At 46.2% G+C, this 230,686-nt stretch carries 182 protein-coding genes, 1 tRNA gene and 1 other RNA gene (2 of these 184 running past the window's edge); 107 read left to right on the forward strand and 77 right to left on the reverse strand.

Annotated elements, in window-relative coordinates; all coding sequences use genetic code 11:
- On the forward strand, nt 1–58 hold the 3' end of the coding sequence (locus JT717_RS13660) for a carbamoyltransferase family protein (protein WP_205511037.1). Its footprint begins 1,709 nt before the window's first position; the window shows 58 of its 1,767 coding nt (coding positions 1,710–1,767); its start codon lies beyond the left edge, outside the window; it ends in the stop codon at nt 56–58.
- 80 nt (nt 59–138) lie between these two features.
- Here the strand turns inward: JT717_RS13660 and JT717_RS13665 are convergent, their stop codons facing one another.
- The gene (locus JT717_RS13665) at nt 139–1,413 is read right to left on the reverse strand and encodes a polysaccharide lyase family 20 protein (protein ID WP_205511038.1); all 1,275 of its coding nucleotides are present in this window, start codon (nt 1,411–1,413) and stop codon (nt 139–141) included.
- Nucleotides 1,414–2,612: 1,199 nt separating this feature from the next.
- Between JT717_RS13665 and JT717_RS13670 the strand changes: the two genes are divergently transcribed.
- Nucleotides 2,613–2,966, forward strand: coding sequence for a DUF6152 family protein (locus JT717_RS13670; RefSeq protein ID WP_205511039.1), 354 nt, complete (start codon nt 2,613–2,615; stop codon nt 2,964–2,966).
- A gap of 2 nt (nt 2,967–2,968) precedes the next feature.
- On the forward strand, nt 2,969–3,409 hold the full coding sequence (locus JT717_RS13675; RefSeq protein ID WP_205511040.1) for a hypothetical protein: 441 nt from the start codon (nt 2,969–2,971) through the stop codon (nt 3,407–3,409).
- Nucleotides 3,410–3,456: 47 nt separating this feature from the next.
- Here JT717_RS13675 and JT717_RS13680 read toward each other — a convergent pair whose 3' ends face one another.
- Nucleotides 3,457–4,191, reverse strand: coding sequence for a hypothetical protein (locus JT717_RS13680; protein WP_205511041.1), 735 nt, complete (start codon nt 4,189–4,191; stop codon nt 3,457–3,459).
- Between the two features lie 249 nt (nt 4,192–4,440).
- On the opposite strand from JT717_RS13680, the gene JT717_RS13685 reads away from it, so the two are divergent.
- From JT717_RS13685 to JT717_RS13695, 3 genes are all read left to right on the forward strand, one after another.
- Nucleotides 4,441–4,830: a DoxX family protein gene (locus JT717_RS13685; RefSeq protein WP_240348074.1), complete on the forward strand. Its 390-nt coding sequence runs from the start codon at nt 4,441–4,443 to the stop codon at nt 4,828–4,830.
- Between the two features lie 33 nt (nt 4,831–4,863).
- Nucleotides 4,864–5,886, forward strand: coding sequence for an alpha/beta fold hydrolase (locus JT717_RS13690; RefSeq protein ID WP_205511043.1), 1,023 nt, complete (start codon nt 4,864–4,866; stop codon nt 5,884–5,886).
- 184 nt (nt 5,887–6,070) lie between these two features.
- A complete protein-coding gene (locus JT717_RS13695) occupies nt 6,071–8,149 on the forward strand; it encodes an IPT/TIG domain-containing protein (protein ID WP_205511044.1) in 2,079 nt (692 codons plus the stop codon).
- Nucleotides 8,150–8,205: 56 nt separating this feature from the next.
- On the opposite strand, the gene JT717_RS13700 is transcribed toward JT717_RS13695, so the two are convergent.
- Together JT717_RS13700 and JT717_RS13705 are read right to left on the reverse strand one after the other, a co-directional pair.
- Nucleotides 8,206–8,565, reverse strand: coding sequence for a septal ring lytic transglycosylase RlpA family protein (locus tag JT717_RS13700; protein ID WP_240348076.1), 360 nt, complete (start codon nt 8,563–8,565; stop codon nt 8,206–8,208).
- A gap of 145 nt (nt 8,566–8,710) precedes the next feature.
- Nucleotides 8,711–9,640, reverse strand: coding sequence for a DUF6929 family protein (locus JT717_RS13705; protein WP_205511046.1), 930 nt, complete (start codon nt 9,638–9,640; stop codon nt 8,711–8,713).
- Nucleotides 9,641–9,814: 174 nt separating this feature from the next.
- On the opposite strand from JT717_RS13705, the gene JT717_RS13710 reads away from it, so the two are divergent.
- The 11 genes from JT717_RS13710 to JT717_RS13760 all read left to right on the forward strand — a co-directional run bounded on the left by JT717_RS13710 (nt 9,815) and on the right by JT717_RS13760 (nt 30,907).
- Entirely contained in the window at nt 9,815–10,831 is a 1,017-nt protein-coding gene (locus tag JT717_RS13710) for a GntR family transcriptional regulator (protein WP_205511047.1), read from the forward strand.
- Between the two features lie 15 nt (nt 10,832–10,846).
- Nucleotides 10,847–12,433: a solute:sodium symporter family transporter gene (locus tag JT717_RS13715; protein ID WP_205511048.1), complete on the forward strand. Its 1,587-nt coding sequence runs from the start codon at nt 10,847–10,849 to the stop codon at nt 12,431–12,433.
- A 73-nt stretch (nt 12,434–12,506) separates the two neighbouring features.
- Nucleotides 12,507–14,531: an alpha-amylase family protein gene (locus JT717_RS13720; protein WP_205511049.1), complete on the forward strand. Its 2,025-nt coding sequence runs from the start codon at nt 12,507–12,509 to the stop codon at nt 14,529–14,531.
- A 134-nt stretch (nt 14,532–14,665) separates the two neighbouring features.
- A complete protein-coding gene (locus JT717_RS13725) occupies nt 14,666–17,845 on the forward strand; it encodes a SusC/RagA family TonB-linked outer membrane protein (RefSeq protein ID WP_240348078.1) in 3,180 nt (1,059 codons plus the stop codon).
- Nucleotides 17,846–17,890: 45 nt separating this feature from the next.
- Nucleotides 17,891–19,819: a RagB/SusD family nutrient uptake outer membrane protein gene (locus JT717_RS13730; protein ID WP_205511051.1), complete on the forward strand. Its 1,929-nt coding sequence runs from the start codon at nt 17,891–17,893 to the stop codon at nt 19,817–19,819.
- Between the two features lie 40 nt (nt 19,820–19,859).
- Nucleotides 19,860–21,044 (forward strand): DUF5000 domain-containing lipoprotein, encoded by a 1,185-nt coding sequence (locus JT717_RS13735; protein WP_205511052.1) that lies wholly within the window; start codon nt 19,860–19,862, stop codon nt 21,042–21,044.
- Between the two features lie 49 nt (nt 21,045–21,093).
- Complete coding sequence (locus JT717_RS13740) at nt 21,094–22,305, forward strand: DUF4998 domain-containing protein (protein ID WP_205511053.1); 1,212 nt, start codon at nt 21,094–21,096, stop codon at nt 22,303–22,305.
- A gap of 9 nt (nt 22,306–22,314) precedes the next feature.
- Nucleotides 22,315–24,681 (forward strand): glycoside hydrolase family 95 protein, encoded by a 2,367-nt coding sequence (locus JT717_RS13745; protein WP_205511054.1) that lies wholly within the window; start codon nt 22,315–22,317, stop codon nt 24,679–24,681.
- A 141-nt stretch (nt 24,682–24,822) separates the two neighbouring features.
- Nucleotides 24,823–26,805 (forward strand): sialate O-acetylesterase, encoded by a 1,983-nt coding sequence (locus JT717_RS13750; protein WP_205511055.1) that lies wholly within the window; start codon nt 24,823–24,825, stop codon nt 26,803–26,805.
- Between the two features lie 16 nt (nt 26,806–26,821).
- The gene (locus tag JT717_RS13755) at nt 26,822–29,035 is read left to right on the forward strand and encodes an alpha-galactosidase (RefSeq protein ID WP_240348080.1); all 2,214 of its coding nucleotides are present in this window, start codon (nt 26,822–26,824) and stop codon (nt 29,033–29,035) included.
- A gap of 96 nt (nt 29,036–29,131) precedes the next feature.
- Nucleotides 29,132–30,907: an FtsX-like permease family protein gene (locus JT717_RS13760; RefSeq protein ID WP_205511056.1), complete on the forward strand. Its 1,776-nt coding sequence runs from the start codon at nt 29,132–29,134 to the stop codon at nt 30,905–30,907.
- Between the two features lie 12 nt (nt 30,908–30,919).
- On the opposite strand, the gene JT717_RS13765 is transcribed toward JT717_RS13760, so the two are convergent.
- The gene (locus JT717_RS13765) at nt 30,920–31,825 is read right to left on the reverse strand and encodes an ATP-grasp domain-containing protein (RefSeq protein WP_205511057.1); all 906 of its coding nucleotides are present in this window, start codon (nt 31,823–31,825) and stop codon (nt 30,920–30,922) included.
- 105 nt (nt 31,826–31,930) lie between these two features.
- Between JT717_RS13765 and JT717_RS13770 the strand changes: the two genes are divergently transcribed.
- The 8 genes from JT717_RS13770 (at nt 31,931) to JT717_RS13805 (ending at nt 39,066) form a co-directional block, all read left to right on the forward strand.
- On the forward strand, nt 31,931–33,874 hold the full coding sequence (locus JT717_RS13770; protein WP_240348082.1) for a glycoside hydrolase family 43 protein: 1,944 nt from the start codon (nt 31,931–31,933) through the stop codon (nt 33,872–33,874).
- A gap of 261 nt (nt 33,875–34,135) precedes the next feature.
- The gene (locus JT717_RS13775; RefSeq protein WP_205511058.1) at nt 34,136–35,137 is read left to right on the forward strand and encodes a sensor histidine kinase; all 1,002 of its coding nucleotides are present in this window, start codon (nt 34,136–34,138) and stop codon (nt 35,135–35,137) included.
- Nucleotides 35,134–35,835 carry a LytR/AlgR family response regulator transcription factor gene (locus tag JT717_RS13780; protein ID WP_205511059.1) on the forward strand — a complete coding sequence of 234 codons (702 nt, stop codon included), beginning with the start codon at nt 35,134–35,136 and terminating at the stop codon, nt 35,833–35,835. The genes JT717_RS13775 and JT717_RS13780 overlap by 4 nt, the downstream gene beginning before the upstream one ends.
- Before the next feature lie 146 nt (nt 35,836–35,981).
- Nucleotides 35,982–36,245 carry a hypothetical protein gene (locus JT717_RS13785; protein ID WP_205511060.1) on the forward strand — a complete coding sequence of 88 codons (264 nt, stop codon included), beginning with the start codon at nt 35,982–35,984 and terminating at the stop codon, nt 36,243–36,245.
- Between the two features lie 11 nt (nt 36,246–36,256).
- Nucleotides 36,257–36,460 (forward strand): hypothetical protein, encoded by a 204-nt coding sequence (locus tag JT717_RS13790; protein WP_205511061.1) that lies wholly within the window; start codon nt 36,257–36,259, stop codon nt 36,458–36,460.
- Between the two features lie 254 nt (nt 36,461–36,714).
- Entirely contained in the window at nt 36,715–37,716 is a 1,002-nt protein-coding gene (locus JT717_RS13795) for a T9SS type A sorting domain-containing protein (protein WP_205511062.1), read from the forward strand.
- A gap of 135 nt (nt 37,717–37,851) precedes the next feature.
- Complete coding sequence (locus JT717_RS13800; protein ID WP_205511063.1) at nt 37,852–38,328, forward strand: group II truncated hemoglobin; 477 nt, start codon at nt 37,852–37,854, stop codon at nt 38,326–38,328.
- A 24-nt stretch (nt 38,329–38,352) separates the two neighbouring features.
- Entirely contained in the window at nt 38,353–39,066 is a 714-nt protein-coding gene (locus JT717_RS13805) for a GNAT family N-acetyltransferase (RefSeq protein WP_205511064.1), read from the forward strand.
- An 8-nt stretch (nt 39,067–39,074) separates the two neighbouring features.
- Here JT717_RS13805 and JT717_RS13810 read toward each other — a convergent pair whose 3' ends face one another.
- Entirely contained in the window at nt 39,075–39,443 is a 369-nt protein-coding gene (locus JT717_RS13810) for a helix-turn-helix domain-containing protein (RefSeq protein ID WP_205511065.1), read from the reverse strand.
- A 400-nt stretch (nt 39,444–39,843) separates the two neighbouring features.
- Between JT717_RS13810 and JT717_RS13815 the strand changes: the two genes are divergently transcribed.
- The 13 genes from JT717_RS13815 (at nt 39,844) to JT717_RS13875 (ending at nt 67,723) form a co-directional block, all read left to right on the forward strand.
- On the forward strand, nt 39,844–40,239 hold the full coding sequence (locus JT717_RS13815) for an RDD family protein (protein WP_205511066.1): 396 nt from the start codon (nt 39,844–39,846) through the stop codon (nt 40,237–40,239).
- A gap of 197 nt (nt 40,240–40,436) precedes the next feature.
- Nucleotides 40,437–41,024 (forward strand): toxin-antitoxin system YwqK family antitoxin, encoded by a 588-nt coding sequence (locus JT717_RS13820; RefSeq protein WP_205511067.1) that lies wholly within the window; start codon nt 40,437–40,439, stop codon nt 41,022–41,024.
- On the forward strand, nt 41,008–42,261 hold the full coding sequence (locus JT717_RS13825) for a hypothetical protein (protein ID WP_205511068.1): 1,254 nt from the start codon (nt 41,008–41,010) through the stop codon (nt 42,259–42,261). Before JT717_RS13820 ends, JT717_RS13825 begins: the two co-directional genes overlap by 17 nt.
- A complete protein-coding gene (locus tag JT717_RS13830) occupies nt 42,249–42,602 on the forward strand; it encodes a hypothetical protein (protein WP_205511069.1) in 354 nt (117 codons plus the stop codon). Before JT717_RS13825 ends, JT717_RS13830 begins: the two co-directional genes overlap by 13 nt.
- Nucleotides 42,599–43,087: a PulJ/GspJ family protein gene (locus tag JT717_RS13835; protein ID WP_205511070.1), complete on the forward strand. Its 489-nt coding sequence runs from the start codon at nt 42,599–42,601 to the stop codon at nt 43,085–43,087. The genes JT717_RS13830 and JT717_RS13835 overlap by 4 nt, the downstream gene beginning before the upstream one ends.
- Entirely contained in the window at nt 43,080–44,240 is a 1,161-nt protein-coding gene (locus JT717_RS13840; protein ID WP_205511071.1) for a type II secretion system F family protein, read from the forward strand. The genes JT717_RS13835 and JT717_RS13840 overlap by 8 nt, the downstream gene beginning before the upstream one ends.
- 179 nt (nt 44,241–44,419) lie before the next feature.
- Nucleotides 44,420–44,965 carry an OmpH/Skp family outer membrane protein gene (locus JT717_RS13845; protein WP_205511072.1) on the forward strand — a complete coding sequence of 182 codons (546 nt, stop codon included), beginning with the start codon at nt 44,420–44,422 and terminating at the stop codon, nt 44,963–44,965.
- A 6-nt stretch (nt 44,966–44,971) separates the two neighbouring features.
- Complete coding sequence (locus tag JT717_RS13850; RefSeq protein ID WP_205511073.1) at nt 44,972–45,595, forward strand: hypothetical protein; 624 nt, start codon at nt 44,972–44,974, stop codon at nt 45,593–45,595.
- 47 nt (nt 45,596–45,642) lie between these two features.
- Nucleotides 45,643–51,567, forward strand: coding sequence for a DUF5977 domain-containing protein (locus JT717_RS13855; protein WP_205511074.1), 5,925 nt, complete (start codon nt 45,643–45,645; stop codon nt 51,565–51,567).
- A gap of 89 nt (nt 51,568–51,656) precedes the next feature.
- Nucleotides 51,657–55,976, forward strand: a complete 4,320-nt coding sequence (locus JT717_RS13860; protein WP_205511075.1) for an RHS repeat domain-containing protein — start codon at nt 51,657–51,659, stop codon at nt 55,974–55,976.
- A gap of 700 nt (nt 55,977–56,676) precedes the next feature.
- On the forward strand, nt 56,677–62,802 hold the full coding sequence (locus tag JT717_RS13865; protein ID WP_205511076.1) for a DUF5977 domain-containing protein: 6,126 nt from the start codon (nt 56,677–56,679) through the stop codon (nt 62,800–62,802).
- 40 nt (nt 62,803–62,842) lie between these two features.
- The gene (locus tag JT717_RS13870) at nt 62,843–67,300 is read left to right on the forward strand and encodes an RHS repeat domain-containing protein (protein WP_205511077.1); all 4,458 of its coding nucleotides are present in this window, start codon (nt 62,843–62,845) and stop codon (nt 67,298–67,300) included.
- Between the two features lie 9 nt (nt 67,301–67,309).
- Nucleotides 67,310–67,723, forward strand: coding sequence for a hypothetical protein (locus JT717_RS13875; protein WP_205511078.1), 414 nt, complete (start codon nt 67,310–67,312; stop codon nt 67,721–67,723).
- A gap of 199 nt (nt 67,724–67,922) precedes the next feature.
- Here JT717_RS13875 and JT717_RS13880 read toward each other — a convergent pair whose 3' ends face one another.
- The 12 genes from JT717_RS13880 to JT717_RS13935 form a co-directional block, all read right to left on the reverse strand.
- Nucleotides 67,923–68,426, reverse strand: coding sequence for a hypothetical protein (locus tag JT717_RS13880; RefSeq protein ID WP_205511079.1), 504 nt, complete (start codon nt 68,424–68,426; stop codon nt 67,923–67,925).
- A 6-nt stretch (nt 68,427–68,432) separates the two neighbouring features.
- Nucleotides 68,433–68,798 carry a hypothetical protein gene (locus tag JT717_RS13885; protein ID WP_205511080.1) on the reverse strand — a complete coding sequence of 122 codons (366 nt, stop codon included), beginning with the start codon at nt 68,796–68,798 and terminating at the stop codon, nt 68,433–68,435.
- Nucleotides 68,785–69,330: a hypothetical protein gene (locus JT717_RS13890; RefSeq protein ID WP_205511081.1), complete on the reverse strand. Its 546-nt coding sequence runs from the start codon at nt 69,328–69,330 to the stop codon at nt 68,785–68,787. Before JT717_RS13890 ends, JT717_RS13885 begins: the two co-directional genes overlap by 14 nt.
- 1 nt (nt 69,331) lies before the next feature.
- A complete protein-coding gene (locus JT717_RS13895) occupies nt 69,332–70,570 on the reverse strand; it encodes a PilN family protein (protein WP_205511082.1) in 1,239 nt (412 codons plus the stop codon).
- A 2-nt stretch (nt 70,571–70,572) separates the two neighbouring features.
- Nucleotides 70,573–72,501 (reverse strand): type II secretion system protein GspD, encoded by a 1,929-nt coding sequence (locus JT717_RS28810; protein WP_205511083.1) that lies wholly within the window; start codon nt 72,499–72,501, stop codon nt 70,573–70,575.
- Between the two features lie 8 nt (nt 72,502–72,509).
- Nucleotides 72,510–73,934, reverse strand: coding sequence for a GspE/PulE family protein (locus JT717_RS13905; protein ID WP_205511084.1), 1,425 nt, complete (start codon nt 73,932–73,934; stop codon nt 72,510–72,512).
- A complete protein-coding gene (locus JT717_RS13910) occupies nt 73,931–74,467 on the reverse strand; it encodes a hypothetical protein (RefSeq protein ID WP_205511085.1) in 537 nt (178 codons plus the stop codon). Before JT717_RS13910 ends, JT717_RS13905 begins: the two co-directional genes overlap by 4 nt.
- Nucleotides 74,468–74,472: 5 nt before the next feature.
- Nucleotides 74,473–74,898, reverse strand: coding sequence for a prepilin-type N-terminal cleavage/methylation domain-containing protein (locus JT717_RS13915; RefSeq protein ID WP_205511086.1), 426 nt, complete (start codon nt 74,896–74,898; stop codon nt 74,473–74,475).
- Between the two features lie 809 nt (nt 74,899–75,707).
- Complete coding sequence (locus JT717_RS13920; RefSeq protein WP_205511087.1) at nt 75,708–76,895, reverse strand: glycosyltransferase; 1,188 nt, start codon at nt 76,893–76,895, stop codon at nt 75,708–75,710.
- A 184-nt stretch (nt 76,896–77,079) separates the two neighbouring features.
- Nucleotides 77,080–77,844, reverse strand: coding sequence for a response regulator (locus tag JT717_RS13925; protein WP_205511088.1), 765 nt, complete (start codon nt 77,842–77,844; stop codon nt 77,080–77,082).
- Nucleotides 77,841–78,662, reverse strand: coding sequence for a sensor histidine kinase (locus tag JT717_RS13930; protein ID WP_205511089.1), 822 nt, complete (start codon nt 78,660–78,662; stop codon nt 77,841–77,843). Before JT717_RS13930 ends, JT717_RS13925 begins: the two co-directional genes overlap by 4 nt.
- Nucleotides 78,581–79,627 (reverse strand): tetratricopeptide repeat protein, encoded by a 1,047-nt coding sequence (locus JT717_RS13935; protein WP_205511090.1) that lies wholly within the window; start codon nt 79,625–79,627, stop codon nt 78,581–78,583. Before JT717_RS13935 ends, JT717_RS13930 begins: the two co-directional genes overlap by 82 nt.
- A gap of 265 nt (nt 79,628–79,892) precedes the next feature.
- Between JT717_RS13935 and JT717_RS13940 the strand changes: the two genes are divergently transcribed.
- The 12 genes from JT717_RS13940 (at nt 79,893) to JT717_RS13995 (ending at nt 100,639) form a co-directional block, all read left to right on the forward strand.
- On the forward strand, nt 79,893–83,981 hold the full coding sequence (locus tag JT717_RS13940) for a hybrid sensor histidine kinase/response regulator transcription factor (protein WP_205511091.1): 4,089 nt from the start codon (nt 79,893–79,895) through the stop codon (nt 83,979–83,981).
- The gene (locus tag JT717_RS13945; protein ID WP_205511092.1) at nt 83,950–84,144 is read left to right on the forward strand and encodes a hypothetical protein; all 195 of its coding nucleotides are present in this window, start codon (nt 83,950–83,952) and stop codon (nt 84,142–84,144) included. The genes JT717_RS13940 and JT717_RS13945 overlap by 32 nt, the downstream gene beginning before the upstream one ends.
- A 119-nt stretch (nt 84,145–84,263) precedes the next feature.
- Entirely contained in the window at nt 84,264–87,569 is a 3,306-nt protein-coding gene (locus tag JT717_RS13950; protein ID WP_205511093.1) for a SusC/RagA family TonB-linked outer membrane protein, read from the forward strand.
- Between the two features lie 64 nt (nt 87,570–87,633).
- Nucleotides 87,634–89,361, forward strand: coding sequence for a RagB/SusD family nutrient uptake outer membrane protein (locus JT717_RS13955; protein WP_205511094.1), 1,728 nt, complete (start codon nt 87,634–87,636; stop codon nt 89,359–89,361).
- Between the two features lie 37 nt (nt 89,362–89,398).
- A complete protein-coding gene (locus tag JT717_RS13960) occupies nt 89,399–92,272 on the forward strand; it encodes a SusC/RagA family TonB-linked outer membrane protein (protein ID WP_205511095.1) in 2,874 nt (957 codons plus the stop codon).
- A gap of 10 nt (nt 92,273–92,282) precedes the next feature.
- The gene (locus JT717_RS13965) at nt 92,283–93,971 is read left to right on the forward strand and encodes a RagB/SusD family nutrient uptake outer membrane protein (protein WP_205511096.1); all 1,689 of its coding nucleotides are present in this window, start codon (nt 92,283–92,285) and stop codon (nt 93,969–93,971) included.
- Between the two features lie 136 nt (nt 93,972–94,107).
- Nucleotides 94,108–95,217 carry a DUF5013 domain-containing protein gene (locus tag JT717_RS13970; RefSeq protein ID WP_205511097.1) on the forward strand — a complete coding sequence of 370 codons (1,110 nt, stop codon included), beginning with the start codon at nt 94,108–94,110 and terminating at the stop codon, nt 95,215–95,217.
- 18 nt (nt 95,218–95,235) lie between these two features.
- Nucleotides 95,236–97,038: a family 43 glycosylhydrolase gene (locus JT717_RS13975; RefSeq protein ID WP_205511098.1), complete on the forward strand. Its 1,803-nt coding sequence runs from the start codon at nt 95,236–95,238 to the stop codon at nt 97,036–97,038.
- 202 nt (nt 97,039–97,240) lie between these two features.
- On the forward strand, nt 97,241–97,525 hold the full coding sequence (locus JT717_RS13980) for a hypothetical protein (RefSeq protein ID WP_205511099.1): 285 nt from the start codon (nt 97,241–97,243) through the stop codon (nt 97,523–97,525).
- Nucleotides 97,526–97,669: 144 nt separating this feature from the next.
- Complete coding sequence (locus tag JT717_RS13985) at nt 97,670–97,933, forward strand: hypothetical protein (protein WP_205511100.1); 264 nt, start codon at nt 97,670–97,672, stop codon at nt 97,931–97,933.
- Between the two features lie 1,114 nt (nt 97,934–99,047).
- Nucleotides 99,048–99,323: an ArsR/SmtB family transcription factor gene (locus tag JT717_RS13990; protein WP_240348083.1), complete on the forward strand. Its 276-nt coding sequence runs from the start codon at nt 99,048–99,050 to the stop codon at nt 99,321–99,323.
- A gap of 98 nt (nt 99,324–99,421) precedes the next feature.
- Nucleotides 99,422–100,639, forward strand: coding sequence for an MFS transporter (locus tag JT717_RS13995; protein ID WP_205511102.1), 1,218 nt, complete (start codon nt 99,422–99,424; stop codon nt 100,637–100,639).
- A 68-nt stretch (nt 100,640–100,707) separates the two neighbouring features.
- Here JT717_RS13995 and JT717_RS14000 read toward each other — a convergent pair whose 3' ends face one another.
- Nucleotides 100,708–101,424: a class I SAM-dependent methyltransferase gene (locus JT717_RS14000; RefSeq protein WP_205511103.1), complete on the reverse strand. Its 717-nt coding sequence runs from the start codon at nt 101,422–101,424 to the stop codon at nt 100,708–100,710.
- A 244-nt stretch (nt 101,425–101,668) separates the two neighbouring features.
- Between JT717_RS14000 and JT717_RS14005 the strand changes: the two genes are divergently transcribed.
- From JT717_RS14005 to JT717_RS14015, 3 genes are all read left to right on the forward strand, one after another.
- A complete protein-coding gene (locus JT717_RS14005) occupies nt 101,669–102,562 on the forward strand; it encodes an aldo/keto reductase (protein WP_205511104.1) in 894 nt (297 codons plus the stop codon).
- 179 nt (nt 102,563–102,741) lie between these two features.
- Nucleotides 102,742–103,398 (forward strand): protein-L-isoaspartate(D-aspartate) O-methyltransferase, encoded by a 657-nt coding sequence (locus JT717_RS14010; protein ID WP_205511105.1) that lies wholly within the window; start codon nt 102,742–102,744, stop codon nt 103,396–103,398.
- A 135-nt stretch (nt 103,399–103,533) separates the two neighbouring features.
- Entirely contained in the window at nt 103,534–104,331 is a 798-nt protein-coding gene (locus JT717_RS14015; protein ID WP_439650913.1) for a Rossmann-like and DUF2520 domain-containing protein, read from the forward strand.
- Between the two features lie 97 nt (nt 104,332–104,428).
- On the opposite strand, the gene JT717_RS14020 is transcribed toward JT717_RS14015, so the two are convergent.
- From JT717_RS14020 to JT717_RS14045, 6 genes are all read right to left on the reverse strand, one after another.
- A complete protein-coding gene (locus tag JT717_RS14020; protein ID WP_205511107.1) occupies nt 104,429–105,001 on the reverse strand; it encodes a DinB family protein in 573 nt (190 codons plus the stop codon).
- Nucleotides 105,002–105,258: 257 nt separating this feature from the next.
- Entirely contained in the window at nt 105,259–106,971 is a 1,713-nt protein-coding gene (locus tag JT717_RS14025) for a S8 family peptidase (RefSeq protein WP_205511108.1), read from the reverse strand.
- A 283-nt stretch (nt 106,972–107,254) separates the two neighbouring features.
- The gene (locus tag JT717_RS14030) at nt 107,255–108,778 is read right to left on the reverse strand and encodes an OmpA family protein (protein WP_205511109.1); all 1,524 of its coding nucleotides are present in this window, start codon (nt 108,776–108,778) and stop codon (nt 107,255–107,257) included.
- A 191-nt stretch (nt 108,779–108,969) separates the two neighbouring features.
- On the reverse strand, nt 108,970–110,493 hold the full coding sequence (gene amaB / locus JT717_RS14035; protein ID WP_205511110.1) for an L-piperidine-6-carboxylate dehydrogenase: 1,524 nt from the start codon (nt 110,491–110,493) through the stop codon (nt 108,970–108,972).
- A gap of 539 nt (nt 110,494–111,032) precedes the next feature.
- Nucleotides 111,033–111,587 (reverse strand): hypothetical protein, encoded by a 555-nt coding sequence (locus JT717_RS14040; RefSeq protein WP_205511111.1) that lies wholly within the window; start codon nt 111,585–111,587, stop codon nt 111,033–111,035.
- A 7-nt stretch (nt 111,588–111,594) separates the two neighbouring features.
- Nucleotides 111,595–112,641 (reverse strand): agmatinase family protein, encoded by a 1,047-nt coding sequence (locus JT717_RS14045; RefSeq protein ID WP_205511112.1) that lies wholly within the window; start codon nt 112,639–112,641, stop codon nt 111,595–111,597.
- A gap of 406 nt (nt 112,642–113,047) precedes the next feature.
- Between JT717_RS14045 and JT717_RS14050 the strand changes: the two genes are divergently transcribed.
- From JT717_RS14050 to JT717_RS14060, 3 genes are all read left to right on the forward strand, one after another.
- The gene (locus JT717_RS14050; protein WP_205511113.1) at nt 113,048–113,467 is read left to right on the forward strand and encodes a cytochrome c maturation protein CcmE domain-containing protein; all 420 of its coding nucleotides are present in this window, start codon (nt 113,048–113,050) and stop codon (nt 113,465–113,467) included.
- A 9-nt stretch (nt 113,468–113,476) separates the two neighbouring features.
- Nucleotides 113,477–115,897, forward strand: a complete 2,421-nt coding sequence (gene ccsA, locus JT717_RS14055) for a cytochrome c biogenesis protein CcsA (RefSeq protein ID WP_205511114.1) — start codon at nt 113,477–113,479, stop codon at nt 115,895–115,897.
- Between the two features lie 388 nt (nt 115,898–116,285).
- Nucleotides 116,286–116,864, forward strand: coding sequence for a DUF4294 domain-containing protein (locus JT717_RS14060; protein WP_240348084.1), 579 nt, complete (start codon nt 116,286–116,288; stop codon nt 116,862–116,864).
- A 97-nt stretch (nt 116,865–116,961) separates the two neighbouring features.
- Here JT717_RS14060 and rfaE2 read toward each other — a convergent pair whose 3' ends face one another.
- From rfaE2 to panC, 4 genes are all read right to left on the reverse strand, one after another.
- Nucleotides 116,962–117,450 carry a D-glycero-beta-D-manno-heptose 1-phosphate adenylyltransferase gene (gene rfaE2, locus JT717_RS14065; RefSeq protein WP_205511116.1) on the reverse strand — a complete coding sequence of 163 codons (489 nt, stop codon included), beginning with the start codon at nt 117,448–117,450 and terminating at the stop codon, nt 116,962–116,964.
- On the reverse strand, nt 117,437–118,459 hold the full coding sequence (locus tag JT717_RS14070; RefSeq protein WP_205511117.1) for a lysylphosphatidylglycerol synthase transmembrane domain-containing protein: 1,023 nt from the start codon (nt 118,457–118,459) through the stop codon (nt 117,437–117,439). Before JT717_RS14070 ends, rfaE2 begins: the two co-directional genes overlap by 14 nt.
- A 138-nt stretch (nt 118,460–118,597) precedes the next feature.
- Nucleotides 118,598–118,942, reverse strand: coding sequence for an aspartate 1-decarboxylase (gene panD, locus JT717_RS14075; protein ID WP_205511118.1), 345 nt, complete (start codon nt 118,940–118,942; stop codon nt 118,598–118,600).
- Nucleotides 118,943–119,005: 63 nt separating this feature from the next.
- Nucleotides 119,006–119,860, reverse strand: a complete 855-nt coding sequence (gene panC / locus JT717_RS14080; protein ID WP_205511119.1) for a pantoate--beta-alanine ligase — start codon at nt 119,858–119,860, stop codon at nt 119,006–119,008.
- 213 nt (nt 119,861–120,073) lie between these two features.
- Here panC and JT717_RS14085 point away from each other — a divergent pair, with 213 nt between their 5' ends.
- The 7 genes from JT717_RS14085 (at nt 120,074) to JT717_RS14115 (ending at nt 125,958) form a co-directional block, all read left to right on the forward strand.
- Nucleotides 120,074–120,886, forward strand: a complete 813-nt coding sequence (locus JT717_RS14085) for a glycogen/starch synthase (RefSeq protein ID WP_205511120.1) — start codon at nt 120,074–120,076, stop codon at nt 120,884–120,886.
- Nucleotides 120,887–121,035: 149 nt separating this feature from the next.
- On the forward strand, nt 121,036–122,289 hold the full coding sequence (metK, locus tag JT717_RS14090; protein ID WP_205511121.1) for a methionine adenosyltransferase: 1,254 nt from the start codon (nt 121,036–121,038) through the stop codon (nt 122,287–122,289).
- 89 nt (nt 122,290–122,378) lie between these two features.
- A complete protein-coding gene (locus JT717_RS14095; protein ID WP_205511122.1) occupies nt 122,379–122,939 on the forward strand; it encodes an NUDIX domain-containing protein in 561 nt (186 codons plus the stop codon).
- Nucleotides 122,923–123,696, forward strand: coding sequence for a 23S rRNA (guanosine(2251)-2'-O)-methyltransferase RlmB (gene rlmB, locus JT717_RS14100; protein ID WP_205511123.1), 774 nt, complete (start codon nt 122,923–122,925; stop codon nt 123,694–123,696). The genes JT717_RS14095 and rlmB overlap by 17 nt, the downstream gene beginning before the upstream one ends.
- Nucleotides 123,697–123,839: 143 nt before the next feature.
- Nucleotides 123,840–124,724: a hydroxymethylglutaryl-CoA lyase gene (locus JT717_RS14105; protein ID WP_205511124.1), complete on the forward strand. Its 885-nt coding sequence runs from the start codon at nt 123,840–123,842 to the stop codon at nt 124,722–124,724.
- The gene (locus JT717_RS14110) at nt 124,721–124,894 is read left to right on the forward strand and encodes a hypothetical protein (RefSeq protein WP_205511125.1); all 174 of its coding nucleotides are present in this window, start codon (nt 124,721–124,723) and stop codon (nt 124,892–124,894) included. Before JT717_RS14105 ends, JT717_RS14110 begins: the two co-directional genes overlap by 4 nt.
- A 59-nt stretch (nt 124,895–124,953) precedes the next feature.
- Entirely contained in the window at nt 124,954–125,958 is a 1,005-nt protein-coding gene (locus JT717_RS14115) for a GSCFA domain-containing protein (RefSeq protein WP_205511126.1), read from the forward strand.
- A gap of 146 nt (nt 125,959–126,104) precedes the next feature.
- On the opposite strand, the gene JT717_RS14120 is transcribed toward JT717_RS14115, so the two are convergent.
- Nucleotides 126,105–127,457 carry a Gfo/Idh/MocA family protein gene (locus JT717_RS14120; protein WP_205511127.1) on the reverse strand — a complete coding sequence of 451 codons (1,353 nt, stop codon included), beginning with the start codon at nt 127,455–127,457 and terminating at the stop codon, nt 126,105–126,107.
- Nucleotides 127,458–127,509: 52 nt separating this feature from the next.
- Between JT717_RS14120 and JT717_RS14125 the strand changes: the two genes are divergently transcribed.
- A complete protein-coding gene (locus tag JT717_RS14125) occupies nt 127,510–128,205 on the forward strand; it encodes a uracil-DNA glycosylase family protein (protein WP_205511128.1) in 696 nt (231 codons plus the stop codon).
- Nucleotides 128,206–128,317: 112 nt separating this feature from the next.
- Here the strand turns inward: JT717_RS14125 and JT717_RS14130 are convergent, their stop codons facing one another.
- Nucleotides 128,318–128,926: a MiaE family protein gene (locus tag JT717_RS14130; RefSeq protein WP_205511129.1), complete on the reverse strand. Its 609-nt coding sequence runs from the start codon at nt 128,924–128,926 to the stop codon at nt 128,318–128,320.
- A 65-nt stretch (nt 128,927–128,991) separates the two neighbouring features.
- On the opposite strand from JT717_RS14130, the gene JT717_RS14135 reads away from it, so the two are divergent.
- The gene (locus JT717_RS14135; RefSeq protein WP_205511130.1) at nt 128,992–130,095 is read left to right on the forward strand and encodes an aminotransferase class I/II-fold pyridoxal phosphate-dependent enzyme; all 1,104 of its coding nucleotides are present in this window, start codon (nt 128,992–128,994) and stop codon (nt 130,093–130,095) included.
- A 17-nt stretch (nt 130,096–130,112) separates the two neighbouring features.
- On the opposite strand, the gene JT717_RS14140 is transcribed toward JT717_RS14135, so the two are convergent.
- Together JT717_RS14140 and JT717_RS14145 are read right to left on the reverse strand one after the other, a co-directional pair.
- Complete coding sequence (locus tag JT717_RS14140; RefSeq protein ID WP_205511131.1) at nt 130,113–130,592, reverse strand: cupin domain-containing protein; 480 nt, start codon at nt 130,590–130,592, stop codon at nt 130,113–130,115.
- Nucleotides 130,528–130,971, reverse strand: coding sequence for a hypothetical protein (locus tag JT717_RS14145; RefSeq protein ID WP_205511132.1), 444 nt, complete (start codon nt 130,969–130,971; stop codon nt 130,528–130,530). Before JT717_RS14145 ends, JT717_RS14140 begins: the two co-directional genes overlap by 65 nt.
- Nucleotides 130,972–131,204: 233 nt before the next feature.
- On the opposite strand from JT717_RS14145, the gene JT717_RS14150 reads away from it, so the two are divergent.
- The 4 genes from JT717_RS14150 (at nt 131,205) to trhO (ending at nt 137,930) form a co-directional block, all read left to right on the forward strand.
- On the forward strand, nt 131,205–133,655 hold the full coding sequence (locus JT717_RS14150; RefSeq protein WP_205511133.1) for a penicillin acylase family protein: 2,451 nt from the start codon (nt 131,205–131,207) through the stop codon (nt 133,653–133,655).
- Between the two features lie 118 nt (nt 133,656–133,773).
- Nucleotides 133,774–134,133, forward strand: coding sequence for a hypothetical protein (locus JT717_RS14155; protein ID WP_205511134.1), 360 nt, complete (start codon nt 133,774–133,776; stop codon nt 134,131–134,133).
- A 67-nt stretch (nt 134,134–134,200) separates the two neighbouring features.
- Entirely contained in the window at nt 134,201–136,666 is a 2,466-nt protein-coding gene (locus JT717_RS14160; protein ID WP_205511135.1) for a DUF5686 and carboxypeptidase regulatory-like domain-containing protein, read from the forward strand.
- Between the two features lie 229 nt (nt 136,667–136,895).
- A complete protein-coding gene (trhO, locus tag JT717_RS14165) occupies nt 136,896–137,930 on the forward strand; it encodes an oxygen-dependent tRNA uridine(34) hydroxylase TrhO (RefSeq protein WP_205511136.1) in 1,035 nt (344 codons plus the stop codon).
- A 229-nt stretch (nt 137,931–138,159) separates the two neighbouring features.
- Here trhO and JT717_RS14170 read toward each other — a convergent pair whose 3' ends face one another.
- Nucleotides 138,160–139,272, reverse strand: a complete 1,113-nt coding sequence (locus JT717_RS14170; RefSeq protein WP_240348085.1) for a lactonase family protein — start codon at nt 139,270–139,272, stop codon at nt 138,160–138,162.
- Between the two features lie 85 nt (nt 139,273–139,357).
- On the opposite strand from JT717_RS14170, the gene JT717_RS14175 reads away from it, so the two are divergent.
- On the forward strand, nt 139,358–139,570 hold the full coding sequence (locus JT717_RS14175) for a hypothetical protein (RefSeq protein ID WP_205511137.1): 213 nt from the start codon (nt 139,358–139,360) through the stop codon (nt 139,568–139,570).
- 68 nt (nt 139,571–139,638) lie between these two features.
- Here JT717_RS14175 and JT717_RS14180 read toward each other — a convergent pair whose 3' ends face one another.
- Nucleotides 139,639–140,568 carry a phosphoribosylaminoimidazolesuccinocarboxamide synthase gene (locus JT717_RS14180; protein WP_205511138.1) on the reverse strand — a complete coding sequence of 310 codons (930 nt, stop codon included), beginning with the start codon at nt 140,566–140,568 and terminating at the stop codon, nt 139,639–139,641.
- Nucleotides 140,569–140,713: 145 nt separating this feature from the next.
- On the opposite strand from JT717_RS14180, the gene JT717_RS14185 reads away from it, so the two are divergent.
- Nucleotides 140,714–143,629 (forward strand): TonB-dependent receptor, encoded by a 2,916-nt coding sequence (locus tag JT717_RS14185; protein WP_205511139.1) that lies wholly within the window; start codon nt 140,714–140,716, stop codon nt 143,627–143,629.
- A 145-nt stretch (nt 143,630–143,774) separates the two neighbouring features.
- Here the strand turns inward: JT717_RS14185 and JT717_RS14190 are convergent, their stop codons facing one another.
- The 6 genes from JT717_RS14190 to JT717_RS14215 form a co-directional block, all read right to left on the reverse strand.
- Entirely contained in the window at nt 143,775–144,632 is an 858-nt protein-coding gene (locus JT717_RS14190; protein ID WP_205511140.1) for an ATP-binding cassette domain-containing protein, read from the reverse strand.
- A gap of 1 nt (nt 144,633) precedes the next feature.
- On the reverse strand, nt 144,634–145,410 hold the full coding sequence (locus JT717_RS14195; protein WP_205511141.1) for an ABC transporter permease: 777 nt from the start codon (nt 145,408–145,410) through the stop codon (nt 144,634–144,636).
- Nucleotides 145,411–145,529: 119 nt separating this feature from the next.
- Nucleotides 145,530–147,326 carry an OmpA family protein gene (locus tag JT717_RS14200; RefSeq protein WP_205511142.1) on the reverse strand — a complete coding sequence of 599 codons (1,797 nt, stop codon included), beginning with the start codon at nt 147,324–147,326 and terminating at the stop codon, nt 145,530–145,532.
- A 23-nt stretch (nt 147,327–147,349) separates the two neighbouring features.
- Complete coding sequence (locus JT717_RS14205) at nt 147,350–148,459, reverse strand: hypothetical protein (RefSeq protein ID WP_205511143.1); 1,110 nt, start codon at nt 148,457–148,459, stop codon at nt 147,350–147,352.
- A 21-nt stretch (nt 148,460–148,480) separates the two neighbouring features.
- The gene (locus JT717_RS14210) at nt 148,481–149,191 is read right to left on the reverse strand and encodes a hypothetical protein (RefSeq protein ID WP_205511144.1); all 711 of its coding nucleotides are present in this window, start codon (nt 149,189–149,191) and stop codon (nt 148,481–148,483) included.
- Nucleotides 149,192–149,727: 536 nt separating this feature from the next.
- Entirely contained in the window at nt 149,728–150,510 is a 783-nt protein-coding gene (locus JT717_RS14215) for a (Fe-S)-binding protein (RefSeq protein WP_205511145.1), read from the reverse strand.
- Nucleotides 150,511–150,650: 140 nt separating this feature from the next.
- Here JT717_RS14215 and JT717_RS14220 point away from each other — a divergent pair, with 140 nt between their 5' ends.
- Nucleotides 150,651–152,192, forward strand: coding sequence for a S10 family peptidase (locus tag JT717_RS14220; protein ID WP_205511146.1), 1,542 nt, complete (start codon nt 150,651–150,653; stop codon nt 152,190–152,192).
- A gap of 115 nt (nt 152,193–152,307) precedes the next feature.
- Here JT717_RS14220 and JT717_RS14225 read toward each other — a convergent pair whose 3' ends face one another.
- Complete coding sequence (locus tag JT717_RS14225) at nt 152,308–152,724, reverse strand: winged helix-turn-helix transcriptional regulator (RefSeq protein ID WP_240348086.1); 417 nt, start codon at nt 152,722–152,724, stop codon at nt 152,308–152,310.
- 171 nt (nt 152,725–152,895) lie between these two features.
- Between JT717_RS14225 and fabF the strand changes: the two genes are divergently transcribed.
- From fabF to JT717_RS14245, 4 genes are all read left to right on the forward strand, one after another.
- Complete coding sequence (fabF, locus tag JT717_RS14230; RefSeq protein ID WP_205511148.1) at nt 152,896–154,137, forward strand: beta-ketoacyl-ACP synthase II; 1,242 nt, start codon at nt 152,896–152,898, stop codon at nt 154,135–154,137.
- A 278-nt stretch (nt 154,138–154,415) separates the two neighbouring features.
- Nucleotides 154,416–155,057: a carbohydrate-binding family 9-like protein gene (locus JT717_RS14235; RefSeq protein ID WP_205511149.1), complete on the forward strand. Its 642-nt coding sequence runs from the start codon at nt 154,416–154,418 to the stop codon at nt 155,055–155,057.
- A gap of 408 nt (nt 155,058–155,465) precedes the next feature.
- The gene (locus JT717_RS14240) at nt 155,466–156,341 is read left to right on the forward strand and encodes a DUF6089 family protein (protein ID WP_205511150.1); all 876 of its coding nucleotides are present in this window, start codon (nt 155,466–155,468) and stop codon (nt 156,339–156,341) included.
- A gap of 194 nt (nt 156,342–156,535) precedes the next feature.
- Complete coding sequence (locus JT717_RS14245; RefSeq protein WP_205511151.1) at nt 156,536–158,458, forward strand: menaquinone biosynthesis decarboxylase; 1,923 nt, start codon at nt 156,536–156,538, stop codon at nt 158,456–158,458.
- Nucleotides 158,459–158,575: 117 nt separating this feature from the next.
- Here the strand turns inward: JT717_RS14245 and JT717_RS14250 are convergent, their stop codons facing one another.
- Nucleotides 158,576–159,805, reverse strand: a complete 1,230-nt coding sequence (locus JT717_RS14250; protein WP_205511152.1) for an ABC transporter permease — start codon at nt 159,803–159,805, stop codon at nt 158,576–158,578.
- Between the two features lie 147 nt (nt 159,806–159,952).
- On the opposite strand from JT717_RS14250, the gene JT717_RS14255 reads away from it, so the two are divergent.
- The 3 genes from JT717_RS14255 to fsa all read left to right on the forward strand — a co-directional run bounded on the left by JT717_RS14255 (nt 159,953) and on the right by fsa (nt 162,415).
- Nucleotides 159,953–161,242, forward strand: coding sequence for a type IX secretion system plug protein (locus JT717_RS14255; RefSeq protein ID WP_205511153.1), 1,290 nt, complete (start codon nt 159,953–159,955; stop codon nt 161,240–161,242).
- 257 nt (nt 161,243–161,499) lie between these two features.
- Nucleotides 161,500–161,599: signal recognition particle sRNA small type (gene ffs, locus JT717_RS14260), an RNA gene on the forward strand.
- A 141-nt stretch (nt 161,600–161,740) separates the two neighbouring features.
- The gene (fsa, locus tag JT717_RS14265) at nt 161,741–162,415 is read left to right on the forward strand and encodes a fructose-6-phosphate aldolase (RefSeq protein ID WP_205511154.1); all 675 of its coding nucleotides are present in this window, start codon (nt 161,741–161,743) and stop codon (nt 162,413–162,415) included.
- Between the two features lie 187 nt (nt 162,416–162,602).
- On the opposite strand, the gene JT717_RS14270 is transcribed toward fsa, so the two are convergent.
- Both JT717_RS14270 and JT717_RS14275 read right to left on the reverse strand, forming a co-directional pair.
- The gene (locus JT717_RS14270; protein WP_205511155.1) at nt 162,603–163,034 is read right to left on the reverse strand and encodes a hypothetical protein; all 432 of its coding nucleotides are present in this window, start codon (nt 163,032–163,034) and stop codon (nt 162,603–162,605) included.
- A gap of 107 nt (nt 163,035–163,141) precedes the next feature.
- Nucleotides 163,142–163,462, reverse strand: coding sequence for an antibiotic biosynthesis monooxygenase family protein (locus JT717_RS14275; protein WP_205511156.1), 321 nt, complete (start codon nt 163,460–163,462; stop codon nt 163,142–163,144).
- A gap of 379 nt (nt 163,463–163,841) precedes the next feature.
- Here JT717_RS14275 and smc point away from each other — a divergent pair, with 379 nt between their 5' ends.
- Nucleotides 163,842–167,369 (forward strand): chromosome segregation protein SMC, encoded by a 3,528-nt coding sequence (gene smc / locus JT717_RS14280; protein ID WP_205511157.1) that lies wholly within the window; start codon nt 163,842–163,844, stop codon nt 167,367–167,369.
- A gap of 267 nt (nt 167,370–167,636) precedes the next feature.
- Here smc and JT717_RS14285 read toward each other — a convergent pair whose 3' ends face one another.
- Together JT717_RS14285 and JT717_RS14290 are read right to left on the reverse strand one after the other, a co-directional pair.
- On the reverse strand, nt 167,637–168,170 hold the full coding sequence (locus JT717_RS14285; protein ID WP_205511158.1) for a ferritin: 534 nt from the start codon (nt 168,168–168,170) through the stop codon (nt 167,637–167,639).
- Nucleotides 168,171–168,224: 54 nt separating this feature from the next.
- A complete protein-coding gene (locus JT717_RS14290; protein ID WP_205511159.1) occupies nt 168,225–169,241 on the reverse strand; it encodes a WD40/YVTN/BNR-like repeat-containing protein in 1,017 nt (338 codons plus the stop codon).
- A gap of 962 nt (nt 169,242–170,203) precedes the next feature.
- Between JT717_RS14290 and JT717_RS14295 the strand changes: the two genes are divergently transcribed.
- Nucleotides 170,204–170,899 carry a hypothetical protein gene (locus JT717_RS14295; RefSeq protein WP_205511160.1) on the forward strand — a complete coding sequence of 232 codons (696 nt, stop codon included), beginning with the start codon at nt 170,204–170,206 and terminating at the stop codon, nt 170,897–170,899.
- A gap of 124 nt (nt 170,900–171,023) precedes the next feature.
- Here JT717_RS14295 and JT717_RS14300 read toward each other — a convergent pair whose 3' ends face one another.
- The 3 genes from JT717_RS14300 to JT717_RS14310 form a co-directional block, all read right to left on the reverse strand.
- Nucleotides 171,024–171,929: a transglutaminase domain-containing protein gene (locus tag JT717_RS14300; RefSeq protein WP_205511161.1), complete on the reverse strand. Its 906-nt coding sequence runs from the start codon at nt 171,927–171,929 to the stop codon at nt 171,024–171,026.
- Between the two features lie 368 nt (nt 171,930–172,297).
- Nucleotides 172,298–172,567, reverse strand: coding sequence for a hypothetical protein (locus JT717_RS14305; protein ID WP_205511162.1), 270 nt, complete (start codon nt 172,565–172,567; stop codon nt 172,298–172,300).
- Nucleotides 172,568–173,137: 570 nt separating this feature from the next.
- A complete protein-coding gene (locus tag JT717_RS14310) occupies nt 173,138–173,683 on the reverse strand; it encodes a sigma-70 family RNA polymerase sigma factor (protein ID WP_205511163.1) in 546 nt (181 codons plus the stop codon).
- 169 nt (nt 173,684–173,852) lie between these two features.
- On the opposite strand from JT717_RS14310, the gene JT717_RS14315 reads away from it, so the two are divergent.
- The 3 genes from JT717_RS14315 (at nt 173,853) to JT717_RS14325 (ending at nt 175,844) form a co-directional block, all read left to right on the forward strand.
- Nucleotides 173,853–174,083, forward strand: a complete 231-nt coding sequence (locus tag JT717_RS14315) for a helix-turn-helix domain-containing protein (RefSeq protein WP_205511164.1) — start codon at nt 173,853–173,855, stop codon at nt 174,081–174,083.
- A gap of 309 nt (nt 174,084–174,392) precedes the next feature.
- Nucleotides 174,393–175,187, forward strand: coding sequence for a non-homologous end joining protein Ku (gene ku / locus JT717_RS14320; RefSeq protein ID WP_205511165.1), 795 nt, complete (start codon nt 174,393–174,395; stop codon nt 175,185–175,187).
- Nucleotides 175,188–175,349: 162 nt separating this feature from the next.
- Nucleotides 175,350–175,844, forward strand: a complete 495-nt coding sequence (locus JT717_RS14325; RefSeq protein ID WP_205511166.1) for a hypothetical protein — start codon at nt 175,350–175,352, stop codon at nt 175,842–175,844.
- 17 nt (nt 175,845–175,861) lie between these two features.
- On the opposite strand, the gene ligD is transcribed toward JT717_RS14325, so the two are convergent.
- From ligD to JT717_RS14345, 4 genes are all read right to left on the reverse strand, one after another.
- Nucleotides 175,862–178,747, reverse strand: coding sequence for a non-homologous end-joining DNA ligase (ligD, locus tag JT717_RS14330; protein WP_205511167.1), 2,886 nt, complete (start codon nt 178,745–178,747; stop codon nt 175,862–175,864).
- 106 nt (nt 178,748–178,853) lie between these two features.
- Nucleotides 178,854–179,816, reverse strand: a complete 963-nt coding sequence (locus JT717_RS14335) for an alpha/beta fold hydrolase (protein WP_205511168.1) — start codon at nt 179,814–179,816, stop codon at nt 178,854–178,856.
- 162 nt (nt 179,817–179,978) lie between these two features.
- Complete coding sequence (locus tag JT717_RS14340) at nt 179,979–180,239, reverse strand: hypothetical protein (RefSeq protein ID WP_205511169.1); 261 nt, start codon at nt 180,237–180,239, stop codon at nt 179,979–179,981.
- A gap of 51 nt (nt 180,240–180,290) precedes the next feature.
- Complete coding sequence (locus JT717_RS14345; protein ID WP_205511170.1) at nt 180,291–180,638, reverse strand: hypothetical protein; 348 nt, start codon at nt 180,636–180,638, stop codon at nt 180,291–180,293.
- Between the two features lie 458 nt (nt 180,639–181,096).
- Here JT717_RS14345 and JT717_RS14350 point away from each other — a divergent pair, with 458 nt between their 5' ends.
- From JT717_RS14350 to JT717_RS14360, 3 genes are all read left to right on the forward strand, one after another.
- A complete protein-coding gene (locus JT717_RS14350) occupies nt 181,097–181,492 on the forward strand; it encodes a DUF3175 domain-containing protein (protein ID WP_205511171.1) in 396 nt (131 codons plus the stop codon).
- A gap of 309 nt (nt 181,493–181,801) precedes the next feature.
- Nucleotides 181,802–182,986 (forward strand): acetyl-CoA C-acyltransferase, encoded by a 1,185-nt coding sequence (locus tag JT717_RS14355; protein ID WP_205511172.1) that lies wholly within the window; start codon nt 181,802–181,804, stop codon nt 182,984–182,986.
- A 359-nt stretch (nt 182,987–183,345) separates the two neighbouring features.
- Nucleotides 183,346–183,858, forward strand: a complete 513-nt coding sequence (locus tag JT717_RS14360) for a GNAT family N-acetyltransferase (RefSeq protein WP_205511173.1) — start codon at nt 183,346–183,348, stop codon at nt 183,856–183,858.
- Nucleotides 183,859–183,908: 50 nt separating this feature from the next.
- On the opposite strand, the gene JT717_RS14365 is transcribed toward JT717_RS14360, so the two are convergent.
- A complete protein-coding gene (locus tag JT717_RS14365; protein ID WP_205511174.1) occupies nt 183,909–184,514 on the reverse strand; it encodes a class I SAM-dependent methyltransferase in 606 nt (201 codons plus the stop codon).
- A gap of 593 nt (nt 184,515–185,107) precedes the next feature.
- Nucleotides 185,108–185,494 carry a single-stranded DNA-binding protein gene (locus JT717_RS14370; RefSeq protein ID WP_205511175.1) on the reverse strand — a complete coding sequence of 129 codons (387 nt, stop codon included), beginning with the start codon at nt 185,492–185,494 and terminating at the stop codon, nt 185,108–185,110.
- Nucleotides 185,495–185,692: 198 nt separating this feature from the next.
- Between JT717_RS14370 and JT717_RS14375 the strand changes: the two genes are divergently transcribed.
- Entirely contained in the window at nt 185,693–186,100 is a 408-nt protein-coding gene (locus JT717_RS14375; protein WP_205511176.1) for a hypothetical protein, read from the forward strand.
- A gap of 105 nt (nt 186,101–186,205) precedes the next feature.
- Here the strand turns inward: JT717_RS14375 and JT717_RS14380 are convergent, their stop codons facing one another.
- The 5 genes from JT717_RS14380 to JT717_RS14400 form a co-directional block, all read right to left on the reverse strand.
- Nucleotides 186,206–186,685 carry a hypothetical protein gene (locus JT717_RS14380; protein ID WP_205511177.1) on the reverse strand — a complete coding sequence of 160 codons (480 nt, stop codon included), beginning with the start codon at nt 186,683–186,685 and terminating at the stop codon, nt 186,206–186,208.
- A 117-nt stretch (nt 186,686–186,802) separates the two neighbouring features.
- Nucleotides 186,803–187,045, reverse strand: coding sequence for a hypothetical protein (locus tag JT717_RS14385; protein WP_205511178.1), 243 nt, complete (start codon nt 187,043–187,045; stop codon nt 186,803–186,805).
- Nucleotides 187,046–187,199: 154 nt separating this feature from the next.
- The gene (locus JT717_RS14390; RefSeq protein WP_205511179.1) at nt 187,200–187,910 is read right to left on the reverse strand and encodes a LytR/AlgR family response regulator transcription factor; all 711 of its coding nucleotides are present in this window, start codon (nt 187,908–187,910) and stop codon (nt 187,200–187,202) included.
- The gene (locus JT717_RS14395) at nt 187,907–188,947 is read right to left on the reverse strand and encodes a sensor histidine kinase (protein WP_205511180.1); all 1,041 of its coding nucleotides are present in this window, start codon (nt 188,945–188,947) and stop codon (nt 187,907–187,909) included. The genes JT717_RS14390 and JT717_RS14395 overlap by 4 nt, the downstream gene beginning before the upstream one ends.
- Before the next feature lie 107 nt (nt 188,948–189,054).
- Nucleotides 189,055–190,293 (reverse strand): acyltransferase family protein, encoded by a 1,239-nt coding sequence (locus JT717_RS14400; RefSeq protein ID WP_205511181.1) that lies wholly within the window; start codon nt 190,291–190,293, stop codon nt 189,055–189,057.
- 306 nt (nt 190,294–190,599) lie between these two features.
- Here JT717_RS14400 and JT717_RS14405 point away from each other — a divergent pair, with 306 nt between their 5' ends.
- Nucleotides 190,600–191,586: a pyruvate dehydrogenase complex E1 component subunit beta gene (locus tag JT717_RS14405; RefSeq protein ID WP_205511182.1), complete on the forward strand. Its 987-nt coding sequence runs from the start codon at nt 190,600–190,602 to the stop codon at nt 191,584–191,586.
- 840 nt (nt 191,587–192,426) lie between these two features.
- Here JT717_RS14405 and JT717_RS14410 read toward each other — a convergent pair.
- Entirely contained in the window at nt 192,427–193,206 is a 780-nt protein-coding gene (locus tag JT717_RS14410) for a DUF4846 domain-containing protein (RefSeq protein ID WP_205511183.1), read from the reverse strand.
- Between the two features lie 72 nt (nt 193,207–193,278).
- Between JT717_RS14410 and JT717_RS14415 the strand changes: the two genes are divergently transcribed.
- A complete protein-coding gene (locus JT717_RS14415) occupies nt 193,279–194,442 on the forward strand; it encodes a sigma-54-dependent transcriptional regulator (RefSeq protein WP_205511184.1) in 1,164 nt (387 codons plus the stop codon).
- A gap of 46 nt (nt 194,443–194,488) precedes the next feature.
- On the opposite strand, the gene JT717_RS14420 is transcribed toward JT717_RS14415, so the two are convergent.
- The gene (locus tag JT717_RS14420; RefSeq protein WP_205511185.1) at nt 194,489–195,409 is read right to left on the reverse strand and encodes a MerR family transcriptional regulator; all 921 of its coding nucleotides are present in this window, start codon (nt 195,407–195,409) and stop codon (nt 194,489–194,491) included.
- Between the two features lie 182 nt (nt 195,410–195,591).
- Between JT717_RS14420 and JT717_RS14425 the strand changes: the two genes are divergently transcribed.
- The 3 genes from JT717_RS14425 to JT717_RS14435 all read left to right on the forward strand — a co-directional run bounded on the left by JT717_RS14425 (nt 195,592) and on the right by JT717_RS14435 (nt 198,483).
- Nucleotides 195,592–197,175 (forward strand): S26 family signal peptidase, encoded by a 1,584-nt coding sequence (locus JT717_RS14425; protein ID WP_205511186.1) that lies wholly within the window; start codon nt 195,592–195,594, stop codon nt 197,173–197,175.
- A 188-nt stretch (nt 197,176–197,363) separates the two neighbouring features.
- Complete coding sequence (locus JT717_RS14430; RefSeq protein ID WP_205511187.1) at nt 197,364–197,849, forward strand: cytidine deaminase; 486 nt, start codon at nt 197,364–197,366, stop codon at nt 197,847–197,849.
- A gap of 40 nt (nt 197,850–197,889) precedes the next feature.
- Entirely contained in the window at nt 197,890–198,483 is a 594-nt protein-coding gene (locus tag JT717_RS14435) for a suppressor of fused domain protein (RefSeq protein ID WP_205511188.1), read from the forward strand.
- Between the two features lie 3 nt (nt 198,484–198,486).
- Here JT717_RS14435 and JT717_RS14440 read toward each other — a convergent pair whose 3' ends face one another.
- The 5 genes from JT717_RS14440 to JT717_RS14460 all read right to left on the reverse strand — a co-directional run bounded on the left by JT717_RS14440 (nt 198,487) and on the right by JT717_RS14460 (nt 202,247).
- Nucleotides 198,487–199,536: a flavin reductase family protein gene (locus tag JT717_RS14440; RefSeq protein WP_205511189.1), complete on the reverse strand. Its 1,050-nt coding sequence runs from the start codon at nt 199,534–199,536 to the stop codon at nt 198,487–198,489.
- Nucleotides 199,537–199,538: 2 nt separating this feature from the next.
- Complete coding sequence (locus JT717_RS14445) at nt 199,539–200,540, reverse strand: YhdH/YhfP family quinone oxidoreductase (protein WP_205511190.1); 1,002 nt, start codon at nt 200,538–200,540, stop codon at nt 199,539–199,541.
- 161 nt (nt 200,541–200,701) lie between these two features.
- Nucleotides 200,702–201,223 carry an O-acetyl-ADP-ribose deacetylase gene (locus tag JT717_RS14450; protein WP_205511191.1) on the reverse strand — a complete coding sequence of 174 codons (522 nt, stop codon included), beginning with the start codon at nt 201,221–201,223 and terminating at the stop codon, nt 200,702–200,704.
- Nucleotides 201,224–201,364: 141 nt separating this feature from the next.
- Nucleotides 201,365–201,865: a methylated-DNA--[protein]-cysteine S-methyltransferase gene (locus JT717_RS14455; protein ID WP_205511192.1), complete on the reverse strand. Its 501-nt coding sequence runs from the start codon at nt 201,863–201,865 to the stop codon at nt 201,365–201,367.
- A 49-nt stretch (nt 201,866–201,914) separates the two neighbouring features.
- Nucleotides 201,915–202,247, reverse strand: coding sequence for a tRNA-binding protein (locus JT717_RS14460; protein ID WP_205511193.1), 333 nt, complete (start codon nt 202,245–202,247; stop codon nt 201,915–201,917).
- Nucleotides 202,248–202,282: 35 nt separating this feature from the next.
- Here JT717_RS14460 and JT717_RS14465 point away from each other — a divergent pair, with 35 nt between their 5' ends.
- From JT717_RS14465 to JT717_RS14475, 3 genes are all read left to right on the forward strand, one after another.
- Nucleotides 202,283–202,693, forward strand: a complete 411-nt coding sequence (locus JT717_RS14465; protein ID WP_205511194.1) for an OsmC family protein — start codon at nt 202,283–202,285, stop codon at nt 202,691–202,693.
- Between the two features lie 226 nt (nt 202,694–202,919).
- A complete protein-coding gene (locus tag JT717_RS14470; protein WP_205511195.1) occupies nt 202,920–204,335 on the forward strand; it encodes a Gfo/Idh/MocA family protein in 1,416 nt (471 codons plus the stop codon).
- Nucleotides 204,336–204,578: 243 nt separating this feature from the next.
- Nucleotides 204,579–206,015, forward strand: a complete 1,437-nt coding sequence (locus JT717_RS14475) for a Gfo/Idh/MocA family protein (protein ID WP_205511196.1) — start codon at nt 204,579–204,581, stop codon at nt 206,013–206,015.
- Nucleotides 206,016–206,108: 93 nt separating this feature from the next.
- On the opposite strand, the gene JT717_RS14480 is transcribed toward JT717_RS14475, so the two are convergent.
- The 3 genes from JT717_RS14480 to topA form a co-directional block, all read right to left on the reverse strand.
- Complete coding sequence (locus tag JT717_RS14480) at nt 206,109–207,017, reverse strand: transglutaminase family protein (RefSeq protein WP_205511197.1); 909 nt, start codon at nt 207,015–207,017, stop codon at nt 206,109–206,111.
- Between the two features lie 105 nt (nt 207,018–207,122).
- Nucleotides 207,123–207,668, reverse strand: a complete 546-nt coding sequence (locus JT717_RS14485; RefSeq protein ID WP_205511198.1) for a YcxB family protein — start codon at nt 207,666–207,668, stop codon at nt 207,123–207,125.
- 397 nt (nt 207,669–208,065) lie between these two features.
- Nucleotides 208,066–210,660, reverse strand: coding sequence for a type I DNA topoisomerase (gene topA / locus JT717_RS14490; protein WP_205511199.1), 2,595 nt, complete (start codon nt 210,658–210,660; stop codon nt 208,066–208,068).
- A gap of 484 nt (nt 210,661–211,144) precedes the next feature.
- On the opposite strand from topA, the gene pxpB reads away from it, so the two are divergent.
- From pxpB to JT717_RS14515, 5 genes are all read left to right on the forward strand, one after another.
- On the forward strand, nt 211,145–211,858 hold the full coding sequence (gene pxpB, locus JT717_RS14495; protein WP_205511200.1) for a 5-oxoprolinase subunit PxpB: 714 nt from the start codon (nt 211,145–211,147) through the stop codon (nt 211,856–211,858).
- A 183-nt stretch (nt 211,859–212,041) separates the two neighbouring features.
- Nucleotides 212,042–213,034, forward strand: a complete 993-nt coding sequence (locus JT717_RS14500; protein ID WP_205511201.1) for a 5-oxoprolinase subunit C family protein — start codon at nt 212,042–212,044, stop codon at nt 213,032–213,034.
- Nucleotides 213,028–213,789, forward strand: a complete 762-nt coding sequence (locus JT717_RS14505; protein ID WP_205511202.1) for a 5-oxoprolinase subunit PxpA — start codon at nt 213,028–213,030, stop codon at nt 213,787–213,789. The genes JT717_RS14500 and JT717_RS14505 overlap by 7 nt, the downstream gene beginning before the upstream one ends.
- Nucleotides 213,790–213,896: 107 nt before the next feature.
- Nucleotides 213,897–215,096, forward strand: a complete 1,200-nt coding sequence (locus tag JT717_RS14510) for an NRAMP family divalent metal transporter (protein WP_205511203.1) — start codon at nt 213,897–213,899, stop codon at nt 215,094–215,096.
- 337 nt (nt 215,097–215,433) lie between these two features.
- Nucleotides 215,434–216,699 carry a DUF4407 domain-containing protein gene (locus tag JT717_RS14515; RefSeq protein ID WP_205511204.1) on the forward strand — a complete coding sequence of 422 codons (1,266 nt, stop codon included), beginning with the start codon at nt 215,434–215,436 and terminating at the stop codon, nt 216,697–216,699.
- Here JT717_RS14515 and JT717_RS14520 read toward each other — a convergent pair.
- The 5 genes from JT717_RS14520 to JT717_RS14540 form a co-directional block, all read right to left on the reverse strand.
- A complete protein-coding gene (locus JT717_RS14520) occupies nt 216,691–217,182 on the reverse strand; it encodes a hypothetical protein (RefSeq protein ID WP_205511205.1) in 492 nt (163 codons plus the stop codon). The two genes, JT717_RS14515 and JT717_RS14520, sit on opposite strands and share 9 nt — an antisense overlap.
- Nucleotides 217,183–217,249: 67 nt before the next feature.
- Nucleotides 217,250–217,864, reverse strand: coding sequence for an SGNH/GDSL hydrolase family protein (locus JT717_RS14525; RefSeq protein WP_205511206.1), 615 nt, complete (start codon nt 217,862–217,864; stop codon nt 217,250–217,252).
- 927 nt (nt 217,865–218,791) lie between these two features.
- Nucleotides 218,792–221,461: a TonB-dependent receptor gene (locus JT717_RS14530; protein ID WP_205511207.1), complete on the reverse strand. Its 2,670-nt coding sequence runs from the start codon at nt 221,459–221,461 to the stop codon at nt 218,792–218,794.
- Nucleotides 221,462–221,807: 346 nt separating this feature from the next.
- A complete protein-coding gene (locus JT717_RS14535) occupies nt 221,808–222,416 on the reverse strand; it encodes a DUF445 domain-containing protein (protein WP_205511208.1) in 609 nt (202 codons plus the stop codon).
- A gap of 111 nt (nt 222,417–222,527) precedes the next feature.
- A tRNA-His gene (locus JT717_RS14540) sits at nt 222,528–222,601 on the reverse strand.
- Nucleotides 222,602–222,754: 153 nt separating this feature from the next.
- Here JT717_RS14540 and JT717_RS14545 point away from each other — a divergent pair.
- The 6 genes from JT717_RS14545 (at nt 222,755) to JT717_RS14570 (ending at nt 229,699) form a co-directional block, all read left to right on the forward strand.
- A complete protein-coding gene (locus JT717_RS14545; protein WP_205511209.1) occupies nt 222,755–224,905 on the forward strand; it encodes a carboxy terminal-processing peptidase in 2,151 nt (716 codons plus the stop codon).
- A 139-nt stretch (nt 224,906–225,044) separates the two neighbouring features.
- Nucleotides 225,045–225,566, forward strand: coding sequence for a KdsC family phosphatase (locus JT717_RS14550; RefSeq protein WP_205511210.1), 522 nt, complete (start codon nt 225,045–225,047; stop codon nt 225,564–225,566).
- Nucleotides 225,567–225,696: 130 nt separating this feature from the next.
- Nucleotides 225,697–226,641, forward strand: a complete 945-nt coding sequence (locus JT717_RS14555; protein ID WP_205511211.1) for a geranylgeranylglycerol-phosphate geranylgeranyltransferase — start codon at nt 225,697–225,699, stop codon at nt 226,639–226,641.
- Complete coding sequence (locus JT717_RS14560; protein ID WP_240348089.1) at nt 226,638–227,231, forward strand: Maf family protein; 594 nt, start codon at nt 226,638–226,640, stop codon at nt 227,229–227,231. The genes JT717_RS14555 and JT717_RS14560 overlap by 4 nt, the downstream gene beginning before the upstream one ends.
- Before the next feature lie 211 nt (nt 227,232–227,442).
- Nucleotides 227,443–228,756, forward strand: a complete 1,314-nt coding sequence (locus JT717_RS14565; RefSeq protein ID WP_205511212.1) for a DUF2851 family protein — start codon at nt 227,443–227,445, stop codon at nt 228,754–228,756.
- A 190-nt stretch (nt 228,757–228,946) separates the two neighbouring features.
- Nucleotides 228,947–229,699, forward strand: a complete 753-nt coding sequence (locus JT717_RS14570; RefSeq protein WP_205511213.1) for a glycosyltransferase family 2 protein — start codon at nt 228,947–228,949, stop codon at nt 229,697–229,699.
- A gap of 62 nt (nt 229,700–229,761) precedes the next feature.
- Here JT717_RS14570 and JT717_RS14575 read toward each other — a convergent pair whose 3' ends face one another.
- A protein-coding gene (locus JT717_RS14575) for a hypothetical protein (RefSeq protein ID WP_205511214.1) crosses the window boundary here: on the reverse strand, nt 229,762–230,686 show its 3' portion. The gene runs 455 nt beyond the window's last position; only the last 925 of its 1,380 coding nucleotides appear in the window; its start codon lies off the right edge, out of view — the gene reads right to left on this strand; its stop codon occupies nt 229,762–229,764.

Genomic DNA, 230,686 nt, shown 5'->3' on the forward strand with positions numbered 1-230,686 from the left:
TGATGCTGTGAACCACCATGAAATGCATTTTATGCCATTTGAGTCTGTCGATCAATAGAATTTAATCAAATAAGAGCATAAAAAAAAGCCCTTCCGATGCGTCGGAAGGGCTTTATGTTTACATATTAATAACCCTCATTACTGTACTATAGAGAAAGTGACCGTTTGGGTAGCACCTGCAGTGCCGGTAGCGTTATCGCCCTGGTAGGGAGTCGCTTTCAGCGTATACGTGCCTAATGCAGGCGGATTCCAGTTGCCGTAATAGAAGTTGCCGCTTCCATCATCACCATGTAAAGCAAAAGGAGCTTTACTATCAGTATAAGTTTTGCTTTGCTTGCCGCTCAGCTCAAACTTTACACTGCCTGTAGTGCTTGTATTCGCCCGGATGTTTACTTTGGTAAGACCCAGCGCTTTCAGGCTTATTACTTGTCCGTTTTTAATTGACAACACATCTCTTTCCGTCTCGGCATTTACCAGCACCAGGTCTGATACTGTGTTTCCGGTAGTTGGTGTGGTTGTAATTGGATTTGATTCGGTGGTCTCATCGGGAGCAGCCGGTGTAGTGCTGCTGCCGGTTGGCGCCATCAGATTATAGGTAGCATTTTCAGTACCCATTTTTATATCATCGAAGTAAAGTACTCTTTTGTTGGTAGAAGAGGTACGGGTGCCATTCCAGTATGATTTGTAAATACCGAATTTCCAGAAGGGCAGATGATACGTGTCGTTAATGGGATAGCTGTTCGGACCGGTGCGATTGAGGATCTTCACACCATCGCGCCAGATCTCGATTAAACCGTCGGAGCCGGCGGTATGCTTCACATGCAATACATAGGTATGCCATTTGTCTTTATCCAGTTGGCCCAGGTCGATCCAGGTTTCGCTCATTACACGCAGCCATAATTTGTCATCTTTTGTGCGTAAGCAAAGTGCCGGCGTAGTGCCACCACCCTGGTGCCATTGGGTGATCACCTCATCGGTTGCATCGGGTTTATAATCAGCGCTGGGAACATACATAGCGTAAGAATACCAGCGGTTGTTGTTTGTTGAAACGGGGAAGGTTATTTCAGCTCTGGTTCCACTTTGAACTTCTGGATCAGTATCTCTTAATTCGAAACGAACTGATCTGGTACCACTATAACGTTGAGCCGTAGAGGCAGTAATTGAGTAAGAAGCTGCTGCCTGCAATTTTGCATAAGAATTATCGAACCAGCTTCCGTCTGCATTCTCCTGCCAAATAATATCTCCAATGGCTTTTGTAGAAACGAGTTCATTCATAGTGCTTTCTGATTCGCTTTCAATGGGCGGTACAATCGCATCTTTTTTGCAGGAATTCAAGGTTGCTACAAGTAAGGGAACGGCCAGCCAGCGCTGGTTTTTAAAAAATTTGCCTGAGTTACGCATCGGTGTTTTCATTTGAGGTTATTAATTAATTTGTTTAAATACAGCATCTCACTTTGCTGTCATGGTTAACATCAAGGACAGAGCTCTCCCTATCGCCTCACTAGCTTGTTTTTTTAAAAGCTGTGATACGTTAACCGCGAAGGCACATCATTAACTTTTCAGTTTACTTTTCTTTCTGTGGGGCATACACTTGCGTATGCCACATCCTGGTGCACAACTGAGAACACGGCACACCGGCTAATTTTAGTTGATTGATTCTTGAACTAACAGGCACAACGATAACCAAGAAACGAGGTTGTGTTATTATGCTTTCGGTTAGTCGGATCATACTGCTTCCATAGAATACGCTTCCGGATCGAAAAAATTAGCTTAAGCTGTAGATAAGGTTTTCCATAAGGACAATAGGATAGGCATCACTGACAATTAAGTCAGAAGTAACTTTTCAATACTCTTAAAGTGATTATTCAACTGTTGCGTTATCTCCCGATCTGATCACTCATTACTGTTTCGTTTCCTGCACGGCAATAACAGTCCCCTGACATCTTCGGACTAATTTTCCAAATCTGCCCCGGTTGAGGAATTACGTGTAGACGAAACGTTTTTTTCCCGTCAGTACATACGACTGCAAATACTTACCTGTGAAAGGTCAGCAAGAAATCAGCGATCACTGCCTGGTTCGGTAAAATGAATTACGATGTAATTGGGATTGTTCCAGAAATTGCGATAAAGTGTCTGGCATGCATTTTATAGGAGCCGGCACGGATTTCTTTTTAATAGCCCCCAGTTGAGATATTTCGGTTGCGATAGATGACGCTAACCGGATGAATTTCCTTAAAGTGGTGTTCATCATAGGTCTTTTTGAGTTTTCTAAAAGAGTATTTCGCGTTATTTGACAAATATAATGCCTGAAAGGGGATAATTCTGAACTATATACGGTGCGTCAGTAAATTTGCATAAACCATGGTAGGGGTTTTTCCTTAGTGAAATTCATAAGTTAGCTGGTTAACAAGAAGGTAATAATTGGAGAAAAAAAACCACAAATCAAAGTAAAAAGTGAGGAACGTTTGAGGCGATGGAAATTGCGTGTGTTTATTACAATTAAATAAGAGATGAGTCATTTGGGTTTGAGATTCAGCAAAGAAAATGGTGTCATTTTTTGGATGCCGGAAATTCGGTAACTTACTAACACTTGTTCATCAAAATCATTTATCATGAAAAAGGGACGATTGCTTGTCATTGCTGTAATGACGCTTCTGGCGTTCTCATTCATGCCATATCATCATGGCTGGACAAACTACGATCAGAACAAAACACTCGATTACGTTGGCACTGTTGAAGAATTTACATTTGAAAATCCCCATGCTACTGCAAGGGTAAAGGACAAGAAGAAAACCTGGTTGGTGATCCTGGCGCCTACCAGCCGTATGGAGTCAAGAGGTGTGCCTTCAGACAAGATCACTAAAGGAAGCAAGTTACGGGTAGTAGGCTACCCGCATAAAAAGATAAAAGACGAGATGCGTGCTGAAAGGATCTTTGTTGATAATGTAAAATACGAATTGCGCTGACTGTGGTATTCCGATGGATCGAAGCATCTGCACTGGCGGCAGCCATCCGGCAATCGACATGGTTATATCCCTTCATTGAGATCATTCATATTGTAGGGATCGTGCTGGTCGCCGGCGGCGCGCTGTTTTTCGATATCCAATTATTATCCGCCCATACAAAACCTGTAATAGAAAGCAGGTATTTATTAAAGTGGTCAAAGCGCGGACTTCTCCTGGCCTTACCATCAGGTTTGTTATTATTTACAACCAATGCGATGGCATTGTCGAACGACCCGGTTTTTGGCCTGAAATTACTGCTGTTATTGCTGGCTGCCTTTAATGCCTGGCTCTTTCATGTAAGGGTGTATGTTCCGGCAAAATGGGCTACCGCCCGCTATCATGCCATTGCTTCTATCATTATATGGGTAAGTATTATCTCCTGTGGCAGACTGTTGGCCTATTGAGAGCTGGGCAGCAAAAAGAAATCATCTTAAAGAAATTGGATACCTGATTAAAGATCGCCCAGGTATTTCTGCACCTGCTCATGCATTCGTTTGTTCTCTTCCTGAATGATCTGCTGGTAATAGTTGATCTTTGCTGAATCATGCATTACCTGGGCATTGTGCAGCGCTTCTGCTGCTATTGACACTGTGCTCAGTGGCGTCTCCAATTGCTGCATCATCGTTTTTATGGCATGGGTGCTGTGCTCATAAAATTGCTGTTTGCGCTCGCTGATGATAAAAGCAACACAAAATATGGCGAGTACCGAAATAGTAAGCAGTGCAGAGGCAGTAATGATCCAGCCCATATCGGTAAACACGATCTTCTTATAAGCGGGTATAACCACCGTTAGCAGTTCAGCCGTATTTTTCCGCTCAATATCTGGTTGGAATTCATAATAAAAGACCAGGTTCTGCGGGTCATCTGCTAATTTTTGCCCAAAGCCCCGCGATGCCAATTGAGCGGTGCCTGAACCGATCGAATATTCAAAGCTGATATTGCTTAATCCGTTTGCGGAAAATGATCGTTGCAGCAGGTCTGTAAACAGCGTGTCTGACAGATCATTCAGCGACCTGGTGAATGGGATATTTGCCCGGGTGTTCTCAATTGATGATATTACGAGAGATTTGAATGCCTGTAATTTGTTTTGCTGTAGTGATGTCAGCCAGCTATACTGTATAACTATCAGGCCAATTACCAATACACTAAAGAATGCAATCTTAAGTAGTGTAGATCTTCTCCGCATGGGCTAATAATTTAACCGGTAATCAACAGCTAAATTAACGGTAAGGTATTTCAGTTCACAGTGGAAAACAATCCCGGCCCTTGATTTAACGAAGTTTTAGGGGCATTCTCCGCCCTGCCGCAAACTCGCCGCCCTAACTGCCCGGCCGGCGCTTTAATTTGTCTACTTCGCGGGATTCTGCTTAGCCATAAGCCAGCCATACAACATCTTTGTGTCATCAATTAACACAAAACAAACAGTATAATGAATATGAAAACTACCAAAGCGATTTACTGGACAGGCACTGTATTAACCTCATTATGGTTTGGAACGAGTGGTGTTTGTGAGCTTATCAAAAACCCGCTCGTATGGGACATTACTTTACAACTAGGTTACCCGCCACATTTCATTTACCTGCTGGGCGTGGCTAAACTGGCCGGGGTAGTGGTGCTGTTAATACCTAACCGGTTACTACGATTGAAAGAATGGGTTTTTGCAGGTGTATTCTTCGATATCATCTTTGCCTTCTTCTCTAAATTAAGTGTGCTTGGCTTTGCGGCAACCATTGACGCCATCATTGCCTTTACCATGGTGACAGTGACCTATATCATGTTCAGAAAATTATACGCTGCACCTCGAACTGTGGCAGTGACCAACTAAATAAAACTATTCACCATTAAGAAATCAGCTATTATGAAATTAACAATAAACAAGGGCCGTTTTCGCTTTTTACTTATATCCGCTATGATCCTTGCCACTGTAATAAGTGGAATGGATGCTGTACAGGCCCAAAGCAAGAACAGATCAGAGGGCACTTTTGAAAATATCAAACAGATCAGGGCCGGCCTGCTTGATGTAGGTTATGTTGAGGTGGGACCGGCTGACGGGCAACCGGTTATTCTGCTGCATGGCTGGCCATACGATATTCATAGTTACACCGAAGTATCGGCGCTGCTGGCAGGAAAAGGTTATAGAGTGCTGGTTCCTTACCTGCGTGGTTACGGCAGCACCCGCTTTCTTGATGAGCAAACACAACGCAATGGCCAGCAATCGGCCCTGGCGGTGGATGTGATCGATTTCATGAATGCGCTGAAGATCGATAAAGCGATCCTCGGCGGTTTCGACTGGGGCGCGCGTACGGCCGATATTGTGGCGGCCCTGTGGCCCGGGCGGGTAAAAGCCCTGGTGTCGGTAAGCGGTTACCTGATCGGCAGTCAGCAGGCGAATAAGGCGCCTTTGTCGCCCCAGGCTGAGCTATCGTGGTGGTACCAGTTCTATTTTGCCACCGAACGCGGTCAGAAGGGCTATGAGGCCAACCGGCGCGAATTTTCGAAACTGATCTGGCAAACGGCTTCTCCCAAATGGAATTTTACAGAAGCTGAATTTGCAAAGTCTGCCGCCGCTTTCGATAATCCTGATCATGTGGCCATTGTTATCAATAATTATCGCTGGCGGTTGGGACTTGCAGCCGGAGAAGCCAGGTATGAAGAATTGGAAAAGAAGCTGGCCGCCGCCCCGGTCATTACAGTGCCAACCGTTACGCTGGAAGGAGATGCGAATGGTGCACCGCATCCCGATCCGGCAAAGTATGCCGCTAAATTTACCGGCAGGTATGCCCATCATACAATAACGGGGGGAGCTGGTCATAACCTGCCCCAGGAAGCGCCAAGAGCTTTTGCCGATGCCATCATCGAAGCGGCTGGTTTTGCCAGATAGTAAATTTGAAGGTAAAGGGTTAGTACCGAACAAGTTGAAACAGACGAGGGGGAAGAACGGTGGCTTATTGTTGATATCCTTGCTGGTTGGTAAACAACATTTTGTTAAAATTACCGTTTTTGTGGTCTTATAGTAATCTTTTTTAAAGTATCCGTAAGACCCTAACCCAAACCTTCCAAATTCAATGAAAAAAACCCTTGCCTGTATTTGCAGCCTGTTCATTTATTTTGGCGCATCATCCCAATGTTTCCTGAAGGAATTGAACCTCGATCAGCGCACCAACAAGTCTGATCTTATCGTTGAAGGAAAAGTTACCTCGCAAAATTCTTTTTGGAACAATGATCATACGATGATCTATACCAGTAACCTGGTAGAAGTGTATAAGGTCTTTAAAGGAATGGTTACAGCAGATGAGATTGAAATTATCACCGAAGGTGGTGTCGTTGGCCTGGACAAGATCAGTACCAATTCCCTGTTACACCTTAGCCCGGGCGAAACCGGCATCTTCTTTTGCGAAACGCCCAAACATGTAAAGGCATTGCCGCCGACTGCCAGTGCGGTTTCCCGTTATGAAGCTTATGGCTCGAAGCAGGGATTTATTAAATACGACCTGCAGCATCAGGAGGCTGCCGATCCCTTTCATAAATACCATGATGTACAGAACGAGTTATACAAACATATTTCTCCTTCACTGAAGTATACCGAAAAAAAGGCCTTTAATATCAAGAGCAGCAGCAGTAATGTGAATACACTGGCGGCACCCATGCCGTTGGCGGTAACAGGGTTTAGTCCAACCACCATTACTGCAGGTACGGGCAGCATATTAACGATCACCGGTAACAGTTTTGGTGCTACCCAGGGTTCAGGCTATGTTCAGTTCAGGAATGCCGACGATGGCGGCGCCAGCTTTATTTCACCGCTTCAATCGCAATATATTTCATGGTCCGATACAGAAATCAGGGTGCAGGTACCCAGTAATGCGGGAACGGGTGTAGTTCGGGTGGTGCAGGGCGCTGTTCAAACCAGTGCTGCTACGCTTACCATCACCTATGCTCATTTGAATGTAGATTTCGATCCGGGCAGCGGTACTGTTGCCTACCAGCCAGATCATATAAACGACAATGGTTCCGGTGGGTATACCTGGCGGATGAATACTGGTTTCGATGCCAATGCTGCGGCAAGAGCTTCTTTTGTCCGTGCTTTTGATAGCTGGAGATGTACCGGCACTGAAATAAACTGGACGATTGGCGCTACTACTGCTATCAATGACGCTGTATCCGATGGCACCAATATCATTTGTTTTGACAATGCTGCACCCTTATCTGCCGGTGTATTGGGTGTATGTTATACTTACTGGTCGGGTTGTGCATCCGGCCCAACCATTCAATGGTTTGTGAGCGAGCTCGATATCATTTTCGATGAAGGCAGTAATATTGCCCCTACCTATACCTGGGAATATGGTCCGGCCACTCCTTCGGGCACGGAATATGATTTTGAAACAGTGGCCGTACATGAGTTGGGCCATGGCCATCAGTTAGGGCATGTGATCAGTCCGGGCGCCATTATGCACTATGCCATTTTTAACGGCAGCGCCAACAGGACATTGGGAGTTAATGATCTGGCAGGCGGTAACTATGTTCAGGCGCGCAGTGAAGTAGCCAATGTATGCGGTCCGGGCGCCATGACATCCTACACCGGTTGTACGGTATTGCCCTTGTCAGTTGCGGGCCTAAAAGCTTATCAGAAAGAGTCAGGCGTACAAGTGGAATGGTCAATGGCATCGGAAAAGGATATCCTTCAGTATGAAATTGAAGAATCCATCGATGGCACCACATTTACAGCGGCAGCCAGGCTCTTGCCGAAAGGCAACAATGGGTCAGGCGCCAGTTATCAGTGGTTCGACAGGCAGGTTAATAGCGATATCGCTTATTACCGGATCCGATCTGTAACCTTGAATGGTAACAATGAGTATAGTGATATCATGCGCGTAAAAATGGCGAACGGAAAACCAGGCTTTCAGGTTTACCCGAACCCGCTGAAAGATCAGCCCCTGACTGTAGAGATGAGCAATATGGAAAAAGGGATTTATCTGTTAAGCCTCTACAATGTGGCTGGTCAGCAGGTGCTGAGTAAAAAGATCGTACACAATGGAGGCAGCGCTGTACATACAATATCGCTGCCGCTTATCGCTGCCGGTGTACACCGCCTGGTAATGAAAAGCAATACAGGTACGCTTCAGCAAACTATACTGATAGAAAAATAACTGGCATGTGGTTGAGATCAGACATCAGTCTGGTCTCAACTCTTATTATATCCCACTTAATTCTTCTTCTTTTTATACCTGATCTCAACGGAAGCCACGCCGGCATCTACCATGCCCAGCTTTTGGGCAGCTTTTTTAGAGACATCGATAATGCGGCCAGGCGCAAATGGACCCCGGTCGTTGATGGTAACGTTTACAGAACGGCCGTTGGAAACATTGATCACTTTTACTTTGGTGCCAAAAGGGAGGGTTTTATGCGCGGCTGTTAGTTTGTGCTGGCTGAATTTTTCGCCGCTGGCGGTTCTGCGACCCTGAAATTTATCAGCATAATAAGAGCCCTTGCCGGTCTCCGTTATTTTACGGGCGCAGGACGACAAAGAAAGTATAAACACAGCGGCAGTTAACGAACGGCGCATTTCCATGGATGTACGTTGAGCGTTAATAATAAGCAGCAAATATACACAAAACGCAAAACGCCCGGGGCGGTAAGCTGCATGCAAAAGGCAAACCCTGATTAAATACAAATCTCAGGATGCAGGCGACTCTTCGTGGAAACGAGCGTTAAGCCTTAAGCGTTAAACCTTCCGCCTTTATATGGAATAGCTTACTTTCACCATTGTCATTATCACTCACCAGGTGAATATCTAATGCAGCATCCTTTACAGATTCAACGCAAAGTCCTTCAATTTTTTGTTGGGTAAACGCTTTATCTACAGTCGACAGGTTGATCATTTCATCCAAAGCAAGGGTAGCATGGTTCATTTTTTTCGAAACATTATTGACCCAGCCCAGATAACTGTCGCTAATGGCGCCATCATCATAAGCATTATCAGTAGCTTCCTCCGATAAAGTGACCAGCAGGATGTCTTTCGATGCAACATAACACAGTTCTGAAACACCGGTAAATGCTTTTGACCGTACGGGCAATGTAAGCGGTATGACCGATACCGAAAAGTCTTTTTGTTGCGCTGGCGCCTGTATAGCCTTGATGGGTGTGATCACCAGGTGATTAATGGGCTTTGCATTATTGCCCCGGTTGCTTAGCACCAGATTGTCGCCCATCATGGTGGCGCCTTCGATATTCATTTCCGGAATGCCCTTTACCTGTAGTTGTTTCAGGAAGGCTTCCTGGTAAAAGAAGGGGTTAAATAAATTGGCATAGCCGGCCTTTTCGTTTTGCACCGGTATCAGCAGGGCTTTTTTTCTTTTTTCGGTGGAAGCTGAGCCGATGATAAACAGGTGCGGTTTATTGTTTAAGGTAATTATGGTAGCGCTTTCAAGATCTGCTTTCTCCGCTTTCGGGATCCGTTTATCGGGATAGTTGAACAACCGGATCATGTCGATCTGTTTATAGGTATTGTCGAGGATCAGAAGGTTATTGGCGTCATCGCCGACCAGGTAGAGTTTTCCATCATAATAATTAATGGATGACCCTGACGGGAAATCCTTTAATAAATGCGATCTGACGAGGCGGATGACGGGTTTCGACATGGAAAATAATTTACTGCTAAAGATAACCCTATTCCGGTTTGCCTGAATTATTTTCATAATTGATGTGGCTGGCCGCTTTTTTATTTCACCGGCTTTTCCATACATTTGGAAATAGATTAGTATAGTATAGGACAGGTGGAATGGCATCAGGCGTTAAGCGTTAAGCAATTTATTATGAACGACGTATTTAAAGAGATTTACGAAATGGAAAGCGTGAGCGGGGTGTCGAAGCACGATCAGCTTGTGAACGGCATACTCAATGCGATCCAGAACAAATCGCTCGGCCAGGGCGATCTGTTGCCTTCCGTAAATAACCTCATTAATGAATTCGGCTTCGCCCGGGAAACCATCGCCAAAGCGTATAAAGACCTGGTGAAACGCGGCATCGTGGAATCGAAGAACCGCGTAGGTTTTTATGTTTCCAATTGCGACGTTAAACAGCACCTGAAAGTAGCCCTGGTCCTCTTTGCCTTCGATGCATTCCAGGAAACCTTTTATAAAGTATTCCGGTCTAAAGTGGGCAAAGGGGTTCATATCGATGTCTTTTTCCATCATAATAATATTGATGTGCTGGAAAGCACCATCCAAAATATCCGCGGGCGCTACGGTCTCTATGTGGTGGCGCCTATTCCGCATAAACGTACGGCCGGTATTTTGGAAACCCTGCCCATGGATAAATTCCTGATGATCGACCGGTATGAGAAGATCAGCGGTGATTTTTCCTTTATAGCCCAGGAGTTTGAAAGATCATCCTACCGGGTCTTCGAGGAATTGTGCGATACCATCAGGCAATATGACGGCATGGTCTATTATCATCGTCCGGCTGCCGATACCCCCATTGAAATCCTGCATGCATTTAAAGCATTTGTAAAAAAGTATAAGATCAAACATGATATCCGCGCAGAATACGTGGCCGGTACGCTCGAAAAAGGGAAAGTGCATTTTACTATAAATAATACGGAGTTATGGAGCATGCTGAAAGATTGCAAGGTGAAGAAGCTGAAACCGGGAAAAGATGTAGGCATTCTTTCGCACAACGACGAAGTGGTGAAAGAACTGATATTTGATGGTATTACCACCTATTCGGCCGACTTTAAAGCAATGGCCGAAAAAGCGGCGGAATTTGTACTAACAAGAAAAAAGATACAGGAGATCATTCCAACCGTGCTGATCCGGCGTAAATCGCTGTGATAAGCCCAAACAAACATGAACGTTACCGGATTCATTTGCTTCTTGCTTTTCCTGGGCCTGGTTGCTGCCGTTGCCATCTATAACACCCGGAAGATGCGCCTGAACACCACGTCTGCCTATTTTATGGGTAACCGCACGCTGGGTTTCTGGATGGTAGGTTTTTCCCTTTTTCTAACCAATATGAGCTGTAATACGCTCATTGGAGAAAATGAATTTGTATACACCAACGATATGTCGGTCATGTGCTGGGGTATGAGCTCGGTGCTGGCCATGCTCATTGTTGCTGAATTTTTTCTGCCGGTATATCTTAAAATGGGCGCCATTACAACGCCCGACTTTCTGGGGCAACGCTTTGGTCCACGCCTGAAAAAGTTTGTATCTGTTTTTTTCCTGGCCAGTTATGTGATCAGTTTGATCCCGACGATCCTGTACGGAAGCGCCGTGGCCCTGAACGGCATCTTTCATGTAGACCAGGTATTGGGCGTCTCTTATTTTGCCGCCATCTGGCTGCTGGTCGTGCTGGTGGGTATTATCGGTTGTTGTTATACCGTGCTGGGTGGTTTCCGTGCGATCACCGTCTCTGACCTGGTACAGGGCGCTGGGCTGCTGATCGGCGGTATTTTATTGCTGGTCTTTGGCTTGCGGTACCTGGGGCAGGGCAGTGTATTGCAGGGCGTTGAAACAATACTTTCAGCTAAAAAGGAACACCTCAATGCCATTGGGGCTGCGCATGATCCCATTCCTTTCAGCACCTTGTTTACCGGTATGTTCCTGATCAACCTCTACTACTGGGGCATGGAGCAATACATTATGCAGCAGGCGCTGGCCGCCCGCAGTTTATCTCAGGGCCAGAAAGGTATTTCCCTGGCGGCCTTTGGTAAATTGCTGGCGCCGCTTTTTCTGAATGTGCCGGGGTTGATCGCCGTGCATTTATATCCGCAACTGACGAATACGGCTACTGTTTTTCCAAAGCTGGTGGCGGATGTCTTGCCGCCGGTGATCACCGGTTTCATTGCTGCTGTCGTATTTGGCGCCGCCATCAGTACGTTCAATGCCGGACTGAACAGTTCGGGTACTTTGTTCATAATGAATTTATATAAGCAATGGCGAAGGAGTGCCGGCGACCGCGAACTGGTAAAGGCCGCCCGCATCTTCCAATTGTCTATCACCGTTATTGCAATGGCTTTTTCACCATTCATCAGCCGTTTCGATGGCGGTTTTTATTATTATATCCAGAAGATGTCGAGCTTTTTCAGTGTGCCGGTATTTACGGTAATGATCGTAGGGTTTCTTACCAAAAAGGTATCTGAGACCGCTGCCACGGTAGGCTTGCTCTTTTTTATCGTTGCCTATGCAGTAAGCCAGCTGGTCTTTGATCTGCCGGTACATTACCTGCATGTGCTGGCAATCCTGTTTTTGGTAACGGTGGCGTTGATGCTCGCCATTGCCAGATGGAAACCCATGGCTGCACCTTATTCTCCGAAAAATATGGCTGTTGTTGACCTGAAACCCTGGCGTAACAGGCATTGGTTCTTCGGCCTCTTACTGGCCTTCATGGCAGCTGCCTTCCTGTTATTTTCAAAAGCAGGTATAGCACAGTAAACCCAAAATGCTCATTACTTAAAAACACCCAACCATGTTGATCCGACCATTGGTACCTACACACAGGTTTTTCATGTTTATTGTATTGTTATGTTTGAAGATCACGGCAGGGGCTATGCCTGCCGGCAAAAGAGATTCTGTGATCACGATGCCCTTTGGAGAGAATAATATGATCGTATATTCTTTAACAACCGGTACCTATGATGTGGTGTTCAGCGGTAAGAAGACCATTGCAGGTGCATTTGCCGTATGTAGTGGAAAAACAGAAATGACCAGTGCGGGCGCTGCCCTTCGTACCCATAGCTTCTCCACCAGAACCATCCATGACCGGGTCTCGCGATATATAATAGAGACCGTACGCAATGGGTTGCGAATGCAGCAGGTGTTTGACGTATATGGCTCACGCAATTATTTTTTAACCACTATGCGCGTTATTGGCAGGGGTGCAGCTGCATCTTATATGTCGCCCCTGACAACGGATAGTGTGGTTGTTGACGAAAAAGGCGATAACCGTGCCTTGAGCGTACCATTTGATAACGATATGTGGGCGCGTTTCAATGCGCAGCCCATACAGCACGCAAATTTTACCAGCAGCGAAGTAACGGCGATCTATAATAACGATACATATAAAGGATTGATCATTGGCTCTGTTGATCAGCAGGTTTGGAAAAGCGGTATTACCGTAAAGGCGAACGGAGTTAACTCATTTTCGATCAGCGCTTTTGGCGGTTTTGCCGATAGTACGATAACGCATGATAAGATCCGCCACGGGCTTGTAACTACCACCGATACCAGCTGCGTTTCCCCTATGATGATGGTAGGTATGTTCACCGACTGGCGCAAAGGGATGGAGCAATATGCCAGGGATAATCATTCGCGTGCGCAGGGTATCTTTAACTGGAAGAAAGCGACGCCCGTTGGCTGGAACAGCTGGGGCGCCATCCAAAATAAAATAACATTAGATAAAGCAAAACGTGTGATCGATTTCTTCGCCGATTCATGCAAAGGTTATCGCAGTGCCAATGGCCAATTATATATTGATCTCGATTCCTTCTGGGATAATATGGTAAAGGGCGGACTGGATGGTGATGTGAGCGAGTTGAAACAATTTGTGGCCTACTGCAAAAGCAAAGGATTCAAACCTGGTATCTACTGGGCGCCATTTACCGATTGGGGTAAGCACGATCGTAAAATGGAAGGTTCAGCGTATACCTATGCACAGGCATGGTTGAAGCAAAATGGGAAACCGGTTGAAGTGGATGGTGCTTTAGCCCTGGATGCTACCCATCCTGGAACAAAGGCAAGGATCAACTATTACCTGACTCATCTGAAAAACCTGGGCTTTGAAATGATCAAGATCGATTTCCTGGGACATGGTGCCCTGGAATGCGATCGTTTTTATGATCCTGCAATAACAACTGGTATGCAGGCCTACAAGGTGGGTATGCAATGCGTAACAAAAGCGCTGGATAACAAGATGCTTGTGTACGCAGCTATTTCGCCCACCATGGCCACGGCGCCATACGTACATATGCGGCGTATTGCCTGTGACGCTTTCAGCGCTATTGACAATACCGAATATACGCTCAACAGCACGGGTTATGGCTGGTGGCAAAGCCTCTTATACAATTTCGTTGATGCCGACCATGTGGTGTTCAACCACGAAAGCGAAGGCGCCAATCGCGCCCGCTTGGCGTCGGCGCTGGTTACTGGCACGCTTATCGCCGGTGACGATTTTTCATCGTATGGCCCCTGGTCGAATGCAGCTAAACATTTATTGCAGAATAAGGAACTGCTGAAAGTAATTAAAGACGGGCGCAGCTTCAGGCCCATTGAAGCCAATACAGGAAATAAAGGCGTTGAGTTGTTTATAAAGGCGGACTACGATAAGGTTTACCTGGCGGCATTCAATTACAGTAATACACCCCGCACGTATACATTGTCCCCAGCCCGCTTAGGTGTTCTGTCGCGAGCGCAGGTAACCGCTGCAGAACTCCTAAGCGGGACCGTTGAAAACTGGCAGCAGGATTCCATCCACATAAACGTTCCACCTTCAGATGCAAAGATTTATCTGATCAGGCCCGCGCGTACTAAATAATAGTGCTCCAAATATTTTGCCCGGTAAAAAATAACTTTATATTTGTAGTGGTATAGGATAGTATAGTACAGATACGAATCTTAATCCCGCAATCTCAAAACGCTGCTAGTATGATGAAACGATTTGCCTGCTGTATGCGGACGTGTACAAGCTTCCGCCATACTTCCCTGCTGGTTATTCTATTTGCCAGTTGTTTATTTTCCACCCGTTCATTCGCACAGAACACCGACCAGGTATCAGGTACTGTTATTGACAGCGCTCATGCGCAGCCATTATCAGGCGTATCGGTGCTTATAAAAGGCACCCGGCAGGGTACCAGCACGGATGAAAAAGGCCGCTTTGTGCTTGCCATTCCGGGCGACCAGGCTGTGCTCGAATTTTCATTTGTCGGCTATAAGTCAAAAGACGTCACAGCGCATAAGGGAAGACCAGTAACGATACTGTTGCCGCTGGCCGAAGATTCAACGGCCGATGTGGTAGTGGTAGCCTATGGAAAGCAGAAGAAGCAAAGTATGGTGGCCTCCATTACCACCATCAATGTGAAGGAACTGCGCGGGCCTACCAGTAACCTTACTACGATGCTGGCCGGCCGTATATCGGGGGTGATCGCCTACCAGCAAAGCGGTGAACCGGGGGCCGATAACGCATCCTTTTTCATCCGTGGTGTGGGCACCTTTGGCGCCGGTAAAAGAGATCCACTCATCCTGATCGATGGTATGGAATCTTCTTCCAATGACCTGGCCCGCCTGCAACCCGATGATATTGCCGGGTTCTCCGTATTGAAAGATGCCGCCGCCGCTTCCTTATATGGCGCGCGTGGCGCAAATGGCGTTATCCTCGTCACCACCAAGAGTGGGGTAGAAGGCAAAGCAAAGTTCAATGTGCGCATGGAACTGCCTTTCTCTACCAATACCCGGAATTTCAAATTTGCCGACAACATAACTTATATGAAGCTGGCCAATGAAGCCGTGCTTACCAGGGATCCCCTCGGTGTATTGCCCTATTCACAAAATAAGATCGATCATACAGAAGCTGGCGACGATCCCTTGCAGTATCCCAACAATAACTGGATCAATACCCTCATAAAAGACTATACCGTTAACCAGAAATTTGATATGAACGTAAGCGGGGGCGGTAAAACGGCACAATATTATATTGCCGGCACATACAATATCGACCGGGGGATCCTCAGGACCATTCCCAGCAACAGCTTTAACAGTAATATCAAATTAGGGAACTACAGCGTTCGATCCAATATCAATATTAATATTACGCCTACGACCAAAGCTATTGTGAGAACTTCGGCCCAGTTTGATGACTATAATGGTCCCATCGGTTACCGCGACGGCGATGGCAATTGGGTAAACGGCGGACGTGCCGTATTCAACAGCGCCATCTGGAGTAACCCGGTTATGTTTCCTGCATATTTCCCTGGCAGTTATGCACCATACCTGAAACATCCATTATTTGGCAATGCCTATATTGGCAACACCACTTCATTGTATAACAATCCTTTTGCCAGCATGGTGTCAGGCTTCCAGCAATATGCCTCTTCCCAGGTGAATGCACAGATCCAGCTGGAGCAGAATTTCAGCTTTATAACACCCGGTCTCTCGGCCCGGTTCATGAGCTTTACCCAGCGTTATTCATTCTTTGACCTCAGCCGCAGGTACAATCCCTTTTATTATACTTTAATGCCCGATCCCAACGGTAAGCTAACTGTACTCACCCCATTGAACGAGGGGCAGGGGACCGAATACCTGAACTACAACCCGGGCAGTAAACTCATCAATACCGTTGCCTATGCTGAATTCGCGACCAACTATAACCGCACTTTTGGCGATAAACATGCAGTGAGTGGTATGCTCATCGGCATCCTGCGGAATTTTGTGAACGCCAACGCAGGTGATCTGCAGGCATCATTGCCCGCCAGGAACCTGGGGCTTTCAGGCAGGTTCACCTATGCATTCGATAACCGCTACCTGGCCGAACTGAATTTTGGCTATAATGGCAGTGAGCGTTTCGCCGCTAATCACCGTTTTGGATTCTTCCCTTCGGCAGGCCTGGGCTGGATCGTATCGAATGAAAAATTCTTCGAGCCGTTAAGCGACCTGGTTTCCAATCTGAAGTTCAGGGCAACCTTTGGCCTGGTCGGCAATGACCAGATCGGTAATCCCAACGACCGCTTCTTTTATTTATCGAATGTGAACCCGAACAATACAGGCAATGGATATCATTTCGGCTTGGATCAACGGTATTTTGTTACCGGTTATTCTGTGAGCAGATACGCCAATACCGACATCACCTGGGAAAAAGCGACAACGGCCAACTATGGCATGGACCTCTCGTTCAGAAATGGGATCAATATCGTTGTGGATGCCTTCCGTTCCGTTCGCTCGAACATCCTAATGTTCAGAAGCACTATACCAACGACCATGGGTTTGGAAGCCGGTGTTCAGGCCAACAAAGGCGAGGCATCGAGCAAGGGCGTGGATGTGGCGGTTGACTACTCTAAGACCTTAAATAAGAATGTTTGGATCCAGGCCCGCGCCAATATGACCTATGCCACCAGTAAATATCGGGTGAACGAAGAACCCAATTTCCCGGATAATTTAAAATACCTGTCACGTATTGGCCAGTCGCTGAGCCAGGAGTATGGGCTTGTAGCAGAAAGATTGTTCGTAGATGATGTGGAAGCCCGCAAATCACCGGTACAAAGTTTTGGCGGGAACGCGCCCATGGGCGGCGATATCAAATACCGGGATATCAATGGCGATGGACAGATCACCGATCTTGACAAAGTGCCGCTTGGTTTTCCTAAAACCCCCGAGATCACCTACGGATTCGGGTTCTCCTTCGGTTACAAAGGCCTTGATCTGAGCACTTTCTTCCAGGGCAATGCAAGAGTATCCTTTTTTATCAATCCATATAATATCTCGCCTTTTGTGCTGAACGGTGGTTCACAGAACGGCTTATTGCAGGCCATCGCCGAAAGCCATTGGTCTGAAGACAGGCAGGACCTGCATGCTTTCTGGCCCCGGCTTGATGCACAGTTCAATAACAACAATTCCCAAACCTCCAACTGGTGGCTGCGTGATGGAACCTTCCTGCGCTTAAAAACAGTGGAGTTAGGTTATACCTTACCGCGAAAATTCCTCAACCGCATCCGCTTTTCCAGTTTCAGGATCTATGCCAATGGCCAGAACCTCTTTGCCGTAAGCAAATTCAAATTATGGGATCCGGAGATGGGTGGTAACGGGCTAGGTTACCCGGTTCAGGCGGTGTACAACCTGGGGATCAATTTTGGATTTTAAACCTGCATGCCGGGAAGTATTGATTCACTTAGAAACAAGTTAACAATGAAAACAAGCTATTATATACCGTTTTTATGCCTGGCACTAACCATGGCTGCCTGTGAAAAAGCTTTTCTGGATGTGGTGCCCGATAATGTGGCTACCCTCGACAACGCTTTTACGATGCGCTCTGAGGCGGAGAAATACCTGGCCACCTGTTATTCATACCTGCCCAATGAAGGCGATCCGGTGAGCAATATAGCGTACCTGGGTGGTGATGAATTCTGGCTGGCCTATCCGCCTGCCAGTTTAACCGCCACCAACTGGAACGTGGCCCGTGGCAACCAGAATGTGGTTCGGCCTTATGTGAATATCTGGGACGGCGATAATTTTGAAAATGTAGGGTACAGGAATATGTTCACGGCTATCCGCACCTGTAACACCTTCCTCGAAAATGTAGCAGATATAAACAAGATACCTGATCTTAGCGCCGATGAAAGGAACCGGTGGCTGGGCGAAGTGATGTTCCTGAAAGCCTGGTATCATTTTCTGTTGATGCGGCAATACGGGCCCATTCCCATTATAGACAAAAGCATTCCCGTGAATGCACCCCTCGAACAAACAAAGGTAAAACGCCAGCCGGTTGATTCAGTCGTAAATTACATAGCCGCATTAATGGATACTGCTGCTGCACGCCTGCCCGTGACCTTATTGACGCCTTCTACAGAACTGGGCCGCATTACCGTTGCCATTGCAAAAAGTATGAAAACGCGGGTGCTGGTATATGGCGCCAGTCCGCTCTTCAATGGCAACCCTGACTATAGCAATTTTAAAGATAAAGATGGCGTACAGCTCATCAGCTCAACACCTGATCCGCAAAAATGGCAACGGGCGGCACAGGCAGCGAAGGAGGCTATTGAGGCCTGTGAAGCTGCTGGTATCTACCTCTATAAATTCATCAATACGACCGGTTTCCCGCTTACCAGCGGAACTATAACCCAGATGAGCATTCGCAATGCCGTTTGTGAAAAATGGAACCAGGAATGGATCTGGGCCAACTCCAATTCATCTACCTGGCAGTTGCAGTATTCCTCCATGGCGCATATCGACCCGGCCAATTCGGGTAATTCAAGCATTTATGGTACACTCGGTCCCACCATGGCTGTAGTACGGCAGTTTTATACAAAGAACGGTGTTCCCATAACTGAAGACAAAACCCTTGATTTCTCCAATGCCAACCAGTTGCGGAAAGCAACGCATGATGAGCGGTTCAATATAGTGGAAGGGTACCAGACCGCCCGGCTGAATTTTGACCGCGAGCCGCGCTATTATGCCGACCTCGGTTTTGATGGCGGTACCTGGTACATGCAGAACAGTCCGAGCCATACCGATGAAAATACCTGGAGCGCCCAATTGAAGCTTGGGCAGTATGGCAGCGGTGTAGCAGTAACCATCACTACGTATTATCCCAAGAAACTTGTGAACTGGAAATTTGCTTACCAAAGCAATAATAACAGTCATATCGAAGATTATCCTTTTCCCACCATGCGCCTTGCCGATCTCTACCTCTTATATGCAGAAGCGCAGAATGAGGCCAGCGGGCCGTCAGAGGAAGTGTATAAATACCTTAACCTGATCAGGGAACGGGCGGGGCTGCCAACTATTCAAAACAGCTGGACCAACTTCTCCACCAATCCGGGCGCATATCAAACAAAGGAAGGGTTGCGCACGATCATCCGGAATGAACGGAATATAGAAATGGCATTTGAAGGCAGCCGGTTCTGGGACCTGCGCCGCTGGAAACTGGCCGGCCAACTGCTCAATACAAATATTACGGGTTGGGACCGTTCGGGCACGGCTGACCATCCTGAACTGTTTTATATTCCAACCACCTATTATGCCATGCGGTTTGTAGTGCCACGCGATTACCTGTGGCCCATCAAGGAATCGAATCTGCCGGTAAATGAAAATCTGGTACAGAACCCAGGGTGGTAAAACGTCAATAACAAAATTAGCCTTGCCAAAACTTACAGATATGAAAAAACAACCAGAAATAATAATCACGTTACTGTTGCTGACAGTGATCTGGAGTTGTAAAAAAGAAGATTTGAATGGTTTGAAGGAAAATAACGGCACACCGCCCGGTGTTGTAACGAATGTAAGCGTGCAAAATGAGAACGGCGCTGCCACCATCTCTTACTCCCTGCCAAAGGACGAAGACCTTTTATATGTAAAAGCAGTATATGAGCTGGCCAATGGCACGAAACGCGAAGTGAAATCATCTTACTATTCCAATCAGTTGCGGGTGGCTGGTTTTTCCGATACGTTAAAACATACCGTGCAGCTGTTTGCGGTGAACAGAAGCGAGGTGGCGAGTGCGCCGGTCGATGTAGAGGTGCAGCCCCTGGTTTCACCGATGCAGCTCGTATACCGCAACCTGAACGTTCGCGCTACGGCGGGGGGAATAAGAATAAGGTCGCTTAATCAGTTTAAAGGCGATGTAGTGATTGTGCCATTGATCGATTCGCTGAACAATGGCGAATGGGTCAGCCTCGATAACATTTACACCAGCGATTCACTCATTGCAGTGAGCATTCGTGGGTTGGCGCCGGTACAAAGGAAGTTTGCCTTTTTTGTTAGGGACCGCTGGCTGAACCGCACAGATACCTTGTTCACCACGCTTACGCCTGCAAAGGAAGTGATGATTGACAGAAGTAACTTTTTTGCCTACCAGTGTGATAATGATACGAAGATGTCATTCGGCACCACGGTAGATTTGATGTGGAAAGGACTGTTCAATAACGAATGGCCCTGTACCTATACAGATGAAAGTTCAGGTGTGCCTACCACGCTCACCTGGGGTATAGGACCTGCACCCGTTAAATTGACACGATTCAATTTGCTAACAAGAAGAGAAGGCTCCCTGTATTATTCGAAAGGAAGTCCCCGCCGCTTTGAAATCTATGGCTCCAATGATCCAACCCATGATGGCGACTGGAGCAAATGGACAAAGATCCTGACCTGTGAAGTTATTAAACCAAGCGGTTTACCATTGGGACAGGAAAATAACGCCGATGCCGCAGCGGGCAGTGCCGGCTTCTCTTTCGATTTTGATGAGGATACACCGCCATACCGCTACCTGCGGCTGAAATGTTTACAGAATTGGGTTGGTTCTTATTTCATTGTTATCCAGAATATGTCGGTCTGGGGAACTAATTAAAAAAGTGGAGCGATAATGAACTTCAATTTAAACACGTAAAATCATGTTCATGAAACAATATTTTGTCAGCATACAACTGGTTTTGTTAATCGGCTGGCTGGGTGGCACGGTGATCTCGTGTAAGAAAATGGATGATTACAAAAAGTTTGGGGAAGGTGGCGAGATTGTGTATCCGGCAACCTTCGATTCACTGAAAGTGATCCCGGGCAATGGCCGCGTAATGATCACCGGTTTACTGGCTGGCGACCCAAACGTTACCAGGTATAAAATATTCTGGAACAATGGCAGCGATTCCCTCGAAAGAACCATCGCCCGTCATGGCAGGATCGATACATTAAAGCAGATCGTCGATCGTTTGCCGGAAGGACCGATGACATTTACCCTTCGTACCTATGATGACAGGGGGAACAGATCGATACCCATGACCGTTACCGGCAACGTGTACGGCGCCAGCTTCCAGGCTTCGGTAAATGAAAGAGGAAACCGGGCCGTGTTGAACACCAAATTCGACCGCAACGGTGCCGCTGTGATCAGCTGGGCCGACGTAGATGCCTATGTAGGGGTATTAGGAATGCGGGTGCATTATTTCGATGCCAATGACAAAGAGCGTGATACCATTATCGTTGTACAGGGCAAGGACCAGCAAACGGCTATACGCGGTGTCAGTGTGACGAAGCCTATCTTGTATAACACCTTGTACCTGCCTGAAGCGGTGGGCGTAGATACATTTACCGTGGCGTCGAAAACCTTGCCATTATTTACAGAAGTGGCTTTATTGAATAATGTAAAGCCCATTGCCAATGAAGCCAATGATGGCGATCGGTGGGCCAATCTGCGCGACTGGATAAGCAATGATGCAGTGAAGAACCATAACGGTTTTGGTGGTACCGACCGATCAAGCGATGCAAAAATATATTTCGAAGCAGGCTGGGGCGCTCCGGCCATTACCAATGGGAAAATATACCAGGTAGTGACCCTGCCGCCGGGAAAATACCGGTTCCATGGTTCCATTGACTGGTATCACCTGAGTACGAAAAATGATGTTTGGCTGATGGCCGCCCCGGGGAATAATGGCCTGCCCAATGTCAGTGAGCTGGCCAGTGCTTTTGCGTACAAGAAAGTGGAGAATGGCACCTGGGACGTATCCATGGAATTTACGGTTACCCAGCAGATCCAGTTGTCGCTTGGCTTATTGCTCGATATGTCTGACAGCGGTGAAGCAATGCGATTCAACAGCCTGCGATTATATATCGTGAACTAAAACAAGCGGATGTCTACAATGATGATGAAGCAAAGAGAAGGTATCGTTTTTTTATTATTCCTTTTTTTGATTTGGAACCCTGGTCAGGCGCAACAGGCGAAAGCCCTGCAGTTATGGTACAATAAACCCGCTGCCCAATGGGAAGAGACCCTGCCCCTGGGCAATGGCCGCCTGGGTATGATGCCCGATGGCGGCATCATGCAGGAACAAATTGTGCTCAATGATATTACGCTTTGGTCGGGTGCGCCGCAGGATGCCAATAACTATCATGCACATGAGAAGTTACCAGAAATACAACGATTGCTGATCGCAGGAAAGAATGATCAGGCCCAGGCCCTCATCGATAAAGATTTTATCTGCACGGGAAAGGGCTCCGGGGCGGAACCTTTTGGATGTTTTCAAACCCTGGGTAAATTAAACATTGCCTTTCATTATGATGGCGTGGAAAAGGATGTGGCGCCATTCACCAGCTACCGCCGGCAATTATCACTCACCGATGCAGGCGCAGCCTGTTCTTACCAGATCGGGAGCGTAACCTATACAAGGGAATATTTCACGAGTTTTGGTGATGATGTTGGTCTGATCCGCCTCACAGCCAGTGCACCCGGCAAATTGAATATAGATGTATCTATCGGGCGGGAAGAAAAAGCAACAGTAAAGGCGAAGGGAAAACAGCTCGAAATGACCGGACAACTGGAAAACGGCACCAATGGCAGGGGCATGCAATACCGGGCGCTGGTTGGTGTACAATCAAAGGATGGTAGCATGGTTGCTGACAATAATAAACTGGTGGTGAAAAATGGCACGGAAGTGATCCTTTATTTTTCCGCAAAGACCAGTTTCCGCGATGCAGACTTCGCGTTACACGCCCAACGATTGCTTGATAAAGCAATGAAGGTTCCCTATGCTGTACAAAAGAAGAAACATTGTTCAAATTACCAGCGCCTGTTCAATCGCATGCAGCTCGATCTGGGCACATCAGCACAAAATGATCTGCCTACTGATCAGCGGCTGGAACAATTTTATAATGCTTCGGTTCCTGATAACGAACTCACTGTTTTGTTCTACCAGTACAGCCGGTACCTGTCTATCAGCAGTACCCGGGTTGGTTTGTTGCCGCCGAATTTACAGGGATTATGGGCGCATTTGATCCGTACGCCCTGGAACGGCGATTATCACCTGGATGTAAATGTGCAAATGAACCACTGGGGTGTTGAACCCGGCAATTTATCGGAGCTGAACCTGCCGCTGGCTGAATTGGTAAGCCAGCTGGTGCCGCATGGCGAACGTACTGCCAAAGCCTATTATAATGCCAGGGGCTGGGTGGCCCATGTGATCACGAATCCCTGGTTGTTTACCGAACCCGGCGAAAGCGCCTCCTGGGGCGTTACCAAATCGGGTTCCGGCTGGTTATGTAATAATCTCTGGGATCATTATGTGTTCTCTAACGATGTCAAATATCTGAGAAAGATCTATCCGGTACTGAAAGGATGCGCGCAGTTCTACGCAGACGTATTGATCAAAGACCCGGAAACCGGGTGGTTGGTCACGGCGCCATCCTCTTCACCGGAAAATTCTTTCCTTATGCCTGATGGCAGCGGCAAACACGTAAACATTTGTATGGGCGCCGCCATTGACAATCAATTGATGCACGAGCTGTTCAACAATGTTATTACGGCTGCCGAACGCCTGGGGATAGATGCGCCTTTCTGCAAAGAGTTGAAAGAAAAACGCAAGCTGATCGCGCCTGCAGCACAGATAGCCGCCGATGGCCGCGTGATGGAATGGCTGAAAGAATATCAGGAAACAGACCCGCAGCACCGGCATATATCCCATTTGTATGGCTTGTATCCGGCCAGCCTGATCACGCCTTCCCAAACGCCGGCTTTGGCCGAAGCCTGTAAGAAAACCCTCAACGTTCGGGGCGATGATGGCCCCAGCTGGTCGATCGCTTATAAACAATTGTTCTGGGCCAGGCTGCATGACGGCAACCGGGCATACAAACTCTTCCGCGAGATCATGAAACCAACGCGTAAAACGGAGATCAACTATGGCGCTGGCGGTGGAGTATACCCGAATTTATTGTCCGCGGGGCCACCTTTCCAGATCGATGGCAATTTTGGAGCCGGCGCTGGCATTGCTGAAATGCTTCTGCAAAGTCATGAGGGCTTTATTCATTTCTTACCAGCGATTCCCGATGCCTGGAAAAAACAGGGGAAGGTACGCGGCATGAAAGCCCGCGGTAATATTACCGTTGATTTTAGCTGGAAGGACGGGCAGCTTACTTCGTATAAACTTTTTTCACCCGTTAAACAGCGGGTAAAAGTGAAGGTTAATGGCATTCTTAAAGAGATAGAAGTAGCAGGTAAGAACTAGGAAAGGGTAGTGCAAGACCACGTGCCGGTCTGGCAACCTGAAATCATGCACCTTACAGTTTGTTAAAAACTAAGAAGTATAAGCAAAAAAATGCACATAACTTCTTATTAAATTGTACCCTTTTAAAACCTGCATGTTCATATGAAACAATTTGTATTAGGATTTATTGTTCTGCTTACATCCACGACGAAGGCCCAGCTGCGCTTACCCGCCATCTTTGGCGACAGCATGGTGCTGCAGCGGAATGCGCCGGTAAAAATATGGGGTTGGGCTGCACCGGCAGAAAGTATCACTGTGTCTTTTCATGGTCAGCAGCGGACCGCAAAGGCCGATGCAAATGGTAACTGGCAGCTGGTGTTATCTCCGGAACCGGCAGGTGGGCCCTATGATTTAACAGTAAAAGGAAGAACGACCATTACACTGCGTGGAATACTGATGGGTGATCTCTGGCTATGTTCCGGGCAATCGAATATGGAAATGCCCTTGAATGGCTGGGGACAGGTCTTGAATTGGGAACAGGAAATCGCAACGGCTGATTTTCCATCCATCCGGTTATTTACCGTGGAGAAAGATGTACAGGGCCTGCCTGCAAAAGACCTTAAAGGCGGAACCTGGCTAACCTGCACACCGCAGCATATTCCACCCTTTTCTGCCGTTGGTTATTTTTTTGGAAGAGCCCTCCATCAGCAATTGAAGGTACCGATCGGACTGATCAATGCAAGCTGGGGCGGAACCGATATAGAAAGCTGGATAAGTTATGCTGGGTTTAGAACGGCGCCTTATTATAAACATCTGGTGGATGCAGCGCCCGAAAGGAGCACCGCTGCATTAACTGCGCTGAAAGACCAGCAATTGCAGGCTTACCTTATTGCAGAGCAACTGAATAACATCGATACTACTACATTGGCGCAATGGCCGGCCCTTGATCATGATGATAACAGCTGGCGTACCATGAAAGTGCCGGAACTGTGGGAAAGCCAGCAACCGGGATCTGCCTTTGATGGAGTGATCTGGTTGCGCAAAGAAATTATGATCGACGAAAAGGATGCGGGTAAAGCCGCCGTATTGAAACTCGCCATGATCGATGATAATGATGTTACCTATCTGAATGGGATCAAAGTGGGCGCTGTGAATGGGTACAATGTACCGCGTGTGTATAAGATCGAAAGTGGTATACTGAAAAAAGGAAAGAATATTATTGCTGTGCGGGTGGAAGATACCGGCGGCGGTGGTGGTATTCATGGCGACACAGCCGATTGTTCGCTCCTTATAGATGGCCGGTCAATGGCGTTGGCGGGTTCCTGGAAATACCGGATCGAGTCGGTGCGTGTGAATATGGGCGTTGGTCCAAACGATTATCCTGCCGTCTTATATAATGCGATGATCCATCCCCTGGAGAAACTGGCCATCAAAGGCGTGATCTGGTACCAGGGGGAAAACAATGCCGGCCGGGCAGTTGAATACCGCCAGGCCATGCCATTGCTTATCAATGATTGGCGCAAACGCTGGCAGCAGCCAGCCATGCCTTTTTATTTTGTACAGCTCGCCAGTTATAATGCCGGCAATGGCAACAGCAACCAGGGCAGCACCTGGGCCGAATTGCGCGAAGCCCAAATGATGGCGGCTTCATTGCCGAACAGCGGTATGGCGGTTACCATTGATGTGGGTGATCCGGTAGATATCCATCCCCGTAATAAACAGGAGGTAGGAAAACGCCTGGCGGCACTCGCACTGAAAAAGACCTATGGCATCAACACCGTTGCAACTGGTCCTGTTTACAAAAGCATGCGGGTGGCAGGCAGCAAGATCATCCTGCAATTTATCAATACCGGGCAGGGCTTAATGGCAAAACCGGCATCCGAGAAAGGATTGGCAGGTTTTGAAATTGCGGGCGCTGACCAGCGCTTTTATCCTGCGCAGGCGGCCATTGCCGGTACTACTGTTATTGTTTCTGCACCGGAGGTGACAAAGCCCCTGGCCGTGCGCTATGCCTGGGCCGATGATGCCAGTCAGGCGAACCTGTTCAATAGGGATGGGCTGCCGGCTGCGCCTTTCCGTACCGACCAATGGAAGGCGAAGACCGAAGGAATAAAATATACAGCAAAAATTACCAGCAAAAAATAAATACTTAATCTGTAACATGCAATTACGTACCATGTATAAGAATTGGAGCGGTTTGAAAGGGGGATACATATTAGCCTTCGTATTCTTTCTGCAGGCAAATGCCTTTTCCCAAAATATCATCATCCCGGTTGAAACGCAGCATAGTGCGCTGGTGCTGCAAACCAACAGCAACAATAACCTGAATATCGTTTACCTGGGCGCTAAATTGAGCGACAAAAAGGAGTATGAAGCCATAACGGCACAGTATAAACAAACGAGTGAATACACCGGTGTGTCCAATGCAGCTTATCCTGCATCAGGCTCACGCAATTTATTTGAACCGGCGATAACGGTGACCCATGCAGATGGTAATAATTCACTCGATCTGCAATATGTACGGCATGAAACCAAAAAGCTGGATGAGAATCAGTCCTTACTTACCGTTACGCTAAAAGACCCGGTGTATGATCTTGAAGTGCGGTTATTTTATAAAACGTATTTCAAAGAAGATGTTACAGAACAATGGAGCGAAATAAAACATAACGAAAAGGGGAATGTGGTGCTCCACAAATTTGCGTCGGCCGCTTTATACCTTAAGGCAGAAAGCTATTGGTTGCGGCAATACCATGGCGATTGGGCCAAAGAAATGCAACCCGAAGAAAGCCGCCTGACCCATGGTATCAAAACACTGGATTCAAAACTCGGCACCCGTACCGATCTGTTCCAAGCCCCGGTATTTATGGTTTCTTTGGATAAACCAGCCACGGAAGAGGAAGGTACCGTATTGTATGGCGCTTTGGAATGGAGCGGCAATTTCAGAATTGAACTTGAACTCGATAACCAGGATAACCTGCGTTTACTGGCCGGCGTAAACAATCATGCATCACCATATACTTTGAAGCCGGCAGAAGTGTTCACTACACCTGCGTTTTTATCGGTTCTGTCGTTCAGGGGCAAAGGCGGCGCCAGCCGGCAATTACATGCCTGGGCACGCAATTACAAACTGCTGGATGGAAAAGGAGACCGGCTCACCTTATTGAATAACTGGGAATCTACCTATTTCGATTTCAATGAAACAAAGTTGAAAGCACTGTTGAAAGATACAAAAGCCCTGGGGGTTGATCTTTTTTTGCTCGATGATGGCTGGTTTGCCAATAAGTATCCACGTAATAACGACGATGCCGGTTTGGGCGACTGGCAGGAAAATAAGACCAAATTGCCGAACGGTATCGCATCGCTCGTAAGCGAGGCCCAGGCCAATGACGTAAAATTCGGCATCTGGATAGAACCGGAAATGGTGAGCCCGCGCAGTGAATTGTATGAAAAGCATCCCGATTGGGTAGTGAAGCAGCCCAACCGTAAGGAATATTATTTCAGGAACCAGCTGGTGCTTGACTTAAGCAACCCGCAGGTACAGCAATTTGTATTCAATACCGTTGATAACCTCTTTATCAAAAATCCCAAACTGGCATACATCAAATGGGATTGTAATGCCGTAGTGTATAATGCGTATTCAGCTCATTTGACCAACCAGTCGCATTTTTATTTACAATATGTGCAGGGTTTATATGCTGTATTGCAGAAGATCAGGAAGAAATACCCAACGGTGCCAATGATGTTATGTTCCGGTGGCGGCGGCCGGGTTGATTATGCAGCGCTGCAATACTTCACCGAATTCTGGCCCAGCGACAATACAGATCCGCTCGAGCGCATCTTTATGCAATGGGAATATTCTTATTTCTATCCGGCCATCAGTTCGGCCAACCACGTTACCGACTGGGGTAAACAACCCATTAAATTCCGTACCGATGTAGCAATGATGGGTAAGCTGGGTTTTGATATTGTGGTAAGCAAGCTGCAGGAAAAAGAACTTCGTTTTTGCCAGGATGCCCTCAAAACGTATAATACGATCAAACCAATTATCTGGCAGGGTGAACAATACCGCCTGCAGGACCCTGTTTCCAACGCAGTGGCTGCGGTGCTCTACCTGAACGAGCAAAAAACATCGGGTGTGATCTTTAATTACCTTGTCAACAACCGCTATGGTGCCGGCAGCGAGCGGCCTATCCGGTTAAAAGGCCTCGACCCGAAAAAACGATACCGTTTAAAGGAGCTGAATTTGTATCCGGGCACCACCTCAACGATCGATGCTGATAAAAGCTATACCGGCGAATTTCTGATGACCATCGGCTATAATCCCGATGTAAAAGCAGAGCGCGCCAGTGTGGTGCTGGAGTTGAAGGCGGAGTAACGGTTGTATCAATTCCGAACACCTGCTGCCCGGATCTGAACACCTGAATACCCGGCATCGTCTTATTTACAGGCATTTCCGGAATGGCTGCGGAAAATGAGGCCCGAGATCTTTGACTATTGGGGCTATGTTGATTATTATACCTACATATTGCTGAAAGAGAACGCCAGTATACATTCCATGCAGTCACAGGTGCCGGCTTTTTTAGAAAGGCATAAGACGGGGGAAGCCGGCTACACCTTTGCTTTTGAAAAGATGTCAGACGCTTACCTGCATTCCGTTGCAACGCGGCAACCTGGCCCTACGGGCAGTGTGCTTAATGTTTATTTGTTTGCCTGCATTGCTGTTTTCATCATGCTTATAGCCTGTATTAATTTCATGAACCTGTCTACCGCCCGGTCTCTTGAAAGAGCAAAGGAAGTAGGGGTTCGCAAAGTGCTGGGCGTAAAACCTTCCCGCCTTATGTGGCAATTCCTCGTTGAATCGATCCTTCTGTCGCTGGCTGCTGCGATCATTGCCATGCTGCTGGCCCAGCCAGGCATTTCGTTGATAAGTAAATTATCGGGCAAGGAAATTTCTACGGTCAATTTCTTCAACCCGTTATTGTTTGGTGGTATGGCCTTGTTTGCAGTTATTGTTGGATTGCTGGCAGGAATTTACCCCGCCTGGGTCTTATCAGGATTCAGGCCCATCGCGGTACTAAAGGGAAAATTCAACCCGGCTGATCAAGGAGGCATTGCATTTCGCAAAGTGCTGGTTGTATTCCAGTTTACCTTGTCTATTGCACTGATAGCGGGAACCATCATTGTATATACTCAATTGAAATACCTCAACCACCATGATCTTGGGTTTCAAAAGGATCAGATGCTGATCCTCAATTTTGAGGGTGATGCAGCCGTGCAAAAAAATATTGAAGCCATTAAAAAGGCCATTGCCAGTCAACCGGGGGTTAATGCGGTTGCTGCTTCGCGTGCCGTTCCCGGTGAATTCCTGCCCAATGCAGGCACATTCATTCAAACACCGGAAGGAAAATTGGACCACCGCGATCCACTTATTTATGAAATAGATTTTGACTTCATTCCTGTATTTAATATTCCCCTCGTGGCAGGGCGCGTTTATTCACGTTCGCACCCTTCCGATAGTGCAGAAGCAATGGTCATTAATGAAGCGGCGGCAAAACTGTTCGGCTATACCAACCCGGCCGATGCGGTAGGTAAAAAATTTGAGCAGTGGGGCAGAAAAGGTACTGTTATAGGCGTTGTAAAAGATTTTAATTTCAGGTCGCTTCACCTTCCGGTAGAACCACTCACTTTACGATATGGTTACCCGGATATGCTGAACCGGATCTCGGTCTCTATCAAGGGTGACAATATTCCGGCAACCCTGGGGCATATTAAGAAAGTGTGGGATCAACTGGTGCCCCAACGACCGATGTTATATCATTTTCTCGATGAATCGTTCAGCGAACAATACGAGGCTGACCAGCATTTCGGTTATTTGTTTACTTTCTTTGCCTGCCTGGCCATTTGTATCGCTTGCCTTGGTTTATTAGGGCTTTCCACTTTTATGGCGCAGCAGCGGGTAAAAGAAATTGGTATTCGTAAAGTGCTGGGTTCGTCGGTAAGCGGCATTGTGATCCTGCTCTCGAAAGACTTCATTAAACTCGTGCTCATTGCCATTGTCATTGCCGTTCCCATCTGCTGCTGGGCAATGAATCAATGGCTGCAGGATTTCGCCTACCGTATTACTATTGGACCGCTTGTATTTATCAAAGCCGGCATCCTTGCCTTGGGCGTGGCATTAACTACCATCACCTGGCAGGCGGTTAAAGCGGCGATCGTGAACCCGGTGCATTCGCTAAGGAATGAGTGATGTCAATAATTTTTATTTCCCGGCTAGCTGTTCCAGCAAGGCGTTATAATAACGTTCAATAGCGCCGGTTCCATAAGATAGATACAGAAATGGATCAATCAGCTCCAGCTCCATAAGTACAAAATTGCCATTGACCATTAAACCATCCACACGTGCATACATGGTGTTTTGGGCGAACCTGGTAATGTAAGACTTTGCCTGGTCAATATATTGCTGCCGGGGAGATATTGATGCTATGGTTCCGCCAAAGATCTGTTGTACCCTGAAATCTCCCGCCTTCGGTTTCTTGATAATGGTATGGCTGTATTGGCCATTGAAAAAAATGAATGACCATTCTCCTTCCTGTACCTGTGGCATCAGGGGTTGAACTATATAATCACCTTCTGTTAATAGTTCATGCACCCGGCTGGTATCTTCGTGGGCATTATGCCTGGCTAATACAATGGTGTTTCTCGAACCGCCGCTAACGCATGGTTTGATGATTAATTTATCAGCATGCAGTTGGTCAAAAAGGGCTTGCAGCTTATCCTTCCAGCCCTGGTTAAGAAATACCGATGGGATGATTTCAAAACCGGCTGCGGCGACTTCCTTGAGGTAGTGTTTGTCCATATTCCACCTTACAATAGCATAGTCGTTGATGAGCTTTATTTGTAAGCGCTCAATTTTGTTCAGCCAATCTTTAAACTGTTCATATTTTTCAAAATAGTCCCAGGGCGTTTTTAACAGGGCAACCTCATATTGTTTCCAGTTTACCTGCGGGTCATCCCATATTTCGGCAGTAATATCCAGGCCCTTGTTTTGTAAGTAGGGCAACAGGCCTTCCAGTTCATTGAAATTATTGGCTGCCGAATAGCTTGCGGTGCCGTTATAGGTAATATAGGCGATCTTCATGGGATGGTAGTTGTTTTGCAAAGACAAAAATAACCGGTTAAAATGGTTTATAAGTCGTCGTTCAGAACAGAATTGTAGAATCGACATTAAAACCTTACTTTGCTTTTTTATATAAACGCAAAACTTGCTATTATGAAACTTGTCCGCCTTGCCGGCCGGCTGATCGTATGTATGCTGCTCAGCGGTTTTTCTGTCTGCCTGGTAAAAGCACAAAACCCGCCCATGCTGGCCGAAAAAGATAAGGTGGCCTATCTGTTTGTATATTTCACGGGTAACCGGATAGCAGAAGAAGCCATCCGTTTTGCCATCAGTAAAGACGGCTTTCAATATTTTGCTTTAAATAATAACAATGCGGTCATCGATTCAAAAAAGATCAGTTCCTCCGGCGGCGTACGCGACCCGCATATTATAAGAGGGGAAGATGGCAAGAGCTTTTATATGGTAGCTACCGATATGGTCTCGGCCAAAGGCTGGGACTCGAACCGGGCTATGACGCTGATGAGATCTAACGACCTCATTAACTGGACTTCCAGCGTTATCAATATCCAGCAAAAATACAAGGGACAGGAAGATCTGAAACGGGTGTGGGCCCCGCAAACCATCTATGATGCCGAAGCAGGAAAATATATGATCTACTGGTCTATGAAACATGGCGACAAACACGACATTGTGTATTACGCCTATGCGAATAATGATTTTACCGCACTGGAAGCAGAACCCAAACCCTTGTTTATACCAGCTGCCCCTGCCTACAATATCGATGCTGACATAATTAAAAAAGATAGTCTTTATTATTTGTTCCGTAAGACCGGGGGCGCCGATGGGGCAGGGATCAAAGTAGCCACCACCGCCTCGCTCACGTCGGGCAAATGGAATGAACACGAACAATATGTTCAACCCACCAAACTGGATGTAGAAGGTTCTTCCGTATTCAAACTAAATAATTCCGGTACCTATATCATGATGTATGATCTGTTCAAAACGCATGGCTTCCAGTTCACGAAAAGCCAGGACCTGCAGCATTTTGAGATCATCGATCAGGATGTAAAAATGGATTTCAAACCCAGGCATGGAACCGTGATGGCATTGACAAGAACAGAAGTGGAAACCCTGATTTATAAATGGGGAAAACCGGCCGGTTTTCCTGCATTAAACAATAACCCGGTGCTGGCTGGTTATTTTGCCGATCCCGATGTTTTGTATTCGCATAAAACGAAAAAGTATTATATCTATCCTACCAGTGATGGGTTCACAGATTGGAAAGGCACCTATTTTAAAACCTTTTCTTCTCCCGATCTGCAGCACTGGAAAGATGAGGGCGTTATCCTGCAATTGGGTAAGGATGTTTCCTGGGCCGACCGGAACGCCTGGGCGCCCTGTATTGAAGAGAAAAAGATCAAAGGCCGCTACAAGTACTTTTATTATTTCACGGCGGCGCAAAAGATCGGAGTGGCCGTAGCAGATGATCCTGCAGGTCCCTTCGTTGACCTGGGCAAACCCCTGATCGATGAGCGCCCGGAAGGCATTAAACGCGGGCAGGTCATTGATCCCGATGTGTTCACCGATCCTAAAACCGGTAAAAGTTATTTGTATTGGGGCAATGGATTCATGGCGGCTGCCGAGCTCAACAGCGATATGACCTCGTTGAAAAAAGAAACAGTCACCATCCTGCATCCGGATAAAACTTTCCGGGAAGGCACTTATGTATTCTATCGTAAAGGCACCTATTATTTTCTGTGGTCAGAAAATGACACCCGCGATGCAGACTACCGCGTGCGTTATGCCACGGCTACCTCACCGCTGGGGCCGTTAACCATTCCGAAAGAAAACCTGGTGATTGCCAAGGATACCGCAGCCGGCATATACGGTACCGGTCACAACTCAATACTACAGATACCGGGTAAAGATGAGTGGTACATCGTATATCACCGTTTCGATTATCCAAATGGTATCCATATGGGCCGAAGCGCCGGCTACAATCGCGAAATATGTATCGATAAGCTGGAATTCAATGCTGATGGCAGCATTAAACAGGTCAAACCTACACATGCAGGGATTCATTCCATTTCGAAATAAATTCCGCTATCCGGAGCAAGAGATTTCTGATTTCTGATTTCTGATTTCTGATTTTGAGATTTTGAGATTTTGAGATTTGTTCGGCTTTCAAGATTCGGATAAATCACGAAATCCCGCAATCCAGAAATCCCGAAATCTCAAAATTACATTCCCGCAATCCCGCAATCCTGCTTTGATCCACTCATCCTTCGCTTTTGTCTACACATTCTTGGTTCCGGTTCGCCAATACTTTAATTTACGGGGCATTGGTATATTTGAGCTATGAGACCGGCATCGATTTCTTTTTCCTCCAAATGGATCCATGCAATAGTATGGCCACTGCTGTTGGGCATTCCCGGCATCTTGCTGTGGGACCAGCAGTTTTTTGGCTTGTCGGTCAGTTTTTATTTGATCACTACTTTGTATCATATCGGCCTGTTCTATTTTAATGCTTTTTACCTCTATCCCAAACTGCTGAACAAAAGGACCTGGTGGTTGTATGTTATCTGTTTATTTGCTATTGTGGCGGTTTCAGGCTTTGCCAAGGTTTTCTTTTTGCAGTTCGATGCTGATTTCCGGTTTACACCGATGACCCAGCGACTGGTGTTTTTTCCTTTAATGCCTTTCCTGTTTGCCAGCATTATTTTCCGGCTGGTATATGACCGCATCCGGTTCGAAAGAATGGAAAAAGAAGCCCGCGCGCAACGCCTCGATGCTGAACTGAAATTATTACGGTCGCAGATCAGTCCCCATTTTTTGTTCAATATGCTCACCAACATGGTATCGATGGCCAGGTTGCAATCAAAGCTGCTGGAACCTTCGTTAATCAGGTTGTCAGAATTGTTACGATACATGTTGTACGAAAGCAATGAAGAAAAAATAGCTATTGGCAAAGAGATAGAGCATATCGAAAATTATGTTGCACTGCAGCAATTACGTTTCGGCGAAGATGCAAACATCGCTTTAACCGTTAAAAACGATTATCCCGAAGGGATGATCGAGCCCATGCTGCTGGTGCCTTTTATAGAGAATGCTTTCAAACATGGTATCGGTATGGTGAAAGAACCGTTTATACGAATTTCCCTTAACGTGAAAGCGCATATGCTGCATTTTACGGTGGTGAACAATTACAATCCCGCCAACCAGTCAAAAGATAAACATTCGGGTATTGGCCTTTCTAATGTGCAAAGCCGCCTGGAATTATTGTATGCGAACAATTATCAGTTGAATATTACCAATGAGAATGGTATCTATTCTGTTCATTTAAATTGTAAGTTGTTATGATGCGATGTATTGCAGTAGACGATGAGAAATGGGTGCTCGACCTGCTGGTAGATAACATCAACCGGGTGCCTTTTTTACACCTCGTGGGCCGCTGTAAAAATGCCCTGGAGGCCATAGAACTGCTGCATCGGGAAGAAGTGGATCTGATATTCCTCGACATTCAAATGCCAGGGCTGGATGGCATACAATTCGTACAATCACTGCAACACCCGCCCATGATCATTTTCGTTACCGCTTATAAAGAATATGCCTGGGATGGCTTTGAGCTTGCTGCTGTGGACTATTTATTAAAGCCGGTTTCCTTTGAACGTTTTTTGAAAGCGTGTAACAAAGCGCAGGAATTGTTCCGCCTGCAGCAAAAGCCTGCCAAAGAACAACCTGCTTCTTTTTTTGTATATGTAGAATACAACCAGGTGAAGATCACTATTGCCGATATTGTGTATATCGAAAGCATGAAAGATTATGTGAAGATCCATTTGAGTTCCGTTACCAGACCCGTGATCACCAAGATGAGTTTAAAGGCGCTGGAAGATAAATTACTGCCTTACCGCCTGGTGCGCATTCATAAATCCTATATCATTGCAGCCGATAAAGTAACGGCGGTCAAACGCGATCTTATTTGCCTGGGCAATATTGAATTGCCATTCAGTGACAGTTACCGGCCGGGGGTAGAAGCAGTGCTTCCCCTCAACAGGTAAGCTCATCTACCCATATTACTGATTCATCTACACTTCCCGCGGCCGGCTCTCTCATAAGGTTAGTTTTGTATCAGCAGGTAAACAAAAAGTCGATGGCTAATTGTTAATGCTGCTGTTCCTTATTATTCATTATAAAACTAAACTTTATGTTTCCACTATTCATTGTTTTAAGGGTGTTATTCGTAGCCTGCATGGTATTTATCATTGGCGCTATATTCGGTAATTTCTCGCAGCGAAGAACCCTGGCCATTTTTAGCAAAGTGGCTGCGGTACTCGTTATTGTTTTGTTCTTCGCGACAACAGGATTGGGTATGCGGTTTGGAGGCTGGCGTGGATATCGCGATCATCAGCTGCATCATTATTACCAACATTGCGACCGGTTGCCTGCCGATTCAACTGTAAACAAATAAATGATCATCCCATGAAAGCATCAACTGAACGAAAGATCATCCGATGGGTGCATATCGTGCTCAGCATCCCCGTCCTTGGGTATATATACGGGCCACTGGCCACTATGCCGCGGCAGGCCATGGTAGTGAAATGGATCATTCTGCCTTTACTGGTAATCACCGGGCTGTGGTTGTGGAAGGGACATGTATTGCGAAAGCGGTTGAGGCGGGGATAATAGCAGGTTTTTTCCAGATATTAAAATAATCTCCTGTTTTGGGAAAGTTCTCTCGTTGGAACTGCCAGGTAATTTTACGGACCGGCGTTTATTTTAATCACTAAGGGTTTTTTCACTTCCTTGTGTTTGAACCGGTTATAGATCGGTGAAAGCAATAGAACGGTTCAGTGGACAGGTAATTCAACCCGTGCCAGAAATCGGGTATGCCGTTGGAAATACTTATCCCGAATCATCAAACACAAATAATTACCCTTATGAAACAGATCTACACAATTATCGCTATCCTTTTCTTCGCACTTACAGCCATTGCACAAACGAAACCGGTGATCACTTTTCTGCCTGCATCGGGCGATTGGTCAAAAGCCAGCAACTGGGACCTGAACCGGATCCCACAACATGGTGATACTATTATAATACCAGCAAATAAAACAGCTTATTTTGATAAAGGCGATACACTTTCGAATGTGTATATAAAAATCGAAGGTGGTTTAACAATGCAAAAGAAACTGAAATTAAGCGCTACTTCGGTGATTGAATTAACAGCCACCGGCAAACTGAACGCTGCGGGTGTTAACCGGAGTGTAGAAGAGATCTATTTGGGCGGTGTTCCTAAATATGATCCGAATGCATCGAGTATCATAAACGGAATAGGTTTTGCAGCCAGCACTTCAGGTATTTCTCCCAATGGCTTTAATTTAACCGCTATGCCTGCAGCAACATTGCCGGTTATATTCAACAGTTTTTACACCACAAAAAAGAATAACAACGTACACCTCAACTGGAGCACAGCGCAGGAACAGCACAACCAGCACTTTGAGGTGCAACGCAGTCTGGATGGTAACAACTGGTCGGTCATTGCGGTCGTATTGGGTGCTGGCAATTCCGCTGTGCTGCAGCATTACAGCTATACCGATAAGAATATGACAGCTGATCTTGCCTGGTATCGCATTCGCCAGGTAGATATAGACGGCCGCTACACCTATTCAACCGTAAAGACGATCCGCGCCGGTGAAGCCGTTTCTGCAGCAAGGATCTATACAAGCGGAAATGTGGTAAATATCGAGCTTAATAAAGAGATCAGGAACCCCGTAACAGTACGCATAATAAATATGAATGGACAGGTAATCGGGCAACGGGATAACCAACAGGCGTCATACCGGTTAACGATCCCTTACAACAACCAGATAACCGGTATGCATATCGTGCAGCTCAATGATAACGCAGGCTATAGCGAAGTAAGAAAGGTGATATTGTAGTAAGGAATGTTTCATAAGCGTTATGCGATCTTCCCCGCCCTTTGGGCGGGGTTTTTTATTCCAGGAATGAAAGCTTTTTGTAATATGGTTGTGTGCATGGGAAAAGAATTAAATTCGCAGCTGAAAATCAGAAACATGAAAAGAATTCCCACATTGTACGAATGGGCTGGCGACCAGCAGACCTTCGACAAATTATTCAGTGTTTTTTATGCCAAAGTAGTAAAGGATGATTTGTTGGGGGAAGTGTTTAAAAATATGTCACCAGACCATGTGCAGCATGTTTCGCATTTTGTAGCGGAAGTTTTCGGCGGTGAGAAACTATATACAAAAGAAGGCGGCAGTCACGCGACAATGGTAGGTAAACACATCGGTAAAATGCTTACGGAGGAGAAACGCCAGCGCTGGATCCGGTTGTTGCTGCAGACGGCCGATGAGTGTGGTTTGAAAAGTGATCCCGAGTTCCGCTCTGCATTTGTTGGCTACCTGGAATGGGGTACGCGCATTGCCGTTATTAATTCGCAATTAACAGAGAACCCGATGCAGCAATCGGAACCCATGCCAAGGTGGGGCTGGGGGGAAACCGGCGGTCCCTACATGCCTGAAGAAAAGTAGTTTTGTTATATAAATTCCACAGCAATGGATTTGAAAGAGAAGAATATTCAGAATATTATTTCCCTCTGGAATGAAGTGAGCAAGCCTTTCAATGGCAACTATCAAAAAGAGCACTATCATTATTGTTATATTCCGTTTTCGGCCTGGCCAAACCGGTTATGGTCATATGAGTATACTCCAGCCGTAGTTGACGAAGCCATACAGGAGATCAGGAACGGTAAAGAGAAACTGGCCGTTTCCTATTGGGGCGATGATTTTGACATGTTTACTTCCAAAGGTTTTGAACAGAGAACGCAGCAGGTAGGTATGTCGCTCCCTTTGCAGAAGAAATTTGTGTTTGAAAGCCGTTTACAACTGGTGCCGGTTACGACGATGGAGCAAAGTATACAATGGAGCCATACCTTTCAGGCGGCCTTCAATTATTTCATTCATGAAGATCTTATCTTCAACGCTCCGAAACCGGTACAGTTTTTTGTGGCTATGTTGGAGAATGAAGTTATAGGAACGGCATTATTGTATATTGATAACGGCATTGCAGGCGTGCACTCGGTGGGGGTGGTGCCAACCATGCGTAAAAAGGGATTTGCCGAGGAGATCATGAAAGCGCTTATCAACAGGTCGATAGAAGGCAATGCCAGCTGGTGTATGCTGCAGGCTTCAAAAATGGGCATAGGCATTTATGCCCGGCTTGGATTCCAGGAAGATTTTCTTTTTACCCAATATCGCTTACCGGGCTGATCGGTTATTTAGCTGCTATGGCTTACCACATCATTTTCACTGGCTTTTTTCCATTGAATGGGCGTTAAGCCGAATTCCTTTTTGAAAGCCTTTATCAAAGCACTTTTGTCTTTGAAGCCGGTGTCCTGGGCTACAGACTTAAGTGGCTTATCTTCCAGCAGTAATGTTTTTACTCTGTTCCACAGGAAATTACTGCGGTAGCGAAAAGCTCCTTTGTTAAAGAGATGTTTAAAGCCTGCTTTCAGTTTTTTTTCTGGCAGATCAACCATTTCGGCAAGCACGGGAATGGTGTAATGTTGCTCTAACTTTTCAGTGATCAGTTGGGCAGCATTGCGCACTTTCTGCAGATCCTTCAGGGATAGATGAACTTGATACATGGAAAAGGTTTAATTAATTCTTTAATCAGGTCCATAAGGTACGACTGGTTAAAGGCAGTTTCTTTGCCGGGCAACCGCTTGACGGTTTTGGCGTATTTCTGCATACTGAATTTACCAATTAGAAATTTCCAACAGTTATGAAATCAGAAATATATTTTGTAACGTCTTCGTGACTAAAAAGTCATAACGCTTTGCTGCACTTAGGCATGCATGTATGATTTCTTATTGATTCTTAGCGAAATGGAGCGTTTAACCGTAAGGCTTAACAGAAGCAAATCGTGTACCTTTATCCAAGTTCAAAATATTTTTTTATTACCTTCACGGCATTTACTTTAATGCAGCATTTAATTGACGGAAAGGGCAAGGAGGTCTAAGCAATAAATACAAACTAAAATAATTTATGCTCATAAAAAGATTTGTGGCTTTTTTTATAGATATGAATATCGTGCTTAGCCCTTATTACGTATGGTCTGTTCTGTATGCAACAAAAGATCTTGCAGATGACGGAATTGAGATAAGGGGCTCGGTCCTTTTTGTAGTTGCCACGATTTCTTTTTTATATCACTCCGTTCAGGAATACTTTTGGCAGGCATCGATAGGAAAGCGTTTATTTAAATTGAAAGTGGTAAAAACAGACGGCAGCGAACTGAACAAGGTCGACATCGTTAAAAGGCATATCCTCGATTTTTTCGAGTTTTATTTAGTGCCAATTATTCCCTGTTTAATGGTTTTGATCAATAAAAAGTACCAACGTATTGGCGATAAGCTGGCAAAAACAACGGTCGTGGAAAGTTGATAATCTTAAATGAGCGGGAAGCTCGCTTATTCAACACTATACCAAAGTCCCCCCAAGCCCTCATTCTTCAAAATACCCTTCACGCCTATTGGCTAGAACGACGCGGTTATTGGCTAAAATGCACGTTTATCAAAAAAATCCTTTTGTTGCCTTTTTTTAATCTTACCTGTTTACATTTGTGCATTTAACGCAAGCGAATGAAGCTAATTGTATTTCCGGTTCTTCTATTGATATCGGGTAATGCGTGTAAAACGGGGCAGGAATTGGATACTGCGCCGCTAAACAGGGTTGTGCTGAACAAATCTGATACTATTTACCAATTCTATACGATCAAACCCACACCCAGAAAACCGCAGCTCAACGCATCTGACTACTATTACTGGTTCCGCGCCGATACGGTGCTGGTTACCCGCAATGGCTTCGATGGAAAGCTGCTACATGGTGAATACCGGTCCTTTTATCCCAATAAAAATTTGAAAGAAAGCGGGCAATTCGAATACGGCTTAAAATCCAGGGAATGGAAAAGCTGGTTCAGTAATGGCGAACTGCAGTCCATTACCAATTGGCGCGCAGGAAAAAAAGAGGGTAAATTCCAGGAATTCTCGCCAGATGGTCAAAGGTTGAGAAGTGGCCAATACAAAGAAGACCAGCTTTGGGGTAATATAACGAGATATTCCGCGGATACAATAGCCGGAAAGCAATTGTACAGGGCCGGGCAACCTGTCGTTGAAAAAGTCAGGACCGATTCAACCAAAAAGAGATCCAAACATGCCGCCCAGCCATAGAGTGCCTGCAAATTCACTGGTGCTCACCATTATCATTGCGTTGGTATTGGCAATTCTTTGCTCTTCGGTAATAGTACTTGCTTATTATTCCCGCCAACATCAAATAACTGCTACCATTGACCAACGGTTAAACCGGAACCTTGAATCAGCCATGAACCTGGTGTTGGAAGGCAGTGGAGGCTGGGCCGATGAAACCATTGATACCCTTGATCTTTTTGATCAACAGGCAGATTCAGTAACCATCAAAAAAAGATACTGGGGCGTTTTTGAAGTCGCCTGTATAACCGCATTCAGCAATGTATTTAGTAAAAACAAAGCTTTTATCAGCGGTACTGCATTGCCTGCCTATATGGATGGCTGTCTGTACCTGGCCGATCACAGAAGGCCCCTGGCGGTGAATGGCAACACCGTTCTTACCGGCGATGTATATCTGTCAAAAGGCGGTATAAAGCCCATTTATATCAATCAGCGCGCCTATAGCGGGTCGAGTCTGGTGAATGGTAAAATTAAAACGAGTGAAGAAGCCCTCCCTCGATTGGATGCATCCATCATTGATCATTTGTACAAGATGACAAAGGATAGTGTATTGGCCATGGAATTGCCCGCTGCGGATTCCCTGGTGCGGGCTTTTGATGACAGCACTACTTGTATGTATTCGAAGGACATCTGGCAATTAGCCGGCATGACCATTAAAGGCCATGTAATGATAAAAGCGGATAGTTTGATAGAAGCGGATGCAAGTACTCATTTAGAGGATGTCATTTTGATAGCCCCCGTTATCAGGTTTAAAAAGGGATTTACCGGAACGGTTCAGGCCATTGCAACGGATAGTTTGATCGCCGAAGCCGGCAGCGTATTTAATTATCCCAGCGCATTGGTGCTTCTAAAGGAACCAGGTCTTAAAATGCAGAATGTAATGCGCATGGAAGAAGGATGTAACTTCCAGGGACTGATAATTGCCAGTTGCGATCCCGCCGATGTTATCAAGAGCAGGGTAGAAATAAAAAAGAATACACTGATAAATGGGGTAGTGTATGTAATGGGGTATTGCGCCCTGGGTGGACAAGTCAATGGTTCTGTTCTGGCTGACTTTTTCATTTACCAGGAGCAAAATATCATGTATGAAAATACCCTGGTGGATGTAAATCTCAGCAGGGGAGAGCTATCACCATATTTCATCGGATCTCCGGTCTTTCATCAGGCAACCCGCAAACAGATCATTAAATGGGTAAAATAATACATAAACGGCTTGCTGCAGCTACGATCATTGAAACCATTGTAGCCATGGTAATTATACTGGTTGTATTTGGGATAACCACCAGCGTGCTGGTGCAAACAAGTGTACGGTCTTTTTCCATCAAAAAAATAAAGGCGGCGCAGCTGATCAATACCTGTTTCATAAAAACAACCAATGAAAAAGCATTTATGAATGAAGAGATAGTGATGGAGGAGTTCGTGATCAGGAAGGAGGTGCAAAATTATAAGGACAACGAACAGTTATTGGCAGTGACGATAATTGTTTCCGACAATAGCAAAAATGAATTATTGAGTGAACAACGATTAATCCGGGCAAAGTGAAACGCATAACAAGGTTACAGTCGTTTACGATCATTGAACTGATCATGGCCATGCTGATCAGCAGTGTGATCATCAGCATGGTCTATTATGTTTACATCCTGTTCAATCACCAGTTTTCGAACTACCGGGAAAAGGCGGGTGCCATCGATGAATACCTGGTGTTACAGAAAGCCCTGCAAACAGATATCGAATCGGCCGATGCCATCCGCGCGCCATCCGCAAATGAGATGACCTGTAGTAGTAATGCTGCGGAACAAATGATCTCTTATACTTTTAGTGAGGGATTTATTACCCGTTCCGATGGCGCTGTACTGGATACATTCCATATAAAGAACAGTGGGTTTGAAGCCACACCCTACAATGAAACGGGACTGGTAGAAACCCTGGTATTACGAATATGGGTGGCGGGTGTGCCTTTCCGAACGACTTATAAAAAATTATACAGTGCCTGCCAGTTAATGAAACAGCAAACTGCTTATGAATGAACCTCTGGACATACGGAAAATCAAGGCCCGGCAAGTGGTAAATGTACCTGGCAAGGCGGCGCCACCGGAAGCAACCACCGGCATATGGGGTTTCCTGAATAAGGATATTCAATTGGGAGGCGACCGCTTGCCCGATACGGTGAAGGAGAATTTCTACCTGGAATTGTCTACCCTGCTGGAAGCGGGCATCGATATCCGCACTGCGCTGGAACTAATAAAAAACGAACAAAAGAAGAAGAAAGCCAAAGCACTTTTTGACGAGATCCTGCAACTGGTAATCAATGGTACTACCTTATCGGAAGCTTTAAAGAGCAAACGGCAATTTACCAGTTATGAATATTTCAGTGTACAGATAGGCGAAGAAACCGGGAAATTGCTGCAGGTATTGAAGGAATTGGCGGTTTTCTTTCAGAAAAAGATCAAACAGCGGCGCCAGGTTACAGGGGCACTGATGTATCCGGCGGTTGTGCTGGTGGTGGCCTTTTCAGCCGCCGGTTTTCTGCTGACATATGTGGTGCCTATGTTCTCTGATGTTTTCAAACGATTCGGCAGTGACCTGCCGGCAGTTACAAAGGCGGTCATCAGCCTTTCGGGCTTCCTTAAAAAATATGCGGGTTCATTTTTTCTTTTTTTAGTAACACTGGTCACAGTTATTATATGGCAAAGGAAGCATAACTCGTTCCGGCGAATTTATACGAATGCGCTTTTGAAAATACCGGTAGTAGGAGTTATTATTCAAAAAATATATCTTTCCCGCTTCGCCAATACCATGGCCTTGCTGGTGGGTGCAAAGATCCCGATCGTACAGGCGATACAGTTAACCCGGCAGATGATCACTTTCTATCCCATTGAGCAATCCCTGGCTGTGATCGAAGAAAAGATCATTGCCGGGCAAACGTTGCATAAGAGTTTGTCTGCATTTTCAGTGTACCCGCCAAAAATGGTTTCTATGATCAAAGTAGGGGAGGAAGTGAACCAGTTGGAGCTTTTCTTTGCGCGGATCGCCACCCAGTATTCCAATGAGGTAGAATACCAGGCCAATATGCTGAACAAGTTGCTGGAACCATTGATCATCGTGGTACTGGGTCTTATTGTTGCCGTCGTATTGATCGCCATGTACCTGCCGTTGTTTAAATTAGGCCAGGGTTTTTAACCTGGCCTGGCCGGTTTCGAAGCTTCGCTTGCACGGTTATTGCCCAAAACGACACGGTTATTGGTAAATATTCACGGTTATCAAAATGTTCTTTGAGCCTTGCAAATTAAATGAGAACTTGCTTCCGTAAAAAAGTTAAATAAAAAGGTATAATAGACCTTATCAACCCCAGACCATTTATGAGATTAAAATCCCAGACGCTGATCACAACGGCCCTAAGTGTTATTGTAGTGTTCATGTTACTTTCCTTCTATGTTTTTTCTCCCAACAAAATAGCGTATGTAGATTCGGCAAAATTGCTGAATGGCTATAAGGCGATGGTGGAAGCCCGCAAAGAGTTTGAAAGAAAGCAGGCCACCTGGAATGCCAATGTGGATACGTTAATGAAGGACGTGCAGGATGCGATCAAAAAATACGAAAAATCAGCTGCCACGGGAACCGAGAAAGAGCGGCAAATGGCCAAGGAGTTGATCACTGGCAAACAAAAGCAATTATACGACTACCAGAATGCCACCCGGCAGAACGCTGCACAGGAAGAACAGCGCTTGAACCAAAATGTACTTACTACTGTAAATGCCTTCCTCTTACGGTACGGAAAAAAGCATCATTACAAAATGATCCTGATCGCCGCCAACGGTAATATTGCTTATGCTGATCCTGACATGGACATTACCGACAAGATCGTTGAGGCGTTGAACAAAGAATATTCTGTACCGGTAAAGTAAAAAAGTATGCGGCAACTAACAATGTTTTCCCACTTAATATGGGGAACGGCCTTACTATGCGCCTGTAGTGGAACGCCAAAAACGATGAGCAGGGCGGAACTGGTAAAATTTATAGGAAATAAAGAACATGGTTTGAGCCAGGAACAGGAAGTGAATGGCATAAAAGTACAGGTAAGCTACCGGCCATCGGCTTTATTAGCTGCGCAGGAATTGGGCAATGGCCAGTTGCCGCCACCTGCTGTAATAGATTCCATTGAATCGAAATATAAAAAGAATTATTATTTCCTCTTAAAGTACTCAAAGGATGGCAGGGAAGCCATCAGGCAACTGGGCGATTTCAGCAGGTACAGCGATATGGTGCAGGTGCTTTCCTTTCAAATGCCCCGCTTCGTAAACGTTACCACTGCTGCAAAGGATACGGTTCCGCTGCGCGATTACCTGTTCGACCAAACCTATGGTATGAGCGATGGGAACACAGTATTGTTGTGTTTTGAGAAAGCGCAGTTACAAAACAAAAAAGACATTGAAATAAATGTTGCCGAATGTGGATTTGGCACCGGCAACCTGAAGTTCCACTTTGAAGAGAAAGACATAAAGAAAGTGCCGGCACTGGATTACCGGAAATTATAAAAGCCAGTAGGCCCGATTCTATTTAATAAACCCCAGAGATTCCTGTTATGCTGCAAGGTAAAAGATCCCGCAGGGTAATAGCGGCTACGCTATTGACCATAATGATCACAAACACATTAGCCCCCACTGTTACGTATGCGTTAACTTCCGGGCCAACGCAACCCGAGGCTACCAGTTTTGAACCGGTAGATACAACGGATATGGTGAACCTGCAGTCGGGCGATTTTACATATAATATTCCCTTGCTGGAAGTGCCGGGGCCTGAAGGAGGGTACCCTTTGTCGTTGTCGTACCATGCAGGCATACAACCGAATGAGGAAGCGAGCTGGGTAGGTTTGGGGTGGACGCTGAACCCCGGAGCCATTACCCGCAGTGTTAACGGGTATCCCGATGACTGGTACCTTCCTACAAATACCAACCATATATATTGGGAGGGCGGGCAAGTTAAAACCTATAATGTTGGTGTAAGCATCGGTATTGCCAATACACCGGCCAGCGTCAATTTCGGTTTATCTTTTTCACAGGATACCTACCAGGGCTTTGGTGGCAGTATGTCATTTGGAGTTGGTTCACGTATCGGAAATACACCTTTAAGTCTTGGTGTGGGAGTGCAATCAGATCCTTATGGGGGCGAAGGTGGATTTTTTGCTACCGCAGGAGCAAAGTACGGTCCATTGGGCGCGCAATTGTCTGTAAATACAAACTTTCAATCGCTAAGCGTAGGCTTTAGCGGCGGCGTTAACGGCGTTCTGGAGACTTCAATGAGCACAGGAGGCGGCAAACCTTCCTTATCGGTGGGCGGGCTCACAAAATGGACAAGCAGTACCGCTACTCCCGGCATCGAAACGTCCAGTTCCGGTTTTGGCCTGGATATACCAACGCCGGTTCCAGGGCTGTCACTTTCACTAGGGTATAGTAAAACCCGCTACTGGATAGATAAAAGTACAGATATTATTACCCATGGCAGTATATATTCATCAGGATGGCCCGAAGGGGCGGGGGAGCAGGTAAATGATGATATTGCCTATGACACATATTCGTTGCTGGAGGATAATGATGATAAAAGCTTTGTAGATTATTCCGACCCCACTACCGTGCAGGGCGGAGCTTATCTCGATTTTGATCTGTACAACGTAACGGCTCAGGGTCTTGGCGGTGCTATGCGTCCTTACCAGTTCCAGGGCGAAGTATTAGGTCAGAACCGTAAAGATGAGAACCATAATGCAAAGGTTACCTATTTTTCACCGGGAGTAACCGATCCCCACCCGCAGTTTCGTTTTACCGGAGATTTTTCAAACTCTTACCGGCAGGACTATAATGATTATTCAAATCCCGCATTGAATTTGCGGCTCGTAGATCCTCCATTTGATGCCAGTCCCGACTATGGAACTGATTACAATAATGATGGACTGCGCGAGGGTTTTAACAATAATATGCTGGCTGGCACAAGGCATATTGACATAGGGGTACGGGTGCAGCCATCGAACTGTGCCGGTTATAACAGAGCAGACCGGTATAAATCGCATATGATCGACGGTTTTTCCATTACCAATGCAAGCGGGGTAACATATCATTATGGATTACCAGCCTATTCGTATGGCGAGGAAAATTACCAGGAGAAAATAGATAAAAGGGGGGGGGTATATTATAATCGCGGTAGCAAACCCGATGCCTATGCCTATACCTGGTACCTGACCTCTATTACCGGGCCTGATTATGTAGACCGGAATCCAACCGGAGGAGCGGCTGATGGCAAAGCAGGAGAAGGCGATTGGGGGTATTGGGTGAATTTTGAGTATGGAAAATGGGCGAATGATTATGTGTGGCGTAACCCGGCAATGGGCTTTCACAGGGATGATGATAACGAGTTTCAGAACGTTTCCATAGGTAAAAAGGAAGTGTATTATCTCAATGCGATCAGAACGCGTACCCATGTTGCCTTATTTGAAAAAGATGTGCGGTTGGATGGAAAGGGCGTCTCGCCTCAGAATTTTGATAAGAATTCCGATGGTACTTATCGAAATGGTGGCATTCTTGATCAGTTTGTCAGGGAAAGCATGCAGTTAAAAAAGATCTATCTCTTGAATACGACAGATGCAGCGGGTGTTTCCTTTGCCTCAGCGAATGCAAATGTCTTTGATAAAAATGATGTAGAGGCAGTAGGAAGGGCCGCTATGGAAGTTAAATCGATCCGGGTTATCGATCTTTATTCTGATTATTCTTTGTGCCCGAATACTGCTAATAGTTATGACCTTGATGCTGTTTATCTCAAGAAAGGAAAGCTAACGCTTAAGGCTTTAAAAATGCGTGGTAAAGGCGGTGTGAGTGTTTTGCCACCCACTAGGTTTGAGTACGACCTTACGGGTGATGACAGAAAGTATACGACCGGTGTTTCTTATAACTGGGATCGTTTTACAACAACCAATGGCTCCTTTCAGGTAGGAGATCTGATCATGCGCGATGGTGATCCTGCATCTTACAGCGGTTATATAGACAGGATAGATGTCTCGGGCAATACATATACCTATTGGTTGGAAAACAATCCCTATCCGGGCACTGATGCTATTACAGCCAATGTATACGCCACCAAAAATCCTCCATATAATCAATATGGATATGATGTGTGGGGAATGTATAAAAGCGATCCGCGCTCAACTATAGGCAATAATGAAAGCCGGGCGCGCGTCACCAGTAAGATCTCATCAAATTCAGTAGATGCCTGGTCGTTAAGAAAAATTTTGTCTCCACTTGGATCCGATATTAAAATAGGTTATGAGTCAGATAGTTATTCCAACGCTGTAATGAGTGCCAATTATCCCTTTGTTACAACCAGGCCGGTATCTGGTGCTATTCCCCCGGGCACAATTGGATTTACTTTTAGACTGGATGAAATGGGCGGAAATAAAGTTTCTGATTTCTTTCAGCCAGGTGATCAGATCAATTTTATTGCTGTACAAAGTGCGTGGCTAACTGGTGGACAAATGGCTTCACAAAGTGTACAAAGGGTGTTGGATAGCCGCAATTTTGGCCAGCCGGTAACTGTTCATTCAGTTGATAATAACGGATATACAGTTTTTCTTCAATGGCCCAATATGGAAAATATGCTGTATGTGGATAAAACCCAATATTATACCGAAGGCGGCTTATGGGTCAATCGGCCGGAAAACTATAACATTACACCGAATGCGCCGATGTATGCGAATTTATCGGTGATCAATCACCGTAATGTATTTGGTGGCGGTATAAGGGTCAAATCGATCAGCAGTAATGATAATTTAAGTGGCATTACCACTATTACAACATATGATTATAATACGCCGGGTACTTCCCATAGTTCAGGTGTAACCACATATGAGGGCAATGTGCTTGATATGGCTCCGTTTGAACCACCTTACAACTATCTCACGCCAACCTATGCGCTCATCCAGAAGCAGTATAAAAAAGCGCTGTATAAGAGTATGCACAGGTTGTATTCCATTGCGCGCGAGATCCCGCCGCCGGGTGTGATGTACGAATATGTAACTGTTTCCAATACGGTAAAAAATGCGGCTGAAACTGCTATAAGAGAAGTGGAAGGCGCTACACAATATCAATTTGAAGTGTTCAGGGACAACATGATCTACAGAACGAACGTTGGTGTTGGCCGTACCCATTTAAACAGTGGTTCATGGGGATGGATGGATACCCGAAACCTGACCCTGCAAAAATATGTACAAAGTATAGGGCTGTTGAAGCGGACTGTGCAATTAGATAAAAAGAATGGAAGAAAGTTAAGCGAAACGATCAATCATTATCTGCATGATGGTTTGGAAACTTCAAGTCCACAGGTATTTATGGAAACTTACAAAACGCGGTTGGCTCAATATAATCACCAGGGCTATTTGCAGGAGCGGTTATCGGAAGTTAAAGAGCTCACCAATCAAACCAACGCCAATGATAATGGCGTAAAAGCAACCTTAAGTGCACGGGAAGAATTTCCCTGCATCAGTACCGGGCAGGAAGTGATCAATTATGTGAATGGTACAAAGAGCGAAGGCAATAACCTGGCGTATGATTTTTATAGCGGATCCCTGACTAAGACAGTAGAAACGGATGTATATGGCAACAAGTTTGTGACCGAAGTGAAACCTGCTTACCAGGTACCCGTTTTTTCGGGGATGGGACTGAAAATGCACGGCGGCAAAAACATGCTTACACAAACTGCAGCCCAATACACTTATAAAGTAAATAAGGATGATGTTAATGAAAAACTGGGATTGGTAAGCGCCAACGTCACCACCTGGAGTAACAGTGTGCCTGTAATAGATGTCGATGGAAGTAGTCAGGCGCAGATCCCATTACCCGGTATCTGGCGTAAACAATCATCATATAACTGGATGGCCACCGGCAAAACGGTCAATGGAATAACCGGTATAAATGACTTTGCTGATTTTAACTGGAGTGCCCCTGGTTCATCAAATGCAAACTGGAAAAAAACATCGGAAGTAACGTTGTATGATGTGTACTCTAAAACGCTGGAAGTAAAAGATATGAATAACAATCAGGCAGCCACCCGCATGGATTATGGAAGCAAGCGGGTAACAGTAACTGGCGGCCCGGCAGGTTATTATGAAATTGCTTATAGTGGGGCAGAGGATGATGGCGTAAATCAATCGAACAACGCATTTGTAAAGAAAGAAAACGGGATTATAACTACCGGTACTTCCACAGCCCATACAGGCAACAAAAGCCTGAAACTGGGCGTATCGGGTGCAAAAGGATTTGTGTATACTGCTAATACCGATGATCTTGTACCTGGCAGAAACTATATAACAAGTGTATGGGTAAAACCGGTTAGCAGCAGTGCTTCGGATGTGAAGTTGTACTATGAGGTAAATGGCGTTGTGAAAGACAATTCCTATTCTTCGGGCAGTGGCAGTGCAAAGGTAGCCGGTGGCTGGTCTTTGATCAACCTGGTTATCAAAGGCGCCGACATAGTAGCGGGCGCCACCTTAAAGGTTGGGTGCCGTAACGATGCAACAGCTATTGAAGCGTATGTAGATGATTTCCGGTTCCATCCCCTGAATGCCGCCACATCGGCGTATGTATATGACGCCTTTACTGGCGAGTTGACCCATGTGCTTGATAACAACAACCTGTATACAAAATATGAATACGATGCAACTGGCAGGCTGGTAAAAACATATCGGGAAAAGATCGGGTATGGAGCATTAATAGCAAAGGAATATCAGTATAATTTCGGAAGAGCTACCGGTGTTTATACAAATACGGCGCAAAGCGGAAACTTTACCGCGCAGTGCATCTCGCCAAGAAAAGGCTCTACCGTAACCTATACGATTCCTGAAGGTGTTTATTTTTCCGATGTCAGTGTAGATGATGCAAATAATAAGGCAAAGTGGGATGTGAATGCCTATGGTCAAATTTATGCAAATAATAAGGGTACCTGTTTGTTTTATAATGAAGAGAAAAGCGGAAATTTTACAACTATGGGTTGCGCCTGCGGAACTATACCCAAAACGGTAACATATACGGTGGAGGCAGGAAAACATTCTTCAGAGGATAACTGGCAGGCTGCCCAGGATATGGCTACTGCCGATCTCAATGCAAACGGACAGCAGTATGCCCAAACACATGGTGGATGTACCGAAATTGCAAAAAACGTAAAACTTACACTCGTTGCTTATAATGAAAGGCCAAGTTCTCCGTCTTCCATCACAGTCACGCTTTATTGCAGCGATGGTACAGCGGGTCCTTCTTTTACTTTCCCGACGGGAAATGGTAGTAAGGATGTTTACGTTCCGGCGGGAAGTTACACGCTGAAGTTTAGTGTATCACCAGAAGGCTGGAACACGTGCCCTTGTTGGAGTATCGATCTGAATACCGGAGGTCACATTTCAAATCCCAGAGAAACAATGGGCGCCGGTTTTTCTGTGGGAACGAATTATGTTTTAACAGCATCCACGATTATGTAATTGACAGATAATAAAATGTGTCTATGGTGAACCACTTTTTGAAGAACCTGAAAACCTTATATATGCTATTTGCTTCAACCGCTTCCCATATGAGAGCAGTAATTCTTGTTTTGATGCTCATGCTGGTACAGTTTGCATCTGCAGGTGTGCCTGGTTATGATGATAAATATCCCATGGGTTATAGATTTATTGCGGGTTATAATAACGCATATGCAGAAATATGGCCAGCATGGTTACGCGAATGCGACAGCCTCAACCGCATTTTATCGGGACCGCTTGCCGCAGGCGATGTAAGTAACCGGTGTCAACCGGCCTATGCAAACTGGCTGGAATATGCAGGTGAAGAAGCAGTATCGGATTTTATAGGCGGCTATTTTTTCATTGATGCCAATGCGCTATATACATTCAGGGATCCAAGCATCCGGTTGTACCAGGCTTATGAAAGCATAACATTTGATATAGGGTTTGAAACAGCGGTTGGCGATGAGTTTACCGCGGAGATAATCCCCCTGGGTTCACAAGTGCCGGCGCCTTCTAACAACACAGGCAGTGCCAATAGTGACATGAATTGGGTATTGGCAAAAAGCTTTGATGAAAATGGCAATGTAATCGGTGAGAGCAAACAATTTTTTGATAACAGCGGCCGGCTCTTGCAATCACAAACCAAAGCAAAATACAGAAAAAATGCAACCACTGCCTATACACACGTATTTGCAAGCCAGCCAGTACGGGATGCGCATGGCAGAGATGCCATGGCAACTATGTCGGCTCCTATAGACAACAGCGAATTTATTTATAAGCCCGATTTTGTTCGTAACAGCAGTGGGGGGAATTATGATTACAAAAATTTCGACCGGTTTAATCCTGCCGGCATTGAAACAGATAAAACTAATAACCCCGATCCGGTAGGTGGACAAAACGTCCCGGGCACTTTAGGATGGTATTATAGCGCCAACAATACCTGGGAGCCTTATACCCCAACCACGGAATTCCCTTACAACCGGAAAACATTTTATGATGACGGAACCGCGACGGCAAAAAGAATAGGTGGTTTAGGAGAAGCATATAAAATGGGTAGTGGACATGAAATCAGTAATACTGTAACGCCTGTTTTAAATGAACTGGACCATTATATACAGATTCGTAATAAGTTCTTTAGTTCTTCAGAAATGGGCGAGCTTCCCGGGGAATTAAAGAACGGAGCGATACAATTGATCTCGACTGACCCCAATGGACGATTATCAATTATTATTAAAGACAGAGGAGGCAGAACCCTGATGACGGCCCGCCCGGGCAGTGAGTTGAGAATAAGCAATTTGGCGAAGGTACCCGATGGCGAACTCTTCTTTTTCAAGACGTTTGCATCAAGTACTGTTACATTAAGTTCGGCTGTTAATCTGATTAACAGAGAAACAGGCGAAACTATAAATATAGGAACAAGCGGAACTGTAGCGGCGGGCAATTATAAAATAGAAAATACAAGCTTAACAGACCTGTTCGTTACCTACAGTAATTCTTATTCAGAGGTAAGCTATAGCTTTTATAATCAGTTGGGCCAAATGGTAGCAGCCATTGCACCGGAGGGTGTTAAAAAGTTATTTGGAAGCGGTTTAAACAGTTACGGTACAAAAACTGATATTCCTTTCATTTCTTTTGTAGAATATGATGTACAGGGCCGGCCCGTAAAAAACAGTACAACAGACGGCGGCGCAGCAGAATTGGTATACCGTAAAGATGGAAAATTGAGATTTTCGCAGAATGCAGTACAAAAAGCCAATAACAGGTACAGCTATACAAATTATGATCAATTTGGGCGACCGGTTGAAAGTGGCGAGTATGATGCTGGAACGAATGGTATTGCATTCAATAGTGATCTTACTGTTGCAACTAATCCCATGCGTGATATTCTTGAAGATATAAGTGTAACGGGTGGGTTGATCAACGGCACCAAAAAAGATGTTATCATGACTTTGTACGATGTTGTTGATCAAAACCCCGGTGTGGGTACATACAGTCAAAATGCGGAATACCTGGGTGGTGCAGTTTCGATGACCAAAAAGTACAGCAGTATTGTAAACAATACGCCCAGTAGTGCCGATATTGTTAGCAGCAACTGGTATAATTATAATGAAGAAGGTAAAGTTGTATGGTGTGTACAATATATAAAAGGTCTGGGCTATAAAACAACTGATTATTCTTATGATGTACAGGGACGCCTGATCAAAAAAGATTATCAAAAAGGGGCGACAGGCACCGAAAGGTTTATTCATTATTATGAGTATGATGCTGTTACTCAAAAGTTATGGAAAGTACGTACGAGTGTTGATGATATAACGAAAATATTGCAGGCTACTTATGTCTATTACCTGCATGGACCTTTAAAGCGGATAGAGCTGGCCACTGATTTACAGGGTATAGATTATACTTATACATTACAGGGTGCGTTAAAAGCGATCAACAACAGCGATAAAACAAAAGACCCCGGTGGAGATGGTGGCACTGCCTTCAGTACTGATGCGTTTGGGATGGTGCTGGATTATTTTCCGGGCGATTACAAGAATAGCCGTACTACCGGTATACAACCATTACAGGGTGTAAATACAACGGCAATAGGGGCCGATAGCTATAGTGGAACTATAAAAGCCATGACCTGGTTTAGTAAAAAACCGGCATCGGCAGTTGGTTCCAACCCTGCTATAGAAGACCCTGCCACTTATATATATCAGTATGACGATAAATACCAGTTTACAGAAAGCACCTGGGGTACAGGTATTAATTTCGGCAATATACCGGCTACGTTTGCTCAAACCGGTTTCAATAAAGAAACTGTTAAGAACCCGGCCAATGGGCTTCCGGCTTATGACGCCAATGGAAACATCCTTTATTTGCAGCGTACTGATGCGGCTGGTGCAATCTCAGAAAATTTTACATACAACTATCTGCCCAATACCAACAAGTTGCAAAGTGTGGTGCATAATGCTTCCAGTACGCCGGAAAACTATGCTTCTTATACCTACGATCAAAAGGGACAGTTAACAGGTGAAACCAATACATTTAAAGGGATTAACCAGTCTAAATACATTGAATACAATGTGTCTGGAAAAGTGGTGGCTGTTTACCGGGATGGACTTAAAAGCCAGAAAGTGGTGGAATATGTGTACGATGAAACGGGTAACAGGATCATTAAAAGATCGTACAGTGGCGGTCAACCATTACAGATAACTTATTATGTGGGATCGGTGATCTATACGCAGCTGGTTACCAATGGAACGCCCGGTGCTATAACTCCACTGGAATATGAAATAAGTGGTGGCGGTGGCAGGCTGGGCACTTTTTACCGGCAAATACCAGTGTATGCTTATGAAATGACTGATCACCTGGGTAACGTGCGGGCAGTAGTGGCAAAAAGTGCCAGCACCATGGAAGTGCGTATGTATACGGACTACTATCCCTATGGTGGAACTATCGGTGGAAATCCTACAGATTACCGGCATGGCTACCAGGGACAATATGCTGAAAAGGATGGTGAAACCGACTGGAGTGCTTTTGAGTTGAGAATGTATGATAGCAAAATCGCCAGGTGGTTGAGTGTTGATCCCAAAAAACAATTTAGTTCACCATATATTGGCATGGGGAATGATCCGGTGAATGGAGTTGATAAAGATGGAGGATTTTGGCAGGAGCTTAAGAACTGGACTCTTGGTCGGGGATGGATGTCTAACGCTGCATATAATTACGTAAAGTCATTAGAAGGTCAGGGGTATGAGGTTCAAAGTGAGTGGGTAGGGAGTAGATTGAAGGGACATCTGAATGTTTCATGGAATAGCAACGAAACAGGATGGGTCCGGCTCAATGATGATACCTGGTCGTTTATGATCGATAATCCAACCGGACACGGGAGATCGTTCAATGCCATACAGGATTATTTTGTAACAACTAAATCTGGTCAGGTCTACGCCATGTATTTGGATCTGGAATTGAAGGTAAATGCCGGATTACAATTTGCAGCTCAACTGCCATTTAATATTGCTAAAATTGATCTTAATATAATAAGCTATGATTTGGCAAAGTATAGCTTCGTTGACAGGCAATTATACCATGTATTTGATAAGAAAGATAATATGACCAACTTAAAATTTTCGTCGGAGATTGGTATGGGATTAATAGGTTTTGGCGGAAGTTTAGGTGGAGAATATGCCCCAAAGCAAGGCTTTGAATTATCTGCTGTGGCAACTAATTTTGGAATTGATGTTGAATTGACTAAGAATTTAATGCAAAAGGAAGCGGGAGCTGTAATGGGGTTTGGATTAAGTGCGAAAGAAGCTTTGATTGTTGGCATTGAATCAAAAATGTATTTAAAAAATGAACTAATTCCTAACAATGACATTAATGGCTGGCTCAAAAGATAAAAACTCAAAAATCTTTGTTACTAACAGAAATAGAAGATTCTTTTTCTTCTTATGTGTTGCGGGCATTATCTATTTGTTATACGATCTATTGTTTAATGAACAGGATACAATTGACGTTTCATTGATTCTTTTATTTGTATTTCTGTTTTTGGGTATTTATTTTATAAGTTTTATCGACGTGTTGTTATACGAAGGTTCCCAAGTGATTTTATATACGATTTTGGGTAAACAAATAAATTACAGGCGGGTTACTAAAGTTTCATTACTACCTGTTTTTTCAAGTTTTGGCAGTCATATAAATTCTATATATGTTATAACGTACACAGATGCGAATGAGAAAGAGAAGAAAAGATTAATATGTGTTCCCGGGACTAAATCTGACCTATTCGAGCGTGTACGAAAAATACTCGACGTGTAATCGTAAAGTTCCGACAATAGGGTGTTTTTATTTTTTACAATCGTTACAGCTGTTAAATCGTAAACCAACAACCCGGCGGAATGGAGCTATATGAAATTGCAATGTGGGTCAAAAATCCAAAGCCGGTTTGCACCGGCTTTGGATGTGTGCGGGGCATGCATATCAAGCTCTAGGGTGAAGCCCCGAGTGTGTTCATATTGCTTTCGTTGTTTTCCCGTTCAAACGCCTCCTTTAAAGATCATTGACCTGATATCAATTAAATAAACCCAGATATCCCTATTTATGCTGCAAGGTAAAAGAACCCGCAGGATGATAGCGGCAACGCTATTGACCATAATGCTCACTAACACATTAGCTCCCACTGTTACCTATGCGTTGACCTCCGGCCCAACGGCGCCGGAAGCTACCAGTTTTGAACCGGTAGATACAACGGATATGGTGAATTTACAAACAGGTAATTTTACCTATAATTTACCATTGATAGAAGTGCCCGGTCCAGAAGGCGGTTATCCATTGTCTTTGTCTTATCATGCCGGTATTCAAACCAACGAGGATGCATCATGGGTAGGGTTGGGCTGGACCCTCAATCCCGGTGCTATTAACCGCAATGTGAACGGTTATCCCGACGACTGGCAGGCGTTTAAAAGCACAACCCGAGAATATTGGGCAGGCGGTACCCATGTAACTTATAGTCCCGGGGTAAGCATCGGGTTGGCCAACTCACCGCTTAGTGTAAACGTAGGCCTGTCATTTTCTAATGATACGTATCAGGGTTTTGGAATGACCATGGATGTGGGAGTAGGAATTTCTGCGAGCCTTGGATCTTCTCCATTACTTGGTAATATGAATCTTGGCGTAAGCAGCTCTGGCCAGGGGGCATTGAGCGCTGGCATTGGCGCGGGTTATACTTCCGCAAGCGGATTAAGTGGTTCGGTAAGTGCCAATGTGAGTTCCAATTTCGAGTCGTTGCAGGCAGGATTTACAGGCGGAATGGGTATTGGGGGCGCTTCTTTGTTACAGGCGTCCATGGCAACCAATGGCGACAAGCCGGTGCTTACAACCGGCGGTTACTCATCCTCGGTCAGCAGCAGTACAAATGCCCAGGTACAAACCCATAGTTCGGGCTGGCATATAGATGTTCCTACACCAGTGCCCGGTTTGAGCGCTTCATTTGGCTATAGTAAAACCAGATACTGGACAGACGAAACTACCGACGTTACTACCAAGGGAAGTATTTTCAATGATTGGAATGGGCAGGATAATGTAGCATATGATAGTTATTCATTGCTGGTTGATCCCTCAGAGAAAAGTTATATAGCTAATCCAGATCCTACAGTACAACAAGGTGGTGCCTTTCCTGCTTTTGATAATTATGAGGTAAATGCGCAAGGCTTGTCTGGCAATATGCGGCCTTACCAGTTCCAGGGCATGGTGTTTGGACAAAACAGAAAAACCAGCAACACATGTTCCGGCGCTAATTGCGATCCGGGTTACAGCACACGTTACGCATCACCAAACACCAATCCAACACCCCAATTCCGTTTTGTTGGTGATTTTTCTAACAGGTATTTACAGGGAGATGGCCGTTACAGTGACAATAACATGAATGCTAACTCATTGTTATATGGCCAGCCAATGCCATTTACATCAGCTACAACAGGCGATGGCACCAATAACAACGGATTCAAAAATAATCAACTGGCTGGGTCAAAGCATATTGAGGTAGGTATAAAAATACAACCAAACCAAAGCCAACGGCTTGGTTATAATAAAGCCGACCGGTTTAAGGATGGCATGATAGAAGGCTTCACAATCACCAACAGCAGTGGGGTAATGTATACTTTTGGTTTGCCCGCCTATACATATAATGAGGAATCTTACCAGGAAAAAAGAAACCAGCCGGCAGACAAACCTTCTTTTAACCGGCAAACAAAAAGTGCGCCTTATGCATATACCTGGTATTTAACATCCATTACCGGCCCTGACTATGTAGACCGGAACGGAAATGGCCCTGATGCAGCGGATTGGGGCTATTGGGTGAATTTTGAATATGGAAAATGGGCGGATAATTATGCATGGCGTACTCCATCGGAAGGCTACAATGCTGATGAAGACAATGAATGGCAGAACTGTTCCATGGGTTATAAAGAAGTGTATTATTTGAATGCGATTCGAACCCGTACGCATGTCGCCTTGTTTGAAAAAGAGGTGCGCGCCGATGCCAAAGGATCATCGCCAACGATATTTGATAAAAAATCACCGCATCCTACATATAAGAATCCGGGCGCTTTTGATGCACAATCAGTGTTATCACTTCGTTTATCGCACATCTATCTTATGAATGCAAGCGATGGCGGGTATGTTACACCATCTTCGGGCACACTAAATGGCAATGTATTGGATGCTACGGATATTGATGCCAAAGGCAGGACAAGTGTAGATGCTAAGGCAATACGGACAATCGACTTTTACCATGATTATTCGCTATGCCCCCTTACGCATAATAGTTTTATTCCAGATGGTTATTGGGAGGCGCCCTGGCAGGGCAAATTAACGTTGAAGTACATTTCCACCAGAGGCCGGAACGGTCATCTTTTCCCGCCCATAAAATTTGAATATGATCCTGTAGAGGATGCGGTTCAGGCGGAGGCGGAATTGACCAGTGCTTCCTTTTCACCTATTAGTTTTACGACCACGAATAATGGTTTCAAGGTGGGGGATTTAATTATGAGCCCTACCCTCAATACTTACCTTGGTGTTATTGTTGCAAAATCCGGAACCGGCACCTATACTTATACATTGGCGAATGGTAGTGCTTATTACTTTCCCAATGCTGTAAGCACTGTTACTGTTCGTACAACCAAGAATCCTGCGTATAATCAGGACGCTTATGATGCCTGGGGCATGTATAAAAGTGATTTAAATACTGCTTTACTGGCAGCTGATTTAAGCCAGGGCCGTAGCACTTCAGCTATTTCTGCATCAAGTGTAGACGCCTGGTCACTGCGATCGATCACTACCGAATTAGGCAACAAGATCAAAATAAATTATGAGCCTGACAGCTATTACATGCCGCAAACGGAATACAATAAGCAATCCCTGGTGATTGATAAAATAGACATTGACCCGTCGGCAGGCACAATGACATTGCGTGTAGATAAAGGTGGTGATAACACAATTAACTTGTCTGACTCATACCATGCAAACGATAATGTAAGCGCGGTACTATTAATGGATTATTACCCGAAAACGCAATCCGACGGCGATGGTTGGGGTGGTTTAGTAGTTGATACCAGAACTTCTTTACTGGAATTTTGTGACTTCCGGGATAATTATCCCTCTGATCTGGGAAAGAATCTTGGGAATTATCCAAAGCATCACTTAAACGGTCCCTTAAGAGTGCTAAATGTAGACGACGGGAGCAATACTATTACTGTTGAATGTACTGACCAGTTTTTGTTGGGCAATCAGAAAAAGGGCGTTACCAATTACCGGGGCGCCAATAATTTTCAACTTACGAATTATGTCACCCGTAAAAATACCTTCGGTGGAAATTTGTTTATAAAGGCAAACCGGGCTATGCAAGGTGGGGGTATAAGAGTTGGATCAGTGTCGGTGGTAGAAATGTTTACAGGTGTCGTGAACACCACGAAGTATGATTATAATTCCCAGGGAAAATCTTCCGGGGTAAGTGCTTATACGCCTTCCTTACCACAACCCTATTACAATTTTCCGGCTTCCAATCCTTATAATAATGCAGGTGACATATATATAGGTCCGGCCGTCAATGTCAATAATGACCACCTCAAAAACTTTTATGTTCCATTTTTCAAAAAGACTTTCCTGAAGAATAACGGTATTGTATTTACGCTGGGCCGGGATCTGCCGCCGCCAGGCGTTATGTATGGAAATGTAACGGTATCCAATTACATAAAGAATCCTGCAGAGAATGAGGCCAGAAAGATGGAAAATGGCAAAACAGAATTTCAGTTTGAAGTATTCAGGGAAAACATGGTGGCGCGTGTTGAGGATGTGAATACCAGGCAAAATTCCACAGTAACCACCGATAAGGGGTATACATGGGATCAGTATGTGAGGTATTATTCCCTTTATAAGTTCATTTCCTGTTTGGGGAATACCAAACGAGTAATTCAATACGATGAAAACGGGCGCAAACTAACCGAAACGATCAATGATTACCTGCATGATGGTCTGTTTGATCAAAATCTTGATGCCAGGAGCTTCTTTACTCAATATAAGACCTTGCTGGCTGATCCAAAATATAACTCACAGGGTTACATAAAAGAGCGGTATGGAGAAGTTAAGTATGTAGGGTATCAAAAAGAGTATTTTGATAACGGCATCAGGTCGACGATCGCCAGTAAGGAGGAATTCCCCTGTATTTCCAAAGGTCAAAGAGTGATCAATTATGTAAATGGCACCAGCACCAGAACCGAAAATCTGGCGTATGATTTTTACAGTGGTGATCTTGTTAAATCGGTAGAAACGGATGCTTATGGAAACCATTTTATGACTGAAACAGTGCCCGCCTACCGGAAGTATGCCAATACAGCGCTTGGGCTGAAAATTAACGGCACTTCCAATTTAAATATGCTTACGCAAACAGCTGCCAAATACCTGCGCAAAGTGGAACTGGTTAACGGTAGTTATGTTGATAAAGGGTTGGTATCGGCCAGTGTCACCACCTGGAGCAACGGGGTAAAGGTAATAGATGCAGATGGGAACAGTTATATTCAGAATAATGCCACTGACGGCAATATCTGGCGTATTCAGTCGGCCTATAGTTGGTTACCCAATGGTAAAACCATAGATGGGTTATCGGCCAGCTTTACAGATTTCAACTGGAGCGCTCCTAACGCATCGGTGCCCGAATGGAAAAAGACATCTGAGATCTCATTATACGATGTGCATTCTCATGCGCTGGAATCGAGTGATATGAACGGAAATTATACAGCAATGAGGATGGATTATGGGAATAAAAAAGTGATACTGAGTGGTGCTCTTTCCAAATATGACGAAATAGCTTTCAGTGGAGCTGAGGATGCTTCGGTAGAACAATTAAATAATGCATTTGTAAAGAAAGCCAATGCGGTAGTGTCCACAGATGCTGCGCATACAGGTAATAAAAGCCTTAAGCTGGGCGGCTCAGGCAATCAGGGATTCGTATATACCGTAAGCACAGATAAATTAACGGCCGGCAGAACATACATTGCAAGTGTATGGGTTAAACCGGTATCAGGGGGCACATCTGATGTGAAATTATATTATACTGTAAACGGCGTTCAAAAAAGTTCTGCATCATCGGGCGCCCCCGGCACAAAAATGGCCGGTAGCTGGAGCCTGCTTAATTGGATTATCGATGGAAATGACATTGTTCCGGGAGCTACGTTGACGGTTGGTTGCAGGAACGATGCGGCGATAGAAGCCTATTTGGATGATTTTCGATTCAAGCCATTGAACGGGAGTACATCGGCATATGTGTATGATGCGTTCACCGGGGAGCTTACTTATATTCTTGATAACAGCAACCTGTATTCTAAGTTTGAATACGATGCAGCGGGCCGGCTGATGAGAACATACCGTGAAAAGATAGGTCTTGGTCAGATAAAAACAAATGAGTATCAATACAACTATGCAAGACATTCCGGCATTTATTATAATGAGGAGCAAAGCGAAATATTTACGAAAAATAATTGTATGCGGAATATGGAGCCTACGAGTGTGACGTATACAGTAAAATCTCGTAAATACTTTTCTGCCATAAGTCTCGACGATGCGAATAAAAAAGCTAAAGATGAAATAAATGCAAATGGTCAAAGTTATGCAAATTCACGTGGCCAATGCTGGTATTATAATGACGAGCAATATGGCGATTTTACGGTTTGCGGGGGCTGTGGTGGCGGTTCTGTAAGGTATGTGGTACCCAAGGGTAAATACAGAGATGAAGCTAGTAAAGAAATAGCCAATCAAATGGCAAGAGATGATGTTGCTGCGAACGGACAGAAATGGGCGAATGACTACGCCGCTTCTCATCCTGAAATATGTTCATCATCTTCAAATGTTACTCTTGTCATAAAAAATGCATGGCTTCCAATGGGAGGTGCAATACCGTATCCTATTAAAGTGTCACTGTTAAATCCTGAAACAAACGTAGCATGTGGTGGTGAGTTTTTGTGGCCACAAGGTAGAAATAGTAATAGCGAAACTTATAAAATTCCTGCTGGTAGATATCGACTTAAATTCTCTGTTCCACCTGGCTGGGAGAGTTATCCCGCTTTGGAATACAATCTGTCACCTAATGGAGGTCGCACCTCAAATCCCAATGGTGAATTTTCGACGACGTTTGAAGCGGGAGTAACTTATACGCTTACGGCGGGTGATCTTTAAATGTGATAATAAACTTAATCAAAACTCGAAGACCTTATATATGTTATTTGCTTCTACCGCTTTTCGTATCAGAACGGCAGCGCTTGTTCTAATGATCATGATGGTACAGTTTGCAACAGCAGGTGGGCAAGGCTATGCTGATGCCAAACCCGTGGTAAAAAGATTTGATTTCGATAACCCATACACCGTAGGGTGGCCTGCCTGGTTACAGGGCTGCGACAGCTTGAACCGGATTTTATCAGGACCGCTTACGGCTGGCAATGTAAGTTACCGGTGGCAGCCAGCCTATGCAAACTGGCTGGAACATGCAGGTGAAGAAGCGGTATCGGATTTTATAGGCGGCTATTTTTTCATTGATGCCAATGCGCTATATACATTCAGAGATCCAAGCATCCGGTTGTACCAGGCCTATGAAAGCATAACATTTGATGTAGGGTTTGAAACAGCGGTTGGCGATGAGTTTACCGCGGACATAATCTCCCTGGGCTCACAAGTGCCGGCGCCGTCTAACAACACAGGCAGTGCCAATAGTGATATGAATTGGGTACTGGCAAAAAGCTTTGATGAAAATGGCAATGTGACCGGGGAGAGCAAACAATTTTTTGATAACAGCGGCCGGGCCTTGCAATCCCAAACCAAAACAAAATACAGGAAAGATGCAACCACTGCTTTTACGCACGTGTTTGCAAGCCAGCCGGTACGGGATGCGCTGGGAAGAGACGCCATGGCAACTATGTCGGCTCCTATAGACAACAGCGAATTTATTTATAAGCCCGATTTTGTTCGTAACAGTAGTGATGGCGCGTATGATTATAAGAATTTCGACCGGTTTAAACCTGCAGATTTGGAAACAGATAAAACTAATAACCCCGATCCGGTAGGTGGACAAAACGTCCCGGGCACTTTAGGATGGTATTATAGCGCCAACAATACCTGGGAACCTTATACGCCGACAACTCAATATCCATTTAGCCGTGTAACCTATTATCGCGACGGCACCGGTAACACAAAGAAGTCAGCAGTTGCCGGAGAGGTCTTTAGAATGGGTAATGGCCATGAAGTGAGTAATTATGTTACGCCTGTAGTAAGTGAGCTGGATCATTATTTACAGGTGCGCAATCAGTTTTTCCCTGCTGCAGAAATGGGATCATTCCAAACTACCATGGTAAATGAAGCCATCCAAACAGTATCAATTGATGCCAATGGTAGAATGGGAATACTTATACAGGATAAAGGGGGAAGAACGCTGTTCTCGGCCCGGCCGGGAAGCGACCTGGTGGTAAACAATGCGGCCAAAGTTAAAGGTGGAGAAATATTTTACTTTAGGCTCTTTACTGCTGGAACCGTAACCCTTAGTTCTGCTTCCAATATTTTTTATAATATGGAAACGGAGCTGCCGGTAAACATTGGCACGGGCGGTTCTGTAGCAGCAGGATACTACAAAGTGGTGAATACGGGAACTTCATTGCTGACAGTGAACTATAGCAATGGGTATACTGACATAGCTTATGACTTTTACAACCAGTTAGGTCAACTGGTCGCTACCATAGCACCTGAAGGGGTGAAAAAATTGTTAAACGGAGGCCTGAATAATTATGCTACGAAAAATGATATTCCTTTCATTACGTTGAGCGAATATGATGTTCAGGGGCGGTTGGTAAAAGCTACTTCCACTGAAGAGGGAATCAGTGAAATGATATATCGCGCTGATGGAAAGATCAGGTTTTCACAAAATGCAGACCAAAAAATTAACGGCCGTTACAGTTATACAAATTATGACAAGTTTGGAAGAGCGATTGAAAGCGGAGAATATAAGCCGGAAGCAGGTGGTATTCCTTTCAATAGTGATCTTACTGCGGCTACTAATCCTATGCGCGATATTCTGGAAGATTTTAGCCCAACAGGTGGATTGATAAACGGTACCAGGAAAGACGTGATCATGACGTTATATGATGTCGCGAATAATAGTCATGGAGTAGCATATCTTCAGAACGAAGAGTTCCTGGGCGGTAAGGTAAGTATGACCAGAAAGTATGCCATTATTGCAAACAATTCTCCTAATAATTCCGACCTAATAAGTGGCACCTGGTATAATTATGATGAAGAAGGAAAGGTGTTGTGGACAATTCATTACATAAAAGGCCTGGGCTTTAAAACAACCGATTATACCTATGACAACCTAGGCCGCCTGGTCAAAAAGGATTTTCAAAAAAACCCTCCTGCTTCTTCTGCTGAGCGCTTTATTCATTATTACGATTATGATCCTGCTACCCAAAAACTATGGAAAGTATTTACCAGTGTTGATGATGTAACGAGGGTGCTGCAGGCTACCTATGTATACTATCTGCATGGACCGTTAAAACGGGTAGAACTGGCTACTGATCTGCAGGGTTTAGATTATATCTATACTTTGCAGGGCGCTTTAAAGGCTGTCAATAACAGCGACAAGTTTAAAGATCCTGGGGGCGATGGTAGTAGCAATGCTTTCAACGCCGATGCCTTTGGAATGGTGCTGGATTATTATCCCGGGGATTATCAAAACAGCCGTACAAGCGGTATACTACCCATCAAAGGAGTAAATACGCTTGGCTTTGGAGCTGATAGCTATACAGGTGATATAAAAGCCATGACCTGGTTTAGTAAAAAGCCCACTGCTATTGCTGGTTCAACGCCTGGCGTAGAGGAACCTACCACCTATGTTTATCAGTACGATGAAAAAAGCCAGTTCACCGAGAGCACATGGGGCACAGGTATCAATTTCGATAATACGCCGGCTACATTCACACCAACCGGTTTGAATAAAGAGATTGTTAAGAACCCGGCTAATGGCGTTTCTGCATACGATGCTAACGGGAATATCCTGTATCTACAGCGAACAGGTAGATTTACTGATAATTTTACGTATAACTATTTAAATTCAACAACCAACTCCGGTAGCGTAAACAATTATAATACTAACAAGCTAGAAAGTGTAATACACAATGCTGCTTCCGGCACACCTGAAACATATGCAAGATATATATATAATAACTCGGGGCAATTAATTACTGAGTTAAATACTTTTGGCGGTACAGATAAGTCCAAATACATTGAATATAATGCAGCAGGAAAGGTCATAGCGATATATCGGGATGCGTTGAAGATTCAGAAAGTAGTGGAATATTTATATGATGAAACAGGTGATCAGGTCATAAAAAAATCGTACAACGCCGGCCAGTTATCTCAGATCACCTATTATATGGGATCTGTGATCTATATACAGCCTGTGACCAATGGAACGTTGGGCAATATAACAGTACAGGAATATGAAATACAGGGTGGCGGTGGCCGTCTTGGTACTTTTTACCGGCAGATTCCTGTGTATGCTTACGAATTAAACGACCATTTGGGTAATGTGCGGGCAGTAGTAGCAAAAAGTGCCAATACCAATACTCTGGAAGTGCGCATGTATACGGATTATTATCCTTTTGGTTCGGAGATCAGGGGCAACGGAGATTACAGGCATGGTTATCAGGGACAATATGCGACGAAGGAAGCTGAAACTGACTGGAACGCTTTTGAATTAAGAATGTATGACAGCAGGATCGCAAGATGGTTGAGTGTTGACCCTGCTGGTCAGTTTCACAGCCCATATGTGGCCATGGGAAATAATCCTGTATCAGGTACAGATCCCGACGGCGGATTTGCAAGCTGGCCCGGAGCTCTATTTAACCAATTGATTACGGGTAACAGAGGTCATATTTATAAAAGTGGAAAACAATGGGGGTATAATTGTGAAAATTGCGGGGTGACGGACGGAAGCGGCGTTTCCTTTATCTATAGGAATGGGCAGTATAATCGTGCCAGGCATGAGGAAAGAGATAGACGGATGAACGCGGTTAATCTGGAATTTGTCAGGCAGTATGACTATAATGCACTAAACCATAATCAACCCACTATTACCCCAAATTACTATAATAAAGGCCAGATAATAGTATCTGATGGTATGGGTGGAACAAGAGCGGTGTGGAATGAAGCTATAGAAGCGCCGATGATCGATCCGATAGATTTTGGAGTTGGAATTGTTTCAGCGTTTTATAAGACGACCGGTAAGGCTGCTGTAGCTGGATCAATTAACTTCATGCAAAGCAATGACAAATTCTTTATATACGCAAGCAGGGCTGCGCCAAAAGAAGGATATTTGGATGTGATAATACATGGTTCGCCTTTGCTGGTTGAAACAAAAACAGGACATTTGGTGAATCACAGAGTTTTGGCAGCAATGATCAGGAATAATCCAGAATTCCAAGGACAAAGTATAAGGCTCCTTTCATGTAGTACCGGAGCATTACCAAATGGATTTGCTCAACGACTTGCTAATAAATTAGGAGTAAAGGTTTTAGCACCCACTGATTTGGTTTGGGCTCATCCTAATGGTACCTTAACAATAGGGCCTACAGCATTGTCAAACACTGGCACATGGGAATCTTTTTTTGTTGGAGGAAGATGGAAACCTTAAATATTAATAATGGACAACTTCATGACTATTCAAAACTGGCCATATAAGTGGTATGGATTCTGGAAAGAGTATGGCCCTAATTACGCTAAATATCCAAGCGCTTTTGATTTTGTTGACAGGAAACGAAATCAATCTTATGATAAGGTAAGACTAAAGGAGTATTTGGATAAAGGGATTGTCGTAGTTTCAACGAGTAGATTGAATTTCCCATCCCCGTTTACTGGTAAACCAGGTAGAGGAGCTATTTCATATAGAACAGACGGCACATGGATTTGGTTTGATGATTTGTTTGAATATATTGATGCACATGATTTGGCTATTCCTGATGAATGGTATGAGCATATTAAAAGAAATAACTTTACGGTGCCTGAAATTAAATACGAAGATCTTGATTTAGAGAAATTGCCTTTACCAAGCCTGTAAATTAAAGCGTGAGATCATCAAGAATTGATGGTCTCACGCTTTAGATATAAGCTCTTCGTTTTCCGGCACATTGCACGTTTATTCCCAAAATCAGCAGTTTATTGTAAAATGAGGGGCATAAAAGTGACTGCAATGCGACTTAATTACATTAATAGCGTAATTACTAATGCTGCCTATTGGTCTCTGCCAATAGGTTTTTTTAGCCACACCTTTGAATTGTAATATTCTTATTCTTATACCTGATAACAATCATCTCCGCACTGATCTTCTGCACCACATACCCCTCCACCTTATCCTTCTCCCGCACCAGCAGCTCCTTACCATTCAACGTGATCGCTCCCAGTTTTATCTTCTTTTGTGGATTCGAGATCATGCCTTCGTACTGGATCGTCCCTTCTTTATATACTTCCACCGGCGGTTTCACTACAACAGGGGCTGGCATTGGCGCTGCCACCGGTTGCGACAAAGGCGTAACTTCCGCATCCACCGTATCAGTGCCCGGAATAAACGGATCGGAATAATCGGCGATCAATGTAAAGCTGTCGGCAGGAGCTGCATAAGCTGCTGTCAGCGTATTGGCAGCTTTGATGGCCGGCATATGCTCGTCAGGGCTCAGGCCATCTACAACCCTGTAGATGATCAGACCCCATACGACCACTACACCGCCGATCAGTAAATATTTTACAGGTTTTTGGTTGCTCATGTGCGCTTATTGAATGGTTAAATTCCAGGCTTCGCTGTAATTCGATACGGTGCTGTTATTCTTTGCCCGTACCCGCCATTGGTAAACACCTCTATCCAGCTCCAGCACTAATAACTGCCCGGTCACCGGCGTATCGGCTACTACCTTTATTAAAGAATCGAACCGCGGTGCAACCACCTGAAGCTGGTATTCGGTAGCACCTTCCAGCTCCTCCCAGTAAAAGCTAACCGCAGAATCCGCCGGCACTCCGTTATTGACGGGCGCTTGTAATACCACCGTTTTATCAACCAGTGATCTTTCCAACACTTCTTCACAGCTATTTAAACCGGTCAATAGAACGCCCAGCAAAATAAGCCCCTTAGTTTTTATCATATAATTTGGTTACAAGATTTTGAATATAGATGATGCAGTTCAAATGGGTCTCCCCCTTATTTACATCTGTATAACTTTTAAATTGCACCGCGCTTACCCGGCCAGCCTTCCATCGTGTTTCCAGCTCATATACCAGCTTTAAACAATCCAGGTATGCCCCTTCTACATTTACATACCGCGTCAATACGGGCAGGGTGTCTGTTGGTGAAACAGGGTAGGGCACATAATCTTTCAATATCAGGTTATGACTGTTGCAATAGTTACCTACTATGCTCAACAGGTTTTTTGCATTATCCAGGGTGTCAAGCACAAAAGGTTCCAGTTGGGCGTTCAGTTGTTTTTCTTTTTGTTCCAGCAACATACCCGATGGCGTTTCGGCGCCCGGTTGCGAGGCTGCCAGTTTATGTTCCTTATAAGTGCGGTATTCGGCCACTGTGCGGGCGATGGACAACTTATAACAGATCACCAGCGCGAGCACTGCTGCAGCACCCAATAGCTTTATTTTTTTTCCGTATGATAGCTTCTTCCACATGTTACCTGGTAATGATTTCTAATGAAAAGGTGGCGGTTTCTTTCTCCTTTTTATACAAATAGTTTTTCAGCGCCACAGTTTTAAATTCCGGGATTATTTTCAGGTTATTCATGAACTGGTTTATCTCAACCGGGTTTTCACAGGTACCTGTCACCTGAATGGTATCGGTTTTAAAATGCAGGACCGGAAAATCACCTGATGCATTTCCTTTCAATGGATAGATGGTCATTGATGTTAATAAAGTATTGAACGGGGTCAAACTGGCAATACGGTCTGCATACAAACTGGCCCGGCAGGGTTTAAACCAGCCGGACCGGTTCAAAAAATCTTCTTTTTTCCTGAGCCGTTCCTGTATAACGGCCGCCTGTTCTTTCTTTTCCCTGGAAAAAACCTGGCTTACCTGCAATTCCTTATTCCGGTTGAAATAGTAATTGTAAATGAGAAAGTTTACCAGTAAGATCAGAAAGATGGCCGTGAGTAAAGCCAATCCGGCGAACCTGTACAGTTTTTGATCCCTGAATTCGCTTCGCTCATTTATCAGGCTGGCAGACTGCAGTGCCGGCGCATGGTGCAGTGAGCCGGTAAGCATTTGAACGGCGGCAGCAAAGGCGAGTACATAGGCCGGACGAATATATTGATCACCGATGGAATACTCTGCCGTTCTGAACGGCTCATTATCCCGGGCATCCAGGCTATCAAAACCGGTTATCTTTTTTTCTGCATTGATCTGCAATGAGAAAAGACTGGTAAAAATGGTCGACTGGTCGTCGAGGTAAATAAAAGGCAATACCTGCATAACCATCTCAAAGCCCAGCGATGCCTGCAGAATAGTAAAGCCTTCTTTTTGTAAAGCTTGTATGAAAGATTCAATAATCTCTTTCCGGGCAATGGCTACCACGGAAAAATCGCCGTGGGTATGGGCACTAAAATAAAAATCAGCCGGATTGGCATTGGGCAGTATGGCTATTACAGCATTCTCAATGGCTTGTGCACCGGCTATTTTTTTTACCAGGATCCCTTTACCGTTGAATACGACGCTCAGGGGTATTTTCTTGTCTGTTTTTTTAGCCAGCTCACTGATTTGCGTAATGCCTGTTGCTTCCTGTTCACGAATGATCCTGTTCTTCTTACTGCTTATAGTAATACAGTTGATCGTATACCTGCCGTCTGGAAGAAAGATCACTTCCAGGCCGGTTGCCTTATTCACCTGCACTATTTTCTGTTCAAGCGGCTGCCACATACTTAGTAAATAATAGTTGGTTTTATAAATACAACGCTCACTGTTTTACTGTTGACTCGGGTACGGCTGCTAAAAAGCCACTTCAGCACGGGTATCCTCGACAGAAACGGTATCCCTGACCCTTCATCGCTTTTCTCCGTTCTTTCAATACCTCCCAGCACTACCATTTCATCATTTCTCACCCTGATAATCGATTCGAATTTGCTGCTGGCAGAAGGGGGCGGCGCATTTTCCGATTCACTGGTCAGAAAATCAGAAATATCGATATCGATATTTAAAGTCACCTGTTCGTCTCCGGATACAAAAGGCTTTATGCCAATAGACATATTGGCTTCTATCGGAATATACTGCTCAGTTACGATCGTATTGGGATTCAGCGAACCAACCGTGTTCTGGGTTTTTTGAACGTAATACCGGGTGCTTCCGATACTTAGTTTGGCATTGTGCCCATTCAACGTCGATAGCTTCGGGGTTTGCCGAAGGTTGATATTGCTGTTTCCTTCGAGTGCCTTCAATGAAATATAAAAATTAGGCGATACCCTGCCTATATTGAAGATATTGTTGAGACCAATCTGTTGAATGAAGCGGTTCACGCTGGCTGAACCCATGGTAAAATCAAGTCCACCGAGTAAGGTGCCGCCCGTTTTTATGGAATCTGCCACACCCATTTTGATCCCGGTCTCAATGGTTTTGCTCTTTCGCACATCCATTAAAATAACTTCTATCAAAACCATGGGAACGGTTCTGTCGAGGGCTTTTACAAATGCTTCAATTTCCTTGATCTGGGGTTGGGAGCCGCTTAGCAAAAAACTGTTTAACTCTTTGAATTCTTTTATGTCAACACCCTGCTTCAATTCCTGCGGAATTACCGCCAGCAGCGAGTCTACCGAACGGTACTTTAACTGGATCAGCTGATGCGCGCGCAAACCTTCATTTTGCCGGTCGCCGATCATATAAATGCCATTTGACACATTATAAGTGTATTTGGTTCCCTGTAAAACAAAAGTGAGCAACCTGTCGAACTCCATATGCTGTACATGCGCTGTTGTGTTGCCCTGCAATTCGGAATACACAAAATAGTTGATGCCTGCCTGTTCTGCTATTTGCTTGATAATGTCTTTTATGGGTGAATTGATAACGTTCAGGGAGATCAGCTGTTTGCCGGCGTTCTGTAAAATGTTGATGCTGCTGCTCGAATTGCCGGAATTGTTTACCGTTCTTACGGAAAAATTAGGATTCCCGATCGGGTTGGTTTTAGCGACAATCTCTTCATTCTGCTTCAGCGGTTCAAGAATGTAAACGTCGTCGTTGGTCTTATTTAATTTAAACCCGTTCGTAATAGCCAGTTTTTCCAGCGCGTTCTCCACTGGCAAACCCTGGATATACCCGGTTACTTTTTTATTATAGATCTCCGGTTGAACGATCACATTTTTGCCGGAAACCTGCGTGATCTTTTTGGCGACGCTTAACAACGTATCCTCGCGCAGATCCATCGTGAGCGCCTGGGTAAGTGTATTGAAATTAACAAGCAGCTCTTTGGGGGGCGGCGGCTGATTGGCCAGTGGATCTTTGTATGGGAAGATCGATATGATGCTCCCGGTAAAGGTGAAATCAAGATTGTATTCTTTGGCCAGGTACAGCAGCACGGTCATTACTTTTTCATCTGAAAAATAACTGGTGATGCGCTGGTTGAGCGAAGGATCAATATTCAGGTTCAGACTGTGGGTGCTTGCCAGTCCACGTAAAAATTCTTTTAAGGTCCCGTTTGAAATAGAGGTTTCTACCGTTTGGTTAAGACCAGGTACGTTCGGCGAAAGATCGGTCAGCCTTTGTTGTATGGTTTGCAGGCGGGTGCTTTGCGCAAACAGCCCTTCGCTACAAAATAGAGATACGGTTAAAATGGTCAATACTGCTACAAATCTTTTGATCACAAACAGGGTTAATTTATTAGTAAGGAATAGATTTCATCTATACTCGTTTCACCGGCTTCCAGTAATTCAAACGCGTTTTCCGAAAGGCTTTTAATGCCCTTTGATTGTAACAGCGCGCTTACATTGTATTCGGTTGCTTTTATATGGCCTACAAGGTCTTCGTCGATCGGTATCACTTCGTATACCGCTTTACGTCCTTTATACCCGGTATTAAAACATTTATCGCAGCCCCCGGGTAAATAGTGCTCCTGTAATTTTCTATAGGGCGCAAATTTTCTCGGGAACAAAGTATCGTTAAAGGGCGCCTTCACTTTGCAGGAAGGGCATAATAGACGTACAAGGCGTTGCGCAATAGCTGAGTTCAATGTGCTTGCCAGCAGATAAGGAGCCACACCCATATCTACCAGCCTTGATATAATGCCCCAGGCCGAGTTGGTGTGAATGGTAGATAATACCAGGTGGCCGGTGAGGGCAAAACGTATGGCCATATTGGCGGTTTCCGTATCGCGGATCTCGCCGAGCATAATAATATCGGGGTCCTGGCGCAGGAAAGTTCGGAGGGATGTTGAGAACGTAAGGCCAATGCTCTCTTTTAACTGAACCTGGTTGATTCCTTCCAGCGTATACTCAATAGGGTCTTCGATGGTGGTAATATTGCGGGTGTCCTTGTTCAACAATTTCAGGGTGGCATACAGGGTGGTTGTTTTCCCTGAGCCTGTTGGTCCACTGATCAACAGGATCCCATTGGGACGCTTTATGCCATCCAAATAATTGTGCAGGTCGAATGGCGAGAATCCCAATGAATTGATGTCGATATTGGTAGCATCGTTACTCAGTAAGCGCAGCACGATCTTTTCTCCATGCAGGGTGGGCAGAATGGAAACCCGGATATCGAATTTGAGGTTTTGGTGTGTATAGAAAATACGTCCGTCCTGCGGCAGTCTTTTCTCTGCAATGTCGAGGTTGGCCGTAATTTTTATTTTATTGATGAGCGAAGGGTATTGCTTTTTATCGATGAGATAGCGTTGAACCAGCATGCCGTCGATCCGTATTCTCACCCGGCATTTTTCTTCAAATATTTCTATATGTATGTCGCTGCTGCGTAAACTTTTTGCTTCGCCGATCAGGTGCATCAAAAAAGAATCGGCATCGCCATGATAATAGGCATTTTGCTGCCGGTCGTCCTGCTGTTCTTTCTTATAATAAGATTCAAGTAACTGTTGGATCGTTTCACTGTTTATTTTGTGCAGCGAAACTTTTTTTCCCATGAGTAATTCAAGCTCGTCAGCAAGGCTGGGGTAGCTGGTGGCTTCGTCGGTATAAAACTGCAGCGCTCCGTTCATACTCTCCATGGGCACGATTCGGTAATGCCATGCCTGTTTAGTCGTGATCAGGGAAGCGGTTTGCTGGTTTATTGTTATCGGTTCGTTCATGTGTACAATAGATAGTTCAGGATCCAATCATCTTTGGTAAGCCCGTTATTCGTTACCTGTAAAAAGGCGATATATACTATTAAAAAAATAGCCATCCAACCGGCGAGCGGTACGGTAGCAGCCAATGCATTTGTTTTAAAGACCTTATTGAACAACCAATGAAAGCTGATGGCAAAGAGCAAACTGCTGCAATAAAACAACAGGAAGTTGAAGGGCGAGAAAAAGAAGCAGGCGGCTAACAAGAATAAAAGATCACCCAGGCCTATTTTCCCGTTGATCAGTTTTGACGTGACATCCCTGTTCTTCAGGCTGAAATAAAGTTTAAGCAGAACAAATTGCAAAAGCACAAATACGCTATTAATAAAAATGTAGGCCAGTGTTTCTTTCCAGGAGCCGGTTTGAAGATGGGAGTTTATAAAGCCCAGGACGGCAGTCAGGGGAAATAAATACCACAATACAGACCGGGATGAAAGATCCTGGTAAAAGACCAATCCGGCTGGTATCAGCAGTATTAAAAAGAGGAACCAGTGCATAAAACTTAATCAGGCGTTACTTCGGTTAAATTTTTATTGTTATCGATCTCCCAAACGTTAAATACACCATCACCGTCGAAATCTACCGTTGATACCGCACGAGCCCTGAACGTATTATTGGTGGCTTCAATGATGTCGATCTTGTAATTCGCCTGGCCGCCCTGGCCTGTTAACTTTTGCTGCTCAAAAGCGATCTCGTTAAAGTCGCGCGAATAATTGGATTTTTCAAAAAAGAAGTTCTTTTCAAGCGTATAAATATGCTGTAATTGAATTTTGGCTTCTGTGCTTTTGGCCCTGGTGATCAAAGGCATTAAGTTAGGCAGGGCAAGTAATATGAGGATCCCTATGATGATTAGTACGACTAGGACTTCCGTTAAGGTAAAAGCCGGAACTTTCCCTTTTAATGTTGGCTGGGGTTTGCAGTAGGTCATTCCTGGATGATAATTAAAATCGCGACAAATTAACACATTTGATTGATTTAATATTCGCTTGAGCAGTCCATTCAGGCACCTATTTTCTCACATGCATTTGCTAGTTATTAGTCACTTACACGCTTATTGGCAAAACTGCACGTTTATTGTCCAAAACTGCACGTTTATTGGAAAATCGGCTATGTAAATTATTTGAAGGCTATGCGAAAATATTTTATGAAAAAGCCAATCCATGTAATTGTCGCAACGTTCATACAGCAGCCTGCCTCCATCTCCACCATTTCTCCCGGTCTGCGCCGGGTCTGCGCTAAGGCGGCTTCGGGATTTCTTCGGGATATCCCAGCGAAAAGCGGGTGTTCCCATTGGGAAGACCCGAAGAAATCCCGAAGAAATAAGTGCTGTTTCATTGATAAACATCCTAAATGCCCATACGAATTTTTGGCAACAGTGCTTCGATGACCCGCTGCTTATGCTGTAAAGTAGGGTGTTGATTATTAGGAGCAATGCAGTCCGTCCCGACCTAAAACGGCCTTTTTATACCTGTTGCGGCACAAAATGGCCCATGACGGCTCTAATATACCCTTTGCGGCTCCAGCTGAGTGTTGAACGCTTTTTTCCTGTTGGTTTGATGGTAGATTTGTGCGGACGAGCGTGATGATCACGTTCGATAACCGGTTAGCAGTTCTTTGAATGATGGGAATGGAAAAAATGCACTTCTGGGTGGCATACCTGTCAGGTCAGGACTGCTACTCGTCAACTCGTCAACCAGTCAACTCGTCAACCAGGAATATTTCCCTTTATCAACTTTATCAACTGATCAGTTTACCAACCGCAATCCGCTGTTCCTGGTTCAGCCTGCCGATCTTTTCTACCAAAGCTGCTGCCTGGTAAATGGCCCGGTGTTGATGCGCCGCCATCCTTTGCTTATACGCTCCGTTTGTAAGCATGGTATTTACCGCCCTGGCGATTACAGATGGCGAGTTTGCCACGATCCCGGTCCCGCTTTGCGTCAGCCAGTCTTCCTGCGCTTTTTGCAGGGGCCGCATGCTTCTGCTCTTCAGCACGATCAGCGGTTTTTGCGTGATCAGCGCTTCGGAAATGGTCATGGCGCCGGCTTTGCCAATAACAAGATCGCTCAGTTGCAGGAAGAGCAAGGGCGTTTGGGGTAAATAGCTGTAAACAGCTACGGGGAAGGGAAGCTTTAGGGCGTTTATCCTGCCGAAGAGTTTTTTATGCTTACCGCAGAGAACGATCAGGTTCAGGTGCCGCTTTTCTTTGGCCAACGCGCGGATAATAGCCAGTATTTTGCGCGAGCCCTGTGCACCAAACGACAAAAGCGCTACCGGCCATTCGGAATTCAGTCCGATCGATCGCAATTGAAAAGCGCGGTCGGCCGGTACGGCTTCATAGGCGCTTTCATGAACGGGCATGCCGTCGATGCGAATACGGTATTGTTCCGGTATCCCGGCTTTGGCAGCCTGTTGCTGCAACTGCTCCGTTGCATTGAGATAGTACTGTTTTACTTTGGGCGTAAACCAGTAGCGGCTGCGCATTTCATGGAAGTTTACCGGTATGGTTATACATTGTACATGGGGATTCACTGCCATGGCGCTGCGATACAAGACCGGGTTGAACAGCGGCGTCACAGAAATGACCACATCGGGATAAAAGGATCGCCAGAATGCGGCCATCTTGCGAATGCCATTGCGGCCAATAAGGTCATGCACCAACAAGGCGCCGTCAACCAGTCCGCGCAGGTCGAAGGAGCGGTCAGCTTTCAATTGCCAGTTAAAGTAATGGATACCGCTGCGAATGATCTTTCCAAAGGCGGGAAAATGGTCGAATATTTCGGTAATGTTCACTAAACGTACGCGGCAGTGTGGTTGTTGTGCCTGCAATACCTGGTGTAAGGCGGTAGCGGCAGCATGGGAGCCGGAGGCGGCCTCTGAATACACAATGGCCAGGTTACGGGTGGTTTTCATACTTTCAACTTGCATACAAGGGATATTGGTACTGGATTGACAATAAAAATAGCAATTATACCATCGTATGCAAGCTTTTGCCGCAAAATATTACAGGCGGCCTCAACGATGTCACGGTTCCAGACCATGGCCGGTTATACTTTGGCACAGGTGCCTGTACATCCCTGTCATGGTTACACCCGTGGCCGCTTAACCTTCATCACAAATACCGGAAGCTTTTCAGAAAATCATCTTTATAATTCCTGCCGATCGGGATCTGGTGCGCCCCAATAATGATCTCTTCCTCGTTAAAGCTGTCAATGTTCTTGATGTTCACAATAAATCCGCGATGCACCCGTACCAGGGCCGGGTGGTTGAATTTGTCGGCAATGTATTGCAGCGACACCCGCAATGCTATTTTCTTATTGGTGGTAACCAGCTTGATATAATTGTTATCGCTTTCGGCAAAGAGCAGTTCATCGAGCGAGAACTTGTTGAAGCGGTAATTGTGTTTTACAAAAAAATAGTTATTGAAGAACAGCAGGGTCTCCCTGGCCTGATCTTCTTTTTCTGCAGCCGGGGGCGGTGGCTCCGTGGGTTTACCCAATACGGCGAAATTGTGAATGGCGATCTGGATGCTCGTATGCAAGCTGTCGTTATTGAACGGTTTTACCAGGTAAGCCGATGGATTGACGGCTTTGGCGCGGTTGATATATTCATTCTGGGAAAAAGCGGTTAAAAAGATCAATGGAACTTCCTGGATCTTTTTTAGCGCAGCGGCGGTTTCTATGCCGTCTTTTTTACCTTTTATATTAATATCCATCAACACCAGGTCCGGTTTCTGTTCGGTGAAAAGAGCAATAGCATCGTCGCTGTTTGCGGCAATACCCGCCACCTCGTAGCCCTCTTTTTGCAGGCGCATCGAAAGGTCCAGCGCTACAATGGTCTCATCTTCCACGATCAGGATCTTAACTTTTTCGTTCATGCTTGTACAGGTTTAAGCGGAAATGTAAATGTAAATACAGCACCGGCATCACAGTTCAGCTGCAAAGTTCCGTCCAGTTGCTGGGTGAGCGAAAGTATTAACTGCCGGCCGAAGGAAGCAGATAACCGCCAGCTTTTCTCCGTAAGTTCCCGGCCATTATCGGCGATGGTCAATTGCAGTTTACCGGCTTTTTCCAGTAAGGAAATATGTAATGCAGGTTCGCTTACCTCTTTGTAAGCGTATTTAAATGCATTTGTCACCACTTCGTTGAGGATAAGTCCTACAGGAATCGCCATATCGGCTTCCAGTTCCTGTACGCTTATGTTTAATTGCAGGTGGAAGTTGTGGGTTTTATAGCCATAGGCGTACATCAGGTTCTCCGATAATGCTGCAATGAACTCACCGATATTCACCCGGCTGCTTGTTTTCGTTTGATACAGTTTCTGGTGGATCAGGCTCATGGCTTCTATCCGGTGCTGACCTTCCATCAGCGCTTTTTGCGCCTGGGGATCTTCTATTTTGGCGCTTTGCAAATTCAGCAGGCTGCTCACGATCTGCAGGTTGTTCTTAACGCGGTGGTGCAGCTCTTTCATCAGGTAGTTGAGGTGGCCTTCCTGCTTTTTGATCTTCTTATTCTGCTGCCATACCCAAAACAACAAGGCCAGAAAGATCGCGGAAGCGCTCAGGGAGATGAACAATAATTTTTTGCGCAGGCGGTTTTGCTGATCCAGGTCTTTTATCTGGGCGTCTTTTTTACCGGTTTCATAACGGGCATCCAACTCCTGGGCATGGCCGCTGATGATCTCATCATCCCGCATTTTTTTAGCTCATGGTATTTTTCCAGTGCATGGGAGGCCGAATCATATTGATCCCGGCTGAATTCCAGCAGGGCGCGGTTGAGGTAATATTCAATAAGGTTGTCGTTACCTGGTGAAGTGGTGGCCATGAGGCGCTTCATGCTATCGAGGTACATGGCTGCCAGTTTATGCGGCGGCGGGCCATGCTGCATATCGAGGCTGGCGATCTTCGTATAGGCCAATCCTTTTGTCAGCGGCGTCACTTCCCGCAGCACCAGATAAGGCCGCATATCAGCTACTGCCTGAAAAGAGCGCTCATATTGTTTCAGGGCATTGTATGAATTGATGATCTGAATATAGGTTCGCGCAATGATGTCTTTATAATTTCCGGCACGGGCAAATTCGAGCGTTTTGGCGTGGTACACCAGCGCGCTGTCATATTGTTTAAAGCTGTTGAAGATATTCCCGATGTTCGAAGAGGTGGTGGCCATATCGTACCGGTTATTCGAGGCTTCCGAATACACCAGCGCTTTTTTATAGGCTTCTATACATTTTGTAAACTGATTGTTGTTGCGGTATACATATCCCAGTTTCCGGTAGATGGCGGCAAGCACATCCGGCGGCAGGGGGGTACGTTCGCTGATGGTCAATCCTTTTAAGGCATATTCCAGGGTCATGGCGTTGTTATCCCTTATCAGGTATACGGCGCTCTTGCCTGCATACACCATGGCCAGCGCCGTATCGTTACCGCTGGCGGCGGCTATACTTTCCGCTTCATTGTTCAATAACATCGCCGTATCGGGGTTCTGTAATAAAAAAATAAAAGCCGCCTCTGTAAGGTATTTTACTTTTTGTACTGGGGTTCCTGCCTGTTGACCGGCTTTCAGCAGGCTGTCGGTCTTAATACGCCATTCCTGCGCCATACAGAAAGAGGAAATAAAAAGAGATCCAATAAGCAGAAAGGGGTTTTTGCGGCGGCGCATCATTAAATAAAAATAGGGAGAGATTTCGAGATTTAGGGCTCCTGAGATCTGCTTTCAGTGCGCAGTAACCAATTTCACCATGCACTGTCAGATATGGGTTTGTTTATATGTGTAAAGCTGCCGGCCGCTAACCACCATTCAGGGCTGACGCTGCGCCATTGACCATTGACCATTGAGGTTCCCAACAAAATTGTTAGATTTACAATTCATAACCATGTACTCCTGCTGAACGTATACGGGAGACCTAACGATTGCAACCAGAACGCTTATGGGAATTTTTTGCAGGTATATCGCCTATGCTATACTACCATTATGCTTTTCCTGCATGGTATGGGCCAACCCCGGTTCCGCCATTACGCATTTAGGTATTCAACAAGGGCTGTCGAACAACTCTGTTCAATGCATTTACCAGGATCATCATGGCCTGATGTGGTTTGGCACCTACGATGGACTGAACAGTTATGATGGCTACGGGTTCAGGGTTTTCCGCAACAAGCTCAATGATACCGGTTCCATTCCGCACAATTACATTTACACCATTCATGAAGACCGCTTTAATAATTTATGGGTAGGCACCGGGCAGGGCATCGCTGTGTACAACCGCATCTTCGACCGTTTTTCACCGGTGTACTTTCATCCCACCTACGCCCCTGCGCAGCTACAAAAGATCAACTGCAGCATCAATATCATTCAATCCGATGCAAGCGGTAATGTATATATGGGAACCAATGGCTGGGGATTGTTCCTGAAAAAGCAGGGTGCTGATGCTGCCGTGCAGGTGACCGCACGGGTCAACGGCAAAGAAACGCCCTGGTATAATGTACAGTCCATTTACGTGGACCGGTCGGGGAGGGTCTGGCTTTTCATTCAGCACGCCGGTTTATGCCTTTTCAACCAGCGCAGTAATTCCATTGAGGTGGTAAATAATTCACTGAAGGGCGTCAGCACTATGGAAGTGGATGGGGCCGGATCTATCTGGCTGGGAACCGAAGAAGGGCTGTATCAGTATGACATCGCCGCTAACCAGCTCATCAAACATTATACAGAGGGCGCAGGCGGGTTAACTACAAACAGGATCGTGAGCCTCTGCAGCGATGCGCAGGAGAATCTATGGATCGGCACCATGGGGGGCGGCGTTTCTATTCTGCATAAACCCACTGCTTCCTTTCAGTATTTGCTGCCCGGCGAAAGCAATGATCAGCTCTCAAGCGAATCGGTATACGCTATTTTGGTGGATAAAGAATCCAGGGTATGGATGGGCACTTTGAAAGGCGGAATAGATATTATGGATGTGCATAAGAGCAGGTTCCGGACAATTACGCATAATCCGTTCGACCCAAACAGCCTAGTCAATAATTTCGTGTCCTCCTTTTATGAAGATAAACAGGGGCAGCTGTGGATAGGCACCGATGGCGGTGGCCTGAGCATCTGGGATCGTACCCGCAACCGCTTCTCGAATTTCCGTCATGAGCCGGGGAATGCCTTTTCCTTAAGTAATAACTCGGTCAGCTGTATCCGGCAGGATCGGCTTGGTAATACCTGGATCGCTACTTTCGGCGGTGGCATCAACCGTTTCAATCGCAGCACCGGTTTGTTTGAACACTATAAATGTATCAATGCCAACGGTGAAGAAAATAAAAATGTATGCCTTTTGTATGAAGACCGGGACCGTAACTTCTGGGCTACCACATTCGGCAATGGAAAATTATACCGCTTCAACCGGGCGCAGAACCGCTTTGAGGTATTTGATCCGGGTTTGAATGACCTTATGGCCATTACAGAAGATCATAGCGGCGCTTTATGGGTGGGCAATGCGCGGCAACTCATCCGGCTTAACAAACAAAACCTGCAGCATATCAGCTATGAAACCGGCAAACCGGTGCGGGCCATTTTCGAGGACAGCCGTTTAAACCTCTGGGTAGGAACAGAAGGCGGCGGATTGCTGCTCTTTGACCGGCATACAGGCAGGGTTATAAAACGGTATGCTGCAGAAGATGGTCTCACCAATAATGCCGTGCTGAATATCCTTGAAGATAGCAGCGGTTATTTGTGGATCAGCACGTTTAACGGTGTGTCGAAATTTGATCCGGTTAAAAAAGTATTCCATAATTTTTACCAGAGCGATGGTTTGCAAAGTAACCAGTTCTCGTATAATGCAGCGCTTCGTTTACATACAGGCGAGCTGGCATTCGGTGGCATCAATGGCTTCAACCTCTTCTATCCTCAACAGGTGAAAACCCGCAGCTTTATGCCCACCTTGCTGTTCACGGGCATTTGGGTGAATAATAAACCGCTGGCGGAAGTGCCGCGCTGTATTGTGAAGGTGGGCGGCGACCGCATCACTGAATTACGGATACCCTATAATGAGGCCATACTTTCTTTTCATTTCACCGCGCTGGAATATTCATCGCCCGAAAAAGTGAACTACGCCTATTTCCTGCAGGGCTGGGATAAACACTGGAACTATGCCGGTAATGTGCGTACGATCAATTATAATAATATCAGTGAAGGCAGCTACTGGTTGCGGGTAAGGTCAACGAATGCGGAAGGCATTTGGAATGAACAGGAAGCCACGATCCGCATCAGGGTCCTGCCACCCTGGTATCGCAGTTGGTGGGCTTATGGATTATACGTTTGTATATTGTCTACCCTCATTTATATCTATTACCGGTACCGCAGCCGGCAGTCGAAGCTGGAATACGAAATAAAACTGGCCCATATCAATGCGGAGAAGGAAAAAGAGATCAATGAAAAAAGACATTCTTTCTTCACCAATATTTCCCACGAGTTCCGCACGCCCTTAACGCTGATCATTAATCCGATCAAGGATATGTTGCGCAGGGGAGGGGCCGCCGGCGATGAAAAGGACCTGAGCATTGTCTATCGCAATGCAAGGCGTTTGCTGAGCCTGGTTGATCAGTTGCTGATCTTCAGGAAGGCAGACGTGGATGCCGATAAAATGACCTTTGCCAAACATAATTTCTATAAGCTCTGCCATGAAGTGTACCTGTGTTTTGTGCAGCAGGCCAAATCGCATCACCTGGAATATGTTTTTGTTTGTGATAACCCCGAGCTGCAATTATATGTTGATCGTGAGAAAATGGAGATCGTGTTGTACAATCTTATTTCCAACGCCATCAAGTTCACGCCACCGGGTGGCGCCATTACATTTAAAGTGCAGGAGTTAAGTAATACGGTTGAATTGCAGGTGCAGGATACGGGCTGTGGTATTCCGGCCGAAGCCACCGCACGCCTCTTTGAAAAATTTTACCAGGTTACTACCGCGCGCGCACCGCTAATACCTGGTTTTGGCATCGGGCTTTATCTCGTGCGTCATTTTATTGAAGCGCATAAGGGAACGATCACTTTTACAACGGAAGAAGGCGCGGGCACCAGTTTCTTCATTGCGCTGCACAAAGGCAAAGCACACCTGGGCAATGCCACCATTCTCGACGAAGCGCAACAGGAAGCGGTTATCCTGGATGAGCTGATGGAAGAGCCGGTGGAGGAAGAAAGGGAGGCAGATCACTCAGCGGGCAAAGCCGGTCTGCAGGTGACCGACCGGCGCCGGGTTTTGATCGCCGATGACGATAAAGCCATCCGGCAATACCTGCAGCAAATGTTGAAAGATAAATACGAGGTAATGGAAGCCGAAAATGGCCAGGAAGCGTTTACGCTGGTTCAGTCAACTGTCCCCGATATGATCATCAGCGATATCAGGATGGATGGCATGGACGGGATTGAACTTTGTAAAAAGATCAAGAAGGATGCCGCCCTGAACCATATTCCCCTGGTGTTGCTGACGGCTTCACAGGCCAGTGAAACGGAATTGCAGGGCATAGAAGAGGGCGCCGACCTGTACGTTACCAAACCTTTCGATAAAGACCTGCTGCTGGCGAAACTCGAGAATATCTTCAAGACCCGCCACGAGCTGCGGAATTACTTCTTCAATGAAATTACCCTGAAGCAGAACAGCCTGAAAGTGTCTGCAGATTACCGGGAGTTCCTCGAAAAATGCATTGCTATCGTTGAACGGCACCTGCATGATGATAATTTCAGCATCAAGGTGCTGGTAAAGGAGATCGGCATGAGCCATTCGAACCTGTATAAAAAGATCAGGTTGTTGAGCGGCCAGTCCATCACCAATTTCATCCGGTACATCCGGCTGCGCAAAGCGGCCGAGCTCATGCTGAAAGGCGACTATAACGTCAACCAGGCGGCCTTTGAAGTGGGCATCAGTGATATCAAATACTTCAGGACCCAGTTCAATAAGCTGTTCGGCATGAATCCTTCTGAGTACATTAAAAAGTACAGGCATTCTTTTAATGATCAATATCACGTTAAGCGGGAATCGTGAGATTCAATGGAAGACGGCCAACCGGCAACCGGCAACCGCCCAACTGGTAACTGGCAACCGGCAACTGGTAACTGGTAACCGGCCAACCGGTAACTGGCAACCGGCAACTGGTAACCGGCACCAGGCAACCGCCCTCTTTTTTACCAATTTGACCCTCTTATAAAGCAAATTCCCCCCTGTAGCGCCCGGAGGAAGGGGGATATTTTAGTATTCATAAAGCGTTGGTTGCAAATATGCACCGCTTTATGTTAACCAAAACGATGCTTTATTAAAAACTGCCATATGAGAAGGCGCAAACATTTTCCCCCCAGTCATTTTCTTGTTTTTCTATTCAGCGGCCTGTTATGTTTTACATCATTGCTAACGCACGCGCAGGACCCCGTGCGGGTGCAGGGCGTTATCAAGGGTAAAAAAGGCGAAGGCCTGCCGCATGCTACTATTACCATCGTTGAAAAAACACAATCCCAGGTAAGTGATAGCCTGGGCCGTTTCTCCATCGCCGTGCCTGCCGGTGCCACCTTACAATTTTCCTATGTTGGGTATTATACCCGGTCACAGAAAGTGACCGCTGGTGGCACACTCAATATTCAGCTGGCCGAAAATCCCAATTTCCAGATGAGCGATGTAGTGGTCGTAGGTTACGGTAAACAAAAATTACCCACGGTCACCGGGGCGGTGGGTGTTATTTCGGGCAAAGACCTTGTTCAAACCCCGGTGGCCAATATCACCAACATGCTTATTGGCCGTACGGCCGGCATCAGCGGCATCCAGGCTACGGGTGAACCGGGATTGAATACCACGTCTATCCGCATCAGGGGTATCGCCACCCTGAACGGGCAGGATCCGCTGATTGTGATCGACGGGGTGCAGCAGCCGGCCGAACAGCCTTTTGTTATCCTGAATGCCATGGATGCGAATGAGATCGAAAGCATCAGTATCTTAAAAGATGCGTCGGCCACGGCGGTATATGGCATCCGGGGCGCTAATGGCGTTATTATCGTCACTACCAAAAGAGGCCGGCTGAACAAACCCCAGTTCAGCTTTTCGGCAAACCAGGGATATACCAAAGCGGCCGCTTTATTTCAAACCCTCAATTCATACCAGTTTGCCTTATTGCGCAATGAAGCCATACGCAATGCGCAGGCTTCGGGCGACCGCAGTTTCGATAATATCCTGTTCACCGATGATGAATTATGGAAATTTGAACACAACCGCGATTATACGCCGGCGCAGGTAGATGCCATGAGCCACCTAAGTGCTGAACAAAAAGAGGCGTTGAAGAACAGTCCGGCCCTGTATTATACCAGCCATAATTATTATAAGGAGCAGTTTGGCGGCACAGGCCGGCAACAGCAATACAATCTGAATGTATCGGGCGGTACCGACCGGGTAAAGTACTTCACATCACTGGGCTATTTTCACCAGGAAGGTATTTTGTCCAACACCACGTATGGCGGCGCCAATAATAACCCTGTTTATAAACGGTATAATTTCCGCTCGAACTTCGACATCGATGTTACAAAGAATTTCCAGCTGAGTTTTAATATCGGCGGCCAGTCGGGCGTGAACCGCGTACCCGGCGCCGGTTCTTCATCAGGAGATTTTGCCAACCGTTACCAGGCGATCATCCAGAATATTCTGGAGAACAGTCCGTTCAGCGGCCCTGGTATTGTCGATGGCAAACTGGTGACCGGTTTCATCGGGCTCGGTGGTGATCCCACCAACCCATTGGGATTGAAAGGCGGCACCGGTTATACGCCGCTGGCCCAGTTATTGACAGCGGGCTGGCGCACCATGTACACGACCACACTCAATAGCGCGGTAACGCTTCGCCATACCATGGGTTATCTTACACCAGGGCTCGAAGCGCATGCCACCGTTGCCTATGACGACAGCTATACGAAAGGTTACTCGCAAACGAATCCCATTCCTCAGTACAGTGCGATGCGCGATCCCTCGAACCCGGCCAATATCATTTTTATTGGCGGACAGGTAAATCCAGCTTCCACGGCCGACAACCAGGGCAATGGTTCCTGGCGAAAATTGTATATAGAAGCCGCCGTCAACTACAGCCGCAGTTTTGGCGGGCACAACCTTGCTGGTTTGCTTCTCGGCAATGCACAGCGTTATATAGCCGCCAATGCAGGCGGGAACGCTCAGGCTTTCAACACACCGTCCGGTTTAATGGGATTGGTTGGCCGCGCCACCTATAATTTCAGGGAGCGCTACCTGGTGGAATTCAATATGGGAATAAACGGTACCGAGAACTTTGCACCATCGCAGCGCTTCGGTTATTTCCCGGCCGTTTCCGGTGGCTGGATAGTATCGAATGAGAAATTCTTCCCGCAAAACAAATGGGTCACCTGGGTAAAGTTCAGGGGCTCCTATGGTGAAGTAGGGAACGACCAGATCGGCGGCCGGCGTTACCTTTACCTGCCCAATACCTGGTCTACCAATGCGGGCGGTTACTGGTTTGGCAACAGCAACGGCTCTACCAGCAATCCATTTTTTGCCGGCGCTACCGAATCAACCTTAGGTAATCCCGAGGTTACCTGGGAGCGTGCCCGCAAAACAAACCTGTCGGCAGAACTCAAATTCATCAATAATAAATTATCGCTCGTTACTTCGCTGTTCCGGGAAAAACGGAATAATATCCTCGTAACATCAGGCATAATACCCGCTAACTACGGCGTTCCGCAAAGTTCAACACCTCCTTTGAACCTGGGCCGTGTAAGTAATAAGGGATTTGAGATTGAAGCTGGCTGGAACGATGACATTGGTAAGGTTTCATATTACATTAAAGGAAACTATTCATTTGCCCGCAATACGATCGAATACCAGGCAGAAGCGCCATTCCCGTATGAATGGATGAATGTGACCGGTTTTTCCATCGGGCAGTATAAAGGCCTTATAACTGATGGATTTTATAATACGCAACGTGAGTTGAACAACCGGCCCTTTAATAAATTCAGCGCCAATGCCCGCCTCGGCGACCTCAAATACCGCGACGTGACCGGGGATGGCATCATCGATGAAAAAGACCTGGTGCCTATCGGTTACAGCAATCTGCCACAGGTAGCGTATAATCTTACCGTGGGATTCTCTTATAAAGGATTCGATATTTCCGCCCTCTTCATTGGCACGGCCAAAGGGTCCTTTCCGCAATTTGGCTATATACTGAGTTCACCATTCGCCAAGAATGTAGGCGAGGTGCTGCAGTATGCCTATGATGGCCGCTGGACGGCCGAGAAATTGGCCAATGGCGAGAAGATCTCTTACCCGGCGATTTCTTTCAGCGGCGGCCAGGCGAACAATAATCCGTTAAGCAGTTTCTGGCTGAAGAATAACGACTTCAGGCGCCTGAAGAACTTGGAGATCGGTTACACCTTCCAGCAGCGGGCTGCATTATTGAAACGGGCGCATATCAGGGGCATTCGCCTTTATGTAAATGGAAATAACCTGCTCACCTGGGACCAGGAAATTCTGGAAGGTATCGATCCGGAACAGGCCGATGCCGGTAAAAACAGTATGGGTTACCTGTACCCGCTTACCCGCACCTTCAATGCCGGACTGAACATTCAATTCTAATTAACGAAACGATGTCACGGTTCAAAACCGCGGCACGGTTAACAAATAACCAAATGAAACTGCCATGCGAAATAAGATCCGCTTGTTAATAATACCGGCAATAACCATTGCCGTGAGCGCCTGTAAAAAAGAATTCTTACAGATGCCCATCTCGAACGCTACCACGGTAGATTCCGTGTTCACGACCACCGTAAAAGCGCAGGGCGCTATCGCCAATGCATACCGGAATGCGTTGGGGCAGGGCCTGCCCTGGAAGAACTGGTGGAATGCCATGCTGCAGGAAAACCTCTCCGGCGGCATGAACTACGGTTTTTCCTGGACGATGGCCAAGGACATTGTATTGAACGGCATGAGCGCCAGCGGTGTAAATGAAGATATGGACGGCTATGTCATGAATTTTCCGCCCATTCGCCAGGCCTACTTGGTTAAAGAGAATATCGACAAAGTGACCGATATGCCGGAAGGGGAGAAGGCCATTGTAAAGGCAGAAATGCAGGCGCTTATTGCTTACCGCTATGAGCAAATGTTCATTATGTACGGAGGCGTGCCCATTGTCAGCAGTAGTTTGAAAGCAACGGATTCACTGGCCATTCCCCGCAGTCCGCTGCAGCAGGTGCTCGACTCCGTTGTTTCCTGGTGCGACCAGGCGGCTGCTGTTCTTCCTTCAAAATGGCCTGATACCTGGACCGGCAGAATGACCAAAGCCGCAGCCCTGGCCATCAGGTCAAAAGCCCTCCTGCATGCAGCCCGGCCACTGTTCAATACCGGTACACCCTACCTCGACATGGGCGCTAACAATAACCTGATCTGTTTGGGGAATACTGATGCCAACCGCTGGACGGTTGCCGCCCAGGCTGCAGAAGCGTTGATCACAGAAGCAGAAACAAGCGGGGGCGCCTATATCATCAATACCGGTAATCCGCTCGATGATTACGGCACAGCTACATCGGTACCCTCGAATGCGGAGGTATTGCTGGCCTTTAAGTTCAAGAACGATGTCTTGTTCGATGCCGGCAACTGGAATAATTTACCCATGAACGCCTTTTACAATTGCCGGGTATGGGAGGCCCAGGGCAATGTGCTCACCACGAATCAACTCGAGAATTATTATAAAGCAGATGGATCCAATCAAAGCTGGCCGGATGCCGGCACCACGCTGCCTTTTTCCGACTATACCGCCAAAATGAACCAGATGGAAGCAAGGTTCAAATCCACTTTTCAACCCTGGGAAATGGATGCCTGGAACAATCCCGGAGATGCCAACTGGAGGAACAACAGCACCTTCGGGTCGGGACCCGGTTTTGGCTGTGCCCGCATTGTGAAGTTCTATGCAAAAGCGGGTGGCCGTGCCTGGTTCGAATTTCCCATCTTCCGGCTGGCAGCCGCCTATTTAACAGCGGCGGAAGCCTGGAATGAAGTGGGACAAACGCAAAAAGCGCTGGACCGCCTGAACAAGATCCGTCAACGGGCCGGATTGCCGATGGTGACGGAGACCGATCAAATCAGGTTGCGTGCGATCATTCAACGGGAATGGGCGGTCGAATGCTACGATGAAAATTACCGCCTGCACGATGTAAAACACTGGAAGCTGCCCAATATCGCCAATGGCATTCTCGGCGGACCGATCCGCGCCATGTCGTTTAACAATGGTGCGGCAGTAAAACTGACCGGTAATACCAATTATACCGATAAGGTGATTTATACCGCCCTCTGGGCGCCCAAACAATACCTGAATCCCTTTCCGCAGACGGAAGTGAATAAGGGATATCTCGTTCAGAACCCGGGTTACTGAGGCAACGAGGCAACACAACGATCACAAACATTGTAATATGAAAAAACGATTTCAATATATACTAACAGCCTGTTTGTCCTGGCAATCACTCCATGCACAGGAAGCAGGAAGGGCTAACAGTACAGATACTGCCATTATAGAGCTGCTACAAGCAGAGGTAGAACCTGGTCCGCTTTTACAGATAAGAAAAGAATATTCCCTGACGGGAACACCATCGGTAAGCGGTACTATTTTATACAGAACCCCGGTGCCCAATATCACCAATGCCCTGTATGGAAGGCTGCCGGGATTAACCGTAAAACAAGGCTCGGGTGAGCCGGGTTATGATGCCGCCGAACTATTGATCCGCGGCGTAGGCTCTTATGACAATACCAGCCTGGTGATCTATATCGACGGATTTCAAACTACCCTTTCTTATTTTAATTATCTGCCGGCATCGGAAATAGAAAGCATTTCGGTACTAAAGGATCCCGTTACCCTCGCCACCTTTGGCATGAAAGGCGCAAATGGCGTTTTATGGGTAATTACCAAAAGAGGGTTTGCAGGCCGCCGTAAGATCCAGGTGCAGATGGTGAATGGGATCCAGCAGCCACAACGGATAACGAAGCCTTACGGTTCTTACGATTATGCCCGTTTATATAACCAGGCCATCAGCAACGACAATTACGCATTGAATGGTTATCAATATAAATACACGCCCCAATATACCGAAGCCCAGCTCGATGAATACCGGAATGGCGGTGGCGTTAACGTCGACTGGTATGACCAGGTGCTGAAAAAGAATGGGCTTTATACCGACGCCAATGTGGTCTTCTCCGGTGGCGGCGCCGATACCAGGTATGCGCTCATCCTCGATTATATGCGCCAACGCGGCTTGTATGACGTGGCTACCAATGCCACCAGCTCCAATGCCCAGATCCAGCGTTTCAATATCCGTTCTAACCTCGACTTCAATTTCTTTAAGATCTTCGAAGCGAAAGTTGACCTGGGCGGCCGCATCGAAGACCGCCGCTATCCCAATTTTAACGGTCCGGCCTTATGGACCAACCTGGCGCGCTATCCATCGAATGTTTATCCCGTAATAGATGAAGCTACGGGCCGCTGGTCAGGCACTACCTTGTTCCCGCATAACCCGGTGGCTTCCCTGAACGGCCTGGGCTGGACCTCCACCCACGACCGCACCCTGCAAGCGAATTTCAACCTGAAGCAAAAACTTGATTTCATTACACCCGGTCTATACCTCAATGAAGGCGTCTCATTCAATACCTGGACCCGCACGGCCGCCAGCAAAACCGCAACCTATGCCCGCTTTTATAACGGTATTCAAACCACTACCGATAAACAAACAGATATCATCGCCAATGGCGCCACGCCTGTTGACCAGTTCGACTGGAAGCAGTATACGCTTACGACCGGCTATAACCGCACATTCGGTATACATGCTTTTGCCGGGGCGGTTCAATTCCTGCAAAGTAATTTTATGACCGATGCTGGTATCAATAATCCCGGACAGAACACCGGCAATAATATCTTTTACCATTTTTACAATGTAAACGGCCGTTTCCATTACACGTATAAGGAACGGTACCTGCTGGAACTGGCTTTTGGCAGCACGGGGTCCGACAACTACGCACCGGGCAGGCGCTGGGGCTTTTATCCGGCCCTGGCCGCCGGATGGATCCTGTCTAAAGAATCATTCCTGGCAAACAGTAAATGGGTGAATTACCTGAAGCTTCGGGCTGGCGCCGGATCATCTGCAAACGACTATTCGCGCCATGGCCGCTACCTGTACCAGCAGTATTTTGTTTCAAACGGCAGCTTTTACACCGGTAACAGCAGCCTGGCTGCGAATGGCGGCATTATACAGTCCTATGCCGCCAATCCCGACATTTTCGCAGAAAAGAGCATAAAATACAATGCAGGAATAGAAGCTACTTTGTTTAAAAAGCTGGCGCTTACCCTGGATCTCTTCCGCGATAACCGCTCCGATATAGTAACGCAGAATAACGACCTCATGGCCATGTATGGCGGCATCCTGCCTTATGTGAACCTTGGGAAAGTGACCAACCGGGGGATAGAAGCCAGTGCTTCTTTTAATGACCAGGCCGGTGCATTTGATTACACAGCTGGTTTTATGGTATCCTATGCCAGCAATAAGGTGAACTACCGCGCAGAAGTACCCGTCGTAAATGATTTCAATAAAACAACCGGTTTGCCGGTGAATGCACCCATGGGCCTCATAGCAGACGGGTTTTATGATATCACCGACTTCAATGCCGATGGAACCTTAAAGGCCGGTCTACCGGTACCTGTTTTTGGCGCCGTGCAACCCGGTGATCTCAAATATAAAGACCTGGATAATAACAAGCGGGTTGATCAGGCAGATATAACCAATATCGGCCATGCCGACTATCCCCGTATCACCTATGCCTTTAACCTGGGCCTGCGTTATAAAGGCTTTGATCTAAGCGCCCTGTTCCAGGGAGCAGCCAGCTATCACATTAATTTATTGAACAGCGCCTGGAACCAGACCGTAGCCTTTGTGAATAACACCACCGTATACCCCATGGCGGCGAATGCCTGGGCCTATTATCCTGATCAGGGCATTGATACCAGGGCGGTGGCCGATTATCCCCGCCTGACCACCAAAGCCAATGATAACAATTACCGGGCTTCTAGTTTCTGGATGAAAAGAGGCAATTTTTTACGCTTACGGAATGCGGAACTGGGTTACAATCTGCCTGCTGCTGCCTTGAAAAAATTACACCTTGATAAACTGCGGGTATATATCAGTGCGGTAAATGCCTTTACCTGGTCATACATCGGCGAACAGTATGACCTCGATCCTGAAACACCGGCCGGCTATCCCGGAATGAGATCGTTTAATGCCGGTATTTCCCTTACTTTTTAAAACAAGATGCATGAACTTACAACGAATCCATACGATCATCGGCGCCGGGATCCTGGCCACTGCGATAAGCGGGTGTGAAAAGAATTTTCTGGATACGAAAGTAGATACGCAGCAAACGGAACAGACCCTGAACAGCAATTATACCACCCTGGTTTCCCTGGCCAATGCGCCTTATAATTACGTGCGCAACGAATTCACCCTGCTCGACAGCAACCTGTTTGCAGCGGTATCGGATGAAGCGGTGCAAACCGCTGTGAATGCCAATGTGCGGTTTTTCAATAATGGCAGTTGGAGCGCTTATAATAATCCGGATACATACTTTGGAAATTATTACGCAGGCATAAGAGCGGCTAATTACTTTATTGAACGATCGGGTGATTACCGGGCTTTTTTAGCCCTGAACCGCGATACCGTCTCAGCATCGGGAAAAATTAATTATACCAACGATACCCTGAATATGGGTTGGTATGTGGCTGAAGCGCATATCCTGCGCGCTTATTATTACTTCGAATTATCGAAACGGTATGGCGGCGTACCGCTGGTAACACGAACCCTGTCGATAAGCGACGATACCAATTTGCCGCGGGCAGGCTATGATGAGATCATCGATTTTATAGTAAGTGAAGTGGATACCTATAAAAGCAGTCTGCAGCCCAACTGGAAAACCTCTTCGTTCACAAGCAACGATGGCCGCTTAACGCGGGGCGCGGCACTGGCATTGAAAGCCAGGGCTTTATTGTTTGCTGCCAGTCCGCTGCACAATAGTACCAATGATCTGGCCAAATGGCAAAAGGCGGCAGCAGCGCTGAATGACGTGATCGTATTTGCGCAGGGCGCAGGAGGCTATAACCTGCACAATGATTACCGCAATTATTTTCTGCAGAATAACACCCTCACCAGTAATGAAACCATCTGGGCCATTCGATACCCGGCCGGTAACTGGCTCGAAAGAAGCAATTATCCCATTGGCACGGCCGGTGGTTCCAGTGGATTAACGCCCACCCATAACCTGGTAGATGCCTATGAATACAAAGGAACGCCCGATCCGGCCAATCCCTATGCGAACCGCGACCCGCGCCTGGCATTCAGCATAGTCACGAATAACAGCAGCTGGAATGGCCGCACTATTGATCAGTCGCCGGGCGGAACAGATGATATGAAAAAAGCCAATACCAGCCGCACGGGCTATTATTTAAAAAAGTTCTTAAACGATGGAATGAACCTGGTGCAGGGAGGTACGCAGGTACACCATTGGCCGCTATTCAGGTATGGCGAGGTGTTGCTGGAGTATGCCGAAGCAATGAATGAAGCTTTCGGTCCGGATAACAATAACGGCTACATGTACACGGCCAGGCAGGCCCTGAACCTGGTGCGCAACCGTACGGGCGTAGGCATGCCGGCGGTAACTGTGGCCGGTGTACCCGCTTTCAGGCAGGCAGTGAAACAGGAGCGAAGGATCGAACTGGCTTTTGAAAATTACCGGTACTGGGATCTCTTGCGCTGGAAAGATGCAGTGGCTGTTTTGAACCAGCCTGTTAGCGGTGTATCGGTGACAAAAAATGCTTCCGGCCAGTTTGTGTATACGCCCTTTTTTGTAGAGAACCGGGTCTTTGATGGAAGCAAAATGTATTATTATCCATTTCCCCAGGCAGAAGTCTTGAAATCGAATGGCGTGCTGGAACAAAATGCCGGTTGGTAGTTCAGTAGGCAATTGGCAACCGGCAATTGGCAAGGATTGCCGGATGCAGCGCTTCAGGATCATCCGCATGTTTCCGGTTTGCCTCTTACCTCTTGTCTTTTGCAAATTGATCATTTTTCATCTGTAAAACTTATTTATGAAACATAAGCTGGTCAATCATATATTCATCATAGCGGTGTTTACCGGTATTTTAGTTACTTCCTGCGAAAAAGCAGCGTCGGAAAAAGACTATGGCTTGTCAAAGATCTATATGCCGCAGGCCATTTTTAAATCCGGGGGTACTACCAATAATTATCCCGTGCCATCGGGCAGCGATTCTTCCACTTATAATTACCTCGTTGATACCAAGGATAAAAAATTGAACATCATTCTCGGTGCTGCGCTTTCCGGCAGGAACAGCAGTGGATTCAGCGTTGACATTACAGTGAACAATGATACGGTGCAGCAATTGTTGGCTGCCAATATGCTCGATACCACATTGTACAAACTGATGCCGGCTACTATGTATACGCTTCCGGCTACTATGGAAGTGGAACCAGGGAACCTGTCCGGCACATTTTATTTGTCGGTAGATATTACCGCACTAAAACAGTCGCAGTATGCCGGTAAACTGCTCGTGCTGGCGGTACAGTTGGCCAATCCCAGCCGCTATGAATTGAACAGCGCCATCAGCACCACCCTTGTTATTATTGATGTGAATGCGCTGGTGATCGGTCCGGCGGTGAATGTAACCAGCAGGTATATCCTCAACCCGGGCAGTCCATTTATCGCCAGCGCCATGAATGGCAATCGCTGGGGAACTCTGAAGGACTGGAAAGTGAATGCGGCGGCGCTTAGCCATGGGGGGGTGGGCAGTTATTCTTTTGATGGTGATGGCGCCTGTATGGACCTGGAAAGCGGATGGGGCTCACCGCTTATTTCCAATGGTAAAATTTATCAAACGATCAATTTGCCGGCAGGTACCTATGCCTTTGATCCGTCGGGTGGCGCCTGGAAATGGCAGGGCACCAAAGATCCCGCTTATGTGGTAGTGGCGCCGGGGATCGACACCCTGCCTGACCATAACAATATTGTTAATAATCCCGCGGTTTTATACAGCAGGATCGCGCAGCCGCAGCCATTGGTGTACTTCGAGCTGAATGCAGCTGCCAGGGTCACCCTGGGAATAGTAGTAAATTATGTGCAGGACCAGCAGGGATTCAAATCAACCAAAGTAGTTCTGTTTAATTATCCGAAACATTTATAGCGAAAACAAAAAATGGTAATGAATAAGAAAGGTAAACACGTGATGTTCATGTTTAGTATTTGCCTGTTGTTGGCAGCAGGTGATAGCGCATTTTCCCAAGAGCATGTTCCCACGCCTGTGCACGGACCGTACAAAACCTTCAATCCCGGCCAGCTATGGTACGACGACAGGGGAGAAGGGATCAATGCGCATGGCGGCGGCTTGTTGTATGCCGGTAATACCTATTACTGGTTTGGTGAAAGGCGTGGCCGGCAGGGTACCAGCGGGGTGAATGTATATTCATCGCAGGACCTGTATAACTGGAAATATGAAGGGTTGGCGCTCGCCACCGACAGTACCGATAGCAGCAGTGATATAGTGCCCGGTTGTGTAATGGAGCGGCCAAAGGTCATCTACAATGCAAAAACAGGAAAGTATGTGATGTGGTTTCACCTCGAACTAAAAGGAAAAGGGTATAGCGCTGCGCGCGCCGGGGTAGCGGTGAGTGATAAGGTGACGGGTCCTTATAAATTCCTGCACAGCTTCCGGCCGAATGGCAATATGTCGCGGGATATGACCCTCTTCGTGGATGACGATGGTTCGGCCTGGCATATGTATTCCTCCAGAGAAAATTACGACCTGCGTTTAACCCGTTTAAGCGATGATTATTTACAACCCACTACAGCAGATAAATTATTGTTCAGTGCCCACCGCGAGGCGCCGGCTTTGTTTAAATACGAAAAAAACTATTACCTCATTACCAGTGGTTGTACGGGTTGGGCCCCCAACAAAGCCACTGTGCATACAGCGACTTCGTTATGGGGACCCTGGACAAAGATGGAGTATAACCCCATGGCCGGTGCGGGCGCCGACAGCACCTTTGGTGCGCAATCAACATTTATTCAACCGGTGGCCGGTAAAAAGGGTGCTTTTATCTTTATGGCCGACAAATGGAATCCGCACGATCTGCGGGATAGCCGTTACCTGTGGCTGCCACTGCAGATGCGCGATGGACGGCCTGTGGTGGAATGGGTGCCTGCCTGGGACCTACAATTGTTTGCGAAAGACAATCCCTATGCGAAAGAAGGTTATCAGTTGGTATGGGCCGATGAGTTCAACCGCGATGGGCAGCCTGATACAACCCACTGGCGCTATGAAGCCGGCTTCGTACGCAATGAAGAGCTGCAATGGTATCAGCCGCAGAATGCGGTTGTGAAGAACGGTCAGCTGATCATCGAAGCGCGAAACGAACAAAGACCCAATCCTGATTATACTCCCGGACATAAAGACTGGCGCAGAAACCGTCCTGCGATCAACTACACCTCGTCGTGTATACTTACAGCAGGCAAACACAGCTGGTTATATGGCCGCTTTGAAATGCGGGGGCGGATAGATGTTCGCAGCGGTATCTGGCCGGCCTGGTGGACCTTAGGTGTGCAGAAACCCTGGCCTGCCAATGGAGAAATAGATATTATGGAATACTACCGGGGACGCCTACTGGCCAATATCGCCTGCCTTGGACAGAACCGCCGGCCGGAATGGTACAGTAATACCTTTTCGGTGGATTCACTGGGCGGCGCTGCCTGGGCCAATGAATATCATGTATGGCGTATGGACTGGACCCCTGAAGATATTACCCTGTACGTGGACGATATCCTGTTGAACAAAGTAAAGCTCGATGCGCTGGCCAACAAGGATGGCAGCGGATTCAATCCATTTAAGCAACCACATTATATGCTGCTGAACCTGGCCATTGGCGGCGTGAATGGCGGCGACCCCACTAACACGGCTTTTCCGGCCCGGTTTGAAGTGGACTATGTGCGGGTTTATCAAAAAAAATAATGTCTGGTGTGGTATCTGCCAGCTGGTGGATACCACACCTAATCTATGCATTTCAGCCTGAATAATTTACCATGTTCTGAAAAAGTACAGATCATACTATCTTGTTTCGGTTGCTACTATAAAAAAATACAGGACGTACTTTCTTGATACACATCCATCCTTTTCTGCTTTAGTTTGAAACAATATTATTTTCTTTGATCACATGATCAAAGATCCGCGCTACAATATTGCCCGGCTTTTTATTGAGAAAGGAGAGATCACATCCCTCTCCCAGATCTTCGACTATATACCCAAGTCAGTAGTGAGCCATGAATTGAAGACGAACAATAACCGGTTTACCCGGCTTATCAATGATCCGCTGGAATTCAAATTAATAGAGCTATCTAAGATAGCAAGGGCAATAGGCATTGAGACCAAGGTGCTTGTGAATATGGTTTTACAGGATGAGCACAGGAAAACAAGATCGGGTAAGCGTTCGGGAAGGTAACGCTTCGTTTACGGGGCCATTGATTCATTTGAAACAAAAAAAATACAAAACGAAATATCGGTTTGCTCGAATGGAAGAATAAAAAGACGGATTGTTGATTTTTGATATTTAATCACTTATTCTTCTTTTATTTGAATAATGAGCATGGATAAACGATATGAAAGTATAAAGTTCATGATCGAGACCGGACATATAAAAGAATTCAAAGAAATATTCCACTACATTCCTAAAAGTTTACTCGGTAAACATCTTCGCACCAATAATCCTAGAATGACCCGCCTTGTTACTAACGTCGATGATCTCACCGTGCATGAGATCTTTTGCATCAGTACCTTATTTGATGTCGATTATCACAAGATCAATCATATCGTGTTTACGCAATACCTGAACGATAAAAAGGGCAGGTAAGATAACAGGTTATACCAACACATTATTTCGTTAAGGCGCTGTTTCATACCATGGGTTTTTCAGGAAGAGGGATTTTTCTGCCTGGTTAAGGCAGATGCCTGCGCCTCTTACCAGGAACCCGGAGGGGAATGAGATATCCCGGATCGCAGGGATGGCTTCACTTTTTACCATCCCAACCCCCCGAAGGGTAGCAATAACCCGTCGGCTCCCCGCCGGTCCTCAGCCCGCCGGCCCTCAATCCCGGTCCTCAGCCCGCCGGCCCTCAATCCCCGGTCCTCGCCCTCCGGGTCCCTAAAGGGGGAGTTGCTTCGCGGCCAGGTATTCGAGGCATTTTACATTCCAGCCTGGATTTTAGGCGGCACTATACAGTTCCATTTTTAGCTTTCGAGGCTTATTTCTGAAGGCATTACGAAGTTAGGGCTCTTGTTGTCTTCCTTATTCAACCAAGCTCACGTAGTCTTGGCATATTGTTACGACACCTAAAATGTAAAGCCTTATTAGTATAATTGTTACAACTGTAAAGTTCTCCTCAGTTTAACCCTCTCAAGTGTAAAGTTATTTTAGTACGAGACATACGAGACAGTGACAAAGTGGTGGCGGAGTGGTCAGGGAGTTGCCTGCGACTTCTCTGGGAGTTGCCTGCGACTTCTCTGGGAGTTGTCTAAGACTTGTCTAAGAGTTGCCTTGCGCACCAGGTGTCAAGAGCTATCCTAGAGCTATCTTAGAGGTATCTCAGAGCTATCTCAGTACTGTTGCACACCATGAGGCTACCAGTTTCGTACAATTCAGCTACCATTGCAAATACTGGTATACAGGGAAGTCAATAGCATGTGATTCAAACAGGTGAGCTTTCCTTTGCGTTATCGTGTTAAATGTACGACATTCAGCATTTGAGCTATCCTGATCCTCGTTTCCTTTTTTTATGCCTGGTTGCCTTTGGCCTATATGCCTCGTTGCCTTTATGCTTTCTCCCGATCCCCGTTGCCTCTGACCTATATGCCCTTTTGCCTTTCTTTGTGCCAAATGTTAAAAATCCCCCAGCTTTCAAAAAAAACATTGAAGTATTTCGATGTATCTATTTATATTTGTACCGGAATTCAAACAGGGAGATAGTATGGATAGTAAAAAAATTGAGAAGATTTCCCGCGCGATAAGCGATCCCAGCCGGATCCAGATCTTGCAGCAGTTCAGGAAAAAACGGGAATGTTTACACTGTTCAGAAATACATGATATGCTGGACCTTGCCCAGCCATCCATCTCACATCACCTGAAACAACTGGTAGATGCAGACATCCTGCTGCCCGAAAAAGAAGGCCGCAACCTGAAATACGTCCTGAATAAACCAGTGCTCGACGAGTACATCGCCTTTTTAAGCTCCCTGCAAGCGTAGACCTAACAGCAATTATTGAATGAATGATGGTAAGCCCTTACTGGCCCGCCGGGGAAAGCTATTGAATAATATATCGAAACATTTGAATGTTTAAATTTATGAAGAAGTCTATTTACATTATGGCATTAGGCGCTTTCGGCATTATCACTACCGAATTCGGCATTATCGGTATTATGCCTGCGATCGCCAAACACTTTAACGTTTCCATCGACACGGCCGGCTGGCTGTTAAGTGGGTTTGCATTGACCATTGCCCTGACCGGGCCTTTTGGCGTCTTGCTCACAGCCAGGTTTAACAGAAAATGGATGATGAGCCTGGTGCTGTTCACCTTCGTGTTGTCGAATATTTTGTCGGCAGTAGCGCCCAATTTTACGGTATTGATGATCGCCCGTATATTGCCCGCCTTCCTGCACCCGGTATTCTGGGCCGTGGCCACCGTGGCGGCTGCCAAACAGGTAGAAGCGAAAGATGCGCCAAAAGCGGTGTCCGTCGTGCTGGCGGGTTTAAGTGTAGCTACTGTACTCGGCGTGCCCATAACCACCTATGTAGCTGAATTGATCAACTGGCAGGCCTCTTTTGTGGTGTCGGGTGTCATTAACCTGATCGCCTTTGCAGCCCTGGCGGCATTTGTGCCTTCGATGCCGGTTACAGAAAAACAATCGATCAAAAGCCAGCTGGTCATTTTACGTAAAGGACAAATGTGGGTGAACCTGGTAGCAACGATGATCATGATCGCCGGCATTTTTGCCACCTACAGTTACCTGGCCGAATACCTGGGTAAGATCAGCCATATGAACGGCACCCAGATAAGCATCATGCTGTTGTTATTCGGCGCTACAGGTATTGCCGGTAACTGGGTTACCGGACTCGCATTGAGCCGGAACGTAATGTTAACTACCCGCTTCTTCTTATTATCGCTGATCGCCGTTCACATACTGGCCTATGTCTTTGGCGGCTTATTCATTCCCATGACGGCGATCGTGGGGATCTGGGGTTTTATTCACACCGGTGGTTTTTTGATCGGCCAGACACGCTCTACGTCAGAAGCGCCGGAAGCGCCTGAACTGGCGGCCAGTTTAATGGTGTCGTTCGGGAATGCAGGGGTAACCCTCGGCACTTTTCTCGGCGGCATTGTGATCACGCAATTTGGCGTTCACCAGGTGATCTGGATCAGCATCCTCTTATTACTGGTGTCGCTGGCCCTTACCTACGTTTTCGTTGGCAAAAGAAAGGAAGTGAGTGAACCGGCAGCATCGAAGGCCGAATCCTATCAGGAGGAAGAAGCCATTCCGGAAGAAAGTTTTCTCGGCGTATAAAGCAATAAAAGAAAAAGGGGTCCGGCCAATCGGCCAGACCCTTTTCGTATATGCTTGTCAGTACTTATTTAATTCACCCTGAAAGCCGTGAAATAATAATTGTTGGCAGCGCCGATAAGCTCAAGATTGGTGTAATACGACTGTACAAAATCGAAATACGCTTTGAACTCATGGGTTGGTACGGCGAATTCATCGAAAAATACGATATCGCCTTTTTTCAGGAATGGCGCCAGGGTGCTGAGCACGTACAGGGTCGCCGAATACAGGTCGGCATCCAGCATGATCACATTCCTGTTATTATTGTTCAATTCCTTTAAAAAGCCAGGCACTGTTTGCTGAAATAAACCCTGGTAAAATTTTCCCCGGCTGTCATTGATCACCGGCGGTTCATTCTTATTATCAAAATAACCTTTCTTAAACGGACCATAATCTTCGGGCAAACCGGTAAACGTATCGAATCCATAGAACCGGCTTGCAGCCAGCGTATTTTGCTGCAGGAACCACTTGAAGGAAGTGCCCTGCGCCACACCGAATTCGAGGTAATTGATCGCTTGTTCTTTCAGGTTCTCTTTTTCAATGACCCATTTATAAAGATCATATCTTTTTTCATAATCCCATTTAGAAGGGAAATCATTGTAACCGATCTTTCTGTTCCTGCTTGCCCATGCAGAGAATTTGGTCAGGTGATAGAGATTTAAGCAGAAGGAAGAGAATATCCTGAAAATAACATGCAGTCGCAGATAAAGGAAAACGATCTTGGTGTATCTGATAAGAAATAATTTCATTAAGTTGTTTTTTAACGGATATACAGATTGACCAGGCTAATACGCAAATGGAAGTGTTATTAATGTTGTTTTTTTGTAAAGGACACAAAAATAAGCGCTCCCGCTACTTTTCAGCAAAAAAATCTGCTTTTTACCGTTTTCCCCGGCTGCTGCCATTTCATTGAATGGCATAAGTTTATGCAGGGTAAACTTGTGTTGTATCAATTTAATCCCGATTATTGTAATAAAGAAAACAGTAATCTGCATGCAAAAGATTTATCTCAGTGATTCCGGCCCTAAAGTATCACCGGCCATTTATGGTTTTTACAGATGGAATGAAGTAAAGAACGATGCTGCCCAGACCATGGAAAAGATCGTTAATCTGTGCCTGGAACTGGGGATTAATACGTTCGATCATGCCGATATTTACGGCGACTACCAGTGCGAGGAACTGTTTGGTAAGCTGATCAGCCGCAAATCGTTCAAACGGGAAGATATTGTTTTATTTTCCAAATGCGGCCTGGTTACGCCGCATGCCGACCTGCCCGAAGTACGCATCAACCATTACAACACCTCCAAAGATCATATACTCAAAAGTGTAGACAATTCCCTGCGGAGACTGAAAACCGATTATATCGATATCTTTCTGCTCAATCACCTAGACCCGCTGTCGAATGTGGAAGAAACGGCATTGGCATTGCAACGCCTGAAGGAGTCGGGCAAGGTGAAAAATGTAGGGGTGGTGAATTTCACCGTGTTTCAACACCAGTTGCTGGCTTCCCTGCTGAAGACACCGATCGTTACCAATCATATCGAACTCAATTTGCTGAACACATCGGCACTTGACAACGGACAGCTGGATTATATCAAACAACGATATATGCGTCCGCTCGCTTCCGCGCCCCTGGCCGCCGGCCGCATTGCCAATGGCACCGATGCGCAGGCAGTAAAAGTGCGTTCGAAGCTGGAAACGATCGGCAAAAAATACAATGCTGATATAGAATCCCTTGCTGTTGCCTGGCTGGTGAAATTAGGCGCATTGCCACTTATAGGAACCATCAATGAACAACGCATCCGCAATATTGCCAATGCCTTCACTATCGACCTCGATCACCAGGACTGGTACGAATTGTATGCAGCTTCGCGGGGAGAGTTATAAATGCAGTTGCCAGTTGCCAGTTGCCAGTTACCAGTTGCCAGTTACCAGTTGCCAGTTACCAGTTGCCAGTTACCGGGAAACCGGAAACCGGTGACTGGTGACACAAACTATAACCAATTCATTTTCATCTTAAACACAAGCCCCGAGCTAACCACAATTGACCTATCTTTGTGCCGTTTATGAGAACGTTTGAAGACACTTACCGGCATAAAGGATTGCGTAAACAACTGGTTGATCAATTGAAGCAAAAAGGCATTACCGATGAACGGGTGCTAACAGCCATACTACAGGTTCCACGGCATTATTTTCTGGATTCAGCTTTAGACAGGGTCGCTTATGAAGACCGGGCTTTTCCCATCGCAGAAGGACAAACTATTTCACAACCTTATACGGTTGCTTATCAAACCCAGTTACTCGACGTAAAGCCTTACGAGAAAGTGCTTGAAATTGGTACAGGCAGCGGTTACCAGGCCATCATCCTGGGCGAAATGAACGCTCAGGTATATACTATTGAGCGGCAGAAAAAGCTGTTTGAAGAACACCGCGGTTTCATCCTCAGAAGTAAATATCCCAATATCAAATATTTTTATGGCGACGGCTATGAAGGGCTGCCTACCTATGCACCGTTCGACAAAGTAATTGTTACTGCTGCTGCCCCTTATATTCCGCCCAAGCTCATCGATCAGTTAAAGCCGGGTGGTAAAATGGTGATCCCGGTAGGGGAGGGACATATTCAACGCATGCTACGCATTACCAAACAACGCGATGGCAGTATAACGGAAGAGTACTTTGATAATTTTTCGTTCGTACCCATGATCGAGGGAAAGAACCAGTGAGCGATGTGCTGATGTGCTGATGTGCTAATTTGCTGATGTGCTAATTTGCTAATGTGCTGATGTGCTGATGTGATAATGCAATTAAAAACAGCCCCGTGGACAATTAGGGGTAACCGGTAATTAAGGAATAACAGTATTAAGAACCTAGCATTCAAAAATAATTCATTGAGAATAGTAATAATCGGTACAGGAAACGTTGCTACCATATTGGGAAAAAGATTTTTAGCGGCTGAGCATGAGATCATCCAGGTGTGCGGCAGAGACCGATTGCATGCTGAGGAGCTCGCCGATACACTTTCCACCTCATTTACCGCCGACCCCAGGCATACGGATCCAACGGCCGATCTGTATGTGATCGCGGTAAGCGATACAGCCATACCTTTGGTAGCGGCCACTTTGCAACTAAATAACAAACTGGTGGTGCATACGGCCGGAGCGGTTTCCAAAGACGTACTAAGTACCTGCAGTAAAAACTACGGCGTCTTGTATCCGTTGCAGAGCCTGCGCAGCGAATTGAACGAACTGCCCGAAATTCCCTTCCTCGTTGATGGAAATACAGAAGACGATCTTACGCTGATCTCTGAATTTGCCGCCACGCTGTCGAACCAGGTACAGCAGGCGAACGATGAACAAAGGCTGAAACTGCATCTGGCAGCCGTGATGGTAAGCAATTTCACCAATCACTTATATGCCCTGGCAAAAGCCTATTGTTTGCACGAACAGGTTGATTTTTCCCTCTTGTTGCCGCTGATCACCGCGGTGGCTGACCGGCTGCATGAACATGAGCCCGCTGCAGTGCAAACGGGCCCGGCCAGGCGCAATGACGAGGCCACCATTCAAAAACACCTGGAGCTTTTACAAACCCATACTGCCCTGAAACTGATGTACACCATGTTCACCGAGAGCATAAGGAAGATGTATAGCGCAGGTTGATGTTGACAGAGTTAATGCGTTAATACAGTTGATAGCGTTGATATGTTGACAAAGAGATCTTAGCTAAGGTGCTGCTATGCCTCGTTGCCTTTTCCCGCTATGCCTTTTTGCCTTTATGCTTTTTGCCTCTTTTCACTTTCACTTTAACGATGTCTTCATCGTCGAGGTACCTTTCCCTGATGATCCGCATATGATGGGCAACATGACCTGCACATACAAACGCTAGTCCGGCCACACTGATCGTATTGTTATTGGCAGAACCGGTTTGTAAGAGCTGATCGTCATCGAGCGAGTTCAGGAACAGTTCATTGGCAGTGCGCAGGGATTTGAATTCTTCTACCAGCTCGCTCCACTTGCGTTTGGGAGCTTTGGCGGTAATGGCCCAGTTATTTTCATTGAAGCCGGGTAAGGGCGCCGGGTCGCGGCGGGCAAAAGTGAGGGCCCGGTAAATGAATACCCGTTCGGCATCGATAATATGTTGCAGCAGCTCCTTGATCGTCCATTTGCCTTCCGCATAGGCATAGTTGATCTTCTTATGAGGGATCTGTTTTAGTAATTTCCTGAAACGGCGGGTATTGTTGGCCAGGGCTTCCCGCAGCTCATCTTCCTGCAGGGCATTGATATAGGTTTTGTAAAAATCAGGTACGGTTATTTCGTTTCTGGTGACCATACTTTTTTTTTAAAAGTAATGAAAAAATTGCAGGTTACAGGTTGCTACAGGTTGCAGGTTACAGGTTTCAGGTTGCAGGTTGCAGGTTACAGATATAAGGTCGTACCCGGTAACCGGCAACCGGTAACTGGTACCCTGTAACTGGCAACCGGTAACTGGTAACTGGTAACTGTTACCCGGTAACTGGTACCAAAAGGAACAGGGTACAAGCCACCGGTATTACCCTGTAACCTGTACCCTGCAACCAATAATTCTTTTTATCCTTTCTTATTCTTCAGCGTTGGTTTGGCTGAAGATTTTTTGGGGGCCACTTTTTTGCCACTGGGATCCAGGGTAGCGGCAATTTTCGCGGCTTCGTATGCATTGATGATACCACCGCTTTCGCTCAGCTCAGATAAGGCCACCATTTCATCGGTACCTGGTTTTTTAACCTTGCCTTCAGGCGCCTGGGCCGATTTCATGATGCAATATTTCAATTGTTCGGGTGTGAGGTAGGGGAAGTATTGCAGCAGGAAGGCGGCTGTACCGGCTACTACAGGGCAGGCCATGCTGGTGCCCTGTGCATTGCCATAGGTGTTACCACCAGGAATGCTGGAGTAGATCTTAACGCCGGGGGCAAAAACATCTACCTGCTTTTTGCCATAGTTAGAGAAAGAAGCTGTAAAACCACCGGATTTCGGATCGCCACTGGCGCCTACGGTGATCCAGTTAGGTGCTTTTTCATTGCTTCCTTTCATATATGCATTGGGAAAATTGTCTGCAGTATCAATATTTTTGGCATCGTTACCAGCCGCATGCACCAGCAAAACACCTTTGCTTTCAGCATATTTAACGGCTTCGTCTACCCATTTTTTCTGCGGCGAGAAATCTTTACCAAAGCTCATATTCACGATCTTGGCGCCATTATCAGCGGCATAACGGATAGCGAGCGCAATGTCTTTATCGTGCTCATCGCCATCAGGTACGGCGCGGATCATCATGATGCGTACATTATCGGCAACGCCATCCATGCCCTTACCGTTGTTGCGGATGGCGCCAATGATACCGGCTACGTGTGTACCGTGGAATGGAGTAGAAGCCATTACATCGGGATTTCCGTAATTACGATCATTGATATCGGCTTCATTGTCTTTGGTAATATCGCCGCGGTAGTTTTGCGGCGCTTTGTCTTTGGCTTCCGCCTTTCTTTGTTCGCCGCTTACAAACTCTTCAAAACCCTCCAGGAACTCCTTGTTGGTGGTCTCCATCATCTGGTTGGCCTTGAATAAATACAAGAGGCTGCCCTTGGCGGTTTTTTCGTTTGAAGATACGGCAGTGAAAGTATCCACATCAGTGCCGGTATATGTTTCCTTGTTCAGCGCTTTACGCATAATGCTGTCGCTTTTCTGTGCGCTGGTGAGGGCTCTTTGCAGCATCACCAGGTCAACACCTTCATCGGCCCCTTCGCCTTCGATCTTCTTTTTGGATTTTAACCACATTCTGTATTCGTCTTTTTCTTCGGCCGAGAGTTTTGTGGTGTCGAGGTTCTTATCGCCATATTTTGCTTTATACATGTGGTAAACGCGGGCGCCCTCATAAGAATCCTGCTTTACGTTCTTGCCGTCTTTGCCGCCAATGAAATTCCAGCCGTAGATATCGTCAGCATACCCGTTGCCATCATCGTCGGTATTATTGCCCGGAATTTCCTTGGGGTTCACCCACAGAATATCTTTCAGGTCTTCATGCAGCGTATCGATACCAGAGTCGATGATCGCTACCACTACCGTCTTACTTTTCAGATTTTTGGCACGGATGAATTCATAGGCTTTATCGAGACTGATCCCGTGATACCCGTCCTTGGTTTTGTCGAGCAGATGCCATCCCTTCGGCACATCTCCTGTTTTTATGCTTTTCTCTTGCTGCGCAAAGGCCATTTGGTCAGCAATCACCATGGCAGTAACTAATCCTGCTACTTTTACCAGTTTGTTCATTTACAAGTGTTTTTTGCTTTGATGTGTAACGTAAGTTTATTAATGGTAATAGGGTCCAAATATCCTGTTTTTTACTAATTCTTAACATTTCATGAACCTTACAACCAGGTGAACCGGGAACTGGGTTCGTTACAAAAACAGCTGCGCTGCTTTACAAACGTTCATTCCCGCCCGGCACAAAATATAAAATTAAAAGCCACACATGTATCTTATTTACATGAGTGGCTGGTAATTTGTTCATCCTTTTATAAAGATCGCTGCTTTTGAAAAAGACAGGCTCCCCTTAGCGGTTCCTGTTGTTGGATAATTTCAGTTCTACCCGCCGGTTGGCTGCGCGGCCCGCCGCTGTACCGTTATCGGCAACCGGATTTTCATGACCATAGCCAATGGCTTCTAACCTGCTGGCATCAAGCCCTTTTTGGATCAGGTAGTTTTTAACGGCATCAGCCCGTTTTTGCGATAAGGTCAAATTGCCCGAGGGACTACCCACATTGTCTGTATGGCCTTCTACCACCAGTTTAAGCGTGGAATCACCGCGCAGAATGGCCACCACATTATTCAGAGCGCTGTAGGAGGCCGGTAGTATCTTATCGCTGCCCGACGCAAAGAATATTTTTTTAGCGGCATAACTTACCCGCTCTACGATCTCTTTCCTGATCGCCGGACAACCATTGTTTTCCCGCACGCCAGCCACGGTAGGACATTTATCTTCACGGTCATTCATGCCATCGCCATCGCTGTCGGGCACCGGACAACCGTTGAATTCGGCAGGGCCAGCTTTATCGGGACAAAGATCCGTTTCATCGTTGAGGCCATCGCCATCGGTATCGGGTGGCGGACAACCCTGGTATTTCATGATGCCTGGCACATCGGGACATTTATCTTCAGGGTCAAGAACCGTATCATTATCGCGGTCACGGATCGGGCAGCCGGCATCGCGGGCAAGCCCCGGTTCGTTCGGGCATTTATCAACGCCGTCTGCTACGCCATCGCCGTCCTGGTCAGGACATCCGCCTGCCTTGGTTGAACCGGCGATATCCGGACAGGCATCTGTTTTATCAGGCACGCCGTCGCTGTCTTTATCGTTGGTCAGCACCACTTTTTTACCCAGCCATAAGCCAATAGAGGCTCCAATAACCCGGTGTTTAAATGTGCCTTTATATGGCGCGTCGTAGAAATTAAGCAAGCCCTGGCTGATGAAACCAGTGAGTAAGAGGTTGCCAAACTCAAAGCCAACGCGGGCATTTACGCCTGCATCAAAGGTGGTTACCTTGCGCTCGTTTTTGCCTACCTGAATGTTCGACTCATCTTTTGAATAGTTGATGCTTGAATCATCGAAGGAGACCCTTGTTTCAGAAGTTTCTTTACCGTTATAGAAGAACGATAGATAAGGACCGGCACTGAGGATAAAATTACTTTTCCGGCTTTTGTTCAATGGCAGCTTCAGGGTAAAGTTGAGCGGAAGATCAATATAGTTGGTGTAAAAAGTATTACTGTGAAATAAAGTATCTGTTTGTACCTGGATAGTATCATACAGGCGTTGGTATTTTCTGCCCTTGGTCATATATAAAATACCTGGCTGAAAATACCATTTGTTACTGTAACCGAGCGGAATTTCGCCAATGAGGCCAATATGCATACCGCTTCTTTTAGTATAAAAGGGCTCAACGGTGTTTTCCCAGTTTGGTATAAAGTTCTTTTCAATAACTGAAGAGGAATGAGGACCACCCAAAATTCCCAGCCGCATTTGGGAATTGGCAACATGCATAACAGTGGTAAATAACAGCAGCAAGTAAAGTTTCTTCATACCGGTTTCAGCTTGACAGACAACAAATAACGTTTTAAACCCCGTTATATTGTTTCGGGGGCCGCCGGGAATCTATAAGCTGATGGTGGGAAAGTTGAAGATCAGGAAGTCAAATCAGTCAGGCAGTCAAATGAGTTATATAACTACTAACGAATTTGACCCATTTGACTGATTTGACCCATTTGACTATTTTATACATGAAACTTGATGCCCTGGGCTAAGGGTAATTGCGTAGAATAATTGATCGTGTTCGTTTGACGCCGCATATACGCTTTCCAGGCATCGCTGCCGCTTTCACGGCCGCCACCGGTTTCTTTTTCGCCGCCGAATGCGCCGCCGATTTCTGCCCCCGAAGTGCCGATATTTACATTGGCAATACCACAATCACTGCCGGCTGCAGAGAGGAACTGTTCTGCTTCACGCAGGTTCAGGGTCATAATACTGGACGACAGCCCCTGCGGTACACCGTTTTGAATGGCAATGGCATCGTCGAGCGTACTGTATTTCATTAAATACAAAATAGGCGCGAAGGTTTCCTGTTCAACGATCTTATAATGAGGTTCTACTTCTGCAATGCAGGGTTTAACATAACATCCGCTTTCATAACCATTGCCATCCAGTACACCGCCTTCCACAATAAAGCGGCCACCTTCTTGTTTACAGGCATCCAGCGCTTTTTGATAGCCAACAACCGCATCCCGGTCGATCAGCGGGCCTACATGGTTGTTCTCATCAAGCGGGTCGCCAATACGCAATTGGTTATACGCGGCTACCAGTTTATCTTTTATGGTATCGTATACTTCTTCGTGAATGATCAGCCGCCGTGTAGTGGTACAGCGCTGACCGGCTGTGCCCACAGCGCCAAAGACCGCCCCGCGGATGGCAATATCCAGGTCGGCATGTTTTGAAATGATGATGGCATTATTGCCACCCAGTTCCAGCAGGGCCCTGCCAAGGCGGGCGCCAACAGTGGCTGCCACGGCCTTGCCCATACGCGTTGAACCGGTAGCCGATACCAGCGGAATACGGGTGTCGGCCGATAACCATTCACCTACTTCACGCCCGCCAACCACCAGTCCGTTTATACCATCGGGCACATTGTTCCGTTTAAACACTTCCTGGATAATATTATGACAGGCTACTGCACATACCGGTGTTTTTTCAGAAGGTTTCCAGATGCATACATTGCCACAGATCCAGGCCAGCATGCTGTTCCAGCTCCATACCGCTACGGGGAAATTAAAGGCGGAAATAATGCCCACAATGCCAAGGGGATGCCATTGTTCATACATCCGGTGGGCTGGCCGTTCGCTGTGCATAGTTAACCCGTATAACTGACGCGACAGGCCCACGGCAAAATCGCAGATATCGATCATTTCCTGTACTTCGCCCAGGCCTTCCTGCAGGCTTTTGCCCATTTCATAGGACACCAGTTTGCCCAACGGTTCTTTATACGCCCGCAGCGCATCGCCGATCTGGCGCACGATCTCGCCCCGTTTAGGCGCCGGCCAGGTACGCCATTCGAGGAAAGCTTCCTGTGCTTTTGCCACTACCAGGTCATAATCACTTTTATCGGCAGTCTGTACCGTTGCGATCAGTTTACCATCTACAGGCGAAAAAGATTCTATGACCGCACCATGCGCAGCAAGGGGCGATAAACCTGTTGAAACACCCGGGTTCTGTTTGCTTATTTTTAAGGAGGCGAGAAGATCCATATGGTGCATTTTCGACAAATGTAGGGAAAACTGGCAAGTAGCGGTGAATGGGCAATGGTCAATGGGCAATAGGCAATAGGCAATAGGCAATGGGCAATGGGCAATGGTGAATGGTGAATGGTCAATGGTGAATGGGCAATGGTCAATGGGCAATAGGCAATAGGCAATGGGCAATGGGCAATGGTCAATGGGCAATGGGCAATAGGCAATGGGCAATGGTGATGGGCAATGGTGAATGGTCAATGGTGAATGGGCAATGTTGAAGCGTTTACAGTTCTCATTAGGGTTGAAAGTGAAGCCCTGAAACCTGTACCCTTGTAACCTGTAACACAAACTTAGAACCTCGAATCAACTTAATGACCGGTAACAGGAACCGGCAATCGGCAACTGGTAACCGGCAACCGGCAACTGGCAACTGGTAACCGGTAACCGGCAACTGGTAACCGGTAACTGGTAACTGGTAACCGGCAACTGGCAACCGGCAACTGGTAACCGGTAACCGGCAACTGGTAACCGGCAACTGGTAACCGGCAACCGTATCAGCTAATCATCGCATTCGCTAATTGCTTTCTGCAGTAGTCGTTAAACTCATCTTCATCCGCATCGTCGTCTTCATCGTCTTCGACTTCGCGCTGTAAAATGCGATTATTGGTGAAGTCGAGGGTGAGTAATCCATCTTTCAGCACAATATTGCTGAAATGTTTCCAGTGGTATCTTTTTTTGAAGAGAGAGTTTATTACGATCTCGTTATCGGAGAAACCGATCTCGACGGAATATTTTACCTGGTATTCAAGTAAGGCGAGGATGATAAAAACAAAAGCCAGCCATTGAAAGTAGGGCATTTTCATCCATACCAGCGCAGCTATCAATAAGGAGCGGCTGTAATAGACCTTCCGTTTTTTGGCAGCGAGTATAAGGTTCCAGATCACGAAGCCCAATACCGCCAAACTGCCAACCAGCGCCAGGCTTACGTTGCGGCTGGTGAATAATTCCAAACTAAAACAAACGACAGAAAAAAGACTGAGAATTAAGCCCAGTATATCGATATACCGGTGACTTTGATTTTTGAGGGTAACAACATACTGATATACCATAGGCGCTTTATTGGTTGCTGGCCACCAGCAGGTTGGCTAATCTCCATAAAATATGCGCACCTACATTGGCATCCCATTCATTATTATCGCCTACGCCTATTTCAACGAGGTCGAAACCGATGAACTCACGGCCGCTTTGCACTACTTTTTTAAGCAGGTAGAAGATCTGTTCGGTTTCAAAACCACCCTGTACCGGTGTGCCAGTATTGGGGCACAATTTAGGGTCCAGTCCGTCAACATCAAAACTAAGCAATACCTTTTGGGGCAATTTGCTTACGATCTCATCGGTGATCTGTTTCCAGGTCTCTCCCTCGAACTGGCGTTCCTTAATGTCTTTATCGAAATAAGTGGTTACGCGGCCCTGGTTATTCTTTATATATTGCCATTCTTCCTGGCAGTAATCACGCGCGCCCAGCTGTACGAGATGGGTAAGCGAAGGAATTTCATTAAGCGCATTGTACATAACACTGGCATGGCTGTATGTAAAGAGCTCATACGATGCACGCAGGTCGCAATGCGCATCAATTTGCAATACGCCGATATCGCCATGTTTTTCAGCCATGGCCTTAATGAAGCCCAATACAATGCTGTGGTCGCCGCCAAGCAGGGCTACCAGTTTATTGCGGTTGATCAACTGTTTTGTTTGTTCGTATACCCAGTTGTTCAAAAATTTGCCGCCTTCATTGATCTCTTTAAGCGATTTGCACATGAAGAAATTCTTCTCCAGTACCTCGCCTTTGGAAATATAATCGATGTATAATTCGGCTTCTTTGCGCAGGTAATCGCTTTTCAGCAGGATCTTTTTATCGGGCGAGCGCATAAAAAAACCCTGTCGCCAGGACTCTTTGGTGTCAGGGTCGAAAAGATCAACCTGCATGCTGGCTTTAAATATATGATCGGCTGCCCGCGCGGTTCCGGCATTATAGCTTACTGTTACTTCCCAGGGCACCGGCAGGATAACCAAACGGGCGTCTTCTTCTGTGAAGGGCAGTCCAAAAATGTTATTATTTGGGTTACTGGCCCCGTTAGGATCAAAATGAGATAGGTCTGTCATAAATCATATATCATACTACGCAAAAAAAAACGGGATGCAAGGTAGCACAGGAATGGCAGGCGGCAAAAAAATAATGGATAAACAAGCATACGTTTGTTAGGAGGGTTACCGGTCGCCGGTCGCCGGTTACCAGTCGCCAGATACCAGTTCCCACTCTCCCGCAGCCAGTCCATCCGACAGCATCAGTATTCAATACAGGTACCTGGCAATTAATTTACTTCGGTCAGCGGCCTGGTGACCGGAAACCGGTAACCGGCAACAATGACTTCCAGTGATCGAAATGTTAAAGATTTGTCTATTGACATATAATTAAAATCTATCCACCCCTCAATATGTTTTTGAACTAACTTTGCGGTGCATAAAACAATTGTGCCACGTCTTCAAGGCGTTACGATAAACATTTCAGATGAAAAAGATCCATATTGTTATTCTTGTGGGCATTGCGGTCTGCATCATGATCCTCCTGAGCTTTATGGCCGACCTGTCGACCTATGAAACCCTGGCCTCGGCCCGTCAGAAAGAAGGAAAAACGGTAACTGTTATTGCCAAACTCGACAAATCGGTGGCAACGCCCATCGAATACGACCCTGCCAAAAATCCCAACTTAACTCAATTTTACGTGATCGATTCACTGGGAAACAAGGCGCAGGTGCGTTATTATTTCGAAAAGCCTTTTGACATGGAGAAAAGTGATCGTATTGTGCTGAAAGGAAAAATGCAAGGCGAAGTATTTGAAATTACCCGTAAAGACGGTATCCTTATTAAATGTCCTTCCAAGTATAAAGACGATCCCAAGGCTGCGCAGAACAATCTGACTCAAAATTAAAAAGCTGTAATGAAGTATATCGGTGAACACCTGTTACCCGGTCAGTTGGGACATTTCCTGGTTGTGCTTTCCCTGGTAGCGTCACTTGTAGCTACTATTGCCTATTTCAAGGCCTCTAATGCCACTTCACCCCAAGACCACGATGGCTGGAAAAAACTGGCGCGTATTGCATTTATGATCGATGCCGCCTCTGTTCTGGCTGTTTTCAGCATCATATTTATCATCATTGCCAATCACTTTCACGAATATTTTTACGCCTGGAACCACTCTGACCGGTCCCTGAAGCCCAAATACCTGCTGAGCAGCATCTGGGAAGGGCAGGAGGGGGCATTCCTGTTGTGGGCGGTATGGCATGCCTTAATTGGCCTGGTATTGATCCGCACGGCCAAAAAATGGGAAGCGCCGGTAATGACCGTCATCAGCTTCGCCCAGCTTTGCCTGGCAACCATGATCCTGGGTGTGTATATTTTCGATATAAAAGTGGGCAGCAGTCCCTTTTTACTCACCCGGCACCAGTTTCAGGATGCGCCGGTGTTCTCCGCTAAAGATTATCTCAGTCAGCCCAAAATATTTAACGGCAACGGTCTCAACCAGTTGCTGCAGAATTACTGGATGGTGATCCACCCGCCGGTATTGTTCCTCGGTTATGCCAGCACCCTGGTGCCTTTTGCTTTCTCCATCGCCGGTCTGTGGAAAAAAGATTTCGGCGGCTGGACAAAACAGGCCTTACCCTGGTCATTATTTTCCGGGGCCATTTTTGGCCTGGGTATCATGATGGGCGGCGCCTGGGCCTATGAATCCCTCACTTTCGGGGGGTATTGGGCCTGGGACCCGGTTGAGAACGCTTCCCTGGTTCCCTGGCTGATCATGATCGCCGGTATTCACACCCAGCTTATTTACAATTCCACAGGCCATTCCTTAAGGGCTACGCATGTGTTCTTTATCCTGAGTTTTCTGCTGGTATTGTACTCAACATATCTTACCCGCAGCGGTGATCTGCAGGATACCTCGGTGCATGCTTTCGTTGATTCGGGCATGAACTGGCAGCTGCGTACCTGGCTGTTCGCCTTTATTGTTCCATCCCTGGCCCTGCTGATCGTACGGTATAAAAAGATCCCGCAGATTGCCAAAGAAGAAGAATTCAGCAGCCGGGAATTCTGGATGTTCATCGGTTCGCTGGTATTGTTCCTGTCGGCCATGGCCATTATCATTCCTACTTCTTTCCCTATTATCAATAAACTGTTCGGTACCAGCCTCGTGATCGGGGAAGACAAAGAATTTCCCTATAACCGGATCCAGATCTTTGTGGCCATCGTGATCGGGGTGTTAACGGCCATCGGCCAGTACCTGAAATACAGGAACACGGCAAAAGCGTATTTCACTAAAAAAGTGATGTGGGCTACGATCATTGCTGTGCTGGTGTCGGTTTCGATCAGCTATTTTGGCAACATCAACTATACGAAATACGGACTTGGCTTCCTGGCAGCCATTCACCTGGCTTTGTTTGCTTCGGTATATGCGGTGATCGCGAATGCCGGCTACATTTTTACAGGATTGAACGGTAAACTGAAAGCAGCCGGCGCTTCGGTAGCGCATTTGGGCTTCGGGCTCATGCTGGTGGGTATCCTCATCTCTTCCTCTAAAAAAGAAGTGCTTTCGGTAAATACTTTCAACCCGCTGAATTTTGGCCCTGAGCGCGCTAAAGAGGGTTTTGAGAACCTGACCCTTTTCCGCGATGTAAAAACCGATATGGGTAAGTACTGGGCCACCTATGTGCGGGATTCCGTGAACGAAAATGGCAATATCACCTATTTCCAGGTAGATATGGAGCGGAAAGATGGCAAAGACAAATTCACCCTCTATCCCAACCTTATCAAAAATACGAAGGGGCAGGAGGGTATGTCGAACAACCCCGATTCGCGCCATTACTGGAATAAAGATATTTTCAGCTATGTGAACCACGCCAGCTCATTGGAGGAGGCTTCCGATACGGCGCAATTCAAAAATCATGTGGTGAAGACCGGTGACACCGTTTATTATTCAGAAGGTTTTATGATCCTCGACAGTGTTACTGTAAACCCAAATGATGAAAAGCACAAATTCACCAGTAGGGACACGGCGATCATGGCCAATCTTACGGTGATCACAAAAGAACAGCAGAAGCTGACAGCCAAACCCGTGTTTTATGTGCGGAACAATGGTGCTCAATATGTGCTCGACACGGTGCATTCGGAGGGACTGGCTATTGGCCTTACCCGTATAGCCGATGATAAGCATTTAGAGATCAGCGTGAAGGAATCTTCCCGCCTGACGCCTTTCCTGGCCCTGAAAGTGTTGCAATTCCCTTTCATAAATCTCGTTTGGCTCGGGGTTATTCTCATGATAGCGGGTTTTGTAATAAGTATTGTGCGCAGGATAAAACTGTTATAAGTTCACAGTTCTCTGTTCACAGTTTTCAGTTCAAAGTTTATGGTTAAGACTTCCCTGTATGGGAACAATAAACTATAAACCACAAACCACAAACTCTTAACGGCAGTAACTTATTATAAAAAGAACCTATTCGTTCATTATAAGTAATTAGTCTTATTTAATTAAACCAATCGCCCCAACTGATTCCTTTGCAGTTTCCGTATTGTAATTTTAACCTGCGGACTTAATATTTATTTAAGAATTGTGCAGCAGCAACGTGGGTTACATTTCGTGTCTTTCGGAATTATAATTACAGATAATTTTGTACTATATTAGTAACATTGGAATGACTGCAGAAAGGAAAATATTAAGGAGATTTTTAGCGGTTTTGGCGTTTGTTGCTGTATCTATGAGTGCAGCATTCAGCCAAACGGCTCCCGATACGATTCCCTTACCCCAGTTGGGTCCGAATGATACCATTCCCGTTCCCGCAGAAATTCACGGCGGTGAATATGTGCCGGTGCAAACCCTCGAATGGACCTGGGTGCAGGCGCCCTATCCCAAGCATTTATTGAAAAGAAGACAGGAATGGACGCGGCTGCGTAATGCCATATACGTTACCTATCCCTATGCCCGCCGGGCCGGCGCCATAATGAACGATATCAATGCGCGCATTGCCACCATGCCTGAAAAGGAAAAAAAGAAATACATCCACTCCCGCGAAAAAGAATTGAAGAAACAGTTTGCCGAGCCGCTGAGCGAGCTCTCTATTTACCAGGGAAAAGTTTTAATGAAACTCATTAACCGGCAAACCGGTAATAACTGCTATAATATCATCAAGGAATATAAAGGCGGATTTACTGCCAGGGCCTGGCAAACCGTTGCCTTTGTATTTGGCAGCAACCTCAAACAGCCTTATAATGCCAATGGCGATGAGCGGGAAATGGAAAAGATCGTTCAGGAGGTTGAACGATTACATAGAATGTAGTTTATGGTTTATGGTTTATGGTTTATGGTTTGTTGTTTATCGTTGTTCAAATTTCACAGCTCATAATTATTTTCACAGATTTCCTACATTCCAAATGCTATGAATTCATTCTCTGAATGATGCCTGTGGTTGAAAAGCCTTCTACAATTGGATTGATAATCACTTTACCGCCAGCCGCCATCACTTCCCTGGCGCCAACGATCTGCTCCAGCGTATAATCGCCCCCTTTAACCAATACATCAGGCTGAAGAGTAGTGATCAAATTAAGCGGCGTATCTTCTTCAAAAATGACCACCATATCCACCATGAGCAGTGCTGCCAGCACCAGGGCCCTCGATTGTTCATCATTTACCGGGCGGCTATTGCCTTTCAAGCGTTTTGTACTGGCGTCGGAATTCAACCCAACCACTAAATAATCGGCTTCGGCAGCTGCCTGCGACAGCGAAAAAATATGACCACGATGTAAGATATCAAAAACCCCATTGGTGAATGCTACGGTCTTTCCGGTTATGCGCCATTGCCCTATTTTATGCAATGCTTCATTTAATGTACATATCCTGGTACTGATGACATCAGCTTTTCTCATTTACGGTTGTTCTTTTATTAAAGTAGGGTAATACACTCAAAGCAATAAATCCGCTGATCAATGCAAAAAAGAATTGCACCGACCACATGAGCTGGCCAAATGCAAAGCCGAGGGAGCCTGCCAGTGCATATGCCTTCAATGTTCTTTCAACAAACAGCGGATATACACCAAGGCCGCCACCGGGTACAGGTACGATCATCGCCAGGCTGCCCATGGTCAATACCGATAATGCCTGCGGAATGCCGAATGCGGAAGTTTCTCTCATGGCCCAAAAACCGATCTGCACGCTCAGCAGGTACATGCTCCAGATCAATAGGGTATGAAAGATGAACCAGCCTTTATTCTTCAGGTAACGTACGCTGGTGATACCATGCCAGATGCCTGAAAAAACAGTCTTTACCTTTTGAATGAATTTGATATGGCCGAACTTTTTAAATACAATGATCACAGCAACGACTGCCACCAAAAGAAGGGCCAGCAGGATAATGATCTTTGTTGCCGAAAATGAACCAGTTTTCGAGCTAAGGATGTCATTCAAAGCATCGTTGATATAACCGCCGATCAGATCGGCCTGGGTAAGCAAAGTGATGATGATGACCAGCGCCAGGCATAAGACATCAAATGCACGCTCAGCCACGATGGTGCCTACCAGTTTATCGGCGGGAACCTTTTCATAACGGGCCAGGATAGTGCATTTTAATACTTCGCCTAAACGGGGAACGGCCAGGTTGGCCATATAGCCGATCAACACGGCCATATAAGTATTGAAGATCCTGGGTTTGTAGCCCAGCGGCTCCATCAGGATCTTCCATCGTACGGCCCTGCTGTAATGGCTCAATAACAAGGTGCACATGACCGGCAAAATAAGCAGGTAATTCGCGTTGCGGAAGGCATCCTTAATTTTTACCCAGTCGCTGTCGGAGATATCTTTAATTGACCACCATACCAAAAAAATACTGAGCCCCAGGAAAAGGAGATACTGTAATATGCTCAGGATTTTTTTATTCATACCGGGGCGATTGTTTTTCAAAGTTACAGGTTTCAGACTGCAAGTTGCAAGGTAGGTGTACCCTGTGAGCTGAAACCTGTAACTTGTAACATTTACTTAATAGAAGAAAGGGTAAACATTAGTTGAAATGCCAATGTGTTACAGCTTGTTTCCTGTTTGCGGAAATACAACTGAAGGTTTGAAATGTTTTGCTTTGTCAAAATCCATGGTAGCATAAGAGATCACGATCACAATATCGCCTACAGCACCCTGGCGGGCAGCAGGACCGTTCAAACAGCAAACGCCTGAACCGCGTTTCCCTTTAATAAGATAGGTTTCAATGCGGGAACCATTGTTCACGTTCACGATCTGTACTTTTTCGTATTCGATCATGTTGGCCGCTTCCATCAGGTCTTCATCCAGTGTTAAGCTACCTACATAATTGAGGTTAGCTTCCGTAATCGTTACGCGGTGAATTTTTGACTTCAGTATTTCTATCTCCATGTCTTGTTTTTGTTATTCGATTTTATAAAACGGGCGCAAGCTACGTATTAATTGTTGAACCGATCATACCAACATATTATCAATTAATCGCACATCACTCAGGAAAGCGGCTATCAAGGCAACCCGGGGCTGCTCATCTTTACTATCGGCGTTTGCCACGGCGGGTTCCAGGGTATTGGCGTCGGCCAGTTCAACGTAATCGATCCTGAAGCCGGCGCCGGTGAGCAATTTGGTGGCTTTGTCCTTTATAACAGCCCAGGCTATGTGTTGGTTGTATGCTTCTTTAATAAGGGTAAGGCTTTTATAAATGGCGGTAGCTTTATGCCGGTCTTCGGGGGAGAGGCGCAGGTTGCGGCTGCTCATGGCCAGTCCATCGGGTTCCCGCAGGGTAGGGCAGGTTATCAGCGTAATGGACGATTGCATAAGCTGCAGCAGGCGGCTTACCACCATACATTGCTGGTAATCTTTCTGTCCCATAAATAATAAGTGCGGCTGAACCATGGTCAGCAGCCGGTTCATCACCTGGCAAACCCCCTGAAAATGTCCCGGGCGGTATTTTCCTTCCAGCAGGGTTTCCAGATAACCGAGGTCATACTGTTCCAGGCCGCTGGTGCCATTGGGATACATTTCCGCAATGGCTGGCAGGAACAATACGTCGCAGCCGGCTGCCTCCAGTTTCATGATGTCCTTTTCAATGGTGTTGGGATATTTCTGATAATCAACCGGATTATTGAACTGCGTAGGATTTACGAATATGCTGCAAACGGTCAGGTCCGTATCCTTTTTAGAGCGGTCGATCAGGGCGATATGACCGTCGTGAAGGGCTCCCATGGTGGGCACAAAACCCGTTTGTTTCCCTGCGTTTTTCTGTTGATGAATATACCTGGCAAGCGCTCCGGCATATTTGAAAATGATCATTTAACGAAATTTTAAGTTTTATGGCCGCCCTGTTCCTGTTTCTATGGAGGCCTTATTCATCATTCATTCAAAAAATATAGGTTCCCGGTCCGGTTTAGGAACATATGCTGTATACCGGAGCCGCTTTGCCTGCAAAGGCCGATCAGAACTAATAAAAAAACCTTAACTTTGCACCCTGATTTTTAAAAGTTAGCTCATTAACTATTATCTATAATGCTGACAAAGAAAAGAATTTTATTTATTGCTAACGAAATGTCCCCCTACCTGGAATTAACGGAATTCTCCGAAACAGTTAACCGGTTGGCAATAAAGGCAAATGAAAATGGCTTTGAAGTACGTTGTATCATGCCCCGGTTCGGGGTCATCAACGAAAGACGTCATCGCCTTCATGAAGTGGTTCGGTTGTCGGGCATTAATGTTTCGGTAGGTAATGACGATTATCCTCTTCAAATTAAAGTAGCTTCTTTACCCAATGCACGATTACAGGTGTACTTCCTCGACAATGAAGACCTGTTCAAACGTAAATTTATATTCCACGATGAAGGCGAAAAGTGGTTTGAGGACAATGATCTGCGCACGGTGTTTTTCTGCAAAGGCGCTTTGGAAACGGTAAAAAAATTCGGCTGGCCGCCTGATATCATTCATTGCAGCGGCTGGATGACCGGTTTGATCCCCCTGTACCAAAAGACCGCTTATAAAAAAGAACCGGTGTTTTCGCATAGCAAGGTCATTTATACCATCGGCAACAATTCGCATAAAGAAAAGCTGGGTGATGATTTCCTGAAGATCGCTTCTATCAGTTCTTTTGTAAAAGAAAAAGACCTGGAGCCTTTCAAAGATGGCACTACCAATGCAATGATGCGGGGCGGGGCCACTTACGCGGATGCCATCACTTTCGGCGCCGAGAAAGTGGATAAAAAGCTGGTGGAAGAGTTCGGTAAAGTAAAAGGCAAAAAGGTGCTCACCTATAATGCCGAGTCTGATCTGACTGATTATCTTCAATTATACCACGATCTTACCAAGTAACAGGTCTCAGGTGATAAGTTAAATGTATAGGATGTTCACAAGTAATCAACAATTACATTTGTCAATGACTTAAAACGTAGCTCTTATCACTTAGAACTTATATATTTACCCATTAATATTCTATTCAATTCCAACAAACAAAAAGTACTATGCCTTACTTATTTACTTCTGAGAGTGTTTCGGAAGGCCATCCTGATAAAATAGCTGATCAAATTTCTGATGCCCTTATTGACAACTTCCTGGCATTTGATCCTCAATCTAAAGTAGCCTGCGAAACATTGGTTACTACCGGTCAGGTAGTGCTGGCAGGAGAAGTTAAGTCAAAAGCATACCTTGATGTTCAGGAAATAGCCCGCGAAGTGATCCGCAAAATTGGTTATACCAAGAGCGAATACATGTTCGAAGCCAGCTCCTGCGGGGTATTATCAGCTATTCACGAACAGTCTGCTGATATCAACCAGGGTGTTGACAAATCCAAGAAAGAAGAACAGGGCGCCGGCGACCAGGGTATGATGTTTGGTTATGCAACCAACGAAACAGAGGATTATATGCCCCTGGCATTGGACATTGCCCATAAATTATTAATTGAACTGGCTGCCCTTCGCCGCGAAGGCAAACAGATCAAATACCTGCGTCCTGATGCCAAAAGCCAGGTAACTCTTGAGTACGACGATAATAATAAACCCGTTCGTATCGACGCCATTGTGGTAAGCACACAACACGATGATTTCGATTCTGAAACCAAAATGGCAAAAAAGATCAAGGATGATGTGATCAATATCCTGATCCCGCGCGTGAAAGCCAAGTATAAAAAATACGCACACCTCTTCAACGATAAGATCAAGTATCATATCAACCCCACTGGTAAATTCGTGATCGGTGGACCGCACGGCGATACCGGCTTAACCGGCCGTAAGATCATCGTAGATACCTACGGTGGTAAAGGTGCACACGGTGGTGGCGCCTTCAGCGGAAAAGACCCTTCGAAAGTTGACCGATCTGCGGCTTATGCTACCCGTCACATTGCCAAGAACCTGGTAGCTTCAGGTTTGTGTGAAGAAGTGCTGGTACAGGTTTCTTACGCTATTGGTGTTGCCCAACCTATGGGATTGTACATTAATACCTATGGCACCGCCAAAGTTGAACTGACCGATGGTGAAATTGCCAAACGCGTAGCCCAGATCTTCGATATGCGTCCTTATTTCATTGAGCAACGCTTAAAGCTGCGTAATCCTATTTACAGCGAAACAGCTGCTTACGGGCACATGGGCCGTCAGCCGGAGATCGTTGAAAAAACATTCGTTGCGCCCGATGGCAAAACCGTTAAGAAAAAAGTAGAACTGTTTACCTGGGAGAAACTGGATTATGTAAAAAAGATCAAACAGGCTTTCGGTATCAGATAATAAGCTTTATTTCATTATATTATTCAGCCCTGTTCCGGTTTAACCGCAACGGGGCTGTTTATTTGTAGCATAATTTATAATTTCGATCCATGAATGAACAACACAATCCCTGGAAGGTTTTAGGTGAAAAGAAGGTATACGAAAATCCCTGGATCAGGCTTACTGAGTTCGATGTGATCAATCCCTCGGGCGGAAAAGGTATTTATGGTACGGTACATTTCAAAGGTATTGCGATCGGCGTACTGCCGCTGGATGAGGACCTGAATACCTACCTGGTGGGGCAATACCGCTTTCCGCTGAACCAGTACAGCTGGGAAATGCCTGAAGGCGGTGGCGCTTTGGACGTAGATCCGGTGGAATCGGCCAAAAGGGAATTGCAGGAAGAAACGGGGCTGATGGCAGAAGAATTCACGAGAATAGTAGAGATGCATTTAAGCAATTCTGTTACGGATGAATATGCGATCATCTACCTGGCCCGCCGGCTGAGCCAGCATACGGCCAGTCCCGAAGAAACGGAAGAATTACAGGTAAAAAAACTGCCCTTTGAAGAAGCCTATCAAATGGTAGAACGCGGCGAGATCACCGATTCCATGACGGTAGCTGCCATTTATAAAGTAAAACTCATGTTGGCTGATGGACGGATTTCATAAAAAAAGACCAGGTATTAATAAATCGGCTTTGATCATAGGCCGCCAGCCCATAATTGAAGCGATTCAATCGGGCAGGCCCATCGACAAGATCTTCTTTCAGCGAAATGTAAGCGGGGATGCCATCGGCACCATTCGCCAGCTGGCCCGCGAACATAATATTCCCATTCAGCAGGTGCCGCCTGAAAAGCTGCTATCGTTTACAAAAGCCAATCACCAGGGCTGTATAGCCATTGCCGGTTTGGTGCAGTATATGGACCTGCAACAGGTGATCGATCATGTGCTCGGCAATGGTGAAACCCCGCTGTTCGTAATACTGGATGGCATAACCGATGTGCGTAATATTGGCGCCATTGCCCGCAGTGCCGTTTGCTGCGGTGCGCAGGCCATCATTATTCCCGATAAAGGGGTAGGGGCCCTGAATGAAGAAGCCATGAAGTCTTCTGCAGGTGCTTTAGAAAAGATCAATATCTGCCGGGTGAACAGTTTAATGAAAGCGGTAGACACCCTGCACCTCAACGGCATAAAAGTATTCGCTACGGAAATGACCGCTGAAAAATTCCTTTATGAAGTGGATTATGCAGAGCCCTGCTGCATTGTGATGGGCAATGAAGAGAACGGTGTATTCCCTGCCCTAATGAAGATCTGCGATGAAAAGATAAAGATACCCATGGCCGGGAACTTTGAATCGTTCAACGTATCGGTAGCTACGGGGATCGTTTTATATGAGGCCATGAAGAAAAGAATAACAGCAACGTGATAATGTGATAATTTGATAATTTGATAATGTGATAATGAATACAGTATTAGCAGGCGGTGAGAAGATAGGGAAGACTGCATAAGGTGGGGCGTTTAGCATGAAAGAACCACAAACCACAAACAAAAAACCATAAAACCGAAATTATGGTTGTAGAAAGAAAAAAGGAAGATGCGATTAAGTTAATCGAATGTCCCCGCGATGCGATGCAGGGCTGGCCGGTATTTATTCCTACGGAGAAAAAGATCGAATACCTGAATGCCTTGTTGCAGGTAGGCTTTCATACCCTCGATTTTGGCAGTTTTGTATCGGCCAAAGCCATACCGCAGATGGCCGATACGGCAGCAGTATTAAAAGGGTTGAAAGACTCACCAGTTGAAACAGACACAAAATTATTGGCCATCATAGCCAATGTACGTGGCGCTGAAGACGCTGCCGCCTTTGAAGAGATCGATTACCTGGGATTTCCGTTTTCCGTATCTGCCACCTTTCAGCTGCGCAATACCAATAGCACAATGGAAGAATCCCTGCAACGGGTCATCGAGATCCAACGCATTTGTGAACAGAGCGGCAAGCAACTGGTCATTTATATCTCCATGGGATTTGGTAATCCCTATGGCGATCCCTGGTCGGCAGCCATCGTTTTCGACTGGGTGAACCGGATCGCAGACCTGGGTGTATCTATTATTTCCCTGGCCGATACGGTGGGACTGGCAACACCCGACCAGGTGAATGCCATTACCAGTTATGTGATCAGGCAATTACCCGGTCATGAAATAGGAGTGCACCTGCATAGCAGTCCGCACAACCGCATTGCCAAAATAGAAGCGGCCTGGCAGGCCGGCTGCCGGCGCTTCGACGGCGCCCTGAAAGGCATCGGCGGATGTCCCATGGCCAATGATGAACTGGTAGGAAATATGGATACCGAATGGCTCATATCATATTTAGAACAATATGAGAATTTGCCGGGGTTAAATAAAACAGCGCTGGCTAAAAGTGTTACCTTAGCTAACGAAATATTTACCTTATGAAATTCACCTTTGGGGTACCGCACTACGGTTTCCCTGAACGCGTAAATGGATCATGGCACAGCCCGCCGCTTTGCAACGATCTGTATTTTCATTCTCTCTTGCTTAATGTAACAACAGTCACTGCCCTTCGCTATAACTACACCTATTACAAAGCAATCGCTATTGGTTGATCAGCTTCCCTTGAAAAGGATACCTTATCTTGAAATGTATAAACCAGATAAATGTGATTATGGACCTCCAGATACCGATTCATATTCCAACCCTGTCGACGCCAATTAACTACCAGGACAATATCATGTTAATGGGCTCTTGTTTTACGGAGCATATTGGCGAAAAGCTCGATGAGCTCAAATTCGGGGTGCTGCAAAATCCCAATGGGATCTTGTTTGACCCGGCCAGTGTGGTGAGCAGCCTGGTTTCTTACATTCAGAATAAACAGTATCAAACCGAAGAGCTTTTTTATTATAACGAGGTTTGGCAAAGCTGGCAGCACCACAGCCGCTTTTCCAAAACCGATCTGCAGGAGTGCCTGCGGGGCATCAATGCCTCGCAGCAGGAGGCGCATGCTTATTTAAAAACGGCCAACTGGCTGATCATAACCTTAGGCACCTCTTTTTCATACCGGCTAACCGAACAGGTGCCCCAGTCGTTCCGGCGCGGCGCAGTACGGGGAGCCGTTGCGAACAACCATCGCACGCCGGCAGGCTGGTTCAACAAACACCTGCTGACGATTGAAGAAACCACCACCATGCTCGACAACTGTTTACACCAGTTGTTCCAGTTCAATCCCGGCATAAAAGTGATCTTTACGGTTAGCCCGGTGCGCCATATTCGCGACGGGGTTATTGATAATAACCGCAGCAAGGCCCGGTTGATAGAAGTTGTGCATCACCTCGTGAATAAGTTCGACAGGCTCTATTATTTCCCCGCTTATGAACTGGTCATAGATGTGCTGCGCGATTACCGTTTTTACGACATCGATATGGTGCATCCCAATTATCAGGCTACGCAGTTTGTGCTCGATAAATTCATGCGGCATTATGTTGACGAGAAAGCGCAGCAACTGGCGGAAGAAATTAAGAAGATCGTGATAGCGCGCAAGCACAAACCTTTTCAGCCATCTACCGAAGCACATAAACGGTTTTTAAAAGCGCACCTTGAAAAAGCGCAGGAACTGCAAAGAAAATACCCGTTCCTGAATTTGGATGAGGATATCAGGTATTTTTTGCAATAAAACATTGTACCTGTAAATCTTGTAGGCGTTTATGGTTTGTGGTTTATGGTTTGTTGTTCCTTCATGCTGTAGTTCAAAATCAATTTCGAACCTCGAAGCGCCGCAGCAACCACAAACTACAAACTACAAACGAGAGTAACGACTTATCAGAACTCGTCATTCAATGCAAACGTATTCTTCCTGAACATCCATTGCCCGCCGGTGAAGTCAGGAAATTCTACCGTTTCATTACCCAGCTCGATACTTTGCTCACTCAGCGGCGTAATAGCGCTCCAGGCAGCGGCATCATATACATCCATTGGCGTTGCCGTCTTGCGTTTCACCGCTTCAACAAAAGCATGTAATACGAAGAAGTCCATACCGCCATGACCGGCGCCTTCCGTAGAAGCGCCCCAGCGTTTCCATAAAGGGTGATCGTATTGGTCGAGGTAGGCTTTGGCATCTTCCCATTTGTCGTTGGTTTTGCTTACACCTTCAATGTACAGGGACTGGTTCAGATCCATCCAGATGCCTTTGGTGCCCTGTACGCGAAAGCCCAGTGAATAGGGGCGGGGCAGGTTGGTATCGTGCTGTAACAGGATCGTTTCCCCATTGGCGCAGCGGATCATGGTGGTCACTACATCGCCCAGTTTAAAAGCCAGTTTGGCATTGGGATGTTGATCACCGCCATTCTTCACAATATACTCATGCAGGCCGCGTGATTTGCTCGCAAAAGAAGAAAGTGATACAAAGCGGTTGCCACGGTTAATGTTGATCATTTCTGCAATGGGGCCAATGCCATGGGTGGGATATAAATCACCGTTACGATGAATGGAATGTTCCGTTCTCCAGCGGGCTTCAGAAAAGGCTTTTTCACCAAATTCAACCCCGCCGCCATAGGCTTTTTTGCCATCATTGAATTTCACATGGCGCAGGTCGTGCTGATAGCCGCCCTGCAGGTGAATGATCTCACCAAACAATCCCTGCCGCACCATATTCAATACCGCCATTACATCGCGGCGGTAACAAACATTTTCGAGCATCATCACCTGAGCCCGGTATTTTTCGGCCGCCTTTACCACATCCCAGTGATCCTGCAGGGTAATACCCAGCATCACTTCTGTACCAATATATTTTATACCTGCTTCGAGGCTGCCGATGATCATGGGCGCATGCCATTCCCAGGGGGTGGAAATGATCACAGCATCGAGTTCTTTTAATTCCAGCAGTTTTTTCCAGGCATTGGGATCGCCTTTGAAAACTTTGGCCACCGGCTTGCCGGCTTTTTTAAACAGTTCTGCCGACATTTCCAGCATCCGGTCATCGATATCGCAAATGGCTACTACCTGTACATCTTTACGCCGAAGGGCATTGTCGAGGTGCCTTTGCCCGCGGAGGCCCACGCCAATAAAACCGAGCTTAACGGCGGGCTCAGCCGCAGCAAATGATTGCGCTGTTGGTAAAATAGCAAAACCGGCTGCGGCCAGTCCGGTATTTTTGACAAATGATCTTCGGTTCATAGCCTTATTTTTACATATAATTTAGGGATGCCAAAATACCAAATAAGCGAACATGAAGACCGCCGCTGAAAAACTTACGCAATCGTATGCTATCCTGAATTTTTACAAAAACCTGTCGCCTAAGCTTAGATTACCTGCCGGTGTAGCGATCATGAACCCATTTACCGACGCAGCCGCCTGGCAGCTGGCCGAAACATTCTATCATAAATTTTACCATGATCATCAACCGCGCAGATTCATTTTCGGCATCAATCCGGGGCGTTTTGGCGGCGGCATAACCGGTGTTCCCTTTACCGATCCTATTAAACTGAAAGAGATATGCGGCATCGACAACGAACTGCCCAAAAAAGCAGAATTGTCTTCCCATTTCATTTATGCCGTAATTGACGCATATGGCGGACCGGAAGCATTTTATGGTGATTTCTTTATTACGGCTTTATCGCCGCTGGGTTTTACCAAAAATGGCGTTAACCTGAACTATTATGACGATAAGGAATTGCTGAGAGACAGTGAGCCGTACATTATTCAGTGCATCAATGAACAGTTACGATCTATTGCCACTACCCGGGAACTGTGTTATTGCCTGGGCGAGGGCACCAATTATAAAATATTCCAAAAGCTGAATGCAAAACATCGGTTCTTTGAAGAGATCATTCCCTTACCGCATCCGCGTTGGGTAATGCAGTATCGCAGGAAAAAGATAGATGAGTATGTTAAAGTGTATCTCGAACGATTGCAGGGTTTATAGTTTATGGTTTATGGTTTATGGTTTATGGTTTCTTAAAGCGCGAGCTGATGTCCAATCAGGAATCTCAAAATGCGGCAGCAACTAAAAACAATAAACTACAAACCATAAACCATTAATGCATCCTGTCTCCCCTTACTTCCAGCTTCTGCATCAACTCCGCCTCGTAACTAAGCCATTCCTGCCAGCGTTTGCGCACTTTGGTTTTTTCTACATATGTTTCTGCCAGTTCGATGAACAAGTGATAATGGCCGGCTTCACTTTCCATAAAGCGGCGGTAGAAATTGCGCAGGTATTCATCATCCAGGCCTTCGCTGAGGCGTTTAAAGCGTTCGCAGCTGCGGGCTTCTATGAGGGCGCAGATCAATAATCTATCCAGCAGGCGTTGTTCTTCGGTGCCGCCCTTTATTTCAAACTGTAATAACTGGTTCACATATTCATCTTTCCGCTGTTTACCCAGCTTCAGATCGCGTTTTTGCAGTTCGGCCAGCACCAGCCTGAAATGCCCCCATTCCTCGGTAACGATGGGCGCCAGTTCGTTCACCAGCTTTTCTTTGTCGCTGTACCGCTGGATCAGCGAAATACAGCTGGTAGCCGCTTTTTGCTCACAGTATGCATGGTCGGTAAGAATATGCTCCAGTGACATTTCGGCCAGATTCACCCACCGCGGGTCGGTAGGCAGGTGTAAGCCTAATATATTCTTGGTTTCGTTGGTACTGCTCATAAAGTGCCCAAAGTTAACACGTATGTGCGATATATTTGCTTCGGCTGGCGCCACCAGCTTTAATTATGAACGACGACTTCCTCCTGAAAAAACTCAATGAGCGGCAGCAGCAGAACGCTTTCCGCCGGCTGATCCTGCGTGAGGGCAAGACCGATTTCTGCTCGAACGATTACCTGGGCATTGTGCGCCATCAGTTGATCGAAAAAAAGCTGGGGGAAAACGCCTCTACAGCATATAAACATGGTTCTACCGGTTCACGCTTGCTGGCCGGGAATTATGTGCTGGCAGAAGAAACGGAAAAAATGCTGGCGGCCTTTCACGACGCCCGGGCCGCACTGATCTTCAATTCGGGGTATGATGCCAACCTGGGTTTATTAAGCTGTGTGCCGCAGCGTGGCGACACCATCATTTACGATTATCTCAGTCATGCTTCCCTGCGTGATGGTATCCGATTGAGTTTTGCCCATTCTTTTTCTTTCCGGCATAATGATCTGGCAGACCTCGAAAAAAGGCTGCAGGCTGCCACCGGAACCATTTTCGTGGTCACAGAATCGGTTTTCTCCATGGATGGCGATCAGGCTCCCTTACCAGCCATCAGCGCCCTCTGCGAGCAATATGGCGCACACCTGATCGTAGATGAAGCCCATGCCACGGGCGTAGTGGGTGCAACAGGAGAGGGACTGGTTCAGCACCTGAACCTGCAGGCGCATTGTTTTGCCCGCATTCACACGTTTGGCAAGGCCGTGGGTTGCCATGGCGCTGTTGTGCTGGGCAGTGAGCAATTGCGAAACTACCTGGTGAATTTCTGCCGTTCCTTTATTTATAGTACGGCCCTGCCCGAAGCCAGTGTGGCTGCTATCCGTGCTGCCTATACGTTGTTTCCGGCAATGCATGCAGAAAGGGCGCATTTGCAGGAACTGATCAGCAGCTTCCAAACGGCCGCAATACGCTGGGAAAAAGGGGTCTCAGACACACCGATACAAGTAGTGATCATACCTGGTAATGATCAGGTAAAAGCGGCGGCAGCTGCCCTGCAGGCTGCCGGCCTGGATGTACGCCCCATCTTATATCCTACGGTTCCGGCTGGAAAAGAGCGGCTGCGCATTGTATTACATGCGTTCAATACATTGGAGGAAATGCATCTATTGACTGGCATGTTAAAATCCTGATTGCCGCAAGCCACAACTCATGGCTTCTTCGTTTCGGCTTCAGGTATATAATATGTCTCATTCGGCCCTATACCCGATACCTGCATCGTACATTCTTCGGTAAACCACTCATAGTGGGGTTGGTCGGCCTTGATCACCAGATAACTTCCGGGGCCATAAGCCATCGCATTTACCGTAGTATCAAATACCTTATCCATTACAATATGTGCTGAACCACTGAGGATGGTAACATAAAGGTCGGAATTGTGCACATGTGGCATGCCTTTGTATCCGGGCGGGAAAATATAACGTTCAATAAAGAATCCGGGTTGGTTGCGGTGTCCGGCAAGGTAAATGTTCTTTCTGCCACTTTGTAGTACGGTGTCCTGCACCGGCGGGAGTATCATCCTGGCTTTCGTACCTGAGGGAGGATTTGCAAGGTTCTGCACCGGATCATTGGTGCAGGACAGCCATGGAACCAACAGCATTGCCATGGCGTAAAGGGCTGTCTTTTTCATAGCAAACAATATTTAGGTGACGAATAAATAAAAGAACTGATAGGTAAGTTACTAAAATTTCAAGAATTGTGTATTTGATTATGCCCTGCGGCAGTGGTGAATGACCAGCGTCGTTTTTGCCCGGGGTGGGCGGGGAGCTCCTGATATTCTTTGCTTGATGAATAAAATTATGCTCTTTAAGGAGTGTTATTTTAGCAAAAAGAAAGCCTCCCGATACATCGGGAGGCTTGGTACCACGGACTGTAACCTCTAAGGTTGATGAACTAAACGATTGCTGATGACTACTGAACTGCGAACAACTTATATGTATAATTGCTATACAAGTACTGCTAATAGTAAGAGTGCGGCAAATAATAAAGCCAGCACCCGCTTTTTCCATAGATAATCCCGCGTTTCCATCTCACTTAGGCTTTTTAAGGTCTCTGTTGCTTTGATCGCCCTACAAATTTCAGCATAAGATGTATTCCTTACAATACAACTTTGTGGTAATTCTTGGGTAAACCAACCCGGCAAATACGATTTCCCAACCGCCCCGCCCATTAAACCCCGATCGCATTTCAAAAAAAGTCCTACTTTTAAAAAACCTTCTAACCCCCGATGTGAATTAGCTTTATGCGCATTATTCCATTTATTGTTACCGTAGTTGTCACTATAGGTTTGATCATTACGTTAAGTAAACCTATAGGCAGCATTCCGCCGCTGGGTAGTTTTCTCAGTCCGCAAACCGGCTTCTGGCAGAATGCGGAGCCTGTTAATGCTCAGCCAAACCTCGATCTTCATTTTCCGCAGTTAAAAGACAAAGTGCAGGTGTACTTCGACGACAGAATGGTGCCGCACGTATTTGCGCAGAACGATGATGACCTCTATTTCGTGCAGGGCTACATCCATGCCAAATTCCGTCTCTGGCAAATGGAATTCCAAACCCATGCAGCAGCCGGCCGTTTAGCTGAAATACTGGGCGCCGGTCCCAATGACGCCTACCTGAATTATGACCGCAATATGCGCCGGGTAGGCATGCGCTATGGCGCGCGCCGTTCGCTCGACAGTATGGAAAGGGATGAAGCCACCAAAAGACTGCTCGATGCATACACTGCCGGTATCAATGCCTACATCGATCATTTGCCTGCTAATGAATTACCGCTGGAATACCGCTTGCTGAATTACGTACCGGAACACTGGAGCAATCTGAAAACAGCGCTTTTCCTCAAATACATGAGCTATGACCTCACGGGTTCGGAAAATGATTTTGAATATACCAATGTTCGCAACGTATTGAGTGAGGAAGATTTTGAGCTGCTCTACCCCATAATGCAGGATTCCCTGGATCCCATTGTGCCCAGGGGTACACCGTTTAGTGCGCCGGCTGTTCTTCCGCAAACGCCTGCCTCGGCCGATTCATTATATTTTAAATGGAATACATTTTCCAGCATCAATATTACACCGGTAAACAAACCCGATAAGAACAATGGCAGTAATAACTGGGCGGTGAATGGTACGAAAACGAAAAGCGGCCGGCCCATCTTATGCAACGATCCGCATCTCGGACTGAACCTGCCATCACTTTGGTTCGAAATGCAATTGCATACGCCGCAGCACAATGTGTATGGGGTTAGTTTTCCCGGCTCACCGGCTGTGATCATTGGCTTTAACGACAGCTGCTCCTGGGGTGTTACCAATGCAGGCCGCGATGTGAAAGATTATTTCAATGTTCATTTTAAAGACAAAAGCAAACAGGAATACGAATTCAACGGCGGCTGGCGGCAAACCGATCTGCGTATCGATACCTTCAAAATAAAAGGAGCGCAAGCCTTTTATGATACAGTTGCCTATACCATATTCGGGCCGGTGCAGTATGATAATTCCTTCACCGGGAGCGGCCGTTCTTCTGCGAACAATAATTATGCAGTCCGCTGGAAAGCGCATGACCCATCCAACGAGCTGAGGACATTTTACCTGTTGAACCGCATGAAGAATTATGCCGATTACGAAGAGGCCATTAAATATTTTGCCTGTCCGGGTCAGAACTTTGTGTTCGCTTCAAAGAGCGGAGCGGTAGCCATCTGGCAGCAGGGAAAATTTCCGGCCAAATGGCGGCGCCAGGGCGATTTTATTATGCCGGGCATCGACAGCTCCTATTTGTGGCAGGGCGCCATAAAGCAGGATGAAAACCCGCACGATACCATTGCTGCCCGTGGTTTTGTAAGCAGCGCCAACCAGGCGGCAACAGACACTTCCTACCCATATTATCTGGGTGGAAGCAATCCCATTTACCGCGGCATTATCATCAACCGCTACCTGCAGCGAATGAACAATATCACCATCGATGATATGAAGAAAATGCAGACAGATAATTACAATGTGTTTGCAGAATATGCTTTACCGGTATTGATGGCGCATGTAGATGAAAGTACTTTGGATGCAGATCAGAAAAAATACCTCGATATTTTGCGTGGCTGGAATATGCGCAATGACGCTGCTGAAAAAGCGCCTGCTATTTTTCAATTGTGGTTCGATAACCTGGAGAAAGAAGTTTGGGATGATGAGCTGGATATAGCCACTAAACCGGTTGCCATACCGGAAGAAGCCACATTGTTGAAATGTCTTTCGATTGCGAATTTCAAATTTGCCGACAATATGGGTACCGCGCCTGTAGAAACCGTACAGGATGCAGTGACAGCGGCCTTTAAAAAAACAGTGCCGGTTATTTCAATGGCCGATAAACAGGGTACGCTGAACTGGGGCAGATACAAAGATGCAGGCATCCGTCATTTGCTGCGCCTGGCGCCCTTAAGCCGTTTTCACGTAATGACCGGCGGCGGCTCAAACATCATCAATGCCACACGGCAGTTTCATGGGCCCAGCTGGCGTATGATCGTTGAGTTGAAGGATAAAACAGAGGCATGGGGAATTTATCCGGGCGGACAAAGCGGTAATCCCGGGAGCAAATACTATGATAATTTTATCGATGACTGGGCGAAGGGGAACTATCACCCCTTGTGGGTGATGAATGAAAAGGAAGTGAACGATAAGAGAATTTTATTTACCATGACCTTTACCAAATAGCCAATTAGCCTGGTCAATTAGCTAATTAGCTGATGTGCTGATGTGCTGATGAATACAGCCCCGTTGCGGCTGTTCCATTATCACATTATCGAATTATCGCATTATCACATTAACTGTTATGAAATTCGGAATCTCAATAGCATTGATGATCGTTGTAAGTTTCGCCGCCGGGCTCTACCTGCCTTTCTGGAGCGTAGCGCTGGTGACTTTCGGGGTGGCTGTTTTAATGGATCTGAAGCCGGTGATGGCCTGGTTAGCGGGCTTTGTAAGCATATTATTGTTCTGGGGGCTTTTGATCTGGTGGATCGACGCACAGAATGACAGCATACTCTCAACCCGTATGGCGCAGCTGTTTCCATTAGGTGGCTCTTCTGCTTTATTGATCCTGATCGCAGCATTGGTAGGCGCCATCATCGGCAGTCTGGCTGCATTGTCAGGAAGCTTTTTGCGGCGGTATCTCAACGAAAGGGGTGGGTGATGGCCCTTTTAACTATTTACTTTCCATCTAATCAACAATTGGTCTTATTTTCGCGTTCGTCGCGATTATGAGAATATTGACCTTTTTTACCTTCTTTATTGTTTGCTATACTTCCGTGCAGGCCGGGCGCATCAGCGGCAAGGTCACCGACGAAAAAGGACAGGCACTGGTATATGCTTCCATTCTGGTAAAAGGCACTACCCTGGGCACAACCGCCAATAAACAAGGGGATTATTTTTTGCAGCTCGATCCCGGCACTTATACCATCATTGCACAATACGTTGGTTATGGCCGCCAGGAAAAAACAATTACCGTCGGAGCCGACGATCTCATACTCGATTTCCAGCTTTCCATACAACAACTGACCTTAAAAGAAGTGGTGGTGCGGCCAGGCGCGGAGGACCCCGCTTATGCGATCATTCGCCAGGCCATCAGAAAAAGACCCTTTTACCTTAACCAGCTCAATGCCTTTCAATGCGAAGTGTATATAAAAGGACAGCTGCAGTTACGTGCTTATCCCAAAAAATTCCTGGGCGAGAAAATTGATTTTGAAGACGGCGATACCAGTCAGCGTAAAATGCTTTTTTTATCGGAAACCGTAGCGCGCTATTCTGTCGAAAAACCACGCAAGAGCAAAATTGAAGTGCTTTCTACCAAAGTGAGCGGCCGCAGCGACGACTTCGGTTTGAGCACCCCGCAGATCGTTTCTTTTTATGAGAACAATATCTCAGTGGGCCGCAACCTGAACCCGCGTGGTTTCGTTTCGCCCATCGCCAGCAGCGCCCTGAATTTTTACCGCTACCAGTATGAAGGAACATTTGTAGAAGAAGGCCGCGAGATCAATCGCATTAAAGTGATACCCAGGCGGCGCTATGAGCCATTGTTCAGCGGCTATATCAATATTACGGAAGGCGACTGGCGCATTCATAGCCTGCAATTGCGGCTTACCAAGTCGTCCCAGATGGAACTGATCGACTCCCTGAACATTGAACAATTGTATGTTCCCTTTAACAACGATGTATGGGTGATCAAAACACAGGTATTGTACCCGGCGGTAAAACTGCTGGGTTTTGATGCGTTTGGCAGTTTTGTGAATGTATATTCTCAATTCAATATAGCACCTACATTCGATCGCAGGTTCTTTAACAATACTTACCTGAAGATCTATGAGGGCTCCAACAAAAAGCCGGCTGCATTCTGGGATTCCATCAGGCCCGTGCCTTTGCAGGCCGAAGAAATAGCCGATTATCATCGCAAAGACAGCCTTGAGAAGGCCCACAAAGACCCCCGTTACCTCGATTCGATCGATCGCCGCCGGAACAAGCCGCACCTGTTTGCGCTGGTAGCCACCGGACAAAGCTTTTACAAGGCGAAGAGAAGGGAAACCTGGTACTTCAATCCGCTATTGCAAACAGTTGCTTACAATACGGTAGAAGGCTGGCTGGTGAGTTTGGGAGGCCGGTATACCAAAAAGCTCGATACGATTCCCGGCTCGCGCAAGGCCCTCAGCATAGAACCGGCCATCCGGCACGGATTCAGCAATCACCACCTGAATGCCTCCGGTACATTTACCTATACGCATGGTAAAAAATTCTTTTCTTCCTTTTCACTGAGCGGGGGAAAATGGGTGTACCAGATCAATAATGCCAATCCTATCGGTCAGCTCAGTAATACCATTCGCAGCTGGTTGTTCGAGCGTAACTATGCCAAGTTTTACGAAGCCTGGTTTACCCGCTTCCAGTTCTCGAAAGATGTAGGCAATGGCATCACGGTGTTCGGCGGCCTAAGATATGAAGACCGCATTCCTTTGGAAAATACTTCTACCTATTCCTTCGGCGACCGCAAAGAGGTTTCCTTCACGCCGAATTTTCCCATCGAGATCATGCAGGAGAATTTCAGGCGGCACCAGGCATTTATCGGAAATGTGGGCATCAGCTGGTTGCCGGGAACAAAATACATTGAGTATCCTGAACGGATCGTGAACGTGGGCTCAAAGTTTCCGCTGTTGACCTTCAATTACTCGCAGGGCATCCACAACATACTGGGCAGCGATATCGACTACGCGAAATGGCGGTTCGAAATAAGTCAAAGCGTGAATATGAACCTGGGAGGCAATTTCCGCTACAGGATGGCGCTGGGCGGCTTTATGCGGCGCGACAGCGTGGCGGTGATCGATTACACCCATTTTAACGGTAACCAGATCCTGGCTTCCGTTGAGTACCTGAACGGCTTTCAGTTATTACCTTACTACAAATACAGCAACAAGAACCGCCTCTACGCACAAAGCCATATAGAACATCATTTCAATGGCCTGCTCACCAATAAGATACCTTTATTCCGCAAGCTCAACTGGTACCTCGTCATGGGCGCCAACGCCTTTTACGCCGATAGCGATAAAGAATATATAGAAGTGTTCGCCGGCTTTGAGAACCTGCTGAAGATCGCCCGGTTCGACTGGGTCTGGGGCGTTGAAAAAGGGCATGTCGTAACTACGGGGGTCAGGTTGGGGATCAGAGGTTTCGGAAAGCTGTAGGTTTCGGTTTATATTCAAGCGTTTATGGTTTATAGTTTATGGTTTGTAGTTACTGCCGCGCTTTTGGATCACCTTGTTTTCTCAACAGGCTGCATGTTAGGGAAGAAGGATCTATCGGGAGATTTCGAATGAATGAACAACAAAGGACAAACCATAAACCACAAACAATTTGTATTTTTGCACCGTTTAAAATTTTTGACTGCCCTGCAAGCGGTCGCAAAAATTAATTATGGCAGCTTTACATAACCGCGTCTCGCAGAAGGAGTTGAAAGAACGTTTGTACCAGGAAACTGAACCCCGTACTACCATTTCCTTTTACCAGTATTTCCCCATCGCCGAGCCTGAAGTTTTCCGCAACGAACTGTACAAGCACCTGGATGCTTTAAAAGTATTTGGCCGCATTTATGTAGCCCACGAAGGTATCAATGCGCAGATCAGTGTGCCGGCAGGCAATTTCGAGGCCTTTAAGAACTATTTGTATTCCATAGAGCCCCTGAATGGACTGCGCCTCAACATTGCGGTAGATGATGACGGCAAATCGTTCTGGGTGTTGAAGATAAAGGTGCGCGAAAAGATCGTGGCCGATGGCATTACGGATGAGACCTTTAGCATGAAGAACAAGGGGAAATATGTGAATGCCGAGCAAATGAATACCCTGCTGAACGATCCGGAGACCATCGTGGTTGACATGCGCAATCACTACGAATATGAAGTAGGCCATTTTGTAAAGGCCCTCGAAGTGCCGAGCGATACCTTCCGCGAGCAATTACCCATGGCAGTCGATATGCTAAAAGAACAGAAAGACAAAAATATTATCATGTACTGCACCGGCGGGATCCGTTGTGAAAAAGCCAGTGCCTACATGCTGCATCACGGGTTTAAAAATGTGTTCCACCTTGAAGGCGGCATCATCAACTATGCCCAGCAGATCAAGGAAAAGGGGCTCGACAGCAAATTCATTGGAAAGAACTTTGTGTTCGACAACAGGCTGGGCGAACGTATTACGCCCGATGTGATCGCCAGATGCCATCAATGTGGCCAGCCGGCCGATACACATGTGAATTGCGCCAACGATGGCTGTCACCTCCTGTTTATCCAATGCGAGCATTGCCGCCAGCAATACGAAGGCTGTTGCAGCAAGGAATGCCAGGATTTCATTCATTTGCCTGAAGAACAAAGAAAAGAACTGCGTAAAGGCATCGATAAAGGCCGGAATATCTTCAATAAATCACGGCACCGTTTGCGGCCGAGGCTGGGAAAGTGAGCGCCAGGGATGGTCAATGGTGAATGGTGAATGGCCAATGGTGAATGGCCAACTGCCCATTGCCAATTGCCTATTGCCTGTTGCCAATTGGGAACTTCCAATTGCCCATTGCCTATTGTTTTATTGCAAACTGCAAACTGCAAATTGCCCGTTGCCAATTGGGAACTGCCAACTGCCAATTGCCAATTGCCTATTGCCCGTTGCCTATTGTTTTATTGCAAACTGCTTACTATTCCACCGCCGCCCACTTTAAACAAACGGGGTTTCCCACTTCAATGCGTTTGCCGGTATCGGTGAGCAGACCCGTCTTTTGATCGCGCCGGAAGATCACGATATTATTGGTTTCCTGGTTAGCTACCAGTAACAAATTACCTGAGGGATCGATGGTAAAATTCCGCGGCACATCGCCTTTGGTAGATTCATAGCCGACGGTCTTGAGTTTTCCGCTTTTGTCGATCGAAAATATAGCGATGGTATTGGCAGGCGTGCGGTTCGAGGCATACAGAAATTTGCCATCGGGCGAAACATGGATATCTGCCGACCATTTCTTACCGGTAAAATCAGCCGGGTACGACGAGATCTGTTGAAAAAGGGTCAGTTTTCCATCTTTATACTTATAGGCCGATACGGCGCCACCCATTTCGGTTATAAGGTAGGCCAGTTTGCCATTGGGATGAAAAGTGAAATGGCGCGGTCCAAACCCTGCCTGGCTGGCAGCAAAAGGCACAGGAGCCGGTTCTGCTTTACCGCTGCCTGCATTGAAGGAATAGATCATCACTTTGTCAATGCCAAGGTCAGGCACAAAAAGGTATTTATCATCAGGCGAAAAAACGGTAGAATGCACATGCGGTTTTTCCTGCCGTTCTTTATTAACGCTGCTGCCGGTATGTTGAACAGTGTTGGGCGCTCCCAGTGTTCCATTGGCCATAATGGGCAGGGTAGAGAAGCTGCCCCCGGTGTAATTGGCCACCGCGACCCATTTACCGGTTTTGTTTACCGCCACATAACAGGGATGGTCACCACCGCTGCTTTGTTTATCGATATATTTGAGGGAGCCATTGCTTTTATCGAACGCAAAAACCGACACACTACCTTTGTCGCTGGCGTCTTCATTCACGGCATACACAAACTTTTCATCGGGCGAAAGATCGAGGTAGGAAGGATTGGCAGCTTTCGCCTGGCTCACAAAATGAATTTCACCGGTTTCGGTATTCATTTTATACACATAGAGGCCTTCGCTTTTTCCCCGCGTATAGGTTCCAATCAATAAATATTGGTTCATTTGGCAATCGCTGATTATAGGAAGCGCAAGCAATAAAATATTATACCAGATCATTTTCATACAGGGAAGTTACGGAGCCTGGCAATTTTCACCCCAGTCATGGCATGAAAATTTTTGCACTTATTAAGAACTAAAACTTATAATTATGCCAAACCGCAAAACAGACAGCAGGGGATTCGCTTCTAACGAACCGGATCAGGAGAGAGATATGGCGGCCAAAGGAGGACCTTCTACCGGCTTGGGTAGAGCAGATGCGAAACACGGAGTTGTTTCGCCGCACACAGGGCACCTTCAAACACAAATTGCGGCTAAAAATAAAAAGGGAAAGAACGACAAAGCCGACAAGAAACGGAAGTGAGGTTAAATGAGCTGACCAGTTGACGGGTTAAGTAATTAACCTGTCAACTGGTTAACTTATCGGTGTTATCAACTTTTGAACTGAGTGAGTTCTTTTTCTATCCGGCTGTATGTTTCTTCTTCTGTAAGATCCTGCGGTACGAACTTCTCGCCAATTACCTTTTCATACAGTTCGATATACCGTTGGGAAATGGTGTTGATCCATTCGTCGCTCATGTCAGGAACGGTTTGTCCTTCCTTGCCCATAAAATTGTTGGCAATAAGCCATTCACGTACGAACTCCTTGCTCAGCTGCTGCTGGCGTTCGCCGGTCTTTTGCCTTTCTTCGAATCCATCGGCATAAAAATAGCGGCTACTGTCGGGCGTATGGATCTCATCCATCAGGTAAATGGTATCACCGATCCTGCCAAACTCATATTTTGTGTCTACTAATATCAATCCGCGTTTGGCGGCAATTTCTTTACCGCGTGCAAATAATTTCAGCGTATAATCTTCAAGTATAGCCCATTCTTCGGCGCTGGCCAGGCCGCTGGCAATTATTTGTTCTTTTGAAATATCTTCATCGTGGCCTGCTTCTGCCTTGGTGCTGGGCGTAATTATTGGAGTAGGAAAATAATCATTTTCCTTCATGCCTTCCGGTAAAGCTACACCGCATAATTCGCGTTTACCGCTGGCATAGGTACGCCAGGCATGACCTGTTAAATTACCACGCACTACCATTTCAATTTTAAATGGTACGCATTTTTTGCCGATCGAAACATTGGGCGCCGGTACCGATACTAACCAGTTGGCACAAATGTCGCGGGTAGCCTGCAGCATATATGCAGCTATCTGGTTTAATACTTGTCCTTTATAAGGGATGGGGCGGGGCAGTATCACGTCAAAAGCAGAGATCCGGTCACTGGCAATCATTACGAGCCACTGATCGTCAATGGTATATACATCTCTTACTTTGCCTCTGTAAAAGTTGGTCTGCTGCGGAAATTGTAATGATTTCATGGGCCGAAGATACCAGCGATGTAGAAAATCATGAAAAAAAAGAATTCCCGAAATATCAACAAAATCAACAAGATGTGATTAAATAAAATTTTCTGTTGAAAATTACAAGTCGTATTTTGCTCTATAACCATAAAAACTCCATGCTATGAGTAAATGCCCTCGTTGCCTGGCAGCTTTATCCTTGCTCTTGTTATTTACGATTGCTGCCAATGCTCAAACCACTACTATTTCGGGTACTGTCCGGAATAGTACAAACAAAGAATCCGTTCCCTTCGTTACCGTAAACATTAAAGGAACCAGTGCTGGTACCTTTACCGATGAAAGAGGAAATTTCAAGCTAACCACTTCCCATGCACTTCCCATCACCCTTGTATTTTCGTCTGTAGGTTTTACTTCGAAGGAAGTGCCGGTATCCAATGCCGGAAATATCGATGTAGACCTTGAACCTGGCTCCAGTTTAGGCACTGAAGTGGTCATTTCGGCCAGCCGCGTTCCTGAACGCATTCTTGAATCACCCGTGTCTATTGAACGCATGAATGTGGGCGCCATTCGCGCTGCCGCTGCACCGAATTATTACGACCAGGTAGCCAATCTGAAAGGGGTTGATCTTACTACTTCCAGTCTTACTTTCCGTACGATCAGCACCCGTGGTTTTAATGGCAGTGGCAATCTGCGTTTCAATCAGCTGGTAGATGGCATGGATAACCAGGCGCCCGGTTTGAATTTCAGCGTGGGCAATATCATTGGGCTTACCGAGCTGGATGTTGATAACGTAGAACTGTTACAGGGCGCCTCTTCGGCACTCTATGGTTCTGGCGGTATGAATGGTACGCTGCTGATGACGAGTAAAAGTCCATGGAAGAACCAGGGACTAAGCTTCCAGGTAAAACATGGGTATATGCATTTTGACGATCCTGCGCTGGACAATGCTACTCCGTATTACGACTGGTCATTGCGTTATGCCAAAAAGATCGGCGAGCGCTTTGCTTTTCGCATCTCCGGCCAGTTCATCAAAGCCGATGACTGGCAGGCAACCGATTACCGGAACCTGCAAAGAAATAATGTGTTCAGCTCATTGAAAGAGGGTGACCGCACTTCAGATCCTAATTACGACGGCGTGAATGTGTTTGGCGATGAGGCCAGCGCAAGTATGAATGCTTTTGCCCAGGTCGTTCGGGCCCAGGTGGCTGCCAATCCCTCTGCCGGACCAGCCCTGGCCGGCTTGGATGCCATGATCGCAGGCGGTATGACGCCGCAGCAGATCGCAGCTACCTGGCAGGGAAATCCCCTGTTAGCGCCATTAGCGCAATATCTGCCATTCCTGATCCCTACGAGCGGCGCTCCCAACAACCCTTACCGCGGTACTTTTGGTACGCAGAACGTAAGTCGCACAGGTTATAATGAAAACACGCTGGTTGATTATGATACCTATAACGTAAAGGTATCCGGCGCCCTCCACTATAAGATAACAGAGAACATAGAAGCCATTCTGATGGGTAACTGGGGAACCGGTACTACGGTATATACGGGGGCCGACCGTTACAGCATCAAGAACCTGAAAATGGGACAATACAAGCTGGAGGTGAAAGGCAAGAACTGGTTCTTAAGAGGTTATACCATCCAGGAGAACTCAGGCGATGCATACACAGCAACCACAGCTGCCGTCGCCATTAACCGCACCTGGAAATCAGATCAAAACTGGTTTTCACAATATTCCGGAACCTATGGAGCAGCCCGTTTGGGCATTTTACCAGGAACAGGTGGTGCTGTATTGCCCGATGCTACGGCACACACCACAGCAAGAACTGTAGCTGATGCCGGACGTTTTGCACCCGGCACTCCTGAATTCAAAGCAGCATTTGATAGTGTGGTAAATGTATCTATCAGCAAGGGCGGCGCTAAATTCGAAGATGCTTCCGATATGTATCATTTCGAAGGACAGTATAATTTTTCGGACCATATAAAGTTCGCTGAAATACTGGTAGGCGCCAGTTTCCGCCGTTATGTATTGAATTCGGCCGGAACCATTTTTGCCGATACCACCGGCTCAATAGGCATCAATGAAGTAGGCGGTTATGCGCAGGTATCAAAATGGGTTATTGACGATCGCCTGAAGTTGACCGTATCGGGCCGTTATGATAAAAATGAGAACTTCAACGGCCGCTTTACTCCACGCGCTACAGCCCTCATTAAAGTGGCAAAAGACAACAGCTTCCGGTTGTCGTATCAGCAGGCTTATCGTTTTCCTTCGACGCAAGACCAATGGATCAACCTGCGTACGCCAGCCAGTGTACTGATCGGCGGTTTGCCAGACTTTTATAACTATTACAATTTTGGAAACAGTCCCGCATACACGGCAGAAAGTATCACCAGATACAGAATGACTGGCAATCAGAACGACCTGGTTATAGCTGAATTTGGCACCCTGAAGCCTGAGATCGCTAACTCTTACGAGATCGGTTACCGGGGTTTGCTTACCTCAAGCCTACTGGTAGATGCTTATGGATATTACAGCCGTTACCAGGACTTTTTAGGCCGTAAGGCAGTAGGAAGATCAACAGGCGGCAGCACGAATAAACAAATGTTGTTAAGTCCGTTCACGACCGATAACTACTCGTTTATCTTCAACTCAGAAAATGTGGTGAAAGCCATTGGCTGGGGGGTAAGCGTGAACTATAACTTTAAAAAAGGCTACCAGTTTGGGCTAAACGTTTCCGGCGATCAGTTGCAGGATGTAGATTCAGGGCTGGTGACTTTCTTCAATACGCCTAAATTACGTTTCAACGTAACACTGGGTAATGAAAAAGTAAATGGCAGCAACTGGGGCTTTAATATTCTGTATCGCTGGCAGGATAATATGTTGTGGGAAGGGACTTTTGGAACCGGTGATGTGGATTCATTCGGATCATTGGATGCGCAGATCAGTTATCGGCTGCCGAAGATCAAAAGCCTGATCAAATTGGGCGCCACCAATTTGCTCAATAACTATTATACCAGCGCCTTTGGTAATCCCAGTGTAGGCGGTTTGTACTATGTGAGCTTTGGGTATAATGTGTTTTAGAATAATTTGTAAAGTTTCTTACCGATCCCGATCAGTGCAACTGATCGGGATTTTTTGTGCCTTTTCGAATGTAACGGTTATCCCGATCCCCGGATTGTATCAAGGGGTATTCATGGTTGAGCCCTTCGGGATACAATTCCTGCCATCAACTCCTCAACATGATCTCCTTCACCTGCTTCACACAATCCAGGTGCTGGCTGCTAAAACCATCCTGCCAGGCAAGTCCCATTTGCTTCAGGTCGAAATGATGTAAGATCGTGGCAATAGCGCCTAACTGCCCATTCTCTTCCTGTTTGTAACCGAGGATATAAATAGAATCTGCCAGTTCTACAGCCAGCTCGATATCGTGCGTGCTGAACATGATCGTGTTCAGCTCATGGCTTTCATTAATGAGCTGGAACGCTTTTTTTACGCTCATGATGTTCCCGATATCCAAACCCGAAAATGGTTCGTCGAGCACCATATAATGCCCTGAGCTCAGCAGCTGCTCTAATATTGCAGTCCGCTGCCGCTGACCGCCCGATAAAAAGTTAGGATACTGATCTTTGCAGGTTTCAAGGCCCCAATCCTTAATATAATGCATGATCTTGTCATGCTTTTCCGCTTTCGATAAAGTGGTTTTGCGCAGGGCAAAAAGCAGGGTGTCGTAAACAGTTTTGTGCCTGAACAGCGTATATTTCTGATTTACAAAACCTACATCGCCTTCCTGTACCTGTTTGGCAGGTTGTTGGCCGTTCTCGACGGGTTTATTAAGGTCAGGGATCAAGACCCGGCCGGTGGTCGGTTTTTCCAAACCGGTAAGGGCGCGGAAGAGGGTTGACTTTCCACGGCCCGAACGGCCGAGGAATGCGATGATCTGCCCCTGCTGCCGGTTGGCGCGTACGGTATCTTTTTCAGTAATATTTATGTCGCGTATGATGGTTCTATCGCCATAGGAAACGCTCAGGTTCTCTACATGCAGGATCACTCCTTTTTGTTCATAGGCTTGGGTGGCGCTTTGCATATCAGAAGGTTGAATACTTGAATAAAGATTTACGGGTAACACGAAGGAACCAGTCGAGTAAGAGACCTACGAGCAGGATCACGAGCTGTAATGCCACGATGCGGCCATGGTTCATGAATTTGTCGCTGTTCTTGATCAGCACACCCAGCCCGCCCGCTGCCACTAAGATCGATTCAACGGTCACCAGCATCATCCAGGTCATGGCCAGGTTCTGGCGCAATACATCGATCACATAATCCAGGCGTCCTTTGATGATCACTTCCCACAACACTTCCCAGCGCGTGCATTTAAGCGAACGGGCATGATCAATTTCTTCCACTGGCACATCTTTTAAAACAGCCAGCAGCGATGTAATGAAGTAGAGGCTCATAAATATTACCAATACACTGATCTGCATAGTGCGCGCATTGCTTACCAGCATGGCTAGGTAAAACGTAATACCTGTAAGCGGCAGGTAGCGTAATTTACTAAGGGTATTTGCCAGCGGTTGCAGAATGGGCAGGGGAGAAGCGTAGACGAGTAATAAAGAAACCAGTATCGAGTAGATAGTCGCCTGTAGGCAAAGCGCCAGCGAACTGCCCACATGTACTACCAGGCCTTCCTGGTACAGGGACACAAAACCATCCCATACCTGGCCGGGTGTAGGGAACAAATGTTTGCTGCCCGAGGTGGAAAAGATCCAGTACGCAAACAGCAGCGCTATCCACACTACGAAGATGATGTACCGTTCTTTATGGGCGATTATTTCAAACGGCCTGATCCAGTTCTTTGGTTTCATAAGATAGTTTTAAGGGTTGACCTGTATGGTGAACCATCGTTGACTGACCTGTCAGGTACAGAAGTGCACACGACAGGTCAAGCTAAAACAGTGCACCTGACAGGTCAGCCCGATCAGGTTTATTTAAGAAGTGTGATCACTACCCTGCGGTTCTTGGCTTTACCGGCAGCGGTGCTGTTATCGGCAACAGGCTCATCCTGGCCTTTGCCATCTACTTTCTGGAACCGGCTGGCGGGTATGCCTTTCTGGATCAGATAGCTTTTTACAGCTTCGGCACGGGCCGTAGATAAAGAATAATTGGCGTCCTGGGTGCCACTGTTATCGGTATGGCCTACCAGTTCGAGTTTTGAATCTTCTGCCTGTACCAACAGGTTATAGATCTGTTCCAGTACATCTTTTGCTTCGGGGCGAACAGAAGCTCTGCCCACGTCGAAATTGATGCGCCATTCACCGGAGGCCATTACACTGGTTGCTTTTTTATAATAGTCTGTAGTATAGGTAGCTCCTGCGTCGATATTCGTAATTCCTTTCAGGTAAGATACGTTCACCGCTTCTTCGTAGGGCACTATCCGTTTTACATTCTGGTTAAAGCCACCGGGATTCAGTTCTTTGAGGTAACGAGAAACCTGGTCGTAAACGGCTTTATAACGGTTTACACCATCGGTTGCTCCAAAATACTGGTTGCAATCGGCCAGGTTGAATACCCGTGAACCGCCCATGTTATAGGAAATACCTCCTTTTTCTCCCTGCTGGCCTTTGAACATAGTGTACCAGTAGTCGCCGTTTTCCTGTTTAAAATTGGCGGCTGCTGCTTCAGCTGCTTTTTTACGCCAGCTGTCGTATTGCTTCATCTGGTTAGTGGCCAGGAAAGTTGCTTTGAAGATATTGGCTACAAGTTCCTTATTGGCGTCTGCAAATTGTTTCAGTCCGATCACCGTTGTAGGCATCTGGTTGTTGAATTCCCTGGTAGAAACCACATCGGTAAAACCGTTCAACGCATCGAAGACCATTTTATCGCCGGGTGTCCAGGTAGCGCAACCATCAATTTTTTTGTTGATCGTTTTGCCGGTGAGTTTACCGCCTTTTACTTCTTTTAACGGAACGGTATAACCCTGGGTTTGCGATTTGATCAGCGCTTTAGACGCTTCAATATAATCGTCATTTTCAGCGGCCACAAAATTCACGGCTTCGGCATCGTATGTAGATGGGTCAGGATTCACTTTCAAACCATTGGCAAAGGCATAGTTTACGGCTACTACCCAGTCGCCATCGCCAATTACCGTCGAAATAAGGGCGCCTTTCATAGACTGCGGGTTCATTTTCCAGCTGGGCGGACCAATCACTTTGTCTTCACCGTAGCTGATGCCGATAGCACCCAATACCTGTAACTGGTATTTACCGGCGCCATATTTATCGTCGAGCGCCTGTTGGGCAGAGCTGATATAAAACGGAGCACCATCACCCATGATCATGATGGCAGCCACCCCTTCTTTCGGGGTATTATTTCCCTTGTCGAATTCTTCAACAAATTTCATTTGCTGGTTACGCAATTCCGACAACCAGTCCTGGCGGATCAATTCAAGATTCACCCCGTTCTTTTCCATCAGTGAACCTTTGGTGGTTTTGGAACCGCCGTTGGCCACAATGATGCCAGACTGTGCATTCCACGCGTAACCGGCTATACGTATCAGTGGTTTTGATGCTACTTCTGAAGATGCTTCTGCTTCCGGCAGCGGCAATTCAGCTGAAGTAGTTACGTTGTTTACATCTTTATCAGAAACATCCAGTTTGTCGAGCGATTTGGATTCATCTACACGTAAGCCTGGACTTAAAAAGTAAACAGCGCTACCTATAGCGCCGGCTACCAATAACGTGATCAGGGCCTTTGAAAAAAAGGTGAGGTTAGACCATTTCATGTGTTGTTCAGGTGTTGGTTAAATTAATTGAAAATATCCCCGAAGCCTTTGCTTTCCATCTTGTCTTCCTGGGATAATTTATAGTTGGGGTTAGCGTATTTTTTAGATTCAGGAATGGTATAGTTATCCGTCTTGATCTGATCGGCCAGTTTATCGAGCTTCGAGTATAATTCGTCGCTATCCATAGAGTATTGGCTGGTAAGTGAGTCAAGATCGAGCAGGTTCTCCTTGGTAGTGGCGAGGTCGAGCTCGATGGTGTTGGTTACCACATCCAGCGCATATTCCAGTTCCCAGCCCTTGGTGAACAGCATGGCCGACTTCGCCTGCTCAGTAGCATCTTTAGCTGCCTGCGCAAAAGCGTATTCTTTTTTCAGCATGTCGATGCTCACTTCAAAATCGGCGATCTTTATTTCCATGGCGGTATCCACCATATTCAGCTTACGGTCAAGTTTACCGATCACATGTGCCCGGCTGCCGTATTTCCGTACGAGCCCGGTACTTTGGTTCAGCATATGGCTTACACGCTGGGCTTCGCTCAGCGTTTTCATGATATTCGTTTGCAGTTCCACGTATTCATCCGAATCTTTCGCGGCCTGGCCCATTCTACCCTCCATTTCCTGCATTTTGCTTTTGGTAGCTTCTGCTTTGGATTGTAAGACCAATACTTTTTCCTGGAATTCTTTGGCTTCTTTTTCGGCCTTGATCGATTCGTTCTCCATGTTCGATTTAATAGCCTTGATCTTGGCCTTGGCTTCTTTGAACTGCACCCGGTTATTGATCATTTTCTCTTTTTGCTCTTCCAGCTCGCCAAAAGGATCGTATTTGATCAGCATTTTATGAAGCGTTCTGGCCAGTCTCTTTAACGCTTTAACGATCACCGGTAGCAGGATGAAAAAAGCGATCACCAGCACTGCTGCCGCAATAGCGCCCAATGCCTGGCCTATCCAGGTAAATACAATAGGTAAAATAAATTGATACAAGCCCCAGGCGATCGTGCCAAGCAATACCAGGGCAATTACAGTGGCAATACCTTTTTCTCCTTTACGCCAGTTCTTAGGGTTAAACGTGATCTGGCTTTTTTCAAAATGCTTGAGAATAGGCAGCTCAAGCACCTTACTGGATTCAGTAGACATTGTTGTTGGTTTAAAAATTTGTTAGGGTTTAATATATTTCAGGATCCCTTCTTTAATGATATTGAGCTTGTCTATGCTTACTTTCCGGGCCATATCGTTGGCCATTAGTTTTTCGCGGATGCTTTTTTCCTGGGGATAGAAATTTTCATCTGTTTTGGTGAGCGCAGCTTTCTTTTGATTGAGCTCTGCTTCCAACTGCTGCAATTCTGCCCTGAGCTGGGAAAGCCGGGTAGAACCCGCATCTATTTCACGCTGCAGTTTATCTTTATCAGCGCTCTTTTTTTCCTGCAGGGCATGTAACTTTTGGTTTCCCTGGCTAACATACTGCCCATGCACCTCGTTTATTTTGCTTATATAGAACTCGGCATCGGTCATCAGCTTTTGCGCAGTAATGGTCTTGTCGAGCGACTTCGCCATCTGGTAAGCTAACTGGTAGGTATTTTCGTTGGCATGTCCGATGCTGGTGATCGCTTTATAAAACTCGTAGAAATCGTAGCCTGGCATGTTGATGGAATCGAGGCCTGATTCATACACATCAAGCACTTCCTGCACACCAGGATCAACAGCTGCAGATGGGGGAGCAGCTTCGGCGCCGGTGCTGGCTTTAAACGAAGAAGTATCCGTAACGGGAAATGAAAAAGATTCTGCGGCAGTATCTTTTTTAGGGGAATCTTTTTTTTCAGTCTCGGATTCGGTTTCTTTTACAAACAGGCTTTTCCAGTTCTTAATCATGGATGATAAGGGTTTACTTAAGGTATCTTAAAAGGATCAATATGTATTACTACAATCGATCCTGATCTTATATTATAGGATAATAAGCTGTTCAATAAATACCCGGTATTTATCAACAACTTTTTTTCCCTGATTAAATGTGCCTACTGGTTAAATATCGATGCAATGGTAAACTATACAAATATACACATGCGTACTCAAAACGCACTGGATTACGCTTTATTGTAATATCACCTGACCTAATGTTGCTTTGATATTATTGATAAAAATAAAGTGATGTTATGGCCGGCCTCATTTTTTTCAGATCGCCGACAGCTATAAGTAGTTAAGCTTTACAAAATGTTACAAAAGCAGGAGATGATTATTTGAAGATTTTTTTTAATTGCCTATTGACTATTGCGTTTTGCGTATATACTATTTCCTCTTGGGTATTGCCTATTGTTAATTGTCCATTGCCAATTGTCTATCGGCTTTTGCCGCGCAGACGTGTATCTAATTATCACATTAGTAAATTATCACATTATCACATTATCACATTAGCCTTCCATACTGGCCGCTACCAGTTCTGCCACATCAAATACCTTTACCGAATCTTCCTGCTCCTTTTGTTTTACACCATCGGTAAGCATGGTATTGCAGAAGGGACAGGCGGCGGCTACAATAGGCGCTTCTGTTTCCAGGGCTTCCTGGATGCGTTCCTGGTTAATGCGCAGGTTGCCTTTTTCTTCTTCCTTGAACATTTGTGCGCCACCGGCGCCGCAGCAAAGCCCTTTCGAGCGGCAGCGTTTCATTTCCACCAGTTCTGCATCCAGTGCTTCCAGCACTTTACGCGGCGCGTCATAAATATCATTGGCCCGGCCCAGGTAACAACTATCGTGAAAGGTAATGCGCTTTCCTTTGAATGAACCACCTTCCCTCAAAGTGATTTTGCCTTCATCGATCAGTTCTTGTAAAAAACTGGTATGATGGATCACTTCATAAGTGCCGCCCAGTTCAGGGTATTCATTTTTCAGGATATTAAAGCAGTGCGGACAAGCCGTTACAATTTTTTTAATACCATAACCATTCAGTATTTGAATGTTTTGATACGCCATCATCTGGAACATGAATTCATTGCCGGCCCGGCGGGCGGGATCACCCGTACAGCACTCTTCTTTTCCCAGCACCGCAAAATTGATCCCTACTTTGGTAAGAATGGTGGCGAAGGCTTTGGTTATCTTTTGCGCCCGCTGGTCAAAACTTCCCGAACAGCCAACCCAAAACAATATGTCCGGCGGCGTGCCGGCGGCGATCATTTCAGCAACAGTGCGTACTTGCATGTGGTATACCGGTTTATGTGCCTCAAATATAAGGGAAAGGGCGGCTAATTCATACATATTGACCACCTGTGTATTTGAGAACCCGTTTGTTAGCTAAACGGTTAAATTTGATAACTTTCCATCAGAACAACTACATCATCATGAGAAAAAAACTATCTATTCTTTTCAGCGCTGCCTGCCTCTGTATCTTATCAGTGCAGGCGCAGAAAAAGGCGGAGGCTGGCCCGCAACCGCCAAAAGTGCAGCCAAAAGGCGAAAAAAGCGACCATACCGTTCGCCTGGCGCTCGACAGCAGTGTGACCACTTCCAATGTGGTTACTATAAAAGGACAACGTGTGCCCTACACGGCAACGGCCGGTTCCCTGCCCGTTTGGGATGAAAATGGCAAACCGCTCGCAGGCGTGTTCTATACCTATTACGAAAGATCCGATGTGAAGGACCTGGGCGCCCGTCCGCTGGTCATTTCTTTCAACGGAGGGCCCGGTACTTCTTCTGTATGGATGGAGATCGGTTATACGGGACCGCGTTTGCTGAAGATCGATGATGAAGGTTATCCCATACAGCCTTACGGATTGCGCGATAACCCGCATTCCATACTCGATGTGGCCGATATTGTGTATGTTGACCCGGTGAACACCGGTTTTTCACGTCCCGCAGATAAGGATATCCCGGGTTCCACGTTTTTTGGCGTCAATGCCGACATCAAATACCTCGCCGGCTGGATCAATACATTTGTAAGCCGCTATAAACGCTGGGCTTCGCCCAAATTCCTGATCGGTGAAAGTTATGGCACTACGCGGGTAAGCGGACTGGCATTGGAACTGCAAAATAACCAATGGATGTACCTGAACGGTGTGATCCTGGTATCGCCAACCGATCTCGGTATTCAACGGACAGGGCCGGTAGATGTAGCGCTTCACCTGCCTTATTATGCTGCAACCGCCTGGTATCACAAGAAACTGCCGGCCGATCTGCAAAGCAAAGACCTTACCGCCATGCTGCCCGAAGTTGAGAACTTTACGGTGAATGAACTGATCCCGGCGCTGTCAAAAGGCGGCAGCCTGACAGACGCCGACAGGAACGCCATTGCCGCTAAAATGGCGCGGTACTCCGGTTTGTCGCAACAATTTATTCTGCAGAACAATCTTGAAGTAGCGCCTTCCGCCTTCTGGAAAGAGCTGTTGCGCGATAAAGGTTATACAGTAGGCCGGCTCGATAGCCGTTACCTGGGTATCGATAAAAAAGATGCCGGTATAGCGCCGGATTATAATGCCGAACTCAGCCACTGGCTGCATGCATTCACTCCTGCGATCAATATGTATCTGCGCGATGAACTGCGTTATAAGACCGATCTGAAATATTATATGTTTGGTCCGGTGAGGCCCTGGGACCGCTCAAATGACTTAACCGGGGAGAACCTGCGCCAGGCGATGGCAATGAATCCTTTTCTGCATGTATTTGTGCAGTCGGGTTACTATGACGGTGCCTGTGATTATTTCAATGCCAAATACAACCTGTGGCAGATAGATGCCGCTGGCAAATTAAAAGACCGCTTGTCGTGGGAAGGTTATCGCAGCGGGCATATGATGTACCTGCGCAAAGAAGACCTGGCAACGGCGAATCAACATTTGCGGGATTTTATTTTAAAAGCGATTCCCGGCGATAAACCGGCGAAATACTGACCCGGGTCCTTCAAGGTGTGTTACAACTTATGTATAGGCGCTAAACGCCGTCAGCAAGGGCATCACGCGAGCGGGATGCCCTTGCTGGTTTAATCCGCGACCTGTAGTTCCCCCTTTAGGCGGTTGGGGAGTGTTCCTTCAATAGTTTCTTCTTCATTTTCTCAACCCTGCGGGGCACACTCTTCCTGGCATCACTTAAAATCATATCCCGGTTTGGATTCAGTTCAATAGTAGCGTATTTCTCCGACCATAATCCAATACTTAAAATGATGGGCAGCAGGTCGATCCCTTTTTCCGTTAAACTGTAGATGATCTTTTGTTTATGCTGGCTGTCTTTTTCTTTCCGGATGATCTTTTCCTTTTCCAGCATAGCCAGCCGGTCGGCCAGCATATTGGTGGCAATACCTTCAGTGGATTGCAGGAATTCGTTATAATACCGTTTGCCAAAGAACATGAGATCGCGAATGATAAGCAGGCTCCACTTATCACCAAAAATTTCAATACCATAATTCAATGGGCAATCCGATCGCATACTGTTACATTTAAAACCACTTGCAAATATAGAGTAGTTTACCGTATCTTTGACACTGCTTGTATTTTGCAAGTGGATGCAAAACACCGAACGCCTGAGGCGGAGTGCGGGCTAACGTTATTGTCGAAAGACGAGCCACGGGAAAATGCAGCAATCTAAAAACAATAAACTATGAACAGAGTGGTTGTTACCGGCATGGGCGCGCTAACGCCTGTTGGCAACGATGTATCAACGTTTACAAAGAATTTATGGGCAGGAAAAAGCGGGGCCGCACCCATTACGCGTTTTAATGCAGAGCGGTTCAGAACGCGCTTTGCCTGCGAGCTGAAAGATTTTAATGCCGCAGCCTTTCTCGATAAAAGTGAATTGCGCAAAACAGATCTTTTTACGCAATATGCGTTGGTGGCTGCAGACCAGGCCATCAGGGATGCCGGGCTCGACCTGCCGGCTATGGACCCCTTTGACACCGGTGTTATTTGGGGGTCGGGGCAGGGCGGTATGCAAACCTTTGAAGAGCAGGTGGCCGAATATGTCGAAGGTGACCGCAATCCCCGCTTCAACCCGTTTTTTGTACCCAAACTCATTGCCAATATGGCTTCGGGTATGATCTCTATCAAACACCGGTTGATGGGTATTAATTATACCACGGTATCGGCCTGCGCCACTTCCAATACCGCTATTATGGATGCGCTGAATTATATCAGGCTGGGTAAGGCGAAGGTGATCATTACCGGTGGTTCCGAAGCGCCGATCACAGAAGCATCTGTAGGCGGTTTTTGCGCCATGAAAGCTATGTCCACCCGCAATGATGATCCCTTAACGGCATCGCGGCCATTCGATGTGAACCGCGACGGATTTGTAATGGGTGAAGGGGCAGGGGCCCTGGTGCTGGAAGACTATGAACATGCCCGTAAGCGCGGCGCCAGAATATATGCAGAAGTGGCCGGTGCGGCCATGACCGCCGATGCCTGGCATATGACGGCTACCCATCCCGAAGGACTGGGCGCTTTTCACGCCATGCGGCTGGCTCTGCAGGATGCCGGCATCGCTGCCGGTGATGTAGATTATGTAAATATGCACGCCACTTCAACGCCGGTGGGCGACCTGAGTGAGATCGCTGCTATTACAAAATTGTTTGGCAACGACCTGGCGGCTGTTCACCTGAGCGCCACCAAATCCATGACAGGTCATTTGCTGGGGGCCGCCGGCGCCATTGAAGCCATCGCCTCTATAGCAAGTATAAACGAAGGTATTATTGCACCAACCATCAATACGGAACAATTGGACCCGGAATTACCGGCCGCTATTCAGATCGTACTGAAAGAACCGCTGGAAAAGAAAGTAGATGTAGCGATGAGCAATACCTTTGGCTTCGGGGGACATAACGGCATCGTTGTTTTTAAGAGAATGTAAGTGGTTAATAGCAAGACCTTGTTATTAAGCGTGTGTTGGGGACAAAGGTGAATGTGCTAATTGGCTAATTTGCTAATGTGCTAATGAAGGGCCATGTATTCAATCAGCACATTAGCACATTAGCAAATCAGCAAATTATATTAGCACATCAGCACATTAGCAGATCAGCACATTAAGTAATTTGAGCGTATCAATCGTTTGCGCAATTTTAGTTTTTCAAATCAATGCTATGGAGTAATTTTTCGCCTTCTTTACAAAAAAGAAGTGGCCCATAGCGTATGAATGCTCTGCAAGTTCCTTATTTGAAGAATCTTGATCAAAATACTCCGTTGCGTGATATTTCGGTTATGCTTGATGGCACGCCAAAGCAGGAATTGGTATATGCTCCCTGGGCCGAATATCCCTATCATCCCCAGGTGCAGTTTTCCATGGCGCATGGCAGCGATGCGGTATTCATTAAATATTTTGTTAAAGAAAAAACCATAAGAGCTGTCAACAATACACTTCATTCACCGGTGTATACCGATAGTTGCGTGGAGTTCTTTATTGGGTTTGATGACGAACCAGCCTATTATAATTTTGAATTCAACTGCATCGGTACCCCTCTCATAGGGTATGGCGAAGACAAACTCAACCGCAGTTTATTGCCACAGGATATTACGCAACAAATAAAGTATAAGTCTGTACTTACGAATGACCAAAGCGGAGAATATATTGGCTGGGAATTAACCTTGCTGATCCCCGTGAGCGCCTTCTGTTTTCATAATATACAATCCTTAAAAGGCCGGAATTGTGTGGCCAATTTTTATAAATGCGGCGATGAACTGCCCGAACCGCATTTTGTAAGCTGGTCGAACATCCAATGGCCCCAGCCCAATTTCCACTTAAGGCAGTTTTTCGGCAGCCTGGTATTTGAATAATTAGCTAATTTGCTAATTAGCTGATGTGCTAATGCGCAGAACGTCCACAATACTACCTTTCCGCCGCCTTGCGCCTAAGAATAGGGTACTGCAGCCTTGTTACTAACACTTCGCCTGTTCCTGAACGCGGTATTTCAATTATCACATTATCAAAATTTATCTCCATTATGTTGCATTCTATTGGCCGGTGCGCGAAGCGCCGGAACATCGGTTTGTGAAGCATTAGGTCATTATCACATTATCGAATTATCACTTTATCACATTATCAAAAAGTCACATTAAGTTTTGGCTTGAATCTTGCTTACCAACCCCCGGTCAAAAATTCCCGTATCTACCCTTTGCCATAATAATCAACTGGATCCGCTATCCCTGGAAACTTCTCAGAAAACATTCATTAAAACCATTTGCATGCGAAAACTTTTGCTCTTGAGCATTTTTTGTCCGGCAATAGCTGTGTCCCAGCAACGCTTTCATGTTACCCTATTCGGCGGACTATCCAATTACGGCGGCGATCTGCAGGATCGCCAGTTTACCTTACAGCAATCGAATTTTGCTTTTGGCGCCGGTATCAAATACGATCTTTCACCACATCTCGCCCTGCGCCTGGCGTATAATCACGGATCTGTTGAAGGAGATGATAAAAAAAGCAGCGATCCCGTATTGCGGGCGCGTAACCTCAGTTATCTGTCTAAGATCAATGAAGGGAACCTGCTGTTGGAATATACCATACTCAATATGGAAGACAGAAAGGTCTCTCCGTTCATTTACAGCGGGATAACGATCTTTCATTTCAACCCATATGCCTATGATACGCTCGGTAATAAGGTTTTCCTGAAACCGCTCAGCACCGAAGGGCAGGGCCTGGCTGAATATCCCGACCGCAAACCCTATAAGCTCACCCAGTTCGCCATTCCGTTTGGAGTGGGACTAAAATTCAGGATCAGTGATAACACCATACTGGCATATGAAGTCACCGTGCGTAAAACCTTTACTGATTACCTGGATGATGTAAGTAAAACCTATGTTGATGAATTTGCGCTTGCTCAGGCCAGGGGTGCAAAAGCGGTGGATATGGCCTTCCGCGGCGATGAATTGAAAGACAATGCCACTACATATCCCGGCGATGGTGCTGTGCGGGGCGGTTCAAAATATAAGGACTGGTACTATTTTACCGGGTTTACCCTTTATATTGGCCTGGGCTCAGGCAGCGGCAGCGGTAAAGCGTTTGGCGGCCGCTACCGCGGCGGAAGAAGGAATCAGCTCGGATGCCCGAAAGTGCTTTAACGCCAATCTGCTAATGTGATAATATCTGATGGAAGTCCGGATGAGACCCCGATAGGGTGCTTCTTCCGGACGTCTCATTTCTATTAATCGAGTAAGCAGCCAATCAGCACATTAGCAAATCAGCAAATCAGCACATCAGCACATCAGCACCAGCACATTAGCTAATTATCACATTAGCTGCTTACCTTTGCGCCATGTCATATAGAAATCAGCAACATTTTATTGATACATTGGAACAGGCGGGTGAACTGGTACGTATCAAATCCTATGTAGACCCCAAATTGGAGATAGCAGAAATTACAGATAGAATTAGTAAAACTACGGGTGGCGGCAAAGCCCTCCTGTTTGAAAATACCGGCTACGATTTTCCGGTGCTTATGAATGCCTATGGCAGCGAAAAAAGAATGTGCCTGGCATTAGGTGTTAAGCACCTCGATGATGTGGCAAAGGAAATAGAAAAATTGTTTCATTTACTGGCTTCGCCCAAAGAAAGCATTATCGATAAATTAAAAGTGCTTCCCAAATTATCGCAGTTTGCCTCCTGGATGCCGAAGGTGAAAAGCGGACGGGGCGCCTGCCAGGAAGTGATCATGGAAAAACCGGATATTTCCAAACTGCCGGTGATCACCTGCTGGCCCAAAGATGGCGGTCCATTCGTGACCCTGCCCGTTATTCACACCAAAGATCCCAATACGAATGTGCGCAATGTGGGTATGTACCGCATGCAGGTGTTTGGACCAACCTTAACGGGTATGCACTGGCACAAGCATAAAGTAAGCGCCCGCCATTTTAATGAATATAAAAAGTTAGGCAAACGAATGCCGGTAGCCGTTGCCCTGGGAGGCGATCCGGTATATGCTTATTCGGCAACAGCGCCACTGCCGGAGAACGTAGATGAATACATGCTGGCCGGTTTTCTGCGGAAGAAAAAAGTGGAACTGGTTAAATGTATTACCCAGCCTGAAATAGAAGTGCCGGCGGATGCCGATTTTGTGATTGAAGGATATGTAGAACCTAATGATGAACTTATCTGGGAAGGGCCCTTTGGCGATCATACCGGCTATTATTCATTGCCCGACTGGTATCCACGCTTTCATATTACGGCCATTACGCACAAAAAAGATCCGGTATACCCCGCTACTATCGTTGGTATTCCACCGCAGGAAGATGCCTGGCTGGGCAAAGCCACAGAGCGTATTTTCCTGGCGCCAATAAAAATGACCATGGTGCCCGAGATCGTTGATATGGATATGCCTATTGAGGGAGTTTTTCATAATCTCGTTATTACAAAGATCAATAAGGAATATGCCGGCCAGGGGCAAAAAGTAATGAACGCCATGTGGGGGGCCGGACAAATGATGTTCAACAAGATCCTGGTGCTGGCCGATGAAGGTGTAAAGATCCAGGATTATGAAAAGCTGGCGCAGTACGTATTTGCCAATTTGAATCCCGCTACCGATATCTATCTTTCGCAAGGCCCCATGGATGTGCTGGACCACAGTTGCAGCAAACTGGGCTTTGGCGGAAAAATGTGCATCGATGGCACCCGGAAATTCGATGAGGAAACCGATCCGGCATTTGAGTTTCCGGTGTTAAGCACAAGATTTGATAAGAAACTACTGCAAGAGCAATTCCCCGAGATAAAAGTGATCAATGATGCCCTGCCGGCCATTCATATTCCCTGTTTGATCATTTCGGTAGAGAAGAACCGCAAAGGCCATATCCGCGAGCTGCATCAGCAGTTATGCGCTACCGGTAATATCGAAGGCATTAAGCTGGTATTGTATGTAGAGCATACGGTAGATGCCAATGACCTGCCGGTTGCTTTATGGCGTTTCTGTAATAATCTCGATCCCCGCCGCGACAGCATCCTGGTACAGGAACCTGCGCGGCAGATCCCCGGTAAAACCTGGGCCTGTATGGGTTTCGATGGTACTATCAAAACAAAAGAGCTCGATGATTTTCAGCGCGACTGGCCGAACATCATTGTAGCAGATGACAAGACCATCGCAGCCGTAGATGCAAAGTGGAATAACCTGGGCCTGGGTGAATTCATTCCCTCTCCCTCCCTGAAATTCAAAGACCAGATGTATGGCGAAGAAGCAATAGTAAGTTAGTTTGTGGTTTGTGGTTTGTAGTTTGTCGTTGTTCAAATGGCAGGCTACCCGCGAATAATCAGACCTTTCGCATCAGCCGTAACCACAAACAACAAACCACAAACCATAAACCGTTTACTATCTAAATTGAATGGCTTTAATAGGCTGTACTCTCTTAATGATTATCGTTGGAATAAGTAACACGAGAAAACAAACTATGAAAGTGCCGGTGTTCACGGCCAGGATCTGCCACCACACGATATCCACCGCCGCTTCTGAAATATAGTAGGCGTCTTCAGGTAATTTAATGAAGCCCATCCTTTGTTGGAGCCAGGCAATGGATAAGCCGCAGATATTACCCAGCAGCAAACCGAAAAAGGTAATAATGGCCCCGTGATACAGGAAAATACCCCGAATCGTATAATTGCGGGCGCCCAGGGCTTTTAACAGCCCGATCATGCGTGTGCGCTCCAGCACCAGGATCAGCAGGCAGGTAATTAAATTCAGGATGGCTATGCCGATCATTATGGCCAGGACAATTAAGATGGTCTTGTTCTGTAAGGCCAGCCAGTCGAAAATACTGGGATAGATATATTTTATCGTGTTGCTCTGCAGCCCGATCGGGATATCGGGCACAATGGCGTCACTCACTTCATCCATCCGGTTATAATCGTGCAGGAAGATCTCATAACCACCTATCAGGTCAGCATGCCAGTCGTTCAGGCGTTGTATCAGCTTCAGATCACCAATGGCGATCAGTTTATCGTACTCTTCAATGCCGGTCTTGAAGATGCCGGCAACGGTTAATTTGCGGGGGCGGGGCGGAGCACCCGGTTGAATAAAATAGATCAGCACCTGGTCATTCGTATCTAATTTTAACAGGTTGGCCGTATAGGCCGAGAGCATGATCTCGTTACTGTAACCACTATCGGTAAACTGTAACCAGCGGCCTTTTACTTTGAATTTATCCAGGTTCCCGAAGTTATAATCCTTTTCTACCCCTTTAAATAAGACGCCTTCAATGGTTTCAGCCGTTTTCAGAATGGCGTTTTTGGTAGCAAATGCCTGAACGGTTTTAATGGCGGGATATAATTTTTTAAGGCCGGTGACCGAATCACTGCGATGGATGGGCGTTTCCTCCGCAATGGCCACACGCGCTGAATAATAGCTTTGAATACGGATATGTCCCCAGAAACTGAATACTTTCTCGCTGATCGTTTTCTGGAAGCCGCTGGCAAAGGTCAGGGTAAGTATCATTACCGTAACGCTGATAACAGTAGCTCCAATTGATAACCGGATTACAAAGCGGGAAAACGATTTCTGCTGATTAAACGCAATTCTACGGGCTATAAAAGCGGCAATATTCAACCGGCATGATTTTTAGTTCGTCAAAAGTAACGCCTCAACATAAAAACGACGAATGTTTTTTGATATTTTATGGTAACATTGTATGCATGAGCACGGTGCAACGTTTACAAAATGCGGCACATTTAAATACCTGACGCAATGCAGAACATGAAAAATATCCTTATATCAGTTATAACGGGCCTGGTTTTCTCCCTTGCAGGAAAAGCACAGTTAGCAGACGCTATATACTATCCCAACATCAAGACGGCCCAGTTATTCCCTGCCGGCAATCAGCTGGGGTACCCCATCTTAAGCCTCAACAGTTCCGACCGGCTTGAGCTGCATTTCGATGACCTGGATGCCAATGTTAAAAATTACTCGTATACATACCAGTTGTGTAATGCCGACTGGACGCCGGTTATGCTCAGTAGTTTCGATTTCATTAAAGGGTTTTCCTACCAACGCATCAATACTTATCGCATTTCATCCGTGGCATTTACCCGTTACACGCATTATTCGGCCGTAGTGCCCGATAACAATTGCGCGCCTTCGCGATCGGGCAATTATATTTTGAAAGTGTTCTTAAACGGCGATACGTCAAAACTGGCTTTCACCAAACGCTTTATGGTAGTGGATAATCAGGCCACCATCACGGCACAGATCCAGCAACCTTTTAATGGCGAAATATTCCGTACCTGGCAAAAGATCCCGTTCCAGGTTACCCTGAGCGACCGCTTACAGGTGATGAACCACCTGCAGCAGGTGAAGGTGGTGATCATGCAGAACAACCGCTGGGATAATGCCCTGGTGAATGTGCGGCCAACCTTTTTTTCGGGGCGAAAACTCGATTTCAATACAGAAGACCAGATCGTGATGCCGGGGGGAAAAGAATGGCGCTGGCTCGATCTGCGCAGCTTCCGCCTGCAGAGTGACCGCGTAGCAAAAGCCAACTACAATACGCGTTCTACCGAGATCTTTGTAAAACCCGATGTTGACAGGAGCCAGCAGCGCTTTGTCTATTACCGCGACATCAATGGCATGTACACCATTGAAACAACTGAAAGCCTGAACCCGTACTGGCAAACTGATTATGCCACGGTGCATTTCACCTATATTCCGCCCGATAATGTGCCTTTTGCCAACCGCGATATTTATTTGATCGGTCAGCTCACCAATTACAACCTGAACGACAGCGCAAAAATGACCTTCAATAATGAGACACGGGCTTATGAAAGAACGCTTTTCCTGAAGCAGGGTTATTATAATTACAATTATGTGACCATCGACAGGAACGATAAGAAAAGGGCGGCTTCATATGAGTACACAGAAGGTAATTTCTGGGATACAGAAAATATGTACACCATCCTGGTGTATTACCGGGCATTGGCCGGCCGGGCCGATGAGCTGGTGGGTGTTGGTTATGTAAGTTCGCTCCACGGAAGGCAAGGTATTCAATAGGCAATAGGCAACAGGCAATAGGCAATAGACAATAGGCAATAGGCAATAGACAATAGGCAATAGGCAAAAAGGCAACAGGCAATAGACAACAGCCAATAGGCAAAAAGGCAATGGATAAGCATTTGGCAATAAACAAGGTGTGCCACAGGTACGGTAACATTGCCAGAAAAATGTGCCATAGCCGGTAGGCAATAAGCAATTTGATTTTTTTGTCTATTGCCCATTGTTAATTGTCTATTGGTTCGTACATTTGCATCCGGCAGGTCTTACACGACCAGCTCCCGCTGAACCCCCCCAGGGCCGGAAGGCAGCAAGGGTAGGTGGTTGTAGCGGTGCGATGTAAATCGCCTGCCTTTTTTCTTTTTATCCCTACAGAACTGCACGATAGGTTGTGAAACCGTTTTGAATTTACCTGCTCACTTACTCATTTCAACAAACAAGACTAATAACACAGCAAATTCGTAAATTTGCATCTGCAATCTAAAATCTAAAATAATCATGAAGTTTTTTATTGATACAGCGAATCTTGCCCAGATCAAAGAAGCTCACGACCTAGGTATTCTTGACGGTGTTACCACCAACCCCTCCCTGATGGCCAAAGAAGGTATTAAAGGCGAAGATGCGGTAATGCAACATTACCTCACCATCTGCGAGCTGGTTGATGGCGACGTAAGCGCTGAAGTATTATCTACATCTGTAGACGAAATTATTGAAGAGGGCAAAAAGCTGGCAGCTATTCACCCCAATATTGTAGTAAAAGTGCCGATGATCAAGGATGGAGTGAAAGCATTGAAATGGTTCTCCGACAACGGTATTAAAACCAACTGCACACTGGTATTCTCTGCCGGTCAGGCGATCCTGGCTGCAAAAGCAGGTGCTAACTATGTATCCCCCTTTATTGGCCGTGTTGACGACAGTAACTGGGATGGTCTTGACCTCATTAAACAAATTGCCCAGATCTACAAGATCCAGGGTTATAAAACAGAGATCCTGTCTGCTTCTATCCGCAGCCCGTTGCACATTGTAAAATGCGCTGAAGCAGGTTCTGATGTGATCACTTCACCGCTGGAACCCATCCTGGGTCTGTTGAAACATCCGTTAACGGATATCGGATTGGCCAAATTCCTCGATGACGCCAAGAAAATGCGTCATGAACTGGCTACCGCCAAGTAATCAATTGGCAATTGGCCAATAGACAATAGACAATAGGCAATAGACAATAGGCAATTGACAATTGGCAATAGGCAATAGACAATAGGCAAAAGCCGAAGCATAAAAGAACAAGGGATTGGAGCTTCCAATCCCTTGTTTATTTAAGACTGCTAACGGGGCACGGTATCAACCGTGGCGGGTTAAACGATCACATTAAATTTCTTCTGCTTCGCCGCGAAGGCCTGTTCATGATCTCATCCACCGTTTTTAACTTTTCTTCCACCTCCATTTTCTTGATATAAATGGTACATTCCTTCCAAATGGCCGTATTATTTTTCAATACCGCTTTTACCGTTACTTTTTCTCCCTTAAAAGCAGTGTCGAGTACCAGGCTATTGCCTTCGAACTTACCTGCCGAGGCGGTGAAATCAATTTCCTTATTGGTTAAAGGCAGCCAGCGCCCGTTCGACAACTTGCCATCAACGTTGATATAATTATGTACTCCTTTCTTCAGGCTGTCGGTATACAGGTGAAAATAAATACTGTCCACCTGCTGCGCGCGACCGGTTATACCGGCAATAGTGATCAGCAGTAGAAGCACGAACCGCTTAACGGGTACGATGGTTGGTTTTTTCAGCATGGTGATATATAAATATAAATGGCTTCAAAAAATCCGACGGTTACAGGTCCTGTTATATAGACTATAACGAACCCCGCCGGGTTGTGTTGTGCCTAACTAAATGTGTGTTAAATGGGCGCCGGAACCATCGTCGAAACTTCTTCATAATGGCGCACAACGGGGTCATACCGCACCATCATATCCTGGGCGATCTGGGGAACCACGGCAATATCTGCCGCCTCGCCGGCGAATTCCTTAATGGCCTCCATACTGTCCCAATAGGTCACTACCAGGAATTCAATGCCGTCGGTGACTTCGCGCTGATGGATGGAAGCATGTTTAAAGCCCCTGATCGTTTTTAGCTTTTTGAACGTATCGTTTTGAAGATGAGCGATATAATCATTGGCACGCTCCGGTTTTACAACGCCTGTCCAGTTTCTGGTGATCATAGTCAAATGGAATTGATTAGTAAATATGCTAAACGCTAAACGCCTAATGATTAACGTTTAACGCCTAGCGCTTAACGTAAAAGCAGTTATCAACACTTCTAAAGCAATTGCCGTTCCGTATTTGGTATTCCGGCGCAGGGCTGCCGCTGCTGCACCATGGTTAAGCAAACCAGGGTATTTGGCGCAGCAACCTTCCGCGTTCAGCTTTAAGCGTTCAGCATCAGCCTTAAAGATACCAACAACATATTAACATTTATAAACACCATTTCACAGGCTTTATTCCACAAAAGTGCACAACTTTTGAGGCGTGTTAGCAGAAGCGGCACTATTTTGTATCGCTATTCGTTACTTTTGTCGTTTCCATAAAAAAATAGATCAAGTGCGCTTAAAAAGCTTAGAAATCAAAGGGTTCAAGAGTTTCGCCGATAAAACCGTACTCCACTTCGATGAGGGAATTACGGGCGTTATCGGGCCCAACGGGTGTGGTAAAAGTAATATTATCGACAGTATCCGCTGGGTGATCGGGGAGCAGAAGATCAGCCACCTCCGCAGCGAGAACCTTGAAAGCCTGGTGTTTAACGGGTCAAAGACCCGCTCGGCATCCGGCCTTGCCGAGGTGAGCCTTACCTTCGAAAATACCCGGAACCTGCTGCCGACCGAGTTCAGCACCATTACAGTAACCCGCAAATTCTACAAAAGCGGGGAAAGTGAATACCGCCTGAATGATGTTCAATGCCGCTTGCGCGATATCCAGAACCTGTTCATGGATACCGGGGTAAGCACCGACAGCTACGCCATCATTGAGCTGGGAATGGTTGATGAGATCATTAAAGACAAAGAGAACAGCCGCCGCCGTATGCTGGAGCAGGCTGCCGGCATCACCATTTATAAGACCCGCAAAAAAGAGGCTAAGCAGAAGCTGGATGCCACGGAGCAGGACCTGGCCCGTATCGAAGACCTGTTGTTTGAGATAAACAACCAGTTAAAGACCCTGGAGAACCAGGCTAAAAAAGCAGAGAAATACTACGAGATAAAGAAAGAATACCGCGAGCTGAGCATCGAGCTGGCCAAAGCGGCCCTCGAAGGTTTTAACCTCACGTATCGAGAGCTCAATAGCCAGTCGGAAATAGAGACTGATAAAAAGATCCGGCTGGATGCTGAGATCGCCAACGAGGAAGCGATCATTGAGCAGGAAAAACTAAGCTTTATTGAAAAAGAACGTGCCCTACAAAGCATGCAGCACGAGTTCAACGACCTGTTGCAAACCCTGCGTACCAAGGAGAATGAAAAGAACCTGGCTTCGCAGCGCCTGAATTTCCTGAAAGAAAAGGAAACCAGCCTGCAGGAGTTCCTGAACAAAAGTGAAGGCACCCTGAAATCTATTGAAGACAGTATTGAATATACCCGCGTACAGGTAGAGCAGGAGCAGGGCAAACTGGAAGGCCTGGAACAAATGGTGGAGGAGCATAAAGAAGCGGTGAGCGCCAAACGCAGCGTTTTTGATGAAATGAGAGGCCGGGTCGACAGTCTGCGGGCCGAGAACCTCAGCCTGCAGCGCAACCAGTTCGATGCCGAAAAGAAAGTGGCCGTTGCCGATACCTCTATCCAGAACGTTCAAAAAGCGATCAGCCAGATCGAAGAAGAACGCGAAGCCCGCTATAGCCAGTTAAAACAACTGGAAGAAGAAAAGATGGTGAAAGAGCAGGAGCTGGATAAAAGGCAGATTGACCTGGTGCAATTACAGGAACACCAGGAAAGGACCAAAGAACAGATCCTGATCACCCAGCGGGAACTGGAAGGTTTACGCCAACAGCTGGCCGAAGAAGGCAGAAAGCTGGACGCGAAAAAGAACGAGCACGATCTGCTGAAAAGTTTGATCGACTCCATGGAAGGTTATCCGGAAAGCGTAAAATTCCTGCATAATAACCCGGGCTGGAATCATACAGCGCCCATTTTATCAGATATCATATACGTTAAGGAAGAATTTCGCGCAGCCGTGGAGAACGTGCTGGAACCTTACCTGAACTATTATGTGGTGAACAACCTGCAGGAAGGTTTACAGGCGGTGCACCTGCTCGATAACAACAAGAAAGGAAAAGCGAATTTCTTCCTGCTCGATAAATTGAACGAACGTAAGAACGAACAGGAGAACGGCCATGCGCCCGCCAATACCATCGCTGCCATGGATGTGATTGAGGTAGATGCGCAATACCGCCAGCTGGCCGAGTACCTGCTCGGTAATGTATTCATTGCCGAAAGCGAGGATGCTTTGGCCACCAGCAACGGTTCGGTAGTGCTGGAAAAAACAGGTAAATACGTAAAAGGAAAATATGCGTTGACCGGCGGTAGCGTGGGTTTATTTGAAGGAAAAAAGATCGGCCGCGCCAAGAACCTCGAAAAATTGCATGAAGAGATCGTGGCATTGGAACAGGTGGTACAGGGATTGAAAGACGGCATTCAGCAAAAGCACAACGAGGTGATCGGCTACAACGAGCAATTAAAAGATACAGCCATTAAACAGGCCCAGGCCGATATCAATACACTTACCAACCAGGTATTCTCCCTCGAGAACAAAATGGAGAACCTGCACGGTTTGCAAAGTTCTTCCCAAAACAGGTTGGAAGAACTGCAGATGAACCTCGAAGAAACCACTTCTTCCATTTCAGGCACGCGCCAGCAATGGATGGAACTGGTGAACCAGTTGAACGAGCTGAAGGAACAATTGACCAGTGTTGAGAATGAATACAAATCGGCTGAAAGCGAATACAACAATGCCCAGTCGGTATTCAATGAATATAATCTTCAGTTAACCCGTCAAACGAGCAAGATCAATTCGCTGAAGCAGGAGCTGGATTTCAAGAGCAAACAGCTGGTTGATCTGCGTAACCAGATCGAAGCCAATGCATCGCAGTTGAAACAGACACTGGAAAGCATCACGGAAAGCGCCGACCAGCTGGCCAATGCAGAAAATGGGCTGGTAGACATGATGCGGCGCAAGGAAGAAGAGGAGAAAACGCTTAACGAGGCCGACCAGGCCTATTACAACCTGCGCAATGCGCTGAGCGAAAAAGAAAGTGAACTGCGTCATAAGTCGAAGGAAAGAGAGCAGACCGAGCATTTGCTGAGTGAAATAAAGGACAAGCTGAATGAATTGAAGCTGCAGCTGGCCGGAATGAAAGAGCGTTTGAGCGTTGAGTTCAAGATCAACCTCGATGATATCATCGATCAACCCCGTACAGGCGACACGCCGGTAGAGGAGTTGCAGGAAAAAGGCGACAAAATGAAAAAGCGCCTCGAGAACCTGGGTGAAGTGAACCCAACAGCTATAGAAGCGTTCCAGGAAATGAAAAAGCGCTACGAGTTCATCCTGGAGCAAAAGAATGACCTGGTGACGGCGAAAGACAGTTTGTTACAAACCATCCAGGAAGTAGAAGCTACTGCCAACCAGCAGTTCCTCGATACGTTCAACAAGGTGCGCGAGAATTTCCAGAAGGTGTTCAAAGCATTGTTCACGGAGGATGATTCGGCAGATATGATCCTCGAGAATCCTGAGAACCTGGCCGAGACCAGCATCGACATTGTGGCCAAACCGAAGGGTAAACGCCCGTCTTCGATCACGCAGCTGAGTGGGGGAGAAAAGACCCTCACGGCAACGGCCCTGCTGTTTGCGATCTACCTGATCAAACCGGCGCCGTTCTGTATCCTCGATGAGGTGGATGCGCCGCTGGATGATGCCAATGTAGGTAAGTTCACGCAAATGATCCGTAAGTTCAGCCAGGAGAGCCAGTTCATCATCGTAACGCACAACAAGCAAACGATGAGCGCTGTGGATGTGATCTACGGGGTAACCATGCAGGAACCCGGCGTAAGCAAGCTTGTACCGGTTGACTTCAGAAATTTGAATTAACGCGGTTTAATGATTAGATATGTTAAGCCCTGGCGGTAACGCCGGGGTTTTCTATTTACTGCACGCTTTTAAGCAAAAACAGCGCAGTTATGGGCGAAATCAGCGCAGATACAAACTGGCGTTTCAACGCATTGAAACATAAGTTACTTTCGCTGCACTTTACAGTAACTCTCCATAGCCATGAAACCAACAATACTGTAAAGCGTTTTGAGCATAAAAAATGCCCCGGCACCTGCCGGGGCATTTAAATATCGTGAACTTATGTTCTTAGTGATGTCCGTGGCCGCCTTTCCTGCCGCCACCGCCTTCCTGAACGGCCAGGGTAGCCAGGTCGCGATCGAACAGGTACATCCCGCCTTTGTCTTCACCGATCAGGTTCAGTTTATCGATGATCTCACGCGCCAGGCTTTCTTCCTCGATCTGCTCGGTAACATACCATTGCAGGAAATTATGGGTGGTGTAATCTTTTTCCTGGATACACAATTCAACCAGTGCATTGATCTCGTTCGAGACTTTTACCTCATGAGAATGCACGATATCGAAGATCTCACGGATGTTCTTAAAATCTTTTTGCGGAGCGGCGAAAGGGGGAACAATAGCATGGCCGCCGCGATCATTAATGTAGCGGAACAACTTCAGCATATGCATTCTTTCCTCATCCGAATGATGATACAGGAACTGCGCCACGCCTTTATATCCTTTAACTTCTGCCCAGGAGCCCATTGCCAGGTAATACATGGATGAATAGCCTTCCAGGTCTATTTGTCGGTTTAATGCCTCTTCAATTTTGCTCGAGATCATACGTGAATAATTTTATTCAAATTACTGAAATAATACAATAAACCGGTAACTTAATTACAATACCAGTTTGGCTATTCTTCCATTACTGCCCGCGAAAAAAACTGTTTTTCCTCTTTTAGCTTTACGGCACACATGATACCCGGTTTCGCTGATCAATCGCCAGTTCAGGCCGCCGTCGGTTGACAGATCAACGCCCGAGGTGCCGCAACATACGAGCTTTTTGTTGCTGATATACGTTACGCTGCTGCGATAGCCATGGGGCGGGGTAGCAGGGTGGAACCAGCTTTGTCCGCCATCGTTGGTGAGCACGCAATTGCGCGTAGTGTCCTTATCGTTGCTGAAATCGCCCCCGGTAATAATAAAGGTATTGCTTACACGAGGTCCGTCGCTGCGTACTGCAATTGAATTGGCGCCGGTGCTTTCCTTTCCCTGGATGATAGGGATCAACCGGCCGCCGGCATCATCGTGTAAGCGGCTCACGGTGCCGCCGCTCACGAACAGGAAATCCTTATTACGAAAATAATGGATATTGCTGCCGCTGCTGGCAAAACAGGCTTCCCCCGCCACCGCATTGGATTGCATGATGGCTGGTGTTTTCTTCCAGGTATTGCCGCCGTTGGTGGTTTTTGCAATGAAGAATTTAGAGTCGATGGGATCACCCACTACCACGCCGTGTTTGTTATCATAAAAGTCCATCGCATCGAGAAACATGCCTTTGGTGGAATCTGTAAATACCACCTTCCAGCTGTCGCCGCCATCGGTTGTCTTTAATATTCTGGCTGGTTCTGCTATGCCCATGATGATAGCTGTGGTCGCATTAAAAGCCTCTATATCGCGGAAATCGGTTTTTTCAAATCCTTTTACGGTGATCCATTTCCAGGTTTTACCGCCATCCAGTGACCTGCCAACGGTACCCTGGCTGCCGCTTACCCAAACAATGTCGTCGCTAACGGGACTTAAACCGCGGATCGAGGTGGCTTTTCCGCTAGTCAACAATTCTATGGTTTGAGCTGCTACGCAAAAATGCAGGCCTATCAGCAAGGATAACAACAATGATAAGCGGGCCGTCATGGGTGTTTTGTTTTGGAACCATGAATATAAAAGAAAAAGCCCTGACGGAACCGTCAGGGCCAATATAATTTCATCAGTCGACCTACCAAATTTGAACTGCTTTCATTGGTATCGGATTTCATTTCAAAGGTAAAACACTTTTTGGTTACAGGTTTTCAGGATATCGACTGGGTTTTTCAAGGATCCCATTGGATCTGGTTTTTGAACTAAGGCATTGGATCTGGAACTGTGGACGGTTTTTTTTAAGGATACGATCTACAATGTAAGATCTTGATTTTTTGGAACCGGTCTTTTACTGGATAATTGGATGGTGGTCTTCGGATACTGGATTTTGAAACCTCTTTAAAAACTTATTACTAACTGATCATTGTGAATCAGTAAATCAAAAATATATGTTAAACTCATTCAATCATAGAGCAAATCTGCCCGATTTAAAACCTTCAGTTATTACGTGGGCTATAGTTTAAACAACATACGGTTGCGGTAAATAACCAGTTAGTGGTATAGTAATTTTACTAAAGTGCCGGGTTGCGAACCCGGTAAGAGGGCAGTAATAAGATCTTTTCGGTTAAGGAACTTGACCATCGGCTTTGCGTAAATTCTACAGCTGGTTTTTACCGTGAATAAAAAGGCAACAATCAGCCTGCCAAAAAAAGTCTTTAGGTAAGGCAGCGTAATTGTACAGCAAGCTATGTGTTGCCCACTACGTAAAAATATCGGTTGTTTAATACAGATATAACCTTGGCGGATACCCGCCGGCTAAGGCTAAATCGATAATAGAAGTACAATGCACGCCGGTTGGTTCAGGAGCGTTGATTTGTCTTATGCAACCGGTTGTGCAGAAATGATTTTTGTCAATCGTATTTTATGCAGAAACCGATAAAAGTACAATTACTGAAAAACGCGCCAGGTGCAATATTTGCGGTATTTTAGCGATTTTAGAGCGTAATCCTGTTCATGTTTTGAAAAGTATTATTTACCAGATCGTATCTATTGTTGCTGTGGGATTGTATTTCGTACCTATGCTTATTGTGATAGCCAAAAAGCTATGGCCGGCCATTCCATTCAGGTTATTTGCTTTGTACTGGCTCACATGCGCTTTGGCGAACCTGGTTGAATTCCTTCCATTGTCTGAACGGGCTATGGACCTGTACACCACGATCTACAACCTGCTCGATATTCCCTTTGTATTGATCATCTTTTATTTCTCCACGACGGCTGTGGCTGTTAAAAAGTTCACCAGGCTGGTAGCGCCGGCCATGGTGGCGGTGGGCCTGGTAAACTGTATCATTCGCGGATTTACAACCGATGCGCTGGAGTATGTGCTGGGCGGTGAGCTGCTGATCGTATTGGGGGTCATCATCTGGGAGATCATTTTGAAATTACAAAAGATCAAACTCAGCGGCCATACCAAAGGCCTCCTGTTGATCTGGGCAGCGCTGCTGTTTGAATACGGAACCTTTGTAGTTATCTATATCTTCGATTATTTCCTGCCCGGCGTTTCTTCATCAGCCGATAGTTTCCTGATGTATTATTTGTCATCTCTGATTGCCCTTCCTGTAGCGATTGGCGGATTTTTAATAAAAGCCAAACGCACCAGCGCTCGGGAAACTGATCATTTCCAAAACCAGGCCAGCGCAGAATACTTAATTAGCTGATGTGCTGATGTGCTGATGTGCTGATGTGCTGATGTGCTGATTTGCTGATTGGAATGCACATTGACAACGCCCGACGTAGAACTTAGGAACTTTGAACTGTGAACTTTGAACAATAAACAGGTAATTACAAATTAATGATGGCGTAGGCTGTTTCACTTACGTACGGTCCGCCGGGATAGCGGGCGGTATAGTCGAGGTTGACCCAGTATTGACCGTTTTGTTCGTGGTAATACATATTGTCGATGGCTTCGTTGCCAAACAGGTGAATGACGGCCTGTTGCATCATCTCAAACTGTTTTTCGTCGCCACAAAGCAATTCAGGGTACAGGTGCCCATCTGTGAGGATCATGCGGCAATGAGCGCCTATGGCTTTCATACAGGTCACCATCAGGATGGTATGATCATCGCAATCGCCTCCCATTCCATTCTGAATGGTTTCCCGGGCGGTGGCAAAATATTCATCCCTTTCCGAATCAGATACGTATTTGAAATTGCTGTTGATGTATTTGAAAAGTGATAAGAGCCGTACCTGTGAACCGTATTTCGGGTAATACTCGTCAAAGGACTCTACCGAATGTTTTACGGCAAAGTTCCGCACCAGGGAATCGGTAGGATGTACTTTTGACTGCAGCGCTTTTACGGTCTTTGTAAGTGGACCGTCAAAGAAGGTCGGGCGCAACACGAGGTCAATTTCTTTCTGCTCTTTTTTGCCCCAGTTATTTTGCACCATGGATTTATAATCCCTGAGCATGTTACCAAAGCCATAGCCATTTGTCAGCTGATTGTAAATAAGTACCAGTATGAGTAAACCTACTGCCGGCAGCAATAAAAAGCGGAATAACCGGAGGGTAAGAAAAGTAAGGGCGGCCGCCAGGATAATAGAAACAGTAAGATCCAGGTTCCAGTCCCCCAATATCAATGGTGGAATGTAACGATTGATTAATGGGGCCAGCGGGATCACTGCAATTACACTTAAGATCACCAGCAGCACTTTCCTCGTATGGCCATATTTATCCTGGGCTTGGTTCATAACGCACTTGATTTACAGTAACGTAAGATCAACCATTTTTTTTGTATGGCAAGTGTTAAAGGTATCTGTAATTTGACCGGTAAAGATTTTACCTGATAACGTGGTAAAATAATGCATGGAGTTGTATCAGGCGCTTACCGCCAGTTAACCCGTTGGATCCCCCGAAAAATGGGTATCAACCAGGCAACTGGTTAAAGCAAACATACGAAAAAGCGGTCAGAAAGTAAAAGGTTTAACGTATAGTGTTGGCGGTTAAATGAGCGACAGGTTATAAAAAGCAAAAGGTTTAAAGCGTGACCTTTTTAAATATTAATAATATTCAAAGTGAGGTAACAGCTTTAAACCTTCCAACTTATAGTTCAAACTAACTACTCATCATCTTCTTCCTCATAATAGGCATCCTGGCCGTCGTTGTAAACGGCTTCCCATTCTTTCACTTTATCATCGCTCAGCAGTTCCAGAATGTCGAAGATCGGATCGTTTTTCTTTTTCCACACCAATACCGGCATATCCTCATACTGAGTGACATACAGGCACTGATCGGTTTCCACCGTTATCTTAATAAGCGTTACAGGATCGTCTTCTTTTTCCTGTATCAAATAATAACAGCCGGGCTCTAATAAAGCATACGAATACATACTAATATCCTCCACCTTTTTTAATGTTTCAAAAAAGAAGAATCAACAGGTTGCAAGCCGAATTTAACGGGTAGTGTCGCGTTTCGTTCTACAGAATTTAATGTGTTGGTTCCATGTAGTATAATGGGGGTGTAAGTTAGTTTCCCGGAACGCTGACGAATCAAAATTAGGATAAAAAAACACACTGGCCATAACCCCGGGGCCTGCCAGCCCGAATTTATAATTTGTTTAAAAATGGTTATTGACAACCAGTTCGTTACGTGGTTTAGCTGTTTTAGCGGGCGGAGATTAATTGATGAAATTTAAATTTTCGGATGCACTGTTTAAAACGGGTTTTTGGCATCCCGTTTATGTGCTGGCGAAGCTGGCAAAAATGCATTTTCGGCTGTCAAAATTAGGGTCGCCGGTGGTTCAAATTCCTCCTTTATATATTTATTAATTGTCCGAAAAACAAGTCATGCCAATAGCCGCCGGGCGCCGCCAGGTTTTCATGACAGGAAACCGGGGATTGCCATTCGCATGCAGTCTGAAAGTGCATATCCGGGTATTATAGAGATCTGATTTTACCGTTTATAGTTTTGGCTGCACTTTTCCGCGTACCAGTTGAATGCCGCGCACTTTCTGGTTCCGCACGGTGTGAACTGAAAGTTGAAGGTGGCGGGCTATTTGTTTGTTGCTGAAGCCGCCGATATAACTCAACAGGATTATTTTCCGGCATTGCAGCGGCAATGACTCCACGCTGTCGTAAACATCGTGTAAGATCTCTGACCGGGTGATGGAACTGAGTATAGATTCATCGAACTCGTCTGCAATAAGGCGCCAGCCGGCTTTGGCGCGTGCCTGGCGGCGCGTCCTTTGATTGTAGTTTATGCAGGCATTTTTCGTGCTGATATACAAAAATGCTTTTGCGGCTTCCAGGGCATTGAACTGATATCGTTTCTGCCAGTACTTTACAAAAATATCGGCAACAAGGTCTTCAGCGGCCAGCCCGTCTTTCAGCAGTTTACGGGCAAAATAGACCAGGGGATCATAAAAACGATCATAAACACTGGCAAAGGCAAGTGGCTCATCTTCATACCAATGCCCAGGTACGTTACATGGGTGCGGTAGGCGCATACAAAAGGTTTACTGGTTAAGATAATTGAGGGACTGCAGGCTGGTTGGGTGAGAAAAAACCGGATCGGGAGAATGACGGCGCAAAAATAAGGGAAAAGTGTAATGTGGGGTAGTGGTCCCACATCTTTTTTGTGAATTTCGGTGATCTTACTCCGGTTAATACATTATAATGAAGGCAGGGGACGATCAGGAGATCCTAAGAAAGTTTGGCGATAATCTAAAGCGGATAAGAAAACGCAAGGGCTTTAGCCTGCGTGCTTTGTCGTATGAGTGTTCTATAGACTTCAGTGATATTGGAAAAATTGAACGCGGACAAACAAATATCACCTTACTCACCATTATGCAACTGGCCAAAGCGCTCGAGATCCCGGCAGAGGATTTGTTTAAATGGGAGAACTAGCAAACGGGCTCATCCATGTTGCGGTATATCTTTCACTAAGCCGCTTATCAGCGGCAGTATGCTATTTCTATTAGTTCTGGCGGAAACCATCGCCAGGGCCGGCCGTTGCTTTGGAGACGGCTATGGCGCTTTTTGCGGCCATGCGCAAAAAAATACCCATTTGCAGCGTTTTACCGGTTAAAACGGCCTTACCGGAAAAGAAAAGCAGGCTGGTACAGGTACATCAGCGTCAGTATGAATCTTCTGCGTTTTCCATGGTGAATCAACTGGCACAAAAGTTTAAGCATTAATACTACTAAAACGACATTTATGCGAGCCATTTGGACCGGAGCGATAGGTTTCGGGCTAGTAAATATTCCCGTTAAACTATACAGCGCTGTACAAGGCAGTGAGCTTGATCTGGATATGCTGGATAAAAAGGATCATTCCAATATCCGTTTCCAGCGCGTGAATGAAAAAACAGGCAAAGAGGTGGCCTGGTCAAATATAGTTCGGGGTTACAACCTCGATGGCCAATATGTGGTACTTACTGAAGAGGACTTTCAAAAAGTAAGGCCCGAGAAAAATAAGATCATCAATATTGCAGAGTTTGTAGACGAATCTGAAATAGATACCATTTATTACGAAAACCCCTATTATCTGGCGCCGGAAAAGAGTGGCCAAAAAGCGTATAATCTCCTGCGTGATGCCCTTGAGGAAACCGGAAAAGTGGGATTGGGAACCTATGTACTGCGGAACAAGGAAAGTATTGGATTGATAAAACCGCATGAGGATATATTGGTTCTGAATAAGATACGCTTTGGCGAAGAGATCCGGGATGCTTCAGAACTGGATGTTAAAACAACCAAAAGCAATCCGCAGGAACTGAAAATGGCAATTGCCCTGATAAACCAGTTATCTGGCAAGTTTGATATCTCACATTTTAAGGATACGTATTCAGAGGATCTGTTGAAGCTGATCAAGGATAAAGCAAAAGGCAAGAAAATTGAGAAGCCCACTTTGCGCGTGGTGCATTCCCGGTCAAAAGACCTGATGGAGCAACTGAAAGCAAGTCTTGGGCAGAAAGAAAAAGGAGGCGGGGGCCGCCGAAGAAAAGCTTCGTGATATCAAAAAAAGTAAGAAAAATTTCGGTAAATTAGTAGTAATCCATCGCGTGTTTTTGGTTAATGCTTAACCATAACAACGGTTATTGTTCGCCCTACGAAGTTGACATTCACGTCTTACAATACGGAACAATTTTTATAAACACTTGAAAATATCACGCTTGTGGAATATCAACAAATAGCCGAAATTGTAAATGACCTTTCTACAATTAATCGGGAACGGGCTAAGGCTTACGAGGAAGCGTCTTTTCTTAATTTCATTTTTAACCTGGAGTTACGCGGCACATTTGCCTTACTGGCCAACCAAAGCCGGCAAAACAGTTTTGCGCTCCGTCAATACCTGGAGCAATTGCAAAGCCATATTCCCGTCACAAAAAAGCCATTACCCCAGCTCAGATTTGGCGATCTGTATAACAAATGGAAAGAAATGGGCGTATCCTTTTCCGGTCCGAACATCTACGACATGCTGAAAAGCAGTGAAGCCGGAGAACAAGCCATACAGGTCATTTATAGCAACGCGATTGCCCAGCTGCCTGCCGGTGAACTGCAATATTTGCTGGAAAACCAGTTGCGGGGACTGCAAAATTCACACAGCGTTGTTATCGGCATTTTGAACCAGCCGCAGAAAATGCCGCAGAAAATGAAAAAGTCGATTTAACCGCGTGCGGCTGAGTGCTAATTACCCGGTAATTCACTGATCTTTTTCAGAACTGACTTAAGGTTTATTCCTTTTCCTAATACGGGTTTGAAAATATCTCCAACTTCCTCAGCCCGGCTATACATATTTTCAATGGTAAAATCCTGGATGCTTAGTCCTTTTTTTACTTCTTCCCAATGCAATGGCGCCGAAGCTGTAGCTCCTGGTTTCGGACGTAATGCATAAGGAGCGGCGATCGTTTGTATAGACCGGTTCTGCAAATAATCCAGATATATCTTTGTTTTTCTTTTGGCCGGACTGCGTTCCAGGCTGGTAAAAGCGGGCATTTCGTTGTGTGCGATCGTTACCAGTAATTCTGCTAACTGCCGCGACTGATCGTAATCATAAGCGGCACCGAGCGGAATATAAATATGCAGTCCGGTAGAGCCGGAGGTTTTGCAATAGGTGTCTATCTCCAGATCGTCGGCCAGTTGTTTAATCACCTGCGCTGCTTCAATAACTTTATCGAAAGAGATCTCTCCGGGGTCAAGATCAATGACGCACCAGGTAGGGTTATCGGGCTTTTTGGTGGTGCTGTGCCAGGGGTTCATTTCAATACAGCCCAGGTTGGCCATGTATAACAAGGATGCTTCATCGGTGCAAACCAGGTATTGTTTTTTCTCGCCATCCGACTCACTTACGTAATCGTGTTTTTCAATCCAGTCGGCCACTTTACCCGTAACATCTTTTTGATAGAAGCTGGGTTTGTTAATGCCATTGGGAAAGCGGTTCATCGATTGCGGCCGGTCTTTCATATAGGGCATGATATAAGGCGCAATGCGTTCATAGTAGTTCAGCAGATCGCGTTTGGTGATCTTCTCGGCCGGCCAGTATGTTTTATCGAGATTGGTAAAGGTGAGCTCTTTTTTATTGATGATGACCACCTGTTCTTTTTCGGTGTCATTCAAAAATCCTTTGGGCAGTTGAGAGGCCGTTTGCTTTTTGCGTCTTCCGGTACCGGCGGCTTCTGGTTTCGGCGCGGCGCGTTTTGGCGTAACCGTTTCCTGTATCTCTTCGGTATCGGGTGCTGTGTTTGGCGTGTTGCTTTTCGATTTACGCCTGGCGCCGGCTGCTTTACCCGTTTTGCTTTTTGAAGCGGTCTTCGTTGGCATGGTTTTGCTCGATTTGCTTTGTTTATTATTGGCAGTGCTTTCTGCTTCGCCTGCTTCTACAGCGGTATCCATTTCAACCGCATTTTCCTTATGTACGTCTTTGGCGTTTTTGTCTTCCCGCAAACCCATAAAAATGGGTTGCCGCAGGATCTTGTCTTTTGTCCACTCAGAAAATTTTACTTCACAAACCAAGACCGGTTTTACCCAGGTACAGGGCATATTGGTCTTGGGCTTTTTAACGAAGGGTGATGAGGGAACAATCAAAGGTTTCAGTTTTTTATAAACGGCTGCCAGGGATTCTTCCGTAAAACCGGATCCTGTATGCCCTACATAGATCAATTTATTGTTTTCGTATACACCCAGCACCAGGGCGCCAAAGTGGCTGCGGCTTCCTCTTGTTTCAGTGAAACCACCGATCACCACTTCCTGCCGTTGATTGGCTTTTACCTTTAACCATTGTTTGGTGCGTACCCTGGGCGTATAAGGACTGTCAATTTCTTTGGCGATGATGCCTTCGAGGCCCTGTTCGGTAGCCATTTTAAAGAACTCAGTGCCGTTTTGTTCGATATGATCGCTGTAACGGATCATGGGGTGATCGGGCAGTATTTGCTGCAGGATCGATTTACGTTCATGCAAAGGCAGGTCCATCAGGTTATACCCGTTCAGCCATAACAGGTCGAACACATAATACGCCAATTCGCCCTTGCGACTATTTTGCCAGTTTTGCAACAGTTGAAAATCGCTTTTACCCTCTTCATTGAGGGCAACGACTTCGCCATCGAACACAGCTTCCATGTTCAACTCCTGCAATGCTTCCACTACCGTAGGAAATTTGCCATTGAAGGGAAGGTTCTTACGCGACATAAGGGTAACATCGCTGCCGTTGATGTAGGAAACAGTCCGGTAGCCATCATACTTCAATTCAAAAAGCCAGTCCTTGTCATCAAACGCGCCATCGGTAAGGGTAGCCAGCATGGGAATAATGCCGGCCGGCATCGGTTCTCTTTTACCTTTGGCTAAGCGCTTTTCGAGTGCGGCCGGGACTTTTTTTTTAACGGCCTTTTTCCTGGTTGGAGCAGCCGTTTTTTTCGCGGATGATTGTTGAGAACTGCTCTTTTTAGTGGAGCTGCTTTTGCGGTTACTTACCCATTCATTGGTGCTTTCTTTAGCTACCTGTTCGAGTGTCAAACCAGATTGAACTGATTTAGCTTTTCTGGTAACATCGGTGGTACTGGCGTATTTGTCGCGTTTCTTGATCAGCAGCCAGGCATTGTCTTCGCTGCTTTTTATATGTACCAGGGCAAAGTCTCCTTTGAGTTTTTTTCCATGTAAGCGGATCTTGAGATCGCCTTTATGTAATTGAGCAAGCAGGTGTTTTTCGGCTTTTTTGCTATCCTCGATGTGTTCCATCGGTTCATACGTGCCTTCATCCCAAACGATCACGGTGCCAGCCCCGTAATTACCAGGTGGAATAATGCCTTCAAAATCTTTATAATCGTAGGGGTGATCTTCTACCATCATGGCCAGCCGCTTGTCTTCGGGGTTCAGTGAAGGGCCTTTCGGAACCGCCCATGATTTCAGCACGCCTTCCATTTCGAGGCGAAAATCATAATGCAGGCGGGAGGCATCGTGTTTCTGAACAACAAAATGCAGGGAGCCATCAGCGGCTTTCTTTTTCGGTGCCGTTTTTTTACCTTCCGGTTCAGGTGTTTTATTAAACGACCTTTTCTTTTTATAAGTGGAGAGACTCATATGAAACAGGTCAAAAAACTTGTGCCATCCAGCTGCAATAGGCAATTGGCAGTTGGCAGTTTACCATTCACCATTGACCATTCACCATTGACGCCCGTAATGGCGTTTACTTCAAAAAAGTAAGCAAGGCCTGCTTAAACTGTCCCAGGTCCTGGATATGCGGAATATGACCGATGCCGGGCATTTCGAACAGAAGGGCATTGGGGATCTGTTCCTGCGTTTTCTTGGCCAGGGCAGGGTATTGACCATATTTGTTTTTATCGTCTTCGCTCAGCAGGGCTTTACCTACAACGGTGCGGTCTTCCGTACCAATGATCAACAGGGTGGGCGCGGCAATGCGGTCCCATTCATAACAAACGGGCTGTTCATAGATCATTTGATAGGTAATGGCATTGATACGGGCAATCCGCGGGAACTCCGGATTTTTCAATGCATCGGCCTGGGCCTGTACATATTGCTCATACTCAGGTTTCCATTGCGGATAATAGGATTGCTGGTATTTTTTATAAGATTCGTAAGTGGCGCCGATCTCCTTTTCATACAACTGATCGGTTGTTTGATAAGGCACAAAGCGTTTATAATCTTCGAGCCCGATAGGGTTTTCCAGGACCAGTTTTTCTACTTTGCCAGGATACATCATGGCAAAGCGGGCAGCCAGCATGCCACCCATAGAGTGCCCGATAAGATATACTTTGTTTATCTGCAGCGAGTCAAGCAGTCCGTTCATCGCATAGGACAGCAGGTGAAAACTGTAATGCAGTTCCGGTTTATCGGAACGGCCCCAGCCGGGTTGATCGGGTACGAGCACCCGAAAACCTGATCTTACTAAAAAGGCCATTACATCTTTCCAGTAATAGCCATTGAAATTCTTACCATGAAATAGCAATACGGTCTTCCGCGGGGCTGAATCCGGCAGGGCGTCCATATAGGCGATCTGAACCGGTTTATTTTCCAGGGTAATATTAAATTTCTTTACCGGGTATGGATATTCTACCTGTGCCTGCAAAAACAGGGTTATTGTAAGGCAGAAGAGTGTCATCAGGGGTTTAGGATAGATTATTCTTACCATGTAGCAATGAATTATAAGCATGAAGTTACATGCATTTGGTAACCGTTAGTTGATTTAAGATATTTTAACATGATCCTAAGAAGCGAAACTCCCATATATGCAGAAACGCTTCTGCATTTTCCTGTTAGGCAAAGATGGGTACTACGGTTCCGGGTGTAGGGGTTATTCCGGTTCGGAATCTATTTTTTCCTTTACGATATCAATCAACTCGTTCAGCTCGCGGGGATCCATAATGTTTTTCTGATTGCCCATCTCGTATTCGTTGAACAATACATCGCCCTGTTGCGTAAGGGTGAACAGGTAATTGTCTTCGCTAAATACATCGAATACGATCATGTCGCCGAAATCCCTTTCCTTGATCTGGCAGGAAATGGTTTTACCACTTACTGACAGATCCATTGTTTTCGTTTGTAGTTCTTCCATAACCTGCAATTTGAATTTTAAATAAGTGGAACGGTTCAAATACTATTTTCATTAATGGAAGATCGCCTGTTCTTCTCTTTCCTGAACAGGGATCTTCTTCAATAATTCGTCGTAATTCTCGTCTTCATTATGAGTTGTATAAACACCATAAGCATCCATACTGTAGCCTATGGTGCCGTCATTAGCTTCAATAAGGTAAACCACTGAAGAGTCACCCGGATCGGATGCACCTTCAAAACGATAGGTTTTAATGATCGTTAATTCTTCCGGTTTATAGAATTTACCGTTTGACGTGGTGAATCCATCGTTCTTGGGAGTAAATTCATTATCGTTATGTTGTTTTCTTAACTTCTCCAATACGGCGGTTAAGGTTGTCATTTCTGAAGGTTTCGTTTCCATAACAAGTTTTTTAAATGAATAAATTGTTCATCGATTATTGAATACCAATCTGGTACTTCATACGTGCTGTTATATCATTTCAAAAACCCGTGCCACCCAATACCGCTGTGTTATATTGGTTTTCTATTCAAAACCTGAATTGGACCTTACCAGCCATTATTTGTTGTTGAAATCATGCCCTATTGGTGAAAAATTTCTACACAAATCCGGGCTTCAGCGCGAATGGAAAAGATGGATGATATTTGACCGGCTTGTTCTTCATTCTCCTGATTTTGGCACAGAATTTTCAGATGATAATTAGGCGATAATTTTTTCCTTCTGGCAATTAATACTCTTAAGGAGAGTGCTAAGAATGCTGGATACCTAAAAGTACAAAGGGAAAAAAATATCACGAGCCCCGGGTAAAACCGGGGTTTTTTTATTGGTATTGGGGTTGCTGCAAATTCTAAAAAGAAATTATGGCAACAGCAGTAAAGAAAAAGAAGCGGAGCACATCCAGGAAAAGTGCCACTACTACCCGCACAAGGACGGCCCGGAAAACTGCTCCCGAAAAGGCAGCATCGAAGGAAAAGGCACCCAATAAGAAATGGTCACGGCGGGTCATGCAAACCAGCGATGCGCTGGACCTTGAATCCGGTATTTTCAAGTCAAAGGATGCAAAGAAAATAGCCAGGTCATTAAAACGGTCAGCCGAAAAAAGCGATAGGAGAAAAGGCAGTCCCTTTCAATCGGCCATGTCGATGTTGAATTTCTATATCAACCGGGCCGGTAAACAACTTACAGCTAAAGAAAAAGAACCGCTAGAGAAAGCCAAACAGGAATTGCGCGTGCTTTTTAACAGGGAAGACGCTTGACCTTCGGTGCAAAGCAAAGGGGGGGCCAGGTAAGTATCCTGCCATCCAGATCGGTATTAATACATAAACCACACAGCCGGGGGACAACTGCCAATTATTTATACGCCCAACGCCGGATCTGGTTCAGCCCAAAGCTTTTCAACGAGTTACCATTCAGTGCATGTACCGTTTTTGCCCATGGATAATCATTTACCACCGGTCACAACCAATTTGCTCCGGTTTTGTTATATTGGGGGCTAACGATTGTTAGCAAAGCCATATCTTTGTGATTACCATAACGCCCCCCATCTTAAAAACAGAACTTACTATATGAACAAAAAAGAAGTGTATATTATTTCTGCCGTACGTACGCCCATGGGCAGTTTCGGCGGTGGGTTAAAAGATTTTCCGGCCACAAAGCTGGGCGCCATTGCCATAAAAGCGGCCCTCGAAAAAGCAGGGGTACAGCCCAACCAGGTACAGGACCTGTTAATGGGCTGCGTAATACAGGCGAACCTAGGCCAGGCGCCTGCCCGGCAGGCAGCCAGGTATGCCGGTTTGCCCGATGAAGTAAACTGCACTACGGTAAATAAAGTATGCGCCAGTGGCATGAAAGCCATTGCGCAGGCTGCTCAAAGCATAGCCCTGGGAGATGCTGATATTGTGGTGGCAGGTGGTATGGAGAGCATGAGCAATGTGCCCTTTTATGTAGACAATATGCGTTGGGGAAATAAATATGGCAACAGCAGTTTAATTGATGGACTTGCCAAAGATGGACTGACCGATGTGTATAATGGCCAGGCGATGGGTAATGCGGCCGAACTTTGTGCGAAAGAGTGCGGTATTTCGCGGGATGAGCAGGACGCATTTGCCATTGAAAGTTATAAACGCAGCCAGGCTGCCTGGGCGGATGGGAAATTTGCCGACGAAGTTGTCCCGATTGACATTCCCCAACGGAAAGGCGATCCCATCAAGTTCTTTAAAGATGAAGAGCCTTTCAATGTAAAATTTGACAAGATCCCCGAATTGAAACCTGCCTTTCAGAAAGAAGGTACCGTTACGGCAGCGAATGCCAGTACCATGAATGATGGTGCGGCAGCGCTGGTACTGATGAGTAAAGAGAAAGCGGAGGAGTTGGGAGTAAAGCCAATTGCAAAAATTATTTCATACGCCGATGCCGAGCAGGCGCCGGATTGGTTTACAACAACACCTGCGATTGCTGTACCGAAGGCGGTGGCCAAGGCTGGCCTGCAAATGAGTGATATTGATTTTTGGGAATTGAATGAAGCATTTGCCGTGGTAGGAATTGAAAATACAAAACGCATGAAGCTGGATCCGGCGAAGGTAAATGTGCATGGAGGTGCTGTTTCGTTGGGTCATCCTTTAGGCGCCAGTGGGGCCCGCATCATTGTAACACTTATAAATGTGTTGAAGCATTACAATGGTAAATATGGGGCTGCTGGCATTTGTAATGGCGGTGGCGGCGCATCGGCCATAGTGATTGAGAAGATGTAATAAAGTATATATTAAAGTGAAAGTCCTCCCGGTAAGCCGGAAGGACTTTTTTATTTAGAACTGAGGTCTGCACGAAAGGAAATAATTCGGTCGAAGCTTTTTTGAATGTTTGCCGGACTTTGCAATCTGATCTGGTAGCCGCTGGCAATGTATTCGCTTTGAATCGCTAGATAATGGTTAAGCTATTGGGGTTACATTTTCAGAAGAGGCTTACAATAGGAAAAGAGAGGAGTGTGATGGAAAAAAAGGCAGTGAAAAGTTACAAAGAATATAGATTAAGAAAAAATGATATCCATCAGAGCTGCTATTAAACCGTTAGTTGATGTCATCTGGAAGGTTTTACATTTTACATTTGTGATATGAATGAGATTCAAATACGAGAAGCAACCATTGCCGATGCCTCCTTGATAGCCGACCTGAGCCGTAAAACATTTTATGACTCCTTTGCTGCTGATAACACCAGAGAGAACATGGATAAGTTCATGAATGAAACTTTCACGCGGGAGAGATTAATAGAAGAAGTAGGGGCTGCCGGGAATATTTTTTTACTGGCTGAACAAAATGGGGAAGTAGTTGGATATGCACGATTGCGGGAAACGGCAAACCCGCTGGCAGCAGGAGAGGCGATTGAGATCGCCCGCATTTATGCCGTACAAAATAGTATTGGCAAGGGAGTTGGAAGTGCCCTGATGCACCGTTGCATTGATGTAGCAAAGCAGAAGCAGGTTCCGGTGATCTGGCTGGGCGTTTGGGAACATAACCAAAAAGCCATTGCCTTTTATACAAAGTGGGGCTTCGAACGGTTCAGCGAACATGTGTTTATGGTAGGCGACGATGCACAAACGGATTGGTTAATGAAGAAATCGTTATAAATTGGTATTAATGCGGCGGCCATTGTTAGATCCTCAAAGAATAAGGTCGATCATTCGGATAATTGCGCCATCCACACGTTGGCATTACCACATTCAGGATCATTTTCCCGGTATTCGAGAATCCGGAAAGCATTTTCTTCAAGCAGTGACCGGTATTGAGATGTATTGAGAGAACCGTGAAACAGCTTTGTTCCATCATTTGTTACCCATGACTCACTATATTCAGTTCCTGAAGTGAACAGTAGCAATCCACTGTTATTCAAATGAGTTTTGAAAATTTGAAACATCGGTGGCTGGTCTTCGGGGGGAAGATGGAACAAGCTGTGCCATGCAATAATGGCATCAAATTTTTGACCCAGTGAAAGTTGGCGCATATCTGCCAGCACAAATTTTATGGACGGAAAATTCTTTTTTGCTATCTCGAGCATGCGGTAGCTGGCATCTACGCCGATGACCTGCATTCCCTGGCTTAATAGATATTTTAATATAGGTATTCCGGTGCCGCAGCCAAGATCCAACACCCTGGCTCCATTACCTACAATATTAATTAGTCTGTCAAGATGGGCTTGCTCCATCACTCCCTGGTACCGATTTTCGAAAAACCAGTCCGCAATAATATTGTACGCCTCAAAAGCATTTTTTTTTTCGTTCTCCATAACGTTTGAATGGACATACAAATGTACCGAGAAAACCGAGTGCTTCTTTTTTAGTGTGCTTATCAATAGAAAAACTACATATTAAGAAAACCCACCGATTAAGATCGGCGGGTAACTTACAACAACTACACATACGCCCAACAATTACCGGGCATAGCACCCCGGTTGGAGCAGTCATGGAACACCATTAAAACATACACGGATTCGGCAAAAACAATTTTTATAATGAGCTCTTGCTTAAGCAATATTTTAAATCGTAGAAAGCTTTTTGTTGTTAACAGCAGGGTTGCTCCAAGGTGCCCAAGATGCGTATTGCATGCAGCTGCATCACATACCACTAACTTTATATTCCCGGGCAACTGCATTATATTGAATTGGATTTTAAAGCGCAGTATGGACACTTTTGGCAACACCATTCCAGAGCACTGATTCAAAGAGTATTTTTGGACTAACTGCAGTGCTCGCTTTAGTAGCCTTTCAGTCTTTCGTAAAGAGCTAATTTTTGTAAAGGTTTTGGTTAATGATACGATTAGGTAAATAGCATTGCTGCCATTCAATTTGCAGCCCCGGCTTTGGGAGCATGTTCTTTATATTCATTCCATTTCAGCCATATCCTCTGGTTGCTCTTCAGGCTCGCCCTGATTCCTGCCACCACCCAACATGAGCAGCTCATTTAATACTATTTCTGTAACATAGCGTTTAATGCCGTTTTTATCGGTGTATTGGCGATGCACCAATTTACCAACAACGGCCACCTCTCTTCCTTTGGTCAAATATTTTTCTGAAATATCAGCGAGCTTGCCCCAGGCAACCACATTATGCCATAAGGTTTCAGAAACTTTCTGGCCCTGCGCATTGCGGTAAGTATCATGGGTAGCGATTGAAAAACGGGCTAGTTTTTTACCGGTTTCGGTAGTGCGTATTTCAGGTAATTGACCTAAGTATCCGATAAGCTGAACTTTGTTTCTTATTGCGTACATAACTGTATTTTTAAGATTATTAATTTTATTTCAGTCTCTCGTTTCTGGCGCCGTTCGATTGACAACTCAAAGATGCAACCCACGGAAAGCGGTAGTCGGTTTTTAAACGTTTGTATCCGGATATAGTCGTTTGTTGTCGTTTACAAACGACTATTTTTTGTACTTTCCATCATTCAATAGCCATTTAAACCTTTGATAATGACTGTTAAAAACTGTCTGGCCTGCGACAGGCCGATTAAAGGCCGCACAGATAAAAAATTCTGCGACGATTCATGCCGGAATAACTACAATAACCGGTTGAACAGCGATGCCAATCCGGTGGTGCGGAATATCAATAATGTTTTGCGTAAGAACCGGCGCATCCTGGAAGAGCTGTTAGCAGCGCTTGAAAAGAAAGTACTGGTGGTTGACAGGCAGAAGCTGGCTGAAAAAGGATATCAGTTTGAATATTTCACCGAACACTTTACGACCAAAGAGAATGACCAGTATTATTACTGTTATGATTATGGTTACCGCACTTTACAGGATGAAAAGCTGCTGGTGGTAAAAGACACGCGTAAAAAGACCTTTCCGGGGGAGAAGAAGCAAAGATTGGTGAAGCAATAGCAATTTACAATGACAATGCGTCACCTTTATGTTATTGTCAAATGTAAAAGTTAAAAAGTCATAGGGAATCGGGCTAAAAAGGTTCGAATTCCATTTAAGTATTTATTAACCCCTTGCTATAGACTGTGCCGGAAATTTTTGGATAATGGGTATGACCCAGGCAGGATAATTCATTACTTGTAGGTATACTTTACCATTTTCTATGCGTAAGATTTCTTGTGGTGTAACAGGTTCTTCACTTAAAGCTATCCCGTTATCAAAAAGAGTAACCAAATCAAATTGCGTCACATACTTATAAAGATTTTTATAACCGAATTCATAATTGTAGCGAATAGTTTCCTCTGACACTCTACTAGACTCTTCAAGTGAATTAAATCCCATGAACACAAGGTGGATTTGATATCCGGCGTTTTGAAACTCTATAGATGTCTTCATTGGGTTTTCTGAACTAAAGTTGGTTTCAAAAGCATAATTTAAGCGGGATTCTATTGCCTGTTGTTTCTGACCTTCAAATATGTTTTCGTTAATATAAGACCATAATGCTTCACTTCCTGTTTCTGGATATTTTTTTACTAAAGCCGCCATGTGCTTATCACCATCAAAAACTTCGAGATCCGCGGTGGTTATTTCTTTTGAAAAGAGACTTTTTTCCTGTGCCGTTTGGTCCTGCTACAACAAAAAGTACAGGATTGCCCATATATATTAATATAAAATCTTAATTACTTTTTCTTCTGAGGTAGTAGTGTTTTGTTCAATGAGGACTGTATAACCATTAGGGTATTTATGAATAAATAAACTAGGCTTTACACACAATTCATTTCTATAAACCATAGGCAGATTCATTGCCTTAGTTTTCTCAATCTCATTCTGCAAAACAGCCTTCAACCTGCTTTCTTTTTCTTCAGCGGTTAATGCGAAAAAAAGTTTCCGTCCTTCTGAAGCCATATTGTTTCTTGTTTGCCTGTCAAAAATAGCAAATTTCCAGCTGTTTTCTTTTGTCTTGCAAGTTATTGATTATAAATATAGTGTACTAAGGCAACGCCCTGCTCATTTTGTGAATCCGTTCTTAAAAATGAGGAATCGCATATTCTGGGCCGCCTCACTTCCTCAACAACTTATTATTCACGATCTTCTCCATGATTTCTTCCTTCTGGTATTTGGAGATGGGAATCTGGTACTTGCCGCCCACGTGCAGCATATTCCCTTCTATAGATTGAATGCGCTGGATATTCACCAGGTACGATTTATGCGGCTGAATGAACTGGCTCGCGGGCAGCTTTTCCTGCATGGCTTTGAGGGTAGCGTGGGTGATCAGCTTTTTGTCGGGTGTATAAAGCGCTACATAGTTCTCCATGGCTTCTACAAACAACAAGTCCTCCAGGTTAACTTTCTCCAGTCTGTTATCGGTTTTAATGAACAGGTAAGCCGGTGCCGCTGTGGACACATTGATGAAATAGTCGTATGCTTTATTCGCTGCTTTCAGAAAACGTTCAAATGATATGGGCTTTAACAGATAATCCAAAACATCCAACTCATAGCCCTTGATCGCATATTGTTCATAGGCAGTTGTGAAAATCACCTTAGGGGCCTGCGGGTTATTTTTCAGGAAATCAATGCCGGAAACATAAGGCATTTCAATATCCAGGAAAAGCAGGTCGGCCCGCTGTTGTTTTAGTAAGGAGTTTAATTGGACTGCATCTTCACAAACACCAACGAGTTCCAGGAAATCGATTTTTTCAATATATCCCTCCAAGCCTTTGCGGGCTATCGGTTCGTCGTCAATGATCATACATTTGATGGTTGGTGTCATACTAATTGTATTTGGATAGCCGCAAAGTAAGTATTCCCTTTCTTTTCTGCGGTAAATGTATGTTTTGCCGGATACAATAGTTCCAGTCTTCGTTTTAAATTTTCCAGGCCGATACCGTTCCTGGATGGCGCCTTTGCCTGCTGATATCCCAGGGCCGTGGGTACCGAATTTTCTACTGCAAAACACAAAATATCATTTTCTCTGCGCGCTTCAATGCTGATGTGATAATCACCGCCTACATATTTAAAGGCATTTTCTACGAGGGGCAGAAATAACAACGGATATACCTGTTCATCATTCAGCGAGCTGTCAAAATGTACCTGCAGTTGCAGTTTATTCGAGCTTCTTACTTTTTGCAATTCGATAAAGTTCTGCAAATAATGTAATTCCTGGCTAACAGGCACCGTCTGTTGCTGATCGTATAACTGGTAACGTAATAGCTCCGAAAATTTCTCGATGCTTTTCTTTGCTTCGGCTACATTATCATCCATTTGAAAGTAAACAGTATTCAGCGCATTGAACAAAAAATGCGGATGATATTGTGCTTTTAAGAATTTAAGTTCTGTTTGCAGGTGGTCATTGGTCATTTTTTCGAGCAGCAATTTATTGTTTACATAGGCTTGTAACAATTTGTTGCTTCTTACCACCGTGTAGTACACCAGACAAAACAAGAGAGGAATGATATTGATAGTGGCAAAATCACCCCAGCTTAAGCCATCGTCGGTCAAAGCCACCATCGGAGTAACGATGGCGTTGTTGATCAGTTCTGTAATTAGCACTACCCACAGAAGCTCCTGCAGCACTGTTTTAAAATCTATATTGTGTTGTAATCTTTTATCGAAGCGTTGAAACAGCTTTTCAAATGCATACATGGTAAGATACCCCGCAGCTACTACAAACACCAGTTCTATACCTGTGATGATCCAGGCCCGCCGCCAAACCCTGAAATGGGAAACTGTATCATTCAAGATTCTAATTGTGATATAGATCAGCAATCCAAACAATCCGGGGAACGCATATTTCCAAAACCGTTTCATCTGAAACTAATTATTGTGTTTGAGCCAGATGGAACTTACCAGGGCAAAATTCTCACGGTTAAGCATAGTAATGACAATTTTGCCCCGGACGTTTCATCATTCGTAAGTTACGATATTTGGATGGCTGATGGAATTGTTGCAGCCGTTTTTACGGGTGCAGTTTCAGCGTCGTTTTTAACACCGGGCTTTGCCTCTTTTTTCTTCGGTTTCATCCCAAATAAAAACCGCGTAATGTCATAGGGTCTGATCAGCAAATGATAAATACACATGATCAGCACAAAGGAAGTAATAAATGTGAAGATGAATTTGCCGTATACCGGATCGGGGCTTTGCAGCACATAATACACTATAATCACTATAATGGTCTGGTGCAAAATATAAAAAGGATAGATGGCCTCATTGATATAATTCTGGATGCGGTGTTTTTTATTCAGATATTTTTTACCGTACCCAATGGCGGTAAAGATCCAGCACCAGGCGGTAATGGGAAATAACGACATATACGCATAAGTACGCCAGTCGCTTCGCCAGTTTGAAATCAGATCTTCAGGTTCCAGGTCATTCCACCTGATATAATTGATGCATAGAATACTGGCAAAGGCAAGCAGGAAGGAGATACGGCGGTTCCGCTCAAGGCTATCAGTTAAGCCAGGAAAATTCACACAGATAAAACCAGTCATTAAAAAAAGCAACCAGTAGATATGCCTGCTCCAGTCGTGAATAAGATCATGCGTTTCGGGGAACGACAGGTTCATAGCGGTATAAGCGATCACACTGGGAACAGCGAGCCAATAGACCAATTGGCGTTTAGCCAGTTTGTTGAAGAAGGCCAGCCGTTCTTTACCTTGTTCACTCATCATCCATTTTAAGAGCGGCGCAAACAATATATCGTACAAAAACAAATAAACAATAAACCACAGGTGGTGCCAGCTGAAATTACCAGCGGGGTAGGGGCCGGTCGTGAAGATAGTAGGATAGAAGTCTGCAAAATTCCCATTAAAGCCTTGTGTCAGTCTTTCCATGTATACCTGCGGCGGTACTATGACCAGGATGCCAAATACCAATGGAATGAACAATCGCCGGAAGCGTAAGCCTATGAAGGCGCCGGTGGTCCTGCTTTTCAACATAAAAAAGGTTACGGTGCCTGAAATGAAAAATAAGAGCGGCATTCTGAAACGGCCCAGCCAGAAATTCACCTCCATGAGCAGGTTGCTGGTCTCTTTATTTTTAAGGTGCCATTCCCATTCTTCCACGAATGCCATGCCTGCATGCAGGAAGAAAACAGCGAGAATTGAGAGAACGCGAAGCCAGTCGAGATAGGCCTGGCGGGTAGAAGCAGGTTGCATAAGGTTAATTTTCTACAAACCTAGTTTTGCGCAGTGTGGGGGTAAAATTAGTTTGACGTATGGACGGTTCCGGCCGGTCAATGGGCAGATTAGCTAATTTGCCAATGGCTAAGATGGTGGCTTTGCCAAGGCTAATAAAAAACCAGGGGAAAAACGCGATAAACGGGGGTGAAAGCCGCCTGCAACGGGCCTTTCGCTTTCTGTGTGACCTTCTGTCTGTTAGACATTTAATTTATTATTGCCCGGCAATTTGTTATTATGCTCGTTTACCAATAATTTTGCCCGGTTTTAAAAACTGAATACAGAATGGCAAGATCTATCGCATTTCGCGAAGCGCTCCGCGAAGCTATGAGTGAAGAAATGAGGAGAGACGACCGGGTTTTCCTGATGGGTGAGGAAGTAGCTGAATACAATGGCGCCTATAAAGTAAGCCAGGGCATGCTGGCGGAATTCGGCCCCAAAAGAGTTATTGACACCCCTATTGCTGAGCTGGGTTTTGCCGGTATTGCGGTAGGTGCTGCTCAGAACGGATTACGTCCGATCGTTGAGTTCATGACCTGGAACTTTGCCGTACTGGCATTGGACCAGATCTTAAACACCGCTTCGAAAATGCTGGCTATGAGCGGTGGACAAATTGGTTGTCCGATCGTTTTCCGAGGACCCAACGGTTCTGCCGGTCAGCTGGGCGCCCAGCACTCTACGGCTTTTGAGAGCTATTATGCAAATATCCCCGGTATTAAGGTAATTTCCCCTTCCAATCCATACGATGCCAAAGGTTTAATGAAAGCTGCGATCCGCGATGAGGATCCGGTGATGTTCATGGAAAGTGAGGTAATGTATGGCGACAAAGGCGAAGTTCCTGAAGAAGAATACATCATCGAGATCGGTAAAGCCGATGTTAAAAAACAGGGTAGCGATGTTACCATTGTTTCTTACAATAAAATGATGAAGGTTGCCCTGGGCGCTGCTGCTGAACTGGAAAAAGAAGGTGTAAGCGCTGAAGTGGTTGACCTGCGTACGATCCGTCCGCTCGACTGGCACACCATCCTGGAAAGTGTTAAAAAGACCAACCGCCTGGTGATCGTGGAAGAGCAATGGCCTATGTGCTCTGTTTCATCAGAGATCGCTTACCGCATTCAAAAAGAAGCTTTCGATTACCTGGATGCGCCTATCCGCCGCTTAACTGCTGCTGATGCGCCGCTGCACTATGCACCCAACCTGGTAGAAGCTGCTTTACCAAGCGTTGACAAAACCGTACGCCTGGTGAAAGAGGTTATGTATATGAAGAAATAAGGCATCGAGGCAAAAAGGCATAAAGTTATTAAGGTGGGCTACTCCTAATGAGTAGCTCACTTTTTTTATGCTGATAAGCGACTGGGAACCGGAAATATGCTAAGGATAATGAGATGGTTTTCCCTTCTCACAATGCGTTACAGGTTTCAGGTTACAAGTTACAGGGAAAGGCAACCGGCGACTGGGAACCGGAAATATGCTAGGGATAGTGAGATGGTTTCCCCTTCTAACAATGCGTTACAGGTTTCAGGTTACAAGTTACAGGGAAAGGCAACCGGCGACTGGTAACCGGAAATATGCTAAGCATAATAAGATGGTTTTCCCTTCTAACAATGCGTTACAGGTTTCAGATTACAAGTTACAGGGAAAGGCAACCGGCGACTGGCAAACGGAAAATATGCTAAGCATAATGAGATGGTTTTCCCTTCTAACAATGCGTTACAGGTTTCAGGTTACAAGTTACAGGGAAAGGCAACCGGCGACTGGTAACCGGAAACTGGTAACCGGTAACTAAACAAGCCTCCCGATTTACCGGAAGGCCGTTTTTGCTTGCTTTGGATATTAATAAAAAAAGGTTCTCCAGAAATTATTTTAACAGAGACGAACATAAGGTCAGCAGACCATACATGCCTCCAAGAATAAATCCTCCTAAAAGTGCTAAACGGGTAATTACTTTAGTCAGTGACAGGTGAGAATGAACATCAACTGCAGATGCCTTCATAAGTAACGGATTTTGATTAAAAATGTTTTTTCTAAAGGATATGGCTCTAAAATAATATGTATTGTTAAACCTTGCAAGGTAGTTTTACTAGGGGATACTCTTATAGTTACAGAGCTTATTTACCATCGCCGCAGCTGACGAGGGGTGAATGTCCACTCAGGTGTGTAAATGAATGAGTTATCGGTCTTTACTTCATACCAGGGGCTCCATGCACCGTTTACCGGATTCTTTAACAGCTGAATATTTTGTGCCGGCATATAACTTTGCGCCAGCAGGTAGATCTTCCTGCCATTGCTGTTAACCGCCATATCCATGACCATTACACAATGTCCCGGCGAACCGCCTTTGATGAACACATCACCCGGTTGTATTGATGCAAGATCAGTTACGGAATGCAATTGCTTTTCAAGGGAGGCTGTGCCGCAATAGCTGTACACCCGTTCAAGATAGCGCTCGAACCCAAGGCTGTCGACAGGGCCCGGACAAGCATATTTTTTTCCACTGTTATCGGTAAAGAAGATCTCAGCATAGCGTTTTTGTTCATACAGGTATGATGCCCGCAGGCGCATGACCGCATCGGCACATTGCTGCAGGTCTTTGTCACCAACGGGCAGATCGAGCACTGCATACTGGGCCTGCTGGTTCCGCTTCAACTGGCCATTGTACAGGTAAACCCTTGGATCTTTTTTCAGCGGCTGCTTACGTAACCAGGTGGCAAAAGATCGTTCCGGATAATTTATGCGATTAAATCCTGTTGGCACAGGAATTTCTGCTACCGAAGACGGCGTTGCGGTGATTGTGTAAGGTTGAAGGCCGGCTTCATTGATATTTGCGGTTTTTCCCATACAATTAATGAGTAAAAACGGCAGGATAATTGTCGTGAGGAGGTTCCGTTCCATATCGTTACTTTTGATGAAGCTTGAGATGATAAAACTCTATTTTTCCATAGCTAAAGACTGTTTCAACCAACTATGTCAAACATTTTAATTATCGATGACGAAAAAGCTATCCGTAAAACCCTGAGTGAGATCCTTTCTTATGAAGGTTATAAGATCGAAGAGGCCGGCGATGGCGAAGAAGGTCTTAAAAAGTTCAAAGAGAAAGCGTATGATGTAGTGTTGTGTGATATCAAAATGCCTAAGCTGGATGGTATTGAATTTCTTGATAAGGCCCGGGAGGCCAATCCCGATGTGCCGGTGATCATGATCTCCGGGCACGGTACCATTGAAACGGCGGTAGAAGCTGTTAAAAAAGGCGCTTTCGATTATATTTCCAAACCACCAGACCTGAACCGCCTGCTGATCACCATCCGCAATGCGATGGACAAGAACAACCTGGTCACTGAAACCAAAGTATTAAAGCGAAAGGTGAGCAAAGTAGAGGAAATGATCGGCGAGTCGGGGCCCATCGTAAAGATCAAAGAAACGATCGATAAAGTGGCGCCTACCGATGCGCGTATCCTGGTCACCGGTGAAAATGGGGTAGGTAAGGAGCTTGTTGCACGCTGGGTGCATGAAAAAAGCAACCGGGCTACAGGGCCATTGGTGGAAGTGAATTGTGCAGCCATTCCCAGCGAACTCATAGAAAGTGAACTGTTCGGCCATGAAAAAGGTTCTTTCACCTCGGCTGTTAAACAACGGATAGGAAAATTTGAGCAGGCCCATGGCGGCACCCTCTTCCTCGACGAGATCGGCGATATGAGCCTGAGCGCTCAGGCCAAAGTGTTGCGCGCCCTGCAGGAAGGAAAGATCACCCGGGTGGGCGGCGATAAAGATATCAGTGTAGATGTGCGTGTAATTGCAGCTACCAACAAAGATCTGTTGAAAGAGGTAGACGATAAGAATTTCCGGCTCGACTTATACCACCGGCTCAGCGTGATCATCATCCATGTGCCATCGCTGAACGATCGCCGCGAGGATATTCCTTTGCTGGTTGATAAATTCCTCGCTGATATCTGTGCCGATTATGGCATTCCCAAAAAAGGCATCGATAAGGACGCGCTGGAAGCGCTTAAACAACATAACTGGACCGGTAATATCCGTGAATTACGGAACGTAGTGGAGCGCCTGATCATCTTATCGGGTAAAACCATTGTGTCGGATGATGTGCATGCGTATGTAATTCCTAAAAGATAGTTTTCGTGTGCCACACCTCCAGGGTGTGGCACATGTATATGACCAATTAACTAGTTAACTCGTTAATGCCTTCCTTCAGGAAGGCTTTCTTCTCCTCAATTGTCTTCAATAGTCTTACATTCTTCAGATCACAGCTGCACTGGCATGCTTCCGGACCTGAAAAAACGATCTCTTTATCGGGGAACATGTTCGAGAAGGTTTTCAGGTATTCATGCATGTCGCACTTATTGAGGTTCGGTATAATCAGGAAATATAATTGTGTACAGGGCTGCTGGCTGCAGATCAGTTGCAGCATGTTCAATGGCACATTCTTGCCCATGTAAATGGTGGGTACGCCCTCTTTCTTCAGCATATAGTACATGAACAGCAGGGGCAGTTCCTGGCATTCGCCACCGGGCATATCGTGATGATCGCCGGCAGGGGTGAATAACAATACCCGGCGGCCACCGGTATACGCCGGTTTTTCGAGTCCGTCAATTGCCACCATCATTTTTTTAATGATCAGTGACCGGGCAAAATGAGCATGGGCCTGCATCAACTGGCCGGTTAGCCATAATACCCCGATCTTGCGCAGAAAAGGGAACAGCACGCTGATCATGCTTTTTTCAAAGCCGGCATGCAGCACCAGGTTATGCAGAATTTTATCGAACCGCGGTTGATCGAGGTCGACGGAGGCTTCTGTTAATTGATTGATAAAAATTTCGTAATTGTCGGTATCCGGCCTTGCTTCCAGGGCCAGTTTAGCCATTTCTTCGGGTGAACAGCAGGCAATCTGGGAGATCTTATGTCCCTGGTTGTACAGATAGGCAATGCGTAACAGGTGCTTCAGATCCTCACAATCATAAAAACGGTGCTTACTTTCCCTGCGTTTGGGGCAGAAAAGGTTATACCGTTGTTCCCAGATGCGCAAGGTATGCGCTTTAATTCCCGTTAAGTTTTCAATATCCCGGATGGAAAAGAGATTCATAGTATTGTAACAAAAGGTAAGATATCACAACTAATGGAACTGGAGAAATACTGTTCGTCATAAATAGCGCCAATCTGCAGGAATATAGACACTTTTTTTAGCAAATTGTTCGTTATTGGCCTGTTTCTGTGAACATTAATATGGTATTTTTGCCCGGATTTTTTTTATAAAACAGCCCCATAATGAGTTTACACGATCTGTTTGTAATTATACTAATATCCTTACTTATAGTAGAATTGCCTGCCTTTGGGTTAGCGAAATTGTTCGAAAAAGCCGGTATCCCTTCCTGGAAAGCCTGGGTGCCTTTTTATAACACCTGGGAGATCGTAAAGGCTACCCGGTTAAAAAAACACTGGTTTTACTGGCAGTTCTTACCGGTTGCAGGCTGGTTTATCAGTATCTGGCTGCTGGTTGAGTTCGTGAAATTGTTCGGTAAATTCGGTTTCCTCGACCATGCTGCGGCAGCCCTGTTAGGAGTGGTTTATTTCCCGTATATCGGAACGGATAAAAAGGTAAAATACCTGGGCCCGGAAGCTGTTAAAAATCATAAAAAGACGACGCTGCGCGAGTGGATCGATGCCGGCGTTTTTGCGGTGGTGGCTGCTACCCTCATCAGGGTCTTTGTGTTTGAAGCCTATACGATCCCCACCGGCTCCATGGAAAAAACGCTGCTGGTAAACGATTTCCTGTTCGTTAGCAAGCTCAGCTATGGCCCCCGTATTCCCAATACACCGCTGGCCATTCCCTTTGTGCATCACACCCTGCCGATCTTCAATTCAAAGTCATATACCGAGGTCGTTCATTTGCCGTACACCCGATGGTTTGCCAGCCCGGTTAAACGCAATGATGTGGTCGTATTCAATTTCCCCGCAGGCGATACGCTTACCAGGGAACTGGATTCGCAGGACCCCTATTACGATATTTTGCAAAGTGAAGAAATGCGGCAGTACCAGCAGTTAAAGGGACAAATTCCCAATGAGGCTGAACTGCGGGCCATCAGTAAACAAAAGGCGCGGGAAATTGTATGGGCTGATTATACCATCATGACCCGGCCTGTTGATAAACGCGAGAATTACATTAAAAGATGTGTGGCCATTGCAGGCGATACCATTCAGATCGTAGATGGGATTTTATTTGTAAACGGCCAGAAAGCGTATATATCGCCCAGTTCTGCAACAGATTATGTTGTTACCACTACCAATAACAGGATCCTGAGTGAGGATGAGTTGCGGGAAGCTGGCATCCGGTTGAATACCGATGAGCGGAATCCTGATTTTATTCCCTACGGCCCCAACAGCTACATGATCAATATGACAGAGGGGGAAGCTGAGATCCTGAAAAAGATCCCTAATGTAACTGTGACCCGTAAGCTCGAGAACGTAGGCGATCCGCGCATCTTCCCGCGCGACACGGCCCTGGTATTGTGGAGCACCGATGAGTTCGGTCCGCTGTGGATCCCGAAAAAAGGCGCTACCATAGCGCTGACACCCAGGAACATTGCCTGTTATAAACGGGCTATCAAAGTGTATGAGAACAACAGCTGGGAAGAACGCGATGGCAAGATCTTTATAAACGGCCAGGAAGCTAATTCCTATACCTTTAAAATGAATTATTACTGGATGATGGGTGATAACCGTCACCGGTCACAGGACAGCCGCTTCTGGGGTTTTGTACCGGAAGACCACGTGGTAGGGGAAGCCTGGCTGATCTGGATGAGCTGGGATAAAGGAGTTCGCTGGAACCGCATGTTCAGAACAATACATTAATGGTTTGTGGTTTGTGGTTTGTGGTTTATGGTTTGTGGTTGTTGACATTTCCGACCACCCGGTCACATCTCAGAACCCGGGCATTTTGCAAATCAGTATAAAACAATAAACTTTCATATCTTTAATGATCCTCTCCGCGGCGCGGGGAGGATTTTTTGTCTGATTAAGGTGTAAACAAAATCAGGAATATGAAAAAAGATGAATACAGGTTCTCATTTGAGATATACGATTCTGTAGACGAATTGCCGGAAGAAGATGCCTGGCTGCTTAATGAAGCAAGGGAAGTAACCGAACATGCGTATGCGCCTTACTCTCATTTTCATGTGGGCGCCGTAGCCAAACTGGCCAATGGAGAAATTGTCGCTGGCAGTAACCAGGAGAACGCCTCTTTTCCCGTGGGTTTATGTGCCGAACGGGTATTGCTGGCCTCCGCATCGTCACTGTATCCCAAGGTGCCGATCGAATCATTGGCCATCAGTTACCGGGCTGGTAATGGCGATAGTGATCATCCTATTTCGCCCTGCGGCATCTGCCGGCAGTCACTGCAGGAGTTTGAGAGCAGGGTTAAACATCCTATCCGGCTGATCCTGGGTGGTATGGAAGGAAAGATCTACGTGATACCAAGAGCAAGCTCATTGCTTCCATTGGCGTTTACAAGCGATGAGTTGAAGTGAGCAGTAATTCAGTTCTTACCATTTTACGTTATCAGCAACAATGAAACCGCAGCACACCAACATACTCAAAATGCTGACCAGTCATTTTGGAGCAGCACCCTCTTTATTATGGGATCCCAGCTCATCAGGACCGGAAGTAGGCTGCGCTTATTTCCCGGCAGAAAAAACCGGCCGTCCCTGGGGAACACTGGTTACTTATGGCATGAGCCTGACGCCCATGGTCATGGATGAGCGGGCAGAAGATACCGATACCAAAAGGGCCGAAATCATTGCCTATGTAAAGGAAGACGAAACTCAACCGGATGACCTGGCCAACTGGATGTGCTGGACCGGCGCTTTTCCATTTTTGCAGGAACCGCCAACCTTTCTGGGCTGGGGGCATACCATTCATATGGGTGAACTATTTACCAATTCTTCGCTAACTACTTTACTTACCCTTACCAGTATTGTCATTGCTGATAATGAACCGGTATTCAAGTTGGATAATGAGGATGTTTCCTTTCTCTGGCTCACTTTTCTTACCGATGCCGAGTATGCGCTGAAAAAAGAGCAGGGCGTTAATGCGATTCTCGATCTTTTTGCTGCCCATAAACATCCGGTCACACTCGATCGCAGCCGTACAAGTTATGTGTAATTTTCAGATCTCCAGTTCCAGGTCGGCAGCGGCATATCCCGTGCAGGTCAGTATCAATCCATTTTGCAGGTCCTTATCGGTAAGCACTTCATTGTTGCTCATGGTCACCGAGCCTTTGCGGCAACGCGCCGCACAGGTAGCACAGCGCCCTGCATTGCAGCTATAAGGCAATGAAATGCCCTGTTTTTGGGCGGCCTGTAAAATAGTATCGGGCCAGGCGCTGGTAAATTGATGGGTTTGTTTTGCATACTGCAGCACCACCGTAAATGGGGTTGACGGCATGGTAAAGGCGGGTTTACGCACCGGTTCAATAACAAAATGTTCCTTGCGCAGCTGATCTTCGCTGAAACCAAGAACACGCAGGGTAAACTGTACCATACGCATGAAGGGCTCGGGACCGCACGTATAAAATAAGGTGCTGTGTGCTGCCGGTTGAGCATGCGAAGGAAGGTGCATGCCCACTATTTTTTCGAGCAGCCAGTTATTTAACCGGGCCGGTTTGGTATCCGGATCAAGTGGATTACTTAACAGGTCGATGCGCGTAAAGCGGTGTGCATACTGGCTTGCCAGCTGCTGCAATATTTTATGATAAATGATATAACGTTCATCGCGGTTTTGATATACCAGGGTAATATGGCTTTCCGGTTCCTGGTACAGCGCTTTTTTGAGCAGGGCCAGAATAGGGGTTATGCCGCTGCCTGCTGCAATGAACCAGATCTGCCGCTTTTGGGCAGGGTCTGTGTCAATGACAAATCGGCCGGCAGGGGGCAGGCTGCTTACCAGGGTTCCTCTTTGCCAGGTGGCCAGAATATGGCGGGATATTTCGCCATTCTCTTTCTTTTTTACGGTAATGGCTATGTGTTTATCGATGCCGGGAGCGGTACAGATAGAATAGGAGCGGCGGATCTCATGGCCGTGATGGGTAAACAAAAAAGTAAGGGATAAACCGGCTTCCCAGCTAACCGGCGTTCCGTTTGCTTCTTCCAATACATACGTAACCGCATCAGGTGTTTCTGGTATCACCTGTGTAACTTTCCACTGCAACAATTCCATAGTTAGGCGTTGTTGAGGTTTACTACTATGCGGCCCATTACTTTACCCTGTAAAATGCTGTCGATATAAGTAGTATTCAATTCTTCGAGGTTTATTTCTTTTGCAATGGCGGGTAATTTGTCTTTAATATTCCAATCAGTAGATAATCTTTCCCAGATGATCAATCGCGTAGCCATGGGGGTTTCAGCTGAACCTACCCCCAGTAAATTGATCCCGTTCAGGATGAAAGGATAAACGGTTGTATCTAATTTGGGCGATGATACGAGACCTGTGCTTACCACGCAGCCTTCGGGCTTACAGCCTTTGAGTAAGGTGGCCAGGGTTTCGCCGCCCACCGTATCAACAGCGCCTGCCCATCTGGGTTTCAGCAAAGCTTTTTTTGAGGTATCCAGTACAAATGACCTGTCTTCCATTTTAGCAGCGCCCAGGTGCGTTACATATTCAAGGGCATTTGATTTGCCGCTTACGGCGATCACTTCATAGCCCGCTTTGGATAAAATGGATATGGCGATGCTGCCTACACCGCCGGTAGCACCGGTAACAACGACGGGACCGGCTTCGGGCAGCAGTTTCATCAGTTCCATTTTATAAACGGCAATGGCCGCCGTAAAGCCGGCTGTGCCAATGATCATACATTCTTTTAACGTATAATTTTCGGGTTTTTTAACTACCCAGCTGGCCGGCACGCGGATGTACTGGCCAAAACCGCCACAGGTGTTCATGCCCAGGTCGTAACCAGTGATCAATACTTCGTCACCTACTGCAAAATTCTCATTGCGGCTGATCTCCACTCTGCCCGCAGCATCGATACCGGGGGTATGGGGAAACTGCCGCGTGATGCCTTTATTGCCCGTTGCCGAAAGCGCGTCTTTATAGTTCAGCGAAGAATAGTGCACCCTGATCAATACTTCACCGGCTGGCAGGTCATCGATAGCCCTGTCAACGATCGTTCTTTCAAAAGTTCCTGTCCTGGTTTCCGTTATCCAAAGCGCTTTAAATGGCATATCTGTTGGTCGTTTTGTGAATGGTTTTATGGTGAACGTTGAATCAGCAGTTGTCTACGGTCTGTTACCGGTTACCAGGTCCCGGTTACCAGGACCATATTGTAAAAGGCTGACTGATTTCTGGCTTTCCCGGCAACCGGCGACTACTCAGTTTTTGATTCCTATGCCTTGTTCCACCCTAATCTTTCTTTATATAACGAATAATTTTCGTCGTCGAAACATACAAAGAAAACTTCATGCAGCGGGTTTTCGTCTGCCAGATACTGTTGTACTTCCTTAATAGCAATGCCGGCGGCTTCCGGTTTTGGAAAACCATAAATGCCTGTACTGATATTGGGAAAGGCAATTGTCTTTACGCCATTCGCCACGGCAACTTGCAAAGAACTACGGTAACAACTGGCCAGTAGTTCCCGTTCTCCCTGCTGGCCGCCATTCCATACCGGACCTACTGTATGGATCACAAATTTTGCGGGCAATAGTCCTGCTGTGGTGATCACCGCCTTGCCAGTTGCACACCCTCCCTGTTTGGCCCTGATCTTTTTGCATTCCTCCAGGATGGCGGGCCCGCCTGCCCGGTGAATAGCGCCATCGACACCGCCGCCTCCCAGCAGGGAAGTGTTGGCTGCGTTAACGATGGCATCTACCGCTAATTTTGTTATATCTCCTTTTACAAGTGTAACCACGATCTTGATTTCTGATTTCTGATTTCTGATTTTGAGATTTCTGATTTTGTGAAATCTCGCAATCTCTAAATCTCTAAATCTCTAAATCTCGAAATCTTATGTCTCGTTTATAAATTTCAAATCTTATGCCGCTTAGGTAAGTCAGAACAAAGTCTGTACCCCATGCGCTATTTTGTTCTCAAACTGCAAGAGCCATTTTTTGCGCGGCAGGCCACCGGCATAACCAACCAGTTGGTTGTTGGCGCCGATCACCCGGTGGCAGGGAACGATGATCGCCACATTGTTCTTACCATTAGCAGCTGCTGCAGCCCGTATCACTTTAGGATCGCCCAGGCGGTGCGATAACTCGAGGTAGCTGATGGTTTTTCCAAATGGTATATTCATCAGCTCTGCCCAAACCTTTTGCTGAAAGGGCGTGCCTTCCTGCGATATGGGCAATTCAAAGAAGCGGCGTTGCCCATGAAAATATTCTATAAACTGTTCAACGGCCTGAATGGCCATGGCGGGTAGTGGTCCGCTATCAACAGGCGATACCTTGTGCTGCTCATCGATGAATTTCACTTCACTGATAAAGTGCGGGGTGCCTGCGATCTGCAGCAATCCTACCGGCGACTGGTAATATGTGGTGAAGCTTTCCTGCATATGCAGATAGTGCACAGGTGTATTCCTATATGAACAAATCGTAAAATGATCAGCCTATCTTCCAGCCGTTTTGTACGGGCTGGTCAGGTGTTAGTAAAACTACCTCTTTTTTATCAGTGTAAACGCCCAGCACCAGGCATTCGCTGAAAAAATTAGCAATCTGTTTGGGCGGAAAATTCACTACCGCTACCACCTGCCTGCCAACCAGTTTTTCCTTTTCATATAAATGGGTTATCTGTGCTGATGATCTTTTCATTCCCAATTCACCGAAATCGATGGTAATTTGCCAGGCCGGATTTTTAGCTTTGGGAAAATCATTAACTTCCGTAATTGTTCCGACGCGGATATCTATTTTTGCGAAATCATCCCAGGTGATAGACATGCTCTTAATTTTTTTCAAAAATAAATTACAATTAAATGAAACGTACAGCTACTGCCGTTTGGAACGGCTCAGGAAAAGATGGAAAAGGCAATATGACCACACAAAGCACTACTTTAAACAAAACGCAGTATTCGTACAAGTCAAGGTTTGAAGAAGGTGTGGGCACCAACCCTGAAGAGCTGATCGCCGCTGCGCATGCCGGCTGTTTTGCGATGAAACTGAGCTTCGTACTGGGAGGCGCCGGATTTACACCAGATTCACTGGAAGTAACTTCAACCGTTAGCCTCGAAGATGGCACCATTAAGAGCTCTGCCCTGGTACTGAAAGCAAGCATTCCCGGTATCAGCGCTGAAAAATTTAAAGAATGTGCCGAAGATGCGAAAGCCAATTGCCCGGTTAGCAAAGTATTGAACGCTGAGATCACGCTGGACGCTTCTTTAGTATAGTTGGCGTACCTGTGCATAAAGTACACCTGAAAAGGAAGCAAGAGACCTCTGATGTGATCTCTGATTTATAGATCTCTGATTTCGGGATCTTGGGATGGCAAATCTCAAAATCCCGAAATCTCAAAATCAGAAATCCCGAAATCTCAAAATCAGAAATCCCGAAATCAGAAATCCCGAAATCAGAAATTTCCTTGCGCGCGTAGCCGATAACCTTAATCTTAACGATATGCCTGCCCTCAAACGAACCATCAACCGGCGCAACTTCATCAGGAACACTTCCCTGGCTGCCGGTAGTTTCTTCATTGTACCACGCCATGTGTTAGGCCGTGGTTATATTGCCCCCAGTGATAAACTCAATATTGCGGGTATAGGAGCCGGTGGCAAAGCCGAAGTGAATTTACCCTACGCTTACAATAACGGCGCAGAAAACATTGTAGCGCTCTGCGATGTGGATGACCGTATGGCCGTTAATGCCCGCAAAAAATGGCCAAATGCGCCTTACTACCGCGACTACCGCGAGATGCTCGATAAAGAACATAAGAACATCGACGCCGTTATTATTACCACACCCGATCATATGCACGCTGTGCAGGCCATGGCTGCCATGCAGTTGGGCAAACATGTGTATGTTGAAAAACCTTTAACGCACGACATTTACGAAGCCCGCCAGTTAACGCTGGCCGCTCAACAATATAAAGTAGTTACCCAAATGGGCAACCAGGGCAGCAGTGGCGACGATACCCGGATCGTGGAAACCTGGATCCAGGAAGGGCTGATCGGGAAAGTGCATACCGTGCATGTTTGGACCAACCGCCCGGTATGGCCGCAAGGCATTCCCACGCCCAGCGGAAAATTTGATATTCCTGCAGCTGTTGACTGGGACCTGTGGCTGGGTACTGCACCTTACCGTGATTTTAATCCCGCCTATTTACCGGCCACCTGGCGTGGCTGGGTTGATTTCGGCTGCGGCTCCCTGGGCGATATGGGCTGCCATTTTATCGATGTGCCATTCAGGGCGCTGAAGCTGGGATACCCGGAATCGGTAGAATGCAGTGTTGGCTCAGTATATACCGGATTTTTTAAGGAAGCATTTTATACCGACAGTTATCCGCCTTCTTCGAAGGTACATATTCGTTTTCCGGCGCGTGGCAAAATGCCGCCGGTAGAAATGATCTGGTACGACGGGGGCATCAAACCCGATCGCCCCGAAGAACTGCTGCCCGATGAACAACTGGCAGAATGGGATGGCGGCATGCTGTTCGAAGGAAGCAAAGGAAAACTGATGGCTGGTTTGTTTGGCCGCAAGCCGACGCTGCTGCCAACGCGAAAGATGAAAGAAGCCAGGTTGCCAAAATCAAAATATCCTTTTGTGGAGAAAGGGTCGGAGGGGCATCAAACGCAGTGGGTGCAGGCCTGCAAAAAGGGCTTTGGCGCCTACACCAGTTCATCATTCGATGTGGCAGGTCCATTAACGGAAACCGTACTAATGGGGAACCTGGCCATAAGAAGCTATAATATCAAAGAAGGCAATCAATTTCCCGGCCGCAAAAGACTGCTATGGGACGGCACCAATATGCGCATCACCAATTTTGATGCGGCGAATGCTTTTGTAAAACGAAACTACCGCGCTCATAGTTTATAGTTTATGGTTTATAGATTATGGTTATTTGCGTGCGGCAAACTGATAAATTCAATAACTCAGGAACTTAATAACCGAATAACTCATTTAATTTTTCTGCATAATTTGATGGCTTAGCCTGCAAAAATATTTTTGCAGGACATTTCTTTCAATTCCTGCTCGCGATATCAAAAGATTAAAGTAACTTAATTTGCTAAATCGGTTTAAATCTATACTTTCAGGCTTCTAAAACTCAACGCTTACAGTATGAAGAAGAACAAAAAAAACAATCCGTCACGCCGCGAATTCCTAAAGAACACTTCCATCGCGGCTGCCGGATTCTTCATTGTTCCCCGGCATGTATTGGGCCGTGGATATATTGCTCCCAGTGATAAATTGAATATTGCCGGTATCGGCGCAGGCGGTAAAGGCGCCAGCGATCTGACCGAATTTGCCAAGAGTCCCAAGGTGAATATTGTGGCTTTATGTGATGTTGACGACCGCCAGGCAGTTAAAACGCGTGAGCGTTTTCCCAATGCGCCTTATTACCAGGACTTCCGGGAAATGCTCGAGAAAGAAAAGAAGAACATCGATGCTGTAAGTGTTTCTACCCCTGATAATACCCACGCCGTAGCGGCCTTATCGGCTATGCAGCTGGGTAAGCACGTATATTGCCAGAAACCATTGACACACGACATTTACGAAGCCCGCATTTTAGCGGAAGCGGCAAAAAAGTATAAGGTCGTTACCCAAATGGGCAACCAGGGTGGCTCTGGCGACGGGGTGCGCAAAATGAAGGAAATGGTGGATGCCGGCCTGGTAGGCGATGTGCATACCGTTCATTGCTGGACCAACCGTCCCGTATGGCCGCAAGGCATTCCAACGCCATCCGGTTCATTTGAAGTGCCCAAAGAAGTGAATTGGGACCTTTGGCTGGGACCCGCAAAGAAGATTGACTATAACCCCGCCTATCTGCCTTTTAACTGGCGCGGCTGGTGGGCATTCGGTACGGGTGCGCTGGGTGATATGGCCTGCCATATTATGGACCCGGTATTCCGCATTCTGCCTATCGATTATCCTTCTTCTGTTGAGTGCAGCGTAGCCACGATTTATAAAGAAATGTGGAACGACAGCATGAATCCCGATGGCTGTCCGCCTTCTTCGATCATGCACCTGACCTATCCGCGCAAAGATGGTAAGGGTAATATCAAAGTATCCTGGCACGATGGTGGATTAATGCCTGAGCGTCCGGAAGAATTGCTGCCCGAAGAACCAATGGGTAACTGGGATGGCGGTGTGATCATGGTAGGCACGAAAGGCAAGATCATGTGCGATTGTTATGGCGCTAATCCACGCTTATTGCCAACCCGGCTGATGAAGGAAAAGAAAATGCCTAAAGAAACCATTAAACGGGTTCCTGAAGGTCACTATATTCAATGGGTGAATGCCTGTATGGAAGGTTATGGTAAAGGGGTGACCAGCTCACCATTCGATTATGCAGGTCCGTTCACAGAAAGCATTCTCATGGGTAACCTGGCCATTCGCAGCTTTATGATGAAGAATCCCAACGCCAAGGGCGATAACAGATACCCCGGCCGCAAACGCCTGCTCTGGGATGCAAAAAATATGAAGATCACGAATTTTGAAGAAGCGAACCAGTTTGTGAAGAGAGAGTACCGGGAGGGATGGAGTTTGAGTTTGTAAGTTATTGAGTTCATCAGTTCATAAGTTAGTTCGTTAGTTCAGAGCCCCCCGGGACTCGGAACTAACGAACTTAATAACTCAATAACTTTATAATTATTCTTCAGGTTCGTCGGGCTGTTCAGGTTTTGGCTCTTCGTTAATTAACTCAGCCAGTGTCTGCAATTCTTTCTGCTTGTAATTGTTCTTCTCATCGGTAAAACACTTGCTGAACTCTTCCATCAGGAACTGTATTACCCGCCTGTTGGAAAGCTGTTTGAAGTAAGCTGCAGATGGCGCAACATTTATGCGTTTGAAATAATTCTCAACATCTTTATGGGTGAATACCTGTCCGCTCATGGGATCTATGAAGAATTCCGTTTTATACAACGGGTTCTCTACATGCCGGGTAAAATCGTAGTCTGTTTTAAAATAGCCCAGCACAAACTGGTGCGGAATATTGATGGCACGAACCGGCACATCGAGCAGCTCGCACAGGACCAGGTACAAGATACCGTTGGCGATGGTATTGCCTCTTTTTGTTTCCAGCTGTTTATTGATCAGGAATTCCTCGGGGTTCTGATAGCCGATCTCTACGCCGCGTAAGTTGAAATAATTATACAGGATACTGGTGACCACATTTACCTGTTCTAAAGGAGTGAGGTAACTGTTCAGCTCGAGCCAGATGTTGCGGCGTAATTTTTCAACTTCCTGGAAGACCTGTGCATTCACGAGGTCAGGGTATTGAAAACGGGCAGCTAATAAGGCGCCCGTGAGCAGGTCCTGGTGAACATTTTTATTCCATTGCGTGAGTTCGTCAGTAAGGTCGCGGTAATGCAGGCGGTGTATCAACATTTCAATGCGCTCCTGTACTTCTTCGCTGATGGTGTTCTCCCAGAGATTTTCGAGATTGGGAATGATCCCTTTCCCGTAATCGATAATGCGGGTAGAAACCACATTGAAGACCTCTTCATCAGGATCATCAATTAAATGGAACAAGGCCGATATTTCTTTGTTTTCTTCCATCTTGTAACAATGCCGGTTGGGCGTTTGCAGCCTGCCTGCATAATAACCTGAAAGTAAATCACAACTAAAAGATATCAATAAAAATCTTTTCCACAAAGTTCCTCATTATGTGGGGAACTCGGAACTCAATGGCAGATACTGGTTAAATAATCGTTCCAGCTCCTGTTTATCCTGGGGCGTTGCGATCACCCGCCTGGGTATAACGATTGCGTGATAGGAATTCGTGTATAAATAGTAACAGGCGGGCGTTTCCGCCTTTTTTACAATGGCTTCCCAGCTATACCTGCTTTCAGATGCATTGTCTTTATCGATAATACCGGTATCGCTGAGCACCACTTCAGCCTCTTCCAAAACGTGCTGGTTCTCGGGCTTCGACAAAATATTTTTTACCCGGCGCAGGATAGATTGTTTGATCAGGTAGGGCACCATTAGAAAATAAACCGTGGCGATCAGTCCAAAGATGATGAGGTCGATAAAGATCTGATCGGTACGGCGGCTGAAAATGTATAAGCCTGCCACCGCTGCATACAAAATGAAAACCCGCAGGTAGTACCATAGCCGGTAATTCTTTTTCTCGGGCGATGCCCAGGCCGTATAGTAGTTGTAATCAAAATATTCTTCTTCTGTAAGGTGGTATTTGAGACTAAGCATGATTAAATCAATTGGCAACAGGCAACAGACAATTGGCAAAGGGAAACCAATTGGCAAAGTGCAAATAGACAATTGGCAAGGTTAAAACCAATTGGCAATTCGCAACACACAATTGGCAAGGTTAAAATCAATTGGCAATTGGCAATAGACAATTGGCAAAGGGAAACCAATTGGCAATTCGCAATAGACAATTGGCAAGGTTAAACCAATTGGCAATAGGCAATTGGCAATTGGCAAAGGGGCAACCAATGGGAATGGGCAACAGGCAAAGGAAGAACCAATTGGCAATTAGCAATCGGCAAATTTTACAATTGCAAGCAGTTTGCCTATCGTCGGTCACTCCTGCAATTCAAAAGCCCCTGCATCTTGTCTATGGCCTATTGTTTATTGCCCATGGTTATGATTTCTTCTTCGGGGCTGCCTTCTTCGCTGCTTTTTTAGGCGCCGCCGCTTTTTTTGTGGGTGCTTTCTTGGCTGCCGCTTTTTTGCTGGCAAACGCATTGGGTATTTGCGCTTCGATCATTTTCTTGACATCCTCCAGGGGCACCGTGCTCAATTCATCCGCTGTGTATTTGGTGTCGTCGGCTTTCTTACCCACTTTCAAGATTTTCTTGCCAAACTTCAGTACCGGACCCCAACGGGCATTTTCAATCGAGATCTTTTCCTCGGGCCAGTTTTGTATATAACGGTTCTCTTCTTTTTTGATCTTGGCTTCTACCAGCTCATCGATATTGGCCTGCGAAAGATTTTCAAAATCGTAACGCCTGGGTACATTGATGTACATATCGTTCCACTTAATGAACGGACCGAATCGGCCGGTACCTTTGGTAACCGGTTTTCCGTCATAGAACCCGATGGGTGAATCGGCTTTTTGCTTTTCACCGATCAGCTCCAGCGCTCGCTCCATGGTTAACCCGAACGGATCTTCACCGCGCGGCATGGAGATATTCTGCTCACCGAATTTGATATAGGGTCCAAAGCGGCCCAGGTTCACTGAAATTTCCTGTCCCTCCAGTTCGCCCAGTGTTTTAGGCAGTTCAAATAACTGTAATGCCTCCTCGAGGGTGATGGTTTCAATACTCTGGCCTCTTCTCAAACCGGCAAAACGTGGTTTTTCTTCATCATTTGCATCACCGATCTGCACCATGGGACCGAAGCGGCCCATGCGGGCAACGATCTTTTTACCGCTTTGCGGATCAATGCCCAGTTCGCGTTCGCCTTTTATGCGTTCTGCCGTTTCAATGGTATTATCAACGTCTTTTTTGAAGGGAATGTAAAAGTCATCGATCATGTTATTCCACTTCAATTTACCGGCAGCTACTTCATCAAATTCATTTTCGATCCGGGCCGTAAACCCGTAATCCATAATATCGTCGAAGTATTGTTTCAGGAAGTCGGTTACTACCAGTCCCAGGTCGGTAGGGAAGAGCTTGGCTTTTTCTGCCCCGGTATTTTCCTGCTCGGTAACCTTGGCGATCTGGTCATTCTTCAGGGTCATGATCCGGAAATCGCGGCGGATGGGGTCTTTATCGCGCTTCTCTACATAACCGCGGGCCAGGATGGTTGAAATGGTAGGTGCGTACGTAGAAGGACGGCCGATGCCCAGTTCTTCCAGTTTCTTCACCAGGGAAGCTTCCGTATAACGGGGGGAAGGACGGCTGAAACGCTCGATGGCCTTCATTTCCCGTAAGGGCAATTGCTGGTTTACGGTTAAAGGCGGCAGCATGCCTTCCTGTTGTTCGTCCTCGTTTATATCTTCATCATCGCGGTCTTCGCGGTACACTTTAAGGAAACCGTCGAATTTCAGCACTTCTCCGGTAGCGGTCAGTTCTTCTTTATTGGTAGAGATCTCAATTTTGGCAATGGTTCTTTCCAGTTCGGCGTCGGCCATCTGGCTGGCCATGGTACGCTTCCAGATGAGCTCATACAGGCGGCGGCCATCGGCATCATCCACAGTGCTGTTCTCCATATAAGTAGGCCGGATGGCTTCGTGCGCTTCCTGGGCCGACTCATTCTTGTTCCTGTATTTGCGGGGCTGATAATAATTATTACCGTACTGGCCTGTTACCTGTTTGCGAATATCATCCATGGCGGTATCGCTCAGCGCAACACTATCGGTACGCATGTAGGTGATCTTACCGCTTTCATACAACTGCTGGGCGATCTGCATGGTGCGTTTAACCGAATAACCGAGTTTACGCGATGCTTCCTGCTGCAGGGTAGAAGTCGTAAAAGGCGCCGCCGGTGATTTTTTGGCGGGTTTTACCTGGATGTCGTTCACCTTATATTTTGCACCGATACAAGTTTGCAGGAACTTCTCAGCATCATCAACGGTATCGTACTTTTTGCCTTCGGCAACAAAGGTTACATTCTTGCCCGTTATATCAGGGGTGGTGAAAAGGGCTTCAATTTTAAAGGTGCTGGTGGCTGTAAAGGCGTTGATCTCGCGTTCGCGTTCAGCAATCAGCCGAACGGCCACGCTTTGCACGCGTCCCGCGCTGAGGTTATTGCGGGTGCTGATCTTACGCCATAATACCGGGCTCAGCTCAAAACCCACGATGCGGTCGAGCACCCGGCGGGCCTGCTGGGCATTCACCAGGTCCATATTCACGGTGCGTGGACTGGTCACCGCTTTTTGTATGGCTGGCTTGGTAATTTCATGAAAAACAATACGTTTGGTGGTCTTTGGGTCGAGGCCTAATACCTCGCACAAATGCCAGCTGATGGCTTCTCCTTCGCGGTCCTCATCCGTTGCCAGCCAAACCTCTTCAGATTTCTTAGCGAGGCTTTTCAGCTCTTTTACAACCTTTTCCTTGGTTTCGGGGACAGTATATCTTGGTTTATAGCCATTTTTAATATCAATACCCATTTCTTCCTTTTCAAGGTCACGGATATGACCAAAACAACTCTTCACCTCGAAATCTTTCCCCAGGATCTTTTCGATGGTTTTGGCTTTTGCAGGAGACTCAACTATCAATAAATTCTTCGCCATAGGTTCAATAAATGGTTTATATGCACTTAACGCTTGAGGCTTACCGCTAAAGGCCAGTTGCTCAGATCCTAAGCGCGCGTTCTTCATTCAGCCTTCCGGTTTAACAATCAACCTTTTGCGTTCCGCGTTTCTCTCCAGCCTTCGGCATTTAGCGTTAAGCTATTTCCTTCAAATTCAATGATCTTTAATATTGAATTGATGCGTCGCTGGTGGCAGAAATGGTCGGTTGCTGGCGTGCAAGTTTAATGTATAACAACGAAAACAACAAATTGGTACTTAACCGGCAAAATCTTACCATGCCGAAATGGCGGTCGTTTCTTAATAGTACAGGTTGCCTGTTTAAACGGAAGAGGATTGCACTCCTCACTAATTGGTAAGAGAAAACCTGTACGGATGAACATAATAAAAATATAATGCAGTGGTATTTATGACAGAATGCGGGTTTATCTGGTAAAAAAATTAACTTCAGCCAATCTTATTCACGTTGACCAACCATTACAAAATATTTCCACTCGGAGATGCGGCGGTTACTTTCGACATGGGCAATCAGATCAGTGAGGGTTTGAATCAAAAGGCGCTGGCTATGCAGCAATGGCTGCTGGCCCATCCGTTCGAAGGATTGAAGGATTGCCTGGTGGCCTATAGTTCCCTTACCGTATTATACAACCCGGTCATTATCAAAAAACATTACCAACCCGCAAACACGGTATATGCCTGGGTGGCCGACCGCTTACAGCAGGCATTTGACAATGCCAGTCAGGTTAAAACAGAAATCCGCGATGTGATCAGGATCCCGGTTTGTTATGAAGAACCCTTTGCGCCCGACCTGGCCGAACTGGCCCGGCAAAGACATCTTACCCGTGAGGAGGTGATCCACCTGCATACTGCCCCTGTTTATAATGTATACATGATCGGGTTCCTGCCGGGTTTTTCCTATTTGGGTGAAGTGAATGCAAAGATTGCTGCGCCCCGGAAAGAGCATCCCGTACCTGTGCAGGCCGGAAGCGTTGGAATAGCGGGATCACAAACGGGGATCTATCCTTTGAACAGCCCGGGCGGCTGGCAGATCGTAGGCCGCACACCACTTAGGTTATTTGAGCCCTTTGTTCCTGAACCGGTCAAGTTAGAAACCGGGGATAAGGTTCAATTTTATGCCATTACTAAAAACGAGTTCATGGAATACGATCAGCGTTTGTAGTTTGTAGTTTGTGGTTTATGGTTTGTGGTTTGTTGTTTATGGTTCATTATTATTCAGGCTCGCCACTGTTTGGTAACTCAAAAAATCTCAAGAACTCATGAACTCAAGAACTCAGGAACTGAATAACTGAACTGAACAACTGAATAACTCAAATAAACGAGAACCGGGAATTTAGAAGAAACGATGTCATTAACTATAATCAAACCGGGTTTGTTAGACACGATCCAGGACCTGGGAAGAACTGGATATAGCCGGCTGGGCATTAATGCCGGCGGGGTGATGGACCGCTATGCTGCCCAGGTAGCCAATATGCTGGTGGGCAATGATACCGGCGAGGCGGTCATAGAGATCCATTTTCCGGGCGCCCAGTTCCTGTTTGAACAGAATACCCTCATCAGTATTACCGGCGGCGATTTTAACGCCTTACTCAACGATGAACCCATTCCTTTATGGCATCCGGTGGTGGTACGCAAAAATGCGGTGTTGCATTTTCCCGGGCTGCAATCGGGCAGCCGGTGCTACCTGGCCGTACATGGCGGCTTTTGCGTGAACAAATGGCTGAACAGTTACAGCACCCATTTAAAGGCCGGCGCCGGCGGCTTTCATGGCCGCAAACTGGAAAAGGGAGATGAGATCTCTTTCCGGGAAAGCCGCATTTATTTTGCCGGCCTGCTAAAACCGGGGCGGGAGTATGAGGTCCTGAAATGGCAGGTAGATACCGGCAATACCTATCGGCATCCAAACGAGATCTACATGATTAAAGGGAATGAATGGGACCAGCTGACCGAAAGCTCGCAACAGCATATGGTGGAAGACAATTTCACCATCCATCCATTCTCAGACCGGATGGGTTACCAGTTGAAAGGTGTTGACCTGAAACGGTCTATTGACACCGAACTGGTTTCCTCGGGGGTGAGTTTTGGCACTATACAGCTATTGCCCAATGGCCAGCTCATCGTTTTGATGGCCGATCACCAGACAACGGGCGGCTATCCCCGCATCGGGCATGTGATCTCTGCCCATTTACCGAAGCTGGCGCAATTGAGGCCAAGTGATTGTATTCATTTCAAAATAACGGATATTGGCACGGCCGAAGACCTCTTGCTTGCCCAGCAACAGGAACTGAATATTTTACAACGCGCCTGTACAGAGCGGCTGAATAGAATGGTATGTTAAGCATAGATATCAATTGCGACATGGGGGAGAGCACCCACCTGTGGCCTTACAATATTAAAAAAGACCTGCAGTTGTTAGCATATGTGAGCAGTATTAACCTGGCTTGCGGCTTTCATGCGGGTGATGCACACACCATGCATAAACTGGTGGCAGCTGCCGTTGATGCCAATATTGCCATCGGTGCACATCCGGGCTTTCCCGACCGGGAAAATTTTGGCAGAACCGGTATGCACCTGCCGCCGGAGCAGGTCTATGACCTGGTATTGTATCAGATCGGTGCGCTGGATGCGTTTTTAAAGGTGATGGATACCCGCCTTCATCATGTTAAACCACATGGCGCTTTATACAATATGGCGGCAAAAGAGCCTGCGCTGGCAGAAGCGATTTGCAAAGCAGTGTATGATTATGACGAAGCGTTAATACTATACGGTTTATCAGGCAGTAAGCTTGTTCAGGCGGCGATAGCCACCGGCCTCAAAACCTGCAGTGAAGTGTTTGCTGACCGTACATACCAGGATGATGGACAACTGACGCCACGTACCGATCCGCATGCATTGATCATTGATCCGCAGCAGTCATTGAACCAGGTGCTGCAAATGGTTACCCGGCGAAGCGTTATCAGTGTACATGGTAAAGAAGTGCCGATTGTTGCCGATACGGTATGTATTCATAGCGATGGAGAACATGCTATAGATTTCGCCCGTTCTATCAATGAAGCTTTTTTGATCAACGGGATCAAAGTTCAAAGTTTATAAGGTCATAGTATGTTAGAGATCGCGGATAATATTTAGGATAGGAATGGGAGCTTTGCCAACTGCCCACTGCCAATTGCCACTGGTTCTGTTTGATCTAAAACCAACAAATGAAGGGTTCAACCAAGTCAGCTTTATTGGGCGCTGCATTTCTGATGGCAACTTCCGCCATTGGTCCGGGCTTTATTACCCAAACCACCGTATTTACCCAGCAACTGCTTACCAGTTTTGGTTTTGTAATATTGGTATCTATTATCCTCGACATTGCCGCCCAGTTAAACGTATGGCGCATTATTGCTGTTACAGAAATGCGGGCGCAGGACCTGGCCAATAATCTTCTGCCCGGCATGGGTTATGTGCTGGCCATCCTGATCGTGGCCGGGGGCCTGGTCTTCAACATCGGGAATGTAGCCGGGGCCGGACTCGGAATGAATGTCATTTATCCATTCGATACCGATCCCGGTCGTCCGGTGATGGGAGCGGCGATCAGTGCCGCCATTGCACTGCTTATCTTCTGGATCAAAGAAGCCGGTGTGGCCATGGACTGGTTTGCCAAAATACTGGGCTTTATTATGATCGCCCTGACCCTTTATGTGGCCATCAGTTCACAGCCGCCGGTAGGTGAAGCAATATATCGCTCCTTTGTACCTGTTAGCATAGATACGACTGCTATTGTAACCCTGGTTGGCGGAACGGTAGGCGGGTATATCAGTTTTGCCGGCGCCCACCGCCTGCTCGATGCCGGTATAAAAGGAGAACAACAGTTACCGCAGGTAACCCGTAGCAGTGTAAGCGCTATCTTACTGGCTTCGTTAATGCGGATCTTATTATTCATGGCGGCCTTGGGCGTGGTGACGCATGGCGGCGTATTGAATAGTAAAAATCCTGCAGCTTCGGTATTTCAGATCGCAGCCGGTGACGCCGGTTACAAAATATTTGGTATTGTATTATGGAGTGCCGCCATCACTTCAGTGGTAGGTTCGGCATATACTTCCATCTCCTTTTTGCGAACCCTGCACCCGGTGTTCGACAAATACCAGCGGCTTATTACCACCTTGTTCATCCTGATCTCTATGGGCATTTTTGCATTTCTGCGACAGGGGGCCGTGCAATGGCTGGTGGTAGCCGGCGCCCTGAATGGATTGATCTTACCTTTGTCGCTGGCCCTTTTGTTAGCTGCTGTGTTCAAGAAGAAGCTCATGGGCGATTATAAACATCCGGTATGGTTAGCTGTTGCGGGGTGGATCGTGGTTGTTATCATGAGTATTATGGGTGCCACAGCCATATTAAGCCTAACGCTTAACGCTTAGCGCCGGTTTCCTAAAGTTGTTCCTCCTGAAGAATTAGAATGTTCAAATACCGGGTTTGCCTTCTGCGTTCGCCGTCTCTGTAATTACCGTGTTGCATCCGTAATTCCCCCTTTTGCATGCAGTATTTACCAATGTTATAATGAAATTCTATTAACTATTCTGCCATCATTAATGTTGCCGCTTGTTAAAGGATCGCTATTCCTTTCTTTTTTACGTTTCATTTACACATAAACCGATTTTTTTATCGTTATTTGTGTTATTCCAACCACCTCAACCCACCTATAAGGCATTTCATTTTTTTTTACAACAATTATCCATTAATTAAACCGTAACGGTTATGGCTGACAATCAGCAATCGCCTGACACTGGCTTGTATACCTATGATTCATTTACCGGCAGAGGCCCCGGCAAAAAGGCCGACACAAATTTTTTATGGTGGTGTTCCGGTGCTCACCAGGAACTCTTAAAACAATTTCCCTCTGAACACAGCAAATACTGGGGACTGGGCGGCGTTATCCTGGCCACTTTTGTGCTCGCTGCACTCTCTGCCGGTTATGCCATTTACAGCGTATTTGGCAACTGGCTGTGGACCCTGTGCTTTGCCATCGTTTGGGGGCTTATCATCTTTAATTTCGACCGCTTCCTCGTTTCCACCATGCGTAAGTATGGCGTAAGCCGCCGCAAACAATTGTCCATGGCCATACCCCGTATGGTGCTGGCTGTACTCATCGGATTTACCATTGCCCGGCCACTGGAACTGAAGATCTTTGAAAAGGAGATCAACACCAAAGTGATCGAGAACACGCACAAGAAGATACAGCTGAACGACAGTTTGCTGCAGGCAGAAAATACCGCTTTGATGCAATCGACCGAAGCGGAAAGGAACCGCCTGTTTGAACGCAAGAAAAATATAGAGGATGAACTCAGCCGTTTACAGCAAGCCTATGTTCAGGAAGCAGATGGAACGGGTGGTTCACAGCAGCGCGGGGTACAGCGGATCGCCAAACTGAAGTTGGATGCTTACACCTCTTCTGCCCAGCAGGCTACGCCCGAACTGCAATCGCTCACGAGCAGCATCAAAGTGCAGGACAGCATACTGGCCAACGCTAAAAGTAATCTGGAAGCCAAGCGGGCCCAGTATGAATTGAACGCGCTGGAAAATGTTGGTTTCCTCGAACGGAATAAAGCGCTCACCGACCTCGCTGCTGAAGAAAGCAGTGTTTTCTGGACCAGCTTTTTATTATCCCTGCTCATCATCCTGATCGAAGTAGGTCCCATCATTTCAAAACTCATAATGCCGGTTGGTCCATACGACATTGCCCTGGCCAAAGAAGAGCTCACCAGCATGGCCGCTGCAGAAGAGGAAATGCGCCGGAACAAAGAAATGCTGGTTGATAAAAAGAATACCTGGTACAAGAAACAGAAAGAGGTTTCAGACCAGCTGGTTGAAAAAATGACAACGCTGCAGCAAAAACATATCGACGAGGAATTGGATAAATGGGAGCGGGGCGACTGGAATCCCCGCGATCACCGGGCCAGTATGGACGAAGTGATGCGCAAGATCAAGGAGCGCTACCAGTTCAATGGCGAAGACCTACTGTAAATAGATATAAGCGCCGCCCAGGCCAATAAATAAGAGCAGGGTTAGTAGAGCAATGCCTTTACTGACCCTGTATTTTTGCCGGGCTGCCGGTAACAGTAAAAAGATTATAGCCCATACCAACAGGAAGATACCCACCCCGAAGCCGATCAAGGAATTATCAAATTGTTTCAGTTTCATAGCCTGTTCAAGGGTCATGGCGCCCACGAGCGCGGTGATGAACAGTAAGATGGGAAGCCCTAAGATCCAGCCCAGGCGCCTGCCGGCCAGCAAACACCAGCCCGCGATAATACCTGCGATAACCAAAGACCAGGTCCTGAGATCGGAGTAGAGTTCATTTTTACTGATGACAAAGGTTCCGTTCTGCATGGAATAAGCACCTGAGCGGTTTGAAAAGATAGATGCCAATTGCATGAGCAGGTAAATAACACTGATCAGTAAAACCAGGATGCCGGCGTATTTTTCCTTCCAGCTTAATTTAACCATAGGACTTTAATTTAAACCAGGTTGTTTTGAAAACGTATGGAATGGCTTGTAAAGTATGTGTTACCGGTTACCAGTTACCAGTTACCTGTTTCCAGGCCTTCGCCAGTTTCGAGGCCCAGAGCGCATATTCTTTTCCGGATGGGTGCAATTGATCGGCAGCGAGCAGTGATGCGTCGTTGGCAGCCAGGCGGGTGCCCGGGGTAATATCCAGATAATGCACTGCGTACTTGCCGGCTAGCTGTTTATTCACCGCATTAAATGCATCGATCTCCCGGGTGATAACAGCGCTGTCCCTGTCACGGGCAAAAGGCGTAATGCCCCAGTCGGGTATAGACAATACAAATACATGCTGTGACTGATCGCCGGCAAAGTGAATCGCTTGTTGTAACAGTTTATCAAATTGTTGGGCATACTCATCCACGCTTCTGCCCCGGTATTGATTATTTACGCCGATCAGCAGGGAAACCAGATCATAGGAAGGCAGCAAGCGGCTATTGTTGATACCTGCCTGTAGTTCATCGGTTGTCCAGCCGGTCCTGGCTACAATTTCAGCTGCGGCCAGCTGAAAACCTGCACTGCGTAAGAGCTGTACCGTTTGATAGGGAAAACTTTCATATACCGGAACGCCTTCACCAATGGTATAGGAATCGCCCAGGGCCAGGTAAGCGTAAGTGTTGAGCATAACTTGAAAATAGGGGAGAAAAGTACAAAAAATACAGTTACCGGTTACCAGTTACCGGTTACCAGTTACCGGTTGCCAGTTACCGGGTACCGGTTACCGGGGGCGGGCCTTCGCCGGAATGCGGGAACCGGATTTACCTGTTTAAAAAACAGAACAGATCGTTAAAGGATCTGTTCCCGGAATTAAAGGATCCGCGACTGGTTTTGAAATATGCGGGTTGGATCCTTTAATAAACAGGGGTTGATTATTGAAAAATTGGGTCAATTCGTTCAAAAAATTGTTCTGGGTATGCAACAAACAATATCAGTTTGTTTAATAAACAATATCAGTTTGTTCAATAAACAACACCTGTTTGTTCAATGATCTGGTACTGATCGTTCAATGATCTGGTACTGATCGTTCAATGATCTGGTACTGATCGTTCAATGATCTGGTATTGATCGTTCAATAAACTGTTCCTGTTTGTTCAATAAACTGTTCCTGTTTGTTCAATAAATTGAGGCGCAAGTAGTTCATATTCAGTGATAGTTGGATAGAACTTCCCGCTGAAACCGGTCTTCGTTCACCGGAAAATTTAGGGCTTTCGCAACAATTTCAGCTGATCCAACACCGGCTTTCCGGCAACGGAGTAATAAAAAAGGGCTGCTTTCGCAGCCCCCGCAACATAATCATGTAGTGTCTGTACATGTTGCTTTATTAAAACAAATCGAGATCAAATCTGACTAAAGCCGGATGCCGATAAGAAGAGCCCCTTGATTACCGGAACTGTATTCCATTAGCATATCAGCAAATCAGCAAATCAGCTAATCAGCAAATCAGCTAATCAGCAAATCAGCTAATCAGCAAATCAGCTAATCAGCAAATCAGCTAATCAGCAAATCAGCTAATCAGCAAATCAGCTAATCAGCAAATCAGCTAATCAGCTAATTATTGCTGTATCCCCTGCATTCCGTTCTGCATGCCTTCCTGTTCCCCGCGCAGGTTCTTGCGTTTGAAGAGGGCCACGTCGAATTTACCAAAGCGGTAGCTGAAGTTCACACGTACGATCTGCGGGTCTCTTCTGCGCCAGTCATCCTGTACGAAGCCGGTTGCAATGGAATGCACGAAATACCGGCGGGTCCTGAAGATATCACTCCAGTTTACCGATACAGTAGCGGTATTCTTTTTGATCTGGAAATCTTTGCGCAATCCCATATCAACCCCATAGTTTGCGTTGATGTAGCCCTGCGTAGTGGTTGGTTGTCCACCACCAAATCCGCCACGACCACCGCCGCCGCCACCGCGACCACCGCCGCCGCCATCACCACTGTTGCTGGTGCTTACCGGTAAGGCGCTTTTACCGATGTATTCGCCGCTGATCTGAACACTCCAGCCTTTATTGAATTTAAAGTTGTGGTTCATTTTACCCGACCAGCTCGTGCGTTCATTTTCGAGGTTCTCGACGACATTGCTGCCGTTGATCTTCGAATAATACACGTTGGCGCTCGTGGTCACATCCCACCATTTTGCCAGGTTGTTACGGAAGATCAGTTCCAGGCCGCTTGCATACGCGGTTGAAGCATTTACATAGGTGGAAATAAAGGCCGAATCTTTACTGCTGCCCAGGTTACCCCATTCCTGATAACGGGCGATCAGGTTCGTGGTATATTTTCCGAACAAGGTAGCCAGAAAGGTATTGTTCTTTTTACCATAGGTCTTTTGGTACGACAATTCCAATGAATGGGTGAATTCCGGCTTCAGGGCCGGATTGCCGGTTTGATAGTTCAGTGGATCTGAATAATCGGTATTCGGCATTAACTGGAAGAAATTAGGCCGGTTGATGCGACGGGTATAATTCAATTGCAGGTCCTGCCGGTGATTCAATGTTCTGCTTAAAAATACACTGGGGAAAAGGCTGATGGGGAAATCGTTCTTATAGGTGTCTTTCCCGATCTGCTCGCCTTCATAACCGCTGCTTTCAGCACGTAAGCCCAGCTGGTAGCTGAAGCTGTCCTTTATTTTTTGAGAGAAGGTAACATAACCGGCATACACGTGATCGGTGTATTCAAAGTTATTGCTCTGGGCATCGATGAAAGTGCCATTCAGATAGTTATACTGGAAGCTTTCAAAATTACGTACCTGGGCACGCAATCCGGCTTCCCATTTTATACTTTCTGTAACCGGCTTTATATAATCTGTTTGCGCAATGAAGAACTTATTGCGGCCGCCACCATCGATGGTTTGCAATTGTTCAGGATTCTTCGGATCCAATTGGTCAAGGTCATAGAAATAACGATAGCGGATATCGCTGTAATTGGTATTCCTGCTTTGATTAAAATTCAGATCGGCTGTCCATTCTTCACCCGGGCGTGCAAACAGGTGTTTAAAACTTAATTGCGTACCATAATTGCGGAAATTGTTTTTACCGAGTGTATTGCGGTACTGGGTCTCAAGGCTGCCGAAAGCGGTGTCAATGACCGTATTGGTACGGTTATCGGGTTTGAAATCGCCATTCACGATCGACTGCGAGATGGAAATGGTATTGCGGTTATCGATGAAATAGTCAAGACCAAAGCGGCCAAAGGCAAAGGCGCCTGTGAACACGCTGTTGGTATATTGCGTTGTATATGCTTCCTTCGAATCAATAATACTCGTACGGTCTGTTTGGCCCCAGCCTTTTGATTTCCGCTGGTTATACATTGCATTGGCAAATACGTTGATCTTGCCCTGGCGAACATTCAGATCGCCACCGCCATTAAAGCGGCCACGGCTATCAACACCAGCCCGCACGCTTCCATTATAACCGGTCTTCCGGTTCTTTTTCAGTATAATATTCAAAATACCCGACTGGCCGCCGCTGGCATCGTATTTTGCAGAGGGGTTGGTGATTATTTCAATACTTTGAATAGCGTCGGCGGGGATCTGATCTATGGAAAGGGTAGTGGGGCGGCCATCTACAAAGATCTGCGGGGCGGCATTACGCAGGGTAACATTCCCGTCGATATCTACATTGATGGAAGGTACATTACGCATAACGTCGATCGCTGTACCACCGGCTGAGGTGATGCTTTTCTCCACATTGAAGATCTTGCGGTCGACCCCCATCTGGATCATGGGTTTGCTGCCGGTGACTGTTACGTCCTGCAGTACGGAAGCATCCTGCTCCATTTTTATATTGCCCAGGTCTTTATCAACGGCAGAAAGCATCTGGGATCTGTCGGCCCCAGGCCCCATCTTCAGGTCAAAACTTACTTTTTGTTCAATGGGTTTGTAGCCGATGGCTGTAATTACCAGTTTGAACTGCCCAAATACGGGCAGGTTCTCGAGACTGAAATCGCCATTCCGGCTGGTAAGCATACCGCCAATTACCACATCGGTCCTTTTTTTGCTAACAGTATCAAACTTGTTCTGGAATAATTGTACAGAAGCTGCATCGAGTCCTTTGTTGGTTGTTTTGTCGATGATCCGGCCGTAAAAGTGACCGATATTCATTTGCTGACCGCCGCCCTGCCTGTTTCCGCCACCAGGCCGGTTACCGCCGGCGCCTGCGCCCGGGAATTGCGCATTGGTTATGAGAGAACAGGCCAGGAGTGTAAAGAGCCATCCAATTTTTTTCATCTAAAATTATAATTTGTGTTTTGGCCAGATGATGTTCCATTCCGCGTACCGGAACAGACCTTTCATTTGTCAGTTACTATGGTTGAGATCGATCAGACGGCAAAATTGCCCGAGAACTTGTGAAATAGACATTTTTTGTGATGAACGGCGGGCGGCATGTCGTTGGGGGTTACCGGGTACCGGTTACCAGTTACCAGTTACCAGTTACCAGTTACCAGTTACCGGTTACCAGTTACCGGGTACCGGTCTTCGGTTGCGGGTTTCATGTTCCAGATTACAGGGCTTTCATTGCAGCTGCCTGTTTTTCTGTAACCCTGCAACCTGCAACTTGTAGCCTGGAACTTTTTTACATCAAAGCCATTACGATGAACGCCTGGATACAACCCACAATAAAGCCCAGGGCGGCGCCTAACAAACCCGCCTGGCGCAATTCTTTTCCCAGGTGCTGGTAAAGCGCGGCTTCGATGCTTTGAGGTGAGAATGAAGCTATTTTATCGTTGATGAGCTGTTCCAGGTCAAGCTCTTCCTGCAGGTTCTGCACATAGCTTTTCATGATCACCGGAAAAAGACTTTCGAGCTCTTTCATGAAGATCTCTTTCAGCGTAGCGATGGTTCTATCGCCGATGAGCATCCCGATCATGGGAAATGCTTCTTTCAGCTTGTTGCGCAGAAAATCATCCACATGCTGTTCCACCGTGGGCATGATTTTTTTGAAGTTGTCAGGGTTGGTGATCTTTGCTTCCAGGTCGGTAAAAGAAAGAAATTCCCTGCTTACGAGTGCGCTCAGTTGAGCGGCCAGCTGCTTTTGCCGCCTGGGAAAAATACCCTGGATCGTATATCCGAATAGCCGTATTGGTTTCAGGGGATGGAATAATAGCCTGATGAGGAGCTTGTTGGACGCCCATCCAATAAATGCAGAAGTACCCGCGAGAATGATCAATAACCACCAGTTCATAAATAGATTTTGACTATAAACATTGCATATGTTAGGGGAAAACCATAACTTTTGCAGCGAGTTTTGGCCAATAAAAAACCCCCGACATTACCGTCGGGGGAGTTATCTGAGGGAGGATGATGGGTCTCGAACCCACGACCTCAAGTGCCACAAACTTGCGCTCTAACCAACTGAGCTACAACCTCCGTGTTCAGGCTGCAAATGTAAGAAAAAATTAGTTTTAGTAAAAAATCTTTCTACAAACCTTTCATCAAAATGGCTTGTTAATTATAACATTAGTGCAACAACCCATCTTTTTTATCGTTATTTTTGAATTGATGCCTAAAGTTTTAAAATATATGCTACAACGAAAAAATTTACCCATAGTCTTGCTTTTATTTGGTGCAGGTTTGATCCTGGCGTTCAAGTCGCTGGGGTTTGGTTTGGGTAATGGTAATCCGCCTACTAAATATGAAAAAATACTTCATAACGTGGGGGAGATGCTTGCCGAGATCCATTACAGTCCGAAAAAGATCGACGATAATTTTTCAAAGGAAATATTCAAGAAATACCTGGGCGAGAAGATCGATGATCAGAAGAACATCCTGCTTCAGTCGGATATTCAGCAACTGAAAAAATACGAAACCAAACTCGATGATGAGATCCTGGGCGGCGCCGTGCAATTTGTACCAGCCGTTTCCGAGATCTATAAAAAGCGTTTGCCTGAAACCGAGGCCATCTATAAAGAATTGCTCGCAAAACCTTTTGATTTCACCAAGGATGAAACTGCCAACTTCAATGATGAAAAGCTGGATTATCCCAAATCTGAAGCAGACAGGAAAGAAGCCTGGCGCAAACGGTTGAAATACCTTACGCTCGAGCGCTATTATGATCTGATGGAAGACCGGGAAAAGAATAAAGGCAAGGAGAATTTTGTAGTAAAAACAGATGAAGAACTGGAAAAAGAAGCGCGTGAGCGGGTATTGAAAATCATGAACCGGAATTTTGACCGCCTGAAATTCAAAGTGAGCGACGACGATCGTTTCAATGAGTTTGTAAAGACCGTTACCGAATCGATGGATCCGCACACTACGTTTATGCCGCCGGTTGACAAACGTTATTTCGACGAGGAAATGAGCGGCCGTTTTTATGGCATCGGCGCTTCATTACGTGAAGAGGACGGCAATATCAAGATCGGTTCCGTACTGGCAGGTAGTCCGGCTTTGAAATCAGGTGAAATCGGTGTTGGCGATGCCATCATCAAAGTGGGCCAGGGCAGTGCTGAACCTGTTGATCTTACCGGTTATACAGTTCAGGATGCGGTGAAACTGATCCGTGGTAAAAAGGGTACTGAAGTGCGGCTTACGTTAAGAAAGCCTGATGGTTCAGTAAAAAGCGTTTCACTGATCCGCGATGAGATCATCCAGGATGAAACCTTTGCCCGCAGTGTGGTCATCAATACGCCGAAATCAAAACTCGGGTTCATTTACCTGCCTGAGTTCTATGCCGATTTCGATAATCCCAAAGGCGCCCGTTGCTCTGAAGACGTGCGTAAGGAGATCATTAAATTAAAAGAGCAGAAAGTAGACGGCATCATTATGGACCTGCGCAATAATGGCGGTGGTTCATTATACGATGTGGTGCAAATGGTTGGTTTGTTCATTGAAGGCGGTCCCATCGTTCAGGTGAAAGACCGCGAAGGCAAACCCACTGTTTACTACGACCGCGATAAATCAGTTTTGTATGATGGTCCGCTGGCCGTTATGGTAAATGAATTCAGCGCTTCAGCTTCTGAGATCTTTGCCGCCGCCATTCAGGATTATGACCGTGGTGTTATCATTGGCAGCACTTCTACCTACGGTAAGGGTACTGTTCAACGTAATATTGGTTTAGACAAAACAATGGGTTTCCTGGATCCTAACAGTGAACTGGGAACCATTAAGCTCACCCTGCAGAAATTCTATCGCATCAACGGTGGTTCTACCCAGCTAAGGGGCGTTTCATCTGACGTGAACATACCCGACATCTTCGAATACACGAAGATCCGCGAAAAGGACAATCCGGATGCCCTGGCATGGGATGAGATCCAGAAAGCAGATTACAACCGCTGGAAATATGGTCTTGACCTGAGCCCCATCAGAAAAGCCAGTTCAGATCGTATTAAAAATAATGCCCTGTTCAACACCATTCACAACAATGCAGAATGGCTGGCTAAACAAAGCGATAAAACGGTTTCCCTGAACCTGAAGAAATACCAGGAAGAACAGAAAAAGAGCAAGGCCATTGCCAAACAAATTGAAACGCAGAACAAGTTACCGCACGAGCTGAATGTTGAACCTTTACAGGACGACATGAAACGCTTTGAAGCCGATAACGCCAAACTGGAGCGCTTCAAGAACTGGTTGAGGATCCTGCGCAATGACCCATACCTGGATGAGGCAACCAATGTGTTGAATGACATGGTTACCCAAACCAACCTGGTGTATGCCGACGTAAAACAAAAGCAGTAATTACTTTATCTTCTTTGAATATATAATATAAAAGCCTTTCGAACTTTTCGGGAGGCTTTTGCTTTTAGATCCTTTTTCTTTACACCAGTCACTGGTATAAGCGGGATTTTCCGCTTATTTTTGCAGCCATCCCATGAGTATGAATATTTTAGACCAATTTAAGCAGATAACGACCTTTGTGTTTGATGTAGACGGCGTACTGACTGATGGTACGCTGTTTGTTTTTGATGACGGACAGTTTGTACGGCGGATGAATATAAAAGACGGATTCGCCCTTCAGCTGGCGGTAAAAAAAGGGTACCGGGTAGCCGTTATCTCCGGTGGGGCAAGCGATGCCGTTACCCAGCGTTTGCACAAGCTGGGCATACAGGATGTATTCATGCAGGTTACCGATAAAAAAAGCAAACTGGCCGCCTATGTGCAGCAACATAAACTGAAATGGAATGAAGTCTTGTTCATGGGCGATGATATTCCCGATTATGAGGTCATGCAGCAGGTTGGACTGCCTTGCGCGCCTTCCGATGCGGCCACAGAAATAAAACAGATCGCGAAATATATTTCCTTGCTGCCGGGTGGACAAGGCTGTGCGCGCGAAGTGATAGAAAAGGTACTGAAGCTGAATAATCACTGGGAATTACATACTGATGTAGCCAGTAAATGATTTCTGATTTCTGATTTCGAGATTTAGAGATTTCTGGATTACTCAAACTCACAAATACCTCATTGTATTCGAAAGTGTAAATCTCAAAATCTCGAAATCGCAAAGTCGCAAAATCCAAAATTGTATTTGAATGAAGCTGCTGGCAGCATTTATACGGCTTATACGTTCAGTGAACCTCCTGTTCATTGCCATTACCCAATTGCTGTTCCAGTATTGTATTGTAGCGCCCATTCTTCAAAAAGCAGGGGCGCCTCCGGTGCTGCCAATTCCTGTTTTTATTACCCTCGTCGCTGCTTCGGTATTGATCGCAGCAGCAGGTTATATCATCAACGATTATTTTGACCTTAACATCGACCTCGTGAACAAGCCCGATAAGCTGGTGGTGGAAAAGATCATCAAGCGCAGATGGGCGATCATCTGGCACCTGGTATTATCAGCCTTCGGAGTATTGTGCAGTGCTTATGTAGCCTGGAAAACCAGGAGCTGGTGGCTGATACCGGCCAATATCGGTTGTGTTGGCGCGCTTTGGTTTTACAGTACTATTTTCAAAAAGAAACTGTTGAGCGGTAATGTAATTATTTCATTGCTTACCGCCTGGGTCATTCTTGTCATTGGTTTCATTACCCATTACGGCGTGATAAAGAAACCGGAGGTATATGCGCTGGTAGATGCTTCCAAGTTGATGCGCCTCACCTTTCTGTATGCCGGCTTTGCGTTTATTATCTCCCTTATCAGGGAAGTGGTAAAGGATATGGAAGATATTCAGGGTGATGCCCGGTATGGCTGCAGGACCATGCCGATCGTATGGGGCATCAATGCTTCGAAAATTTTCACGGCCACCTGGCTCATTGTACTGCTTACTGCGGTGGTTATCATGATGGCATATATACTGCCATTCAAATGGTGGTGGGCGGCGGCCTACTGTGCGGTATTGATCATTCTTCCCATGCTGTTATTACTGCGCAAACTGGTGAAAGCGGTAACGCCGGCCCAGTTTCATTCGATAAGCACCTGGTTAAAGCTGATCATGCTAAGCGGTATTTTATCTATGTTGTTCTTTAAACTCTATTCATGACAATGAACGGTCCACGTATTATACTGGCTTCTCAATCGCCGCGGCGTAAACAATTGCTTGAATGGGCCGAGATCCCGTTTGAGATCATGGTGCAACCGACAGATGAAAGTTTTCCGCCTGATATGCCGGTCCCTGATGTGCCGGTTCATATTGCCAGGGAAAAAGCACTAGCGGTCAGAAAAAAATATACATCCCTGCATGACGATGACAATATTATTATTGCAGCTGATACGGTTGTGGTGTTAGGTAATACCATCATTGGAAAACCGAAAGACCGTGAAGATGCTTTGAGTATACTGGCCCGCCTTGCAGGCAATAAACACCAGGTGATAACCGGCGTGGTATTATTGAAAGGGGAACGGGAGATCGCTTTTGCAGATACCACCGATGTATGGTTTCACCCGCTTACTGCAGAGCAGATCGCATTTTATGTTGATAAATACCAACCTTATGACAAGGCCGGCGCCTATGCCATCCAGGAATGGATCGGGGTAATAGGCATTCGATCTATCCAGGGCGATTTTTATAATGTGATGGGCCTGCCCGTTAGCAGGGTGGTAGCGGAATTAGCTAATTTGCTGATGGGCTGATGTGCTAATGCTTCCATTTCGGGATTCCCGCCAATACTAAATAGTGCCGCCTTACAAGCTGTATTCATTAGCACATTGGCAAATTAGCACATTATCACATTTTTTCAGTAGCTTTATGTCTCTAGGTCCTCGATCAGTAGCCATTTAGCACGCTCATTAGTAGCCACTCTGTTCAGTAGCACATTTTCTAATCTCATATTTGCTTGTTGATATGACAGAAAGGCTATTGCAATACCTGTGGCAGTTCCAATATTATAATAAACAAAGCGCCATTCTCGACAATGGAGACACTTTCCAGGTCATTCATCCAGGGCGTTATAATACCAATCAGGGCCCCGATTTTCTCGAAGCAAAGATCAAAATAGAAGATACATTATGGGTTGGGCATGTTGAATTGCATCTCCGGACGTCTGACTGGTTCAGGCATGCGCATCAGTTAGACCGCAACTACGATAATGTGGTGTTGCATGTGGTGTGGGAGCATGACCTGCCAGATAAGGACACCCGAATACCGGTTTTTTCCATGCAGTCGAATGTACCGATACTGCTGCTGGAGCAATATGAACACTGGATGAATAACAGCGGTTTTATTGCCTGCGGAAGCCAGATACGTGATGTGTCGCGGATCATCTGGATCTCGTGGCGCGAGCGGCTGCTGGCCGAACGTATGCAACGTAAATCGGCGATGGTCTTTGCTTTCCTGCTGCAATCGAACCAGCATTGGGATGAAAGCTTCTGGTGGCTGCTGGCCCGCAATTTTGGAGCCGTGCTGAATTTTGAACCCTTTGAGGCCATGGCCAGATCATTACCGCTCACCCTGCTGGCCCGTTACAGAAATAATTTACCTGTGCTGGAAGCGCTGTTACTGGGGCAGTGTGGTTTGCTGGAAGCAGATCTTTCAGGCGAATACCCGGCGATGCTGCAACGGGAATACCTGCATCTTAAAGCAAAGTTTCAGTTGCAGCCGGTAAGGCAACCTGTACATTTTTTGCGTACGCGCCCGGTTAATTTTCCCACCATCCGCCTGGCGCAGCTGGCGAGGCTGATCCATGGATCAACACAGCTGTTTGCCTATATCAAGGATACAGTGCAGCTTAACGATGTAAGGAACTGGCTGGCAGTAACAGCCAGTGAGTTCTGGGATCAGCATTATACATTTCAGAAAACCTCGGGTCACCGGCCGAAAAAGCTGGGTAACCAAATGATAGATACGCTTATCATTAATACGGTAGTACCGGTTTTATTTGCCTACGGTTCATTGCACAATGAGGAACAGTACAAGAACCGGGCGCTCAACTGGCTCGATGAGCTGGAACCTGAAATGAACGCCGTCACCAATGGTTATGCCGCGCTGGGTGTCGTTAACAAAAGCGCCTGCGATTCCCAGGCCCTGCTCGAATTAAAAAGCCGGTATTGCGACCCCCGCAAATGCCTTGATTGCGCCGTAGGCAATGCCTTGCTGAAAAGATCGGTCGCTGTTGGCCTGGAAACGAACAAAACCGGTTACCAGCAGGTCAGCCTTTAACAATCCATCTAAGCCACCATATTATCCAGGTGAAGGTCCTGTAAAAGGGGCGTTCTTTCGCCTGGTTATGAGCTTCTTTGTGCCACGAACAATAATTTTTACAGCTGAAAAATCGCGTAAATGCTTTATTATTGCCGGATATCCTGGTTTGGGATAATCCGTTATTGGTGGTGAATCACTTTCAAAAAATATGATTAAAGGACAAAAAGTAGTAGTAGTGCTGCCGGCATATAATGCAGCCAAAACGCTTCGGCCAACCTATGATGAAATCGACAGATCGATTGTAGATGACGTGATCCTGGTGGATGACGCCAGTAAAGATGATACCATTGCAGTAGCCCGTGAGATCGGCATTCAACATATTATCCGGCACGAGAAGAACAAGGGTTATGGCGGCAACCAGAAATCCTGCTATAATAAGGCCCTGGAAATTGGGGCAGATATCGTCGTCATGCTGCACCCCGATTATCAGTACACGCCTGCTTTAATAACGCCCATGGTATCACTGATCGCCAATAAGGTATATCCGGTGGTGCTCGGCTCACGGATCCTCGGCAAGGGCGCTTTAAAGGGCGGCATGCCGATGTACAAATACATCTTCAACCGGATGCTTACAATGACCCAGAATATTTTGATGGGTCAGAAATTGTCGGAGTACCATACCGGCTACCGGGCTTATCATAAAGACGTTTTGCTGTCGATCCCATACCAGGATAATTCCGACGACTTTGTGTTCGACAATGAGCTGCTGGCACAGATCTTTTTCAGAGGTTATGAAATAGCGGAGATCACCTGTCCTACCAAATATTTCGATGAAGCATCTTCCATTAATTTCAGGCGCAGTTCTATTTATGGAATGGGCGTTTTACGGGTAAGTCTGCAATATTTTTTGCATAAAGCAGGGATCGCTAAATTCAAATTGTTTAAGAAAATAAGTAAGTAATTTAGCTAACAATACAAATGGGCCTGCAAGGGCCCATTTGTATTGTTAGTTGGAATTGTCGGTTATTTCATTTCCCATTTGGCAATGCGTTGCGACCAGCCTACGAGCAGGCTGTTATGCGCCATATACAATAACATCAGCGGGAATATTTTAAACAATCCTCTTTTGGTTGAATTGTTCAGATCGAGCAGGGGTAAGAGGTAGCCCAGCAAGGGGAAACCCAGGTAAATGACCAGTACGGCATAGAGCCAGTTACGGGTGGTATTGTTCAACCTGCGTTTGATCACCAGTTCGAGCAGCAGCAGTCCAATGAACAGATAGATGAAATAGCCGTAATAGCCAACACCCGTATCACTGAAGATCAGTTGGCTGTTGATATCAGAAAAACGGGTAAAGAAGGGCGAGAGATCGCCAAGGTTCTTGTTTACCTGTCCCTGGATATTATACTGCACCGGCAGGTAGCGATTGATATAGATCGAAACGGAAATAATATACGCTAAAACAGAAGGAACCACAAAAAAGGCGCTGCTGATCAATCCTTTTACAATACCGGTCTTATTCTTCCAATGATACCAGACGATGGCGGGCACCATTAAACAGGCCAGGATAAGGGTCTCTGACCGGATATAGGTGGCAATGGCCATTAGCAAACCGGCAAATGAGAGGTAGTTGCGTTGCTGGTTCTGAAAAAATAAATACAGGAACCAGACCGACAGGAAGAAGAAGACGGCATTGCTATAGTCGAACAACACCATAAAGGTGTAAGCAAACATTTCGGGAATGGCCATAAAGAAGAGGACCAGCAATCCGGCAAAAATGCGGTGGATGGTAAGGGTAAGCGCGTGGTATAAGAAAATGATAAAGCAGGCCACAATGGTGCTTAACCAAATCTGTCCGAATGCAAAGCCAGCATATTTATAAATGATCTGCAGGCAGGTGATATAGGGCGGTTTGAAAATATTGTTGGTCGATTCCAGGTTTACTGAA

Origin of the sequence: Longitalea arenae, assembly GCF_016924755.1 — a bacterium.
Taxonomy (GTDB): Bacteria; Bacteroidota; Bacteroidia; order Chitinophagales; family Chitinophagaceae; genus Niastella; species Niastella arenae.

Excerpts from the sequence above, each read along its gene's own strand:
- JT717_RS13665 (WP_205511038.1), bottom strand. The coding sequence starts at position 1,413 with ATGAAAACACCGATGCGTAACTCAGGCAAATTTTTTAAAAACCAGCGC.
- JT717_RS13670 (WP_205511039.1), top strand. The coding sequence starts at position 2,613 with ATGAAAAAGGGACGATTGCTTGTCATTGCTGTAATGACGCTTCTGGCG.
- JT717_RS13680 (WP_205511041.1), bottom strand. The coding sequence starts at position 4,191 with ATGCGGAGAAGATCTACACTACTTAAGATTGCATTCTTTAGTGTATTG.
- JT717_RS13685 (WP_240348074.1), top strand. The coding sequence starts at position 4,441 with ATGAAAACTACCAAAGCGATTTACTGGACAGGCACTGTATTAACCTCA.
- JT717_RS13690 (WP_205511043.1), top strand. The coding sequence starts at position 4,864 with ATGAAATTAACAATAAACAAGGGCCGTTTTCGCTTTTTACTTATATCC.
- JT717_RS13695 (WP_205511044.1), top strand. The coding sequence starts at position 6,071 with ATGAAAAAAACCCTTGCCTGTATTTGCAGCCTGTTCATTTATTTTGGC.
- JT717_RS13700 (WP_240348076.1), bottom strand. The coding sequence starts at position 8,565 with ATGCGCCGTTCGTTAACTGCCGCTGTGTTTATACTTTCTTTGTCGTCC.
- JT717_RS13705 (WP_205511046.1), bottom strand. The coding sequence starts at position 9,640 with ATGTCGAAACCCGTCATCCGCCTCGTCAGATCGCATTTATTAAAGGAT.
- JT717_RS13710 (WP_205511047.1), top strand. The coding sequence starts at position 9,815 with ATGAACGACGTATTTAAAGAGATTTACGAAATGGAAAGCGTGAGCGGG.
- JT717_RS13715 (WP_205511048.1), top strand. The coding sequence starts at position 10,847 with ATGAACGTTACCGGATTCATTTGCTTCTTGCTTTTCCTGGGCCTGGTT.
- JT717_RS13720 (WP_205511049.1), top strand. The coding sequence starts at position 12,507 with ATGTTTATTGTATTGTTATGTTTGAAGATCACGGCAGGGGCTATGCCT.
- JT717_RS13725 (WP_240348078.1), top strand. The coding sequence starts at position 14,666 with ATGCGGACGTGTACAAGCTTCCGCCATACTTCCCTGCTGGTTATTCTA.
- JT717_RS13730 (WP_205511051.1), top strand. The coding sequence starts at position 17,891 with ATGAAAACAAGCTATTATATACCGTTTTTATGCCTGGCACTAACCATG.
- JT717_RS13735 (WP_205511052.1), top strand. The coding sequence starts at position 19,860 with ATGAAAAAACAACCAGAAATAATAATCACGTTACTGTTGCTGACAGTG.
- JT717_RS13740 (WP_205511053.1), top strand. The coding sequence starts at position 21,094 with ATGAAACAATATTTTGTCAGCATACAACTGGTTTTGTTAATCGGCTGG.
- JT717_RS13745 (WP_205511054.1), top strand. The coding sequence starts at position 22,315 with ATGTCTACAATGATGATGAAGCAAAGAGAAGGTATCGTTTTTTTATTA.
- JT717_RS13750 (WP_205511055.1), top strand. The coding sequence starts at position 24,823 with ATGAAACAATTTGTATTAGGATTTATTGTTCTGCTTACATCCACGACG.
- JT717_RS13755 (WP_240348080.1), top strand. The coding sequence starts at position 26,822 with ATGCAATTACGTACCATGTATAAGAATTGGAGCGGTTTGAAAGGGGGA.
- JT717_RS13760 (WP_205511056.1), top strand. The coding sequence starts at position 29,132 with ATGAGGCCCGAGATCTTTGACTATTGGGGCTATGTTGATTATTATACC.
- JT717_RS13770 (WP_240348082.1), top strand. The coding sequence starts at position 31,931 with ATGAAACTTGTCCGCCTTGCCGGCCGGCTGATCGTATGTATGCTGCTC.
- JT717_RS13775 (WP_205511058.1), top strand. The coding sequence starts at position 34,136 with ATGAGACCGGCATCGATTTCTTTTTCCTCCAAATGGATCCATGCAATA.
- JT717_RS13780 (WP_205511059.1), top strand. The coding sequence starts at position 35,134 with ATGATGCGATGTATTGCAGTAGACGATGAGAAATGGGTGCTCGACCTG.
- JT717_RS13785 (WP_205511060.1), top strand. The coding sequence starts at position 35,982 with ATGTTTCCACTATTCATTGTTTTAAGGGTGTTATTCGTAGCCTGCATG.
- JT717_RS13790 (WP_205511061.1), top strand. The coding sequence starts at position 36,257 with ATGAAAGCATCAACTGAACGAAAGATCATCCGATGGGTGCATATCGTG.
- JT717_RS13795 (WP_205511062.1), top strand. The coding sequence starts at position 36,715 with ATGAAACAGATCTACACAATTATCGCTATCCTTTTCTTCGCACTTACA.
- JT717_RS13800 (WP_205511063.1), top strand. The coding sequence starts at position 37,852 with ATGAAAAGAATTCCCACATTGTACGAATGGGCTGGCGACCAGCAGACC.
- JT717_RS13805 (WP_205511064.1), top strand. The coding sequence starts at position 38,353 with ATGGATTTGAAAGAGAAGAATATTCAGAATATTATTTCCCTCTGGAAT.
- JT717_RS13810 (WP_205511065.1), bottom strand. The coding sequence starts at position 39,443 with ATGTATCAAGTTCATCTATCCCTGAAGGATCTGCAGAAAGTGCGCAAT.
- JT717_RS13815 (WP_205511066.1), top strand. The coding sequence starts at position 39,844 with ATGCTCATAAAAAGATTTGTGGCTTTTTTTATAGATATGAATATCGTG.
- JT717_RS13820 (WP_205511067.1), top strand. The coding sequence starts at position 40,437 with ATGAAGCTAATTGTATTTCCGGTTCTTCTATTGATATCGGGTAATGCG.
- JT717_RS13825 (WP_205511068.1), top strand. The coding sequence starts at position 41,008 with ATGCCGCCCAGCCATAGAGTGCCTGCAAATTCACTGGTGCTCACCATT.
- JT717_RS13830 (WP_205511069.1), top strand. The coding sequence starts at position 42,249 with ATGGGTAAAATAATACATAAACGGCTTGCTGCAGCTACGATCATTGAA.
- JT717_RS13840 (WP_205511071.1), top strand. The coding sequence starts at position 43,080 with ATGAATGAACCTCTGGACATACGGAAAATCAAGGCCCGGCAAGTGGTA.
- JT717_RS13845 (WP_205511072.1), top strand. The coding sequence starts at position 44,420 with ATGAGATTAAAATCCCAGACGCTGATCACAACGGCCCTAAGTGTTATT.
- JT717_RS13850 (WP_205511073.1), top strand. The coding sequence starts at position 44,972 with ATGCGGCAACTAACAATGTTTTCCCACTTAATATGGGGAACGGCCTTA.
- JT717_RS13855 (WP_205511074.1), top strand. The coding sequence starts at position 45,643 with ATGCTGCAAGGTAAAAGATCCCGCAGGGTAATAGCGGCTACGCTATTG.
- JT717_RS13860 (WP_205511075.1), top strand. The coding sequence starts at position 51,657 with ATGAGAGCAGTAATTCTTGTTTTGATGCTCATGCTGGTACAGTTTGCA.
- JT717_RS13865 (WP_205511076.1), top strand. The coding sequence starts at position 56,677 with ATGCTGCAAGGTAAAAGAACCCGCAGGATGATAGCGGCAACGCTATTG.
- JT717_RS13870 (WP_205511077.1), top strand. The coding sequence starts at position 62,843 with ATGTTATTTGCTTCTACCGCTTTTCGTATCAGAACGGCAGCGCTTGTT.
- JT717_RS13875 (WP_205511078.1), top strand. The coding sequence starts at position 67,310 with ATGGACAACTTCATGACTATTCAAAACTGGCCATATAAGTGGTATGGA.
- JT717_RS13880 (WP_205511079.1), bottom strand. The coding sequence starts at position 68,426 with ATGAGCAACCAAAAACCTGTAAAATATTTACTGATCGGCGGTGTAGTG.
- JT717_RS13885 (WP_205511080.1), bottom strand. The coding sequence starts at position 68,798 with ATGATAAAAACTAAGGGGCTTATTTTGCTGGGCGTTCTATTGACCGGT.
- JT717_RS13890 (WP_205511081.1), bottom strand. The coding sequence starts at position 69,330 with ATGTGGAAGAAGCTATCATACGGAAAAAAAATAAAGCTATTGGGTGCT.
- JT717_RS13895 (WP_205511082.1), bottom strand. The coding sequence starts at position 70,570 with ATGTGGCAGCCGCTTGAACAGAAAATAGTGCAGGTGAATAAGGCAACC.
- JT717_RS13905 (WP_205511084.1), bottom strand. The coding sequence starts at position 73,934 with ATGAACGAACCGATAACAATAAACCAGCAAACCGCTTCCCTGATCACG.
- JT717_RS13910 (WP_205511085.1), bottom strand. The coding sequence starts at position 74,467 with ATGCACTGGTTCCTCTTTTTAATACTGCTGATACCAGCCGGATTGGTC.
- JT717_RS13915 (WP_205511086.1), bottom strand. The coding sequence starts at position 74,898 with ATGACCTACTGCAAACCCCAGCCAACATTAAAAGGGAAAGTTCCGGCT.
- JT717_RS13920 (WP_205511087.1), bottom strand. The coding sequence starts at position 76,895 with ATGCAAGTTGAAAGTATGAAAACCACCCGTAACCTGGCCATTGTGTAT.
- JT717_RS13925 (WP_205511088.1), bottom strand. The coding sequence starts at position 77,844 with ATGAACGAAAAAGTTAAGATCCTGATCGTGGAAGATGAGACCATTGTA.
- JT717_RS13930 (WP_205511089.1), bottom strand. The coding sequence starts at position 78,662 with ATGCGGGATGATGAGATCATCAGCGGCCATGCCCAGGAGTTGGATGCC.
- JT717_RS13935 (WP_205511090.1), bottom strand. The coding sequence starts at position 79,627 with ATGATGCGCCGCCGCAAAAACCCCTTTCTGCTTATTGGATCTCTTTTT.
- JT717_RS13940 (WP_205511091.1), top strand. The coding sequence starts at position 79,893 with ATGGGAATTTTTTGCAGGTATATCGCCTATGCTATACTACCATTATGC.
- JT717_RS13945 (WP_205511092.1), top strand. The coding sequence starts at position 83,950 with ATGATCAATATCACGTTAAGCGGGAATCGTGAGATTCAATGGAAGACG.
- JT717_RS13950 (WP_205511093.1), top strand. The coding sequence starts at position 84,264 with ATGAGAAGGCGCAAACATTTTCCCCCCAGTCATTTTCTTGTTTTTCTA.
- JT717_RS13955 (WP_205511094.1), top strand. The coding sequence starts at position 87,634 with ATGCGAAATAAGATCCGCTTGTTAATAATACCGGCAATAACCATTGCC.
- JT717_RS13960 (WP_205511095.1), top strand. The coding sequence starts at position 89,399 with ATGAAAAAACGATTTCAATATATACTAACAGCCTGTTTGTCCTGGCAA.
- JT717_RS13965 (WP_205511096.1), top strand. The coding sequence starts at position 92,283 with ATGAACTTACAACGAATCCATACGATCATCGGCGCCGGGATCCTGGCC.
- JT717_RS13970 (WP_205511097.1), top strand. The coding sequence starts at position 94,108 with ATGAAACATAAGCTGGTCAATCATATATTCATCATAGCGGTGTTTACC.
- JT717_RS13975 (WP_205511098.1), top strand. The coding sequence starts at position 95,236 with ATGAATAAGAAAGGTAAACACGTGATGTTCATGTTTAGTATTTGCCTG.
- JT717_RS13980 (WP_205511099.1), top strand. The coding sequence starts at position 97,241 with ATGATCAAAGATCCGCGCTACAATATTGCCCGGCTTTTTATTGAGAAA.
- JT717_RS13985 (WP_205511100.1), top strand. The coding sequence starts at position 97,670 with ATGGATAAACGATATGAAAGTATAAAGTTCATGATCGAGACCGGACAT.
- JT717_RS13990 (WP_240348083.1), top strand. The coding sequence starts at position 99,048 with ATGGATAGTAAAAAAATTGAGAAGATTTCCCGCGCGATAAGCGATCCC.
- JT717_RS13995 (WP_205511102.1), top strand. The coding sequence starts at position 99,422 with ATGAAGAAGTCTATTTACATTATGGCATTAGGCGCTTTCGGCATTATC.
- JT717_RS14000 (WP_205511103.1), bottom strand. The coding sequence starts at position 101,424 with ATGAAATTATTTCTTATCAGATACACCAAGATCGTTTTCCTTTATCTG.
- JT717_RS14005 (WP_205511104.1), top strand. The coding sequence starts at position 101,669 with ATGCAAAAGATTTATCTCAGTGATTCCGGCCCTAAAGTATCACCGGCC.
- JT717_RS14010 (WP_205511105.1), top strand. The coding sequence starts at position 102,742 with ATGAGAACGTTTGAAGACACTTACCGGCATAAAGGATTGCGTAAACAA.
- JT717_RS14020 (WP_205511107.1), bottom strand. The coding sequence starts at position 105,001 with ATGGTCACCAGAAACGAAATAACCGTACCTGATTTTTACAAAACCTAT.
- JT717_RS14025 (WP_205511108.1), bottom strand. The coding sequence starts at position 106,971 with ATGAACAAACTGGTAAAAGTAGCAGGATTAGTTACTGCCATGGTGATT.
- JT717_RS14030 (WP_205511109.1), bottom strand. The coding sequence starts at position 108,778 with ATGAAGAAACTTTACTTGCTGCTGTTATTTACCACTGTTATGCATGTT.
- amaB (WP_205511110.1), bottom strand. The coding sequence starts at position 110,493 with ATGGATCTTCTCGCCTCCTTAAAAATAAGCAAACAGAACCCGGGTGTT.
- JT717_RS14040 (WP_205511111.1), bottom strand. The coding sequence starts at position 111,587 with ATGGTATATCAGTATGTTGTTACCCTCAAAAATCAAAGTCACCGGTAT.
- JT717_RS14045 (WP_205511112.1), bottom strand. The coding sequence starts at position 112,641 with ATGACAGACCTATCTCATTTTGATCCTAACGGGGCCAGTAACCCAAAT.
- JT717_RS14050 (WP_205511113.1), top strand. The coding sequence starts at position 113,048 with ATGAAAAAGATCCATATTGTTATTCTTGTGGGCATTGCGGTCTGCATC.
- ccsA (WP_205511114.1), top strand. The coding sequence starts at position 113,477 with ATGAAGTATATCGGTGAACACCTGTTACCCGGTCAGTTGGGACATTTC.
- JT717_RS14060 (WP_240348084.1), top strand. The coding sequence starts at position 116,286 with ATGAGTGCAGCATTCAGCCAAACGGCTCCCGATACGATTCCCTTACCC.
- rfaE2 (WP_205511116.1), bottom strand. The coding sequence starts at position 117,450 with ATGAGAAAAGCTGATGTCATCAGTACCAGGATATGTACATTAAATGAA.
- JT717_RS14070 (WP_205511117.1), bottom strand. The coding sequence starts at position 118,459 with ATGAATAAAAAAATCCTGAGCATATTACAGTATCTCCTTTTCCTGGGG.
- panD (WP_205511118.1), bottom strand. The coding sequence starts at position 118,942 with ATGGAGATAGAAATACTGAAGTCAAAAATTCACCGCGTAACGATTACG.
- panC (WP_205511119.1), bottom strand. The coding sequence starts at position 119,860 with ATGATCATTTTCAAATATGCCGGAGCGCTTGCCAGGTATATTCATCAA.
- JT717_RS14085 (WP_205511120.1), top strand. The coding sequence starts at position 120,074 with ATGCTGACAAAGAAAAGAATTTTATTTATTGCTAACGAAATGTCCCCC.
- metK (WP_205511121.1), top strand. The coding sequence starts at position 121,036 with ATGCCTTACTTATTTACTTCTGAGAGTGTTTCGGAAGGCCATCCTGAT.
- JT717_RS14095 (WP_205511122.1), top strand. The coding sequence starts at position 122,379 with ATGAATGAACAACACAATCCCTGGAAGGTTTTAGGTGAAAAGAAGGTA.
- rlmB (WP_205511123.1), top strand. The coding sequence starts at position 122,923 with ATGGACGGATTTCATAAAAAAAGACCAGGTATTAATAAATCGGCTTTG.
- JT717_RS14105 (WP_205511124.1), top strand. The coding sequence starts at position 123,840 with ATGGTTGTAGAAAGAAAAAAGGAAGATGCGATTAAGTTAATCGAATGT.
- JT717_RS14110 (WP_205511125.1), top strand. The coding sequence starts at position 124,721 with ATGAAATTCACCTTTGGGGTACCGCACTACGGTTTCCCTGAACGCGTA.
- JT717_RS14115 (WP_205511126.1), top strand. The coding sequence starts at position 124,954 with ATGGACCTCCAGATACCGATTCATATTCCAACCCTGTCGACGCCAATT.
- JT717_RS14120 (WP_205511127.1), bottom strand. The coding sequence starts at position 127,457 with ATGAACCGAAGATCATTTGTCAAAAATACCGGACTGGCCGCAGCCGGT.
- JT717_RS14125 (WP_205511128.1), top strand. The coding sequence starts at position 127,510 with ATGAAGACCGCCGCTGAAAAACTTACGCAATCGTATGCTATCCTGAAT.
- JT717_RS14130 (WP_205511129.1), bottom strand. The coding sequence starts at position 128,926 with ATGAGCAGTACCAACGAAACCAAGAATATATTAGGCTTACACCTGCCT.
- JT717_RS14135 (WP_205511130.1), top strand. The coding sequence starts at position 128,992 with ATGAACGACGACTTCCTCCTGAAAAAACTCAATGAGCGGCAGCAGCAG.
- JT717_RS14140 (WP_205511131.1), bottom strand. The coding sequence starts at position 130,592 with ATGAAAAAGACAGCCCTTTACGCCATGGCAATGCTGTTGGTTCCATGG.
- JT717_RS14145 (WP_205511132.1), bottom strand. The coding sequence starts at position 130,971 with ATGGAAAAAGCGGGTGCTGGCTTTATTATTTGCCGCACTCTTACTATT.
- JT717_RS14150 (WP_205511133.1), top strand. The coding sequence starts at position 131,205 with ATGCGCATTATTCCATTTATTGTTACCGTAGTTGTCACTATAGGTTTG.
- JT717_RS14155 (WP_205511134.1), top strand. The coding sequence starts at position 133,774 with ATGAAATTCGGAATCTCAATAGCATTGATGATCGTTGTAAGTTTCGCC.
- JT717_RS14160 (WP_205511135.1), top strand. The coding sequence starts at position 134,201 with ATGAGAATATTGACCTTTTTTACCTTCTTTATTGTTTGCTATACTTCC.
- trhO (WP_205511136.1), top strand. The coding sequence starts at position 136,896 with ATGGCAGCTTTACATAACCGCGTCTCGCAGAAGGAGTTGAAAGAACGT.
- JT717_RS14170 (WP_240348085.1), bottom strand. The coding sequence starts at position 139,272 with ATGAAAATGATCTGGTATAATATTTTATTGCTTGCGCTTCCTATAATC.
- JT717_RS14175 (WP_205511137.1), top strand. The coding sequence starts at position 139,358 with ATGCCAAACCGCAAAACAGACAGCAGGGGATTCGCTTCTAACGAACCG.
- JT717_RS14180 (WP_205511138.1), bottom strand. The coding sequence starts at position 140,568 with ATGAAATCATTACAATTTCCGCAGCAGACCAACTTTTACAGAGGCAAA.
- JT717_RS14185 (WP_205511139.1), top strand. The coding sequence starts at position 140,714 with ATGAGTAAATGCCCTCGTTGCCTGGCAGCTTTATCCTTGCTCTTGTTA.
- JT717_RS14190 (WP_205511140.1), bottom strand. The coding sequence starts at position 144,632 with ATGCAAAGCGCCACCCAAGCCTATGAACAAAAAGGAGTGATCCTGCAT.
- JT717_RS14195 (WP_205511141.1), bottom strand. The coding sequence starts at position 145,410 with ATGAAACCAAAGAACTGGATCAGGCCGTTTGAAATAATCGCCCATAAA.
- JT717_RS14200 (WP_205511142.1), bottom strand. The coding sequence starts at position 147,326 with ATGAAATGGTCTAACCTCACCTTTTTTTCAAAGGCCCTGATCACGTTA.
- JT717_RS14205 (WP_205511143.1), bottom strand. The coding sequence starts at position 148,459 with ATGTCTACTGAATCCAGTAAGGTGCTTGAGCTGCCTATTCTCAAGCAT.
- JT717_RS14210 (WP_205511144.1), bottom strand. The coding sequence starts at position 149,191 with ATGATTAAGAACTGGAAAAGCCTGTTTGTAAAAGAAACCGAATCCGAG.
- JT717_RS14215 (WP_205511145.1), bottom strand. The coding sequence starts at position 150,510 with ATGCAAGTACGCACTGTTGCTGAAATGATCGCCGCCGGCACGCCGCCG.
- JT717_RS14220 (WP_205511146.1), top strand. The coding sequence starts at position 150,651 with ATGAGAAAAAAACTATCTATTCTTTTCAGCGCTGCCTGCCTCTGTATC.
- JT717_RS14225 (WP_240348086.1), bottom strand. The coding sequence starts at position 152,724 with ATGCGATCGGATTGCCCATTGAATTATGGTATTGAAATTTTTGGTGAT.
- fabF (WP_205511148.1), top strand. The coding sequence starts at position 152,896 with ATGAACAGAGTGGTTGTTACCGGCATGGGCGCGCTAACGCCTGTTGGC.
- JT717_RS14235 (WP_205511149.1), top strand. The coding sequence starts at position 154,416 with ATGAATGCTCTGCAAGTTCCTTATTTGAAGAATCTTGATCAAAATACT.
- JT717_RS14240 (WP_205511150.1), top strand. The coding sequence starts at position 155,466 with ATGCGAAAACTTTTGCTCTTGAGCATTTTTTGTCCGGCAATAGCTGTG.
- JT717_RS14245 (WP_205511151.1), top strand. The coding sequence starts at position 156,536 with ATGTCATATAGAAATCAGCAACATTTTATTGATACATTGGAACAGGCG.
- JT717_RS14255 (WP_205511153.1), top strand. The coding sequence starts at position 159,953 with ATGAAAAATATCCTTATATCAGTTATAACGGGCCTGGTTTTCTCCCTT.
- fsa (WP_205511154.1), top strand. The coding sequence starts at position 161,741 with ATGAAGTTTTTTATTGATACAGCGAATCTTGCCCAGATCAAAGAAGCT.
- JT717_RS14270 (WP_205511155.1), bottom strand. The coding sequence starts at position 163,034 with ATGCTGAAAAAACCAACCATCGTACCCGTTAAGCGGTTCGTGCTTCTA.
- JT717_RS14275 (WP_205511156.1), bottom strand. The coding sequence starts at position 163,462 with ATGATCACCAGAAACTGGACAGGCGTTGTAAAACCGGAGCGTGCCAAT.
- JT717_RS14285 (WP_205511158.1), bottom strand. The coding sequence starts at position 168,170 with ATGATCTCGAGCAAAATTGAAGAGGCATTAAACCGACAAATAGACCTG.
- JT717_RS14290 (WP_205511159.1), bottom strand. The coding sequence starts at position 169,241 with ATGACGGCCCGCTTATCATTGTTGTTATCCTTGCTGATAGGCCTGCAT.
- JT717_RS14300 (WP_205511161.1), bottom strand. The coding sequence starts at position 171,929 with ATGAACCAAGCCCAGGATAAATATGGCCATACGAGGAAAGTGCTGCTG.
- JT717_RS14305 (WP_205511162.1), bottom strand. The coding sequence starts at position 172,567 with ATGTATTCGTATGCTTTATTAGAGCCCGGCTGTTATTATTTGATACAG.
- JT717_RS14310 (WP_205511163.1), bottom strand. The coding sequence starts at position 173,683 with ATGCGCCTACCGCACCCATGTAACGTACCTGGGCATTGGTATGAAGAT.
- JT717_RS14315 (WP_205511164.1), top strand. The coding sequence starts at position 173,853 with ATGAAGGCAGGGGACGATCAGGAGATCCTAAGAAAGTTTGGCGATAAT.
- ku (WP_205511165.1), top strand. The coding sequence starts at position 174,393 with ATGCGAGCCATTTGGACCGGAGCGATAGGTTTCGGGCTAGTAAATATT.
- ligD (WP_205511167.1), bottom strand. The coding sequence starts at position 178,747 with ATGAGTCTCTCCACTTATAAAAAGAAAAGGTCGTTTAATAAAACACCT.
- JT717_RS14335 (WP_205511168.1), bottom strand. The coding sequence starts at position 179,816 with ATGGTAAGAATAATCTATCCTAAACCCCTGATGACACTCTTCTGCCTT.
- JT717_RS14340 (WP_205511169.1), bottom strand. The coding sequence starts at position 180,239 with ATGGAAGAACTACAAACGAAAACAATGGATCTGTCAGTAAGTGGTAAA.
- JT717_RS14345 (WP_205511170.1), bottom strand. The coding sequence starts at position 180,638 with ATGGAAACGAAACCTTCAGAAATGACAACCTTAACCGCCGTATTGGAG.
- JT717_RS14350 (WP_205511171.1), top strand. The coding sequence starts at position 181,097 with ATGGCAACAGCAGTAAAGAAAAAGAAGCGGAGCACATCCAGGAAAAGT.
- JT717_RS14355 (WP_205511172.1), top strand. The coding sequence starts at position 181,802 with ATGAACAAAAAAGAAGTGTATATTATTTCTGCCGTACGTACGCCCATG.
- JT717_RS14360 (WP_205511173.1), top strand. The coding sequence starts at position 183,346 with ATGAATGAGATTCAAATACGAGAAGCAACCATTGCCGATGCCTCCTTG.
- JT717_RS14365 (WP_205511174.1), bottom strand. The coding sequence starts at position 184,514 with ATGGAGAACGAAAAAAAAAATGCTTTTGAGGCGTACAATATTATTGCG.
- JT717_RS14370 (WP_205511175.1), bottom strand. The coding sequence starts at position 185,494 with ATGTACGCAATAAGAAACAAAGTTCAGCTTATCGGATACTTAGGTCAA.
- JT717_RS14375 (WP_205511176.1), top strand. The coding sequence starts at position 185,693 with ATGACTGTTAAAAACTGTCTGGCCTGCGACAGGCCGATTAAAGGCCGC.
- JT717_RS14380 (WP_205511177.1), bottom strand. The coding sequence starts at position 186,685 with ATGGCGGCTTTAGTAAAAAAATATCCAGAAACAGGAAGTGAAGCATTA.
- JT717_RS14385 (WP_205511178.1), bottom strand. The coding sequence starts at position 187,045 with ATGGCTTCAGAAGGACGGAAACTTTTTTTCGCATTAACCGCTGAAGAA.
- JT717_RS14390 (WP_205511179.1), bottom strand. The coding sequence starts at position 187,910 with ATGACACCAACCATCAAATGTATGATCATTGACGACGAACCGATAGCC.
- JT717_RS14395 (WP_205511180.1), bottom strand. The coding sequence starts at position 188,947 with ATGAAACGGTTTTGGAAATATGCGTTCCCCGGATTGTTTGGATTGCTG.
- JT717_RS14400 (WP_205511181.1), bottom strand. The coding sequence starts at position 190,293 with ATGCAACCTGCTTCTACCCGCCAGGCCTATCTCGACTGGCTTCGCGTT.
- JT717_RS14405 (WP_205511182.1), top strand. The coding sequence starts at position 190,600 with ATGGCAAGATCTATCGCATTTCGCGAAGCGCTCCGCGAAGCTATGAGT.
- JT717_RS14410 (WP_205511183.1), bottom strand. The coding sequence starts at position 193,206 with ATGGAACGGAACCTCCTCACGACAATTATCCTGCCGTTTTTACTCATT.
- JT717_RS14415 (WP_205511184.1), top strand. The coding sequence starts at position 193,279 with ATGTCAAACATTTTAATTATCGATGACGAAAAAGCTATCCGTAAAACC.
- JT717_RS14420 (WP_205511185.1), bottom strand. The coding sequence starts at position 195,409 with ATGAATCTCTTTTCCATCCGGGATATTGAAAACTTAACGGGAATTAAA.
- JT717_RS14425 (WP_205511186.1), top strand. The coding sequence starts at position 195,592 with ATGAGTTTACACGATCTGTTTGTAATTATACTAATATCCTTACTTATA.
- JT717_RS14430 (WP_205511187.1), top strand. The coding sequence starts at position 197,364 with ATGAAAAAAGATGAATACAGGTTCTCATTTGAGATATACGATTCTGTA.
- JT717_RS14435 (WP_205511188.1), top strand. The coding sequence starts at position 197,890 with ATGAAACCGCAGCACACCAACATACTCAAAATGCTGACCAGTCATTTT.
- JT717_RS14440 (WP_205511189.1), bottom strand. The coding sequence starts at position 199,536 with ATGGAATTGTTGCAGTGGAAAGTTACACAGGTGATACCAGAAACACCT.
- JT717_RS14445 (WP_205511190.1), bottom strand. The coding sequence starts at position 200,540 with ATGCCATTTAAAGCGCTTTGGATAACGGAAACCAGGACAGGAACTTTT.
- JT717_RS14455 (WP_205511192.1), bottom strand. The coding sequence starts at position 201,865 with ATGCAGGAAAGCTTCACCACATATTACCAGTCGCCGGTAGGATTGCTG.
- JT717_RS14460 (WP_205511193.1), bottom strand. The coding sequence starts at position 202,247 with ATGTCTATCACCTGGGATGATTTCGCAAAAATAGATATCCGCGTCGGA.
- JT717_RS14465 (WP_205511194.1), top strand. The coding sequence starts at position 202,283 with ATGAAACGTACAGCTACTGCCGTTTGGAACGGCTCAGGAAAAGATGGA.
- JT717_RS14470 (WP_205511195.1), top strand. The coding sequence starts at position 202,920 with ATGCCTGCCCTCAAACGAACCATCAACCGGCGCAACTTCATCAGGAAC.
- JT717_RS14475 (WP_205511196.1), top strand. The coding sequence starts at position 204,579 with ATGAAGAAGAACAAAAAAAACAATCCGTCACGCCGCGAATTCCTAAAG.
- JT717_RS14480 (WP_205511197.1), bottom strand. The coding sequence starts at position 207,017 with ATGGAAGAAAACAAAGAAATATCGGCCTTGTTCCATTTAATTGATGAT.
- JT717_RS14485 (WP_205511198.1), bottom strand. The coding sequence starts at position 207,668 with ATGCTTAGTCTCAAATACCACCTTACAGAAGAAGAATATTTTGATTAC.
- topA (WP_205511199.1), bottom strand. The coding sequence starts at position 210,660 with ATGGCGAAGAATTTATTGATAGTTGAGTCTCCTGCAAAAGCCAAAACC.
- JT717_RS14500 (WP_205511201.1), top strand. The coding sequence starts at position 212,042 with ATGTCATTAACTATAATCAAACCGGGTTTGTTAGACACGATCCAGGAC.
- JT717_RS14505 (WP_205511202.1), top strand. The coding sequence starts at position 213,028 with ATGTTAAGCATAGATATCAATTGCGACATGGGGGAGAGCACCCACCTG.
- JT717_RS14510 (WP_205511203.1), top strand. The coding sequence starts at position 213,897 with ATGAAGGGTTCAACCAAGTCAGCTTTATTGGGCGCTGCATTTCTGATG.
- JT717_RS14515 (WP_205511204.1), top strand. The coding sequence starts at position 215,434 with ATGGCTGACAATCAGCAATCGCCTGACACTGGCTTGTATACCTATGAT.
- JT717_RS14520 (WP_205511205.1), bottom strand. The coding sequence starts at position 217,182 with ATGGTTAAATTAAGCTGGAAGGAAAAATACGCCGGCATCCTGGTTTTA.
- JT717_RS14525 (WP_205511206.1), bottom strand. The coding sequence starts at position 217,864 with ATGCTCAACACTTACGCTTACCTGGCCCTGGGCGATTCCTATACCATT.
- JT717_RS14530 (WP_205511207.1), bottom strand. The coding sequence starts at position 221,461 with ATGAAAAAAATTGGATGGCTCTTTACACTCCTGGCCTGTTCTCTCATA.
- JT717_RS14535 (WP_205511208.1), bottom strand. The coding sequence starts at position 222,416 with ATGAACTGGTGGTTATTGATCATTCTCGCGGGTACTTCTGCATTTATT.
- JT717_RS14545 (WP_205511209.1), top strand. The coding sequence starts at position 222,755 with ATGCTACAACGAAAAAATTTACCCATAGTCTTGCTTTTATTTGGTGCA.
- JT717_RS14550 (WP_205511210.1), top strand. The coding sequence starts at position 225,045 with ATGAATATTTTAGACCAATTTAAGCAGATAACGACCTTTGTGTTTGAT.
- JT717_RS14555 (WP_205511211.1), top strand. The coding sequence starts at position 225,697 with ATGAAGCTGCTGGCAGCATTTATACGGCTTATACGTTCAGTGAACCTC.
- JT717_RS14560 (WP_240348089.1), top strand. The coding sequence starts at position 226,638 with ATGACAATGAACGGTCCACGTATTATACTGGCTTCTCAATCGCCGCGG.
- JT717_RS14565 (WP_205511212.1), top strand. The coding sequence starts at position 227,443 with ATGACAGAAAGGCTATTGCAATACCTGTGGCAGTTCCAATATTATAAT.
- JT717_RS14570 (WP_205511213.1), top strand. The coding sequence starts at position 228,947 with ATGATTAAAGGACAAAAAGTAGTAGTAGTGCTGCCGGCATATAATGCA.